Origin of the sequence: Photobacterium halotolerans DSM 18316, assembly GCF_000425165.1 — a bacterium.
In the GTDB taxonomy this organism is placed as follows: domain Bacteria; phylum Pseudomonadota; class Gammaproteobacteria; order Enterobacterales; family Vibrionaceae; genus Photobacterium; species Photobacterium halotolerans.
The window spans coordinates 30,011-260,696 of sequence record NZ_KE384322.1 but is presented as its reverse complement, the minus strand read 5'-3'; the positions used below and the strand labels follow the sequence as shown (position 1 = coordinate 260,696).

At 53.4% G+C, this 230,686-nt stretch carries 208 protein-coding genes, 11 tRNA genes and 2 other RNA genes (1 of these 221 only partly in view); 136 read left to right on the top strand and 85 right to left on the bottom strand.

Annotated features, from left to right (window positions below; all coding sequences use genetic code 11):
- Positions 1-331: the final stretch of a pyridoxal-phosphate-dependent aminotransferase family protein gene (locus tag H511_RS0118955; RefSeq protein ID WP_027253748.1), read on the top strand. 788 nt of this gene lie to the left of the window's left edge; 331 of the gene's 1,119 nt are visible here — the last part of the coding sequence; the start codon falls outside the window, past its left edge; its stop codon occupies positions 329-331.
- 61 nt (positions 332-392) lie between these two features.
- Here H511_RS0118955 and H511_RS0118950 read toward each other — a convergent pair whose 3' ends face one another.
- Both H511_RS0118950 and uvrA read right to left on the bottom strand, forming a co-directional pair.
- Complete coding sequence (locus H511_RS0118950) at positions 393-2,168, bottom strand: PglL family O-oligosaccharyltransferase (protein ID WP_027253747.1); 1,776 nt, start codon at positions 2,166-2,168, stop codon at positions 393-395.
- Between the two features lie 72 nt (positions 2,169-2,240).
- Positions 2,241-5,090, bottom strand: a complete 2,850-nt coding sequence (gene uvrA, locus H511_RS0118945) for an excinuclease ABC subunit UvrA (RefSeq protein WP_027253746.1) — start codon at positions 5,088-5,090, stop codon at positions 2,241-2,243.
- Positions 5,091-5,342: 252 nt separating this feature from the next.
- On the opposite strand from uvrA, the gene H511_RS0118940 reads away from it, so the two are divergent.
- Positions 5,343-5,882 carry a single-stranded DNA-binding protein gene (locus tag H511_RS0118940; protein ID WP_027253745.1) on the top strand — a complete coding sequence of 180 codons (540 nt, stop codon included), beginning with the start codon at positions 5,343-5,345 and terminating at the stop codon, positions 5,880-5,882.
- A gap of 82 nt (positions 5,883-5,964) precedes the next feature.
- Here H511_RS0118940 and H511_RS0118935 read toward each other — a convergent pair whose 3' ends face one another.
- Positions 5,965-6,879, bottom strand: a complete 915-nt coding sequence (locus H511_RS0118935; RefSeq protein ID WP_027253744.1) for a LysR family transcriptional regulator — start codon at positions 6,877-6,879, stop codon at positions 5,965-5,967.
- A 199-nt stretch (positions 6,880-7,078) separates the two neighbouring features.
- Between H511_RS0118935 and csrD the strand changes: the two genes are divergently transcribed.
- From csrD to tldD, 24 genes are all read left to right on the top strand, one after another.
- Positions 7,079-9,022 (top strand): RNase E specificity factor CsrD, encoded by a 1,944-nt coding sequence (gene csrD, locus H511_RS0118930; RefSeq protein ID WP_027253743.1) that lies wholly within the window; start codon positions 7,079-7,081, stop codon positions 9,020-9,022.
- A gap of 176 nt (positions 9,023-9,198) precedes the next feature.
- Entirely contained in the window at positions 9,199-10,647 is a 1,449-nt protein-coding gene (locus tag H511_RS0118920; protein ID WP_237582907.1) for a PilN domain-containing protein, read from the top strand.
- Positions 10,644-11,279, top strand: a complete 636-nt coding sequence (gspM, locus tag H511_RS0118915; RefSeq protein WP_027253741.1) for a type II secretion system protein GspM — start codon at positions 10,644-10,646, stop codon at positions 11,277-11,279. Before H511_RS0118920 ends, gspM begins: the two co-directional genes overlap by 4 nt.
- Entirely contained in the window at positions 11,272-11,595 is a 324-nt protein-coding gene (locus H511_RS0118910; protein ID WP_027253740.1) for a hypothetical protein, read from the top strand. The genes gspM and H511_RS0118910 overlap by 8 nt, the downstream gene beginning before the upstream one ends.
- 17 nt (positions 11,596-11,612) lie before the next feature.
- On the top strand, positions 11,613-13,283 hold the full coding sequence (gene mshL / locus H511_RS0118905; RefSeq protein WP_027253739.1) for a pilus (MSHA type) biogenesis protein MshL: 1,671 nt from the start codon (positions 11,613-11,615) through the stop codon (positions 13,281-13,283).
- A 4-nt stretch (positions 13,284-13,287) separates the two neighbouring features.
- Positions 13,288-14,130 carry an ExeA family protein gene (locus tag H511_RS0118900; protein ID WP_027253738.1) on the top strand — a complete coding sequence of 281 codons (843 nt, stop codon included), beginning with the start codon at positions 13,288-13,290 and terminating at the stop codon, positions 14,128-14,130.
- 2 nt (positions 14,131-14,132) lie between these two features.
- A complete protein-coding gene (locus H511_RS0118895) occupies positions 14,133-15,335 on the top strand; it encodes a tetratricopeptide repeat protein (RefSeq protein WP_027253737.1) in 1,203 nt (400 codons plus the stop codon).
- 4 nt (positions 15,336-15,339) lie between these two features.
- Positions 15,340-17,082, top strand: coding sequence for a GspE/PulE family protein (locus H511_RS23790; protein ID WP_051288317.1), 1,743 nt, complete (start codon positions 15,340-15,342; stop codon positions 17,080-17,082).
- Positions 17,082-18,299, top strand: a complete 1,218-nt coding sequence (locus H511_RS0118885; RefSeq protein WP_027253736.1) for a type II secretion system F family protein — start codon at positions 17,082-17,084, stop codon at positions 18,297-18,299. Before H511_RS23790 ends, H511_RS0118885 begins: the two co-directional genes overlap by 1 nt.
- Positions 18,300-18,509: 210 nt before the next feature.
- On the top strand, positions 18,510-19,118 hold the full coding sequence (locus tag H511_RS0118880) for a prepilin-type N-terminal cleavage/methylation domain-containing protein (RefSeq protein WP_027253735.1): 609 nt from the start codon (positions 18,510-18,512) through the stop codon (positions 19,116-19,118).
- Positions 19,119-19,127: 9 nt separating this feature from the next.
- A complete protein-coding gene (locus H511_RS25150) occupies positions 19,128-19,595 on the top strand; it encodes a type II secretion system protein (RefSeq protein WP_027253734.1) in 468 nt (155 codons plus the stop codon).
- 93 nt (positions 19,596-19,688) lie between these two features.
- Entirely contained in the window at positions 19,689-20,195 is a 507-nt protein-coding gene (locus H511_RS0118870) for a prepilin-type N-terminal cleavage/methylation domain-containing protein (protein ID WP_027253733.1), read from the top strand.
- On the top strand, positions 20,182-20,823 hold the full coding sequence (locus H511_RS0118865) for a prepilin-type N-terminal cleavage/methylation domain-containing protein (protein WP_051288316.1): 642 nt from the start codon (positions 20,182-20,184) through the stop codon (positions 20,821-20,823). The genes H511_RS0118870 and H511_RS0118865 overlap by 14 nt, the downstream gene beginning before the upstream one ends.
- Positions 20,823-21,572, top strand: a complete 750-nt coding sequence (locus H511_RS0118860) for a PilW family protein (protein ID WP_027253731.1) — start codon at positions 20,823-20,825, stop codon at positions 21,570-21,572. The genes H511_RS0118865 and H511_RS0118860 overlap by 1 nt, the downstream gene beginning before the upstream one ends.
- Entirely contained in the window at positions 21,562-22,017 is a 456-nt protein-coding gene (locus tag H511_RS0118855; protein ID WP_027253730.1) for a hypothetical protein, read from the top strand. The genes H511_RS0118860 and H511_RS0118855 overlap by 11 nt, the downstream gene beginning before the upstream one ends.
- Entirely contained in the window at positions 22,010-25,537 is a 3,528-nt protein-coding gene (locus H511_RS0118850; RefSeq protein WP_155804948.1) for a DUF6701 domain-containing protein, read from the top strand. The genes H511_RS0118855 and H511_RS0118850 overlap by 8 nt, the downstream gene beginning before the upstream one ends.
- Before the next feature lie 322 nt (positions 25,538-25,859).
- Complete coding sequence (gene mreB / locus H511_RS0118845; RefSeq protein WP_027253728.1) at positions 25,860-26,903, top strand: rod shape-determining protein MreB; 1,044 nt, start codon at positions 25,860-25,862, stop codon at positions 26,901-26,903.
- A 40-nt stretch (positions 26,904-26,943) separates the two neighbouring features.
- Entirely contained in the window at positions 26,944-27,807 is an 864-nt protein-coding gene (gene mreC, locus H511_RS0118840; RefSeq protein ID WP_027253727.1) for a rod shape-determining protein MreC, read from the top strand.
- Positions 27,800-28,288: a rod shape-determining protein MreD gene (gene mreD, locus H511_RS0118835; RefSeq protein WP_027253726.1), complete on the top strand. Its 489-nt coding sequence runs from the start codon at positions 27,800-27,802 to the stop codon at positions 28,286-28,288. The genes mreC and mreD overlap by 8 nt, the downstream gene beginning before the upstream one ends.
- A gap of 86 nt (positions 28,289-28,374) precedes the next feature.
- On the top strand, positions 28,375-28,941 hold the full coding sequence (locus H511_RS0118830; RefSeq protein WP_027253725.1) for a Maf family protein: 567 nt from the start codon (positions 28,375-28,377) through the stop codon (positions 28,939-28,941).
- 16 nt (positions 28,942-28,957) lie between these two features.
- Complete coding sequence (gene rng / locus H511_RS0118825; protein WP_027253724.1) at positions 28,958-30,427, top strand: ribonuclease G; 1,470 nt, start codon at positions 28,958-28,960, stop codon at positions 30,425-30,427.
- 25 nt (positions 30,428-30,452) lie between these two features.
- Entirely contained in the window at positions 30,453-34,361 is a 3,909-nt protein-coding gene (locus H511_RS0118820) for a YhdP family protein (RefSeq protein WP_248616620.1), read from the top strand.
- A gap of 82 nt (positions 34,362-34,443) precedes the next feature.
- Positions 34,444-35,274 carry a carbon-nitrogen hydrolase family protein gene (locus tag H511_RS0118815; protein ID WP_027253722.1) on the top strand — a complete coding sequence of 277 codons (831 nt, stop codon included), beginning with the start codon at positions 34,444-34,446 and terminating at the stop codon, positions 35,272-35,274.
- Between the two features lie 4 nt (positions 35,275-35,278).
- Positions 35,279-36,724: a metalloprotease TldD gene (gene tldD / locus H511_RS0118810; RefSeq protein ID WP_027253721.1), complete on the top strand. Its 1,446-nt coding sequence runs from the start codon at positions 35,279-35,281 to the stop codon at positions 36,722-36,724.
- A 69-nt stretch (positions 36,725-36,793) separates the two neighbouring features.
- Here tldD and yjgA read toward each other — a convergent pair whose 3' ends face one another.
- Positions 36,794-37,318 carry a ribosome biogenesis factor YjgA gene (gene yjgA, locus H511_RS0118805; protein WP_027253720.1) on the bottom strand — a complete coding sequence of 175 codons (525 nt, stop codon included), beginning with the start codon at positions 37,316-37,318 and terminating at the stop codon, positions 36,794-36,796.
- A 116-nt stretch (positions 37,319-37,434) separates the two neighbouring features.
- On the opposite strand from yjgA, the gene pmbA reads away from it, so the two are divergent.
- Entirely contained in the window at positions 37,435-38,778 is a 1,344-nt protein-coding gene (pmbA, locus tag H511_RS0118800) for a metalloprotease PmbA (protein WP_027253719.1), read from the top strand.
- A 69-nt stretch (positions 38,779-38,847) separates the two neighbouring features.
- Here the strand turns inward: pmbA and mgtE are convergent, their stop codons facing one another.
- From mgtE to H511_RS0118740, 12 genes are all read right to left on the bottom strand, one after another.
- Positions 38,848-40,206: a magnesium transporter gene (gene mgtE, locus H511_RS0118795; protein WP_027253718.1), complete on the bottom strand. Its 1,359-nt coding sequence runs from the start codon at positions 40,204-40,206 to the stop codon at positions 38,848-38,850.
- Between the two features lie 281 nt (positions 40,207-40,487).
- The gene (locus H511_RS0118790) at positions 40,488-40,763 is read right to left on the bottom strand and encodes an HPr family phosphocarrier protein (protein ID WP_027253717.1); all 276 of its coding nucleotides are present in this window, start codon (positions 40,761-40,763) and stop codon (positions 40,488-40,490) included.
- 2 nt (positions 40,764-40,765) lie between these two features.
- The gene (gene rapZ / locus H511_RS0118785) at positions 40,766-41,629 is read right to left on the bottom strand and encodes an RNase adapter RapZ (protein ID WP_027253716.1); all 864 of its coding nucleotides are present in this window, start codon (positions 41,627-41,629) and stop codon (positions 40,766-40,768) included.
- Positions 41,630-41,651: 22 nt separating this feature from the next.
- Entirely contained in the window at positions 41,652-42,104 is a 453-nt protein-coding gene (gene ptsN, locus H511_RS0118780; protein WP_027253715.1) for a PTS IIA-like nitrogen regulatory protein PtsN, read from the bottom strand.
- Between the two features lies 1 nt (position 42,105).
- The gene (hpf, locus tag H511_RS0118775) at positions 42,106-42,393 is read right to left on the bottom strand and encodes a ribosome hibernation promoting factor (protein WP_027253714.1); all 288 of its coding nucleotides are present in this window, start codon (positions 42,391-42,393) and stop codon (positions 42,106-42,108) included.
- 28 nt (positions 42,394-42,421) lie between these two features.
- On the bottom strand, positions 42,422-43,864 hold the full coding sequence (locus H511_RS0118770; RefSeq protein WP_420835041.1) for an RNA polymerase factor sigma-54: 1,443 nt from the start codon (positions 43,862-43,864) through the stop codon (positions 42,422-42,424).
- Positions 43,865-44,027: 163 nt separating this feature from the next.
- Positions 44,028-44,753 carry an LPS export ABC transporter ATP-binding protein gene (gene lptB / locus H511_RS0118765; RefSeq protein ID WP_027253712.1) on the bottom strand — a complete coding sequence of 242 codons (726 nt, stop codon included), beginning with the start codon at positions 44,751-44,753 and terminating at the stop codon, positions 44,028-44,030.
- 12 nt (positions 44,754-44,765) lie between these two features.
- A complete protein-coding gene (gene lptA, locus H511_RS0118760; RefSeq protein WP_027253711.1) occupies positions 44,766-45,266 on the bottom strand; it encodes a lipopolysaccharide transport periplasmic protein LptA in 501 nt (166 codons plus the stop codon).
- On the bottom strand, positions 45,247-45,810 hold the full coding sequence (gene lptC, locus H511_RS0118755) for an LPS export ABC transporter periplasmic protein LptC (RefSeq protein ID WP_027253710.1): 564 nt from the start codon (positions 45,808-45,810) through the stop codon (positions 45,247-45,249). The genes lptA and lptC overlap by 20 nt, the downstream gene beginning before the upstream one ends.
- Positions 45,807-46,367: a 3-deoxy-manno-octulosonate-8-phosphatase KdsC gene (gene kdsC, locus H511_RS0118750; protein ID WP_027253709.1), complete on the bottom strand. Its 561-nt coding sequence runs from the start codon at positions 46,365-46,367 to the stop codon at positions 45,807-45,809. Before kdsC ends, lptC begins: the two co-directional genes overlap by 4 nt.
- Positions 46,367-47,338 carry an arabinose-5-phosphate isomerase KdsD gene (gene kdsD / locus H511_RS0118745; protein WP_027253708.1) on the bottom strand — a complete coding sequence of 324 codons (972 nt, stop codon included), beginning with the start codon at positions 47,336-47,338 and terminating at the stop codon, positions 46,367-46,369. The genes kdsC and kdsD overlap by 1 nt, the downstream gene beginning before the upstream one ends.
- Before the next feature lie 14 nt (positions 47,339-47,352).
- Entirely contained in the window at positions 47,353-48,321 is a 969-nt protein-coding gene (locus H511_RS0118740) for a calcium/sodium antiporter (RefSeq protein WP_027253707.1), read from the bottom strand.
- A gap of 420 nt (positions 48,322-48,741) precedes the next feature.
- Here H511_RS0118740 and mlaF point away from each other — a divergent pair, with 420 nt between their 5' ends.
- From mlaF to murA, 7 genes are read left to right on the top strand one after another with little or no spacing between them, the layout of a single operon-like run.
- Positions 48,742-49,554, top strand: a complete 813-nt coding sequence (gene mlaF / locus H511_RS0118735) for a phospholipid ABC transporter ATP-binding protein MlaF (RefSeq protein WP_027253706.1) — start codon at positions 48,742-48,744, stop codon at positions 49,552-49,554.
- Between the two features lie 57 nt (positions 49,555-49,611).
- The gene (mlaE, locus tag H511_RS0118730) at positions 49,612-50,394 is read left to right on the top strand and encodes a lipid asymmetry maintenance ABC transporter permease subunit MlaE (protein WP_027253705.1); all 783 of its coding nucleotides are present in this window, start codon (positions 49,612-49,614) and stop codon (positions 50,392-50,394) included.
- Positions 50,395-50,396: 2 nt separating this feature from the next.
- A complete protein-coding gene (gene mlaD / locus H511_RS0118725) occupies positions 50,397-50,876 on the top strand; it encodes an outer membrane lipid asymmetry maintenance protein MlaD (RefSeq protein ID WP_027253704.1) in 480 nt (159 codons plus the stop codon).
- Between the two features lie 11 nt (positions 50,877-50,887).
- Positions 50,888-51,523: a phospholipid-binding protein MlaC gene (gene mlaC / locus H511_RS0118720; protein ID WP_027253703.1), complete on the top strand. Its 636-nt coding sequence runs from the start codon at positions 50,888-50,890 to the stop codon at positions 51,521-51,523.
- Positions 51,524-51,525: 2 nt separating this feature from the next.
- The gene (locus tag H511_RS0118715; RefSeq protein ID WP_027253702.1) at positions 51,526-51,837 is read left to right on the top strand and encodes an STAS domain-containing protein; all 312 of its coding nucleotides are present in this window, start codon (positions 51,526-51,528) and stop codon (positions 51,835-51,837) included.
- Positions 51,838-51,863: 26 nt separating this feature from the next.
- Entirely contained in the window at positions 51,864-52,118 is a 255-nt protein-coding gene (ibaG, locus tag H511_RS0118710) for a BolA family iron metabolism protein IbaG (RefSeq protein ID WP_027253701.1), read from the top strand.
- Between the two features lie 10 nt (positions 52,119-52,128).
- Entirely contained in the window at positions 52,129-53,385 is a 1,257-nt protein-coding gene (murA, locus tag H511_RS0118705) for a UDP-N-acetylglucosamine 1-carboxyvinyltransferase (RefSeq protein WP_027253700.1), read from the top strand.
- 79 nt (positions 53,386-53,464) lie between these two features.
- On the opposite strand, the gene degS is transcribed toward murA, so the two are convergent.
- The 3 genes from degS to zapG all read right to left on the bottom strand — a co-directional run bounded on the left by degS (position 53,465) and on the right by zapG (position 56,583).
- The gene (gene degS, locus H511_RS0118700) at positions 53,465-54,529 is read right to left on the bottom strand and encodes an outer membrane-stress sensor serine endopeptidase DegS (RefSeq protein WP_027253699.1); all 1,065 of its coding nucleotides are present in this window, start codon (positions 54,527-54,529) and stop codon (positions 53,465-53,467) included.
- A 162-nt stretch (positions 54,530-54,691) separates the two neighbouring features.
- Positions 54,692-56,062: a Do family serine endopeptidase gene (locus tag H511_RS0118695; RefSeq protein ID WP_027253698.1), complete on the bottom strand. Its 1,371-nt coding sequence runs from the start codon at positions 56,060-56,062 to the stop codon at positions 54,692-54,694.
- An 83-nt stretch (positions 56,063-56,145) separates the two neighbouring features.
- Positions 56,146-56,583, bottom strand: coding sequence for a Z-ring associated protein ZapG (zapG, locus tag H511_RS0118690; RefSeq protein ID WP_027253697.1), 438 nt, complete (start codon positions 56,581-56,583; stop codon positions 56,146-56,148).
- A gap of 209 nt (positions 56,584-56,792) precedes the next feature.
- Between zapG and zapE the strand changes: the two genes are divergently transcribed.
- From zapE to sspB, 8 genes are all read left to right on the top strand, one after another.
- Positions 56,793-57,896, top strand: coding sequence for a cell division protein ZapE (gene zapE, locus H511_RS0118685; protein WP_027253696.1), 1,104 nt, complete (start codon positions 56,793-56,795; stop codon positions 57,894-57,896).
- A 219-nt stretch (positions 57,897-58,115) separates the two neighbouring features.
- A complete protein-coding gene (gene rplM / locus H511_RS0118680) occupies positions 58,116-58,544 on the top strand; it encodes a 50S ribosomal protein L13 (protein WP_027253695.1) in 429 nt (142 codons plus the stop codon).
- Positions 58,545-58,559: 15 nt separating this feature from the next.
- On the top strand, positions 58,560-58,952 hold the full coding sequence (gene rpsI / locus H511_RS0118675) for a 30S ribosomal protein S9 (protein ID WP_027253694.1): 393 nt from the start codon (positions 58,560-58,562) through the stop codon (positions 58,950-58,952).
- Between the two features lie 491 nt (positions 58,953-59,443).
- Entirely contained in the window at positions 59,444-60,034 is a 591-nt protein-coding gene (gene petA, locus H511_RS0118670) for a ubiquinol-cytochrome c reductase iron-sulfur subunit (protein WP_027253693.1), read from the top strand.
- Positions 60,034-61,299, top strand: coding sequence for a cytochrome b (locus H511_RS0118665; RefSeq protein ID WP_027253692.1), 1,266 nt, complete (start codon positions 60,034-60,036; stop codon positions 61,297-61,299). Before petA ends, H511_RS0118665 begins: the two co-directional genes overlap by 1 nt.
- On the top strand, positions 61,296-62,033 hold the full coding sequence (locus tag H511_RS0118660) for a cytochrome c1 (protein ID WP_027253691.1): 738 nt from the start codon (positions 61,296-61,298) through the stop codon (positions 62,031-62,033). The genes H511_RS0118665 and H511_RS0118660 overlap by 4 nt, the downstream gene beginning before the upstream one ends.
- A gap of 86 nt (positions 62,034-62,119) precedes the next feature.
- Positions 62,120-62,758, top strand: coding sequence for a stringent starvation protein SspA (sspA, locus tag H511_RS0118655; protein WP_027253690.1), 639 nt, complete (start codon positions 62,120-62,122; stop codon positions 62,756-62,758).
- Complete coding sequence (gene sspB, locus H511_RS0118650; protein WP_027253689.1) at positions 62,758-63,252, top strand: ClpXP protease specificity-enhancing factor; 495 nt, start codon at positions 62,758-62,760, stop codon at positions 63,250-63,252. Before sspA ends, sspB begins: the two co-directional genes overlap by 1 nt.
- Positions 63,253-63,342: 90 nt before the next feature.
- Here sspB and H511_RS0118645 read toward each other — a convergent pair whose 3' ends face one another.
- The 4 genes from H511_RS0118645 to H511_RS0118630 are packed head-to-tail and all read right to left on the bottom strand — an operon-like array spanning position 63,343 to position 66,657.
- On the bottom strand, positions 63,343-63,876 hold the full coding sequence (locus H511_RS0118645) for a BON domain-containing protein (RefSeq protein ID WP_027253688.1): 534 nt from the start codon (positions 63,874-63,876) through the stop codon (positions 63,343-63,345).
- Positions 63,877-63,878: 2 nt separating this feature from the next.
- Entirely contained in the window at positions 63,879-64,469 is a 591-nt protein-coding gene (locus H511_RS0118640) for a phosphoheptose isomerase (protein WP_027253687.1), read from the bottom strand.
- Positions 64,470-64,472: 3 nt separating this feature from the next.
- Complete coding sequence (locus H511_RS0118635; RefSeq protein ID WP_211225223.1) at positions 64,473-64,847, bottom strand: YraN family protein; 375 nt, start codon at positions 64,845-64,847, stop codon at positions 64,473-64,475.
- Positions 64,825-66,657 (bottom strand): penicillin-binding protein activator, encoded by a 1,833-nt coding sequence (locus H511_RS0118630; RefSeq protein ID WP_027253685.1) that lies wholly within the window; start codon positions 66,655-66,657, stop codon positions 64,825-64,827. The genes H511_RS0118635 and H511_RS0118630 overlap by 23 nt, the downstream gene beginning before the upstream one ends.
- 61 nt (positions 66,658-66,718) lie before the next feature.
- Between H511_RS0118630 and rsmI the strand changes: the two genes are divergently transcribed.
- The 16 genes from rsmI (at position 66,719) to lpxC (ending at position 85,184) form a co-directional block, all read left to right on the top strand.
- Positions 66,719-67,579, top strand: coding sequence for a 16S rRNA (cytidine(1402)-2'-O)-methyltransferase (gene rsmI / locus H511_RS0118625; RefSeq protein ID WP_027253684.1), 861 nt, complete (start codon positions 66,719-66,721; stop codon positions 67,577-67,579).
- Between the two features lie 99 nt (positions 67,580-67,678).
- Positions 67,679-68,060: RNase P RNA component class A (rnpB, locus tag H511_RS24210), an RNA gene on the top strand.
- Positions 68,061-68,455: 395 nt separating this feature from the next.
- Positions 68,456-69,403: a 16S rRNA (cytosine(1402)-N(4))-methyltransferase RsmH gene (gene rsmH, locus H511_RS0118615; RefSeq protein ID WP_027253683.1), complete on the top strand. Its 948-nt coding sequence runs from the start codon at positions 68,456-68,458 to the stop codon at positions 69,401-69,403.
- Entirely contained in the window at positions 69,400-69,720 is a 321-nt protein-coding gene (ftsL, locus tag H511_RS0118610; protein ID WP_027253682.1) for a cell division protein FtsL, read from the top strand. Before rsmH ends, ftsL begins: the two co-directional genes overlap by 4 nt.
- A complete protein-coding gene (locus H511_RS23785) occupies positions 69,720-71,492 on the top strand; it encodes a penicillin-binding transpeptidase domain-containing protein (RefSeq protein WP_051288314.1) in 1,773 nt (590 codons plus the stop codon). Before ftsL ends, H511_RS23785 begins: the two co-directional genes overlap by 1 nt.
- Complete coding sequence (murE, locus tag H511_RS0118600) at positions 71,479-72,993, top strand: UDP-N-acetylmuramoyl-L-alanyl-D-glutamate--2,6-diaminopimelate ligase (protein ID WP_027253681.1); 1,515 nt, start codon at positions 71,479-71,481, stop codon at positions 72,991-72,993. The genes H511_RS23785 and murE overlap by 14 nt, the downstream gene beginning before the upstream one ends.
- Complete coding sequence (gene murF / locus H511_RS0118595) at positions 72,994-74,424, top strand: UDP-N-acetylmuramoyl-tripeptide--D-alanyl-D-alanine ligase (protein WP_027253680.1); 1,431 nt, start codon at positions 72,994-72,996, stop codon at positions 74,422-74,424.
- A gap of 2 nt (positions 74,425-74,426) precedes the next feature.
- Positions 74,427-75,509, top strand: coding sequence for a phospho-N-acetylmuramoyl-pentapeptide-transferase (gene mraY / locus H511_RS0118590; protein WP_027253679.1), 1,083 nt, complete (start codon positions 74,427-74,429; stop codon positions 75,507-75,509).
- A complete protein-coding gene (gene murD, locus H511_RS0118585) occupies positions 75,510-76,856 on the top strand; it encodes a UDP-N-acetylmuramoyl-L-alanine--D-glutamate ligase (RefSeq protein WP_027253678.1) in 1,347 nt (448 codons plus the stop codon).
- Positions 76,850-78,058: a cell division protein FtsW gene (ftsW, locus tag H511_RS0118580; protein ID WP_027253677.1), complete on the top strand. Its 1,209-nt coding sequence runs from the start codon at positions 76,850-76,852 to the stop codon at positions 78,056-78,058. The genes murD and ftsW overlap by 7 nt, the downstream gene beginning before the upstream one ends.
- Positions 78,045-79,106 (top strand): undecaprenyldiphospho-muramoylpentapeptide beta-N-acetylglucosaminyltransferase, encoded by a 1,062-nt coding sequence (gene murG / locus H511_RS0118575; RefSeq protein ID WP_027253676.1) that lies wholly within the window; start codon positions 78,045-78,047, stop codon positions 79,104-79,106. Before ftsW ends, murG begins: the two co-directional genes overlap by 14 nt.
- Positions 79,107-79,122: 16 nt before the next feature.
- On the top strand, positions 79,123-80,580 hold the full coding sequence (gene murC, locus H511_RS0118570) for a UDP-N-acetylmuramate--L-alanine ligase (protein ID WP_027253675.1): 1,458 nt from the start codon (positions 79,123-79,125) through the stop codon (positions 80,578-80,580).
- 299 nt (positions 80,581-80,879) lie between these two features.
- Positions 80,880-81,632, top strand: coding sequence for a cell division protein FtsQ/DivIB (locus H511_RS0118565; protein ID WP_027253674.1), 753 nt, complete (start codon positions 80,880-80,882; stop codon positions 81,630-81,632).
- A 27-nt stretch (positions 81,633-81,659) separates the two neighbouring features.
- Complete coding sequence (gene ftsA, locus H511_RS0118560; RefSeq protein WP_027253673.1) at positions 81,660-82,916, top strand: cell division protein FtsA; 1,257 nt, start codon at positions 81,660-81,662, stop codon at positions 82,914-82,916.
- A 33-nt stretch (positions 82,917-82,949) separates the two neighbouring features.
- Positions 82,950-84,134, top strand: coding sequence for a cell division protein FtsZ (gene ftsZ / locus H511_RS0118555; protein WP_027253672.1), 1,185 nt, complete (start codon positions 82,950-82,952; stop codon positions 84,132-84,134).
- A gap of 132 nt (positions 84,135-84,266) precedes the next feature.
- The gene (lpxC, locus tag H511_RS0118550) at positions 84,267-85,184 is read left to right on the top strand and encodes a UDP-3-O-acyl-N-acetylglucosamine deacetylase (protein ID WP_027253671.1); all 918 of its coding nucleotides are present in this window, start codon (positions 84,267-84,269) and stop codon (positions 85,182-85,184) included.
- A 62-nt stretch (positions 85,185-85,246) separates the two neighbouring features.
- Here the strand turns inward: lpxC and H511_RS0118545 are convergent, their stop codons facing one another.
- The gene (locus tag H511_RS0118545; protein WP_027253670.1) at positions 85,247-85,705 is read right to left on the bottom strand and encodes a DUF721 domain-containing protein; all 459 of its coding nucleotides are present in this window, start codon (positions 85,703-85,705) and stop codon (positions 85,247-85,249) included.
- Positions 85,706-86,106: 401 nt separating this feature from the next.
- Here H511_RS0118545 and secA point away from each other — a divergent pair, with 401 nt between their 5' ends.
- Together secA and mutT are read left to right on the top strand one after the other, a co-directional pair.
- A complete protein-coding gene (secA, locus tag H511_RS0118540; RefSeq protein ID WP_027253669.1) occupies positions 86,107-88,824 on the top strand; it encodes a preprotein translocase subunit SecA in 2,718 nt (905 codons plus the stop codon).
- 118 nt (positions 88,825-88,942) lie between these two features.
- Positions 88,943-89,341, top strand: a complete 399-nt coding sequence (mutT, locus tag H511_RS0118535; protein WP_027253668.1) for an 8-oxo-dGTP diphosphatase MutT — start codon at positions 88,943-88,945, stop codon at positions 89,339-89,341.
- A gap of 37 nt (positions 89,342-89,378) precedes the next feature.
- On the opposite strand, the gene yacG is transcribed toward mutT, so the two are convergent.
- From yacG to H511_RS0118505, 7 genes are all read right to left on the bottom strand, one after another.
- Entirely contained in the window at positions 89,379-89,582 is a 204-nt protein-coding gene (gene yacG, locus H511_RS24510; protein WP_081669330.1) for a DNA gyrase inhibitor YacG, read from the bottom strand.
- A gap of 7 nt (positions 89,583-89,589) precedes the next feature.
- On the bottom strand, positions 89,590-90,354 hold the full coding sequence (gene zapD / locus H511_RS0118530; protein WP_027253667.1) for a cell division protein ZapD: 765 nt from the start codon (positions 90,352-90,354) through the stop codon (positions 89,590-89,592).
- 38 nt (positions 90,355-90,392) lie between these two features.
- Positions 90,393-91,004, bottom strand: a complete 612-nt coding sequence (gene coaE / locus H511_RS0118525; protein WP_027253666.1) for a dephospho-CoA kinase — start codon at positions 91,002-91,004, stop codon at positions 90,393-90,395.
- The gene (locus tag H511_RS0118520; RefSeq protein ID WP_027253665.1) at positions 91,001-91,888 is read right to left on the bottom strand and encodes a prepilin peptidase; all 888 of its coding nucleotides are present in this window, start codon (positions 91,886-91,888) and stop codon (positions 91,001-91,003) included. The genes coaE and H511_RS0118520 overlap by 4 nt, the downstream gene beginning before the upstream one ends.
- 86 nt (positions 91,889-91,974) lie before the next feature.
- The gene (locus H511_RS0118515) at positions 91,975-93,207 is read right to left on the bottom strand and encodes a type II secretion system F family protein (protein ID WP_027253664.1); all 1,233 of its coding nucleotides are present in this window, start codon (positions 93,205-93,207) and stop codon (positions 91,975-91,977) included.
- A 2-nt stretch (positions 93,208-93,209) separates the two neighbouring features.
- A complete protein-coding gene (locus tag H511_RS23780) occupies positions 93,210-94,910 on the bottom strand; it encodes a GspE/PulE family protein (RefSeq protein WP_051288313.1) in 1,701 nt (566 codons plus the stop codon).
- A 1-nt stretch (position 94,911) separates the two neighbouring features.
- Positions 94,912-95,403: a pilin gene (locus tag H511_RS0118505; protein WP_036759998.1), complete on the bottom strand. Its 492-nt coding sequence runs from the start codon at positions 95,401-95,403 to the stop codon at positions 94,912-94,914.
- Between the two features lie 29 nt (positions 95,404-95,432).
- Between H511_RS0118505 and H511_RS0118500 the strand changes: the two genes are divergently transcribed.
- From H511_RS0118500 to glpQ, 3 genes are all read left to right on the top strand, one after another.
- Positions 95,433-95,633 carry a hypothetical protein gene (locus H511_RS0118500; protein ID WP_027253662.1) on the top strand — a complete coding sequence of 67 codons (201 nt, stop codon included), beginning with the start codon at positions 95,433-95,435 and terminating at the stop codon, positions 95,631-95,633.
- A 203-nt stretch (positions 95,634-95,836) separates the two neighbouring features.
- Complete coding sequence (gene glpT / locus H511_RS0118495) at positions 95,837-97,198, top strand: glycerol-3-phosphate transporter (protein ID WP_027253661.1); 1,362 nt, start codon at positions 95,837-95,839, stop codon at positions 97,196-97,198.
- A gap of 95 nt (positions 97,199-97,293) precedes the next feature.
- Entirely contained in the window at positions 97,294-98,352 is a 1,059-nt protein-coding gene (gene glpQ, locus H511_RS0118490; protein WP_169449970.1) for a glycerophosphodiester phosphodiesterase, read from the top strand.
- A 70-nt stretch (positions 98,353-98,422) separates the two neighbouring features.
- Here the strand turns inward: glpQ and nadC are convergent, their stop codons facing one another.
- Positions 98,423-99,319 (bottom strand): carboxylating nicotinate-nucleotide diphosphorylase, encoded by an 897-nt coding sequence (gene nadC / locus H511_RS0118485; RefSeq protein WP_027253659.1) that lies wholly within the window; start codon positions 99,317-99,319, stop codon positions 98,423-98,425.
- Between the two features lie 148 nt (positions 99,320-99,467).
- Here nadC and ampD point away from each other — a divergent pair, with 148 nt between their 5' ends.
- From ampD to lpdA, 5 genes are all read left to right on the top strand, one after another.
- On the top strand, positions 99,468-100,022 hold the full coding sequence (ampD, locus tag H511_RS0118480) for a 1,6-anhydro-N-acetylmuramyl-L-alanine amidase AmpD (protein ID WP_027253658.1): 555 nt from the start codon (positions 99,468-99,470) through the stop codon (positions 100,020-100,022).
- A gap of 320 nt (positions 100,023-100,342) precedes the next feature.
- Positions 100,343-101,116, top strand: coding sequence for a pyruvate dehydrogenase complex transcriptional repressor PdhR (gene pdhR, locus H511_RS0118475; RefSeq protein ID WP_027253657.1), 774 nt, complete (start codon positions 100,343-100,345; stop codon positions 101,114-101,116).
- Positions 101,117-101,217: 101 nt separating this feature from the next.
- A complete protein-coding gene (aceE, locus tag H511_RS0118470) occupies positions 101,218-103,881 on the top strand; it encodes a pyruvate dehydrogenase (acetyl-transferring), homodimeric type (protein WP_027253656.1) in 2,664 nt (887 codons plus the stop codon).
- A gap of 13 nt (positions 103,882-103,894) precedes the next feature.
- Complete coding sequence (gene aceF, locus H511_RS0118465; protein WP_027253655.1) at positions 103,895-105,790, top strand: pyruvate dehydrogenase complex dihydrolipoyllysine-residue acetyltransferase; 1,896 nt, start codon at positions 103,895-103,897, stop codon at positions 105,788-105,790.
- Between the two features lie 187 nt (positions 105,791-105,977).
- Positions 105,978-107,402, top strand: a complete 1,425-nt coding sequence (lpdA, locus tag H511_RS0118460) for a dihydrolipoyl dehydrogenase (RefSeq protein WP_027253654.1) — start codon at positions 105,978-105,980, stop codon at positions 107,400-107,402.
- A 182-nt stretch (positions 107,403-107,584) separates the two neighbouring features.
- Here lpdA and H511_RS0118455 read toward each other — a convergent pair whose 3' ends face one another.
- Positions 107,585-109,498, bottom strand: coding sequence for a methyl-accepting chemotaxis protein (locus tag H511_RS0118455; protein ID WP_027253653.1), 1,914 nt, complete (start codon positions 109,496-109,498; stop codon positions 107,585-107,587).
- Positions 109,499-109,613: 115 nt separating this feature from the next.
- Here H511_RS0118455 and H511_RS0118450 point away from each other — a divergent pair, with 115 nt between their 5' ends.
- The 8 genes from H511_RS0118450 to H511_RS0118415 all read left to right on the top strand — a co-directional run bounded on the left by H511_RS0118450 (position 109,614) and on the right by H511_RS0118415 (position 121,116).
- On the top strand, positions 109,614-111,872 hold the full coding sequence (locus tag H511_RS0118450) for a patatin-like phospholipase family protein (RefSeq protein ID WP_027253652.1): 2,259 nt from the start codon (positions 109,614-109,616) through the stop codon (positions 111,870-111,872).
- A gap of 215 nt (positions 111,873-112,087) precedes the next feature.
- Positions 112,088-114,685: a bifunctional aconitate hydratase 2/2-methylisocitrate dehydratase gene (gene acnB / locus H511_RS0118445; protein WP_027253651.1), complete on the top strand. Its 2,598-nt coding sequence runs from the start codon at positions 112,088-112,090 to the stop codon at positions 114,683-114,685.
- Between the two features lie 273 nt (positions 114,686-114,958).
- Positions 114,959-115,327, top strand: coding sequence for a YacL family protein (locus H511_RS0118440; RefSeq protein WP_027253650.1), 369 nt, complete (start codon positions 114,959-114,961; stop codon positions 115,325-115,327).
- A 193-nt stretch (positions 115,328-115,520) separates the two neighbouring features.
- Positions 115,521-115,859, top strand: coding sequence for a P-II family nitrogen regulator (locus H511_RS0118435; RefSeq protein WP_027253649.1), 339 nt, complete (start codon positions 115,521-115,523; stop codon positions 115,857-115,859).
- A 29-nt stretch (positions 115,860-115,888) separates the two neighbouring features.
- Positions 115,889-117,118, top strand: coding sequence for an ammonium transporter (locus H511_RS0118430; RefSeq protein ID WP_027253648.1), 1,230 nt, complete (start codon positions 115,889-115,891; stop codon positions 117,116-117,118).
- A gap of 165 nt (positions 117,119-117,283) precedes the next feature.
- A complete protein-coding gene (locus tag H511_RS0118425; protein ID WP_027253647.1) occupies positions 117,284-118,297 on the top strand; it encodes a Fe(3+) ABC transporter substrate-binding protein in 1,014 nt (337 codons plus the stop codon).
- A gap of 153 nt (positions 118,298-118,450) precedes the next feature.
- A complete protein-coding gene (locus H511_RS0118420) occupies positions 118,451-120,079 on the top strand; it encodes an ABC transporter permease (protein WP_027253646.1) in 1,629 nt (542 codons plus the stop codon).
- Complete coding sequence (locus H511_RS0118415; RefSeq protein ID WP_027253645.1) at positions 120,079-121,116, top strand: ABC transporter ATP-binding protein; 1,038 nt, start codon at positions 120,079-120,081, stop codon at positions 121,114-121,116. The genes H511_RS0118420 and H511_RS0118415 overlap by 1 nt, the downstream gene beginning before the upstream one ends.
- 9 nt (positions 121,117-121,125) lie before the next feature.
- Here the strand turns inward: H511_RS0118415 and H511_RS0118410 are convergent, their stop codons facing one another.
- Positions 121,126-121,734: a TetR/AcrR family transcriptional regulator gene (locus H511_RS0118410; protein ID WP_027253644.1), complete on the bottom strand. Its 609-nt coding sequence runs from the start codon at positions 121,732-121,734 to the stop codon at positions 121,126-121,128.
- Positions 121,735-121,942: 208 nt separating this feature from the next.
- Here H511_RS0118410 and hpt point away from each other — a divergent pair, with 208 nt between their 5' ends.
- Positions 121,943-122,476 carry a hypoxanthine phosphoribosyltransferase gene (hpt, locus tag H511_RS0118405; protein WP_027253643.1) on the top strand — a complete coding sequence of 178 codons (534 nt, stop codon included), beginning with the start codon at positions 121,943-121,945 and terminating at the stop codon, positions 122,474-122,476.
- A 66-nt stretch (positions 122,477-122,542) separates the two neighbouring features.
- Here hpt and can read toward each other — a convergent pair whose 3' ends face one another.
- Positions 122,543-123,193, bottom strand: coding sequence for a carbonate dehydratase (can, locus tag H511_RS0118400; RefSeq protein WP_027253642.1), 651 nt, complete (start codon positions 123,191-123,193; stop codon positions 122,543-122,545).
- Between the two features lie 174 nt (positions 123,194-123,367).
- Here can and H511_RS0118395 point away from each other — a divergent pair, with 174 nt between their 5' ends.
- Entirely contained in the window at positions 123,368-124,291 is a 924-nt protein-coding gene (locus H511_RS0118395) for an ABC transporter ATP-binding protein (RefSeq protein ID WP_027253641.1), read from the top strand.
- Complete coding sequence (locus H511_RS0118390; RefSeq protein ID WP_027253640.1) at positions 124,288-125,058, top strand: ABC transporter permease; 771 nt, start codon at positions 124,288-124,290, stop codon at positions 125,056-125,058. Before H511_RS0118395 ends, H511_RS0118390 begins: the two co-directional genes overlap by 4 nt.
- 103 nt (positions 125,059-125,161) lie before the next feature.
- Here the strand turns inward: H511_RS0118390 and panC are convergent, their stop codons facing one another.
- The 8 genes from panC to thpR all read right to left on the bottom strand — a co-directional run bounded on the left by panC (position 125,162) and on the right by thpR (position 131,685).
- Positions 125,162-126,037, bottom strand: a complete 876-nt coding sequence (panC, locus tag H511_RS0118385) for a pantoate--beta-alanine ligase (protein WP_027253639.1) — start codon at positions 126,035-126,037, stop codon at positions 125,162-125,164.
- A gap of 12 nt (positions 126,038-126,049) precedes the next feature.
- Positions 126,050-126,844, bottom strand: a complete 795-nt coding sequence (panB, locus tag H511_RS0118380; protein ID WP_027253638.1) for a 3-methyl-2-oxobutanoate hydroxymethyltransferase — start codon at positions 126,842-126,844, stop codon at positions 126,050-126,052.
- Between the two features lie 25 nt (positions 126,845-126,869).
- Entirely contained in the window at positions 126,870-127,355 is a 486-nt protein-coding gene (gene folK, locus H511_RS0118375; RefSeq protein ID WP_027253637.1) for a 2-amino-4-hydroxy-6-hydroxymethyldihydropteridine diphosphokinase, read from the bottom strand.
- Positions 127,352-128,716: a polynucleotide adenylyltransferase PcnB gene (gene pcnB / locus H511_RS0118370; RefSeq protein ID WP_211225222.1), complete on the bottom strand. Its 1,365-nt coding sequence runs from the start codon at positions 128,714-128,716 to the stop codon at positions 127,352-127,354. Before pcnB ends, folK begins: the two co-directional genes overlap by 4 nt.
- Positions 128,717-128,815: 99 nt before the next feature.
- A complete protein-coding gene (gluQRS, locus tag H511_RS0118365) occupies positions 128,816-129,706 on the bottom strand; it encodes a tRNA glutamyl-Q(34) synthetase GluQRS (RefSeq protein WP_027253635.1) in 891 nt (296 codons plus the stop codon).
- 82 nt (positions 129,707-129,788) lie between these two features.
- Entirely contained in the window at positions 129,789-130,238 is a 450-nt protein-coding gene (dksA, locus tag H511_RS0118360) for an RNA polymerase-binding protein DksA (RefSeq protein ID WP_027253634.1), read from the bottom strand.
- Between the two features lie 137 nt (positions 130,239-130,375).
- Positions 130,376-131,083 (bottom strand): DNA/RNA nuclease SfsA, encoded by a 708-nt coding sequence (gene sfsA, locus H511_RS0118355; RefSeq protein ID WP_027253633.1) that lies wholly within the window; start codon positions 131,081-131,083, stop codon positions 130,376-130,378.
- Complete coding sequence (gene thpR, locus H511_RS0118350) at positions 131,080-131,685, bottom strand: RNA 2',3'-cyclic phosphodiesterase (protein WP_027253632.1); 606 nt, start codon at positions 131,683-131,685, stop codon at positions 131,080-131,082. The genes sfsA and thpR overlap by 4 nt, the downstream gene beginning before the upstream one ends.
- 126 nt (positions 131,686-131,811) lie before the next feature.
- Here thpR and hrpB point away from each other — a divergent pair, with 126 nt between their 5' ends.
- Positions 131,812-134,304, top strand: a complete 2,493-nt coding sequence (gene hrpB / locus H511_RS0118345) for an ATP-dependent helicase HrpB (RefSeq protein WP_027253631.1) — start codon at positions 131,812-131,814, stop codon at positions 134,302-134,304.
- Between the two features lie 50 nt (positions 134,305-134,354).
- On the top strand, positions 134,355-136,784 hold the full coding sequence (gene mrcB / locus H511_RS23775; RefSeq protein WP_420835040.1) for a penicillin-binding protein 1B: 2,430 nt from the start codon (positions 134,355-134,357) through the stop codon (positions 136,782-136,784).
- A 27-nt stretch (positions 136,785-136,811) separates the two neighbouring features.
- Here mrcB and H511_RS0118335 read toward each other — a convergent pair whose 3' ends face one another.
- From H511_RS0118335 to H511_RS0118320, 4 genes are all read right to left on the bottom strand, one after another.
- The gene (locus H511_RS0118335) at positions 136,812-138,080 is read right to left on the bottom strand and encodes a cyclic di-GMP phosphodiesterase (protein WP_027253630.1); all 1,269 of its coding nucleotides are present in this window, start codon (positions 138,078-138,080) and stop codon (positions 136,812-136,814) included.
- A gap of 236 nt (positions 138,081-138,316) precedes the next feature.
- Positions 138,317-138,392: transfer RNA gene (locus H511_RS0118330), tRNA-Thr, on the bottom strand.
- 35 nt (positions 138,393-138,427) lie between these two features.
- A tRNA-Asn gene (locus tag H511_RS0118325) sits at positions 138,428-138,503 on the bottom strand.
- A gap of 46 nt (positions 138,504-138,549) precedes the next feature.
- A tRNA-Phe gene (locus H511_RS0118320) sits at positions 138,550-138,625 on the bottom strand.
- A gap of 418 nt (positions 138,626-139,043) precedes the next feature.
- Here H511_RS0118320 and H511_RS0118315 point away from each other — a divergent pair.
- The 6 genes from H511_RS0118315 to H511_RS0118290 all read left to right on the top strand — a co-directional run bounded on the left by H511_RS0118315 (position 139,044) and on the right by H511_RS0118290 (position 147,740).
- Positions 139,044-141,101, top strand: a complete 2,058-nt coding sequence (locus H511_RS0118315) for a prolyl oligopeptidase family serine peptidase (protein WP_081669327.1) — start codon at positions 139,044-139,046, stop codon at positions 141,099-141,101.
- 133 nt (positions 141,102-141,234) lie between these two features.
- Positions 141,235-143,394, top strand: a complete 2,160-nt coding sequence (locus H511_RS0118310; RefSeq protein WP_027253628.1) for a TonB-dependent hemoglobin/transferrin/lactoferrin family receptor — start codon at positions 141,235-141,237, stop codon at positions 143,392-143,394.
- Positions 143,395-143,405: 11 nt separating this feature from the next.
- On the top strand, positions 143,406-144,179 hold the full coding sequence (locus H511_RS24200; protein WP_027253627.1) for a hypothetical protein: 774 nt from the start codon (positions 143,406-143,408) through the stop codon (positions 144,177-144,179).
- Between the two features lie 51 nt (positions 144,180-144,230).
- The gene (locus tag H511_RS0118300) at positions 144,231-145,709 is read left to right on the top strand and encodes a proprotein convertase P-domain-containing protein (RefSeq protein ID WP_027253626.1); all 1,479 of its coding nucleotides are present in this window, start codon (positions 144,231-144,233) and stop codon (positions 145,707-145,709) included.
- Between the two features lie 7 nt (positions 145,710-145,716).
- A complete protein-coding gene (locus tag H511_RS0118295) occupies positions 145,717-147,165 on the top strand; it encodes an Lcl domain-containing protein (protein WP_027253625.1) in 1,449 nt (482 codons plus the stop codon).
- Between the two features lie 11 nt (positions 147,166-147,176).
- Positions 147,177-147,740: an Lcl C-terminal domain-containing protein gene (locus H511_RS0118290; RefSeq protein WP_051288310.1), complete on the top strand. Its 564-nt coding sequence runs from the start codon at positions 147,177-147,179 to the stop codon at positions 147,738-147,740.
- Positions 147,741-147,815: 75 nt separating this feature from the next.
- Here H511_RS0118290 and H511_RS0118285 read toward each other — a convergent pair whose 3' ends face one another.
- The 12 genes from H511_RS0118285 to mutY form a co-directional block, all read right to left on the bottom strand.
- Positions 147,816-149,441, bottom strand: coding sequence for a methyl-accepting chemotaxis protein (locus H511_RS0118285; protein ID WP_027253623.1), 1,626 nt, complete (start codon positions 149,439-149,441; stop codon positions 147,816-147,818).
- A gap of 276 nt (positions 149,442-149,717) precedes the next feature.
- A complete protein-coding gene (locus H511_RS0118280) occupies positions 149,718-150,884 on the bottom strand; it encodes a lytic polysaccharide monooxygenase (protein ID WP_036759987.1) in 1,167 nt (388 codons plus the stop codon).
- A 530-nt stretch (positions 150,885-151,414) separates the two neighbouring features.
- A tRNA-Asn gene (locus H511_RS0118270) sits at positions 151,415-151,490 on the bottom strand.
- 6 nt (positions 151,491-151,496) lie between these two features.
- Positions 151,497-151,572, bottom strand: a tRNA-Phe gene (locus H511_RS0118265).
- Positions 151,573-151,723: 151 nt separating this feature from the next.
- Positions 151,724-151,799 (bottom strand) — tRNA-Asn (locus H511_RS0118260).
- 150 nt (positions 151,800-151,949) lie between these two features.
- Positions 151,950-152,025 (bottom strand) — tRNA-Phe (locus tag H511_RS0118255).
- 34 nt (positions 152,026-152,059) lie between these two features.
- Positions 152,060-152,135 (bottom strand) — tRNA-Thr (locus H511_RS0118250).
- 115 nt (positions 152,136-152,250) lie between these two features.
- Positions 152,251-152,326: transfer RNA gene (locus tag H511_RS0118245), tRNA-Asn, on the bottom strand.
- 43 nt (positions 152,327-152,369) lie between these two features.
- Positions 152,370-152,445, bottom strand: a tRNA-Phe gene (locus tag H511_RS0118240).
- A gap of 151 nt (positions 152,446-152,596) precedes the next feature.
- The gene (gene mltC, locus H511_RS0118235; RefSeq protein ID WP_027253621.1) at positions 152,597-153,733 is read right to left on the bottom strand and encodes a membrane-bound lytic murein transglycosylase MltC; all 1,137 of its coding nucleotides are present in this window, start codon (positions 153,731-153,733) and stop codon (positions 152,597-152,599) included.
- A 130-nt stretch (positions 153,734-153,863) separates the two neighbouring features.
- Complete coding sequence (locus tag H511_RS0118230; protein WP_027253620.1) at positions 153,864-154,136, bottom strand: oxidative damage protection protein; 273 nt, start codon at positions 154,134-154,136, stop codon at positions 153,864-153,866.
- Between the two features lie 78 nt (positions 154,137-154,214).
- Positions 154,215-155,276 carry an A/G-specific adenine glycosylase gene (gene mutY, locus H511_RS0118225; protein ID WP_027253619.1) on the bottom strand — a complete coding sequence of 354 codons (1,062 nt, stop codon included), beginning with the start codon at positions 155,274-155,276 and terminating at the stop codon, positions 154,215-154,217.
- 174 nt (positions 155,277-155,450) lie between these two features.
- Here mutY and trmB point away from each other — a divergent pair, with 174 nt between their 5' ends.
- Positions 155,451-156,188, top strand: coding sequence for a tRNA (guanosine(46)-N7)-methyltransferase TrmB (gene trmB, locus H511_RS0118220; RefSeq protein ID WP_027253618.1), 738 nt, complete (start codon positions 155,451-155,453; stop codon positions 156,186-156,188).
- A gap of 116 nt (positions 156,189-156,304) precedes the next feature.
- Positions 156,305-157,225 carry a glutaminase B gene (gene glsB, locus H511_RS0118215; RefSeq protein WP_027253617.1) on the top strand — a complete coding sequence of 307 codons (921 nt, stop codon included), beginning with the start codon at positions 156,305-156,307 and terminating at the stop codon, positions 157,223-157,225.
- 69 nt (positions 157,226-157,294) lie between these two features.
- Here glsB and hemW read toward each other — a convergent pair whose 3' ends face one another.
- The 7 genes from hemW to H511_RS0118180 form a co-directional block, all read right to left on the bottom strand.
- A complete protein-coding gene (gene hemW, locus H511_RS0118210) occupies positions 157,295-158,455 on the bottom strand; it encodes a radical SAM family heme chaperone HemW (protein ID WP_027253616.1) in 1,161 nt (386 codons plus the stop codon).
- Positions 158,455-159,048, bottom strand: a complete 594-nt coding sequence (locus H511_RS0118205) for an XTP/dITP diphosphatase (RefSeq protein WP_027253615.1) — start codon at positions 159,046-159,048, stop codon at positions 158,455-158,457. Before H511_RS0118205 ends, hemW begins: the two co-directional genes overlap by 1 nt.
- A gap of 104 nt (positions 159,049-159,152) precedes the next feature.
- The gene (locus tag H511_RS0118200) at positions 159,153-159,581 is read right to left on the bottom strand and encodes a DUF4426 domain-containing protein (protein ID WP_027253614.1); all 429 of its coding nucleotides are present in this window, start codon (positions 159,579-159,581) and stop codon (positions 159,153-159,155) included.
- A 125-nt stretch (positions 159,582-159,706) separates the two neighbouring features.
- On the bottom strand, positions 159,707-159,994 hold the full coding sequence (gene yggU, locus H511_RS0118195; RefSeq protein WP_027253613.1) for a DUF167 family protein YggU: 288 nt from the start codon (positions 159,992-159,994) through the stop codon (positions 159,707-159,709).
- A gap of 2 nt (positions 159,995-159,996) precedes the next feature.
- Positions 159,997-160,554 (bottom strand): YggT family protein, encoded by a 558-nt coding sequence (locus H511_RS0118190; protein ID WP_027253612.1) that lies wholly within the window; start codon positions 160,552-160,554, stop codon positions 159,997-159,999.
- A gap of 9 nt (positions 160,555-160,563) precedes the next feature.
- Positions 160,564-161,382 carry a pyrroline-5-carboxylate reductase gene (gene proC / locus H511_RS0118185; protein WP_027253611.1) on the bottom strand — a complete coding sequence of 273 codons (819 nt, stop codon included), beginning with the start codon at positions 161,380-161,382 and terminating at the stop codon, positions 160,564-160,566.
- Between the two features lie 46 nt (positions 161,383-161,428).
- On the bottom strand, positions 161,429-162,130 hold the full coding sequence (locus H511_RS0118180) for a YggS family pyridoxal phosphate-dependent enzyme (RefSeq protein WP_027253610.1): 702 nt from the start codon (positions 162,128-162,130) through the stop codon (positions 161,429-161,431).
- 23 nt (positions 162,131-162,153) lie between these two features.
- On the opposite strand from H511_RS0118180, the gene H511_RS0118175 reads away from it, so the two are divergent.
- The 3 genes from H511_RS0118175 (at position 162,154) to H511_RS0118165 (ending at position 165,818) form a co-directional block, all read left to right on the top strand.
- Positions 162,154-163,188, top strand: coding sequence for a type IV pilus twitching motility protein PilT (locus H511_RS0118175; RefSeq protein ID WP_027253609.1), 1,035 nt, complete (start codon positions 162,154-162,156; stop codon positions 163,186-163,188).
- 16 nt (positions 163,189-163,204) lie between these two features.
- Positions 163,205-164,311 carry a PilT/PilU family type 4a pilus ATPase gene (locus H511_RS0118170; protein WP_027253608.1) on the top strand — a complete coding sequence of 369 codons (1,107 nt, stop codon included), beginning with the start codon at positions 163,205-163,207 and terminating at the stop codon, positions 164,309-164,311.
- Positions 164,312-164,501: 190 nt separating this feature from the next.
- Positions 164,502-165,818 (top strand): YjiH family protein, encoded by a 1,317-nt coding sequence (locus tag H511_RS0118165; RefSeq protein ID WP_027253607.1) that lies wholly within the window; start codon positions 164,502-164,504, stop codon positions 165,816-165,818.
- A gap of 144 nt (positions 165,819-165,962) precedes the next feature.
- Here H511_RS0118165 and ruvX read toward each other — a convergent pair whose 3' ends face one another.
- The 4 genes from ruvX to rsmE all read right to left on the bottom strand — a co-directional run bounded on the left by ruvX (position 165,963) and on the right by rsmE (position 168,801).
- Complete coding sequence (gene ruvX / locus H511_RS0118160) at positions 165,963-166,391, bottom strand: Holliday junction resolvase RuvX (RefSeq protein ID WP_027253606.1); 429 nt, start codon at positions 166,389-166,391, stop codon at positions 165,963-165,965.
- On the bottom strand, positions 166,388-166,951 hold the full coding sequence (locus H511_RS0118155) for a YqgE/AlgH family protein (RefSeq protein WP_027253605.1): 564 nt from the start codon (positions 166,949-166,951) through the stop codon (positions 166,388-166,390). The genes ruvX and H511_RS0118155 overlap by 4 nt, the downstream gene beginning before the upstream one ends.
- Before the next feature lie 152 nt (positions 166,952-167,103).
- A complete protein-coding gene (gshB, locus tag H511_RS0118150; RefSeq protein WP_027253604.1) occupies positions 167,104-168,054 on the bottom strand; it encodes a glutathione synthase in 951 nt (316 codons plus the stop codon).
- A 15-nt stretch (positions 168,055-168,069) separates the two neighbouring features.
- Complete coding sequence (gene rsmE / locus H511_RS0118145) at positions 168,070-168,801, bottom strand: 16S rRNA (uracil(1498)-N(3))-methyltransferase (RefSeq protein WP_027253603.1); 732 nt, start codon at positions 168,799-168,801, stop codon at positions 168,070-168,072.
- Between the two features lie 261 nt (positions 168,802-169,062).
- On the opposite strand from rsmE, the gene H511_RS23755 reads away from it, so the two are divergent.
- A complete protein-coding gene (locus H511_RS23755) occupies positions 169,063-170,382 on the top strand; it encodes a hypothetical protein (RefSeq protein WP_036759984.1) in 1,320 nt (439 codons plus the stop codon).
- A 52-nt stretch (positions 170,383-170,434) separates the two neighbouring features.
- On the opposite strand, the gene H511_RS0118135 is transcribed toward H511_RS23755, so the two are convergent.
- The 3 genes from H511_RS0118135 to metK all read right to left on the bottom strand — a co-directional run bounded on the left by H511_RS0118135 (position 170,435) and on the right by metK (position 173,289).
- On the bottom strand, positions 170,435-171,154 hold the full coding sequence (locus tag H511_RS0118135; protein ID WP_051288309.1) for an endonuclease: 720 nt from the start codon (positions 171,152-171,154) through the stop codon (positions 170,435-170,437).
- A 101-nt stretch (positions 171,155-171,255) separates the two neighbouring features.
- The gene (locus tag H511_RS0118130) at positions 171,256-171,753 is read right to left on the bottom strand and encodes a SprT family zinc-dependent metalloprotease (protein ID WP_027253601.1); all 498 of its coding nucleotides are present in this window, start codon (positions 171,751-171,753) and stop codon (positions 171,256-171,258) included.
- 381 nt (positions 171,754-172,134) lie between these two features.
- A complete protein-coding gene (gene metK, locus H511_RS0118120) occupies positions 172,135-173,289 on the bottom strand; it encodes a methionine adenosyltransferase (RefSeq protein WP_027253599.1) in 1,155 nt (384 codons plus the stop codon).
- 639 nt (positions 173,290-173,928) lie between these two features.
- Here metK and epd point away from each other — a divergent pair.
- From epd to mscS, 4 genes are all read left to right on the top strand, one after another.
- Positions 173,929-175,005, top strand: coding sequence for an erythrose-4-phosphate dehydrogenase (gene epd, locus H511_RS0118115; protein ID WP_027253598.1), 1,077 nt, complete (start codon positions 173,929-173,931; stop codon positions 175,003-175,005).
- Between the two features lie 44 nt (positions 175,006-175,049).
- Positions 175,050-176,213 carry a phosphoglycerate kinase gene (locus tag H511_RS0118110; protein ID WP_027253597.1) on the top strand — a complete coding sequence of 388 codons (1,164 nt, stop codon included), beginning with the start codon at positions 175,050-175,052 and terminating at the stop codon, positions 176,211-176,213.
- Positions 176,214-176,351: 138 nt separating this feature from the next.
- Positions 176,352-177,428 carry a class II fructose-bisphosphate aldolase gene (gene fbaA, locus H511_RS0118105; protein WP_027253596.1) on the top strand — a complete coding sequence of 359 codons (1,077 nt, stop codon included), beginning with the start codon at positions 176,352-176,354 and terminating at the stop codon, positions 177,426-177,428.
- A gap of 262 nt (positions 177,429-177,690) precedes the next feature.
- Positions 177,691-178,575 carry a small-conductance mechanosensitive channel MscS gene (gene mscS, locus H511_RS0118100; protein ID WP_027253595.1) on the top strand — a complete coding sequence of 295 codons (885 nt, stop codon included), beginning with the start codon at positions 177,691-177,693 and terminating at the stop codon, positions 178,573-178,575.
- 72 nt (positions 178,576-178,647) lie between these two features.
- Here mscS and H511_RS0118095 read toward each other — a convergent pair whose 3' ends face one another.
- Complete coding sequence (locus tag H511_RS0118095) at positions 178,648-179,280, bottom strand: LysE/ArgO family amino acid transporter (RefSeq protein ID WP_027253594.1); 633 nt, start codon at positions 179,278-179,280, stop codon at positions 178,648-178,650.
- 139 nt (positions 179,281-179,419) lie between these two features.
- Between H511_RS0118095 and H511_RS0118090 the strand changes: the two genes are divergently transcribed.
- Positions 179,420-180,316, top strand: coding sequence for a LysR family transcriptional regulator ArgP (locus tag H511_RS0118090; RefSeq protein WP_027253593.1), 897 nt, complete (start codon positions 179,420-179,422; stop codon positions 180,314-180,316).
- 153 nt (positions 180,317-180,469) lie between these two features.
- The gene (locus H511_RS0118085; RefSeq protein ID WP_027253592.1) at positions 180,470-181,165 is read left to right on the top strand and encodes an oxidative stress defense protein; all 696 of its coding nucleotides are present in this window, start codon (positions 180,470-180,472) and stop codon (positions 181,163-181,165) included.
- Between the two features lie 67 nt (positions 181,166-181,232).
- Here the strand turns inward: H511_RS0118085 and serA are convergent, their stop codons facing one another.
- The 5 genes from serA to H511_RS0118065 all read right to left on the bottom strand — a co-directional run bounded on the left by serA (position 181,233) and on the right by H511_RS0118065 (position 184,677).
- Complete coding sequence (serA, locus tag H511_RS0118080; RefSeq protein ID WP_027253591.1) at positions 181,233-182,462, bottom strand: phosphoglycerate dehydrogenase; 1,230 nt, start codon at positions 182,460-182,462, stop codon at positions 181,233-181,235.
- 252 nt (positions 182,463-182,714) lie between these two features.
- Positions 182,715-183,374: a ribose-5-phosphate isomerase RpiA gene (gene rpiA / locus H511_RS0118075; RefSeq protein WP_027253590.1), complete on the bottom strand. Its 660-nt coding sequence runs from the start codon at positions 183,372-183,374 to the stop codon at positions 182,715-182,717.
- A gap of 117 nt (positions 183,375-183,491) precedes the next feature.
- Positions 183,492-184,115: a 5-formyltetrahydrofolate cyclo-ligase gene (locus H511_RS0118070; RefSeq protein ID WP_027253589.1), complete on the bottom strand. Its 624-nt coding sequence runs from the start codon at positions 184,113-184,115 to the stop codon at positions 183,492-183,494.
- 70 nt (positions 184,116-184,185) lie between these two features.
- Positions 184,186-184,367: non-coding RNA, 6S RNA (ssrS, locus tag H511_RS24505), on the bottom strand.
- A gap of 7 nt (positions 184,368-184,374) precedes the next feature.
- On the bottom strand, positions 184,375-184,677 hold the full coding sequence (locus tag H511_RS0118065) for a cell division protein ZapA (RefSeq protein WP_027253588.1): 303 nt from the start codon (positions 184,675-184,677) through the stop codon (positions 184,375-184,377).
- 291 nt (positions 184,678-184,968) lie between these two features.
- Here H511_RS0118065 and H511_RS0118060 point away from each other — a divergent pair, with 291 nt between their 5' ends.
- The 4 genes from H511_RS0118060 to gcvH all read left to right on the top strand — a co-directional run bounded on the left by H511_RS0118060 (position 184,969) and on the right by gcvH (position 188,560).
- Positions 184,969-185,544, top strand: coding sequence for a UPF0149 family protein (locus H511_RS0118060; protein WP_027253587.1), 576 nt, complete (start codon positions 184,969-184,971; stop codon positions 185,542-185,544).
- A gap of 26 nt (positions 185,545-185,570) precedes the next feature.
- Positions 185,571-186,758 (top strand): 2-octaprenyl-6-methoxyphenyl hydroxylase, encoded by a 1,188-nt coding sequence (ubiH, locus tag H511_RS0118055; protein ID WP_027253586.1) that lies wholly within the window; start codon positions 185,571-185,573, stop codon positions 186,756-186,758.
- A 2-nt stretch (positions 186,759-186,760) separates the two neighbouring features.
- Positions 186,761-187,972, top strand: a complete 1,212-nt coding sequence (locus H511_RS0118050) for an FAD-dependent 2-octaprenylphenol hydroxylase (RefSeq protein ID WP_027253585.1) — start codon at positions 186,761-186,763, stop codon at positions 187,970-187,972.
- Between the two features lie 204 nt (positions 187,973-188,176).
- Complete coding sequence (gene gcvH, locus H511_RS0118045) at positions 188,177-188,560, top strand: glycine cleavage system protein GcvH (protein WP_337247040.1); 384 nt, start codon at positions 188,177-188,179, stop codon at positions 188,558-188,560.
- Positions 188,561-188,613: 53 nt separating this feature from the next.
- On the opposite strand, the gene H511_RS0118040 is transcribed toward gcvH, so the two are convergent.
- The 3 genes from H511_RS0118040 to ygfZ all read right to left on the bottom strand — a co-directional run bounded on the left by H511_RS0118040 (position 188,614) and on the right by ygfZ (position 190,728).
- Positions 188,614-188,817 (bottom strand): DUF1107 domain-containing protein, encoded by a 204-nt coding sequence (locus H511_RS0118040; RefSeq protein ID WP_027253583.1) that lies wholly within the window; start codon positions 188,815-188,817, stop codon positions 188,614-188,616.
- Positions 188,818-189,280: 463 nt separating this feature from the next.
- The gene (locus tag H511_RS0118035; protein ID WP_155804946.1) at positions 189,281-189,745 is read right to left on the bottom strand and encodes an aminoacyl-tRNA deacylase; all 465 of its coding nucleotides are present in this window, start codon (positions 189,743-189,745) and stop codon (positions 189,281-189,283) included.
- On the bottom strand, positions 189,745-190,728 hold the full coding sequence (gene ygfZ, locus H511_RS0118030) for a tRNA-modifying protein YgfZ (protein WP_027253581.1): 984 nt from the start codon (positions 190,726-190,728) through the stop codon (positions 189,745-189,747). The genes H511_RS0118035 and ygfZ overlap by 1 nt, the downstream gene beginning before the upstream one ends.
- A gap of 243 nt (positions 190,729-190,971) precedes the next feature.
- Here ygfZ and H511_RS0118025 point away from each other — a divergent pair, with 243 nt between their 5' ends.
- The 3 genes from H511_RS0118025 (at position 190,972) to H511_RS0118015 (ending at position 193,655) form a co-directional block, all read left to right on the top strand.
- Positions 190,972-191,232, top strand: a complete 261-nt coding sequence (locus tag H511_RS0118025) for an FAD assembly factor SdhE (protein WP_027253580.1) — start codon at positions 190,972-190,974, stop codon at positions 191,230-191,232.
- Positions 191,201-191,614: a protein YgfX gene (locus H511_RS0118020; protein WP_161456621.1), complete on the top strand. Its 414-nt coding sequence runs from the start codon at positions 191,201-191,203 to the stop codon at positions 191,612-191,614. Before H511_RS0118025 ends, H511_RS0118020 begins: the two co-directional genes overlap by 32 nt.
- 214 nt (positions 191,615-191,828) lie before the next feature.
- A complete protein-coding gene (locus H511_RS0118015) occupies positions 191,829-193,655 on the top strand; it encodes a methyl-accepting chemotaxis protein (RefSeq protein ID WP_027253578.1) in 1,827 nt (608 codons plus the stop codon).
- A gap of 72 nt (positions 193,656-193,727) precedes the next feature.
- Here the strand turns inward: H511_RS0118015 and nadB are convergent, their stop codons facing one another.
- Positions 193,728-195,347: an L-aspartate oxidase gene (gene nadB, locus H511_RS0118010; protein ID WP_027253577.1), complete on the bottom strand. Its 1,620-nt coding sequence runs from the start codon at positions 195,345-195,347 to the stop codon at positions 193,728-193,730.
- 317 nt (positions 195,348-195,664) lie between these two features.
- Between nadB and rpoE the strand changes: the two genes are divergently transcribed.
- The 11 genes from rpoE (at position 195,665) to acpS (ending at position 204,701) form a co-directional block, all read left to right on the top strand.
- Positions 195,665-196,243 (top strand): RNA polymerase sigma factor RpoE, encoded by a 579-nt coding sequence (rpoE, locus tag H511_RS0118005; RefSeq protein WP_027253576.1) that lies wholly within the window; start codon positions 195,665-195,667, stop codon positions 196,241-196,243.
- Positions 196,244-196,267: 24 nt separating this feature from the next.
- Positions 196,268-196,918 (top strand): sigma-E factor negative regulatory protein, encoded by a 651-nt coding sequence (locus tag H511_RS0118000; protein ID WP_027253575.1) that lies wholly within the window; start codon positions 196,268-196,270, stop codon positions 196,916-196,918.
- Positions 196,919-196,932: 14 nt separating this feature from the next.
- Positions 196,933-197,904, top strand: a complete 972-nt coding sequence (gene rseB / locus H511_RS0117995) for a sigma-E factor regulatory protein RseB (RefSeq protein ID WP_027253574.1) — start codon at positions 196,933-196,935, stop codon at positions 197,902-197,904.
- On the top strand, positions 197,901-198,413 hold the full coding sequence (locus H511_RS0117990) for a SoxR reducing system RseC family protein (protein ID WP_027253573.1): 513 nt from the start codon (positions 197,901-197,903) through the stop codon (positions 198,411-198,413). Before rseB ends, H511_RS0117990 begins: the two co-directional genes overlap by 4 nt.
- A gap of 73 nt (positions 198,414-198,486) precedes the next feature.
- Positions 198,487-200,283: a translation elongation factor 4 gene (gene lepA, locus H511_RS0117985; RefSeq protein WP_027253572.1), complete on the top strand. Its 1,797-nt coding sequence runs from the start codon at positions 198,487-198,489 to the stop codon at positions 200,281-200,283.
- 99 nt (positions 200,284-200,382) lie between these two features.
- Positions 200,383-201,282 carry a signal peptidase I gene (lepB, locus tag H511_RS0117980; protein ID WP_027253571.1) on the top strand — a complete coding sequence of 300 codons (900 nt, stop codon included), beginning with the start codon at positions 200,383-200,385 and terminating at the stop codon, positions 201,280-201,282.
- Positions 201,283-201,292: 10 nt separating this feature from the next.
- A complete protein-coding gene (gene rnc / locus H511_RS0117975) occupies positions 201,293-201,967 on the top strand; it encodes a ribonuclease III (protein ID WP_027253570.1) in 675 nt (224 codons plus the stop codon).
- A complete protein-coding gene (gene era / locus H511_RS0117970) occupies positions 201,964-202,869 on the top strand; it encodes a GTPase Era (RefSeq protein ID WP_027253569.1) in 906 nt (301 codons plus the stop codon). Before rnc ends, era begins: the two co-directional genes overlap by 4 nt.
- Positions 202,870-202,877: 8 nt before the next feature.
- Positions 202,878-203,588 carry a DNA repair protein RecO gene (gene recO, locus H511_RS0117965; RefSeq protein WP_027253568.1) on the top strand — a complete coding sequence of 237 codons (711 nt, stop codon included), beginning with the start codon at positions 202,878-202,880 and terminating at the stop codon, positions 203,586-203,588.
- On the top strand, positions 203,585-204,316 hold the full coding sequence (pdxJ, locus tag H511_RS0117960) for a pyridoxine 5'-phosphate synthase (RefSeq protein WP_027253567.1): 732 nt from the start codon (positions 203,585-203,587) through the stop codon (positions 204,314-204,316). Before recO ends, pdxJ begins: the two co-directional genes overlap by 4 nt.
- Position 204,317: 1 nt before the next feature.
- Positions 204,318-204,701, top strand: a complete 384-nt coding sequence (gene acpS, locus H511_RS0117955) for a holo-ACP synthase (protein ID WP_027253566.1) — start codon at positions 204,318-204,320, stop codon at positions 204,699-204,701.
- Between the two features lie 189 nt (positions 204,702-204,890).
- Here acpS and barA read toward each other — a convergent pair whose 3' ends face one another.
- Positions 204,891-207,659, bottom strand: a complete 2,769-nt coding sequence (barA, locus tag H511_RS0117950; RefSeq protein WP_027253565.1) for a two-component sensor histidine kinase BarA — start codon at positions 207,657-207,659, stop codon at positions 204,891-204,893.
- 156 nt (positions 207,660-207,815) lie between these two features.
- On the opposite strand from barA, the gene rlmD reads away from it, so the two are divergent.
- The 13 genes from rlmD to rpoS all read left to right on the top strand — a co-directional run bounded on the left by rlmD (position 207,816) and on the right by rpoS (position 221,799).
- Positions 207,816-209,153 carry a 23S rRNA (uracil(1939)-C(5))-methyltransferase RlmD gene (gene rlmD, locus H511_RS0117945; protein WP_027253564.1) on the top strand — a complete coding sequence of 446 codons (1,338 nt, stop codon included), beginning with the start codon at positions 207,816-207,818 and terminating at the stop codon, positions 209,151-209,153.
- Between the two features lie 75 nt (positions 209,154-209,228).
- Positions 209,229-211,454, top strand: a complete 2,226-nt coding sequence (relA, locus tag H511_RS0117940; protein WP_027253563.1) for a GTP diphosphokinase — start codon at positions 209,229-209,231, stop codon at positions 211,452-211,454.
- A 78-nt stretch (positions 211,455-211,532) separates the two neighbouring features.
- Positions 211,533-212,345, top strand: coding sequence for a nucleoside triphosphate pyrophosphohydrolase (gene mazG / locus H511_RS0117935; protein ID WP_027253562.1), 813 nt, complete (start codon positions 211,533-211,535; stop codon positions 212,343-212,345).
- A gap of 169 nt (positions 212,346-212,514) precedes the next feature.
- Positions 212,515-214,158 (top strand): CTP synthase, encoded by a 1,644-nt coding sequence (locus H511_RS0117930; RefSeq protein ID WP_027253561.1) that lies wholly within the window; start codon positions 212,515-212,517, stop codon positions 214,156-214,158.
- A gap of 80 nt (positions 214,159-214,238) precedes the next feature.
- Positions 214,239-215,540 carry a phosphopyruvate hydratase gene (gene eno, locus H511_RS0117925; protein ID WP_027253560.1) on the top strand — a complete coding sequence of 434 codons (1,302 nt, stop codon included), beginning with the start codon at positions 214,239-214,241 and terminating at the stop codon, positions 215,538-215,540.
- A 187-nt stretch (positions 215,541-215,727) separates the two neighbouring features.
- A complete protein-coding gene (ftsB, locus tag H511_RS0117920; RefSeq protein WP_027253559.1) occupies positions 215,728-216,009 on the top strand; it encodes a cell division protein FtsB in 282 nt (93 codons plus the stop codon).
- Positions 216,010-216,046: 37 nt separating this feature from the next.
- Positions 216,047-216,742: a 2-C-methyl-D-erythritol 4-phosphate cytidylyltransferase gene (gene ispD, locus H511_RS0117915; protein ID WP_027253558.1), complete on the top strand. Its 696-nt coding sequence runs from the start codon at positions 216,047-216,049 to the stop codon at positions 216,740-216,742.
- The gene (ispF, locus tag H511_RS0117910; RefSeq protein WP_027253557.1) at positions 216,742-217,215 is read left to right on the top strand and encodes a 2-C-methyl-D-erythritol 2,4-cyclodiphosphate synthase; all 474 of its coding nucleotides are present in this window, start codon (positions 216,742-216,744) and stop codon (positions 217,213-217,215) included. Before ispD ends, ispF begins: the two co-directional genes overlap by 1 nt.
- A gap of 30 nt (positions 217,216-217,245) precedes the next feature.
- A complete protein-coding gene (truD, locus tag H511_RS0117905; RefSeq protein ID WP_027253556.1) occupies positions 217,246-218,310 on the top strand; it encodes a tRNA pseudouridine(13) synthase TruD in 1,065 nt (354 codons plus the stop codon).
- Positions 218,291-219,040 (top strand): 5'/3'-nucleotidase SurE, encoded by a 750-nt coding sequence (surE, locus tag H511_RS0117900; RefSeq protein ID WP_027253555.1) that lies wholly within the window; start codon positions 218,291-218,293, stop codon positions 219,038-219,040. The genes truD and surE overlap by 20 nt, the downstream gene beginning before the upstream one ends.
- 2 nt (positions 219,041-219,042) lie before the next feature.
- Positions 219,043-219,672 (top strand): protein-L-isoaspartate(D-aspartate) O-methyltransferase, encoded by a 630-nt coding sequence (locus H511_RS0117895; protein WP_027253554.1) that lies wholly within the window; start codon positions 219,043-219,045, stop codon positions 219,670-219,672.
- Positions 219,673-219,819: 147 nt separating this feature from the next.
- Positions 219,820-220,737 (top strand): peptidoglycan DD-metalloendopeptidase family protein, encoded by a 918-nt coding sequence (locus H511_RS0117890; protein ID WP_420835039.1) that lies wholly within the window; start codon positions 219,820-219,822, stop codon positions 220,735-220,737.
- Between the two features lie 54 nt (positions 220,738-220,791).
- Positions 220,792-221,799 (top strand): RNA polymerase sigma factor RpoS, encoded by a 1,008-nt coding sequence (rpoS, locus tag H511_RS0117885; RefSeq protein WP_027253552.1) that lies wholly within the window; start codon positions 220,792-220,794, stop codon positions 221,797-221,799.
- 136 nt (positions 221,800-221,935) lie between these two features.
- Here the strand turns inward: rpoS and mutS are convergent, their stop codons facing one another.
- Positions 221,936-224,506, bottom strand: a complete 2,571-nt coding sequence (gene mutS, locus H511_RS0117880; protein ID WP_027253551.1) for a DNA mismatch repair protein MutS — start codon at positions 224,504-224,506, stop codon at positions 221,936-221,938.
- Between the two features lie 162 nt (positions 224,507-224,668).
- Here mutS and pncC point away from each other — a divergent pair, with 162 nt between their 5' ends.
- From pncC to H511_RS0117850, 6 genes are all read left to right on the top strand, one after another.
- On the top strand, positions 224,669-225,157 hold the full coding sequence (pncC, locus tag H511_RS0117875; RefSeq protein ID WP_027253550.1) for a nicotinamide-nucleotide amidase: 489 nt from the start codon (positions 224,669-224,671) through the stop codon (positions 225,155-225,157).
- Positions 225,158-225,285: 128 nt separating this feature from the next.
- The gene (gene recA, locus H511_RS0117870) at positions 225,286-226,350 is read left to right on the top strand and encodes a recombinase RecA (RefSeq protein WP_027253549.1); all 1,065 of its coding nucleotides are present in this window, start codon (positions 225,286-225,288) and stop codon (positions 226,348-226,350) included.
- Between the two features lie 222 nt (positions 226,351-226,572).
- On the top strand, positions 226,573-227,034 hold the full coding sequence (gene recX / locus H511_RS0117865; protein ID WP_027253548.1) for a recombination regulator RecX: 462 nt from the start codon (positions 226,573-226,575) through the stop codon (positions 227,032-227,034).
- A 187-nt stretch (positions 227,035-227,221) separates the two neighbouring features.
- Complete coding sequence (gene alaS / locus H511_RS0117860; protein ID WP_027253547.1) at positions 227,222-229,846, top strand: alanine--tRNA ligase; 2,625 nt, start codon at positions 227,222-227,224, stop codon at positions 229,844-229,846.
- A gap of 329 nt (positions 229,847-230,175) precedes the next feature.
- Complete coding sequence (gene csrA, locus H511_RS0117855; RefSeq protein ID WP_027253546.1) at positions 230,176-230,373, top strand: carbon storage regulator CsrA; 198 nt, start codon at positions 230,176-230,178, stop codon at positions 230,371-230,373.
- A 218-nt stretch (positions 230,374-230,591) separates the two neighbouring features.
- Positions 230,592-230,683, top strand: a tRNA-Ser gene (locus tag H511_RS0117850).
- Positions 230,684-230,686 lie beyond the last annotated feature (3 nt).

Here is a 230,686-nt window from a genome sequence, read left to right as displayed (position 1 = left end):
GCTGGTTCGCTTGCAACATGAAGGGCTGGAAAAGGCCTGGCAGCGCCATGCCGAGATGCACCAGTTATTGCGCGCGGGCCTGGAAGCTATGGGGATCCGCTTTGTGGTGGATGAGGCAAGCCGTTTGCCGCAACTCAATGCGGTTTATATTCCTGACGGCGCTGATGATGCGAAAGTGCGTCAGACCCTGCTGGAAGACTATAACCTGGAAATCGGTGCCGGCCTGGGGGCTCTGGCCGGCAAAGCCTGGCGCATTGGGTTGATGGGATACGGTGCGCGTAAAGAGAATATTGCGCTGTGCCTGAAAGCACTGGAAGAGGTGCTGAAATAAGTATCAGCGCAGGAAAAAGCGGTTGCCTCTGGGGCAGCCGCTTCTTTTTTAGGACAAAGGCTCAGCCGTTGTCTGCTTGTGCTATCTGCGGCGAGGCCGTCACGGTTTTTGGTTTGTATAGCTGAGGTAAGGCGTCATCGCTGAAATCGACCCCCGGGAAAAGATACCGGGCTTCCTGGCGAACCTGCTCAGCTTGATAGGTGTTTGCTAATGCCTGATGGGCGGTGATCAGAAACTGATACAGAATCGGCCTGGGCAGTTCTTTGGCTTTGTGGTTGGCCCAGTGGATGAAGCCTGTCAGCAACTCGGGATTATTGTGCTGAATGCCCATTTTCAACTGGGTCTGATAAAGATCCCATTCAAACCGGTTACGCCAGGCCCAGGTGTTATTGACCTTATCCAGGGCAGTTAAATCGGGCGGCGTCGATGATTCAAAGCGGGTCAGCATGGCACCTGAATATAAGGTGGTGGCCATAAAGAGACTGACGACGACAGGCAAAAGCATGGCGCTGATTCTGAAGGGTTTATAAAATCGCAGTGTCTGTTTGAAATATTTCGCACTCAAGGCATCAACCCAATAGATCAGGAACACAAAAATAATCCAGTGGATCAGTGAGTGGTAAAAGGGGTATTCGAGCTGGGTATGCAGCGTAATTGGAAACAGGAGCGCGACCAGAGCCAGCTGGGTGTTGGCTGGCGCGCGACGAATTTTGGCCAGCACCGCCGCTGCCGTAATCAGCAGTGCCAGGATAGGTAAAATGCCCCCTTCACTGGCCCAGAACAGCAGTTCGTTATGAGGGTGATCCAGTCCGGGTAAACCATGGGGCGTGTCAGGATCAGCCTGATGCGCTTGTGCTGTCTGCATCAGATAAGCGGGTTCAAAGTTGCCATAGCCGACGCCCGTGACCGGAGCATGCAGGAACATGTCCAGCGCTTGCGGGTAGATGACTGCGCGGGCACTTTCCAGCGACACCCTGCCTGGCTGCGGACTCCAGTTCAGGCTGCTGGTCAGGTTCCAGGTCACGCTTAATCCCATGACCACCATCATTAGCCACATTCGCCACTGTACCCTGGCCGCAAACTGCATCAGGTAAGGCAGGATAAGTAATATTCCCACCACACTGGCAATCCAGCCGGTCCGCGAGCTGAGCACAAACAGCATGGGGATCACAGCCACTGGTGTTAATTGGAGGCCGAGATGGGAGAGTGTCCAGCGGCCCTGAACCATCGGCTGCCGTGCCAGCAGGTAGGCCGAGAGGATCAGCCCGGTAGCCAGGAAGCTGGCCATCACGTTGGGCTGCTGAAAAATACCGTAGGGTCGGTTGATATCCGTGTTATAGCCGATGCTGTTTTCCGGAGAGATCCACAGAAACTGGTACCAGGCCAGCGCGGCTTGCAGCCAGACCGCTTTTAAGATCAGCCAGAGTATTTGCTGACGCTGTGCCTGGCTGAAAGCAAACTGCTGCAGCGCCACGAAAAACAACCAGCCAGCCCAGAGGGTAATGATGCGGTTGATGGCGGCTTCCGGTCGCGCTTCCGGGAAGAGCATGGGGACAGACAGTATAATGCAGCAGCACAAGAGCACCAGCGTCAGGCGGGAATAACGCAATATTTTCTGCCGGCTGATCTCCAGCAGGCCAATTGCAATGGCAAAGCTGAAAGGGATCCAGCTACTGACATTAAAGGGTAACTCCAGCCCGGCTCCTCCCTGATTATGCTGAAAATAATGCATCGACAGCAGAAACAGAAAAGTCAGCGCCAGAATAAAAGGCCGCGTCAGTGGTTTACTGATGGTGGCAGCGGCCAGTCTGGTGCCCCTTAGTTGAATGACGGTCACGGTGTCCGGTCCCTCGGCAAATAGACAAAAAGTCAGGCTGAACACTCAGCCTGACAGAGTGCATGTGTGTAATTATGCCTGCTGCTTTGCTGTTAATGCGGGCAGCAGGGGTTTGAGGAAGCGGGCCGTATGCGAACCGGCGACCCCGGCAACCTGTTCCGGGGTACCTGTCGCAATGATCTCGCCGCCACCGCTGCCACCTTCCGGTCCCAGATCAATGATCCAGTCTGCGGTTTTAATGACGTCCAGGTTATGCTCAATCACCACTATGGTATTACCGTGATCACGCAGTCGGTGCAGGACACTCAGCAACTGCTGGATATCATGGAAGTGCAAGCCCGTTGTCGGTTCATCGAGAATATACAGGGTTTTGCCTGTATCGCGTTTGGACAGCTCGCGCGCCAGTTTTACCCGCTGCGCTTCGCCGCCGGACAGCGTGGTCGCCGCTTGCCCCAGGCGGATATAGGATAGTCCGACATCCATCAGGGTTTGCAGTTTTCGGGCAATGGCTGGCACAGGATCAAAAAATACCCGCGCATCTTCCACCGTCATTTCCAGCACTTCATCAATAGACTGGCCCTTGTATTTCACTTCCAGGGTCTCACGATTGTAGCGTTTACCTTTACAGCTATCACAGGGCACGTAAACATCGGGCAGGAAGTGCATTTCCACTTTGATCACCCCGTCGCCCTGACAGGCCTCACAACGGCCGCCTTTGACGTTGAAGCTGAAGCGGCCCGGTTTATAGCCCCGTGAGCGGGACTCCTGGGTCCCCGAGAACAGCTCCCGGATGGGGGTGAAAATGCCGGTGTAAGTTGCCGGGTTAGAACGCGGCGTTCGGCCTATCGGGCTCTGATCGATGTCGATGACTTTATCGAAGTGCTCCAGCCCCTGAATATCCTCATAGGGTGACGGTTCGCCTGTGGTGGCTCCATTGAGTTTATGGTGAGCAATTTTGAAGAAAGTGTCGTTGATCAGCGTGGACTTGCCTGAGCCGGATACTCCGGTCACACAGGTCAGCAAGCCAACCGGAATCGACACATCGACTTTTTTCAGGTTATTGCCCGTGGCGCCCGTGAGCAGCACCGTTTTTGCCGGATCAACAGGCACACGTTCAACGGGCACTGCAATCTGTTTTTTGCCGCTCAGGTATTGACCGGTCAGGGAATCTTCCGAGTTCAGAATATCTTCCATGGTGCCTTCGGCGATGATCTGCCCGCCGTGAACACCGGCACCCGGGCCGATATCGATGATGTAATCCGCACTGCGGATCGCGTCTTCGTCGTGTTCGACCACCAGTACAGTGTTACCCAGATCGCGCAGCCGGGTCAGGGTGCTCAGCAGGCGTTCGTTGTCCCGCTGGTGGAGGCCGATGGAAGGCTCATCGAGCACATACATCACGCCGACCAGGCCGGCGCCAATCTGGCTGGCCAGGCGGATGCGCTGAGCTTCACCGCCGGACAGTGTTTCCGCACTGCGCGACAGGTTGAGATAGTTGAGGCCCACATTGACCAGGAAGGTCAGCCTGTCATTGATTTCTTTGAGGATTTTATCGGCAATCTGCGCACGCTGTCCTTCCAGTGTCAGCTCGGTAAAGAAGGTCAGCGCCTGGCTGATGCTCATTTCACTGATCGCCGGCAGGTTAGTGCTGTCGATGAAGACATGACGTGCTTCTTGGCGCAGCCGCGAACCGTGACAGCTGGCGCAAGGCTTGGTGGAAATGTACTTTACCAGCTCCTCGCGTACCGCGTTGGACTCGGTTTCCCGGTAGCGGCGCTCCATATTATTCAGAATGCCTTCAAACGGGTGACGGCGAACCGTCACATCGCCGCGATCATTAATGTATTTAAATTCAATATTTGTGGTGCCGGACCCCTGCAGCAATACGTTCTGTACTTTTTTTGGCAGGCTGCTGAACGGTGACTCAACATCAAAATCGTAATGTTCAGCCAGCGACGTCAGCATCTGAAAGTAGTAGTAATTGCGCTTGTCCCAGCCCCGGATGGCACCGCCAGCCAGACTCAGATCCTCGTTTTGGATCACCCGGGAGGGGTCGAAATACTGTTGCACCCCCAGTCCGTCGCACGTACCGCAGGCACCGGCCGGATTATTGAAGGAAAACAGGCGCGGTTCCAGCTCACGCATGCTGTAACCGCAATGCGGGCAGGCGAAGTTGGCCGAGAAAATCAGCTCGGCCATGTCATCGTCGTCCATGGCGCTGACGACAACGGTGCCGCCTGACAGCTCGAGCGCGGTTTCAAACGATTCAGCCAGCCGCTGCTGGAGGTCATCTCGCACTTTAAAGCGATCCACCACCACTTCTATGGTGTGCTTTTTGTGTAATTCCAGCGTCGGCGGATCGGACAGATCGCAGACTTCGCCGTCGATCCTGGCCCGGATATAGCCTTGCGCCGACAGGTTGGCTAAGGTTTTCAGGTGCTCGCCCTTACGCTCCTTGACGATAGGGGCCAGCAGCATCAGCTTGCTGCCTGCCGGCAGTGTCAGCACTTTGTCGACCATCTGGCTGACGGTTTGCGCGGCAAGGGGCACATCGTGAGTCGGGCAGCGTGGTTCGCCGACACGGGCATACAGCAAGCGCAGGTAGTCATAGATTTCGGTAATGGTACCGACCGTCGAACGCGGGTTGTGTGAGGTCGATTTCTGTTCAATTGAGATGGCAGGCGACAGACCTTCAATATGGTCGACGTCCGGCTTTTCCATCAGCGACAGAAACTGGCGGGCATAGGCCGACAGTGATTCGACGTAACGGCGCTGACCTTCGGCATACAGGGTGTCGAATGCCAGAGAAGACTTACCGGAACCTGATAAACCTGTGATAACAATCAGCTTATCCCGGGGGATAGTCAGGTTAATGTTTTTAAGGTTGTGGGTGCGTGCACCCCTGACTTCGATCTTATCCATAGTTGCAGTCATCAGCGCTTGAATAAATAGGATTGACATTATTGCATAGCCCTGAGGGGCTTAAAAGACTTGACTGTACAAAAACACAGTGCTTTGATCGTCTTTTATGCGTCCGGTCTAGACACGGGAAGCATGACGTAGCCCTATGACTCAGAGGGCAGCCCATGTTAAACTCGGCGATTAAGTATAAACTTTGAATGAGTGAAGGGTGTCATGATTGGCAGCCTCAACAGCGAAAACCTGGAGTGAACTATGGCCAGTCGTGGCGTAAATAAAGTTATCCTGGTAGGTAACTTAGGACAAGATCCTGAAATCCGTTATATGCCAAGCGGCGGTGCAGTCGCAAATATCACCATCGCGACTTCTGAAAGCTGGCGTGATAAAGCCACCGGCGAGCAGCGAGAAAAAACAGAATGGCACCGTGTTGCCTTGTTCGGCAAGCTGGCTGAAGTGGCTGGTGAGTACTTGCGTAAAGGCTCTCAGGTCTACATTGAAGGTCAGTTGCAAACCCGTAAGTGGCAGGATCAAAGCGGTCAGGACCGCTTCACGACCGAAGTGGTTGTGCAAGGCTTCAACGGTGTGATGCAAATGCTGGGCGGCCGTGCCGGTGGTCAGGGTCAGGGGGCCCCTATGGGTGGCCAGCAGCAGCAGGGCGGTTGGGGACAACCTCAGCAACCGGCTCAGCAGTCACAACAGCAAAACTATGCGCCTCAGCAGCAGTCTGCGCCTAAACAATCGCAGCCTCAGTACAATGAGCCGCCGATGGATTTCGACGACGACATTCCGTTCTGATCCATGGTTTACGGTTTCTTAAAAAAGCAGCGTTCAACGCTGCTTTTTTGTTGCCTGATAGCCAGTAACGGCACGATGCAGATTACTGAGACTGGGGGCTGGCTGACTGAAGCGTATGGCCGGGCGAGGCCTTCTGCTTAATAAAATCAATAAACAGCTTGGTTTTGGTGTGGTTGTAGTTGAGCTTAGGATAATAGGCGTAGGCGGCATTTAACGGTTGTTTCAGCTCAGGTAACACGGGGATCAGCAGGCCATTGCTGAGTTCGCGTTTGACTGTGTTCTCACCCACCAGAATTAATCCCATTCCAGCCACTGCAGCGGCGACCAGGGCTTCCGGGTTCTGGGTGGTAAAATTGCCCCGCAAACGCAGGCGGCGGTTATTTTCAAAGACATGTTCCTGCTCATGGCCATGACTGCCGAAGAGCAGGCAGTTATGCAGCGCCAGTTGCTCCGGAGTTTCGATGGCGGGCCTGTCTTCCAGATAACCGGGGGAGGCATAGAAGCCCGCCTGAAAACTAAAGAGTTTAGTGGCAATATAGCTGGTGGAGTTGAAATCAGTCAGCTCGCGGCTGATAAAAACATCAAGATTGAGATCCGGTAACTGGCCCGGGGTCACTGTGTGCAGCTCTACCTGGATATTGGGGTAGGTCTTTAAGAACTCGGCCAGGTAATAGACCAGCACCCGGCTACCTGTCGCCAGTGGGGCGCCAATGCGCAGCACACCCTGAACTTCACCGTAGGTGGAGGTGGTTTCTGCCAGTATCTGATGCCAGTCATCAAGTAAATGGACACTGCGCCGATAAAACACCTTGCCGGCGTCTGTGACGGTCAGATTACGTGTCGTGCGTTTAAGAAGCTGAACGCCCAGCTGTTTTTCTAGCCATGAAAGCCGTTTGGACAAGGCTGAACTTGAGGTGTTGAGGGCGCTTGCGGCCTGGGCCAGTGAGCCCTGCTCAACCACGGCGACAAAACTTTTGGTACAGGTAATCCAGTCCATATCTCTCCGCTTTGGGGGTTGCATGCTGCCTGGGCGGTGAGCCAAGTAAGGAAAGTGTCGGTCTGAGCACTGCAGTGTTTGAGAGCCGATGGTATTTTCCAGTATAAACAGGCGTTTTGGTTTTTATTGTTGTCTGTATCAGAGTTGACCACAGAGCCAGGCGGTTTGGAATTGTTTTTCAGATAAAGTTGGACCTTGCATGAGAAAAGCCTCAGGGATGAAGCTGACCAATAGACTGGTTGCTTTCGTGACCCTTATTGTCATTTGCGCCATGTTTGTCATTTTCATTGGCGGTGCTGTCAGTTTTCGTCAGCTCGGACAGGATTATCTGCATCATTATCTGGGCGGCGTGGTTGACGTTATCGACCAGGAAATGGCCGATCCGCAAGGATCGCAATCCCTGGCCCGCTGGCTGCCGAAATTACTCAAAGCCAGTAATGTGGTGTCGCTGGATGTCAGCAACGATGCCGGCTCTGTCTACCAGTTTCAGGGATTACAGAAAATCGATGATCCCAACATTCTTTATCATTCTGAATATCCGCTGACCCTGAACCCCGGTTACTCTGTCAGTATCGAGTCGGTGCCGCCTTATACCGAATTAACCTATTCGCTGGGGGCGATGTCTTCCATCAGCCTGGCGATCATGATCATTATTGCCGGTTTGATATGGGGCGTAAACTGGCTCAAGCGGCAGCTACAGGGCTCAGAGCTTCTCGAAGAACGCGGAAGAATGCTGCTGGCCGGTAAGCTGGATGATTTCGCCAAAGGCGCCGATCTGGAGTGGCCGGATACGGCAAGTCTGGCACTGGACAAGCTGATCTCTGAGCTGAAAGATGCCAGGCAGGAGCGCAGCCGCTTTGATACTTTCATTCGTACCCACACCTTTCTGGATCAACTGACGGGCTCGGCCAACCGGGTACTGTTCGACAGCCGCCTGCAATCTGTGGTTCAGGATCAGGATAACCATGGCGCAGTTATTTTAATCCGTATCGCCGACTGGGAAGAATTGCTGCTGGCAAAGGGCAAGATTGTGGCCGATGAACTGATTCAGGATGTCGGCATGGTGCTGTCGAATATGGTCCAGCGCTATCCGGACAGCGTGCTGTCCCGCTATTTTGACGCCGAATTTGCCATCATGCTGCTGCAACAGCCCAGTAAGGAGGTCAATCAGTTTGTGAATCAGCTGCTGAAAGGGCTGGAGCGGCTGACACCGTCCGCGCCATTGCAGCGTGAAAACTGGTGCCATATCGGTATGACCTATTTTGCCAGTGGCGAGCGGCGTGGCCGCATCATGGATGAGGCTGACATGGCGCTGCGCAGTGCGCAATTGCAGGGCACCAACAGCTGGTACGCCTTCCAGAAGGATGTGCTGGGAGAAGATACCCGGGGCAGCGTGCGCTGGCGGACGCTGCTGGATGCGGTCTTTAGTCAGGGCGGCCCGGCCCTGTACCAGCAGCCCGCTTATCTGTCCGGGGAAAAAATACCGCTGCATCGTGAATTATTGGCGAGGATCAATGACGAAAACGGTGTGATGATCAAAGCTTCCCGTTTCCTGCCTGCGGTTGAGCAGGTGGGTTTTAATGTGCGTATGGATAAACAGGTCATCAGCCAGGCGTTGGATCTGCTCAAAAATGGCCCGACGCTGGATAACTTTGCGATTAATGTCAGCATCGAATCTCTGCTGGATAAAGGGTTTATCCGCTGGTTCCGGGATGAATTGCTGCAAACCCCCAGACCGGTACTGAAACGGCTGAGTATTGAAGTGCCGGAGCGGAACCTGTCACGCCATATTGATGCCGTGCGCACCTTTCTCAAAATGGTGACGGGCCTTGGCTGCCGGCTGGGGGTGGATCAGGCCGGAAGAACCATAGTCAGCACGCACTATATCAAGGATGTCAACGTCCAGTATATCAAGCTGCACCGAAGCCTGATCCGTGAGATAGATCAGCGACAGGAAAATCAGTTATTTGTCCGGAGTATGCTCGGCGCCTGCGCTAATTCCGGTGTAGAGGTAATTGCTGTCGGGGTTGAAAACGACAGGGAATGGCAGGTGCTGCAGCAACTGGGGATTAATGGCGGGCAGGGGCGCTTTTTTGCCCCGGAGATGAGCGTGAGTCAAATGAGTAGCAAAAAGCGCAGATAATGTTATCTAAGTGGAATCCTTACATTTTTTACAGGATTTTCTCTATACACCATAAATTCCTGTCAGTATCATGGGTCAAATTATTGACAATAATGGTCAATTGCATGTCTTTGAAAATGTAAAAGTACAAGCGGGTTAAAACGAATAAAAAAGTAAAACGGGTTATTACCATGCTGATGAAAAAGCTCCTAAGCCGGAAAACTGTCAGTAAAGTGGCCAGTTTTGCTGTTTTCGAAGGGAAACTGACACTCGTCTGTCCGGCAGAAGACGGTAATGGCTGGATCAGTGACAGCGCGGAAGCCGCGTCACGTGAAAGCTGGACGTCTGCCATCGCGCAATTGATCAACACACACCAGTTAAACGGCTGCAGAATTCGTTTGGTACTCGGCCATGGCTTATATCAAAGCCTGGTCATTGATAAGCCGGCTTTACCCCGTCATGAACTGGCCAGTGCCTTACCGTTTCTGGTCAAAGATCTGGTGACTGAACCTCCCGCTAACCTGATCGCTGACGGGTTTGAAGAGCCAATCAAAAATAAACTGCAAGTGCTGACGGCGCAGCGTGCTCTGGTACAGCAACTGGTGCTGGCTTGCCTGGCTAATGGTTGTGAACCTGAACTGATCACTGTGGATGAAGTGGTGCTGGGCCAGGTGACGGCTGAAAAACAGAGCCAGCTGATCCTTCATTCCCGTCAGCATTCCGGTCTGCACCTGACCGCCTTCAAACAGCAGGTGATGTGTTTCCAGCGCCAGCTGCGTGGTTTTTCTCAGCCTCTGACTGGCCTGGAGCAGGCTGATCTGCAGATAGACGGACTGGCGCTTGAACTGCAGCGCTCCCTCGATTTCCTGAGTGCTCAACTGCGTGATGCCCCGATAACCCAGGTGCTGGTCAGCTGTGACAGCGATGATAATGAGCAACTGGCTGACGCATTGCGGCAGCGGCTCAATGTGCCCGTCGCGACAGTCAGCGGCGCGCCCGCCGAACTGACGGATTTTGATGCCCGCGTCGCCTGGGCCGCTCAGCTGCAGCAGCCATTAGTCAACCTGTACAGTGACAGCCTGAAACCGCAATCCAACTGGCTCACTCTGCCTAATTTAGTGGCTGGCTGGGCGGCGGGGGCTGTGGTGATCGGATCGCTGGCGGGTTGGCAAAGCTGGCAGGAATACAGGGCCACGCAATTGCTGGCACAGCAGCAAGCCCGGCTGACGCAAAAACAGACTGAACTGGATAACGCCAAAGCCGCGCTGGCCCGTCATCTGCCGAGTGAATTAAAAGTCAGACTGAGCGGCGAGCTGGAACAGCACCTCGCGGCCAAACAGGCCACGCTCAGGGCAATTGCCATGCACGATAACAGCCTGCAAGCCGGCTATGCCAAGATGTTGCAGCAACTGGCGCAGGCTGCCAGTCAGGATATTTCAGTGAGCCGCATCCACGTACAGGGTCAGCAACTGGATCTGGAAGGCGTAGCCAGGCATCCCAATGCGGTACCCGGCTGGCTGCAGAGTTTTTCCCGTTATCCTCAGCTGGCCGATCGCCGTTTTGAAGTCATGTCCCTCGGCAGAAATGAAGAGAACAGAGTGACCTTTATGTTGCAAGCACAACGCAAAACAGAGGCAAAGCCATGAACATCTGGGTATCTCTCGTTACCCGGTTTGAGCTGCTTAACCGGCGCGAACAGTGGCTGGTGGCGGTAACGGGCTGGCTGATGCTGATACTGGCCGGTTATCAGTTTTTACTGGAGCCCATCCAGCAATCCCTGACATCGGTGACAAGGCAGCAGCAATCGGTACAGGCCAGCATGATCAAAAACGACGGTGAGCTGATCCGGATTCAGCAGCAGCTGAACGCTGATCCCGATCAGGTGCTGGATGAACAAATCCGCCAGTTGCAAGACAGTAACGCCCGGCTGGATACAGAACTCAAAGAGCGTGTTGCCAGCCTGGTGACCCCGGTTCAGATGGCTGCTTTGATGGATCAGGTACTGCAGCACTCCCAGCGTCTGACGCTGGTGTCGCTGGAATCTCTGCCGCCAGCGCAGCTGATAAACGGTGAGGATGCCGGTTATTACATTCATCCTATCCGGCTGACCTTGCGTGGCCGTTACTTTGATTTGGTGAATTATTTGCAACAGCTGGAAGCGCTGCCGGTGAAATATTATTGGCGAAGCCTGGATTATCAGGTAGATAAATACCCGCTCTCCGATATACAGCTGGATGTATACACGCTGGGTGAAAGTAAGGACTTTATCGGTGGTTAGACAATTATTCCCTCTGCTGCTGCTTGCCTTGTTCAGCACAGCAACCCTGGCCGAAAGCGATCCGACCGCCCCGCTGGGATGGCAGGCGCCATCGGTAAAGAAAACAGTGACACAGCGCCTGCCTTCACTGGAAGGGATCGTTTGTCCGGAACAGGATCAGTGCAGCGTTATTTTAAATAGCCAGGTGGTGTTACCGGGTGAGACGATCAGCGGTTATACCCTGAAAGCCGTCGACGGAGAGACCGTCATTCTCCAGCGCGGCAGCCGGCAATGGCGTCTGGCTCTGTATAGCGAAGACATAACAATCAATGAATAATAAAAGTGAATTCTGATATGCGCTTATTGTTAATTGGGATGGCAACAACCTTGCTGGCGGCCTGCTCTGCAAACATGGGGCACAATAAACCGGTTGAGGTGCAGCAAGCCTTGAATCAGGCTAAGAATGAGGCTCAGAGGCGGCCGCTGACTGACTTGCCATCGGCAGTCAGTGCTGATCTGATGCCCAGCCTGAGCCGTTCCGGCTATGGCAGCAGCAGGGCCTACGAGCGGCGGTTTCGTGTCAATGCCCGCGCTGTGGACGCCCGCGCCTTTTTCTCCAGCCTGGTTCGGGGTACGGCCTTTAATATGGTGATCCACCCTGAGGTCAGCGGCCGGGTCACGCTCAGCCTGCAGGATGTGACCTTAGATGAAGTACTGAACGTGGCGTCGGATATCTACGGTTATGATATCCAGCGCAAGGGCAATATTATTCAGGTCTTCCCAGCCACATTGCGCACGGAAGTGATCCCGGTGGATTACCTGCAGTTGCAGCGGCGTGGCCTCTCTCTGACATCCCTGACCACAGGCTCAATCAGCAGCCCGGATAACAGTACCGACAATCAGTCTGACAATCGCCGCAATACCAGCAACGACGACTATGACGACAACCGTAACCGCGGCAGTAATAACGGTGACCGCTCATCGTATTCCACGGGCGGCACCCGGATTGAAACGCGGTCCGACAGTGATTTCTGGGGCCAGCTGCAAAAGGCGGTTCAGGCCATGATAGGAACGGGGCAAGGGCGCAGTATTGTGGTGTCGCCGCAGGCCAGCCTGCTGACAGTGAAAGCGTTTCCGAATGAACTGCGCGAAGTGCGTGAGTTTCTCGGCGTCTCGAAAAAGCGTCTTCAGCGTCAGGTGGTGCTGGAGGCCAAGATCATGGAAGTGACCCTTAACGACAGTTATCAGCAGGGCATTAACTGGAGCAACATTACCAAAACCATAGGCGGGACCGGTATTATTTTTGGCCGCACCGGGCCAGATAATTTGCCCGGTGGCAGCGAGATTGCCAATTTGCTGGGCGGACAAACCAATATCACCATCTCAGATGGTAATTTCTCGGCGGTACTGAGTTTTCTGCAGACGCAGGGCGATCTGAATGTGCTGTCCAGCCCGCGGGTCACTGCCGCCAATAACCAGAAAGCCGTTATCAAAGTCGGCGGCGATCAGTATTTCGTTACCGAAGTGGCTGGCGGGGAAGCGGTGACAGATGGCGGTGTGGCCTCGCCGGAAGTGGTGCTGACGCCTTTCTTCTCGGGTATTTCACTTGATGTGACACCTCAGATTGATGATGACGGCGGCGTCCTGCTCCATGTTCATCCCACTGTGGTCGAAGTCACGGAGGAAGTGAAGGAAATTGCCCTGGGTGACACCTTTGGCACCTACAGCCTGCCGCTGGCCCGAAGCTCAGTACGTGAGTCTGATTCTGTGATTCACGCCAGTAGCGGTGATGTGGTGGTGATTGGCGGTCTGATGAAATCGTCGCTGAAAGATCAGCAGACCAAAGTCCCTTTGCTTGGCGATATTCCCGGCCTTGGCTATTTGTTCCGCAACATCAATAAAGTCCAGACCAAAACCGAGCTGGTGATTTTGCTTAAACCCACAGTGGTGGGCGATCAGACTTGGCAGCAGGAAATTGAACGCTCACGGGCGCTGGTTGAGAAATGGTTCCCGGACCAAGGATAAACCCATGTATCTGTCGCACTTCGGATTTAAACAGTTCCCTTTCCGGTTAACGCCGGATACCGGGCTGTTTCATGCACTGCCGCCGCATTTGGAAGCGATCAGAATGACCCTGTCTGCCCTGGCGATGGGGGAAGGATTTATCCAGATCTCGGGGGAAGTCGGGACAGGGAAAACCCTGGTCTGCCGGATGCTGGTCCGGCAGCTGCCTGCCCGGTATGACCTGGCTTATCTGCCGACACCGGCCATGAGCGGGCGGGAATTACGGGCGGCGCTGGCCAAGGAGTTGGGATTGCAGCCGGACGGTGACAGCCTGACACTGACTGAATCGCTGCACCAGTCACTGATCGAACGCAAGCGCGGCGGACGCACTGTTGTGGTGTTGTTAGATGAAGCCCAGGCGCTGCCTGATGAGGCGCTGGAAGCCTTACGGCTGCTGGGCAATCTGGAAACGGAACAGGAAAAACTCTTGCATATTGTACTGCTTGGTCAGCCTGAGCTGGATGAGCGACTGGCTTCCCCGCAACTGCGCCAGTTCCGCCAGCGCATTACCTTTCGTGCCGTGCTGCGGCCGCTGGATATGGCAGAAACCGCGTCCTATATCGAGCATCGGCTGAGCAAAGCGGGCGGCGAGCCAGGGCTGATGCCGTTGGCCCGGCAGAAAGAAATCTGGCACGCCAGTGGCGGTATCCCCAGACTGGTGAACCAGTTGTGCCATAAAGCCTTGATCGTTGCCTGTAGCGCGGGGGATGACACTGTCAGCCGCAAAGCGGTGCAGGCAGCGATCACAGATACACAAACCGCGCGCCAGCCGCGCTGGCACTACCCTGTGCTTTGGGGATGGAGCTGAGCATGAGTGAAGTCAATAAAATGCTCAATAGTTTGAGCCAGAGCCAGGCACCGCAGGAGACACCTGAGCTGAAGCCTGTCCGGGTCAAACCTCTGCCTGAGACCTTGTGGCCGCGCTGGCTGCTTGCCGGATTGCTGATCACAGTAGCGGCAGGCGCCACAGGCTGGTGGTTCGGGCACAGTCGCGCCGAGAGCCGCTCAGCGGCTGAGATTACGCGGGTAAAAGCAGAACAGTTATCTTCCTCGGCGGCTTTGAAACCGGAGCCGGATCCGGTCGGGGATTTTCTGCACGCCAAGGCCAAACCCGCTGCCGAGACAGCACCTGTTATCCAGCAGCCAGACAGCCAATCGGTAAAGGCCAGTCAAACCAAGGCTGCCGTGCTGCCAGTCGTGAAAAAAGCACCCGTTGCGCCGATCGCCAATCAGCCAGATGCCACACCTGTGGTTAAACCGGCTGCGGTGCCAGCTGTTTCCCGCGCTGCCGCCCCTGTGCGCGCTGCGCAAACGGCACCGGCGGCTAAGGCGGTCACTGACGACACAGAGAGCCAAACCACCGGCACAGCCACGGCAATGGCCGAACTCGTTGCAGAGGGGGAATCCGGCTTATCTATCGAAAGCATTGCCCTGTCGCCAGAGCAGCTTGCCCGGACAGATTACGATAAGGCCATGAAAGCCTTAGCTGAAGGGGACACGCTCAAGGCCACGAATTACCTGAAATCGGCGCTGGAATACCAGCCCGCCTGGATTGATGCCCGCCAGCGTTTGTCAGCGCTGTACTACGGCCGCGGAGATGTCAGACGTGCGATGCTGACACTGCAGCGGGGACTGGCCAAACAGCCCGATCAGCAGGACTTGCGCCTGACGATGGCCAAGCTGCTGACCCAGGAATCGCAGCCGGAAGTGGCGCTGGATGTGCTCAGCGAATTGCCGCCGCAGCCTGGCAGTGAGTTTCTGGCCTTGCGCGGTGCGCTGGCCCAGCAGCTCAACAATCAGCCGCTGGCGCTGAGCAGTTATCAACAGCTGGTGGATGCCGAGCCGTTCGACGGACGCTGGTGGCTGGGGCTGGGGATCGCCCTTGAGCGCAGCCAGGACAAGGCCAAAGCCGTCGCAGCCTACACGCAGGCGCTGAAGCTGGGACAGGTGTCCGGCCAGTCACAGCAGTTCATTCGCCAGCGTCTTGCCGCATTAAAGACACAGGAGGGCTGAACAGATGCAGCTGAGGTTACGCAAACGTCTGGGTGATCTGCTGGTTGAGGAAGGTATAGTCCGCCAGGAGCAGCTCGATCTGGCACTGGATCATCAACGCAGTACCGGCCGTAAACTGGGTGATACTCTTATCAGCATGGGGTTTTTGGGCGAGCAGCAACTGCTGGCCTTCCTGTCCCGTCAGCTGGATATCCCGCTGATCGATCTGAACCGGGTGGCGGTCGACAGCGAAGCCGTTGGCCTGTTGCCGGAAGTCCATGCCCGTCGCCTGAGGGCGCTGGTGATCAGCCACCGGGGTGACACGGTGCGGGTGGCCATGAGTGATCCGGCCGATCTGGCGGCCCAGGAAGCGGTGCTGAACCAGTTGCATCAGTTCAGGGTGGAGCTGGTGATTGCCCCGGAACACCAGCTGATTGCCTCGTTTGACCGCTATTATCGCCGTACCAAGGAAATTGCCTCTTTTGCCGAGCAGTTGCATGCCGAGCATCAGGCGAACAGCGATTTCAGTTTCAGTGTTGATGATGATGACCGCGAAGAAGTGACAGTTGTCAAGCTGATCAACTCCCTGTTCGAAGATGCCATTCAGGTGGGCGCCTCGGATATCCATATCGAACCGGATGCCAGCGTACTGCGTATTCGTCAGCGTATTGATGGTGTGCTCCATGAAACCCTGCTGAACGAATCGGCCATCGCCTCTGCTTTGGTGCTCCGCCTTAAACTGATGAGCGGACTGGACATTTCTGAAAAACGCTTGCCGCAGGATGGCCGTTTTAATGTGACGGTGCGCGGTCACTCTGTGGATGTGCGTGTCTCTACCATGCCGGTGCAGTACGGTGAATCTGTCGTCATGCGTCTGCTGGATCAGTCGGCCGGTATTTTAAGCCTGGATGAGATTGGCATGCCGGCCGATATTCTTGCCCGTTTCCGCCGTCAGCTAAAACGCCCTCACGGCATGATTTTGGTCACCGGGCCGACCGGCTCGGGTAAAACGACCACCCTTTATGGCGCACTGAGCGAACTGAACAAACCCGGCAAGAAGCTGATCACTGCCGAAGATCCGGTGGAATACCGGCTGCCGCGGGTGAATCAGGTGCAGGTGAATACCAAAATTGGCCTGACCTTCTCCGGCATACTGCGGACCTTCCTGCGTCAGGATCCGGATATTATTCTGGTCGGGGAAATGCGGGATCAGGAAACCGTGGAAATTGGTCTGCGCTCTGCGCTCACCGGCCACCTGGTGCTGTCGACACTGCATACCAATGATGCAGTAGACAGCGCCCTGAGGATGATAGACATGGCCGCGCCCGGCTATCTGGTGGCCAGTGCGGTGCGGGCGGTGCTGGCTCAGCGCCTGGTGCGCCGGATCTGCCAGGACTGCAGCTATGAGGTGACGCCGGATGCTGCCGAGTTGCAGTGGCTCAAAGCCTGTTTTCCGTCCTCGGCCGACCAGACATTCAGGCAGGGCAGAGGTTGTCAGAGTTGCAATCTGACCGGTTATAAAGGCCGTATCGGTGTGTTTGAATTACTGGAGATGACCCCGGCAATGATGGATGCCCTGCGCGCCAATGATGCGATGGGGTTTGCGCAGCTGGCACGCGCTTCCGAGGGCTACCAGCCGCTGATTGAATCCGCTATGGCGCTGGCGCTGGCAGGGCGCACCAGCCTGGAAGAAGTGCTGCAACTGAGCGAAGGGGATTATCTGGTGCCGGAATTTGACACCGTACCGGCGTCCACGGAGCCCCGCTGATGCCGACGTTTGATTACCGGGGACGGGGCAGCCAGGGGCAACTGAAGAAAGGCAAGCTTGACGCGCCAACCGCGGAGGCCGCCGCCGATCAGCTGATGCGCCAGGGAATTATTCCTGTGGATATCCGCCGTGGCCGGAGCGACAGTTCGTTGACCCTCAGCGGCCTGTTGCAGCGCAATGTGCCGCTGGAAGCTATGGTGATCCTGTGTCGCCAGCTGTACAGCCTGACCAAAGCCGGTGTGCCGCTGCTGCGGGCTATGAAAGGGCTGGAGCAGAGTACCAGCCACCCGTTGCTGCAATCGACCATTGATGCGGTGACGGTGGAGCTGACCAACGGCCGTGCATTGTCGCAGGCGATGAAAATGCATCCCAGGGTGTTTTCCGAGCTGTTCGTGTCGATGATCCATGTGGGGGAGAATACCGGCCGCCTGGAAGATGCCCTGCTGCAACTGGCGCAGTATTACGAGCAGGAACTGGAAACCCGGCGCCGGATAAAATCGGCCATGCGTTACCCGTCTTTTGTGCTCAGTGCGATTTTGCTGGCAATGATAGTGCTCAATACCAAAGTGATCCCGCAATTTGCCGCCATGTTCAGCCGGTTTGGCGTCGAACTGCCTCTGCCAACGCGCATTTTAATCGGCACCTCAGATTTTATGCTGAGCTACTGGCCTTTGCTGCTTGGCGGCTGTGTGGTGAGCTGGATCGGCCTGAAAGCCTGGCAGCGCACCCCGGAAGGCCAGGAAAAATGGGACTACTGGCGCCTGAAAGTGCCGGTTGTGGGCGATATCATTAACCGGGCCCAGCTGTCACGCTTTGCCCGGACCTTTGCGCTGATGATTCGTGCCGGTGTGCCCCTGAATCAGGCGATCCAGTTATCGGCGGAAGCGCTTGAAAACCGCTTTCTGGAAAATCGTCTGGTCGAAATGAAAAACGGCATTGAAGGCGGCAGCAGTATTACGCAAACAGCCAGCCAAAGCGGCATTTTTACCCCACTGGTGTTGCAGATGATTGCGGTCGGTGAAGAAACCGGTCAGGTCGATGAACTGTTACACGAAGTCTCGGATTTTTATGACCGCGAAGTGGATTACGATCTGAAAACACTGACCGCCAGAATCGAGCCGTTTTTATTGGCGGTTGTCGCCGGCATGGTGCTGATTCTGGCGCTGGGAATATTCCTGCCGATGTGGAATTTACTCGATGTCGCGCGCGGGGCTTAAGGCGGGCTGATGAGTTAGCACTCAGTACGAGAATAACGTTTTTTAGTGATATTTTTGTCATTTAAATGCTTTATATGCTGAGTCTAAACCACCGTAAATATTAGGAAAATGTGCAATAACCCGATTATTTCCACTGGTATTTTTTTATGATAATGCGAGAATGACCACTTACATCATTTTGACGCCCGTTCGTCATGTTTTTGGCAGGTTATGACTCAGTATCCGAACAGGCAAGCCGGTTTATCGCTGATCGAACTGGTCATTGTAGTGGTGGTGGTCTGTATTCTGGCTCTGGTGGCGGTCCCCCGTTTTATCGATATTGCCGAAGAGGCCAAAGCGGCCGCCCTGCAGGGCATGGCGGGAAGTTTTTCGACCGCGGTATTTTCCGTCCGGACGCAATGGGAAGCCGATGGCAAGCCAGGCACCCAGCGCCGACATTGGGTCAATTACAACGGCATCCTGTTTAACCTGACCGGCACAGGAACCGGGGCAGGCGGCAGAGAGGGATATCCTTTCGCGCTGCAGGGGCAGGGAAGTTCGCAACTGGAACAATTATCAGAGCAGGACTGCCTGGCGTTAATGGACAACCTGTTACAAAACCCACCGCCGTCAACCACTGATGCGAGTGAGGCGGGCTCTGGGCAATATCAGTATTTCGTCGAAGTCGGTGCAACCAGTGGTAACCGGTTTTGTCGTTATTATCAGCTGGCTTCGGCCAGTGATTTTTGGACCGGTAAGAAAGCAATAACAGCCGGCCATTATTTTACTTACATACCGGCTTTGGGTCGGGTTGATATTAACATTGATCGCAATATTTAGGAGTTAGCTATGAAACGTCAAGGTGGTTTTACCCTGATTGAATTGGTAGTGGTGATCGTGATTCTCGGCATTCTGGCCGTAACCGCTGCGCCGCGTTTTTTGAACCTGCAGGATGATGCACGTAACTCTGCGCTGCAGGGGCTGAAAGGTGCAATGGATGGTGCTGCAGGCATTGTATACGGCAAAGCAGCGATTGCCGGTCAGGAAACGAGCAGTAAAAAAGTTGATGTGGATGGGGTTGAAACCCTTTTTGGTTACCCGACCGCGAAAGAAAAAGGGATCGGAAAAGCTTTTACCAATGAAGATTGGGAAATTGCATCAAAGAAAGTTGCTAAAGGTTTGAGCAAAACAGAGATTGCTTACACATTTAAAGATCGCTCTACAGAAGGTTGTTACGTTAAATATACCCAAGCGACAGATAAGGACACACCGGCAAAAATCGAAGTGATTTCAGGCGCTGGCTGTGACGTTAACTAAAAGATGAAATCTGAAGTTTAGATGCATTTAGGCTTTCAGAGGGGCGGACTCCTGCCCCTTTTCTTTCTTTGACAGGGCGTTTTGGGTGAATGCATGGCTCGCCATTTGAGCGCTGGCCGACAACGTGGCTTTACGTTAATTGAACTGATTTTGGTGATCATACTGCTGGGGATCCTCAGTGTGACGGCCGCGTCACGTTTGATTGGCCGCAGCAGTTTTGATGCTTACCTGGCCCGCGATCAGGCCATCAGCCTGGCTCGTCAGATTCAACTGCGAGCGATGAGCAATATCAATGATCAGGGCGATCTGAATCCCTGCCTGTCTTTACAGGTGGCACCGGATCATTTTGGCCCGCCCGCCTGCGCCGACACCACTTTCTCTGGCCGTGCAATCACGGCATCAGACGACGATATCACTGTGACTGGCGATTTGTTGGGTGAGGTGCGGTTTGATTTACTGGGACGCCCCTATCAGCAGGATGGCAGCGGGAGCAAGACACCGCTTTGTACCACGGAATGTCAGATAACCTTTGTCTCGCGTAATGCCCAGAGCGCCTCAATCTGTATCAACCGGGAGGGTTATATCCATGCCTGCCCGTAAGCCCTGCCGTTCGAAAATTTGCTATCAGAAAACCTATCGCCAACAACAGGGTTTTACCCTGATTGAAGGCATTATCGCCATTGTCATTATGGCGATTGCTATGGTGACGCTGACCAGCTTTTTATTTCCTCAGGCCGAACAGTCCGCCGTACCGCATTATCAGGCCAGAGCCGCGGCCATCGGCCAGGGCGTGCTGAATGAGGTGTTATCGCGCAAATTTGATGAAGCTTCGGATCCCTTTAACGACAGCGTGATCCGTTGCGGAGAAGAGGTGTATGTGTGCAGCGCGCCGGACAATCTGGGCGCGGATGCTGGTGAAGTTAACAGCGGCTTACTGAATGTCGGCGCTGCCGATGACGTGGATGACTTTATCGGCTGCTGGGGCAGTGTGACACAGTGCAACGGCAGCAGCCTGCCTCGCCGCGGGGCATTGCAGGATCTCGTTACAATTTCTGCTGCTGAGCAGAGCGATTACCGCAATATTTATCTTGAGATCAGTGTGCGCTATGAAAACAACGCTTTCAATGGTGCCGCAACGGCTGTCAGCAACCAGAAACGGATTGATGTGCTGGTCCGAACCAGCCGCTACGGTGACTACCCGTTCACTGCGTTCAGGAGTAACTACTGATGCGGCCGTCCAAAGGATTCACCCTGATAGAAATGATCATGGCACTGGTGATTCTGGCGTTTATTTCGCTGGGCATCGGTGCCTACCTGCAACTGGGTGCCCGGGGCTATTCCGACACTATAGATAGAGAACGTTTACAATCTGAGGCGCGCTTTGTGATTGAGCGTCTTACCCGGGAAATTCGCCATGCGGCGCCAAACAGCGTCAGTTTTAGCAGCGGGTGTCTGTCGTTTTATCCTGTGCTGTTAACCGCCGCTTATCTGAACGAGCCGGATCCCACAGCGCCCGTGCTTGAGGTGCTGGTGCCGCCTGACTCACAGCAAATTAGCTTATGGAACAGTGGTATTAACGGCTACCGCGCGGCTGTCGGATTTGTCAGTGCCAGTGATTATCAGGCCGATGAAGACGCAAGCATAGTCGTTGGAGCGCTGACGAAAGCCCCGACAACGGCAGATCCCACGGCCAGTCTGCAATTGTCCCGATGGCTGGGCGATCGCTCACCGGGACAGCGCCTGTACCTGTTTTCCGACCAGGTGGCTTTTTGTCAGGTTGGCGACAGTCTGGTGCGGCGGGTAAATAATGGTACCGGCTATACGCTGACCAATACGCTCAGCCATTTCAATGTCGCTGTGTCAGGGGCTGGCCTGAACAGCAATGGTCTGATTCATCTTGCGCTGACCTTTCGCGATCCTGTCAGCCAAGAGTCGTCGGACTACAGCCAGAGCGTGCAGGTGATCAATGTCTTATAGCCGACGGCATTCAAAGCAACAGCAGCAGGGCAGTGCGCTGATCGTCGCCATTTTCGTTATCGTTGTCATGGCCGCCATGGCAGCCGCCATGTTGCGGGTCGCAGGCTCCGCTCAGGACATCACTACCCGCGAAGTGCTGTCGACCCGCGCCTGGTTTACCGCCCATTCCGCCAATGAAGACATGATGAGGCAGCTTTTTCCGCTGGCTGGCACAGCCAGTGATCCCGCGGTCGATATCTGTCAGCGTCACCATCCTGACACCGGCACGGCTTATACCTTCGCACCTGCCGGGATCAACGGCTGCCGCGCAACCACCACCTGCCAATCTTCACATACCGGGTCAGTAAACACTTACTTTTTAATCAGCGCTTCACAGTGCGGCAGCGGCCCTCATGTTGTTACCCGGATTCAGGAGCTTTGGGCAAAGGATTTGGATAATGAGTAAACGATTACTGCTTTGCTGGTGCTTTTGGTTTTTACAATGTTTCTTTATTGTCAGTGGGGTTGCTGCTGCCGAATGTAAAATGAATAGCAATCAGGATTTATATATTGAGTTTGAGATTGATTCAGCAACATTGAATGAATCTGTTTTGGCTGTGCAATCATCAGGAAAGGGTGGGAATAAGTTATCCAAGATGATTTGGACGAATAATAAGTCAAATAGTGATGCCACGATCATTGAAAGTGAAATGCGAGCGGAAGAACATTACCTTGTCCGTCTGGTGTATGAAGCAAATAAAAACAATGGTCAAGGAGGCAAGAAAAGTGGTCAGCTTTACTATTATCTTTGGGAGACTAGTTCTGCTAAATGGGTTTTGAAGCAAGATAAGTTTTTGAGTTTAAATGACATTAATTCAGCCAGTTTTACAGTTCAAGGTGTTGATGTTTCTCCTGAATGCTATAGCGGGCAACCACCGCCAGTCAATCCGGATGTCTGCGAGCTGTTCCCTGGTCCGGTTCAGACTTGGGTTGGAAACCAGAATAACCTGTTTACTTCCGAGCTTGGGACGAAAATTTCTAAGACTGAAAATCATAACGTTGGTTTTAGTAATGCTATTATTGATACCGATTATCCGGAACCCTATTCCCCTGGGGATAATGTGAAAGCGTTATGCGATGGCATCACATGTGCTCTGAATGGATCGATGGCAAAAGGGATCGATCTTAAATGGAATACATCTGGAAGCACTGTGACAGTATTCAATGAAGAGGTTCGAGATTACAAAGAAGCTACGCCTGGTACGTATTATCGGACGGGATCCACGAGATTTGGACTAGCGGTTGATAGTGGGGGAGAACTGTTTTTACCAGAAGGAGAATATTGGATTGATAGTGCGAATGTATCGGGAGCTTTAACTATTAGTGGAGAGGTAATCTTGCATGTTTGGAACTCTATCAGTGTTAGTAATCAAGGCAGAGTAAATACAACCAGCGATTCAGATAATCTAACCGTTTATGCATATAATCAAAATTTGGGATGTCCTCAACCAGCCTATTATCCAAGTGGTCCCCCAGCCGTTAATAGAGATTTTGTTGTAAATATAAATTCAACGGGAGTTTTTAATGGAAGAATTTATTCAATGGGGTCGGTCGCTTTGTCAGGAACAGTAGCACTTCGTGGTGCTGTAACTGCTTGTCAACTGGAAATGAGTGAGTCTTCTCAAATAGTCGGTAACAGCCAATGTTTCAATCCCCCGGATAATAACTACCAGCTTGTTGTCAGCCCGAGAAGGGCCTTGGGCCTGCTGTGTGAACGTCAAGCGGTAGAGTTCCAAGTGCTGGATAGCAGTGGTGCGCTGGCGTCCCAATTTAATGGCGACATAGATGTCACGACGAATCTGACGGGCAGTGGACAGGCGTTCTGGTATAGGCAGTCGGACGGTGGAACAGGTACAGATGCCAATCAAAGACAGCGTTTTTCTGTCATTAACGGGAAAACGCAATTGTGGCTGAAAAGTAATGTGATAGAGACGATAGTTGTCCGCGGACAGCTAGTTTCAGACGGTAACCCGAGCGCAGAAGGCCAGTACAGTTTTGTCCCGTTTAAATTGCAGATTCAGGAGCAGGCTTTGAAAGTTGTAGCCGGAAAACCTGAACAAATTAATGTCTCTGCCATGAGTTGCGATACCAGTGCTGCAACACCGGCAGTAGCACAAGACTACAGCGGCACCCGGACACTGCAACTGAGTACTCGCTATACCTTGCCAGATTCAGGTGGCAGTTCTGTCGAGTTGCGCGATAAAAATGGTAACTGGCAATCCTCCAGCGTTGCATTGAACTTTCAGGAGGGCAGTGCTGACTCAGAGTTGCGTTATTTGGATGCGGGTCAGACGCAACTTAGTCTTGTCGATCCAAATTGTACTAAAGCCGGTGGATGCAGTATCAGTGGTAATGGCTCGTCGCTGGACGGTATGGATTTAGGCGACTGGACCCGATTAGAAGGAACGCAAACCGTCTGGTCCCGGCCTTATACTTTTGCGCTCTGCAATATCACCTCAAGTAAAGGACAGACAGACTTCTCCGGCACTGCCAGCGACGGACCGGGCTTTGTGGCTGCGGGTGAGTCATTTTCGGTTAGGGTCAAACCTGTCATCTGGAGTCAGGATGCCGTGATGCAGGATCAAAGCGGTGATGGTGAAAATGATATCCAGACCACCACTTCATTCTGGTGTCGTCAACCTGTGACGCCAAATTATTATTCTGATTTAGGGGTGACTGCAACCGTTCAACTTTCTATCCCCGATAAACCCGCAACGCCATCGGATACAGGGGCTGTAGGTGGTGTGTTGAGTGGTGTACAAGAAAAAGAATTCAGTGAGTCTTCGGACGCACAAGATGGATTGAGGTTTAGATACCTGAGCTGGAGCGAAGTCGGCAGTCTGTGGCTGCAGGCCGATGCCGATTATCTCGGCATGACAGTGGATCAGGGTGTCGGACAACTGGGACGCTTCTATCCGGCCTATTTTTCGATCAAAGAAAGTGCGGTCAGTGATGCTTACGGCAACTTTACCTATATGGGGCAGCCGTTCTCCATGTCAGCCAGGGTTGAGGCACAAAATACGCAGAACCAGCCAACCCAAAACTACGGCTATTTTGCCGACGATTATAAAGAATCGCTGCAGTTACGCGCCGTGAATGCGGGTGCGGCAGGGGGCGATGCGAACAACCTGACCAGCCGGTTATCCGAGCGCCTGAGTTATCAAAACTGGGACAAAGCTATTCAAACCATCAGCACCGACACGCTGGCATTGCTACGGGTGGTGAGCAGCGCCAACGCCAACGTGACCGAACCCGACGGCCCGTACCCGGTGGATTTTGGTCTGGTTGTCAAATCTCGACATGATTGCGCGACCCGCGGTTGCAGCGACTTTTCAGCTAAACCGCTGAGCGTTTATGAGCCGGACGGCGCCACACCGGAAACCGCCGCCGCGCTGGTTGGTGATATTCACGCCCGTTACGGCCGGATGCGGCTGGAAGATGCGGTGGGCCGGCAAGGTGAAAAAATCAATATTCCTGTGCTGTTGGAGTACTGGAATGCAGGCCAGTTCGTCACCAATGACGACGATAACGACTCTGTATTCAATGGTCAGCTGTATTTCAAACAGGGCATCACGAATCCGACTACGAATGCGATCACCGCATCTGTTGGTGATATCAAGGTGCAGGATGGCCGCTCGACGTCGGGCGATCTTTATGCCACTGAGGGCATCTCCAGTGAACAGGTACGCTTCTGGCAAAAACTGGTGGCCGACATGCCTGCTGCCATCACAGGTGAAAATCCTGTCACTGACTCAGGATCCGGCACCCATGCCGGTAGTGAATCCCAGCCCTGGTTGCTGTACAACTGGCGGGGTCAGGGTGACGAAAATCCCTCAGCGCTGGTGACTTTTGGGGTGTACCGTGGCAATGACAGGGTGATTTACCGCGGTGAAAGACATATGAACCCGTCCATCCATATCAATTAGCCGGTACCCGTTAGCCGATACCGGTTCGTCGAAAGCTGGTATTGATATGCTGAACCGGAACGGTGACGGCAAAGTCAGTCTGAACGGATGAAACACGCTTTTATATTCCACTTGCTTTATATTTGTCTGGTATGTTTCAGGGGCATGGTAATGAGCGGGCAGAGCACAATTCGAAGCAAAAGCACACACGAAAGCGTAACAATCCCTAAAAATGAGGATCTGTGGCAGGTTTGACAAAGCTTATCTTGTCTCGCTACCTGCCACTTGATACATTTAGGCGCAATTTTTACGAAATTTGAGCTTGCAGGATTAGCCGAAAACTATGTTTAAAAAACTTCGTGGCATGTTTTCCAATGACCTGTCCATTGACCTGGGTACTGCCAATACCCTGATTTATGTCAAAGGGCAGGGTATCGTACTTGATGAACCTTCAGTGGTCGCCATTCGCCAGGATCGTGCGGGTGCCACTAAAAGTGTCGCGGCCGTTGGCCACGAAGCAAAACAAATGCTGGGGCGTACGCCTGGTAATATCGCTGCTATCCGCCCGATGAAAGACGGTGTGATTGCAGATTTTTATGTTACAGAGAAAATGCTGCAGCATTTTATCAAGCAAGTTCACGACAACAGTGTTCTGCGCCCAAGCCCGCGTGTGCTGGTGGCTGTGCCTTGTGGTTCTACTCAGGTTGAGCGTCGTGCTATCCGTGAATCGGCACAAGGTGCCGGTGCCCGTGAAGTGTACCTGATTGATGAACCTATGGCGGCGGCCATTGGTGCCGGTTTGCCGGTGTCCGAAGCGACAGGCTCCATGGTGATCGATATCGGTGGTGGTACAACTGAAGTTGCCGTTATCTCTCTGAATGGCGTGGTGTATTCCTCTTCCGTACGTATCGGTGGTGACCGTTTCGATGAAGCGATTATCAATTATGTCCGTCGTAACTACGGCAGCCTGATTGGTGAAGCAACCGCTGAGCGCATCAAACACGAGATAGGCTCTGCGTATCCGGGTGATGAAGTGCGTGAAATCGAAGTGCGCGGCCGTAACCTGGCTGAAGGTGTGCCACGCAGCTTTACCCTGAATTCCAATGAGATTCTGGAAGCCCTGCAAGAGCCGCTGACCGGTATTGTGTCTGCGGTAATGGTGGCACTGGAACAGTGCCCGCCGGAACTGGCTTCGGATATCTCAGAGCGCGGTATGGTGCTGACAGGCGGTGGTGCACTGCTGCGTGATCTGGACCGTTTACTGACCGAAGAAACCGGTATCCCTGTGGTGGTTGCTGAAGATCCGCTGACCTGTGTGGCGCGCGGTGGCGGTAAAGCGCTGGAAATGATCGACATGCACGGTGGCGATTTATTCAGCGAAGAGTAATGTTTACCCCGGCAAACATCCAAACAGGTCATAGTGTTACATGAAACCTATCTTTGGCAGAGGCCCTTCTCTGCAATTGCGCCTGTTTCTTGCCATGTTACTGTCGGCCGGCCTTATGCTGGCCGACAGCCGTCTTGATGCTTTCGCCCAGGTCCGGTATGTCCTTAACTCTGCGGTTGCCCCTTTGCAATACGCGGCGAACCTTCCGCGCGAAATTCTGGATGGCCTTTTCAGTCAGCTGAGTTCTCATCAGCGATTACTGGCAGAAAACAAAGCGCTTAAGCGCGACCTTCTGGTACTGCAAAGTGACGTGCTGTTGCTTGACCAATTGCAGCAGGAAAACCAGCGTCTTCGTGAACTGCTGGGCTCACCTTTTGTCCGTGACGAACGTAAAATGGTGGCAGAGGTGATGGCTGTCGACTCCGACCCTTACAGCCATCAGGTCATGATAGATAAAGGCCGTGTCGATGGTGTGTATGAAGGTCAGCCGGTGATCAATGACAAAGGTATCGTCGGTCAGATCTCCTATGTCGGCGCACATAACAGCCGGGTACTGCTGCTGATTGATCCCACCCATGCGATTCCGGTGCAGGTGGTGCGCAACGATATCCGGGTGATAGCCTCAGGCAGTGGCGAGCAGGATCAGATCCAGCTTGAACACGTACCCAGCAGTACCGATATCAAGGTTGGCGATTTACTGGTGACCTCCGGTCTGGGTGGCCGCTATCCGGAAGGATACCCGGTCGGCAGGGTGACAGAGTTTTCGTTCGATAATAAGCGCCCGTTTGCGCAAATCAAAGCCTTGCCAACGGTGCAGTTTGACCGCTTGCGCTATTTACTGCTGGTCTGGCCGACAGACAGAGAAAGGCATACCGTTACCACAGGAGATCCGGTCAATGGTTGATAGTCGAGCCAATGGCATTGTGCTGATCTGGTTGTCGTTTGTGGTCGCGCTGATCCTGCAGGCTGCTCCCTGGCCCGGACAGCTGGAAGCCTTCCGCCCGTCCTGGGTCATGTTGGTAGCATTTTACTGGGTGCTGGCGTTGCCACACCGGGTCAATGTCGGTACGGCATTGGTGCTGGGGCTGATCTGGGATCTGCTGCTGGGTTCCACTCTGGGTATTCGCGGCCTGACCATGTCGGTACTGTGCTACATAGTGGCCCTGAACTTTCAGGTGATGCGCAATTTATCCTTATGGCAGCAGGCCATGATAGTCGCCTTGCTGTCGCTGGCGGGCAAGCTGGTGGAGTTCTGGGCAGAATACCTGGTGGTCGAAATTGAATTTGATCCCACCCGGTTGTGGGCTGTGTTACTCAACTTCCTCCTCTGGCCGTGGCTGTTCCTGTTCTTGCGGCGCATTCGCCGTAAGTTCTCAATACGATAGGGGACGTCAGTCCCCTTCGGATAGCACTGTGTGATACGGCTCGCATGACAAGCCCCGGTGCTATTGTCTTTCTAGGTAAGATCAAGATGACAACACTGTATCTGGCATCCGGTTCACCCCGTCGCAAAGAACTGCTCTCTCAACTCGGTTACACTTTCGATATCCTGTCGCTCGACGTCGAAGAACAGCATCAGGCTGGAGAAACGCCGGAGGCCTATGTTCAGCGGCTGTCGCTGGACAAAGCTATGGCCGGGGTGAGAGTGACTGACGGTCAGACACCGGTACTCGGTTCAGACACTATAGTGGTAGTAGACGGACAGATTCTTGAAAAGCCGAGGGATTTCGCGCACAGCCGTGAGATGCTCATGTTATTATCCGGACGAAGCCATCAGGTGATGACGGCTGTCACTGTCGCCACGCAAGATCGTCAGCGTACAGAGCTGGTTGTAACGGATGTCTGGTTCCGGTCTCTGACCAGCCAGGATATTCAGGACTACTGGCAAAGCGGTGAACCCAAAGACAAAGCCGGCAGTTATGCCATTCAGGGGATTGGCGGGAAATTCATTGCCCGTATCGAAGGGAGTTACCATGCAGTTGTCGGCTTGCCGCTGCTGGAAACCGATGCGCTGATCCGAGAATTTATAGCCAATTAAATTAACAGAGGCATCCATGAGTACCGAGCTGCTTATCAATGTGACACCCAGTGAAACCCGTGTGGCGATGATTGAAGGGGGCAACCTCCAGGAAATCCATATTGAGCGTGAATCCAAGCGTGGCATTGTTGGCAATATTTATAAAGGGAAAGTGAGCCGTGTACTGCCTGGCATGCAGGCAGCTTTTGTTGATATCGGGCTGGATAAAGCAGCCTTTCTTCATGCCTCTGATATTGTTCCCCATACCGAATGTGTGGCTGAAAATGAGAAACAGCAGTTTCAGGTAAGGGATATTTCTGAACTGGTGCGCCAGGGGCAGGATCTGGTGGTGCAGGTGGTGAAAGATCCGCTGGGCACCAAAGGCGCCCGCCTGACGACGGATGTCACCCTGCCATCCCGCTATTTGGTTTTCATGCCCGGCGCCAGCCATGTCGGCGTATCGCAGCGGATTGAAAGTGAGCGCGAGCGTGAGCGCCTGAAAAACCTGGTGACCAAACACTGTGATGAGCTGGGCGGCTTTATTATCCGCACCGCTGCGGAAGGGGCGTCATCGGCCGAAGTGGCGCAGGATGCCGCATTTCTTAAGCATCTGTGGCGAAAAGTGCTGGAACGTCGTGGAAAATACAAAAGTAAATCGATGCTGTACGGAGAGCTTGGACTGGCGCAGCGAATCCTGCGCGATTTTGTCGGCACTGAACTGGATTCTATTTACGTCGACTCCCGCCTGGCTTTCGAGAATTTAAAAGAATTTACCGACGAGTTCGTGCCAGAACTGAGCAATAAGCTGGTTCGCTACACAGGCGATCAGCCGATTTTCGATCTGTACGATACGGAAAATGAAATTCAGCGTGCGCTGGATCGCAAAGTGGAGCTGAAATCCGGCGGTTATCTGATTATTGATCAGACCGAAGCCATGACAACGGTCGATATCAATACCGGTGCTTTTGTCGGCCGCCGTAATCTGGAAGAGACCATCTTCAATACCAATATTGAAGCCACCAAAGCGATTGCCCGGCAGTTACGCCTGCGCAACCTTGGCGGGATTATCATTATTGATTTTATCGATATGGCCTCGGAAGAGCACAGGCGCCGGGTGCTGACGGCACTGGAACAGGCGCTGTCTTACGACAGGGTGAAAACCAATATCAACGGCTTTACCCAGCTTGGGCTGGTGGAAATGACCCGTAAGCGGACCCGTGAAAGTATTGAACATGTGCTGTGCGGGACTTGTCCAACCTGTGAAGGGCGCGGGACGGTGAAAACGGTCGACAGCGTCTGCTATGAAATTCTGCGTGAGATCACCCGTGTCAACCGGGCCTATGATGCTGATCGCTTTGTCGCTTATGTCTCCCCTGCGGTGGCAGAGACACTGGCCGGCGAGGAATATCACGCGCTGGCTGAACTGGAAGTCTTCATCGGTAAGCAGGTTGAGGTCAAAATCGAACCTTTGTACAACCAAGAACAGTTTGACGTCGTAATGATGTAAACCCTGAGGCAATGGCGTGTTATCTGTGCTGATAAATCTGACCCGCGTTCTGAAATGGACGTTGCTCACTCTGCTGGTCATCGGCGCAGTGTTAATTACCTCGCTGCGCTTGTTGCTGCCGCAATTGAACGATTACCGCGCTTCGATTACACAGTGGCTTTCGGCGCAGGCCAATATGCAGATCAACGTCGGGCAGGTTGAAGGCCGCTGGCATAATCTTGGCCCGGTCATGGCGCTGCACGGCGTCAGTATCGGCCAGAGCAGCAAGGATATGGTGCAGGTCGGCGAGGTCGACTTTGACGTCGATCTGTGGCGCTCTGTGCTGAACCTCAAGCCGGTTTTCCGTGATATCAAACTGACCGGACTCACGCTGGATCTTACCCAGTTTCCGGCCAGCGATCGTCCTGCTGAGGCGGATAAGCCTTTAGATGTCAACCGGCTGGAGCAGTTATTGTTTGTTCAGTTGGGGACATTCTCCCTTCATGATGCGACCCTTGTGGTGAGCTCACCTGCAGGTCACCGTCAGCCGGTGGCGGTGAAAGAGCTGAAATGGGATCGTCAGGGCGACATGCACCTGGCGGAAGGCATTGTCAGTATCCCCGGTACGGATCTCAATCAGCTCAATGTGATGGCGAATCTGTCAGCGACTCACGGATTACCGCATTTGTCCGGCACCATTTATGCGCGGGCGAAAAACCTGTCAATGACCCCCTGGCTCAATCAGTCTGTGTTGGGCGGGGAAAAAATCACCGACAGCCAGCTGAATGCGGAAGCTTGGCTGACTCTCGACAATGGTCAGCTCAGTAACAGTAAAGTCCGTTTTCTGGACTCCTATGTGCGCTGGCAGGAAAACGGGCGCAAACACGAGCTGGCACTGCTGCGTGGCATGCTGACTCTGAACCCTGAGCAGCGAGAGGCCGGCAGCGGCTGGCGGCTGGACAGCCATAAACTGGTACTGGCGACAGATCAGAAAGCCTGGCCGCGTCTTGATTTTTCCGCCAACTGGCTGGCTCCGCAGCAAAACGCTCAGGCGGCGGCTGAGCCGGTATCACCGCAAGACACTGTGTCCCAGGGGCATTGGCAGCTGGCTGTCAGCAGCGTTGATCTGGCCAGACTGGCGCCGTTAGCCAGTTTGCTGCCGGAAGACAACGCAGGCCGGAAAGCTATTGAGTCACTGCAGCCTGCCGGTCTGGTACGCGATCTCCGTCTGGCCGGACAGGGACTGTCACCCCCCCGTTTTTCTTTTGCACTGGATGGGGTCTCGAACAGGCAGTGGATGTACCTGCCAGCCTTTGCATCTTTGCATGCCAATATTGCCGGTGACGGGCAGCAGGGCGAGATCACCCTCAATGTCGGCAAGCAAACCCTGGACTACGACAAAGTCTTCCAGGCACCGATGGAGATTGAGCAGGCCGATGTCCGGGCTTACTGGCAAATGGATGGGCAGGGATGGCGTTTGTGGAGCGATGAGCTGTCACTAACCACACCGCACCTGAGTGCCAACGGTCAGTTCCGGCTTGATTTCCCGAAAGCGGCCCCTTCCTGGCTGTCTTTTTACGGCGAAACCAAAGTCAAAGATGCCGGTGCGGCCTGGCGTTATTTACCCCGTCCGGCACTGGGGCAGGAGCTGACGGATTATCTTTCCGCCGCCATTCGCGGCGGGCAGTCTGACCATGCTCAGCTACTGTGGTTTGGCGATCTGCCAGCTTTCCCTTATGCCAGCCATGACGGTAATTTTGAAATCAGCGTACCGCTTAAACACGGACGATTCAGTTTTGATACCGCCTGGCCTGAGCTGACCGACATCGATTTGCACTTGGGTTTTCGCAATGATCGCATGCTGATCAATGCCAGCCATGCCAAAACCAAAGAAGCGGTGGCTGACCGGGTCGTCGGCGATGCCTGGCTGCACCCGGATGGCCACCTGAAACTGGCCATTGATGTCAGCGCAGAAGGCGAGCAGGTTCGCGACTATATGATGGCAACGCCACTGGTGGACTCAGTCGGGGCGGCGCTGTCGGCGGTGAATGTTGACGGGCCTGTGGCTGCCAAGCTGCAGTTGGATATTCCTTTCAGTGGCGGTGAGGTGAAAGCGCAGGGAGAGGCCCGTCTTGACAGTAACCGGGTGACCATAGAAAGTCTGTCGCTGCCTCTTACCCAGGTAAAAGGCAGCATTCATTTTGATAATGACCAGATAACGGCGGACGGCGTAACCGGCTACTGGCTCGGCCAGCCCCTGACCGTCAGCTTCGACGGCAAGAACGCCGAAGCCGGTTACCAGGTCAATGTGGATCTGGCCGGGTTCTGGCAGCTTGCCTCGCTGCAGCAGCGTTTGCAGGATCCGCTGCTGGCCAGACTGCACGGCAGTGCCAGGTGGCACGGTAATGTCGGGGTGGTGCTGAATGATACCGGACTGAAATATCAGGTCTTTATCCAGGCGCCGTTAGCCGCTGTCCGCAGTGAGCTGCCTTATCCGCTGGCCTTTACACCACACAGTCCCACCAGTGTGGTGCTGACGGCTTCCGGCAACACTTCCCGGCTGGAAGCCAGCCTCACCGTGCCGGATGCCCAGTACCGGGCTGAGATAGCCTTGCAGTCACAACCGCGGATTGTACGCAGCGAGCTGACAGTCGGCCTGGCCGAACGACGCAAGCTGCCGGCAAAAGGTCACGGGATTCGTATTCAGGCCAACAGCATTGATGCCGATGCATGGGACAGCCTGGCACAACAGATCATTGATAAACAGCAGAGCAGACCGGCAGCCCAAACCGGTATTGATCTGCCTTTACCCACACGGATCAATGCCAGCATTCAGCAGCTTAAGCTGGCGGGACTTAACTGGCATAATCTGGACTTGGCCGTACGCAAGCAGCCATCGCAGTGGCATGCGGTGCTCGGCAGCCGCGAAGTCAGCGGCGAGCTGATCTGGCCTGACTATAAGCCCCTGACGGTGAATCTGGAGCAGCTTCACCTCAATTTACCGGAAGATAAAAAACCGCTGGAAACCCTGTCGGCTGAACATAAGTACGTGCCTCAGCGAGCCATTCCGCCGGTCACGGATTTCGATCGTAACATGATGGCTTACCTGCCGCAGATGGATGTCAGGGTCAAAGACTTGTGGTTACAGGGATACCGGCTGGGTGCATTAAGCGGCCGTCTGCGGCGCGATGCCCAGACGCTGATCCTGGAAGAATTGCAGTTGGACTCCGGCACTACGTCGCTGAGTCTGGATGGTCACTGGACCATGAATCAGTACCAGAATGAAACGCAGGTCGCCTTCGATATCGCCGGTGAGGACAGCTCGGAGCTGATGGGGCGGCTGGGGATCTCAGGCGGGATCCAGGATGCCAGCTTTACCAGCTACGCCTCCATTCAGTGGCAGGGGGCGCCATGGTCGATGCACCGTGAAACCCTGACCGGTGAACTCAAGACCGAAACCGGCAAAGGGGTGATCCGTGATGTGGGCGGTGCAGGCCGGATCCTGGGGTTATTCAGTCTGGATTCTATCATGCGCAAGATGCAGCTCGATTTTACCGGGGTGTTTGATGACGGGCTGGCGTTTGACTACATCAAAGGGTCCGGGCGGATTGAAAATGGCCGCTTTGAAACGGACGATGTGGAAATGAAAGCACTGGCGGGCGACATGTACATTCAGGGAAGTGCTAATCTGGTTAATGAGACAGTGAATGCCAGAGTGAAATTTATTCCTGATCTGACATCCGGTATCCCGGTGCTGACAGCGTTTGCTGTTGCCCCGCAGACGGCCATTGTGGTGTTTGCCATTTCAACCGCCTTGTCGCCTGTGGTGGATGTCTTTACCCAGATCAACTATGTCGTCAGCGGCCCGATAGAGTCACCCTCAGTCACAGAGCAATCGCGCTTTACCGGTGAGTTTAAGGTGCCTGCCGCCCTGAAGCAGCAGGCAGAGCAATAATAATGAAGGTGTTTCCGGCTTTGCCTGAGTGGCGAAGCTGAGGTAATAATAACAAGAAAATCAATTTGTAATGGAGTGCATGATGGCTAGAGTGGGTGTGGTACAGATGAATTCCGGGCCTGATCCTGAACTGAATCTGCAACAGCTGAAAAAGAAGTTGAAGGGGTTGCAGCTGCAGGGGGCGAAACTGGTCGTCACTCCCGAAAATTGCCTGATTTTCGGTACCCGGGCTGACTACGAACAGCATGCCGAACCTCTGGGAGAGGGCGTGCTGCAACACCAGCTCGCTGCACTGTCCCGTCAGCTGGGCATCTGGCTGCTGATAGGATCTATGCCTATCCGGCGTGATGACGGCAGTATGTCGACCACGGCCTTGCTGTTCGACGATCAGGGCCAGCTGCAGGCCCATTACGATAAATTGCACATGTTTGATGTGGAGGTTGCCGATCGCCACCACAGCTATCGCGAGTCAGACACCTTCCGGCCGGGAGAGGCGGTGAAGGTGGTGGAAACACCTTTCGGCAACATTGGACTGTCGATCTGTTATGATGTCCGCTTCCCGCAGCTGTACAGCGCATTGCGGGCACAGGGGGCCGATATCATAGTGGTGCCGGCAGCGTTCACCAAAGTTACCGGCAAAGCACACTGGGATATCCTGCTGCGTGCACGCGCCATTGAAACCCAGTGCTGGATTGTCGCTGCCGCACAGTGGGGCGAGCATAACCAGGGGCGGGAAACCTGGGGCCACTCGATGATTATTGATCCCTGGGGACAAGTCGTCGCCTGCCAGGAGCAGGGCACAGGTGTGATCACCGCAGATATCGATCTGGGTCTGAGCGCACAGATACGAATGAATATGCCATTGCTGCAACATAGCCGTTTTCAGGTGCAGCAGTGCAACACAGAAGAGTAAGGCAATGATGCTGGAAACCGTAGAACAGACCATGCTGGCCCAATCCGGGCTTGAGCGTGACGATCTCAGCCAGATTCTGGGGCTGATGGCCGCCCGGGACGTAGATTATGGCGATATATATTTTCAGTCCAGCTGGCACGAATCATTGGTGCTGGAAGACAGTATCATCAAAGACGGCTCCTTTAATATCGACCGTGGTGTGGGTGTTCGTGCGGTATCCGGTGAAAAAACCGGTTTTGCCTACTCAGATCAGATCAGTAAGCTGGCACTGACTCAGAGCGCCAAAGCGGCACGCGGTATTGCCCGCAGCGGCGGCTCTGGCAAGGTACAGGCCTTTGCCTCATCGCCGGTAAAGCCTGTCTATGCCGGGGTCAATCCGCTGGAGAGCCTGGAGCGTCAGGAAAAAATTGCCCTGCTGCAGGAAGTGGATGCCTATATCCGTGCCAAAGAGCCCTTGGTGAAAGAAGTTTCGGTCAGCATTAACGGTGTCTATGAGCAGGTGCTGGTCGCCGCGATAGACGGCACCTATGCGGCTGATATTCGTCCCTTGGTGCGTTTTTCTGTCAGCGTGCTGATCGAGAAGAGCGGCAAACGTGAAAGCGGCAGTGCGGGCGGCGGTGGCCGGTTCGGTTATCAGTACTTTATGACTGAAAACGACGGCAAGTCGGTCGCTTTGCAATATGCCGACGAAGCGTTGCGACAGGCGCTGGTCAACATCGATGCCGATCCGGCTCCTGCCGGTACTATGCCGGTAGTGCTCGGGGCGGGCTGGCCGGGCGTCTTGCTGCATGAAGCTGTCGGGCATGGCCTGGAAGGTGATTTCAACCGCAAGGGCTCGTCCATGTTCTCGGGTCAGATGGGGCAGCAGGTGACCTCAAGCCTGTGTACCATAGTGGATGACGGCACGCTGGCCGATCGGCGCGGCTCGCTGAGCATTGATGATGAAGGCACCCGGGGCCAGTACAATGTGCTGGTGGAAGGCGGCAAGCTCAAAGGCTATATGCAAGATAAGCTTAATGCCCGCCTGATGGGGGTAGCTCCAACCGGTAATGGCCGTCGTGAGTCTTATGCGCACCTGCCGATGCCCCGTATGACCAATACCTACATGCTGCCGGGCGAACATACGCCGGAAGAGATCATCGCCAGTGTCGAGAACGGGATTTACGCGCCGAATTTTGGCGGCGGTCAGGTTGATATTACTTCCGGTAAATTTGTGTTCTCAGCGTCTGAAGCCTACCTGATTGAAAAGGGTAAGATCACCCGTCCGATTAAAGGTGCGACTTTAATCGGCAGCGGCATTGAAGCGATGCAGAAAGTCTCTATGGTGGGGAATGATCTGGAACTTGATCGTGGGGTGGGCGTCTGCGGCAAAGCTGGACAAAGCGTCCCTGTCGGTGTCGGGCAGCCAACCCTGAAGCTGTCTTCAATGACAGTCGGCGGTACTCAGTAAGCGTCCTGTGCTGACTGATACCAATAAAAACGCCAGCGTTTGCTGGCATTTTTGATTAATAAGCGCTGATCAGTCTTTGATGTAGAGCGCTTTCAGTACCTGAAAGATTTCGCGGTAAGCTTTGGCCGGTTTGTTGGCGGCTTTTTCTTTGACGGCCATGCGCACCAGCTGACGCAGTTGCTGGCGGTCAGCATCCGGATGGGCTTCCATCACTTCATTGATCACGCTATCGCCGTCATCAATCATACGGTCACGCAAAGACTCCAGCTTGTGCAGCTGAGCCGTTACCTGGGCATGTTTATTATTCAGTTTGTCCAGCGCTGCCTGAATCGGCTCGATGTCAATGTTACGCATCTGCTTACCGATAAACTGCAGCTGGCGGCGATAGGCTTCCTGCTTAAATCGCTGGGCGTCTTTGATTGCCATGCGAAGCTCGTCGCTCAGCGGGATTTTTGCTAATGCTCCGGGCTTGAGCTTAACCAGCTCTTCGCCCAGCTTCTGCAGGGCTTCCATGTCACGTTTCATCTCGGATTTACTCACCCAGATGATTTCTTCTTCCTCTTCCCATGGGGCTTTTTTATTTTTACGGCTCATATCAGGCTCATGACAGACTTCAATGTCTCTATTTTATCAGTTTCAAGTTGAATTTGGGCGCATTTTAATTGCCTTGAGTGTTATCCTTAGGGAAACCGTGTAAATAAAGTATGACTATGGATGTGAAACAACAAGTCGCCCAGCAGCGTAGCGAGCTGGAACAGGCGGTCGCCCGTGCGCTTGAGCTTGCCGGTCAGCAGGCTGATGCTGCCGAAGTGGCGATTAACAAATCCACAGGGATCAGTGTCTCTACCCACTTGTGTGAGGTTGAGAATGTCGAATTTAACAGCGATGGTGCGATGGGGATTACCGTCTACCGCGGCCAGCGTAAAGGCAGTGCGTCAACCTCTGATTTGAGTGAAGCGGCGATTGCACAAACCGTGGCAGCGGCGCTGGAAATTGCACGCCACACCTCGGAAGATCCCTACGGTGGTCCGGGCCCGGCTGAGCTGATGGCCAAAAACATCCCGGATCTGGATCTGTTCTACCCGGATGAACCTGAACCGGATCATGCCGCTTCTATCGCGATTGCCGCCGAGCAGGCTGCGCTGGATGCTGACAGCCGCATCAAGCAGAGTGACGGTGCCAGCTACGACAGCCACTACGGTATCCGGGTGTACGGCAATACGCACGGTATGCTGGCCAGCTACCCGAGCAGTCGCCACAGTATCAGCTGTTGCGTGATTGCCGAGGGCAAGAATGGCGACATGGAGCGCGACTACAGCTATACCCTGGCCCGGCGTACCAGCGATTTGTGGACACCGGAGAAAGTCGGCCAGCTGGCGGCAGAACGTACCGTCAGCCGGATTGATCCGCAGAAGCTGTCTACCCGTCAGGCTCCTGTGATGTTTGCCTCCGATGTTGCGACCGGCTTGTTCGGTCATCTGGTGATGGGGATCAGCGGGTCGAATTTATACCGTAAGTCGACTTTCCTGCTGGATATGCTTGATGAGCAGATCTTCCCGTCCTGGCTCAACATCAGCGAGCGCCCGCACCTGCTGCGCGGCCTGGCCAGTACACCATTTGACAGCGAAGGCCTGGCAACCCATGACAGGGAAATCATTCAGGACGGGGTACTGAAAACCTATCTGATGACCAGCTATGCCGCCCGCAAGCTGGGGCGTCAGCCGACCGGCCATGCCGGCGGTATCCACAACTGGCAGGTATCCAGTACCGGTGAGGATTTCAATGCCATGCTGCGCAAGCTGGATACCGGGTTTCTGGTGACAGAGCTGATGGGGCAGGGCGTGAATATCGTGACCGGTGATTACTCCCGCGGCGCTGCCGGTTTCTGGGTTGAAAATGGTGTGATCCAATACCCGGTCAGTGAAGTAACCATTGCCGGAAATCTGAAAGACATGATGGCAAACATAGTGGCTATCGGGACAGACACTGAAACCCGCAGCCAGATCCAGACCGGCTCTATGCTGCTGGAATCGATGAAAATTGCCGGTGAGTAATGACACTCACAGAGTATGAGTGGCAAACAAGGTCTGGCTCGGTGCCAGACCTTTTTTGTCTTTGTATCATCAGGTGAGAAAGACGGTTGCTAAGCCGAGAAACACCGACAGGCCGATAATATCGGTAATGGTCGTTAACGCCATACCGCCTGCGAGTGCCGGGTCGATATTGAGTTTCTTGAGAATAATGGGTACCCCGACCCCCGCGATACCGGCGATCAGCAGGTTGGTCAGCATAGCACCGGCGATAATGGCGCCGAGCATCAGGTTACCTTTCCACAGAACCACTACGCCGCCTATGATCCCGGCCCACAAGAGACCGTTGATCAAACCTACCCGGGCTTCTTTACTGAGCAGCCAGCGGGTGTTGGAGTCGCCGATATGGCCGACGGCCAGACCGCGGATCACCAGGGCCACAGTCTGGTTACCGGCAACGCCACCCATGGAAGGCACGATTGTCATCAGAACGGCAATGGCGGCCATTTTATCGAGCGTGTCTTCAAACATGTTGGAGACAGAGGCGGCGGCCAGCGCGGCCAGGACATTCACGCCCAGCCAGATGCTGCGCCGGCGGGCCGATTTCATCACGGGCGCGAAGGTATCTTCATCGTCGTCCATACCGGCCATGCTCATCATAGAGTGCTCGGCATCTTCCCGGATAATATCGACCACATCATCAATGGTGATCCGGCCGACCAGCTGGTTGCCGGCATCGACCACAGGCGCAGAAAGCCAGTTACGGCGCTCAAACAAAGTGGCCACTTCACTGTCGTCCATCTCGACATTGATGGCTTCATCCGGATCGTCCATCACTTCAAGGATTTGTACGTCAGGCTGAGTGGTGATCAGCGTGGCCAGCGAGAGGTGGCCAATCAGCACATTGTGTTCGTCAACCACATAGAGCGTATCTGTGGCTTCGGGGAGTTCGCCCCGCATGCGCAGATAGCGCAGGACCACATCGGCGGTGACATCACCGCGGATGGTCACGAAGTCGGTACTCATGATACCGCCTGCGCTTTCTTCCGGATAAGCCAGTGCCAGCTCGACGCGATGGCGATCTGCGGCATCCATCTGCGCCAGTACTTCACGGAAACGGCTGTCAGGCAGGCTGCGCAGCACGTAAGCCACGTCATCGCTTTCCATGCCTTCAGTGACGGCCGCCAGTTTTTCCGGCGCCATCATGGCTACGATACCGTCTTTTACGTCTTCGGACAGTTCGTCAAGGATCTCACCCTGCTCTTCAGGATCGGTCAGTTGCCACAGGACCTGGCGCTCTTTCGGCGGACAGGCTTCAAGCAGGTGGGCGATATCCTCAGGTTCCATATCCTGCAACATTCGCCGGACGTGAACGAACATCCCTCGATCCAGGGCCTGGTTTACCTGCTGCAGTGTCTGGTGGGTTTGATCTTGCTCGAAAAGGTCCGCCATAGAGAGAACTACCTTGCTTTGTGAATACACCCGGCCTTGTTGCGACAGTGGCAGCCGGGAAATGGCGCAATAAGCTGAATATTAACGTAATAGCGCAGTCTTTGTCTCACTGGATCTGAGATCTTGCTAAGATTTCACTTGGCTGTAAGAAAGGGAGGATGAGGTTGAAAAACGGTGATTTATCGCCGGTTTCCGGGTATTTGGTCGTTGTTCGGGACGGATACAGGCAAGATAGGCTCAGTTCCCTTCAGGTAGCAGGTGATTGAGCGCCCTGACGGGTATCAGCTGTCTTCATCAAAACCGTTTTCGATCAGCGAGGCGACCGCTTCCAGCGCAACGCTGGCGTCACCCCCTTCGGCGCTGACGATGATCTTCTGGCCCTGTGCCGACTCCAGCATTAATAATCCCATCACACTGTCGGCGGTTGCAGATTTGTCTTGGTTGGTGACAGTGATAATGGCGTCAAAACTCTGTGCCAGCTCGACCAGTTTGATCGCTGCCCTGGCATGCAGGCCAAGGCGGTTTTTAATGAAGAGTTCCCGACTGACAGTATTCATGCTCAATGCTTCAGATGGCCTTGTTTTTCCAGAGTACGATGACGAACCTGAACCTGTTGCCCCCGCAGGCGGAAATAGTCCGCCAGTTGCTGGGCGACGTACACAGAGCGGTGCTGACCGCCGGTACAGCCGATGGCGACAGTGACGTAACTGCGGTTGTTTTTCTCAAGCAGAGGCAGCCAGCTTTCCAGAAAGTGCCGGATCTGGTAAATCAGCTGACTGACTTCATGGTGACTGGCCAGATAGTCCTGCACCTCAGTATCAAGGCCGGTTTGCGGCTTGAGTTCAGGTACCCAGTGGGGATTGGGCAAAAAGCGGACATCAAACACATAATCGGCATCCGTCGGTAAGCCATGCTTAAAGCCAAAGGACTCGAACACCATCACCAGCTCGCGGGCCTGACGACCCAGCACTCGGGCACGCACGGTTTCGCTCAGATCATGGATAGACAGCTGAGTGGTGTCCAGCACCAGATCGGCGGCTTCCTTCAGGTTTGCCAGCCAGGCGCTTTCGGCCTGAATCGCTTCTTCCAGGCTCATGTTCTGCCGTGAGAGCGGATGCAATCGCCGGGTTTCGCTGTAGCGTTTGACCAGGGTGTTGTCATCGGCATCAAGAAACAGCAGGTTGACGTCAGCCTGCTGGCGGACGGCTTCCAGTGCTGAGCGGGTGATATCATGATCAGCCGGCATATTGCGGACATCAACGCTGACCGCAACATTCTGGGTATGAGGATCCAGGGTTTGGATAAGATCAGAAAGCAGATGTACCGGCAGATTATCGACACAGTAATAGCCAAGATCTTCCAGTACCCTGAGAGCCACTGATTTACCTGAGCCTGAGCGGCCGCTGACTATCATCAATTTCATGACAAACCCTTCCTGATGACTGTTATGACGGCGCTGAGGTCATGATCTGGTACAGCTCTTCATCGCTTTTCGCTGCCCTGAGCTGTTTGAGAACCGCTTTATCACTGAGCTTTTCTGCCATGCTGGACAGCGTCTTCAGGTGTTCTTTGCACTGGGCATCCGGCACCAGAAGCGCAAAAAGCAGATCGACGGGTTGATTGTCAATCGCATCGAACTGGATGGGCTGCTGACATTGGATCAGCACCGCAATCGCTTGTTCGCTGTCGGTGACACGACCATGGGGAATGGCAATACCATTACCAATACCGGTACTCCCCATCTTTTCACGGTTGAGCATACACTCAAACAGTGGCTGAGGGTTCTGGTTTAAATGTTGGCCAGCAATTTCGCTGATGATTTCCAGCGCACGTTTTTTACTGGAGCAGTGGACTGCACTCTTGGTGCAGTCCAGGCTTAATACTCGACTCAGTTGCATGCTAATGACTATTGAGTTTGTCTTTATGTTTGTTCAGTTGACGGACCAGTTTATCAGTTAATTGATCAATTGCCGCATACATATTTTCAGAATCTGCTTTCGCGTGGATTTCTCCGGCGTTAATGTGCAGTGTCGCCTCGGCAATCTGCTGCATTTTTTCTACATTCAGTACAACATGGACGTTATTAATTTTGTCGAAAAAGCGCTCCAGCTTATCGAACTTTGTTGTCACATACTCACGCAGAGCAGGGGTAATTTCAATGTGGTGACCAGTGAGATTAATTTGCATAGACATCTTCCTCCTTAATCGCCGGCAATCAGAGCAGGCGCTTTCTTTGGCTTGATGGCGGGATACCCAGCGATTCACGGTATTTGGCTATGGTACGTCTAGCCACCATGATGCCTTGATCCGCCAGTAATGTCGCAATTTTGCTATCACTCAAGGGTTTGGCCTGATTTTCGGCCGCAACCAATTTCTTCACCAGCGCGCGAATAGCGGTGGAGGAGCATTCTCCGCCGTTATCCGTACTGACATGGCTTGAGAAGAAGTACTTCAACTCAAAAATACCGCGTGGGGTATGCATAAATTTCTGGGTGGTCACCCGGGAGATCGTTGACTCGTGCATTTCAACGGCCAGGGCAATATCGTTGAGGACCATAGGTTTCATGGCTTCCTCACCGTATTCAAAAAAATCTTGCTGATGTTCCACAATACAGCGCGCCACTTTCAGCAGGGTATCGTTGCGGCTCTCCAGGCTTTTGATCAGCCATTTGGCATCCTGAAGATGGCTACGGATAAACTGGCTGTCGGCACTGTTGCGCGTTTGTTTGCTCATCGCCGCGTACTGTTCGTTGACGCGAAGGCGCGGCACGCTGTCCGGGTTGATAGTCACCACCCATTTGCCTTTGTCTTTGAACACTGAAACGTCAGGAATGACATACTCGGTTTCCGAGGCCACCACGCGGTTGCCCGGGCGGGGCTCCAGCGTGTGGATCAGCGCCATGACATTTTTCAGCTCATCTTCTTTGAGCTTAGTGTCGCGCATCAGCTGGCGATAGTCACGGTTGCCCAGCAAATCCAGGTGCTCAATCAGCACCATTTTCGCTTCGTTCAGCCAGGGCGTGTCTTCCGGATAGGTGGCCAGTTGCAGCAGCAGGCACTCGCGCAGATCGCGCGATGCCACGCCCAGCGGATCAAATTGCTGGACGCGTTTGAGGACGGCTTCGACTTCATCAAGTTCGACGTTTTCATCGCCCATGCTTTCCAGAATATCGTCGCAGGTGCTGGTGAGATAGCCTTTTTCATCCACGGCATCAATGATGGCAAAAGCAATGGCGCGGTCGGTGTCGCTGAACGGCGTCAGCTCCAGCTGCCACATCAGGTAATCCTGCAGGGTTTCTGTGGTCTCACCCTGATAGACAGGCATGTCGTCATCCGGCGCAATCCCGGCACTGCCGGTACCGGCACTGTAGACATCGTCCCAGGTGGTATCAACGGGCAGTTCGGCCGGCATTTCCCGCTGTTCTATAACATCGGAAGTATCAAAGGAATCGTTGCTGATGTCCTCGTATTGTTCAGCGGCATCGTTTTTGCCGTCGGCGTGGATGTCATCAGCATCAGACGACGGGGTGTCGCCATCCGGGTGGCTTTCGTCAAGCTCCAGCAGGGGGTTGGCATCTAAGGCCTCCTGGATTTCCTGTTGCAGATCCAGGGTAGAAAGTTGCAGCAGACGAATGGCCTGTTGCAGTTGCGGCGTCATTGCCAATTGTTGGCCAAGCTTGAGCTGGAGCGAAGTTTTCATGCGTGTACAGACACCTTGTGATTATTGTATGAATCGCTTGTTTTGGGGTCTTTAGGCCAGTCGAATCAAAACCTTCGACCAGCCTTGGCAGCTTACCTCGGTTGTGTCCTTTTATCTATAACTATAGACGGAACTGGTCTCCCAGATAGACGCGTTTCACATGCTCGTCATTGAGGACATCAGACGGTGTGCCGTGAGCAATCAGCTGTCCCTGGCTGACGATGTAAGCGTGCTCACAGACGTCCAGCGTTTCCCGTACGTTGTGATCTGTGATTAACACGCCCAGGCCGCGATCTCTGAGGTGTTCGATGATCTTCTTGATATCGATCACTGAGATAGGGTCAACCCCGGCAAACGGTTCATCCAGCAGAATAAACTTAGGATTTGCCGCCAGTGCGCGGGCGATCTCAACCCGGCGCCGCTCACCGCCTGACAATGCCATACCCTGACTGTTGCGGATATGCTGGATATGGAACTCATCCAGCAGTTCCTCAAGCTTGTCCTGGCGTTCGGCTTTGCTCAGATCTGAGCGGGTTTGCAGCACCGCCATCAGGTTGTCATGCACACTCAGCTTGCGGAAGATAGAGGCTTCCTGCGGCAGATAACCAATTCCCATCCGGGCGCGGTTATGCATGGGTTGCAGGCTGATGTCATGGCCGTCAATGGTGATCTGGCCTTCATCACGGGCAACCAGACCAACAATCATATAAAACGACGTGGTTTTGCCGGCACCGTTCGGGCCAAGCAGACCGACAATCTTGCCGGACTCCACTTCCAGGCTGACATCGGAAACAACTTTGCGGCCGTTGTAGCTTTTCGCCAGATGGGTTGCGGTTAACTTTGACATTCGTTCTCTTATTTATTGTTTTTGTTTGATCTGATTCGGCTGCAGTATGGTGGTCACGCGCTGCTGATCACCACTGGTCGCAACCAGTTTCTGCTCATCAATCTTGTAACTGATGGTTTTGCCTTTAATTTCGCTGCCTTCCTGAACCAGTACGGCTTTGTCTGTCATCTTGAGGAATTCGCTTGCCGTTTCATAGCGCATCTGCATGGCAGAGCCGTTGATTGGCTTGCCGTCATCCATCTTCTGATAAAACGTGGCCGGTGATCCATAGGCATCGATCGTCTGCTGATCGCCATTCTGAGTCTGGCGAGTGACAATGATTTTGTCGGCACGGATATCAATACTGCCCTGACGCAGCGAGACGTTGCCGGTAAAGGTCACCACATTTTTCTGGATGTCCAGTTCCTGGCTGTCCGAGTTGATATATATCGGCTGCTCGGTATCGTTGCTTAATGCCCAGCCAGAGGTGCTGACTACCAGGCACAGCAGGGCGCTAATTTTGCAAAGCTTCATATCTACCTTTTACATTATTCATCAGGGTCGCCACACTGCGTTCCATGTTCCCTTTCATCCCAATGCCTTCGTTCTGAAAGGCACTGCCGGTAATAGTGACCGGATCGGGGGTGTCGAAATCTTTGCTGATTAAATCTAATCGCAGTGTATCTGTTTTTATCGCATCAATGGCGGAGTCAGGTAACAGATTGAAGATCCGCACATTACCAGACATCTGCAGAATGTGTTCTTTATCTAGTGTGGCGTGATTTGCACTGATGCGCCATTCACTTTCTTTACCCTCTTTGTAGACCCAGATCACAGGCTGCTTGAATTCGGTATTACCACTGAGGTTGAAATACTCCAGCGTGTCTGATTCGATGCGGTAGCTGCGAATGCCCGCCTCGTTGTACGAGGTGTTTTTTACCCCGGTACCGGTAAAGATCGGCTTTTCGTTATCCGGCGCGGTCAGCGTGTCCTGCTGCCAGTGCTTTTGCAGCAGGTAGTAACCGGTCCATGCACACAGTATGACCAGCAGCGCACAGAGTAACCGGTTTAACGTCATATACTCAGACCCTTATGCTGATCCAGTTCGCCGCGCGCCTCAAGGATCAGATCGCAGACTTCGCGTACCGCGCCATAGCCGCCTTTGGTGCGGGTGGTCAGGCTGGCACGCTGTGACAGCAGCGGGTGGCCGTCGGCGACGCAAACGGACAGTCCCACTTCGGCCATCACAGGCCAGTCAATGAGATCATCGCCGATATAGGCCGTATACTCAGCGGCAATACCCAGTTTATCGACAATATCCTGATAAGCGGCCAGTTTGTTGTCCTGACCCTGATAGATATGTCTGATACCCAGCGCTGACATACGGTTTTCAACAATCTGCGAGCGGCGGCCTGTGATAATGGCCACTTCGACCCCGCCGGCCATCAGGGACTTAATGCCATAGCCGTCGCGGGTATGAAAGGTTTTCAGCTCTTCGCCGTTGTTACCCATGTAAATACGGCCGTCGGAAAATACGCCATCAACATCGCAGATCAGCAGGCGTATGTCTTTCGCCAGCTGAAAAAGGTGCTGCGGGACCGGGCCGTACAGGGTGGATTGCATTTGTGTTGTCATTACATTACTCCGGCTCTGAGCAGATCATGCATATTCAGAGCGCCTACCAGCTGTTGGTCATCGACAACCAGCAGGCCGTTAATTTTTCGTTCTTCCATCAGTTTAAGTCCTTCGGCGGCCAGTACCTGCGAGGAAATGGTCGCCGGATTCGCAGACATGACTTCACCAATCCGTGTCTGATGGATATCAATGCGTTTATCGAGCAAGCGGCGAAGGTCACCATCGGTGAAAATGCCACTTAGCTTTTGATTATCGTCAACAATGGCCGTCATCCCCAGCCCCTGGCGGGAGACTTCGAGCAGGGCATCTTTTATGCTGGCATCCTGATGGATCACGGGCAGACGCTCGCCGCTGTGCATCACATCGGCAATACGCAGCAGCAACTTACGACCCAGCGCGCCGCCGGGATGGGAGAGGGCAAAATCGTCAGCAGTAAAACCGCGCGCTTCCATCAGGGCAATGGCCAGCGCATCCCCCATGGCCAGAGTGGCCGTGGTACTGGAGGTGGGGGCCAGGTTGAGCGGGCAGGCTTCCTGGTTGACTGTGATTTGCAAATGCACCTGGGCCAGCCGCGCCATGGTGGATTCGGGCTTGCCCGTCATGCTGATTAAAGCAATACCCTGGCGTTTAATCACGGGCAAGAGTGTCAGGATTTCACCGGCTTCACCGGAATTGGAAATGGCCAGCACGATATCACGCTTATCCAGCATGCCCAGATCGCCGTGACTGGCTTCTCCGGGATGGACAAAAAATGCCGGCGTGCCGGTGCTGGCAAGGGTGGCGGCAATCTTACAGCCGATATGGCCGGATTTGCCCATCCCCATGACGATCACTTTTCCCTGACAGCGGCTGATGAGCTGACAGGCTTCACTGAAACTGCCATTGATGTATTGGGACAGGCCTCTGAGGGCTTCCGCTTCAATGTCAATCACACGCCGGCCAATCCGGCCGTAGTCAAAGGAATCAGGCATAGTTTCGCTCTCGGTTAAGCCGCCATATTATAAAGCAGATAGCTCTGATAGGCGACAAAGCATAAAATCAGAATCAGGCCTTCCAGGCGGTTGATACGACGGCGTTTACCCAGCGCCATCAGCACCAGCAGGACAGAGATGCCCAGCATGACGTAAAAGTCACGACCCATCGCCAGCGGACTGATCACCGAAGGGTTGAGCAGGCCAGGCAGTCCCATCACAGCCAGGATATTGAAGACATTGGAACCTATGATGTTACCCACAGCCATGTCGTCTTCGCCTTTGTGGATGCTGGCAATCGAGGCGGCCAGTTCCGGCAGGCTGGTACCGACGGCAATAATCGTCAGGCCGATAACCAGATCGCTCATGCCGAAGTATTTGGCAATCGTCACGGCAGAATCAACCAGCATGTTGGCCGCATAAGGCAGCAATAGCAATCCAATCACAATCCATACGGACGCCGCCATATTGCTGACGCCCTGGGGAATTTCAGATTCCTGCTCTTCCAGCAGTATGTCCTGAGCACCATTATTCCCGCTGCGGCTGATTTTCAGCATCGCCAGAATAAAAATAACAAACAGAACAACCAGTAAGACGCCTTCAAAAAAGCCTAAATAACTGTCCCACAGCAATATACCGGCAATCAGTGTGACCACCATCATCAGCGGGAGTTCACGGCGAATGATGCCGGAACTGATGGATAATGGCTTGATAAGGGCGGTTAAACCCAGGATTAACGCAATATTTGCAATGTTTGAACCCAGCACGTTACCAACGGCGGTATCGGTTTTTCCTGCCAGCGCGGCAGTGGCAGAGACCATCATTTCCGGGGCGGAGGAGCCCATTGCCAATATGGTCATACCGATAATGAGCGGGGCCACCCCTAAATTCCTTGCTAAAGCAGCTGCTCCAAAAACAAGTCGATCCGCACTCCATACCAGTAACGCAAGTCCGATACCGAGTAACAAGATGGCTTCAAGCATTATTAACCCTTATAGATTTTTCAGTGAGCTGGTTTTTAAGGGGGTAATTTTGACGTTTCACTGACGAAAATGGAAGGAAAAGCCGAGAGTATTTGTTTTCGGTGCTGTGATCTTTATATGGGAAACAGACCACTGGTGTAAAGTGAGCGTGTTTGTGGCACTCAATACACAGTGGGATTGGTTTCATTCAGGACTTTTATGTTATAAAAAACAAGGTTCATAACCTGAGCCGGGTCTGTGCTATCCGGGTGACGGCAAAGAACGAAAAATCACAGCGAGCTGACAGGTATTACCTTGAGTTGGTCAGGGAATCTACCTATGATCAACCACATGCAATATAACTAATTAATTACATTCAATTATGCTTGTATCAGGGTGCATTCCGGATGAATCACGGATGCAAGGGTATTTAGGAAGGTTATGACAGCAACCGAAGCGCTAATTCGAATTAACAACCTGACGTTTTCCCGGGGCAAACGCAAAATCTTCGATGATGTGTCACTGGAGGTGCCGAAGGGCAAGATCACTGCCATCATGGGGCCGTCCGGCATTGGTAAAACGACCCTGCTTCGTCTGATTGGCGGGCAGATTATGCCGGATCAGGGGGAAATTTGGTTTGACGATAAAAATATCCCGGCCTTATCGCGCAGTGACTTGTACCGGGCGCGTAAGCGGATGAGTATGCTCTTTCAGTCCGGCGCGCTCTTTACCGACATGACAGTTTTTGACAATGTGGCGTTTCCTTTGCGCGAGCACACCGCTCTGCCTGAGGATTTGCTGCATACCTTAGTGCTGCTCAAACTGGAAGCCGTCGGGTTACGGGGGGCGGCGAATTTAATGCCCAATGAACTGTCCGGTGGTATGGCACGTCGCGCAGCGCTGGCAAGAGCGATAGCACTGGATCCCGACCTCATCATGTATGACGAGCCTTTTGTCGGGCAGGATCCCATTACCATGGGAGTACTGGTCAAGCTGATCCACAGCCTGAATCAGGCCCTGAGTATTACCTCGGTTATCGTGTCGCACGATGTGCCCGAAGTGATGAGTATTGCCGATCAAGTGTATTTGCTGTCAGGTGGCAAAATCATTGGCAGCGGTACTCCGGATGAACTGAACGCCAATCCCGATGAAAGGGTTCGTCAGTTTCTCGATGGAAACGCTGACGGTCCCGTGCCGTTCAAATTCCCTGCACCGGCACTGGAGCAGGATCTTTTCAGTCGGTTCTCGTCGTAACTGCTCACTCGCGCTGAGTCAGTGAGTTATCGCGAATAAGAAAGGTAATTCCATATTATGTTAACGGATTTTATCGTGCAGCTGGGACACAGTACGCTGTCCAGCTGCCGCACCATGGGGCGGGCAACCTTGCTGTTATCCGGCGCACTGGTGAGTAAACCGCAACCTGCCAAAATGTTTCCATTGCTGTTAAAGCAGTTGTATTCCGTTGGGGTGCTCTCGGTAGCTATCATAATGGTGTCAGGCTTATTTATCGGTATGGTACTGAGTCTGCAGGGGTTTATTGTGCTGGTGGATTTCGGTGCAGAAACCAGTCTGGGCCAGATGGTGGCACTGTCGCTGTTACGGGAACTGGGGCCTGTGGTCACCGCCCTGCTGTTTGCCGGTCGGGCCGGCTCGGCCTTAACCGCTGAAATCGGCTTGATGAAAGCCACTGAGCAGATTTCCAGCATGGAAATGATGGCGGTCGATCCGCTTCGCCGTGTGGTCGCGCCCCGTTTCTGGGCGGGCGTTATTTCGATGCCGCTGCTGACAATGCTTTTTATTGCGGTTGGCATCTGGGGCGGCCAGCTGGTGGGGGTGAACTGGAAAGGCATTGATTACGGCAGTTTCTGGTCAGTGATGCAGTCATCGGTAGAGCTGGGCTATGACATAGGCAACAGCCTGATTAAGTCGCTGTGCTTTGCCGTCACTGTCACCTGGATTGCCGTTTTTAATGGCTTTGATGCCGTACCAACATCAGAAGGCATCAGCCGGGCAACCACCCGGACAGTGGTGAATTCTTCATTGGCGGTATTAGGTTTAGATTTTGTGCTGACAGCACTCATGTTTGGGAATTAATCATGCAACAGAACAGGCAATTAGAACTTTGGGTCGGCAGCTTCGTGTTAGCAGGTATTGTGGCGCTGCTGGTGCTGGTATTCCAAGTGGCGGATGTGAAAAGCTTCGGTAATTCTGAATCTTACGACCTGAAGGCGCGGTTTGATAATATTGGCGGGCTGAAAGTCCGTTCACCGGTCAAAGTGGGGGGAGTGACCATTGGCACGGTAAGCAATATCACCCTGGATACAGAGTCTTATGTCCCCGTAGTGACACTCGCCATTGAGAAGAAATACGGTTACTTTCCAGAAACCAGTTCCGCTGCCATCCTTACTTCAGGCTTACTGGGCGAGCAGTATCTCGGGTTGTCGCCGGGCTTTGTCGACGAAGGTATCCTGATGCTGGATGACGGTGACTTCATCGAAGACACCAAATCGGCGCTGGTGCTGGAAGATATGATTGGCCAGGTGCTGTACAGCATAGGCAACGACGGCGAAAAATAAGGAAGAGAACAATGAAATTTTTGAAGATTTTATGCCTTACGATAGCGTGTTTACCGCTCTTTGCCGGCGCCGCTACCGTAGATAAAACCGACCCCTATAAAATGATGCAGGTGGTGTCGCAGCAGACATTTGCCCGTCTTAAGTCCGAGCAGACCCAGATTCAGCGTAATCCTGACTATTTACGCACTGTGGTCCGTCAGGAACTGCTGCCTTATATCAACACCCGTTATGCCGCTTATAAAGTGCTTGGGCCGCAGTTGAAGCAGACAACCAAAGAGCAACGCAATAACTTTGTGAATGCATTTACCGATTATCTGGTCGCCTCTTATGCCCAGGTGCTGACTCAGTACAAAGATCAGGAGATCCGGATGGAACCGGCTAAGTCAGTACCGGCCAGCAGCTCTATCGTGTCTATTCGTGTTGATATCTTAGATACGCAGCGCCCGCCCATTCGTCTGGATTTCAAACTGCGTAAGAATAAGCAGACCAATGAGTGGCAAGGATACGATATGGTGGCCGAAGGGGTAAGCATGATTTCAACCAAACAAAGTGAATGGAGCGGGCAGCTGCGCACGCAGGGTGTCGACAAGGTCACGCAGGATTTGCGTGCTCTGGCGGCTAAGCCAATCAAACCTGAGGAAAAATGACCATGGGGAATCCCGCCGTCCATTGGCAGGTGCAGGAAAATGGCCATTACCGCTTGTCAGGAGTGCTGGAACGTGACACAGTGCCAGCCTTTTGGCAGCAAAGACGTGAATGGATGCCACAAGATGCTAAGGTCACGATCGAACTGTCTGAGCTGTCTCGGGTAGACTCTGCGGGTATGGTTATGCTGCTGCACTTGCACCGGGAACTCACTCAGGCAGGACGTCATCTGGTGTTGCAAGGCGTGCCGCAACAATTGTTAACCCTGCTTCGCCTCAGTCATGTCGACACTGTGCTGGCTGCCTGTATGGAATGATCAACAGCTCAAGTAGAGGATAGCTTGTGGAAATATCTGAAATTAAACAAATTCTTGAAAATGCGTTGGAGCTGGATGAAGTCATAGTGAATGGCGAAGGCAGCCACTATCAGGTGATTGCTGTCGGTGCAATGTTTGACGGCATGAGCCGTGTGAAAAAACAGCAGGCAGTCTATGCACCTTTGATGTCGCATATTGCCAGTAATGCCATCCATGCCTTGTCAATTAAAGCCTACACTCCTGAAGAGTGGGCGCGTGACAAGAAGCTGATGTCTTTGTAAGAGATAACCAATGCAGAAGTTTCGAATTCAGGGCAATGGCCCACTCCGCGGTGAAGTCGCGATTTCGGGCGCAAAAAATGCTGCCCTGCCAATTTTGTTTGCTTCACTGCTGGCAGAAGAGCCGGTTGAAGTCGGTAATGTGCCTAAGTTGCGTGATATTGACACCACCATGGAGCTACTGAGCCGTTTGGGTGCAAAAGTGGAGCGTAATGGCTCTGTGTATGTCGATGCCAGCAATATCAGTGAATATTGCGCCCCTTACGATTTGGTGAAAACCATGCGCGCCTCAATTTGGGCGCTCGGGCCTCTGGTTGCCCGCTTCGGCAAGGGCCAGGTGTCGCTGCCGGGTGGCTGCGCGATCGGTGCCCGTCCGGTTGATTTGCACATTCATGGCCTGGAACAACTGGGGGCGACTATTACCCTGGAAGAAGGCTATGTGAAAGCCGAAGTGGCGGGCCGTCTGCAAGGCGCTCACATAGTGATGGATAAAGTCAGCGTTGGCGCGACTGTGACTATCATGTCGGCGGCAACGCTGGCACAAGGCAAAACCGTGATTGAGAATGCCGCCCGTGAGCCGGAAATTGTCGATACTGCCGATTTCCTCAATACCCTGGGGGCGAAAATCACGGGTGCCGGCACAGATACTATCGTTATCGAAGGTGTTGAGCGTCTGGGCGGTGGGTATCATGAGGTGCTGCCGGATCGCATTGAAACCGGTACTTTCCTGGTCGCTGCGGCGATTTCTGGCGGAAAAGTGGTGTGTCGTAACACCCGTCCGTCGCTACTCGAAGCCGCCCTGGCGAAACTGGAAGAATCCGGTGCTTTGATTGAGACCGGCGACGATTGGATCAGTCTGGACATGACGGGGCGCGAGCTGAGCGCAGTCAATATCCGCACTGCGCCACATCCTGGTTTCCCGACCGATATGCAGGCCCAGTTTTCTTTGCTGAATCTGGTCGCCAAAGGTACCGGTATTATTACCGAAACGATTTTCGAGAACCGTTTCATGCACATTCCTGAGCTCATCCGTATGGGCGCACATGCTGAAATCGAAGGTAACACTGTGATTTGCGGTGATACTGACGGCTTGAGCGGTGCTCAGGTAATGGCAACCGATCTGCGTGCCTCAGCCAGCCTGGTGATCGCCGGCAACATTGCTAAAGGTGAGACGATAGTTGATCGTATTTATCACATTGACCGTGGCTACGAGCATATCGAAGAGAAGCTGCGTGGTCTGGGCATGAAGATTGAGCGCTTCAGCGAGTAAGCTGGCAAAGTAACCTGAATGTCCAGTCACTGCTTTCAGTGTCTGGACATTGCTTTTTCTATTCCCAATGTCCTACTTTTTACCTGTCAGGCTCATCGCCAATCAGTACAGTTAACTTCTTAGGTTTACCGTTGCGCAGCACCGTCATATCGACATAGGTGCCAGGGCGCAGCTCAGTGACTATATCCAGCACATTCCGCATATCTGTCACCGGCTTGCCGTCAATCTCGACCAGAATATCCTGAACCTTGAAGCCAGCTTTGGACGCCGGACCATCGGGATCCATGCCCATCACTATGATCCCTCTTACCTGCTCCGCATCATACAGTCGAGCCATAACCGGATTGATTTCACGGCCATCAATACCGATATAGCCGCGGATCACCCGACCATCAGCGATGAGTTTATTCATGATCTTTTGTGTGAGCTGATAGGGAATGGCAAAGGAAATGCCGTAGGTTTCAATGTCGGTTGCCTGCTGAAAAGAAGCGGTGTTGATACCGACCAGCTCACCACGGGTGTTGACCAGCGCGCCACCTGAGTTACCTTCGTTGATCGCCGCATCGGTCTGGAGAAAATCCTGGCGGCCATAGAAACTCATGCCGGAGCGCCCGGTGGCAGAGATGATTCCGTAAGTGGTGGTCTGTCCCAGGTTGTAGGGGTTACCAATGGCGAGAACCACGTCACCCACCGCAGGGGGATAATCCGGGTTCAGCGGAATGACAGGCAGGTTCTCGGCCTGGATTTTCAGCACCGCGATATCGGTGCGTCTGTCTTTCCCTATCAGCTGGGCGGTAAAAATACGGCTATCCTGCAGCGCCACGATCACCTGATCCGCTTCGGCAACCACGTGGTAGTTGGTCACTATATAGCCTTTATCACTCATAATAACGCCAGAGCCCAGGCCCTGAGTGCTCAGTTGCAGGCGGTCTTCAGCATTGTAGCGACGGTTATAGATATTAACGACAGCAGGGGAGGCTCGGCGGACAGCGTAGCTGAAGGAAATCTGCTGCGGCACATCGGGCTGACCATTGAGCGCGGCATCCGGAGAAAACATCTGGCTGCGCAGGCTGGGGAAAGCAAGTAGCAAGACTCCAGCCGTCAGCACGCCCATGAAGGCGGATCGACCTAAAAATGCCAGCATTGATGCTCCCCTGATTGACTCAAGCTTTACCATTAAAGCAAAAGGTTAAAAAACCGATTGAGAATAGCATTTACATCCAGTTATCAACAAGTCGAAGCGGGAAGGAGATGACAGAAATGCCGCAGGAAAAACAGTCCGGGCAGTTGCCCGGACCGGATTGTGTCAGCGGATAATAAGGTAAAGTTCGTTATTGCCTCGTCTGATTTCCAGCGCCAGCACGGAAGGCTTGTTATCAAGGGCTTTGCGCAGCTGCCCCAGATTGCCGATTGGCTGGCGGTTGAGACCAATAATGATGTCGCCTTCTTTCAGTCCATAGCGGGCGGCCAGTGACTGCGGATCTATCTTGGTGACTTTCACCCCTTTGGTGTTGTCGTCCGCCGTGGTGTTACTGAATTCGGCACCGGCCAGGCTTTCATGCAGGTGATCGGCCTTGAGGTTGCTCATCTCGGCTTCTTGTAAGGTGACGCTGAAGTTTTTCTCTTTTCCGTCACGCAGTACGCCTAAATCAACGTCTTTGCCTGCACCGAGTGTGGCAATTTTGGCGCGTAACTCGCTGAAGGTACGAATTTCTTTGTCGTTGACTGACACTATGATGTCACCGGCTTTCAGGCCGGCTTTCTCAGCCGCGGAACCGGGCATGACCTGATTGACGAAGGCGCCGTGATTGGTTTCGTAACCAAAGGCTTCAGCCAGTTCAGATGTCAGCTCACCGCCCTGAACGCCCAGCACGCCACGTTTCACTTTGCCAAATTCCAGAATCTGGCTGGTCAGGTTTTTCACCATATTGGCCGGAATGGCAAAACCAATACCGACGTTACCGCCGTTGGGGCCCAGAATGGCGGTGTTAATACCAATCAGTTCGCCATTGAGGTTGACTAACGCGCCACCCGAGTTACCGCTGTTGATGGCGGCATCAGTCTGGATAAAGTTTTCGAAATTCTCGATATTCAGCCCGCTGCGCCCCAGCGCCGAGACAATACCTGAGGTGACGGTCTGGCCCAGTCCGAACGGGTTGCCAATGGCTACAGTGAAATCACCGACGCGTAATTGATCCGAGTCGGCCACTTTGATGGCGGTCAGGTTTTTTGTGTTGTCCAGGCGCAACAGGGCAATATCCGACATGCTGTCACTGCCTATCAGCTCGGCTTTGACTTCACGGCCGTCATGCAGCTGAACCAGTATTTTATCGGCGCCGTCAATGACATGGTGGTTGGTAACTACATAACCTTTAGCTGCATCAATAATGACCCCGGAGCCTAAGCCACGGAAGGGGCGCTCCTGAACCTGCTCGCTGGGGAAGTCAGGGCCGAAGAAATAGCGGAAAGCATCCGGTATCCGCTGTTTGGCGACATGTTTGCCTTCTACTGCGATACTGACCACAGCAGGAGTTACTTGTTCCAGCATGGGGGCAAGGCTGGGAAGTTGCTGATCGTTAACAGCCAAAGGAAGCGCAGCGGAGGCAGTGATAGGGGACATCACTGCGCTAATACTTAACGCCAGCGCAGTCATTACAAGTAAAGGTTTTTTCATCATTACTCAACTCCGGTTTTACAAGTGCTAATTGTGACTTGTAAACCGGAGTAAAGTTCCAATAAATGTCAAATTTGTAACAATTCTTAACTGGCTTTTGCTGCTTCTGCCTGCTTCTGCTCAGCACGCAACAGACCGGACGCGCCGTTGGCGTAATCTCTGGGCTGATGGGTGCCCAGCTCTTCTGTTTCAGTTTCTGGCTCATCAGCGATAGGAGTGAGTGTACTGATGCGCTGAGAGAAAGGGTTATCCTGTTCCGGCAAATTTGGCATCAGCTCGGCGGAGGTTTTTGCCATGTGCTCGTACAATTTACTGTAATCTTTTGCCAGGTTGTCCAGCAGGTCAGAACTGCGGGCGAAATGATCAACCAGTTCCTGACGGTACTGCTCCAGCTGGTATTTGGTTTTATCGAGCTCTTTTTGCAATTCTTTCTGTTGTTTCAGGTTTTTGTTCCCCAAACGGGCGGCAAAGGCACCGACCAGCGCGCCGGCTGCGAAAATCAAAATCGCGTAGATCCAAGCCATGAAAAACTCCTTGTGACTGTGAGTACAACAGGTTGACCTGTTTTGTTATCTCAAAAGCGTTATGTGCTTATTGGGTGGTTATCTAGTTACTATACATGCACATCCAGTGTCGTGGTACTATCTACGACCAAAGATGGACATATTAGAAGTTGTGAGTCCGGCAAATTTGTCACCGGGCGCACGACTACCGGTGACTGAGCAGGATGAGGATGACTCCCGAACAACGCTATCAAGAAGATCTGAAAAAACCTGGCTTTTTGCCTGATGCTGCCCAGGCAATGGCGGTTTCTCACCTCAATGATCTTTATCATCGTATGCAGGCCCCGCGACCTGAGCCATTAAAACCGTCTCTGGTGAGCCGGTTGTTCAAGCGCCAGACCACTGAACCGGTCAAACCGGTCAAAGGCCTGTACTTCTGGGGGGGCGTCGGACGTGGCAAAACCTATCTGGTCGACACCTTTTTCGATTGCCTGCCGACTGAACGAAAAATGCGGATGCATTTTCACCGTTTCATGCACCGTGTCCATAAAGAGATGCAGTCGCTTGGCAGCCAGAGCGATCCGCTGGAAAGAGTGGCGGACAGGTTTAAGCAGGAAACGGACATCATCTGTTTTGATGAGTTTTTTGTCTCAGATATTACCGATGCCATGATACTGGGCACCTTGTTCGAGGCCTTGTTCCGCCGTGGTATTACCCTGGTGGCCACCTCGAATATTCCGCCGGATCAACTGTACCGAAATGGTCTGCAACGCGCGCGCTTCCTGCCTGCGATTGCGTTAATTCAGGAACACTGCGCGGTGGTGAATGTCGACTCGGGGGTCGACTACCGGCTGCGGACACTGGAGCAGGCTGAAATTTACCACTGGCCGCTCGATGCCAGCGCACAAGAAAATATGCACCGCTATTTCATGCAGTTGTCTGCCGCTCCCCGGCATGAGGGTCAGGACATACTGATCAATGACAGGCCGATTGCCACCCGCCATGAAGCGGAAGGAGTGGTGCATTTTACCTTTGATGCGCTGTGCCGCGGGGCGCGCAGTCAGTCAGACTATATGAGTATTGCGCATATGTACCACAGTGTTCTTTTGTCTGATGTCCCTGTGCTGACCGAAAAAGATGATGATGCCGCCCGCCGCTTTATTGCCATGGTCGATGAGTTTTACGAGCGTCATGTCAAGCTGATCATTTCGGCGGAAGCTGAGATGGATAAGCTGTATCAATCCGGGCGCCTGAGCTTTGAGTTTAAGCGCTGTTGCTCGCGTCTGATTGAAATGCAGAGCCATGAATATCTTGCCAGGCCGCATCTGGCTTAACGGAAGCGCGATTATTCCTGGAAAAATCGCTGAACTTTTTTGGAAAAAAAGGTGATTTTTTCCCCATGCTTCCGTATACTCTCGCGACCCACCGTACCTGTGACGGCGTTATGCCGGGAGTGCCAACCACTCGAAGGGGTGATGACTGGGCTCTATATACAGAGAGAACGCTTTGCGTTCTTGGAAAGTGAAACTATTTAAAATTGGGTAAGAATTAGCATGAAAACTTTCGTTGCTAAACCAGAAACTGTAAAACGTGACTGGTATGTTGTTGACGCTGAAGGTAAAACACTGGGTCGTCTGGCAACTGAAATCGCATCTCGTCTGCGTGGTAAGCACAAACCTGAGTACACTCCTCACGTTGACACCGGTGACTACATCGTTGTTATCAACGCTGAGAAAGTAGCAGTGACTGGCGCTAAGCGTACTGATAAGATGTATCACCGTCACACTGGCTACATCGGCGGTCTGAAAACTATCAGCTTCGACAAGCTGCTGGAGAAAAAGCCAGAAGCGATCATCGAAATTGCTGTTAAAGGCATGCTTCCTAAAGGTCCTCTAGGCCGTGCTATGTACCGTAAACTGAAAGTTTACGCAGGTAGCGAGCACAACCACGCTGCACAGCAGCCACAAGTTCTAGACATCTAATTGGGGAACATGACAATGGCAGAGAATCAATACTACGGCACTGGCCGCCGCAAAAGCTCAGCTGCTCGCGTTTTCGTTAAACCGGGTACTGGCAACATCGTAATCAACAAGCGCAGCATCGAAGAATACTTCGGCCGCGAAACAGCTCGCATGGTTGTTCGTCAACCTCTTGAGCTGGTTGATATGACTGAGAAACTGGATCTGTACATCACTGTTAAAGGTGGTGGTATCACTGGTCAGTCTGGTGCGATCCGTCACGGTATCACTCGTGCTCTTATGGAGTACGATGAGACTTTACGTCCTGCTCTGCGTGCCGCTGGCTACGTTACTCGTGACGCACGTCGCGTTGAACGTAAGAAAGTTGGTCTGCGTAAAGCACGTCGTCGTCCACAGTTCTCTAAGCGTTAATTCAACGCACCAGAGATTTCTCTGGTTACTGTGTACATCAAAGCCCAGCCATTGTGCTGGGCTTTTTGCGTTTACGCGCTAAGACAAATTGCAGCATACCGGCAGCCGGCGCCCTGTCAGTGTGCAGTAGGGCGATGGGTATTCGCTTCGCTAAGGCGTGATTTATCCTGAACGGGAACCCGTGTTAAGGCGCTTAATGCTGTTTTGTCGACGACATTCAGGGATCTTGTCAAAAAAAATTGAATAATTGACACCATAGTTTGCATTTTTTCATCTTGACGACCAAGGAAATTAACCCCACAAATCTCTCACATTTGCGGTGTTTACCTTGTCTTAAAGTGGGGTTTTCTTTATCATTTGCCGCGATAAATAGCAGCATGAAAATTCTTAATCAATAAGCTGTTGAGTCTTTCCGTAGAAAGTTAGCCGTAAGCTCCAGGGACGCAGATGGAAAGAATAATCCTGAGCGGGAGCACATGGGAGAATGTTGGATGAGCAAAGCGCCAGTAAGTAACGGCCGACGCCGCTTCCTGACTGCGACGACCTCGGTTGTTGGAGGCTTAGGTGCAGTCGCTGTCGCCGTACCCTTTATCAAATCCTGGAATCCTAGCGCCAAAGCCAAGGCTGCGGGCGCGCCAGTTGAAGTTGATATCAGTAAATTAGAAGAAGGCCAGATGATCCGCGTAGAATGGCGAGGCAAACCTGTATGGGCTGTACGCCGTAGCCAGGCTATTTTGGATGAACTGCCGACACACGATGATCGACTGCGTGATCCGCAGGCCGCTGAACCTCAGCAGCCGGCTTACGCACAAAACCAATACCGTTCAGTTAAACCTGAAATCTTTCTTGCCGTCGGGATCTGTACCCACCTTGGCTGTTCCCCAACTTACCTGCCAGACAGTTTCAATGAGCAGGTCAGTGGCGTGCCAGCAGGCTTTTTCTGTCCTTGCCACGGCTCTAAGTTTGATATGGCTGGTCGGGTTTTCCAAGGGGTGCCAGCACCGCTTAACCTGGTGGTACCGCCTCATATGTTCCTGAACGACAACACGATTTTAGTGGGTCAAGATGAGGAGACGGCATAATGGAAGGCTTGCTGGGTTGGATTGAAAAACGTCTGCCAGTGATGAATGCTTATAAAAAGCATATGTCTGAATACCCGATGCCGAAGAACTTTAACTTCTGGTATCTGTTTGGCTCACTGGCCATGCTTGTTCTGGTAAACCAAATCCTGACCGGGATCTGGCTGACCATGAACTATGTTCCATCAGGTGATGGTGCCTTTGCCTCTGTGGAATACATCATGCGTGATGTGGATTACGGCTGGCTGCTGCGTTATATGCACTCCACGGGCGCTTCGGCGTTCTTTGTTGTGGTATACCTGCATATGTTCCGCGGCCTGATTTACGGTTCCTATAAAAAGCCGCGTGAATTACTGTGGCTGTTCGGCATGCTGATTTTCCTGGTACTGATGGCTGAAGCCTTTATGGGCTATCTGCTGCCTTGGGGTCAGATGTCTTACTGGGGTGCCCAGGTTATCATTTCTCTGTTTGGTGCTATTCCTGTCATCGGTGATGACCTGACCCTGTGGATTCGCGGTGACTACGTGATCTCCGGTGCCACACTGAACCGCTTCTTTGCACTGCACGTTATTGCATTGCCAATTGTGCTGTTGCTGCTGATTGTGCTGCACATTCTGGCGCTGCACGAAGTGGGTTCGAACAACCCGGATGGTATTGAAACCAAACTGCCAAAAGGCGCGAAAGGTGACAACTACCAGTCCCGATTCAAGTTCCACGAGTACTACACCAATAAGTACGACATCATTGATTCAGTGCCGTTCCACCCTTACGGTACAGTGAAAGATCTCGTCGGTGTGGCTATCTTTGCTTTCTTGTTCAGTTATGTGATTTTCTTTAACCCCGAGATGGGCGGCTATTTCCTTGAGCCACCTAACTTTGAAGCGGCTAACCCGCTGAAGACACCGGAACACATTGCACCTGTATGGTACTTCACGCCTTTCTATGCGATTTTGCGTGCAGTTCCTGACAAACTGCTGGGTGTCATTGCGATGGGTCTGTCAATTGTGATGCTGTTTTTGCTGCCTTGGCTGGATCGCTGCAAAGTGCGTTCTTACCGTTACCGCAGCAAGCTGCACCTGGCAAACATCGCTCAGTTCACTGTCTGCTTCATTGCATTGGGTATTCTGGGTGCGCTTCCTGCCACTGCGGTATACACCCTGATGGCGCAGATCTTCAGTCTCGGTTACTTCATGTTCTTCGTACTGCTGTATTTCTACAGTAAGAATGAGGCGACGAAACCGCTACCAGAGAGGGTCACATTCAAATGAAAAAGCTGATGGTTATGCTGCTGGCTCTGTTGCCGTCTCTGGCAATGGCTGCGGGTGGTAATGTTCACCTTGATGCGGCAAACAATGATTTGTCGGACGAAGCTTCACTGCAGCGCGGTGCACGTACTTTTGTTAACTATTGTTTGGGTTGCCATGCCACTCAGTATCAGCGTTACCAGCGTGTAGCGGAAGATTTGGGTATCCCGGCTGACCTGATGATGGAAAACCTGATCTTTGATAAAAATGCCAAGATCGGCGATCTGATGACCAATGCGATATCGGAAGATTACGCCGCGGCGTCATTTGGTGCTCCGGCACCGGATCTGACTCTGGTGGCCCGTGTGCGTGGGACTGACTGGTTGTATACCTATCTGCGCTCTTTTTATGCAGATCCAAGCCGCCCGTTTGGTGTGAACAACGTCGTGTTCCCAAGTGTGGGTATGCCACACGTGCTGGAAGAGCTGCAGGGCACGCCACGTAAAGTGTTTGAGACACGCACTATTGACGGTGAAGAAGTGCAGGAGTTTGTTGGCCTGGAATCAGACGGCAACGGTGAGCTGAGTCCTGGCGAATACGACGCTGTGGTTCGTGATTTGGTTAACTTCCTTGAATACTCGGCAGAACCTATGAAGCTGGAACGTCAGCGACTGGGTCTGTGGGTGATGGGCTTTATCGTTATCTTCTTTGTGCTGGCCTTGCTGCTGAAGAAAGAATATTGGCGCGATGTCCATTGATCGGGTAATCTAGTGCGTTAAGAAACTCGCAATGGGGGCAAGAGCCCCCGTTGCTTTTTGTGTATATGAGTATACTGGAGGGGTTGATGGCTGTAGCTGCCAATAAACGCTCTGTGATGACGCTGTATTCTGATGCTTCGGATATGTATAGCCATCAGGTGCGTATTGTACTTGCAGAAAAAGGTGTAAGTGTTGAGATTGAGCTGGTTGAACCAGACAACCTACCTGAGGATCTGCTTGACCTGAATCCATACAATTCTGTTCCAACTCTGGTGGATCGTGAACTGGCTCTGTATCAGGCCGGCATTATTATGGAATACCTGGATGAGCGTTTTCCTCACCCGCCTCTGATGCCTGTGTATCCGGTTGCTCGTGGTAACAGCCGCCTGATGATGTATCGCATTGAGCGTAACTGGTATTCATTAGCGGAAAAAGTGCAGAAAGGCACAGCTGATGAAGCGGATAAAGCGCGTAAACAACTGCGTGAAGAGCTGCTGGCGCTGTCACCGGTATTCGCTGAGTTTCCTTACTTCATGAGTGAAGAGTTCAGCCTGGTCGACTGCTACCTGGCACCGTTACTGTGGCGTTTACCTTCTATGGGTATTGAGCTTAACGGTGCGGGTTCAAAAGAAGTGAAGGCATACATGACGCGCGTTTTCGAACGTGATTCATTCCTTGCGTCGCTGACAGAAGCTGAGCGCGAAATGCGTCTGGCTGGTCAGTGATGGAGATGGCCGAGATGACCCCGCGCCGACCTTATCTGGTGCGGGCTTTCTATGACTGGCTTGTGGATAATGATCTGACTCCGCATCTGGTCGTTGATGCAACACTGCCTGATGTGCAGGTTCCGCAGGAATTTGTCAGTAACGGACAAATTGTGCTGAACCTTGCGCCGCGTGCTGTCGGTAACCTTGAACTGGGCAATGATGCTGTGCGCTTCAATGCCCGTTTTGGTGGCCGTCCGCATGCTGTAGCAGTGCCTCTTGCGGCTGTATTGGCGCTTTATGCACGGGAAAATGGAGCAGGCACTATGTTTGAACCCGAACCCGGCTATGAAATGGCAAACAGCGAGCAAGAGGGCGTGTTTGACGCAGCAGATGCTGTCGGTGATGAAGAGCATTTGTCACCGGTCAGTCTGACTGATGCTGTCGAAGAGCTTGCCTCAGAGGAAGAACCACCTCGTCCACGCGGTCGCCCAAGCCTCACAGTGGTTAAGTAATCCACTTTGACGGACATAAAAAACGCAGTGTTTCTTTCGAAGCACTGCGTTTTTCTTTATCTGCTGCTTTCTGAATACTGATGAAGCGGGTCAGTCTGTGTATTCAAACGCTTTGATCACGTGTTTAACCCCTTCCACATTGCGTGTGACATCCGCCGCAATATTGCCTTGCTCTCTGGTCACAAAGCCGAGCAGGTAAACCCGCTGGTTTTCCGTTGCCACCTGTACCGCTGAATCCCGCAACTTTTTACTGGCTATCAGCTGTGCTTTCACTTTGGTGGTTAGCCAGCTGTCCAGACCGACATCAGACAGGGTAGGGAGCGGGCCGATCTGAAGCTGGTTATAGACCTCTTTCACGCTAGCCAGCTCTTGTACTGCGTCAGCTAATTGCCCGGCAGTGGCTTGATCCACCGCCTGGCCAACCAGCAACACCCGGCCTTCAGTCGATATCGCATTGACCCTGACTTTGCCCTGATACGGCGGCTTATTGACTAAGCCACCAATTTGCATAGCAATGTGCTGATCTTGCCATTGCTGTTGCCCGCTGCGGGGATCGGTTTGCAGCAGGGTACCGCACCCCTGGAGCAGCAAAGGCAAAATCAAAATGAGCAGCAAGCGTTGCATGATCACCCTTCGTGTTGCGGAAAAAGAATCTGGTCAATCAGATCGCACAGACAGTGCACCGTCAGCAGGTGGCCTTCCTGGATGCGGGCGGTACGCTGCGACGGAATTCTGATCTCGACATCCTGCACACCCAGCAGTCCGGCCATAACACCGCCGTCTTTACCCGTCATCGCTATGATGTTCATGTCGCGGGTCAGTGCAGCTTCCATGGCTTTGATGATGTTTTTGCTGTTTCCACTGGTAGAGAACACCAGCAGTATGTCACCCGGCTGACCCAGGGCGCGAATCTGCTTGGAGAAAATTTCGTCCTGATGATAGTCGTTCGCCACCGCTGTCAGTGTGGTGGTGTCTGCGGTGAGCGCGAGTGCCGGCAGACTGGGGCGTTCGGTTTCAAAGCGGTTAATCAGGCAGGATGCGAAATGCTGGGCATTAGAGGCGGAGCCCCCGTTACCGCAGCACAGGATCTTGTTGCCGTTCAGCAAGCTTTGCACCATCACCTGGGCAGAGCGGGAAATGGCGTCAGGCAATGCCTCAGCCGCTGCAATTTGTGTCTGAATGCTTTCGGTAAAGTTTTCTTTAATGCTCTCTAGCATGTTTTACTCTTCAACTAAAGTGTTGGTCAGCCACGAGATTGCGTGGTCAGTCCCTTCTATGGTGACAACATCGAAACGCAGCTGGCAGTGTTCGGCAGCCATGCCTTTTGAATGCAGCCAGTACAGTGCAGCACGCTTCATGCGTTGCAGCTTGCGCCAATTGACAGCCTCGGCCGCGGAACCGAAACGGTTATGGGTACGGTACTTTACCTCGACAAATACCCAGCAATCACCGTCTTTCATGATGAGATCAAGCTCACCACCCCGGCAGTGAACGTTGCGGGCAATGGCAGAAAGTCCCTGGCGTTGCAGATACTGCTCGGCCAGTGACTCGTAATGGTACCCCTGACGGCGCTTATTGAACAGGTGCAATGCCATTGGGTGTGAATACCGCCCAGTCTAACTGACGCTGAACAACACAGTGATCGTCTATGCTCAGCTGGCCGGTTTTACCTTGGGTGCTGTAATGCTCAACCACTTTCATCTGAGGCAGTTCAGTGATCATCCGGTAGGCATCCATCCCAAAAGCATGGAGCCGGATGGCACTGTTCTTCTGTCCTGGCCACAACTGCTCAAACTGCTCCATAAAGGGCTGATCCGGGGACGCGAGCAGAGGAATGTCGCTAAATTCAATCCCGGACAGTTCACTGACATTGGCGTTGTTGTCCGGATTGGTCCGTGAGCTGGCATACAGTTTTGGCGGAGTGACATCCGGATTGATCGCCACTTCGATAAAGGGTTTGAGCAGGGTGACTTCATTCCGGTTGGCAATCAGGTACACGGCATCGGTGTCGCGACGGCTGCGCGCCTGGGTTTCCAGCGGTATGCCCAGTACCTGCTCCATTTGCCTACTGCGGGTCCGGCTGTCGGTCAAGCCAAATACGGCCGCCATCTGGTTCTGAATTTCACGGCTGGAACCGAAGGTCTGGCGTTCTGCTTGGGTGCCGGTCAGTGTTTCCCATTTCGTCATGAACGCCTGGCTGACCCGTCGGCCAAAGTCATTGGCCGGGGCCATGACCATGGGGCTGCGGTGACCTTTGGCATATAAATGCTGGGCGGCTTGCTCGGCTTCCTGCTCGGGAGATAAGGAGAAATAGCAGGTGTTGGGCTGGCTCAGATCCAGATTCTGCGGCTCATTGAGCGCCAGCTCTGTGATATTGCCGCCTTCGGTAGACTGAAATTCGGTGATTTTTTCTTTCTGAAGCGGGCCTATCACCAGCTGAATGCCGTCTTGCTGAAGCTTGTTAACAATACTGAACATAGGTTCGGATTCTGTATCGTAAATCGACAGCTCGGTATTCGGGTTACGCTCGGTATCTTCCAGCATGGCATTGAGGAAGCCATCGCGAACGGCTTTGCCCTGGCTTTCGAATTTGCCAGACAAAGGCAGCAGGAGTGCAACTTTCTCCAGCTCTACCACTTCCAGGCTCATGATGGCCTGCAGTTCTTTCGGCAGGTAACTGTTGGCCGGGTGCTCAGGATGGTTTTGCAGCCATTGTTCGACCTCGGATTTCAGCCTGACCGGGCGCTGAGCAGAGGCATTTTTGATCATGCTGAGTGCCACCCAGCCCTGTAGGACGGTTTCATCCACACTGATGCTGGCGGCTTTAAGCTGGTGGTTATTATACTGAGACAGGTCCTGCCACAGGTTCTGCCAGTTGACTTCTTTTTCACTGCTGTTGAGGTACTGTGACAGTGCTGTGCGTTCTCTGGCGGCAGCAAAGTGCTGCTCTGTCTGGGTCAACAGCTCGGCACGCAGCAGGTGATAGCGACGGTACTGACTGTCGGCCAGGGTCCACCAGGGCAGGAAGTTCAGCGTCTCCAGCGCGGTTTGGGGCTGGCCTTGCTGATAGCGCAGGGTTGCACGCGCTAACTGCCATTCAGCCATTTGCACCGGAGACAGGTTCATGCCGGCCAGCTTATTGGCTTGCTGATCGGCCTGCGGCCAGCGGCCCTCTTTGATCAGTGCTTTAAGAGCCAGGATATGCCAGTCAATGCCAGCAGTACCTTCAGACGACTCTGCTTTGAGCAGGTAGCTGGCAGCGGAGTCAGAGGCAGGCGCCGTGATATCCGCAGAGTAAGACGCTGGCTGAGAGCCTGGTGCCGAACAGCCTGCCAGAATCACGGCAAGGGCTACAGGGGCCAGAATACGTGTTACACTTTTGCGCTTATGGGTAAAATTAAGCATTGAATTCATTCAACTGTGACAAATTACTCTCTATATTAATTGCAGATGAGATCATAGACAAATGAGTGAGACCAATTCGTGCTCGGTGGATGTCGCAACTTTGTACATCGTTCCGACCCCGATCGGCAATTTAGCAGACATTACCCACCGCGCGCTGGATGTTCTGGCCAAGGTGGATTTAATTGCTGCTGAGGACACACGCCATACCTCACGCCTGCTGTCCCACTTTGCCATCTCTACCCGCACCTTTGCCCTGCATGATCATAATGAACAGCAGAAAGCGGATGTGCTGATTGAAAAATTGCGTCAGGGCAGCAGTATCGCACTGGTCTCTGATGCCGGTACACCTCTCATCAGCGATCCAGGATACCATCTGGTGACTCGCTGTCGTCAGGCGGGTGTTAAAGTTGTCCCTCTGCCGGGGGCATGTGCGGTGATCACCGCGCTGAGTGCATCGGGCCTGCCGTCGGACCGTTTCAGTTTTGAAGGCTTTCTGCCCGCCAAAAGCAAAGGGCGTCAGGACACCTTCCGTTTGCTGATTGAAGATCCGCGCACCCTGATATTTTATGAATCCCCGCACCGTATTCTCGACTCGCTGGCGGACATGCAGGCCGTGCTGGGTCCGGATCGCCACGTGGTGCTGGCGCGTGAACTGACCAAAACCTTTGAAACCATTCATGGCGCGCCGTTAGGTGAGCTGATCTCCTGGCTGGGGGAGGACAGCAACCGTATCCGGGGGGAAATGGTGCTCTTGGTGGCAGGGCACAGGGCTGATAAAGACGCCTTGCCGGCTGAAGCGCTGCGAACGGTAAAGATTCTGGTTGCTGAATTGCCGCTCAAAAAGGCCGCGGCCATGGCGGCAGAGATTCACGGTGTGAAGAAAAATGCGCTCTATAAATGGGGCCTGGAGAATCTGGAATAAGCGCAGAGCCGGTCAGGGCTGGCCGTTTTCTCACCACTGAAGGGAAGAAGTCTAACTTTCTCTGGTAACTCGGGCGGGAGTTTTATACAATCCGCCGCCTGAGTTGACCAGGTAACCGCTGCTTCGTTGATGTCCTTTGGGAGACTGACGAGGGGGAGGAAAGTCCGGGCTCCACAGGACAGGGTGCCAGATAACGTCTGGGGGGCGTGAGCCTACGACCAGTGCAGCAGAGAGCAAACCGCCGATGACTCGCTTGCGAGAACAGGTAAGGGTGAAAGGGTGCGGTAAGAGCGCACCGCGCGACTGGCAACAGTTCGTGGCACGGTAAACTCCACCCGGAGCAAGACCAAATAGGTCCCTAATGGCGTGGTCCGCGCTGGGGACGGGTAGGTTGCTTGAGCCTGCGAGCGATTTCAGGCCTAGAGGAATGGTTACCACCGCGCAAGCGGGACAGAACCCGGCTTATCGGTTAACTCACTTATTTTGGAAAGGTGGTGTTCGCAATATATGCGGGCATCACCTTTTATCGTTTCAGGGCCTGGGAATCAGAAAATACGGCTGCATCAATTGTTTGTCAGAATCGCAGTATCTGTCTTGACAACTTTTTTGCTGCCTTCGTACACTTCGTGTTGGTTTTTTGTGGGAAAAAATGACGATTTTGTGGCAAAAATTGCAATTTCCCTGTTGCTTGCCCGGTAAGGGCAGGTATAAATGAAAGAGGTGCACATGCATCGAAATCCGACGATTTCGGTATGTTGCCACTGCTGTCTGTAGCGCAACAGGCAGAGCAGCGGAAAACCAACGACCCAGTAATCTCTGGTGGAGGCATCCGGCCGGTGTCTTCAGTTCGCTTATTATTCAGCTGAATCAATTATTATGTCCGAACAATTTGCTCACGTTTCCGTGCTGCTCCATGAGTCTGTCGATGGCTTAGCCATCAAGCCAGACGGTATTTACATCGACGGTACCTTTGGCCGTGGTGGCCACAGCCGTCTGATCCTTTCCCACCTTGGCGAACATGGTCGTTTGTACGGTATTGACCGTGATCCTCAGGCGATTGCAGAAGCCGCTAAGATCAACGACCCGCGTTTCTCTATTATTCATGGTCCGTTTTCCGGCATGGCCGGGTACATGGCTGAGCTGGGCCTGACCGGCAAGATCGACGGTGTGCTGCTGGATCTGGGGGTCTCTTCTCCTCAGCTGGATGATGCCGAGCGTGGCTTCAGCTTTATGCGTGACGGCCCGCTGGATATGCGCATGGACCCGACATCCGGTATGTCTGCTTCTGAGTGGCTGGCCAGCGCCGAGGCGGACGATATTGCCTGGGTTCTGAAAGAGTTTGGCGAAGAGCGTTTTGCCAAGCGTATTGCCCGCGGCATAGTGGAATACCGCAGCAACCCGGACAATGTGCCGCTGGAGCGAACCACCCAGCTGGCTAAGCTGATTGCTGACGTTTCACCGTTCAGAGACAAGCATAAACATCCGGCCACCCGCAGCTTTCAGGCGATACGCATCTATATCAACAGTGAGCTTGAAGAGATAGACACCGCCTTACACGGCGCGCTGGAAGTGCTGGCCCCCGGTGGCCGTCTGTCTGTGATCAGTTTTCACTCGCTTGAAGATCGTATGGTGAAGCGTTTTATTCGTAAGCAGAGCAAAGGACCTGACGTCCCTGCCGGCTTGCCGCTGACCGAAGATCAGATCAAAGCGCTGGGCAGTGCCGATCTGAAAGCCGTGGGTAAAGCCATTAAGCCGACGGCCGCGGAGACTCAGCATAACCCGAGAGCGCGCAGTTCGGTGTTGCGTCTGGCTGAACGCCTATGAGTACCCAGCCAGCAGCCGCAGACAGCCTGATCCGTCAGATCGGCCGTGATCTGCTATCCGTCGGCCGTGTGCCTTTGGTGCTGCTGGTGCTGGTTCTTATTTCTGCCTTGGGGGTGGTGTATATCACCCACCAATCGCGCCAACTGGTCGCGCAACAGGAGCAACTGCTCATTGAGCGGGACGATCTGGATATCGAATGGCGTAATCAGCTGCTGGAAGAAAACTCGCTGGCTGAGCATAGCCAAATTGAAACCCAGGCTGAGAAGGAGCTTGATATGAAGCGTCCTAGTGCAGCGAATGAAATTGTTGTCCAGTAATGAAAAAAGCCACCTCCTCCCCTGAACCGCAGACGCCGCGCCCTTCGGCCTCCACATCTGCGTTTATTCCCTGGCGTTTCGCCCTGATCTGTAGCTTTGTTGGTCTGGCATTAGTGGGCCTGATAGCCAGAGCCGCTTATATTCAGGTATTGGAACCCGGCAAGCTGATCCAGGAAGGGGATCTGCGTTCGCTGCGTGTGAAAGCCATGCCGTCAGCGCGGGGTATTATTTCCGATCGCAATGACGAGCAACTGGCCGTCAGTGTGCCTGTTCAGGCGGTCTGGGCTGATCCTGTGGATATTTATAAGCATGGCGGCCTTTCAGAGCCGGCGCGCTGGCATGCGCTGGCGGATGTGCTGGGGCTGGACCGTCAGGACATGCTTGCCCGGCTGGAGGAGAATAAATCCCGCCGATTCATCTACCTGCAGCGTCAGGTCAGTCCGGCCATGGCGGCCTATGTCGGTAAGCTGAAACTACCCGGTATTGGCCTGAAAGATGAATCGCGTCGCTTTTACCCGGCGGGTGAAGTGAGCGCTCACCTGATTGGGGTCACGGGCATTGATGGCCGCGGACTGGAAGGTGTCGAACGGACCTATGACGGCTGGCTGACCGGCGAGCCGGGCAGACGCACAGTACGTAAAGACAGGTACGGCCGGGTGGTGGAAAACATTTCGCTCAAGCAGCGCGAGCCGGGCAAGCCGCTGGCGCTGAGTATTGATCAGCGGTTGCAGGCCGTGGCTTACCGGGCCGTGAAGCAGGCGGTGGTTGATTACAACGCCACTTCGGCGACTATTGTGATGGTCGATGTGCGGACCGGCGAGATACTGGCCATGGTTAACGCGCCTTCCTATAACCCCAATAACCGCGATCAGCTGCAAAGTTTCCGCATGCGTAACCGCGCCATCACAGATGCGATGGAGCCGGGCTCCACCATCAAACCTTTTGTAGTACTGGCTGCGCTGGAAAACGGCGTTGCCGATGAAAACACAGTCATCGATACCGGTAACGGCATCATGCAGGTGGGCGGCAGCCGGGTGCGGGATGTGTCACAGGTCGGCAAGGCTGATTTGGCGAGAATCCTGAAAAAGTCCAGTAATATAGGTGTCAGTAAGTTGTCTTTGTCTATGCCTGTTGATGCGGTGCTGGGCATGTACAGCGGGGTGGGTTTGGGTGAACCCTCGGGCATTAACCTGATTGGTGAGGCGCAGGGATTGTTCCCGGATCGCCGCCGCTGGTCGGATTTTGAGCGGGCCACCCTGGCCTTTGGTTACGGTATTTCCGTTACCCCCATTCAGTTAGTGCGTGCTTACGCCACCTTGGGCGGGCTGGGGATAAACCGGCCGCTGTCGATTCTGAAAACCGAAGCTGTGGTGCCGGGGCGCCAGGTGGTGTCGGCAGAAAATACCCGCAAAGTGCTCAATATGCTCGAAGGTGTCACCCATGCTGACGGCAGTGCCAAGCACGCGGCCGTACCCGGTTACCGGGTGGGAGCCAAAACCGGTACCGCCAAGAAAGCGGCAGCCGGTGGTTACAGTGATGAATATGTCGCCATGACCGCAGGACTGGCACCTATCAGTGATCCCCGAATCGCTATGGTGGTGGTGATCAATGAGCCCCAGGGCGACGCTTATTACGGCGGTCAGGTCGCCGCACCGATTTTTGCAGAAGTGATGGGCAGTGCCCTGCAAATTCTCAATGTCAAACCTGATGCCGGAAAAGGCGATCAGTTGAATATCGTCCATAACAGAGGCAAATCTGATGCCGGAACCTGATGTTTCAATTTCTTTAGGGGAGCTGTTAGCCTCCTGGTTTGCGCCTGAGGTCTTAGCTGCTTCAGTCTCTGCAGTGCCGGTCAGAGATCTGACCCTCGACAGCCGCGCAGTGGTACCGGGCAGTACCTTTGTCGCCATTAAGGGCCATGCGGTCGATGGTCGCCAGTATATTGATACGGCGATCCAGGCCGGTGCGTCGGCTGTGCTGGCGCAGGCCGAAGATAATCAGCCAGATGGCGAGATACATTATCGCAGCGGTATTCCTGTGATTAGGGTGCGCGATTTACCGAGCAGGCTGTCAGCCCTGGCCGGAGTGGCTTACGGTCAGCCCGATCAGCAGCTGCAGCTGGTGGCGGTCACAGGCACCAACGGCAAAACCACGGTCAGTCAGTTACTGGCGCAGTGGGCAGGGTTGCTCGGCCGTACCGCCGGGGTGATGGGCACCACGGGCAATGGCCTGTTGTCCAGGCTGACGCCGGCCGTGAACACCACAGGCAGTGCCATTGATATTCAGAAAACCCTGGCTGAACTGGTCAGTCAGGGTGCAGATTTTGCGGCGATGGAAGTGTCCTCGCACGGTCTGGTACAAGGGCGGGTAAAAGCCCTGCATTTTGCGGCCAGTATTTTCACCAATCTTAGCCGGGATCATCTTGATTACCACGGTGATATGGCAAGCTATGCGGCAGCCAAGCAAAGTTTGTTCACAGAGCATAGTAAAGGTGTCGCTGTCATTAATGCCGATGATGCTGTTGGCCGACGCTGGCTCAACGAGCTGCCTGACGCGGTTGCGGTCGCGAGCGAACCGTCACATCTGTCCGGGCACAGTGGCAAGACATTGTGGCTGACGGCTGTCAGTTATTCCACCCAGGGGGTGACGGTGTCTTTTGATTCCAGCTGGGGGCAAGGCGAGTTTACCGCTCCGCTGGTTGGGGCTTTCAATGTCTCGAATCTGCTGTTGTCGCTGGCAACGTTACTGGCGCTGGGTTACCCCCTGAGTGCCTTGCTGGCTACGGCTCCCCGCCTGCAGGCGGTGATAGGTCGGATGGAAGTTTTTCAGGCCGCTGACAAACCTATGATGGTGGTTGATTATGCTCACACCCCTGATGCGCTGGAGAAAGCACTGGCAGCGTTACGTCTGCACTGTGAAGGCAAGCTCTGGTGTCTGGTTGGCTGTGGTGGTGAGCGTGATCGCGGTAAGCGGCCTATGATGGCTGCTGTGGCCGAGCAGTTAGCCGATTATGTGATCCTGACGGACGATAATCCGCGCAGTGAATCACCTCAGGAGATAGTGAATGATATGCTGGCCGGACTGGCGCAGCCGGAACGTGCTCAGGTTATTCATGACCGGGCCGAAGCCTGCCAGCGGGCATTCAGTCAGGCGCAGGCACAGGATATTGTACTGGTGGCCGGTAAAGGCCATGAGGATTATCAGGTACTGGCGGGAAAAACCATTCACTACTCAGATCGTGAAACCGTACAGGCCTTGTTGGAGACACACTAAATGATTCAGGTGACACTGAGCGAACTGGCAGCGGCGCTTAACGCCCGCTTGATTGGCCAGGATGTCAGTATCGATGCAGTTTCAACGGATACCCGGACAATAGTGCCGGGTACCTTATTTATTGCGCTGAAAGGTGAGCGCTTTGATGCCCATGACTTTGCCGCGGATGCAAAGGCCAAGGGGGCATCCGCCGTGCTGGTGAGCCGTGAGCTGGATGTGGCTTTACCACAACTGCTGGTTAGCGATACCCGTCAGGCGCTGGGTCAGCTGGGCAGCTGGCTGAAAGCTAAGATGACGCGTGAACATGGCCTTAAGACGGTGGCACTGACCGGAAGCTGTGGCAAAACCACGGTCAAGGAGATGGTGGCCGCGATTCTCTCCCTGTGCGGCCGTGTGCTGGCCACCGCCGGCAATTTTAACAATGATATCGGTGTTCCCCTGACGCTGTTGCGGCTGACACCGGCACATGAGTTTGCGGTGATTGAGCTCGGGGCCAATCACGAAAAAGAAATCGCCTACACTTCAGCGCTGGTGAAACCCGATGCGGCACTGGTCAATAATCTGGCGGCGGCGCATTTAGAAGGTTTCGGCTCGCTGGAGGGTGTTGCAAGAGCCAAAGGCGAAATTTTCGAAGGGCTGGTTCCCGGTGGCACGGCTGTGATCAATCTCGACTCGCATGCTCTGGAACGCTGGCAACCTGTGCTGACTGACAAGCAGCTGGTGGGTTTTACTGCGGCGGACCCAGTGCCGTTAGCTGCTGATGATTATGACAGTAATTCTGTCGCAGGGTTCTCAGCCAGCGAGATTAGCGTTAACAGCCACGGCTGCCCTTGTTTTACAATGCACACGCCTGCTGGTGATATTTCACTCACTTTGCCTCTGGCTGGCCGTCATAATGTGGCCAATGCGCTGGCCGCGGCGGCACTGACAATGGCGATGGGAGCCACGCTGGCGCAAGTGGCGTCGGGGTTGGCGCAGATGGCCGCCGTCAAAGGACGCGCATTGGTGCTTGAACCCAGACAGGGGCTGCGTCTGATCGACGATACCTACAATGCCAGTGTGGCCTCAGTGAAAGCGGCTATCGATTTGCTGGCAGATTTTGACGGACAACGTTGGCTGGTATTTGGCGATATGGCTGAAATGGGGCAGGAAAGTGAGCGGATGCATCGCGAGATTGCCGATTACGCCCGGCAAAAACAGCTGGATCGTATTCTGACCGTGGGCAAAGCCAGCGCTATCGTGAGTGAAGTGAACCAGGGACAGCATTTCAGGGATAACCCGGCATTGATCGCCGCGTTGATCGCTCAGGTGCAGCAATTTCATCATGAATCCGGACTGGATTCTCAACAACAACAAGAAATAACAGTGTTGGCAAAAGGGGCACGCAGCGCCCGTATGGAAGACATTATTGCCGCTCTGCAGGACTTATAAGAATGATTTTTTGGTTAGCGGACTTACTCGAGTCGACTTTTCCTTTTTTCCGTCTGTTTGAATACCTGACGTTTCGCGCCATCATAAGCGTGTTGACAGCTTTGTTTATTTCATTGTGGATGGGGCCTCGTCTGATCGCCCGTTTGCAGATGATGCAGATAGGCCAGGTGGTGCGTCATGACGGCCCGGAATCGCATTTCAGCAAACGCGGCACGCCGACTATGGGCGGGGTGATGATTCTGGCAGCGATCACCATCACGGTGCTGCTGTGGTCTGATATCAGCAACCCTTATGTCTGGGCGGTACTGACGGTCATGCTGGGCTACGGTATCGTCGGCTTTATTGATGATTACCGCAAAGTGGTCCGCAAGAATACCGATGGTTTGATCGCCCGCTGGAAATATTTCTGGCAGTCGGTAATTGCCCTGGTGGTTGCCTTTGCCCTGTATGCCTACGGCAAAGACACGGCGGCGACCCAGCTGGTGGTACCTTTCTTTAAAGATGTCATGCCTCAGCTTGGCGCGCTGTACATAGTGCTTACTTATTTTGTCATTGTCGGCACCAGTAATGCAGTGAACCTGACGGACGGTCTTGACGGTCTGGCCATTATGCCAACCGTGATGGTGGCGGCCGGGATGGCCTTTATTGCCTGGGCGACCGGTAATGTGAACTTTGCCAGCTACCTCAATATTCCCTATATCAGTAATGCCAGTGAACTGGTGGTGGTGTGCGCGGCCATAGTCGGTGCCGGGCTGGGCTTTTTGTGGTTTAACACCTACCCGGCACAGGTCTTCATGGGCGATGTCGGCTCGCTGGCGCTGGGCGGCGCTCTGGGGACGATTGCGGTCCTGGTGCGTCAGGAATTGCTGCTGGTGATCATGGGCGGCGTTTTTGTCATGGAAACCGTGTCGGTGATCCTGCAGGTAGGCTCGTACAAGCTGCGAGGTCAGCGGATCTTCCGCATGGCGCCGATTCATCACCACTATGAGCTGAAAGGCTGGCCAGAGCCACGCGTGATAGTGCGCTTTTGGATCATCACTCTGATGCTGGTGCTGTTTGCGCTGGCAACACTGAAGGTGCGCTAAATGAATCACTTGGCACAGGCAGATAAGGTTGTCGTTGTGGGTCTGGGGGTAACCGGACTGTCGGTGGTGAACTATCTGTTAAGACAAAGCTCGCCGCCGGCCATTCAGGTGATTGATACCCGGGCCCATCCTCCGGGTAAGGATCAACTGCCAGACGGTGTCAGCCTGAGTGCCGGTCAGTGGCAAATGGACTGGCTGCTGGCAGCGGATCTGATCGTCGCTAATCCGGGTGTCGCCCTGAGTACGCCTGAGCTGCAAACCGCCATTGCGGCCGGTATTCCTGTGATTGGTGATATTGAATTATTTGCCCGGGCGGCCGATAAACCCGTGCTGGCGATCACCGGCTCGAACGGCAAAAGCACCGTCACCAGTCTGGTCGGCGAAATGGCCGCTGAAGCGGGCATCAAAGCGGGAGTCGGCGGCAACATCGGTCTGGCTGCCCTGGATATGCTGGAGCAGGGCAATGAGCTGTATGTGCTGGAACTGTCGAGTTTTCAGCTGGAAACCACAGCTTCACTTGAGCTGGCGGCGGCGGCCTACCTGAATCTGTCTGAAGATCATATGGACAGGTATAACAGCCTTGCTGACTATGGTCAGGCCAAGCAGCGTATTTACCGTCATGCCCGGCTGGCCATTAGCAATCGGGACGATGCGGCAACGCTGCCGGATGTAACCTGGACTGGCAAGCAAACCAGTTTTGGCTTTGATGAGCAAGACTACGGACTGATTCAGCATCAGGGCGAGGAATACCTGGCGGTGCATGGCGTACCTGTGATGCCAAGCCGCGACATTGCCCTGGTTGGCCGCCATAATGTGGCTAACAGCCTGGCAGCGCTGGCGCTGGCCGACGCGGCGGGCATTGACCGTGACGCCGCCTGCCGGACACTGCGCCGTTATAGCGGTTTGCCGCATCGCTGTCAGCGTGTGGTACAGGCGCACGGTGTTGACTGGGTCAATGACTCGAAAGCCACCAACCTGGCCAGCACCTTAGCTGCGCTGAGTGGCCTTTCCATTCCGGGCAAACTGCATTTGCTGGTGGGCGGCGACAGCAAGGGGGCGGACTTTGCGCCACTCAAGCCTGTGCTGGAGACCCTCAATGTGCAGTTGTACTGCTTTGGCCGTGACGGTCACCGGTTCCTCGGTTTATCAAACGCCCCGGTCGTGGTGGAAACCTTAGATCAGGCGATGGCGCTGGCAGCGTCGGACGCGACATCCGGCGACATGATATTACTGTCGCCGGCCTGTGCCAGCCTGGATCAGTATCCTAACTTTATGGCACGCGGTGACGCCTTTGCTGAACTGGCCCACAGCCTGAAAGATCAGGTGCAGGGAGGGCAGGCATGCTGAAAGGGGTGAAAGATACCCTGTTTGAAATCAGCCAGTGGTTTAGCCGGCCGGCCCCGCCTTGCCAGTATGACAGGCAACTGGTGTGGATCAGTCTGTCCCTGATGGTGACCGGGCTGGTTGTGGTCAGCTCGGCCTCTGTGCCCGTGGCCACACGCCTGACAGACATGCCGTTTTATTTTGCGCTGCGCCATGCCTTTTTTCTGTTCTGTGCCCTGATTATTGCCGCTTTCATGGTCCAGGTACCGCTGGAGCGCTGGCGTCAGCTGAGTGTGCCTATGCTGCTGGTATCGCTGGCCTTGCTGGTGATCGTGCTGGTTGTCGGTCGTTCGGTTAACGGGGCGGTGCGTTGGATCCCGCTGGGGATCTTTAACCTGCAGCCGGCGGAAGTGGCTAAACTTTCGCTCTTTGTGTTTCTGTCCGGGTATCTGGTGCGCCAGTATCACCAGGTCAGACAAAGTTTTTACGGTTTTATCAAGCCGCTGGCCGTGCTGGCGCTGATGGCTATTTTACTACTGCAACAGCCGGATCTGGGCTCTTTTGTGGTGATGTTTGTCACTACGGTCGGCATGCTGTTTATAGCCGGGGCCAAGTTGTGGCAGTTCCTGGCCATGCTCTCGATGGCATTACTGGGCATAGTAATGCTGATTGTGTTCGAGCCTTACCGCATGCGCCGGATCACCGCCTTTATGGATCCCTGGGAGGATCCCTTTGGCAGTGGTTACCAGCTGACACAATCTTTGATGGCATTCGGTCGGGGTGACTGGATGGGGCAAGGCCTGGGCAATTCCATCCAGAAGCTGGAGTATTTACCCGAAGCCCATACCGATTTCGTGTTCGCTGTGTTGGCCGAAGAGCTGGGACTGCTGGGGGTGACTCTGGTGCTTTTGCTGATCTTTGCTTTGGTGTTCAAGGCGCTGTTCATCGGCAAGAAAAGCCTGGAGTCCGGCCAGCTGTTCGGCGGTTTTCTGGCATTCGGCATCGGGTTCTGGTTTGCTTTCCAGACCTTGGTCAATGTCGGTGCGGCGGCCGGTATAGTACCGACCAAAGGGTTAACTCTGCCTTTGATCAGTTACGGCGGCTCGAGCTTGTTCATTATGTCGACGGCCGTGGCCATTTTGCTGCGCATCGATCATGAGCAACGGCATCAGGCCCGTTTCGGATCCGCGCAATCAAGTGATGAAAATGACAATGAAGAAAAATAAGCGTTTGCTGGTGATGGCCGGCGGCACGGGCGGCCATGTATTTCCTGCGTTAGCCGTGGCCCGTCAGCTGCAGCAGCAAGGCTGGGAAATTCGCTGGCTGGGTACGGCAGATCGTATGGAAGCTGATCTGGTGCCCAGACATGGGATCGACATCGATTTTATTAAAGTGAAAGGATTACGCGGCCAGGGGATCAAAAAACTGCTGGCGGCGCCTTTTCAGATTGTGGGCGCGATATTGCAGGCCCGCCGCTATATCCGGGCCTGGCAACCGGATGCGGTGCTCGGCATGGGCGGTTATGTCAGCGGTCCGGGTGGCGTGGCTGCCTGGATCAGCGGTATTCCTGTGATCCTTCACGAGCAGAACGCGGTCGCGGGCCTGACAAACCGCTGGCTATCGCGTATTGCGGCCAGCGTGTTACAGGCTTTCCCCGGCGCATTTCCGGGCAAAGCTGTGGTGGGCAATCCGGTCCGCCGCGATGTGACTGAGCTGGCAGCGCCAGCGCAACGACTGGCTGAGCGAGAGGGGCCGGTGCGGATCCTGGTGATGGGTGGCAGTCAGGGGGCACGGATACTGAACCAGACAGTACCGGCTGCCGCCGCGCAGCTGGGCGGGGATGTCGACATCTGGCATCAGGCTGGTAAGGGAAATCAGGCCAGCACTGAGCAGACATACAGCCAGTGTGGCGTGCAGAGCTATAAAGTCACGGAATTTATTGATGATGTTGCGGCAGCTTATGACTGGGCTGATCTGGTGGTGTGCCGCTCCGGGGCGCTGACCGTCTCTGAGCTGTCGGCAGCTGGTGTCGGCGCGATATTCGTGCCTTTCATGCATAAAGACCGCCAGCAGGCCCTGAATGCGGATCATCTGGTGGAATGCGGCGCCGCATACATGATAGAGCAGCCGGATCTGACAGCCGATCGTCTGGCACAGCTAATTACAACCTTAGATCGCCCGGCTTTGCTGACCATGGCCGAGGCGGCGAGACAGGCTGCGATCCTTGATGCGGATGCCCGAGTGGCTGATGTGATTAAGGCGCAGGCCAAGTAAAGAAGAGAACAGAGTGATGAGTAAACTGGATAACCAGCAAATAGCCAAAATCAGAACCATGGTGCCAGAGATGCGCCGCGTTGAGCGTATTCACTTTGTTGGTATCGGCGGGGCCGGGATGAGTGGCATCGCCGAAGTATTACTGAATGAAGGCTACCGTATCAGTGGCTCGGACATTACCCCGAACTCAGTGACTGAGCGCCTTGGCGAGCGTGGTGCGGAACTGTTTTTTGGTCACGCAAGCACCAATGTCGAAGGGGCCAGCGTGGTGGTGGCCTCGACCGCGATATCGGCGGAAAACCCTGAGCTGAAAGCAGCCCGTGAGCTGCGTATTCCCGTGGTCCGCCGTGCGGAAATGCTGGCCGAGCTGATGCGCTATCGCCATGGCATTGCGATTGCCGGCACCCACGGCAAAACAACCACGACAGCACTGACTACGCAGATCTACTCTGAAGCCGGACTGGATCCGACCTTTGTCAATGGCGGCCTGGTCAAGAGCGCCGGTACCAATGCCCGTCTGGGCTCCAGCCGCTATCTGATTGCCGAAGCCGATGAGAGTGATGCCTCTTTTATTCACCTGCAGCCTATGGTGTGTGTGGTGACTAACATCGAAGCTGACCATATGGAAACTTATGGCGGTAACTTTGAAAACCTGAAGCAGACCTTTATTGATTTCCTGCATAACCTGCCGTTTTACGGGCTGGCCGTGATGTGTATTGATGATCCTGTGGTACGGGAGTTGCTGCCGCGTGTGGGGCGTCAGGTCATTACCTACGGGTTTGCCGAGGATGCCGATGTCCGGCTGGTGAATTATCGTCAGCAGGGCCAGCAAGGGCACTTCTCGATCCTGCGCAAAGGGAAGCCTGAACTGACGGTCACCCTCAATATTCCGGGTCAGCATAATGCCCTTAATGCCGCCGCGGCCGTTGCTGTGGCGACGGAAGAAGGCGTTGAGGACGAAGCTATTCTGCGCGCACTGGTTGAATTTGAAGGAACCGGCCGCCGTTTTGATCACCTGGGTGAATTTGACAGCGGCAACGGTAATGTGATGCTGGTCGATGACTATGGTCATCACCCGAGTGAAGTGGATGTTACCATTAAAGCCGCTCGTGCAGGCTGGCCGGGTAAACGTCTGGTGATGGTATTTCAGCCCCACCGTTATACCCGTACCCGCGATTTGTACGATGATTTTGCCAATGTGCTGGAACAGGTGGATGTCCTGCTGATGCTGGATGTATACAGCGCAGGTGAAGTCGCGATCCCCGGGGCTGACGGCCGTTCACTGTGCCGTACCATCCGCGGACGGGGTAAACTCGATCCGATTTTTGTGCCCAACACAGCGGCATTACCGGGTGCTTTGGCCAATGTTATTCAAGAGAATGACCTTGTTCTGACGCAAGGCGCTGGTGACGTTGGTAAAATTGCCCGTCAGCTGGCCGCGATGGCACTCAACGTGAATGAAATGAAGAAATAGTGTGCTGGCATAACGGGTAAAGGCTAAAATCTGGATTATTTTGTGTCACTTTCTTGCACTTCTTCACTAAACTTGAAGAGAAAGCCGGAATAATTCTGCTTTGGCATGCACTTTGGTGTCTAAGCACAGGAAATTGCGAACAATGGTTGGAGAGCACCGAGTTGGTCGGTATAATCGGCCAGCTTTGTTGTCATATCCTGATTCTGGTGAAATTTTGTGGCTGGTAAGTGATCACTTGGCTTGTCTGGTCCATAAAATAACGGCAGACTGACATGATTCAGGAAATAAAGTGTTAAACCATGACAGAAACAGCCTTGAAACAGAGTAACTTGATTGGCGGTACTTTGTCCCAGTGGCGGGGATTGAGCTTTCTGGTGCTGGTCATCACCGCCATGGCCTGGTTGTTTGTTGCGGTAGTGCACTGGATGACAGATGCAAACCGATTGCCGTTATCCCAATTGATTATTCAGGGTGAGCTGCATCATCTGACCACAGATCAGGTCAGGCAGGGCATTCTTGAAATGGGCTCACTGGGCAGTTTTATGCTGCAGGATGTGGATGAACTTCAGCATGCCCTGGAGTCTTTGCCCTGGGTTGCCCAGGCATCGGTGCGAAAACAATGGCCGGATACCGTAAAAGTGTATCTGGTAGAACATCAGCCGGCTGCTATCTGGAATGACAAGTATCTGGTTAACCTGCAGGGGCAGGTGTTTCAGGCTCCGTCTTCCGATGTGTCGGGCGAGCCGATGGTAACGCTGGAAGGGCCGGATGGCAGCAGTGAAGAAATGCTCAGAACGTGGCGTGAAATGCAACCCGAGTTGCAGCGCGGCGGTTTAGAAATTGTTAGGCTGTCGTTGAATGAGCGGCGGTCATGGCGAATCTGGCTCAGTAATGGAATCCGGCTGGAGCTGGGTCGGGAAGCCAGAATTGAGCGTATCAAACGGTTTTTATGGTTATACCCGGAGCTGGAACAGCAGGGTAAAGCTGTTGATTATGTTGACCTCCGCTACGACACAGGTGTTGCTGTCGGATGGCAACAGAATAATGAATAAGTGGTTTCAGGAAAAGAGCGTGCGCTAATGACGAAGGCTACAGATAAAAAACTCATCGTTGGCCTTGATATCGGTACTTCCAAAGTATGCGCTTTGGTCGGCGAAGCATTACCGGACGGCCAGGTGAATGTCATTGGTGTGGGCAGCAGCCCGTCTAAAGGCATGGACAAAGGCGGCGTCAATGATCTGGAATCTGTCGTCAAATCTGTGCAAAGGGCGGTTGACCAGGCAGAATTAATGGCCGACTGCCAAATTGCCTCTGTTTATCTGTCGCTGTCTGGTAAACATATTCGTTGCCAGACCGAAAAAGGCATGGTGCCGATTTCTGATAAAGAAGTGACTCAGGATGACGTGGATAACGTCATTCATACGGCCAAATCGGTGAAAATCAGCGATGAGCACCGCACTCTGCATGTGATACCGCAAGAGTTCGCCATTGACTACCAGGAAGGTATCAAGAACCCTGTGGGTTTGTCTGGTGTCCGGATGGAGGCCAGCGTTCATATGATCACTTGCCACAATGATATGGCACGTAACATAGTGAAAGCCGTAGAGCGTTGCGGCCTGAAAGTGGATCAACTGATCTTCTCCGGGCTGGCTGCCAGTTATGCTGTACTGACGGCCGATGAGCGTGAACTGGGTGTGTGCGTGATAGACATAGGTGGCGGCACCATGGACATGGCGGTCTGGACAGGTGGTGCATTGCGGCATGCGGAAGTGATCCCTTATGCCGGCAATGTGGTCACCAGCGATATCGCTTATGCCTTCGGCACACCACCAGGTGATGCTGAGGAGATCAAAGTGAAGTACGGTTGTGCACTGAGCGAGCTGGTCAGTAAAGATGCCAAAGTCGACGTACCGAGTGTGGGAGGTCGGCCATCGCGCAGCCTGCAAAGCCAGACATTGGCCGAAGTCATTGAACCGAGATACAGCGAGTTGCTGGGTCTGGTTAATCAAAAGTTGGTGGAAATACAAGAACAATTGCGTAATACGGGCGTTAAACACCAGCTGGCCGCTGGGATAGTGTTAACCGGTGGAGCCTCACAGATGGAAGGGCTGGTCGAATGTGCCGAGCGGGTATTCCGTAACCAGGTACGTTTGGGCCGACCGCTGGCATTGAGTGGTCTAACGGACTATGTCCAGGCCCCGCATTACGCGACAGCAGTAGGCTTACTGCATTACGGAAAGGACAGTCAGACATTTGAAGATGGTGAACTTGAACCAAAACGGTCCGTTGCAGGTCTGTTCACTAAAATTAGTGGTTGGCTAAGAAAAGAATTTTAAACCTGATGCGAACAGGAAGAACGGAGAGAACACATGTTTGAACCGATGATGGAATTGTCTGATGAAGCGGTAATTAAGGTCATTGGCGTTGGCGGTGGTGGTGGTAACGCTGTCGATCACATGGTTCGTGAATCGATCGAAGGCGTACACTTTATCAGTGTCAACACTGATGCGCAGGCTTTGCGCAAGAGTAACGTCGGCACAGTGATCCAGATTGGTGGTGATATCACTAAAGGTTTGGGCGCAGGCGCTAACCCTCAGGTTGGTCGTGATTCAGCCCTGGAAGATCGTGAAGCGATCAGGGAAGCATTAGAAGGTTCTGATATGGTCTTCATCGCTGCAGGCATGGGGGGCGGCACAGGTACTGGTGCGGCACCTATCATTGCTGAAGTAGCGAAAGAACTGGGCATTCTAACGGTTGCTGTTGTCACTAAGCCATTCAGCTTCGAAGGTAAAAAACGGTTGGCGTTTGCGGAACAGGGTATTGAAGAACTGTCCAAACACGTTGATTCGTTGATTACGATTCCAAACGAGAAGCTGCTGAAAGTGCTGGGGCGTGGCATCACGCTGTTAGACGCTTTTGCAAAAGCGAACGACGTGCTGAAAAATGCCGTTCAGGGTATTGCTGAGCTGATTACCCGTCCGGGTATGATCAACGTCGACTTTGCAGACGTACGTACTGTGATGTCCGAAATGGGTCATGCCATGATGGGCAGCGGTGTGGCGACGGGTGAAGACCGTGCGGAAGAAGCAGCAGAAATGGCGATTTCCAGCCCGTTGCTGGAAGACATCGACCTGGCGGGTGCTCGTGGTGTTCTGGTGAACATTACCGCTGGTCTGGATATGCGTCTGGACGAGTTTGAAACTGTCGGTAATACAGTGAAAGCTTTTGCTTCTGATAACGCAACTGTGGTGATCGGTACGTCTCTGGATCCGGATATGACCGATGAGCTGCGTGTAACCGTGGTGGCAACCGGTATTGGTAAAGAGTCTCGTCCGGATATTACTCTGGTTACCAGCTCGGCCAAACCTGCAGCACAGGAAAAGCCTGTGATTCAGGAGAAGGAAGAGCCAATCGCAGCTAAAACGCCGGCACAACCCGCTGTCGCTGAGAAAAGTGTTCAGTCAGGATCTGCCGCTACGGCCGCCAAGCCTAAGCAGCAAGCTGATCATGATTATCTGGATATCCCAGCATTTTTGCGCAAGCAGGCAGACTAAGTTTACAGCCAGACTAAGTTTAAAAAATTTGGGTTAGGTCACATTTGGTGGTAATATGAGCGCCTGGCCGCCCTCAAGTTTGCAGATTGGTGGCCGATAAATAGTCATCAGTCAGTTGAGACGAGTAAGCAGATGATCAGACAACGTACACTAAAAAGCATCGTTAAAACGATTGGAGTGGGTTTGCATTCCGGACGTAAAGTGACGCTTATTCTGCGGCCTGCTGCCGCAAATACTGGTGTAATCTATCGTCGTACGGATCTAAATCCGCCGGTGGATTTCCCGGCTAATGCAGATTCTGTGCGAGATACTATGTTGTGCACCGCACTGGTGAATGATCAGGGCGTACGCATCTCAACTGTCGAGCACCTGAATGCTGCCCTTGCTGGTATGGGTATTGATAACGTTATTGTGGAAGTGGACGCACCGGAAATTCCTATTATGGACGGTAGCGCCAGTCCCTTTATTTATCTGTTGCAATCAGCCGGCATTGAAACGCTGAATGCGCCTAAGCGTTTTCTGCGTTTGAAAAAAACTGTTCGCGTTGAAGATGGCGATAAATGGGCGGAGCTGCGGCCGTATAACGGTTTCCGTCTGGATTTCGCAATTGAATTTAATCATCCGGCGATTGATTCCGATCAGCAGCGTCTGGTACTGGACTTCTCCAGCCAGTCGTTTGTGAAAGATATCAGCCGTGCCCGGACTTTCGGTTTTATGCGTGATATTGAATATCTGCAATCTCAGAACCTGTGTCTGGGTGGCAGCTTCGATAATGCGATTGTGCTTGATGATTATCGCATTCTGAACGATGAAGGTCTGCGTTTCGACAATGAGCTGGTGACGCACAAAGTACTGGACGCTATCGGCGACCTGTATATGTGTGGCCACAACATTATTGGTGAAATGGTGGCTTATAAATCCGGTCATGCCCTGAACAACAAGCTGCTGCGCGCAGTGCTGGCGGATCAGGAAGCCTTTGAATGGTCGACATTCCAGGACGAAGCCGAAGTACCGGTAACCTTTGCCCAGCCAGGCATGGTACTGGCGTAAAGCTGAGCTGTTAAAGAAAAACGTCAGACACTGTCTGGCGTTTTTTTTCGCCTGTGTGCCGGTTACTGGTTGTTGTGTTTGGCGAGAGCGGCCAGTCGCTCCAGACGGGCTTTAATTTTGGCTGGGGCATCCTGAGCGGTTTCCAGCAAAGACTGCGCGGCTTTCTGTGAGATAGGCTTACGTTTCAGCACAGAGGTACTGTTGGCTTTGACTTTAGTGGCCGCCAGGGCCGGATTGACACTGACCCTGATATCCTGAAGCTGAGGCAGCATATGTTCACGAAGCCGTTGCATCAGCTGGTTCCGTTCGTAATTCAGCCGCATTGACCAGGCTGCCGATGCGACTTCAATCACCAACACTCCTTGCCGGTAGTTGCTGACACGGCAGAGTTGCGCACAATTGAGATGCTGCTGTACCTGCACATTGAGCTTGTGCAGTGCCATCGCTCTTTGCTGGATATTGCCCAATGCCGTTTCGTCATCCAGCAGGCTGGCCGTTGTTTGTGGGCGGTGATCTCTCATTTTGACGCCGTAAAATTGAATTTAATGAATGTAAGAACACACCGGACGGAGTGAGATCTAAGTTTTACTATCTGGTCTCTAAGTTATCGCCTTAATGATAGGCGGACCAGAGAATATTTTTTATCATAACAAATTAAGGAAGCAGCCTGCGCTTTTTCTGGCGTTGAGGTGCATGGTTCCAATTCGTAAAGCGTGATATTGTGCCTTGATTGCCCTTGAAATTTAGCAAGGGAAACACAATATCTCCATCACAGACATTTGTTTTCAACCCAGCTTGAAGTTAGCGAATAGTATTGGGAAGGGCGGAGCATGGAAGGGCTTCGTTTTGATTGCAATTTATTGAGTACTCAGCCTGCGCTTGTGCTGGGATCTGACATCACAAAGAGTAAAACGGCATAGCCATGTTATCAAAACTACTGACTAAAGTTATCGGCAGCCGCAACGACCGTACCATTCGACGTTTGCGTAAAATTGTTGATGAGATCAACAAACTAGAACCACAATTTGAAAGCCTGCAGGACGAAGAGCTGAAGGCCAAGACGGCAGAGTTCCGTCAGCGTCTGGAGCAGGGCGAATCGCTGGACCAGCTGCTGCCTGAAGCGTTCGCAACCGTACGCGAAGCTTCTAAGCGTGTGTTCGGCATGCGTCATTTTGACGTGCAGCTAATCGGCGGCATGGTGCTCAACGACTGCCAAATTGCCGAAATGCGCACCGGTGAAGGTAAAACACTGACAGCCACCCTGCCGGCCTATCTTAACGCACTGACGGGCAAAGGCGTTCACATAGTGACAGTGAATGATTACCTGGCCAGTCGTGACGCAGAAACCAACCGGGCACTGTTTGAATTCCTGGGAATGACAGTGGGTGTGAACCTGTCTCAGATGCCGCCGCCGATGAAAAAAGAAGCCTATGCGTGCGATATCCTGTACGGCACCAACAACGAGTTTGGCTTCGATTACCTGCGTGACAACATGGCTTTCCGACCGGAAGACCGAGTACAGCGGGAACGCTTTTTTGCGGTTGTGGATGAAGTGGACTCCATCCTCATCGATGAAGCCCGTACTCCTCTGATTATTTCCGGTCCTGCTGAAGACAGCTCTGAGCTCTATACCCAGATCAATACGCTGATCCCTGAACTTGTCAAAGAGGATAAGGAAGACAGCGAAGAGTATCGTGGTGAAGGCCACTATACGGTTGACGAGAAATCAAAGCAGGTTCACCTGACAGAAAATGGTCAGGAATTTGTCGAAGAATTGCTCAAGCAACGCGAGTTGATGCAGGAAGACGACACCTTATACTCACCCGCCAATATTTCTCTGCTGCACCATGTGAATGCCGCACTGCGTGCGCACGTGCTGTTTGAGCGTGATGTTGACTATATCGTCAAAGATAACGAAGTCATCATTGTGGACGAACACACGGGCCGTACCATGCCGGGCCGTCGCTGGTCTGAAGGTTTGCATCAGGCGGTTGAAGCCAAAGAAGGCGTTAAAATTCAGAATGAAAACCAGACACTGGCCTCTATCACCTTCCAGAACTATTTCCGTCTGTATGAAAAACTGTCTGGTATGACGGGCACGGCGGATACCGAAGCCTTCGAATTCCAGAGCATTTACGGCCTGGAAACTGTGGTAGTACCAACCAATAAACCGATGATCCGTGATGATATGGGTGATTTGGTTTACATGACCGAAAGAGAAAAATTCGCCGCTATCACCGAAGATATTCATGCCCGTGTTGCCAATGGTCAGCCAGTGCTGGTGGGTACGGTCTCAATTGAGAAGTCTGAGCTGCTTTCCAGCCAGTTGAAAAAAGCCGGCATTGCGCACCAGGTGCTGAATGCCAAGTTCCACGAAAAAGAAGCGGATATCGTGGCTCAGGCCGGTAAACCTGGCTCGGTGACTATCGCGACCAATATGGCTGGCCGTGGTACAGATATCGTACTGGGTGGCAGCTGGCAGAGCGAAGTCGAAGCCCTGAAAGAGCCGACTGAGGAGCAAATTGCTGCGGTTAAAGCCGCATGGAAAGAACGTCATGCCGCGGTGCTTAACTCGGGTGGTCTGCATATCATAGGCACGGAACGCCATGAATCGCGCCGGATCGACAACCAGCTGCGTGGCCGTGCGGGTCGTCAGGGGGATGCCGGTTCTTCACGTTTCTACCTGTCGATGGAAGATGGCCTGATGCGTATTTTCGCCTCAGACCGGGTGTCCGCGATGATGAAAAAGCTGGGCATGGAAGAAGGTGAAGCGATTGAACACCCCTGGGTGACCAAAGCCATTGAAAATGCGCAGCGCAAGGTTGAGGGCCGTAACTTTGATATCCGCAAGCAGTTGCTGGAATTTGATGATGTGGCGAACGACCAGCGTAAAGTGGTGTACGAGCTGCGCGATGAACTGATGCACGCCGATGATATCAGTGAAATGATTTCGCATAATCGCGAAGATGTGCTGAACAGCGTGATTGATACCTACATTCCGCCGCAGTCACTGGATGAAATGTGGGATATCCCTGGCCTGCAAGAGCGCCTGAAAGCAGACTTTGACCTGGATTTGCCGATTCAGCAGTGGCTGGACAGCGATGATAAGTTGTATGAGGAAGCTCTGCGCGAGCGCATCGTTGCCGAAGCGGTCAGCGTGTACAACAGCAAAGAAGAAGCTGTTGGCGCCCCGGTACTGCGCAATTTCGAGAAAACCGTGATGCTGCAGAACCTGGATACACTCTGGAAAGAGCACCTGGCGGCGATGGATCATCTGCGCCAGGGGATTCACCTGCGCGGCTATGCCCAGAAGAACCCGAAACAGGAATATAAGCGTGAGTCTTTCGAACTGTTCGAGGGCATGCTTGAAAACCTGAAAGCCGACGTTGTGGCTATTCTGAGCAAGGTACGGGTGCAGCAGCAGGATGAGGTGGAACGTGTCGAGGCTGAACGCCAGCGTATGGCCGAAGAAATGGCCCGTCGCCAGCAATTCAACCATCAGGAAGCAGCCAGTGCTGTGGCCGAAACCAGCCAGGGCGGGGACGATTTCTCGACCGGTGAGCGTAAGGTTGGCCGTAACGAGCCGTGCCCTTGCGGTTCTGGCAAGAAATACAAACAATGCCATGGCCGAATTAGCTGATTGGGTAAGGTAATTAAACAAAGGCCGCGAATGCGGCCTTTGTTTTTTTCCGTCAAAGGTTAAAATCAGTCAGGTGCTCTGCTGACAGAGCGAAATAGTATTGGAACAGGTAAGCAGCGTGAATAAAAAACGAGTCTGGATATCGGCGGGCATTATCCTGAACCGCCAGCAGGATAAAGTATTCATTACCCGTCGTGCCGAAACGGCCCATAAAGGCGGCTTCTGGGAATTTGCCGGCGGTAAGGTAGAGCAGGGAGAAACGGCAGAGCAAGCGGTTATTCGGGAGCTGAACGAAGAAGTGGGGATCACCGCCACCGAGCTGGAGCACTTTATTGAGTTAGAGCATGACTATCCGGAAAAAGCCTTAAAGTTCGATTTTTTCCTGATCAAAGCCTTCGATGGCGAAGCGTACGGCCGTGAGGGACAACCCGGCCAATGGGTGACACTGGAGGCGCTGCGGGAATTCACTTTCCCCGAAGCCAATTATCCGGTCATTGATAAGCTGCTGGCTCGATAAACCAGCAGGCTTGGTAGCGGGTTGCTGACCCGCTATGTTACGCGTTATCTTCTGACCAGCCGTCTGAGTCTGACATGTCAGGGGCACCGGGTATGGCTTTTTCTTCTGCCGCCCATTCTCCTAAATCGATGAGCTGACAACGTTTGGAGCAAAAAGGCCGGTACGGACTGACGTCTCCCCATACAACGTCGGCCTGACAGGTAGGGCATTGGACTATCGTGGGTGTTCTTTGTTGCGACACGGGAACCTCAGCAAATCGCTAGTGTGAATTCAATTCTTTCGCTAACCGGATTATTCGTCGTGCTCTGTCCCTCATCAAAGGGCATGAATCGGATGGCAAACCGGCTACGGTGACCGGATATCATAGGGTAAACCCCATAGCTGGGGCAAATTTGCAATCGTAACAGGCTGGCATTTTCCGCATCATGCTGGAAAAAGCCGTTGCGGGCTATCTGGGGTTTAAAGTGGCCGGATTCCCTGGTGACTCTCAGCCACAGGTGAATCGCCTGTGCCATTGGTTTGAGCTGATCTAACCAGTACGCCATATCGGCCTGTTTGCCGTCCTGCGACAGGTGCAGCCAGTGATGCAGGCTGGGCAGATCGAAACAGCAACTGCCGCCGGGCAGCGAGAAGCGTTGTTTGATCCCGGCCAGGAAGCGATCCTCACGTAAGATCTGGCCCAGACGCGGAGCTGTGATCAGGTGGTGATGGATGGACGCCATTTGATCCAGCAGTGACAGCACGGCGCTTTGATCCACACCGTCGACATCCAGCCAGAGCTTGAGCTGGGATTGCTGTTTATCCAGATCTTTGGCCAGCTCACTTTTCACCTGGATCTGATCAAGAATATCCAGCACATCAAACAAAGCACGGAAAAAGAGCTGATAGTGCCAGGGATCTTCCGATTCACTGGTGTGATTCATTTGGAGCAATAAATACTCCAGTCGCAGGTAAATACGGACTTTTTCGTTTAACGGGTGTTCAAAACGGGTTGTCTGCCGGTTAGTCTGCATAGTGCGGGCCTGTTATTCATCTCTTGATCAGCGCTGTATCAATTGCGATCAGCCTGCTCACTCAGGAGCAGATATTGCTGATGCAGCCGGGCAACTTCACCGCGTAACTGGTGACTGTCACCATTGTTATCAATCACATCGTCAGCTGCCGCAAGCCGTTGCTCCCGGGTGGCCTGGGCCGCCAGAATTTTACGGACCTGATCGTCATTGACCTTATCTCGGACCGTGGTACGGGCTATCTGTATGTCTTCCCGAACATCAATCACCAGCAATCTGTCGGTCATGGCTTGCAGCTGATTCTCCACCATTAAGGGTACAACTAACAGGCAATAAGGCGAGTTGGCTTTACTGATATCCTGTTTCATTTGCTGGCGAATTATGGGATGCAGCAGGTTATCCAGCCAGGCTTTTAACGCTGGCTCATTAAAGATAGTCTCTCTGAGTTTACTGCGATTGAGCTGGCCATCTGTCAGCAGGATGTCATTCCCGAGGCGTTCAGCAATGGCTTTCAGGCCTGCTGAGCCTGGTGCCACGACGTCTCTTGCAATCAGATCGGCATCAATAATATCAATGCCATAGTTGGCAAACAGATTAGCCACTGTGGTTTTACCGCTGCCAATGCCGCCCGTCAGGCCGACTACCAAAGTCATAATGGGTATCCTATATATGTTCCTACATACCAGTTAAGCACGGGGCCCCCCCAAAGCAGGGCGATCCACCCGGCCAGAGCAAGATAAGGGCCGAATGAAAACGGCGTTTGCATACCCGCTTGACTGTCACTGTGTTGCATACGAAGCAAAATGATGCCACAGATAGCGCCGAGCAAGGAAGAGAGCAGGACAATAAAAGGTAGCAACTGCCATCCGGCCCAGGCTCCCAGTGCGGCCAGGAGTTTGAAATCGCCGTAACCCATGCCTTCCTTGCCGGTGAGCAGCTTGAATACCCAGTACAGGCTCCAGAGCGACAGATAACCGACCATGGCACCGATCACGGCAGCTTCCAGACTGACAGGGCTGATATCCAGCAGGGCCAGCAGCAAGCCTGCCCACATCAGGGGCAGAGTGAGCTGATCCGGCAGCAGCATTTTATCGATATCAATGAAAGTCAGAGCTATCAGGGCACAACCGGCGCCAATCACCGCCAGGCTCCAGGCCGAGAATGGCAACACCAGTGCGACGGCCAGCGCCGTGAGTGCTGTCAGAAGCTCGATGGCCGGATACCGGGCACTGATTCTTGCTTTGCAGTGGCTGCACCGGCCCCGGAGCAAGATCCAGCTAATAACAGGAATGTTTTCCCAGGCGCGGATTTTATGCTGACAGTGCGGACAGCTGGAAGCCGGAACACTGAGATTAAAGACGGGCTGGGGGCCAGTTTCTGCATGTTCCGAAAAGCACTCGGCGCAGTCTGCGCGCCATTGTCTTTCCATCATGACAGGCAGGCGCAGGATGACCACATTCAGAAAGCTGCCGGCGATCAGGCCGAAAACAGCGGCCGCCAGAGGGTAGAGCCAGGGATAGTAGGTCAGTAACGCCATGAGATTACTCATTTTCCATCAAGATATCCGAAGAACCGTTATTTTAGCCTGATTTTGCCGTCAGTAGCGAGCCGCAGGCAAATAACTCAACCGACGGCTTTCATCAGATCAAACACGGGCAAGTACATGGCCAGCAGCAAGATGCCGATAATGATCCCTATGACAAGTATCAGCACAGGCTCGAGCAGGGTTGTCAGCATTTTCAGCTGCTGCGACAGTGCGTGGTCATAATAAGCCGCCAGCTCGAACAGCAGAGCGTCAATGTTCCCGGTTTCTTCACCGACCATGATGAGCTGTATCAGGCGCTCCGGAATGAGGGTGCGCTGCGTGCCCATTCCTTGCCGGATCGCGGAGTGGAGCGGCTGTCCGCCGGCGACCAGCTTGGCAGCCTGACGGTAGGTGTGTTCCAGCACTCTGTTACCGCAGGTACTCGCGGCAAGATTCAGCCCGTCCAGCAAAGGGACGCCGGCCTGAAAAGTGGTGCCCAGAGTGCGGGTGAAGCGCGCTTGCGCTGCCAGTTGCAAACAGGTGCCTGCGAGCGGCAACAGCAGCGCCGCGCGGTGAAAACGGTATTGCCAGTGCAGGCTGCGACGATACTGCCAGCGGCAGAGCCCGGTTATCAAGGCCACACAGACTATGAGAAGCAGGCCATAGCGGCCGGCGCAGTCCGACAGAGTCAGCACAGTCTGGGTCAGCCAGGGGAGCTGGTGGCCCATGGTGGCAAACAGTCCGGCAAATTGCGGAATGATCCACACCAGCATCAGCGCAGTCACCGCCATGGCCACCACACAAACCGCAGCAGGGTAGAGCAGGGTATGGAACAGGGTACGCTGCAGCTGGTGATACTGTTCGCGGTACGAGGCAATCTGTTCCAGAATGTGCGGCAGTTGCCCGGCGAACTCACCGGCTTTGAGCAGGCTGGTGACGATGGCATCGCAACAGGGCGTGTGGCGGGCAACGGCTTCAGAGAGCGGGGTGCCGGATGTGACCTGCTGCTGGATACGGTTCAGTATGGCGGCGGCTTCCATCCGGCTCTGCTCTTTGGTCAGAATGGCCAGCGCTGCGCTCAGCGGCAGAGCGGCATTCAGCAAGCTGGCCAGTTGCCGGAACATGTCGGTCAGATCCTGCTGGCGGAAACGATGACGGCGACAGGTTAGCCAGCCGGGCCTGATGCGGCGGATGGACTGAGGTGTAATCGATTGAATGCGAAGGGAGTCCTCGACCTCGCCGGGCTGGAAAGCGACATGCACGCCGCTGGCGCTGCGGCCATTGTTGTGGCGTCCTCGCCACCGAAAGTAGCCTAATCGTTCAGCCGGCACTATCAGGCACTCCCGGCATCCGGCTGCAGCCTGTCACAGGCCAGCACCCGCTGCAGCTCGCTCAGGCTGGTGATCCCCTGGCAGAGCAAGCGGATCCCGGCCTGCTCCAGAGACAGGTTATCAGCCCGCTCAGTCATGGCCTCGCAGAGCGCGGCTTCACTTAACGGGCTTGTCTGACTGGTTTTGCAAGATACCAGTTCAAAAAGCCCGGTCCTGCCCAGGTAACCCTGATTACAGTGCTCACACCCCAGGGGATTGGCGGCGAACACAGGCGTTGAGGTATCTATGGTCAGTCTTTGCCGCTGACTGGCTGTTAAGTCAGTTAGTTGCTTACAGTGCGGGCACAGGCAGCGCACCAGCCGCTGGGCGATGATCAGACTGAGTGAGGCGCTGAGCTCATAAGGCGCGATCCCCAGATGCTGTAAGCGGTTCAGGGTATCGGCCGCGGAGTTGGTGTGCAGGGTGGAGAGCACCAGGTGTCCTGTTTGCGCGGCGCGTACCGCCATGGTCGCGGTTTCCTGATCCCGGATCTCGCCTATCATGATCACATCGGGATCCTGGCGCAAAAAAGTGCGCAGCGCCGTGGCAAAATCCAGCCCGATGGCAGGGTGAATGTGAAGCTGGTTAATGCCCGGCAATTGAATTTCGACCGGATCTTCCGCGGTACAAATGTTGCGGTGTTCTTTGTTCAGCAGGCTCAGGGCGGCATACAGCGACAGTGTTTTTCCGCTGCCGGTCGGGCCGGTCACCAGGATCAGACCCTGCGGTCTAGTCAGTGCCTGCTCAAAGACATTACGCTGGCCGTCGGTATACCCCAGCCTGTGCAGCGCCAGCGGAATATGGTTGCTGTCGAGTAAGCGCAAGACGACTTTTTCTCCCCACTGCGCAGGCAGTGTCGAGACCCGCATATCTACGGTCAGATCTTGGTTGAGCGGCAGCCTGAAGCGGCCGTCCTGAGGCAGGCGGCGTTCTGCGATGTTGAGTCTGGCCAGTATTTTGAGCCTGGCGGCCAGCCGGGCAGCCAAATCTGAAGGGGGAGTGGCATGAATCAGGAGCAGGCCATCACAGCGAAACCGGATCCGGCACTGTTTCTCTAACGGCTCGATATGGATATCAGACGCCTGGCGCCGCACCGCATCCAGCAGCAGCTGGTTGAGATAACGGCTGACCGGTGCGTCGTCGTTGTCGGCTGCTTGTTCGCTCGGCGGAGCCTGGGCGGCGGAGAGCTGCGCTATCTCAGTGTCGTTGAGGCTGGCTGTGTGCAGCGTACTGGTGATCGGGTCACCGTAAATCCGCCTGATGGCGTTTTCCAGCTGCCTGAGCGGTAAAATTACCGGTGAAATCTGATAGCCGGAGGCAAAGCGGCATTCGTCCTGACTGCGGGTGTCAAAGGGGTTGGCGATCCCTAAGGTGAGCACATCCTTGTCCAGTGCGAGGGGAAGCACGCTGTGTCTTTCTATCAGAGGTCTGAGGCTCAGGCTTTTACAGACCGACTGGTAATCGTAATGGTGGACATCGTCCATAGGCAGTGCAGCAAGATGGGCCAGCTGTTTGGCCAGATCCCAGTCGCTGAACACCCCAGAGCTGATTATTGCCGCGATATCGCTCAGGTGATGATGGCGCATTTCGGCCAGGATCCGATCGGCTTCAGCCGGATTAATGAGGCTGGCGTGCAGTAAAGTGTTGACCAGGGCGCTGCTCATCTTATTGCCCCGGACAAAATTGCGACTGGTTGTCACCGCTGCAGAGTGTGCGCCAGACAATGCCGTGGGCGTTGCTCTGAGGCTGCAGCCGGATTTGCGCATTCGCCGGCAGGCTGCCTTTGCGCTGCCCTTCCGGAATACGTGCCACTATGGCTGCGCCGTCAGTAATGGTTGGCGCGGTCCCTGACAGGCTTGCCGTCACCGTTGAGTAAATTTCAAAACTGTCACCATTGCTTTTGCTGAATAGCTGTTTGGCGGGCACACCGTTGCTGCCGCTTTGGCAGTCGATCTGCTGGGCGGTACCTGATGTTTGCCCTGTCATCAGGCACAAACTGACCGCGGTTTTCATCGCCGAGGAAGCATGCAGCATTTCAGTCGCATGGGTACGCTGGGTGTATCCCTGATAAGCCGGCATCGCAAAAGCCGCCAGTATGCTGATGATCGCCACCACTATCATCAATTCAATCAATGTAAATCCACTGTGCCTGGTCATTATGCTATCCACCTGAAGAACCTGTGTGAATGAAAATAATCAATGTTATTCATATGGATAGCAGTGAGCTTTGGTTTCTCGGTGTTATTCAATCCCCTGGCTGTAACAACCTGTGTTTACAGTCGATGGCTGGAGGCTGCTCGAAGAAACGGCGTCGGGCCGGCGGCAACAAGGGATGGATTGACATTACTCAGGCTGATTTGCTCGAATGTGCTCACGATGCTGAATGAGCATAAATACCGTCATGAATGCCGTGCAATTGCAGTAAACTACTTAAAAACCACTATTTTTGTTGGGTATTTATCAAGACAATACTCAGATCACAGATAATAAATGAGCATAAACGAAAACATTTACTTTCATCAATTTGATGAATACACTCACTCGCTCATAAAAACCATCGCAATAATCATAACAACGAGGTTCCCTCTGAATGTTTGGAATTTTTACCCCCAAAGCGCATCAACCCCTGCTGCCGGCAGACAAGGTTGACAGCACCTACAAACGGCTGCGGTGGCAGCTTTTTATTGGAATTTTTTTCGGGTATGCAGGTTATTACCTGGTACGTAAGAATTTCAGTCTGGCGATGCCATACCTGATTGAGCAGGGCTTTAGCCGTGGTGATCTGGGTGTCGCGCTGGCGGCTGTCTCTATTTCCTATGGCCTGTCGAAGTTTCTGATGGGCAGCGTGTCTGACCGCTCTGATCCGCGCTATTTCTTAAGTGCCGGCCTGCTGATGTCATCGCTGGTGATGTTCTGCTTCGGGTTTATGCCCTGGGCGACGAGCAGCATTACCGCCATGTTTATCCTGCTGTTCCTGAACGGCTGGTTCCAGGGCATGGGCTGGCCGGCGTGCGGCCGGACTATGGTCCACTGGTGGTCCCGTAAAGAGCGGGGCGAAATTGTCTCGGTCTGGAATGTGGCTCATAACGTGGGCGGCGGCTTGATTGGCCCGCTGTTTCTGCTCGGTCTGTGGGCGTTCCAGGATGACTGGCGCGCGGCTTTTTATGTGCCTGCCTTTTTTGCTGCCCTGGTGGCTGTTTTCATCTGGCTGACGGTACGTGATACGCCGCAGTCTTGCGGCCTGCCGGCGATTGAAGAATATAAGAACGATTACCCGGACGATTACGACAAGTCTCATGAAAAGGAAATGTCGGCCAAAGAGATTTTCTTCAAGTACGTATTCTCCAACAAACTGTTGTGGTCTATCGCGATTGCCAACGCTTTTGTATACCTGATCCGCTACGGCGTTCTCGACTGGGCACCTGTGTATTTGAAAGAAGCCAAGGAATTTACCGTGGATAAATCATCCTGGGCGTATTTCCTGTATGAGTGGGCCGGTATTCCGGGCACGCTGCTGTGCGGCTGGATTTCTGACAAACTGTTCAAAGGGCGCCGTGCGCCGGCCGGTATTCTGTTCATGGTACTGGTGACAATGGCGGTGCTGGTGTACTGGTTCAACCCGGCAGGCAATCCAACCATTGATATGCTGGCACTGATTGCGATCGGTTTCCTGATTTATGGCCCTGTGATGCTGATTGGCCTGTATGCGCTTGAACTGGCACCGAAAAAAGCGGCGGGCACGGCGGCGGGTCTGACCGGCCTGTTTGGTTATCTGGGTGGCGCCGTCGCGGCGAATGCGGTGCTGGGTTACACAGTGGATCACTTTGGCTGGGATGGCGGTTTCATCGTGCTGGTGGGCTCTTGTATCGCGTCGATCGTCTGTCTGATGTATGCCTTTGTCGGCGAGCGGGCACACCATAAACAAAAAGCACGCGAACAGGCACTTGCGTAAATTCATGCTTTAATCTTTATATTATTCAGGCCGTTTCATAACTGTGACGGCCTGACTCTTTTCGGGTGTCTATGTACCAACATATGGGTAATAAAATGAAACTGAACGTTATTGGCTTAACTCTGGCTGCACTGACTTACTCCTCCTGCTCTCTGGCGGATCCGCTGGTGATCGCCCACCGCGGCGCATCGGGCTACCTGCCTGAGCATACGCTGGAAGCCAAAGCCATGGCCTATGCCATGAAACCGGACTATATCGAACAAGATGTAGTGATGACCAAAGATGACCAGCTGGTTGTGTTACATGACCATTATCTTGATCGTGTCACAGACGTGGCGGAGCGTTATCCGGATCGTGCCCGTGCCGATGGCCGTTACTACGCGATCGATTTTACCCTGGCTGAAATCCAGGGCCTGCGCCTGACCGAAGGCTTTAATATAGATAAAGACGGCAACAAGGTGGCGGGTTTTCCTGACCGTTTCCCGCTATGGAAATCGTCGTTTACTGTGCCGACACTGGCAGAAGAAATTGAGCTGATCCAGGGACTGAACAGTACGCTGGGCTACAACATAGGTATCTACCCTGAGATCAAAGCGCCCTGGTTCCACCGCCACGAAGGCAAAGATATCTCCAAAGCCTTACTGGAAGTGCTGAAAGCCTACGGCTACGACAGTAAAGACGACAAAGCTTTTGTGCAGTGTTTTGATCCGATTGAGCTCAAACGCATCAATGATGAACTGATGCCGGCCATGAAGATGGATCTTAATCTGGTACAGCTGATGGCCTACACCGACTGGAACGAGACCATGGTGTATCAAGGCAAGGATGCAACGCCGTACAACTATGACTGGATGTTTGAAAAAGACGGCATGGCAAAAGTGGCTCAGTATGCCGATGGTATCGGGCCCTGGAAACCTATGCTGGTGGATGACAAGTCAACCAAAGATAAGCTGATCATCCTGCCACTGATGAAAGAAGCCAAATCTGCCGGCCTGGTAGTTCATCCCTATACCTTCCGCGCCGATGAAGGCCGTATTGCCCCATATGCGGATAACTTTGATGACATGCTGGACGTGTTTTATAACAAAGTGAAAGTGGATGGCATATTCACTGACTTTCCGGACAAAGCGGTATCTTTCCTGAACCGCGGCTAACGGGAACTCATCTTCAATAAAAAAAGGGAGCGCTCTGGCGCTCCCTTTCTGTTCTGAGTCATGTGGGTATTTACTTAAAGCGCATCGACAAGTCCATGGCACGCACATGCTTGGTCAGTGCGCCGACCGAGATATAATCGACACCGGTTTCGGCAAAGTCACGCAGCGTTTCATCAGTGACATTGCCCGACACTTCCAGCGCGACCTGTCCCTGATTTAACGCAACTGCTGCGCGCATCATGTCGGTGGTGAAGTTGTCCAGCATCACGATATCAGCACCGGCATCAATGGCCTGTTTCAGTTCATCCAGACTCTCGGTTTCCACTTCCACCGGCTTGCCCGGATTGAGCTGCCTGGCAGTCTCAACGGCCTGCTTGATCCCGCCACAGGCAATGATGTGGTTTTCTTTGATCAGATACGCATCAAACACCCCGATACGGTGGTTAAAGCCGCCGCCGCACGCAACAGCGTATTTCAGTGCGTTGCGCAGGCCGGGTATGGTCTTGCGGGTATCGAGCAGACGGGTTGGGGTGCCTTCCAGCAGCCCGGCGTAATGTGCCACCCGGGTGGCGCAGCCGGATAAGGTCTGGATGAAGTTCATCGCATTGCGCTCGCCGGTCAGCAGAATACGCGACGGGCCCTGCAGCACGCACAGCACCTGATTGGGCTCAACCGGATCGCCGTCGCTGACCTGCCAGTCTATGGTCACCTGATCACCCAGCTGACGGAACACTTCGTCGGCCCAGAGCTGGCCGCAGAACACCCCGGATTCACGGGTGATAATGGTGGCCGTTCCCTGGCTGTCCGCCGGGATCAGGCTGGCAGTAATGTCGCGGGCTGCATCAATCTCGCCGCCCAAATCTTCGCGCAGCGCATCGGCCACATTGCGGCGGATATCTTCGGGAAGCTGCTGACGCAGGTAGGCCAGGCGAGACTGGGTATCATGTTTTTGTTCCGTAGGGCTCATAACTTATATACCGTGTTGGCTGAGGCTGTCGAAATGAAGCCGATCATACTGTGAGATGCTGGCAAGGGGAAGGCATTCTCGGGTTGAGTGAGAGCGGCTAGAGGTTTTATCCTTAGCGTCAGGCGAATCAAGCAAACAGGCAGCAGGCATGAACTTCAGAATTAACGAGCAACACTGGCTGGACAAAGTAAAACGGGTGCCTTCTCCGTTCAGTGACAGCCGGCAGGATGAAGCGGATATCTCACTGCTGGTGATCCACAATATCAGCCTGCCGCCGGGGCAGTTTGGCGGCCCCTATATAGAGCAGCTCTTTACCGGACAGCTGGATCCGGCCGGGCACCCGTATTTTCGCGAAATCTATCAGTTGCGGGTATCGGCTCATTGCCTGATCCGCCGCGATGGCGAAGTGATTCAGTTTGTGCCTTTCAATGCCCGAGCCTGGCATGCCGGTGTGTCTGAGTTTGCCGGCAGAGAGAAATGCAATGATTTTTCTATCGGTATCGAACTGGAAGGCACAGATACCCTGCCATACACCCCGGCGCAGTATGATGCTCTGCGCCGACTGACCCGCACTCTGTTAGCCCGTTATCCGCAACTGTCCCGCACCCGCATCACCGGCCATGAATTTATTGCTCCCGGCCGCAAGACCGATCCTGGACTGGCCTTTGACTGGCGGCATTATAAAACCGGGTTAAGTGATTAAAAAAAATTTGAGCTGTTTTACAAAAAGTGACATTTCTGTATGTGACAAAAATGTTAATAAATTGGTCTGACCATTAACTTTTTGTCTGAATCTTGTTCGCAACATGCGGGATTATGGTCTAAAGTTGCGATAATTTTTGGCTTTCATGGCCCGAATTACGGGGATTTTTTGCTCGAACTACCATGACATGAATCAAGTTGTCGGTAGACATCCTCAATTATTTCTGTAAAATTTCTGTATATAGTTAAATTGGTATGACCAATTAACCGGTCGTAGGGTCGAACTGTAAGATAAAAAATACAAGAAGCAGATACTAATAAATGACTTATAAGCGTATCCGCCAAGCCAAGCTCTCAGACGTCATAGAGCAAGAACTTGAGCGATTGATCCTGGAGGGGATATGGTCCCCCGGAGACCAACTGCCGCCTGAACGAGAGTTAGCGCGGCAGTTTGACGTTTCGCGACCCTCAGTACGCGAAGCGATCCAACGCTTAGAAGCCAAACATCTGCTGACCCGTCGTCAGGGCGGGGGCACTTTCGTGTCGGATCAGTTATGGCAAAGCTTTTCTGATCCCCTGCTGGACTTACTGGCAGCCCACCCTGAAACACAGCTCGATTTACTCGAATCCCGCCATGCCCTTGAAGGGCTGGCCGCTTACTATGCCGCCCTTCGCGGCAATGAAGACGATTTCGACCGTATCCGCGCCTGTCACAGCCGGATACAGGAAGCCCAGCAACAGGGTGATCTCAAATCTGAAGCTGCCGCTGTGATGCAGTATCTGATTGCGGTGACCGAATCCGCGCATAATCTGGTACTGCTGCATATCATCCGCAGTCTCGCCCCCTTGCTGGAACAAAACGTATTACAAAACTTTGAACTCCTGAACCGCCGCCCTGAGGTGGTGGAGAAGGTGAGCAAACACCGAGCCGATATTGTGCATGCGATCGTTTCCGGGCAGCCGGAAATGGCGCGTGAAGCATCGCATGCACATTTGGCTTATATCGAGGAAACATTGTTGGATTTAACGCTTGAAGATAGCAGACGTGAACGCTCTCTTCGCAGGATTCAACAACGCAAGGACGGGCTGGATTAATACTTCCCTCATATAAGCCGAGGTCGGTATCAAACAGTCGCGACATTGTTAGGGGCGATAAAACCCTGGTTTTGTAGAATATCAACGAAAGGATAGATCGCATGTCTGAAGTCATGAAGCATGACGTGGACGCACTGGAGACTCAAGAGTGGCTAGCAGCCCTGGAGTCCGTCGTTCGTGAAGAAGGTGTAGAACGTGCACAGTACCTGCTGGAGCAAGTACTGGAAAAAGCGCGTCTGGGTGGAGTAGACATGCCAACGGGCATTACCACTAACTACATCAATACCATTCCAGCCGCACAAGAGCCTGCGTATCCTGGTGATACCACTCTGGAACGTCGTATCCGTGCCATTATCCGCTGGAACGCCGTAATGATCGTACTGCGTGCCTCTAAGAAAGATCTGGAGCTGGGTGGCCACATGGCTTCGTTCCAATCTTCTGCGGCTTTCTACGAAGTGTGCTTTAACCACTTCTTCCGCGCAGCTAACGAAACAGACGGCGGCGACCTGGTGTACTACCAGGGCCACATCTCTCCGGGTATCTACGCTCGTGCCTTCGTTGAAGGTCGTCTGACTGAAGAGCAGCTGGATAACTTCCGTCAGGAAGTGGACGGTAAAGGTCTGTCTTCTTACCCGCACCCTAAACTGATGCCTGAATTCTGGCAGTTCCCGACCGTGTCTATGGGTCTGGGTCCAATCGCCTCGATTTATCAGGCGCGTTTCCTGAAGTACCTGCACGGCCGTGGTATGAAAGATACCTCTGCCCAGCGCGTCTATGCCTTCCTGGGTGATGGCGAGATGGATGAGCCAGAATCACGTGGTGCGATTTCTTTCGCTGCGCGTGAGAAACTGGACAACCTGTGCTTCCTGGTTAACTGTAACCTGCAACGTCTGGACGGCCCGGTTATGGGTAACGGCAGCATCATCCAGGAACTGGAAGGTCTGTTCAAAGGTGCAGGCTGGAACGTGGTTAAAGTTATCTGGGGTAACAACTGGGATTCTCTGCTGGCTAAAGATACCACAGGTAAACTGCTGCAGCTGATGAACGAAACCATCGACGGTGACTACCAGACGTTCAAATCCAAAGACGGCGCTTACGTGCGTGAGCACTTCTTCGGCAAATATCCAGAGACAGCAGCCCTGGTTGCTGACATGACTGACGACGAAATCTTCGCGCTGAAGCGTGGCGGTCACGAGTCATCAAAACTGTACGCGGCATTCAAAAACGCGCAAGACACCAAAGGCAAGCCAACGGTTATCCTGGCCAAAACCGTTAAAGGTTACGGCATGGGTGAAGCGGCCGAAGGTAAGAACATTGCGCACCAGGTGAAGAAAATGGACATGACCCATGTTCTGCACCTGCGTGATCGCCTGGGTCTGCAAGATCTGGTGTCTGAAGATGACGTCAAGAACCTGCCTTACCTGAAACTGGAAGAAGGTTCGAAAGAGCACGAATACCTGCACGCTCGCCGTAAAGCACTGCACGGTTACACGCCTAAGCGTCTGCCGAACTTCACGCAAGAGTTCATTGTGCCAGAGCTGGAAGAGTTCAAACCGCTGCTGGAAGAGCAGAAGCGTGATATCTCAACCACTATGGGCTTTGTGCGCGCACTGAACGTGCTGCTGAAGAACAAGAACATCGGCAAGAACATCGTTCCTATTATTGCTGACGAAGCACGTACTTTCGGTATGGAAGGCCTGTTCCGTCAAATCGGTATCTACAACCCAAGCGGTCAGACTTATACTCCTGAAGACCGTGGCGTTGTGTCTTACTACAAAGAAGACACCGCAGGTCAGGTACTGCAGGAAGGTATTAACGAGCTGGGTGCTATGTCTTCGTGGGTAGCTGCGGCGACCTCGTACAGCACTAACGATCTGCCAATGATTCCGTTCTACATCTACTACTCTATGTTCGGCTTCCAGCGTGTTGGCGACATGGCTTGGATGGCGGGTGACCAGCAAGCACGCGGCTTCCTGCTGGGTGCAACAGCCGGTCGTACCACTCTGAACGGTGAAGGTCTGCAGCACGAAGATGGTCACAGCCACATTCTGGCTAACACCATTCCGAACTGTATCTCTTACGACCCGACGTTCGCGTACGAAGTGGCCGTGATCATGCAAGACGGTATCCGTCGCATGTATGGCGATCAGGAAAACGTGTTCTACTACCTGACGCTGATGAACGAAAACTACGCGATGCCAGCGATGCCGGAAGGCGCTGAAGAAGGTATCCGTAAGGGTATCTACAAGCTGGAAACTTACGCGGGCGATAAAGCGAAAGTGCAGCTGATGAGCTCAGGCACCATCATGAACGAAGTGCGTAAAGCTGCTCAAATCCTGAGCGACGATTACGGCATTGCGTCTGACGTCTTCTCGGTCACTTCATTCAACGAACTGGCCCGCGACGGTCAGGACGCAGAGCGTTACAACATGCTGCACCCGGAAGCTGAGCAGAAAGTATCTTACATCGCGGAAGTGATGGGTACAGAACCTGCCATTGCAGCAACTGACTACATGAAGAACTATGCGGATCAGGTGCGTGCCTTCATCCCGGCTGAGTCTTATAAAGTGCTGGGTACTGATGGCTTTGGCCGTTCTGACAGCCGTGAGAACCTGCGTCGTCACTTCGAAGTGAACGCTGGCTACGTGGTTGTTGCAGCTCTGAACGAGCTGGCCAAGCGTGGTGATGTTGAGAAATCTGCCGTTGCGGAAGCAATCAAGAAATTCAACATCGATGCCGACAAGATCAACCCGCTATTCGCGTAAGAGGCAATAAATAATGGCAATCGAAATTAATGTACCTGACATCGGTGCTGATGAGGTTGAGGTTACTGAAATCCTGGTCAGCGTTGGCGACAAGGTGGAAGAAGAGCAATCTCTGATCACTGTTGAAGGCGACAAGGCTTCCATGGAAGTACCGGCTTCTCAGGCGGGTATCGTAAAAGAAATCAAAGTAGCGGAAGGCGACAAAGTGTCTACCGGCTCTTTGATCATGATCTTCGAAGCAGAAGGTGCGGCGCAAGCGGCACCTGCTCCAGCTGCAGAAGCCGCGCCGGCCGCAGCACCTGCTGCTCCAGCCGCCGCTGAACTGAAAGAAGTTCACGTGCCGGATATCGGTGGCGACGAAGTTGAAGTGACTGAAATCATGGTTGCGGTTGGCGACAGCGTCGACGAAGAGCAGTCTCTGATCACGGTGGAAGGCGACAAGGCTTCGATGGAAGTACCGGCGCCATTCGCGGGTACGGTCAAAGAAATCAAGATCGCATCCGGTGACAAAGTGTCGACCGGTTCTCTGATCATGGTCTTCGAAGTGGCAGGTTCTGGTGCAGCAGCACCGGCGCCAGCGGCTGAAGCGGCTCCTGCGCCTGCCGCAGCACCAGCCGCGGCGGCTGACAAAGAAGTGAACGTACCGGATATCGGTGGCGACGAAGTTGAAGTCACTGAAATCATGGTTGCCGTTGGCGACATGGTGGAAGAAGAGCAATCGCTGATCACAGTGGAAGGCGACAAGGCTTCAATGGAAGTGCCTGCACCATTCGCGGGTAAAGTGAAAGAAATCAAGATCGCGAGCGGCGACAAAGTCTCGACCGGCTCTCTGATCATGGTATTCGAAGTGGCTGGTGCAGCCCCGGCTGCCGCGCCTCAGGCAGCAGCACCAGCGCCTGCAGCAGCACCTGCCGCAGCACCGGCTGCGAAAGCAGAAGCACCAGCAGCGGGCGGTGATTTCGTTGAAAACAACGAATACGCACATGCCTCTCCGGTTGTGCGTCGTCTGGCGCGCGAGTTTGGCGTTAACCTGGCGAAAGTCAAAGGTACCGGCCGTAAGAACCGCGTTCTGAAAGAAGACGTTCAGAGCTATGTGAAAGACGCGCTGAAACGCCTTGAGTCTGGTGCCGCTGCGTCTGCATCGGGTAAAGGTGACGGCGCGGCTCTGGGTCTGCTGCCTTGGCCGAAAGTGGACTTCAGCAAGTTCGGCGAAACGGAAGTGAAGCCGCTGTCTCGCATCAAGAAGATCTCTGGCGCCAACCTGCACCGTAACTGGGTGATGATCCCGCATGTTACTCAGTGGGATGACGCAGACATCACAGCGCTGGAAGCTTTCCGTAAAGAGCAGAATGCGATTGAAGCGAAGAAAGACACAGGCATGAAGATCACCCCGCTGGTGTTCATCATGAAAGCGGTTGCCAAGTCTCTGGAAGCCTTCCCGGCGTTCAACTCTTCTCTGTCTGATGACGGTGAGAGCCTGATCCTGAAGAAGTACGTCAACATCGGTATCGCGGTCGATACGCCAAACGGTCTGGTTGTGCCTGTGTTCAAAGACGTGAACAAGAAAGGCATCTACGAGCTGTCTGAAGAGCTGATGGTGGTCTCTAAGAAAGCCCGTGCCGGTAAACTGACGGCGGCTGACATGCAGGGCGGCTGCTTCACTATCTCAAGCCTGGGTGGCCTGGGTGGTACGGCGTTCACCCCAATCGTGAATGCCCCTGAAGTGGGTATCCTGGGTGTGTCTAAGTCTGAGATGAAACCAGTATGGAACGGCAAGGACTTCGAACCTCGCCTGATGCTGCCGTTGTCACTGTCTTACGATCACCGTGTGATCGACGGTGCTGAAGGCGCACGCTTCATTACTTACCTGAACGGCATGCTGTCCGACATTCGTCGTCTGGTGCTGTAAAAGGTGTGACCCGAGATTCCTTGCCCGTATGAACGGGCAAGGAATTGTTGCCTGGCTCACAGGGAATGCCATTTTCCTTTTCAGGGTGATAACAGGTCTGTAAACTGTTGCGCGGTCTGAAAATAAAAAAATAACGCATTCTGCCTTACAGCCAGTTAGGGATAGATGACTTACAACGAGGTCAATAATGAGTAAAGAAATTAAAGCCCAGGTCGTAGTTCTAGGCTCAGGTCCTGCCGGTTACTCTGCCGCTTTCCGTTGCGCAGACTTAGGTCTGGAAACGGTTCTGATTGAAAAATACAGCACGCTGGGTGGCGTGTGTCTGAACGTGGGTTGTATCCCATCGAAAGCACTGCTGCACGTGGCGAAAGTCATCGAAGAAGCTAAAGCCATGGCCGATCACGGCGTGGTATTTGGTGAGCCACAAACCGATATCAACAAGATCCGCATCTGGAAAGATAAAGTCATCAACCAGCTGACCGGTGGTCTGGGTGGTATGGCGAAAATGCGTAAAGTGACTGTCGTGAACGGCTACGGTAAATTTACCGATCCGAACACTATCCTTGTCGAAGGCGAAGAAGCCACTACGGTGAAATTCGACAACGCTATCATCGCTGCCGGTTCCCGTCCGATTGAGCTGCCTTTCATCCCGCATGAAGATCCGCGCATCTGGGACTCAACTGACGCGCTGGAACTGAAAGAAGTACCGGAAAAACTGCTGGTGATGGGCGGCGGTATCATTGGTCTGGAAATGGGTACTGTGTATGACGCACTGGGCTCACAGATCGACGTGGTTGAAATGTTTGACCAGGTGATCCCTGCGGCAGACAAAGACATCATCAAAGTCTTCACCAAGCGTATCAGCAAGAAGTTCAACCTGATGCTGGAAACCAAAGTCACTGCGGTTGAAGCGAAGGAAGACGGCATTTACGTGTCAATGGAAGGCAAGAAAGCACCGGCTGAGCCTGTTCGTTATGACGCGGTTCTGGTGGCGATCGGCCGTACACCAAACGGTAAGCTGATCGACGCTGACAAAGCGGGCGTGGCGGTTGATGAGCGTGGCTTTATCAACACCGACAAGCAAATGCGCACTAACGTGCCTCACATCTTCGCCATCGGCGATGTGGTGGGTCAGCCAATGCTGGCGCACAAAGGTGTGCACGAAGGTCACGTAGCGGCAGAAGTGATTGCCGGTAAGAAGCATTACTTCGACCCGAAAGTCATTCCTTCAATTGCTTATACTGAGCCAGAAGTTGCCTGGGTGGGTAAGACTGAGAAAGAAGCAAAAGCAGAAGGTATCAACTATGAGGTTGCGACTTTCCCTTGGGCCGCTTCCGGCCGTGCGATCGCCTCTGACTGTGCTGACGGCATGACCAAGATGATCTTCGACAAAGACACTAACCGTGTGATCGGTGGTGCTATCGTAGGTACTAACGGTGGTGAACTGCTGGGTGAAATCGGTCTGGCTATCGAGATGGGTTGTGATGCCGAAGATATCGCACTGACCATCCACGCTCACCCGACTCTGCACGAGTCTGTGGGTCTGGCTGCGGAAGTGTTCGAAGGTTCGATCACTGATCTGCCAAACGCCAAAGCGAAGAAGAAAAAGTAAGTTTTTACCTTTTCGGACTGCATGAAAAAAGCGCCCTTGCGGCGCTTTTTTACGTTTTGAACCAGAGTAAAGGCATTCTGGCTTCAAGGACAGGTTCGCCGTTTTTGTTCCTCCCCCTCGTGGAGGGGGAGGTTAGCAGGGGATGTTCCGGGCACTAGGCTTGAAGGCGGTGCAGAGTCTGATTACTGCTTAAAGCTGCTGACCATACGCTCCAGACGGAGCGACAAAGCGTGCAGATTCTGACTGGAGGTGACCATTTCATTGGCGGTGTCTGAGGTACGCTGGGTATTCTCGTTGATATCTTCGATATTGATGTTGATATCAGACACAACGGTGGACTGCTCCTCGGTGGCCGTGGCGACCTGAGTGTTCAGATCGGAAATCTGCAGGATCTGCTCGTTGATGAGCTGCAGTGCCTTGGTGGCATCATCAGCGGCCTGGGTACCGGCTTCGGTTAATTGCTGGCTGTTGTGCATGGCCTGAACGGCATGTTGCGCTTCCTGCTGCAGACGGTTAATCATGGTCTGGATTTCATCGGTTGAGGCCGCGGTGCGGCTGGCCAGGTTACGGACCTCGTCAGCGACCACGGCAAAGCCCCGTCCTTGCTCACCTGCTCGTGCTGCTTCAATGGCGGCATTGAGTGCCAGCAGGTTGGTCTGCTCGGAGACGCCGCGAATCACTTCCAGAATACCGCCAATGGCGACGGTATTGTCTGCCAGGGTTGCGACCACTTTCGCCATGTTGTGCATATCACCGGCCAGCTGTTCAATGCTGTCCTGGGCGCTCTGGACCACCTGCTGTCCATTGCTGGTGGCCGAGGTGGCCTGCGAGGCGGATTCCGCCGCGTAAGCCGCATTACCGGCGATTTCGTTGACAGTGGCGCCCATCTGATTAATGGCTGTGACCACCTGCAGGGTGCGATCGCGCTGATTCTGGCTGTGATCCAGTGTGGCCTGCGCCTGGGCAGAGACTTGCTCGGCGGCCACTCTGAGTTCTGTGCCCGTGGCGGCGACGTCGACCACCAGTGCATGGATCTTGCCGGCAAAGGCATTGAAGCCATTGGCCAGTTCGGCAATTTCGTCTTTACCCGACACCGGAATGTGCCGGCTCAGATCACCATCACCTTCGCCCAGCTCGCGGAAGGTATCAGCGGCCTGGCGGATCGGCCGGGTGATGGTCTGGCTCAGGTATACTGCCAGACCAATAAAGGCCAGAGTAGTCAGGACAGCCAGAAGCATCACATGGTTGCGGGTCTCATTTAACTGGGCAAACACTTCTTGTTCAGGTACCTGGGCAATCACGAACCAGTCCATTGCCGGAATATAGCTGGAAGCCAGCAGCAGCTTCTGGCCCTGATAATCGGCAGTAAACAGATTGAAAGGGGTCTTTTCCAGTAACACCCGGCTGTCGGAACCAAAGCGATCGGTAAAAGGCGTTTTTGCCGGGTTGCGGTTGTTCGGATCAAGCTGCACCACGCCGCGTGCATCCGTCAGTACCACAAAGCCGGTTTGCTCCAGTTTGAACTGCGAGAGCAGATTAGCCATATCATTGAATGAGCGGGAAAAGCCGGACATTCCTGTGCCGTTCAGCTGCTGGTAATTAACGAACAGTTTCAGCTCGCCGTTCGCTTCCCTGAACACCTGGTTCATTCTTGACTTGTTGCTGTCACGGAAGTTGTAAAACCAGCTATCCTGAGTGCGATTCAGGCGACGCAGGAATCCGTTCTGGTTCCAGTAATCCCCGGTTTCCCGGTTGGCAATAGAGGCATCGTTCAGACCATACTGGCTTTTGAGGCTGCTGAGCTGGTCAATCAGTTGCTGTTCATCGGCGGTACTGACCGGCTGCTTCAGCAGGCTGAGCATGGCCGTATTGTTCGCCAGCTGTTCCGTGGCGTTTTGCAGCAGCCTGACTTCGGATTCTACTTGTCCGCTGAACCGGGCCAGCCGGGTAGGGAGTTCACTGCTGAGCAGACGCGACTGAATAATGTCCTGCGAGGTGCTGAGACTGAGGTAACTGACTAATGCGCTGGAGGCAATGACGGCTATGCTCATTGCCAGTGTAAGTTTTTGCCTGATGGAAAGCTGCTTGAGGTTCATTCATCAATTCTCTGTTGCTACCGGGATTTCTGCGGTATAAGTGTGCGAATTAATTGTGTTTTTTAGCCGGTGTTAGCGACATCGGCTCAGTGATCAAAATGGTGTTTTCAAAGGGATGTTGCGTTTTATTGCATTATTTATTGTGATATCGGCCGTATTTGCTTCAGCTTTAGCGAAGGCGGAGCAAAAAAGTGCTGAACGCCTGAAGGTCGGACTTGTGCTTGGTGGTGGCGGCGCCAAAGGGGCGGCCCATGTCGGGGTGCTGAAGGCGCTGGAAGAGCTGCAGATCCCGGTGGATTACATTGTGGGAACCAGCATGGGCGCTTATGTCGGAGGCCTGTATGCATCGGGCATGAGCGCCGATGAGGTCGAAGCCATTCTCAATACCGTAGACTGGGAGTCGGGTTATGAGGACAGGGTGCAGCGCAGTGAGCGGCGGGTCCGTGAAAAGCAGCAAGAGGACAGGTTCCAGATAGTCACGGATCTGGGGTTTAAGTTCTGGGAAATCAAAGTGCCGAAAGGGTTTGTGCAGGGACAGACCATGGGCGAGATTCTGCGTACCACATCCGGCAATTTGCCCTGGATGGCCAGCTTTGATGCCCTGCCGGTGCCATACCGTGCGGTCGCCACTGATATTGAAAATCTTAAACCTGTGGTGTTGTCCGGTGGCGATCTGGCCGAGGCGATGCAGGCGAGTATGTCTGTTCCCGGTTTGCTGCCGCCTGTGATGCTGGACGGTAAATTGCTGGTGGATGGTGGTATTACCAATAACCTGCCTATTTCTGTGGTGAAAGAGATGGGCGCCGATCTGGTGATCGCGGTTGATATCAGTAACGATTTCAAAACCGCCGATGAGCTGACCGACTACCTGGTGGTGATGGATCAGTTGACCGACTTTATGGTGCGGGATAATTCTGCCCGCCAGGAAGCGCTGTTGTCCGATAGCGATTTACTGTTGCGTCCGGATGTCCGGGGCATCAGCACCACAGACTTTCACCGCATGCCGGAAGCCTTTGATAGCGGTTATCACAGTGTTCAGACTGTGCGCTTCCAGCTGTCAGAGCTCGGCAACGCCAGCATTTATCAGGCCTATATTGATAACAAACAGGAAGCCCGGCGCGAGCTGGAATTTTTGGAAGAAGGCCGGATTGACGAAATTGAATTGCTCAATAACAGCCCTTATGCCGATGAAGTCCTGCTAGACCGTCTGCAACTGAAACCCGGCATGAAAGTGAATACCGAGCAGCTGGAGCAAAGTGTGCGCGACCTGTATGCGCTGGACAGGTTTGAACGGGTCGATTACCGATTTGAGCGCTTGGGCAACCGCCATATCTTGATCTTTGAAGTGAAGGCCAAAAGCTGGGGCCCTAACTTTATCGACATGCGCTTCGCCCTGGAAGATGACTTTGCCAATAATACCGATTTCTCCATCGGGCTGGCGTTAACGGCGACCGGACTGTCAGAGAAAGGGGCAGAATGGCGCAACGAGCTTGAGTATGGCTCCGATAAGCGTGTTGCCACCGAATTGTATGTGCCTTTTACCAACGATCAGGAATGGTTCGCTGTGATGGGTATCGATTACGATGTGACCAATACCCATGTCGCTGTCTCGGGGGAAGAACCGAACCTGAAGAACATTGATAATTTTATTGCTGCACGTTTCAGCGATGTATACATAGACAGCTCGCTGGGATGGCAGCCTGCCCTGTGGCAGGAATTCAGACTGGGTTATTTGTTTGGTGATGGTGACATACAGTTCCCCGGTATTCTGAATCTGGGTGATCAGGATCGCAACAGCCGGCGTCTTTATCTGAGGTACAACCTTGATACCCTCGACGATTTCACCCTGCCGAACAACGGTCACTTCTTTCTGGCCGAAATTGCTTCTTCGGATGACAGTGTGCGTTTTCAGGGTGAGGATAGGGCTGATACCTCTTTGCATTTCGATTTGGGCTGGAAAGGGGCTTACACTTTTGGCCGCCATACTGTAATGGGCAAAGCGGAATACGGCAATGTGCATTCCGACGAGGATTTACGGCTGGATCCCAAAGAACTGGGGGGATTTCTGAATTTATCCGGCATACCGAAAAACAGCCTGTCGGGGAACAATAAAGTGTTTTCTGCCCTGGTATACCGTTACCATTTGCTGGATAACGACTTCGGACTGTTTAACTCAGCGGTGTATCTGGGGGGCTCTGTCGAATGGGGCGGCGTGTTCAATAATCCCAATCTTTCTGTTTCCGAGATACCGGGTTATTATGCTGGTAGCATATTCACTGGTATTACTACGCTATTTGGGCCATTCATTCTGGCTTATGGCAGGACAGAAGAAGATTTAAGCTCATTCTATTTGTTTTTTGGAGGAGCCTTGTAATAGCGGGATTTTTCCTGTTTTGTGAATGTTGTAAAAGTCCGCCTGATTTTAATGTTTAGTTAAAAATGGTATGCTCCGTAACCGGTTTTGGTCTCTCCTGCACGCCAAAAAGGTCTGAATCTAGTCAAGCATAATGCGTGCGAGATAACCGGAGAGGGCAATCACTTCCAAGGATGTTTAGCCGGTTGGCTAAACCGAAAAATGAGGAATATGTCGTGCTTGAAGCCTACCGTAAACACGTCGAAGAGCGTGCTGCTGAAGGGATTGTCCCTAAGCCTCTGGATGCCGAGCAAACTGCTGCTCTGGTTGAACTTCTGAAAAATCCACCTGCAGGCGAAGAAGCCTTCCTGATCGACCTGCTGGAAAACCGCATCCCGCCAGGTGTTGATGAAGCCGCCTACGTGAAAGCGGGCTTCCTGGCCGCGATTACCACAGGTGAAGCGACTTCTCCCATTGTCAGCAAAGAGAAAGCGGCTGAACTGCTGGGTACCATGCAGGGTGGTTATAACATTGAGCCACTGATCAGCCTGTTAGACAATGCCGAACTGGCACCGATTGCGGTGAAAGCCCTGTCTCATACGCTGCTGATGTTCGATGCATTCTATGATGTCGAAGAAAAAGCAAAAGCCGGCAACGAATTCGCCAAGCAAGTGCTGCAATCCTGGGCAGATGCCGAGTGGTTCCTGTCTAAGCCTGAACTGGCTGAAAAGATTACCCTGACCGTCTTTAAAGTCACCGGTGAAACCAATACCGATGACCTGTCACCGGCGCCTGACGCCTGGTCCCGTCCGGATATTCCTCTGCACGCGCTGGCGATGCTGAAAAATGAACGTGACGGTATTGAACCGGACCAAGCCGGTTCCATCGGCCCGGTGAAACAAATCGAAGCCCTGAAAGCAAAAGGGCATCAGCTGGTTTACGTGGGTGATGTGGTCGGTACGGGATCGTCGCGTAAATCGGCAACCAACTCTGTACTCTGGTTCATGGGCGATGACATTCCGAATGTGCCCAATAAGCGTGCTGGCGGTTATGTGCTGGGCGGTAAGATTGCGCCTATCTTCTTTAATACTATGGAAGATGCCGGTGCACTGCCGATTGAAGTGGATGTGACGGCGCTGAACATGGGTGATGTGATCGATGTTTACCCATTCAAAGGCGAAGTGCGCCGCCACGACACAGATGAAGTGGTCTCGACCTTCTCGCTGAAAACTGATGTGCTGATTGATGAAGTACGTGCCGGTGGCCGTATTCCACTGATCATCGGCCGTGGTCTGACTGACCGTGCCCGTGAGTGTCTGGGCCTGGAAGCGTCGACGGTATTCCGTCGTCCGCAGCCAGTGGCCGATTCAGGCAAAGGCTTTACCCTGGCTCAGAAAATGGTCGGTAAAGCCTGCGGTGTTGAAGGTATCCGTCCGGGCACTTACTGTGAGCCTAAGATGACCACAGTGGGCTCTCAGGACACCACAGGTCCTATGACCCGTGATGAGCTCAAAGATCTGGCCTGTCTGGGCTTCTCTGCCGAGCTGACCATGCAGTCATTCTGTCACACCTCGGCGTATCCTAAGCCAGTTGATGTCAACACCCACCATACGCTGCCTGATTTCATCATGAACCGTGGCGGTGTTTCGCTGCGTCCGGGCGACGGTGTGATCCACTCCTGGCTGAACCGTATGCTGCTGCCTGATACTGTCGGTACCGGCGGTGACTCGCACACCCGTTTCCCTCTGGGGATCTCGTTCCCGGCCGGCTCTGGTCTGGTGGCGTTCGCCGCGGCAACCGGCGTGATGCCGCTGGATATGCCTGAATCTATCCTGGTGCGCTTCAAGGGCGAAATGCAAGAAGGGATCACGCTGCGTGATCTGGTGCATGCCATCCCTTACTACGGTATCAAGCAAGGTCTGCTGACCGTAGAGAAAGCCGGCAAGATCAACGAATTCTCCGGCCGTGTGCTGGAAATTGAAGGTGTTGAGCACCTGACAGTTGAGCAGGCATTCGAGCTGTCTGATGCCTCAGCAGAGCGCAGTGCTGCAGGTTGTACAGTGAAACTGTCGCAGGAATCTGTGGCTGAGTACCTGGAATCCAACATTGTGATGCTGAAGTGGATGATCGCGGAAGGTTATGGCGATCGTCGTACCATTGAGCGCCGTATTACTGCGATGCAGGAATGGCTGGATAATCCGTCACTGATGGAAGCGGACAAAGACGCTGAATATGCTCACGTGATCGAAATCGATCTGGCAGAGATCAAAGAGCCCATTCTGTGTGCGCCTAACGATCCGGATGATGCCCGCCTGCTGTCTGATGTTCAGGGTACGGAAATCGACGAGGTCTTTATCGGTTCCTGTATGACTAACATCGGTCATTTCCGTGCCGCCGGTAAGCTGCTGGATAAATTTGGTGGTCAGCTGAACACGCGTTTGTGGGTGGCACCACCGACTAAGATGGACCGTGACCAACTGACCGAGGAAGGTTACTACGGCATCTTCGGCCGTGCCGGTGTCCGTATCGAAACCCCGGGATGTTCGCTGTGCATGGGTAACCAGGCGCGTGTGGCAGACAAAGCGACAGTGATGTCGACCTCTACCCGTAACTTCCCGAACCGCCTGGGGACAGGTGCCAATGTGTATCTGTCTTCAGCTGAGCTGGCCGCGGTGGGTGCTATCCTGGGCCGTATCCCGACTGTGGAAGAGTACATGGAGTACGCCAAGCAGATTAATGCCACGGCCGCAGATACTTACCGTTATCTGAACTTCCACCGCATGGGTCAGTACACCAAGCGTGCGGATGAGGTGATTATCCAGGCTGCGGTGTAATACCCGGCAGGATAAGTTGTACCTGATAAGTACCTGATAAGAAAGGGAGCCAATGGCTCCCTTTCTTTTTGTCCGCTAACTCTCCACTTTCGTCGCAGATACAGCTCATACCGGCTTCAGGTTGCAATTTTACCGGGTTCCTGACAAGGTGCGCGGCGGAATTATTCCGGCTCCCTTCACTGCAAGCAGTATGCGGACGATAGTTAACTAAGACGCCGCCTGACGGCAAGACACCTATCACTAAAAAACTCATCACAATAATAAAGGGCAGGTATGGACTACGAATTTAAGAAAAACATGCTGGACGGCAGCTATCATGTGGTTTTTTCTATGGGACATGAAGCGCTCGGCCGCTGGCTGGTGGAAGAAGTGCAGGCTGATGAAGCAAAGATAGCCTTGATCCTGAATCAACTTGGTGCATTGAAGGGCACCACGAGCGAGTGGCGGTTAAGCGGGGAAGAAATGACACTGGTCCTGGAGGATAACGAAGCCATTGTTCAGGCTAATTATTTGTTTTTTCAAGATGAAGATCAGTTGGATGAAGACATGAGCCATTATGACGATGAAGCGGTTTCTCTGTGTGGATTCGAGGATTTTGAGCAAGTCTTGCATGCTTGGCGTGCATTCATTCGCGGACGATAGGCGTCAGATTCAGTGTAAATTCCTGCTTTGCTTCTTTTCGGGGAATCAACCGCACCACCATGGTGCGGTTTTTTTATACAATTTTTATGATTTTTTATTAAGTTTATGTTTGCTAAGGGTTTTTAAAGTTGGCACGAAGCTTGTTTATTAATCTGTGTATGTTAGGGATGCACAGGTTTAAGGAGCAAGGTTAATGAAACTCATCAATGCAATAATCAAACCTTTTAAGTTGGATGATGTGCGTGAAGCGCTGGCGGACGTAGGGGTTGAGGGGATGACCGTTTCTGAGGTCAAGGGATTTGGTCGTCAGAAAGGGCACACTGAACTGTACCGCGGTGCGGAATATCAGGTGGATTTCCTGCCTAAGGTCAAGCTGGAAATCGCCACTCAGGCGGAGAACCTGGACATCATTCTTGAGGCCATCACCAAGGCGGCGCACACCGGCAAAATCGGTGACGGCAAGATTTTTGTTTACGACCTGGACCATGCGGTACGTATCCGTACCGGTGAGACAGACGCAGAAGCATTATAACAACGAGATGTGATAAGAGGACGACAACCATGGAATTATCAACAACGGTGACAGAGCTGCGCTACGCGCTCGACACATTCTTTTTCCTGATCTCAGGAGCCCTGGTCATGTGGATGGCAGCTGGTTTTGCCATGCTGGAAGCCGGTCTGGTGCGCTCAAAAAATACCACAGAAATTTTAACCAAAAACTTTTGTCTGTACGCCATTGCCTGCACCATGTACCTGATTGTGGGTTATAACATCATGTATGTGGATAACGGCGAAGGTGGCTGGCTGCCGTCATTTGGTACCTTATTCGGTACTCAGGCTGAAGGGGCTGACCACTCGCTGGAATCTGACTTCTTCTTCCAGGTGGTCTTTGTCGCGACAGCCATGTCTGTGGTCTCAGGGGCTGTTGCCGAACGCATGAAGCTGTGGGCATTTCTGGTATTCTCCGTTGTTCTGACGGCTGTTATCTATCCGATTGAAGGGTACTGGACCTGGGGCGGTGGCTTCCTGTCGGCGGCGGGCTTCAGTGACTTTGCCGGCTCAGGGATTGTGCATATGGCGGGTGCGTCGGCGGCACTGGCTGGTGTGCTGCTGCTGGGAGCCCGTAAAGGCAAATACGGTAAAAATGGTGAAATCCTGCCGATTCCCGGTTCAAACCTGCCGCTGGCGACCTTGGGTACTTTTATCCTGTGGTTTGGCTGGTTCGGTTTCAACGGCGGTTCGCAGCTGATGATTTCCGATTTCGAGAATGCGACGGCAGTGGGTAAAATCTTCCTTAACACCAATGCGGCAGCAGCAGCAGGTGCTATCGCTGCACTGGCAGTGTGTAAAACCACCTGGGGTAAAGCGGATCTGACCATGATTCTCAATGGTGCACTGGCAGGCCTGGTGGCTATCACTGCAGATCCGCTGTCTCCGTCACCTATGTCTTCGGTCATTATCGGTGTGATTGCCGGTTCGCTGGTTGTCTTCAGCATCATCGGCCTGGACAAGCTGAAAATCGATGATCCTGTCGGTGCCATCTCAGTACACGGTGTGTGCGGTTTCTTCGGACTGATGGTGGTACCGTTCAGCAACACTGATGCCAGCTTTGGTGCCCAGCTGTTGGGTGCGGTCGTCATCTTCGCCTGGGTATTTGGTGCGAGCCTGGCGGTGTGGGCTATCCTGAAAGCCACCATGGGCATTCGTGTCAGTGAAGAGGAAGAAATGGCAGGTATGGATTTGCACGACTGTGGTGTTGATGCCTACCCTGAATTTGTCAGTGTGAAGTAACTGCTTTAAATTTGAACTATTTCACAAAACTATCAAAAACGCTGCCAATGGCAGCGTTTTTTTGTGTGTATTTGTTTCAGCACATTGCCCGGAAGAGACTGCTAAAGTATATATAATCAAAACTGATAAAAATTATCATTCATTTTTGTATTAAGGGAATGCTCAATGAAAAAACTGTTAGCTTCTGCTGTGTTACTGGGCCTGTCGGCACCTCAAACGGTTCTGGCGGCAGAGGAAGTCAATGTTTACTCTCTGCGCCAGCCGTTTTTGATTGAGCCGATGCTGAAAGAGTTTACCGATGAAACCGGCATCAAGGTCAACGTGAAGTTTGCCAAAGACGGCATTGCTGAAAAACTGGCTCAGGAAGGTGAGTACAGCCCGGCCGATGTGATTCTGACCGTTGACATCAGTCGTCTGGCAGAATTGAGCGATAAAGGCCTGGTACAGGCGGTTGACAGTGAAGTGATTGAGAAAAATGTTCCGGCTCAGTATCGTGATTCTGACGATGAGTGGTTTGCTCTGACGTTACGTACCCGCAGTGTGTATTCATCCAGGGAGCGTGTCGGCCGTCTGCCAGCCAGTTTTGATTATCTGGATCTGGCGAAACCTGAGTGGAAAGGCAAAATCTGCACCCGTTCAGGCAAGCACCCTTACAATATTTCTCTGGTTTCTTCGATGATTGCGCATTACGGGGAAGCGGAAACCAAAACCTGGCTGGAAGGGGTAAAAGCGAACCTGGCCCGCAAACCTCAGGGTAACGACCGTGGCCAGGTGAAAGCGGTTAAAGAAGGTCTGTGTGATCTGGCCATTGGTAACAGCTACTACCTGGGTAAAATGCTGAGCGATGAAAACCAGAAATCCTGGGCAGAAGCGGTTTACATTAACTTCCCTGGCCAGCAGGTCAATGGCACGCATGTCAATATCAGCGGTATGGCGATGGCTAAGCACGCGCCTAATAAAGCCAATGCTCAGAAGCTGATGGAGTTCCTGACATCAGACAAAGCCCAGCACATGTACGCTGACGTGAACTTTGAATACCCGGTTAAAGCGGGCGTCGAACGCTCTGAGTTGGTGGCGTCCTGGGGAGACTTCAGTGCTGATACCCTGCCACTGGAGAAGATCGCTGAGTACCACAATGCAGCAACCAAATTGCTGGATGAAGTGCAGTTTGATCTGTAAGCAGAAGAAAAACAGGGGTCGCTAGGCCCCTTTTTATCTATTGTCTGGTATCTTTGGGGGCGTTTTTTTCGCGAACTGCTTGGACGCATGTGTTGCCCCTTTGGTTGGGCAAGGCTTCTCTCGTGTCAGCTCAAGGATACTAAGTTGTAGGCAATGAAAGACAGATACCCTATTTGGAAAACCAGCGGCTGGACGTTTGGTGTTTTACTGGTTTTGCCCATTTTAGCCATTTTCTATACGGCGCTGGGGGAATCAGATCAGGTGTTTGCTCATCTGATGAGCACAGTGATGGGCACCTATACCCTCAATACACTGGTGCTGGTCGCCGGGACTGCGTTATTGGCGGCTTTGTTTGGCTTACCCGCTGCCTGGTTTATGGCCATGTGCCGACTGCCCGGTGAAAAGTGGCTGCAATGGGCCTTAGTACTGCCGCTGGCGATGCCGGGCTACATCATAGGTTATATCTACACCGACTGGTTCGACTATGCCGGACCGGTGCAAATTCTGCTGCGCGACTGGTTTGGCTGGCAGAGTTACCAGGATTACTGGTTTCCCGATATCCGCACCTTAGGCGGTGCGTGTCTGGTGCTGGCTCTGGTGCTTTATCCCTATATCTACCTGCTGGCCCGCACGGCTTTTATGGAGCAGAGCGCCAGTTTACTGCAATCTGCGCGTTTGCTGCGCTGTTCGCCGCTGGAAAGCTTCCGGCGTATCTCTTTGCCTCTGGCTCGGCCTTCGATTGCCGTCGGCCTGTCTTTGATTGCCATGGAAACCTTAGGTGATTTCGGTACTGTCAGTTACTTTGCCGTCCATTCCCTGACGACGGCGGTGTACGATACCTGGCTGGGCTATTCCAATCTCAACGCGGCGGCAAAAATTTCCGCCATGATGCTGCTGGCCATTTTTTTGCTGATCAGCGCAGAGCGATTCAGCCGTCGCCGGCAAAAGCTGTTTCAGCAGCACAGTGAACCGAATGAAGATGTCCGTTACCGTTTATCCGGCTGGAAAAAAGTGCTGGCACTGGGCTGGTGCTGGGCGCTGATTGGCTTTGCTTTTATCCTGCCGCTGCTGCAGCTGCTCTATTATGCCTGGCAGTATTTTGCCCAGAGCTGGAACTCAGAGTTCAGACAGTTCAGTATCAACAGCCTGATAGTTGCAGTGAGTGCGGCTTTGCTGGCCGTTGCTGTCGCCCTGCTGGTCAATTTTTATCATCGTCTGGATGGCCGCCGGTCCAGCATCGCACCGATGCGGTTAAGTGTGATGGGCTATGCCGTGCCGGGAACCGTGCTGGCAATCGGGGTGATGATCCCACTGACCACTGCCGATCATTGGCTGAATGACGTCACTCAGTTCATGGGGTGGGGACGTCCCGGGCTGTTTTTCTCCGGCACTGTGTTTGCCATGATCTTTGCCTTTGTGGTGCGTTTTGGTGCGGTAGCTGTGGGCAGTATTGAGAGCAGCCTGGCAAAAATACCGCCGTCACTGGATATGGCAGCCAAGACCATGGGGTGCGCGCCCATGTCGATGCTGAGGCGTGTGCATTTGCCGCTCATCCGGCGGGGCTGCCTGATAGCGGGTCTGCTGGTCTTCATTGAGTCTATGAAGGAGCTGAACGCCGCGCTGTTACTGCGGCCATTTAACTTTGAAACTCTGGCAACCTATGTCTTCAACTATGCCTCTGATGAGCAGCTGGAGCTGGCCGCTATGCCAGCCATTTTGCTGGTGCTTGTCGGCTTGGTGCCTTTGGTTGTTGTAAACCGTTCATTGGAGCAATCACACTGATGAGTCACGCGTTAGCTGTCCATAATCTGACCTGTCGTTATAACGGTCATGCCGTACTGGAAAATCTGTCTCTGGTGGTGGAAGACAATGAAATCATCTGTCTGTTAGGGGCCAGTGGCTGCGGTAAAACGACCCTGCTTAAGGCTATTGCCGGCTTATTACCGCAAGAGCAGGGCGAGTTGCAGATAAACGGTCGTACCGTGGTGGATAAAGTGAACTGGGTGCCGCCGGAGAATCGCAATATAGGGATGATTTTCCAGGATTATGCGCTGTTCCCTCATCTGACCGTGGCGGAAAATATAGCCTTTGGCCTGCGAGACTGGGAAAAAAACAGTGCGCAGACCAAAGTGGAAGAAATGCTGTCGCTGGTCAGGCTGGAAAACCTTGGTCAGCGTTACCCGCACCAGTTATCTGGTGGTCAGCAACAGCGTGTGGCGATTGCGCGGGCTCTGGCTTGCGAGCCTGATCTGATATTGCTGGATGAACCGTTTTCGAATATCGACACTCAGGTTCGCCATGGCCTGATTCGGGAAATACGGCGAATCTTCAAGGCGCAGGGGGTAACGGCTATCTTTGTGACTCACAGCCGGGAGGAAGCCTTTGCTTTTGCGGACAAGCTGGCAGTGATGCACAATGGCGTGATAGAGCAGTTTGGTACCGCAGCGGAGCTTTACTATCAACCTTGCAGCCGTTTTGTTGCCGATTTCCTGGGGGCGGGTTCTTATTTACCGGCCACCATCGGCCAGGATGGATTACTGACACCCTTAGGTCGTGTTGATCTGGCAAAAGCCGTGACATTTGGCGAAGGCAGGCATGTTGAGTGGCTTGTCAGGCCACAGAACCTAAAGCTGACACCGGCGGAAGACGGTGAAGGGATTATTCTGGAACAGCAGTTTATGGGCGACAGTTGTCGCTACACGGTAGACTATGAGGGGCACCACTTGATAGTGAATACCCCCATGATCCTGCAAACAGGTCAACGTGTATCCGTTGAGCTGGATTTGTACCAGCCCAGGATACTTGCTGCTGCCAGTTGACGGTAGCAGTTATGCCTGCGGGAACATTAGGCTGATGTAAGCGTCGGCCTGTGTTTGCATGCTGTTTTTGTCTGGCTCAATGTTGGCGCGCAGATACAGCACGTAACATAGGCCATGAAGCAGCCAGGTCAGATCATAAGATGTGATTTCCGTATTGAGCTGACCATTCTGTTTACCTTGCTCAAAGATATTGGTCAGTTGTTTCAGGTTCGGACGGTTTGCATCAAGAAACTGCGGCCAGGTTTCAGTCCTGACAGAAGTACTCCACTCAAACCATACCTTTAACCAGTCCTGCTGTTCGATAACCGCATCAATCATATAGCCGGTAATGCAGCTCAGGTGACTATGAAGGGTATCGTGTTCTTCTCCCAGGCACAGATTCAGCAGCTGATTAAAATTTCTTTCCACCTGTGACAGAACTTGCTCAACAAGTGCTTCACGGGTAGGAAAATAATTGAAAACCGTTGCCACTGAGACATTGGCCATATCAGCAATGTCGGCATGTCCTGCTCGTCCGATACCTCGGCGGGCAAACACTTCCAGCGCACACTTGAGAAGTTGTTGTTTTCGTTTCTCAGGTGAGAGACGCGTCCTCGTTTTTTTAACTATGGTGTCCATGCTACAAATTCCCTAGCCAATCGATTTATATGCACTTTGCTTAATAACTCTACCTCAGCAATGGATTTGGTTCAATCTGATTTATACCCGTTGTGTCATATGACTCGAATAATTGAAGCAATAACTTTTCTTGTTTAAGGATGGTAGAATAGCTTTTTAGTAATCACAGAGACCCATGTGCATGCCAAATGCGCATATGGAGAGATAAATGAAGCATACCATTGAAGTCATGATTTCTGAGCAGGATGTTCAGGCAAGGATTAAAGAGCTCGGAGAGCAGATCACCGCCTATTATCAGGGCTCAGAAAACCTTGTCATGGTGGGATTGCTGCGAGGTTCCTTTGTCTTTATGGCTGACCTGGCCCGTGCGATTGAACTGCCGCACGAAGTGGATTTTATGACGGCTTCCAGTTACGGAAACGCGATGGAAAGCAGCCGCGATGTCCGTATTCTGAAAGATCTGGATGATGAAATCGAAGGCAAAGACGTGCTGCTGGTTGAAGATATTATTGATACCGGCAACACGCTGAATAAAGTCCGGGAAATACTGGCCCTGCGTAATCCGAACTCAATCCGTATCTGTACTTTGCTGGACAAGCCCGAGCGCCGTGAAGTTGCCGTGGATGCCGAGTGGATTGGTTTTGAAATTCCCGATGAGTTTGTAGTAGGTGTCGGCATAGATTATGCGCAGAAATACCGCCATCTGCGGTTTATCGGAAAAGTGATTCCGCTGGAAGACTGATAGCTTTCGGTGTTGAGCTGCGTGATACAAATAAAAGCGACCGGATGGTCGCTTTTATTTTACGGATTATTCTTGGGGTAGAATCGTTGCCATCGCGCTTTGGTAGGAAACTTCCAGAGACTCCCGGCTGGTGGCGGTAACGCCCAAATCCGTCAGTTTGCCGTCACCAATACCGTACACCCAGCCATGAATTTTCACTTTCTGGCCGCGTTCCCAGGCTTGTTGCATGATGGTCGAGTTACCCAGGTTGTAGACTTGCGAAGCCACGTTGATTTCACATAGCTTATCAGCCCAGGCCTCACGGGGCAGGGTCCCCAGCTCGCTGCGGTGCTTAAGGTACAGATCGCGAATATGAAGCAGCCAGTTATTGATGAGCCCCAGGGGCGGATTATCAATCGAGGCAGCCACACCGCCGCAACCATAGTGGCCGCAGATAATGATGTGTTTGACCTTAAGCACATCGACAGCATACTGGACCACTGACAGGCAGTTCAGATCAGTATGAATGACCTGATTCGCCACATTTCGGTGTACGAAAAGCTCGCCAGAGTCGAGGCCAGTCAGGCGTTCTGCCGGAACCCGGCTGTCTGAGCAGCCGATCCAGAGATATTCCGGGTGCTGTGCTTTCGCGAGATGTGAAAAGAATTCCGGGTTTTCTGCTTTAATCTTTTCCGACCAGGAAAAGTTATTTGCAAATAGCTGTTTAATTTCTGCCATGACAACACCTTAGTTTGCTACATTGGGTTGTTTATCTTTGGTCAGGCTATGACTGGTATGATGCGCTTGCAAAGCCAAAGATAAACAGGTCACTACTATACACTTGCGAGGCGGCTTGCAAATCCGATTTGTTGATTTTTTTTACTCTTTATACCAAATAAAGAAGCGTATTGTATGAATGCATTAGAAATTACTGATTTAAACAAGGTCTATCCAGGGGTACAGGCCCTCAAGGATATGAGCCTGACCGTCGAAGAAGGAGACTTCTTTGCTCTGCTGGGGCCTAATGGTGCCGGTAAATCGACCACGATTGGTGTGATCAGTTCTCTGGTCAATAAAACCTCCGGTCAGGTGAAAGTGTTTGGCTATGATATCGACAAGCAACTGGTTGAAGCGAAAAATCAGCTCGGTCTGGTGCCGCAGGAGTTTAACTTCAACCAGTTCGAGACTGTCGAGCAGATAGTGATCAATCAGGCCGGGTTTTATGGCGTCCCCAAGGCGCTGGCCAAAGAGCGGGCAAAGAAATACCTGACACAGCTGGATTTGTGGAATAAGCGCAATGAGCGTGCCCGTAGTTTGTCTGGCGGTATGAAACGGCGCCTGATGATAGCCCGTGCCCTGATGCACGAACCCAGGCTGTTAATTCTCGACGAGCCAACCGCAGGGGTGGATATTGAGCTGCGTCGCTCGATGTGGACTTTTCTGCGAGAGATTAACCGCCAGGGCGTCACTATCATTCTGACGACGCATTATTTGGAAGAGGCTGAAATGCTGTGCCGTAATATCGGCATCATTAATCATGGTGAGCTGATTGAGCACACCAGCATGAAATCTCTGCTGGCCAAGCTGGAGGTGGAAACCTTCATTCTTGATGTTGTCCTCAATGGCTGTAAACCTGAACTCAATGGTGTGGCATGGAAAATGCCCGATAACCACACGCTGGAGATCGACATTCACAAGGGGACAGGTCTGAACGCGGTATTCAGCCAGCTGAGTGCCCAGGGGATAGAAGTACTGTCTATGCGTAATAAAGCCAACCGTCTTGAGGAGTTGTTTGTGACGCTAGTTGCCCAGAGTCAAGGAGAGCAGTCGGCATGAGATACCAGTATTGGATTGCTTTTCAAAGTTTAATCAGTAAGGAAGTGAACCGTTTTGCCCGCATCTGGGTGCAGACGCTGGTGCCGCCAGCCATCACCATGACGTTATATTTCATCATTTTCGGCAGCCTGATCGGCAGCCGGATCGGTGAAATGGGCGGTTTTACCTATATGGAATATATAGTGCCCGGTTTGATCATGATGTCAGTGATTACTAACTCATACTCGAATGTGGCGTCATCTTTCTTTAGTGCCAAGTTTCAGCACAATATTGAAGAATTGCTTGTTGCGCCTGTGCCTAACTTTGTCATTATCGCCGGCTATATTGGCGGTGGTGTGCTGCGCGGGTTGGGTGTCGGGGTGATAGTGACGGCGGTATCGCTGCTGTTTGTCGATTTGCAGATAGCGCACCTGGGGGTGATTATTGCCACTGTTATCATGACCTCCATCGTTTTCTCTTTGGGAGGACTGATTAATGCGGTGTTTGCCAAAACCTTTGATGACATCAGTATTATTCCCACTTTCGTGCTGACGCCTTTGACCTATTTAGGCGGGGTGTTTTATTCCCTCAATCTGTTGCCTGAATTCTGGCAGTGGGTGTCCAAGCTCAATCCTATCGTCTATATGGTCAATGCGTTTCGTTATGGTTTCCTCGGGGTATCCGATGTTGGTATCGGCACAGCCTTTAGCGTGCTGCTGGCCTTTGTGGTTGCTTTGTACGGCCTGGCCCATTATCTGATATCAAAAGGGATAGGTTTACGCTCCTGAGTCGATACAGCGGGTTTGTAATGTACAATAAAAAACGCCCGGTTACCGGCAAGTAACTGGGCGTTTTCGTCAGATGTGTATCGCAGATGTCTGTCAGGCGCTGTTAGTGAGTGGTATCTGCCGAGACAGAGGCCAGCTCAATGACCTGATTATCAATCAGGCGTGCTTTACCCAGGAAAGCAGACATCAGGATCACCGCCTGTGTGGTCTCTTCACCGACCACCTGCAGCGTACGGGCATCACGGATGTAAATTTCATCCGGCTCCAGACCGGCAGCACGCAGCTGATCATTGGCATCCAGTACCACTTCATCAAAGTCACGGCGTCCGCCACGGATCTGGCTGCTGATCCAGCGCATGGTTTTCGCCAGTACCGGTGCGCGCTGACGCTCATCTACGGTGAGGTATCCATTACGTGAGCTCATTGCCAGGCCATCCATTTCACGCACTGTCGGTACACCGATGATCTCAATCGGCATCGCGAGATCGTTGACCATTTGACGGATCAACGCCAGTTGCTGGTAGTCTTTTTCACCAAAGCAGGCCACATCTGGCTGCACAATATTAAACAGCTTGGTCACTATGGTGGCAACGCCACGAAAATGACTGGGCCGCAATGCCCCTTCCAGCATGTGAGACAGGCCCGGCACTTCGACAAAGGTTTGCCGGTCCATGCCATTGGGATAAATGATATCCGGGGTCGGAGTGAACACCAGTTCGACACCTTCACCATTCAATTTGGCCAGATCCTCTTCCAGTGTACGAGGATAGTTGTTCAGGTCGTCAGCTTTATCGAACTGCATTGGGTTAACGAAGATACTGACAATAATGATATCGGCTTGTTCGCGCGCTTTGCGAACCAGAGTCAGGTGCCCCTGATGCAGATTTCCCATGGTCGGAACAAAGGCGATACGGCGGCCTTCACGGCGCCAGGCCCGAACCTGTTCACGAACAGGGGAAATATCAGCAAAAGTCTGCATGGTGGGTTTTCCTTACTCAAAGGTATGCTCTGGACCCGGGAATGTTCCCGCTTCCACTTCTTTCAGATACTGTGAAACCGCCTTGCGGATATCGCCAGCCTGAGCAAGATAGTTTTTAGAAAAACGCGGCATATAATTGGCTGAAATGCCTAACATGTCGTGCATGACTAAAATCTGGCCGTCAGTCACGTTACCGGCTCCGATGCCGATAACAGGAATGTCTAAGGCTTCGGTGATACGTTTGGCCAGTGAGGCAGGGACACACTCCAGCACGACAATTTGCGCACCTGCCTTTTGCAGCGCAATGGCGTCGGCCAGCATTTGATCTGCGCGCTCTTTATCGCGTCCCTGAACTTTGTAGCCACCAAAGATATTGACCGATTGCGGGGTCAGGCCCAGATGCGCACACACAGGTATGGCACGTTCGGTCAAGGTTCTGACTGTGTCTGTCAGCCAACTACCCCCTTCCAGTTTTACCATATTGGCACCGGCGCGCATTAGCTTGGCGGCATTGTCACAGGCCTGCTCCGGGGTGCCGTAGGTCATGAACGGCAAGTCTGCCAGAAGCAGGGCATTGGGGCTGCCGGCACGCACACAACGGGTGTGGTAAGCCATTTCATCAATAGTCACAGGCAGGGTATCGGTCTGGCCTTGCAGTACCATACCCAGGGAATCACCGACCAGAAGGACAGGCACTTCCTGTTGCTCAAACAACTGGGCAAAACTCGCATCATAAGAGGTGAGTGAGGCAAACTTACGACCTTCCTGCTTCCACTTCATCAGGTCGTTAATCGTGATTTTCTTCATTGTTATCTCCCTTCTCCCGGGTGTGTCAGGATGACCACACACGCAGGCCGTTACGGTCCACCTCGGGTAGCAGGTCAGTCAGCGCTGTACCGTCAGGCAGGACGAGTTCAGGGGCAATTTCAGCCAGTGGATAAAGCACAAACTCACGGGCTTTCATGCCATAGTGCGGAATAGTTAAACGTTCACAGTGGTGCTGCAAATCGCCATAAAGCAGGATATCCAAATCCAGAGTGCGCGGCCCCCAGCGTTCTGCTTTGCGGACTCTTCCATGCTGCTGTTCAATCTTCTGTGTCAGATCGAGCAGCGCCAGTGGTGTCAGTTCAGTATCAACGGCAACCACAGCATTGATGTAATCGGGCTGGTCCTGCGGCCCCATAGGGGTACTGCAGTACAGCGAGGACTCGGCGACCACGCTCACGTCACTGGCCTGACGTAACGCCGTCATTGCCTGGTAAGCCTGGTTCACCGGATCATTCAAATTGCTGCCGATGGCAATATAGGCACGAATCATGAGGCCGATTTCGCCTGTGGTTTCTTCCGGCGTTGCGGACGACGGCGGCGACGCTGATTACCGCCCCCCAGCTCCTGCACCATCTTATTGCGTTCATCACGCTCAGCAAACTGGAATTTGTGCCACCAGGTCGCCAGCTCAGCCACGTCCTGTCCTTCAAACTGGCCACGCATTTCGAGAAAATCGTAGGCAGCGCGGAATTTAGGGTGTTCCAGCATGACAAAGGCGCGTTTACCGAAACGGCGGCTGAAGCGGTGCTGCTGCTGCCAGATATCACGCACAGTGGTGGTCAGACGGCGAGGGATGGCAATGTTCTTCACCTGCTCATCCAAAATGTCATTGGCCGCTATCATGAAAGCATCGTAGTCGCTCAGACCACTGGTGCTGGCAATTTCTTCCGCCCGGACATTCATCGGATACCAGAGCATGGCCGCAAACATAAAGGCCGGATTGACGCGCTTACCTTCTGCGATTCTGACGTCAGTGGCGGCCAGAATGTGCTCAAGCATCTGCTCGGTCTGGCTGCTGTGATCTTCGGTAAAATGCTCGGCCAGAATCGGGAACAGCTGCTGGAACAGGTTGTATTCGCGCAGCATTTTGTAAGTTTCCAGCCCTTGGCCGGCCTGCAGCAGCTTGAGGCTCTCTTCAAACAGACGTGCGGCTGGAATGTCTTTGAGCAGGGTCGACAGTTCCAGGATCGGGGCTGCAGTGCTTGCTTCAATCTGCATATCCAGCTTGACGGCGAAACGTACGGCGCGCAGCATCCGCACCGGATCTTCGCGGTAGCGGGTTTCAGGATCGCCGATCAGGCGGACCAGGCGGTTTTGCAGATCGACAACCCCGTTTGCGTAATCACTGACAGTGAAATCTTTGATGCTGTAATACAGAGCGTTAATCGAGAAGTCACGGCGTTCTGCGTCTTCATCAATGGTACCGTAGACATTGTCACGCAGCAGCATACCTTCATGGTTGCGTGAGGCAATGGCTTGCTTGCCGGCTGGCAGCTTAACGGCGCCTGCATCATGGTGGCCGCGGAAAGTGGCCACTTCAATCACGTCACGGCCAAAGAGTATATGGGCGAGACGGAAGCGGCGGCCGATCAGGCGGCAATTGCGGAACAGCGCCTTAATTTCTTCCGGCGTTGCATTGGTCGCAATATCAAAATCTTTGGGTTCTTTGTCCAGCAGCAAATCCCGAACACCGCCGCCGACCAAATAGGCGTCAAAACCGGCTTTATTGAGGCGGTAGAGTACCTTCAGCGCATTTTCGCTGATGTCTTTGCGGGAGATACCGTGCTCCTGGCGTTGATAAACTTGCAAGCTTGGCTCCTTGTTACCCAGAGCTTTTTGCTCTCGGGTCAATACTTTACGGCAAAAGCTGGCGACTCGACTAAAGATAACACACCTCGTAATTGTGATAAGGCCGGACTGAACAGCCGCATATCATATACCCAAGTCACCTCAAGATGCTAGGTTCAGCGTGATCGCTGTTGTTGGCGGCAGGTTCGCGACATCCCAATGCGCGATCCCCCAACGGAGAATGTCGTCGCGATCAGCGTACTGCAATTCTGCCGGCGGGCACATCCCCAGAAACTTCATCGCTTGCCACAGTTGCGGCCCTGGCCGACGCGTGTCGATAGCCGGCGCGTGATTTTGTTTGGACAGTTTATTGCCATTTTCCGTCACGGCAAGCGGCAGATGTAAATAGCTCACCTCGGGTTGGCCAAGCCGGTGATAGAGACCTATCTGGCGTCCTGTCGGTTCAATCAGATCGGCTCCCCTGACGACCTCAGTGACGCCTTGCGCTATATCATCCAGCACGACCGCCAGGTTGTAGGCATACAGGCCGTCGCGGCGGCGGATGATGAAATCTTCGCTGGCCAGCGCTTCGGGTATCGCGATCCAGCCGTGCAGCTGGTCATGAAAGCCGGTGATGGCCTGGTCGACTTTCAATCTTACCGCGCTGTGAGAGGCATCCAGACCGGCATTGCGGCAGGTACCGGGATAAAAGCCGCCGGCTTCTTTGATCGCTTTGCGGCTGCAACGGCAATAATAGGCGTCGCCCTGAGCCAGCCAGTGTTCTGTCTGTGCCTGATAAAGGGCGTGACGCTGACTCTGGTAAATGACGCTGCCATCCCAGGTCATGCCAAAGGCGTCCAGAGTGCGCAATATATCGTCTGCGGCACCGGGCATTTCGCGCGGGGGATCCAGGTCTTCTATTCTGACCAGCCATTGGCCTTGCCGGGAGCGCGCCTGCAAATAGCTGCCCAGTGCCGCTACCAGTGAGCCAAAGTGCAGCGGACCGGAAGGTGAGGGGGCGAATCGTCCAGTATACGGAGATAATCTTGTCATGGTGTTGGATAGCAGACGGTCAATCACAATAAAAAAGGGAGCCTTGGCTCCCTTTTGTCAGATTACGGTTACAAAGGGCAGTTTAGCCAGCCATTTGTTTTTCTTTGATCTCTGCCAGTGTCTTACAGTCGATGCACAGGTCGGCTGTCGGACGGGCTTCCAGGCGGCGAATACCAATTTCCACGCCACATGAATCACAGAAACCAAAATCGTCATCTTCGATACGTTGCAGCGTTTTTTCGATTTTCTTGATCAGTTTACGCTCACGATCTCGGTTACGCAGTTCCAGACTGAATTCTTCTTCCTGTGCTGCACGGTCAACCGGGTCCGGAAAGTTAGCCGCTTCATCCTGCATATGGTTAACGGTACGGTCAACTTCTTCGCGCAATTGGTTGCGCCAGGCTCCGAGAATTTTGCGGAAGTGCTCTAGCTGCGCTTCACCCATATATTCTTCGCCGGCTTTTTCCTGATACGGGTCAACCCCAGCAATAGCCAGGATGCCTAACGATTTTTTAACCTTGCTCTCTGGCATATAGCATCTCCTAACATATACCGAATAACCGTCACTGGTTAATTTTGGCGGGTATCTATAGCAGAAAGGATATAACGTGGCAATTACTGCATATCTTCAATTTTATACCATTGTGAAGAAAGCATCATTTTTCCGCGTTACTGAGCAAATTCTATCCGCTGGCTCAAAGTCAGAGCCGTCGGGCTGATTTCTGCACGGTAGCAGAGGACTTCCACCCCTGCTTTTTCTGCCTGTTCCAGTAACTCATCATAGACCGGGTCTATATGGCGCGCCGCAGCGACATTTTCAATCCCAGAGTGCAGGACTGCGAAAAATAACACAGCGCGCTGACCTGAGGCTGCAACGTCTGCCAGCTCCCTTAAATGCTTCTGTCCTCTGGTGGTAACAGCATCCGGGAAATACCCGCGGCCATTATCTTCCAGCAAAGTGACACTTTTTACTTCAATGAAACAGGACGGCAGCAAGGGATCGTCCAGAACAATATCTACCCGGCTGTTTTCAGTACCATACTTCACTTCTGTGCGCAATGAAGCATAGCCGGATAATTCCGGAATGTGGTTATTTTTGAGTGCTTCGGCCACAATTTGATTCGCTCTGGCGGTATTGATGCAAATCCAGTGTCCGTCCTGTGTTTGCGTTAATTCCCAGCTGTGAGCGTATTTCCGCTTGGGGTTGTCCGAGGTGGAGTACCAGATGCTGGAACCGGGTTCGGCGCATCCTGTCATGGCACCCGTGTTGGCACAGTGAATGGTGGTGATAGTGCCATCGGGCAAGGCGATATCGGCCAGAAAGCGTTTATAGCGTTTAATGAGTGTGGCTGGCTGCAGGGAAGGTGTGTAATTCATTCGCTGTCCTGTTCGGCGATCTCCGGTTGAATAAGGGGCCACTGGTTCGCGAGCCGGTAGCGGACGCCTGGCCCGTCGGGTTCAGAAATATACAGACCAAAGCGCTGAAAGTGAAAAAGAAAATCAGGCGGCTCGTCAGGCAGGACAGGGCGCTGGCGCAGATTTTTCCTGAGTGTGATGTGCGGGGTATAGCGTCTGGCATCCTGTATCAGCCCAAGATCAAGGGCCAGCTGGCTCAGCTGCTCTGCGAGCCGGCCTAAAGGCTCGGGGCAGGTATCGCCGCCCAGCCAGAGCACACGACTGCGTTTCCAGTAACGCAGCAGGTTGAAATGCATCGAGAAAGCCGGAATAGCGAGCTGGCTGACAGCGGCGACGAGCTGGCGGTTTTGCTCATCGGTGACCTGTCCGAGGAAGGCCAGGGTCAGATGCAGATTGGCATCGGGAATGGTACGCCCTTTGCCGGGTAAGGCATCTTTCAGCTGACACAGGCTTTGGTACGGCGCCAGATTCGCCGCAGGCGGCTCTGTCAGCGGCAGGGCGAAAAACATCCGCTGGCTGTTTGGCTGTTGCGGAAAACCAGGTTGCCCGGAGTGGTGTGTCATAGTGATCTCCTGCCGGTTGGATAGCACCGTTATCCCTGTTTGAGTACAATAAGTCCGATTTTTTCTGAGCGTTCTGTTTGTCTGCAACACAGGCGCCTTCATAGAAGATGACACAAGGTAAAGATATTGTCACAACTCCCCATTGATGCGGTGCTGCCTGATGTGCACCGGGCGCTTGAGCGCAGTGAACAGATCATCCTCAAGGCGCCGCCAGGTGCGGGTAAATCCACCCGGCTGCCGCTGTCACTGCTGGCGGCGGGCTGTGTGGCCGGCAAAATTGTTATGCTGGAGCCGCGCCGGCTGGCGGCCCGTAATATTGCCTCCTACCTGGCGGCTCAACTGGGCGAGGAGGTCGGGCAGACCGTAGGCCTCAGGGTGCGGGGTGAGACACGGGTCAGTGACAGGACCCGGCTGGAGATAGTGACTGAAGGGGTCATGACCCGGATGTTGCAGCAAGATCCTGAACTGTCCGGTATCGATCTGCTGATTTTCGACGAGTTTCATGAACGAAGCCTGCATGCCGATACGGCGTTAGCACTGGCGCTGGAAGTACAGGAAGCCTTACGTGACGATCTGAAATTACTGGTAATGTCGGCCACCCTGGATCAGCAGGCGTTGCAGTCTTTACTGCCCGATGCCGAATATCTGGAATCTGCCGGTCGCAGCTACCCGGTGGACTACAGATACCAGACTCAGGGAGCCAGCGCCCGGCAGGGCAATGGCGTATCAATTGAATGGACCGGGCGTGAAATCCTCCGGCTGATGGCGACCGAGCCGGGCTCCGTGCTGGTCTTTCTGCCCGGCGCCGGAGAGATTCGCCGGCTCGCCGGGTGGCTGCAAGAAGCCGTCAGCCCGGATGTGATAATTGCGCCCCTGTACGGCCAAATGGACAGCAAAGCCCAGCAGCAGGCGATACAGCCGGCCCTCGGGGGCAAACGGAAAATTGTGCTGGCCACCAATATCGCGGAAACCAGTCTGACCATTGAAGGTATCCGCCTGGTGGTGGATTGCGGTTTAGAGCGGATAGCCCGCTGGGACGCCAAAACCGGTATCAGCCGACTCGAATTGGTGCGTATTGCCCGTTCCTCGGCGGAACAGCGAGCCGGCCGTGCCGGGCGGCTTGAGCCCGGGATCTGTCTGCGGCTGTACAGCGAAGCGTTGCTGGCCCGTCAGCCTGCCGTGCCTGAGCCGGAAATTCTGCGTACCGATCTGAGCCATCTGGCGATGGAACTGGCCCAGTGGGGATGCACCTCCGCCGCTGAGCTGCGCTGGCTGGATGTACCGCCTGAGAGCGCGCTGCAGCAGGCGCAGGCATTACTGGTCGCGCTGGGGGCGATGGACACCCGCCATCAGCTCACCGGCAAAGGGCAGGCGATCCAGCAACTGGGTGCCGAGCCCCGGCTGGCGGCGATTCTGACGCATGCCAGCTCGCTCGAGGTGAGCGCGCGCGTGACCGCCGCTATGCTGGTGGCGCTGTTAGAAGAGCCGGTCAGAGGAATGAACAATCCGGATCTGGCGTTTCAGCTGCACCTGCTGGAGTCGGATCAGCTCCCCCGCAGTGCCTACTACCGGCAGCGGGCCAGACAGCATTTTTCAAAACTCGGGACGACTGAGCAGGATAAGACGCTCAGATGGCGGACCGACAGCCGCTGGCTGCCGGTATTGATGGCGGCGGGCTTTCCCGATCGCGTTGCCGTGTCCCGGGGGCAGGACGGCCGTTTTCAGCTGGCTAACGGTCAGGGCGTGGTCATCGATGAGGATCATCCGCTGGCGGGGGAGTCTGCTCTGGTGGTGGCTGATGTGGTGAAAACCCGGCAGGGTGACAGCCGGGTGTTTTCCGCTGTGGCGGCCGATATCGGGCAACTGCAGCAGGCGATGCCGCAACTGTTTCATGAGAAGGAATGGCTCGACTGGGATGACAAAAAAGGACGTCTGGTCGCTGAAAAGCAACATTGTTGTGGCAGGCTGATCATTAAACGTACCGCGCTGGCAGAGCCGGATCCGGCCCGTGCCGGGGAAGCCTTGCTGAATGCCATTCGCCGTCAGGGGCTGGATGTACTGCCCTGGAACGCGCGCAGCGAAGGCCTGCTGGCTCGTGCCCGTTGTGCGGCCAGGTGGCTGCCGGAGATGGCACTGCCGGCCATGGATGAAGAAAGTTTGCTGCTGGCTCTGGAAGACTGGCTGCTGCCTTTCATGACCGGGATTGGCAGCATGAAAGCGCTGGTGAAACTGGATCTGACCGCCGCGCTGGAAGCGTATCTGGGCTGGGAGCAGGCCAAAGCCCTGGATGCGGCACTGCCGACCCATTATCAGGTGCCGACCGGGTCACGCTACCCGATACGGTATCAGCCTGGTCAGGCTCCCGTGCTGGCGGTGCGTATGCAGGAAATGTTCGGTGAGCAAAGCTCACCAAAGATTGCCCAGGGAAAGGTTGCGCTGGTCCTTGAGCTGCTCTCGCCGGCCCAGCGGCCGTTACAGATCACCTCAGATCTGGCCGCATTCTGGCAAGGTGCCTACAAAGAGGTACAAAAAGAAATGAAGGGCCGTTACCCTAAGCATGTTTGGCCTGATGATCCCGCCAGTCATGCCCCGACACGAAAAACCAAGAAATACATGTAGTCGGCCAGCATGTGCTGCGCTGAAACTGACAGCCTGATAGCTAAGACATCATGATGATCCAAGAGTCCAAGCACCGCCTGGCCGCGCCTAAAAAGCCAACGGAAAAACAACCAAGAGCCACCAGGAAAGCCGCTCCGGCCAGCAAAAAAGCCAAAACCCAGCCGCGCAAAAAAGCGGCTCAGACACCGCCTAAGCGCACCCCGCCGACAAGCCGCCTCGCCCGTCTGGGGCGCTGGGTACTGTTTTTCGGCCTTAAGCTGGGGTTGGCGGTTCTGGCCGTGGTGGTGGTGATGGGGATCTATCTGGACACCCTGGTGCGGGACAAATTTGAAGGCCAGCTCTGGGACTTACCTGCCGTTGTGTACGGCCGGGTACTGGATCTGCAGCCCGGTCAGGCCATCACCCTGAGTGAAGTGAAACGTGAGCTGGACGCCTTGCAGTATCACAAAGTCCGTACCCCGCAGCGTGCCGGGGAGTATTCAGCCTCGTCGACCCGCATTGAGCTGGTGCGCCGTCCGTTTGAGTTTGATGACGGCTATGAAAGTCAGCGCCACGTGATGCTGACATTCGGTGACAGCGGGCTGAGCCGGATAGACGATCTCGGGCGGGAAAAGGCGCTGGGGTATCTGCGCGTCGAACCCAAAATGCTGGGGATGCTGGGTACCAAAGAAGGGGAGCAGCGGATCTTCACGCCACGGGAAGAGTTTCCTGAGGTGCTGATTGATGCTCTGCTGGCGACCGAAGATCGGGATTTCTACCACCACGGCGGGGTGTCGCCTCTGGCTATCCTGCGTGCGGCGCTGGTGAACCTTAAAGCCGGACGTACCGTGCAGGGCGGCAGTACCTTAACTCAGCAGCTGGCGAAAAATATCTTCCTGACCCGTGAACGCTCACTGTGGCGCAAGATCCAGGAAGCCTATATTGCGATCATTATCGATTATCGCTACAGCAAAGATCGTATCCTGGAAGCGTACCTGAATGAGGTGTATCTCGGCCAGAGTGGCAGCCGGGAAATTCATGGTTTTGGCCTCGGCGCCCGCCTGTACTTTGGCCGGCCTTTGCAGGAACTGCGCATTGATCAGCTGGCGATGCTGGTGGGCATGGTCAAAGGCCCGTCGTACTACAACCCGTGGCGGCATACCGAGCGCGCCAGAGACAGGCGGGATCTGGTGCTCAGACTGATGCTGGATCAAAATATCCTGACCGGCGCTGAATATGAGCAGGCTGCGTCAAGAAAACTGGATGTGCAAAAGCAGCCGGTGATCGCCAGCCGCCAGCCTGCCTACTTCCAGCTGCTGCAACGGGAACTGAAAGAGAAAGTCGGTAACCGTTTCACCCCCGGGGTCGGTTTGCGGATCTTCAGCACTCTGGATCCTGTGTCGCAGCAAGAAGCAGAAAACGCGGTTGCTCAGTGGATCCCGGTACTGGAGCAAAAAGCCGGGAGTCCGATTGAAACGGCTATGGTGGCGGTGGATCGGCACAGCGGTGAGATCCGGGCCATGATAGGCGGCAGCCGTCCGGGCTATGCCGGATTCAACCGGGCACTCGACAGTCGCCGGCAGATTGGTTCGCTGGTGAAACCTGCCGTTTACCTGAGCGCCCTGCGCCAGCCTGATAAGTTCAGTCTGGCCACGACACTGGACGACAAGCCGATTTTGCTCAAAGGCAATCAGGGCAGTGAGTGGCGGCCGCAAAACTATGATCGTCAATATCGCGGCCAGGTGCCTTTGTATGACGCCTTATCGCGTTCGCTGAATGTCCCTACGGTGAATCTGGGCCTGCAGGTCGGGCTGGATAATGTGATAGCCACTCTGGCTGAACTTGGCGTCGCCAAAGAAGCCGTGCCTCGCCTGCCTTCTATCTTGCTGGGCGCCTTTACCCTGTCACCGTTTGACGTCAGTCAGATGTACCAGAGCCTGACCAGCGGGGGACGCCGTGCCGACCAGACGGCTTTGCGCGCTGTGGTCGACCGTCAGGGCAAGGTGCTTTACCGTCATCTTCCTTCCGGCCGTCAGGTGGTGCCTGAGCAGGCGGCCTGGCTGACGACGTATGCGATGAAGCGGGTTGTCAGCCAGGGGACCGGGCGTTATCTGCAACCCAGATTTGGCTGGGCTGCACTGGCTGGCAAAACCGGTACTACAGATGATACCCGCGACAGCTGGTTTGTCGGGGCGGACGGCAGGGAAGTGGTCACAGTGTGGATTGGCCGGGATGACAATAAACCGGTCAAACTGACCGGAGCCAGCGGCGCATTACGCCTCTACAGCGGCTATCTGGAGCGCCGTCAGCCTGAGCGGCTGCAGCTTAGCTGGCCACAGAAACTCAGTACGCTCAAGTATCACAGGTTGCAGAACGGCACCCTGGGTCTGGATTGCCAGGGCGAGCAGTCTCTGCCGGCCTGGGATCCGACCGGCTCGCTGTCCGCGCATTGCCGGGAGGGTAAGCCTGAAGGCTGGATCAAAGAGATGTTCAGCTGGTAAAGCGCGCAAGGGCTGTTCAGACAGCCCTTATCCGTTTTCCGGTTCGAAGTAGTAAGAAATACGGGCTCTGGGATTGAGGTACTGGCGTATTGGTTCGGGCAGTTTCTGCGGATGCAGCGCTCTTTCTATCGTCATATCACTTTGTTCCAGATCAAGCACTGGCGCTTCATTGGACGGCACGCTCGGATCGTAAATCAAAATGTTGGGGTACAGCAGTCGTTTGGCATTGACGGAGATGACCATGCCGACCTGCTGATTGGAAAGTTGTACGACACTGCCCGGCGGATAGACACCCATCATACGCACCATTAACGCGATGAATTCCTCACTGTACTGTCCCTTTTTGTGTTTAAACAGATAGGAAAGCGCACTGTAGGGGATCTTGGCTTTGCCGGGATCCATCGGGTGGCACAAGTTGTCGTAAGCGTTAACAACAGCGACCAGTTGTGCAAAGCGATTTATCTGGTGACCCTGCAGCCCCAGCGGATAACCGCTGCCGTCCATCAGTTCATGGTGCTGACTGAGGATAGGTTTGGCAGCATCCGGGAAGTCCGCACTCAGCTCTGCCAGTTCAAGGCTGTACTTAGGGTGCAGTTTGAGGAAATTGGCTTCTGGTTCTGTCAGAGGGGTTATTTTGCGCAGAATGTGCGTCGGTATTTTTTGTTTCCCTATGTCATGAAACAGGGCACCAAGCGCGATGGTTTTGATATCGCTGGCTGGCATGCCGTTGGATTTGGCCAGCAACATGGACAATACGGCCACATTGAGCGAATGGTAGTAAATATCTTCCGATTCTTTCGCATCGCTCATCAGGTGCAGGACCAGATTATCGTTGTCCAGTAAGGCTTCCACCATGTCGTTGACCAGCTCTTCGGCATCGGCAAATGCCGTCACCGGACGGTTTTTTATTTTTTGCGAAATAGCGCGTAATTTGGATAAAGAACGCTGGAAGCTTTTCTCACAACGATTGAGGTTGCGTTTGTAATTCTTCAGATGCTCAATTCGCCGTTGCTTTTCTTTCCACAACTTATCGGCCTGTTTATTGATAAAGCGGGCTTCTTGCTCTGAGATGGCATCCTGTTCGGTATTGAGCGTATTTTCCGGAAGAGGGTGGGTGTCGCTTTTATCCGGATAGAGAATGACAAATTTAAGCCCGAGGTTTTTTATCAGACGGATCTGCTGGTTATCCTTAATCTTGAAGTGATTAAGCATGAACGGATGCTCCGTCCACTGTAACGGCAGCTTGATATACAGACCAGGAGTTAAACACTCGGTAGGGAGTTCTATGCTTGTCATTACCTTTTTCTATGCATTTACTATTTCAGGCAGGCAATGCACGGCGTGTCCTGTGGCTGTCACGCTTTGACAGTTGAGTAAGAGGGAGGTTATTCCGTGCTGTGTGAAATGTGTATCACAATAGCGTTCTGAAATCGATTATTAAGAAGACCGTTAATAAAAAATGGGCTTAATGTCGTGAAAAATGTGCAAAAGGAATAGATAAAAAAAACCTCGCAATTGCGAGGTTTAAAAGATGGTGCCGACTACCGGAATCGAACTGGTGACCTACTGATTACAAGTCAGTTGCTCTACCTACTGAGCTAAGTCGGCTTTATTATTGTTAAGTTATTCTCAAATAACAAAATTGGCTCCCCCTGCTGGACTTGAACCAGCGACATACGGATTAACAGTCCGCCGTTCTACCGACTGAACTAAGGGGGAATTGTCTTGCATTATGACGTTACCAGAACACCATAATATTGAATAATGGTGCCTCGAGGCGGAATCGAACCACCGACACGAGGATTTTCAATCCTCTGCTCTACCGACTGAGCTATCGAGGCAACGGGGCGCATTAAAAAGGTTTTGCGTTTTTCCGTCAATGGTTTTTTTAAAAAAAACGAACAAGATTCCTTTTTTTGTACGGATTGTGTGGATTTTAATCTTCCCTGCCCGCTGAATAATGAAAATCGCCAGATTTATACATCGCCATACTGGGTCCTGGTCGGCGATTACTATGGCTCAATTATTATTATCCCGCGCTTTCTTCTGTTGATTCTTCTTTATCCGGTCTGTTTTTTGGTCAGCATCTTGTTGCTTAGATGGTTTAGTGTGATCTGAATCACTTATCTCCTGCTTTTTGTAAACACAAATGAAACTGATAATTGATCTCATTTATATTTATGTGCATGATGTGCGCCCTGTTTAATGGGCAGAAAGTTGCTTTCCCTGGTGAAGTTGTAATTAGGTTGTGATGTCGAGATGAAAAGTTGCTTGGTGGGTATCATGTTGTGCGGTATGGCGAGCCTGCTTTCGGCTCTGCCGGTATTCGCCCTTGATGTGGCGGTCTCTGAACCGGCCCCGGCTTACGGCTGGTTGCGGGATGATTCCCGTCAGTCGGCAAAAGTACTGGCTTTTCTGAAAGATGAAAATCAGCAGACTGAGCAGGCATTACAGCAGCAGACCTCGCTGGAACAGTCATTGCTGGCTGAGTGGCAGGCCCGTCAGGCCAGTGTGGCCGACCGGCCATGGCAGCTTGCCGGGTCGTACAATTATCGGCTCAGTTCAACGGCTCAGTCCCGGCTGCTGTTGCGGCAGGATGCCCGGACGGGAGAAGTCAACACAGCCGTTGATCTGACACAACGCAGCCAGCAGGCGGACTACTATCAGCTCGGCAACTGGCAGGTGAGTCCGGATCACCGCTATGTGGCCGTCACCGAAGATCGCCGGGGCGATCGCAATTACCGTCTGACGGTGATTGAACTGTCCAGCGGACGGGCTGTAGCAACGCTTTCAGAGCACGCCGCGACGGATCTTGTATGGAGTGCTGACAGCCAGAGCCTGTATTTCGTCGAAAATGAAGGCGGGACTTACCGTCCGTATCAAGTGGTGCGCTGGTCGCTGCCGCAGGCACGCAAAGCGATGCTGTTTCGCGAGCACAATCCGGCCTGGCTGGTGTCTGTCTATGCCGCGACAGCTGATCAGTATGTGATCATTCAGTCGAATAACCATGACAGCAGTGAGCAGCAGCTGGTGGACAGTAACAGCGGCAAGCGCCTGGCTACACTGCGGCCACGCGAATCTGGTGTGGAATATTATGCCGATGTGCGCCATGCCTCCCTGTTCCTGGTCAGCAACCGTGACGGTGACTTTCGTCTTTTTCGCGCGGCATTGAACGAGGGTGATGCCGCGAACTGGCAGCCACTCTGGCAGCCGGAACCCAATCAGCACATCAAGAACTGGCTGCTGTTTCCCGAGCACATAGTGCTGGAAGTGACCGAGAAGAGTACCAGTCGGGTGATCGTCCTTGATTATCAGGGCCGGAGCTTGTTTGACACCATCATCACCCCGGCAGGCGGTGTGGCCTGGCTGTCTGGCAACAGCAACCGCTATGGCCGCTCTGTGATGATCCGCAGCATGTCGCTGACCCAGCCACCGCAGTGGCAGGCGCTGGATCTTACCCGAATGCGCATTGCGACCCTGACCGAAGATCGTTATCCCGGCATAGATCCGGCCGCGTATCAGACTGAACAGATTGAGGTACGTCACGGCGGCGTTTCCGTTCCTGTGACACTGGCTTACCGTACTGACCGGCTCAATGAAAAATCGCCCGTCCTCCTCTACGGCTACGGGGCGTATGGCACACCGGTGCGTCCTTACTTCATGCCACAAATCATCAGCCTGCTGGATCGCGGGGTGATTTATGCGATCGCCCATGTCAGAGGCGGCGGGTATCTCGGCCCGCAATGGTATGCGCAGGGCAAGGGACACAATAAACCCAACAGTTTCGACGATTATCTGGCCGTGGCGCAAGGGATCAAAGCCTACCGCCAGGGGCGCGACAGGCCCATTCTGGCTCTGGGCGGCAGTGCCGGCGGTACCCTGATCGCCGGGGCGCTGAACCGGCAGCCGGCATTGTTTGCCGGCGCCGTACTGCAGGTGCCTTTTGTTGATGTGATAGCCACCCTGTCGGATCCAAGCCTGCCGCTGACCCGGCAGGAATATGCCGAATGGGGCGATCCCCGCGATCCGGCGCAGCTGGCGGTGATGAAAACATACAGCCCGAATGACAATATTTCGCCGCAGGCTTACCCGCCCATGCTGGTGACCGCCGGACTGTACGACACTCAGGTGCCTTACTGGGAACCTACCCGCTGGGTGATGGCAATTCGCGACCACAGCCGCAGCCAGGGCCCTTATCTGCTGCAGACCGATTTGTCCGGCGGCCACCGGCAGGATGCCCGGCAGGCGATGCGGCAGCAGGCCAGAGAGTATGCCTTCCTGCTGCGCCTGGCACCCACAGCGACACAGTCACCTTAAACCGTTTTGCCATTACAGCCTGTCTGGTTTCGCGGGAAGCCGGAGGGGCTGCTTTGACCTGATAAAACCTTAACCAATTAATTTTAATAACAAATTTCCCTAACAATTTTTCCTAACAACCGGAGTGTGCAACATGCAGTTGAAGCCTGTCCCCCTGGCTTTGTGTGCCCTGTCCAGTACCGCAGGCCTGATGAGTTTTCACAGCCTGGCCGCCCAGCAAGCGGAAGCCGAAAAAATGACGACTGTGGTGGTCACGGCGACCCGCATCGAGCAGCCGCTGTCTGAAACCAATGGCTCAGTGGCGGTGATCACCAGTGAGGATATTGCACGTGAGGGATCGACCGAGCTGTATGACGTGCTGTCTCATGAACCCGGTGTCAGCGCCAGCGGTGGCGCCGGACGTCCGCAAACTATCACGATCCGCGGCATGAGCGGCAACCGGATTGCGGTGATCAAAGACGGCGTCAAAGTCGCGGACGGCTATGGAGCCAGCGATCTGAACGATGTGGCCGGCCATAACAGCTTCGATCTGGGCGATGTCAAGCAGATTGAAGTGGTCAAAGGGGCGGACTCGTCGCTGTACGGCTCCGGTGCCATTGGCGGCGTAGTGGTGCTGACCTCGAAAACTGCGAGTGATTATCTGGGCAGTGAGGAGCGCTATGCCGGTCTGGAAGCCGGTTACTCGGGGATCAGTGATAAGTACACCTCGACCCTGACCACGGCAGCACGGCTGGGCGACACGGCGCATCTGGTGCGCCTCAGCTACTGGCAGGGCAGTGAGAGCAAAAACCATGATCAGTCACTCTATCTCAGGGATATTGACGGCTTCAATGCGGCCCTGAGCAGTGAATGGTTTTTGAATGACAGCTGGATGCTCAAAGGCAAGGCAGAGTATTACCAGCAGCAGATGAGACGGGAGCAGGGAATACCCCCGACTCAGCCGGACGGCGGCGGCTGGCAGGCCAGCTCATTTCTGGAAGAAGGGGAGACGAGCACCTTGTCTGTCCGCGCAGGGGCAGAATGGGAAGGGGAAGCCCTGCTGGCCGAGCAGGCGGATATCAATCTGTACTACCGCCAGACAGACACCCTGAGCGATAAAGATATTGCGATGCAGCGGACGCAGGAAGGGCTGGTGTTCAAACGCCGTCAGTCTGAACGCCGTGCATTTAATGATCATCTGATCGGCTTGTCAGCCGATTTGCAGCAGCGGGCTGCGCATGGCGAGGTTGAGCACGCCATCGCCTGGGGGATGGAGCTGGAATCCATGCTCCATGAGCGTCCGGTCAGCAAGCGTGTTGCCGACTGGAGCGGGGATACGCAGCAAGACTCTGTGCCTTTTGCCTCGGCCCGAACCCATAGCCTGGGAGTGTATCTGCATGATGATATTCACTGGGGCAAATGGAACCTGGTGCCGGGCCTGCGCTTCGACTATCAGCAGATGTCGTCTGAAGTGAACGACAGCATTGGCGGCTATCCACTGCACGAGCTGAGCAGCAGTGAGCTGTCACCCAGTCTGTCGCTGGCCTACCAGTGGACAGCGGATCTGAATGCCTACCTGAGTTACAGCCATGGTTTTCTCGCGCCTTCCTATGCCAAGGCCTACGGTTTTGTCCCGCATCTGTCGAGCGATCTGGGCAATTTTGTGATCCGGCCGAATGCCGATCTGGAGGCGGAAACCAGTGACAACCTGGAACTGGGAGCCAAATACGATGACGGCCAGTTCGCTGTGTACGGCGCGGTGTTCTATTCGGTATTCGACAATTTCATCAGTGAGAAAACCATCGGCTGGAACGAAGCGGCTAAGTACGCCGAAGTGCAGTATCAGAATCTGGACGGGGTGAAAACCTACGGTGCCGAGATGAGCGTCAGCTACTGGTTCAGCGAGCGCCTGAACCTTGTCAGCAAGCTGGGCATTGTTGACGGCGAGGATGAGCACGGCGAGCCGATCCGCACTCTGACGCCGCTGGAAGGTAACAGCATGCTGCTGTATCAGCAGGACAGCTGGCAGGGTTTCGTGCGGGTCAATTATGCCGGTGCGATGGACAAAGTGCCTAGCTGCCAGGATGAGCTGGGGATAAGCCAGCGCTGTGCCGCCACGTCAGGCTGGATGACGCTTGATGCCGGCGCGGGATTTAACCTGAGCCCGGATTTTCGCATCAATGCCTCGGTGCATAACCTGTTCGATCGCCAGTACACCCGGTATCAGGATGTGGCGGGTGTGAGCGAAGCTCAAACCACCTTTTCAACTGAGCCGGGCCGCTATTTCAGCGTCAACGCCAAGTACCGCTTTTAAGGAAAGCCGCAATGAGACGATTTTTTCTGACGGCGGCCGCGCTGCTCTGCAGCCAGGCTCAGGCTCAGCATCTGCTCTATCCGCTTGATAGTGCTGCGATTCACGACAGTGATGCGGCGCTGGCGTATGTGCAGTCCCGCTATCCGCACACAGAGTCGCTGGTGCTGCGTTACACCCGCCAGAGCCTGCTGGGCAGCCATTACAATTTTGTTCAGCAAGATGCTCTGGGCCGGCCCTGTGAAGGGGCGATGGTGGTGACCACAGATCAGCATGGCCAGCTGTACCGTGTTTTCAACACCCTGCTCGATGAAACGGCAAACTGTGCTCTGAACCAGCCGCTGCCGCCACGGCCGCACACCTTGCTGACGCCGCCGGAGGGCGAGCGGGTTCAGACGGCCATGACAGTGTTTGATCCGGATCCGCGCACCGCAACGGGGCGGGCGATTGAAGCCGGCCATGCCAATGTCGATGAGATTGTGATTCCGGCAGAAGCCTATCAAAGCGTCACAGGTGTTGAGGTGACCCGCAAGGACGGCCAGCTGTATCTGGCCAACGACAGGGTGATGGCGGTCGATATTACAACCATCACAGATCTGGCGCTCGGGCCGCAGCAGGGACTGGTGTCAGTGGCCGATAGCGAAGGTTTTGCTTTTACTCGCCAGGACGCGGCGTTTCGGGACGTCAATGCGTTTTACCACCTGGATCATTCGCTGCAGTACCTCGAAAGTCTGGGTTTTCGCGGTGAGTTGGCAGTGTTTCGCGCCCCGCTGAAAATCGATGCGTAGGGCCAGAGTAGCAATAACTCCACTTACCTGACAGATGCCGGGATCCTGGCGATGGGAGTCGGGGGTGTTCCGGACAGTGAGGATGCCGACGTGGTGCTGCATGAATTCGGGCATGCCATCAACCATCAGCTGGTTCCGGACTGGAAAGGCGGAGACAGCGAAGCCATAGGTGAAGGTTTCGGCGATTACTGGGCCGGGGCTTACAGCTTCTGGGTTCAGCGGGATCGCAGCGAACGCTTTGAGCTGGATGTGTTTGCCAACTGGGACGGCGCGGTCGGTGCGCTGAAAGCGCGGCGCTCGCTCAATGATCAGGAAGCACGCTATTACCCGGAGATGGAGTACCGGGCGCATGTTTCTGTGTTCGGTACCCTGGGTGATCAGCTGTGGTCGACGCCTTTGTTTCAGACACTGAAGCAGGCCGAAGCCGTCTATGGCGAAGCGGCGTTTGATGAATTTAACCGTGTGGTGTTCGAAGGGATGGCCGGGATGGGTTTTGGCATGAAAATGAGCGATCTGGCCCGTTCTACTGTCGATGCCGCGCAGCGTCTCTATCCGCAGAAAAGCTATGCCAGCTGGCTGGCCGACAGATTCAGGCATCATGGCATTCTGCGCGATGCCGTGGTGCTGGATCAGACCGCGTCGGCGCTGGCGGTGACGGACAATAATCAGACTCAGTTGTCGGTCGCTCTGGTTAATGCCAGCGAGCAGACTCTGGCGGCGTTGCGTGCCGAACTGGCGATACCTGCACTGAACTGGCATCAGGTAGTTGCTGCTGATCACCTGGCTGCCGGTGCGATCAGCCGGGTTAATGAGCCGATCCGTATCCCGCAGGCGCTGCAGTGCGGGGAAAGCATTGCGCTGACGGCGGACATCAGCGTCACCGCCGATCCGGCACAGCAAACCCAAAGCAGCCAGCAACAGCTGAGTTTCAGCTATGGCGTGCCTGTCTTGTCGCAACCTCTGCAGCTACTGAATCAGGCGCTGCCGGATGCCCGCCAGATCAATGAAGGCGGCAAGATCCTGCTGGGAGAAGCACTGTTCGCGCTGAAAGTGCCTGAAGGCACCGCCGATGTTTCTCATGATTTCGGTATTCAGCTGTCTGTTTCTCATGCCCGTTTTTCCGATCTGAAGGTGGTGATCCGTACGCCTTCAGGCCGGAGTTTTCCTCTGCTGGACTACCAGGCCTATCCGCTGACGGACAAAAGCTACACCTTCACTCTCAGCAATACGCCGGCACTGGCGCAGTTGCAGGGCGAGCCTATGGCGGGCAACTGGGTGCTGGAAGTGACTGACAGGGCCACGGGACAGAGCGGCCAGCTCAGATCCTGGGGGATAGGAGCAGTGACTGGGTTTGACTGCGGTGAAACCGACACCGCAGCGAAACCTGAGGATAAACCAACCGCAGACAATACAGCGCAGCCTGACAACCAAAGCGCGTCCGGCGGTGGTTCGCTTGGGCTGTTCAGTCTGCTGTTTTTTGCTGTGATGGCGTTGCTGAGACGCCGCCTATTGAATGTTAATAATAAGTGAGAGTCAGATGAAATCTTTACAACTAGCAGCATTGCCGGTTGCGCTGACCATGGCCCTGAGCGGATGTAATGGCTCAGGTTCTGGCAGCAGCAAGGCAGATGATCAGGGGTTGCCGACTTATGATGTCAGCGGGCGCGTATCGTCGGCCAACCTTGGCCTGCCGATGACGGTGTGTGCCGATATCAACCGCGACTGGGTGTGCGGAACCGATGAACCTGCGGTCAGCTCCAATCAGTATAACTTCACCCTCAGCAGCACTGATATCCGGGTGAAAACCTCGCCCTTGCTGGTTCAGGCCAGCCCGGCGGTCTCGGCCCGCTCCTCGGCATCGTCATCTTTGAGTCTGGCGGCCCCGGCTGCCCGCGAGAACGCCTTCACCCTGATCAACGGGGTGACTACGCTGGTTATGGGTGAAATGCTGGCTGGTGCCAGTCTGGATGCCGCCGTTGCAGCGGTCAGCAACAAGCTTAAAGCTCTGGGGATAACCCCGCCGTCGGATCTGCTGGCTGGCAGTGATGATGTGGCTCTGGCAGAGCTGGATACTCAGCTGGTGGCGCTGTTCGGGCAACTGGATGCCAGCAGCGACGATTATGCGGCTGCGGTTGCCGGTGCAGCCAAAGGCCTGGTGGCTTACGGCCCGGATCTGCTGGCCGGTACGCTGAGTGCCAGCCAGATCCAGGAAATAGTGGCGCTGGGCCGGATGTCCGGCAACGCGCTCAATGATACCGGCATGGTGCAGCACCTCAACCTGTCGAGCGGGCTGATGTCTGATCAGCCTGACAGCGGCACACCGGGTCAGGATGCCAGCTTCGGGCTGGATGTGACTGACGGCGGTTTTAAATTTACCAAGCTGGACGAGAAGGGGCAGCCGCTGCCGCAAGACAGTGTCAGCTGGCAGTGTGTCAAGGATGAGCGAACCGGGCTGATCTGGGAAGTCAAAGCCGATGACAAGAGCTCGTACCGCGACAAGCATCGTGTGTTTGCGCTGGAAACCGAGACTGTCACTCCCCATGCCGAGGAAATCGCACTGGCTTCGTGCAACACAGATCATCTGGCAGCCTGTACCACGCAGGCGTACAGCGAGAAACTGAATGCCTCCGGCTACTGCGGCCAAACCAGCTGGCGGCTGCCGACCATGAATGAGCAGTATGATTTGCTGGATTTCGGCGAAACGGCGACGGATGCGGCAGGCAACACCTATGGTCTGAAGGTGCAGTTCTTCAACGATCAGACTATCGGCAGCGACGATTTACCCTATGGCTTCTACTGGTCTTCAACTCTGCTGCGCACCGATCCGGGTTACACCGCCGGGAAAGCCATTACTTATCTGACCCAGATGAGCGGTGCGGATGGCGGCACCGGGCTGGGTGAGTTAACGGCATATCAGGCACTCTGTGTGCCGGGTGAAGAGTGCCTGTCACCGAATGTGATGGCCGTTCGTATGGTTGCGGAATAAGGAATTAAATCATGTTGAAAAAGATTGTTGGGACGCTGTTGTGTGTGTTGTTTTCAGCCAATGCAATGGCGGCATTTCAGTCCTGCTATCAGGACATCCCGGGCAGCGCACCGGATATCCGCTTTAAAGAGAATGACAACGGTACAGTAACGGATTTGCAGACCAATCTGGTCTGGCGCCGCTGCCTGCTGGGAACCCGCTGGGATCAGCAAACGCAAACCTGTGAGGGGACACCGGAAGCTTACAGCTGGAAGAAAGCGCTGTTCCAGATTGATCTCAACGAGAAAAGCGCTGTGATTGACGGTGTGTCAGGCTGGCGGATGCCCAACATCAAAGAGCTGGTCAGTCTGCGCGAAGTGGCCTGTCTGGCACCGGCGGTGAACCTGAAGGCGTTTCCGGGACTGATCCGTACTGAAGAGGAGCAGTGGGCCATGACGTCTACTGTCTGGTCCTCGACACCCCATGCGCAAAGCCAGACCATACTGACCTTTGGTATCAGCGATGGCACTGTGGTGCATTACGGTTACCAGGATTTTGATTTCGGGGTCTTGCTGGTGAGTGATAACGCGCAGTAATTCAGGCTGTGGTGCCGCTCAACATCCAAACCCCACAGTGCGTGGGGTTTGGTGTGTTCAGGGCTGGCTGGCAGGTCAGGATTTCAGCGTAAACTTCTGTGTCCACTGCTCCAGTTCATGATACAGACGGGTTAGCGAGCGGGTACTGCTATGGCTTTGACTGACCACGTCAGACAGCTGGTTACCGTTTTCTTCAATCATATTGATACGTGCTGAGATATCGTCGCTGACCTGTGTCTGCTCGGCGGCCGCGGTGGCAATCTGGTGACTCATTTCGGTAATGCTCTCCAGCGCTGAGACTATCTGGTTCAGTGCATCTGAAGCTTCCTGAGATTGCTGCACCGTGGACTGGCTGGTCTCGGCACAGGTTTCCATGGTTTGAATGGCATTGCGCGATCCGCTTTGCAGGCGGCTGATCATTTGCTGAATTTCCTTGGTGCTGTTTTGCGTGCGACCCGCCAGATTACGGACTTCATCGGCCACGACCGCAAAACCGCGTCCCTGCTCGCCGGCACGGGCTGCTTCAATCGCGGCATTCAAGGCCAGCAGGTTAGTCTGCTCAGCGATATCACCGATAACCTCCAGCACTCTGGCGATACTGTTCACTTCGGTATCCAGATGAGATACAGCCTGACTGGCGATGCCTAACTGATCAGCCAGTCCCTGGATATTGTTAACGGTGGAGAGGATCAGGTTCTGAGTGACCTGGCTTTGCTGATCGGCACGCTCAGTATTGCTGGCCGTTTCACTGGCCGATTCGGCGACATTATTCGCTGAAGAGGCCATTTCCGTCATCGCAGTGGCAATCATGACGGTGGACTGCTGCTGGCTGTCGGTCAGGCCGGTAATCATGCCGGAACGCGACGATACCTGATCAATTTCGCTGCGCAGCGCCGACATGGATTGCTTGAGATTATTGATCAGTTCTGCCAGCGACAGGCTCATGGTCTGGACGGCATAGTAAATGCTGCCCGGCGCCGCCCGGTGGGCAAAATGCGTGGTGATCTTGCCATCGGCCACAGCCTGAACCGCGGCCTGCACATCGTCGGGTTCGCCGCCCAGCAGGTTAATAATGCGCTTACTGGCAAAAATCAGGACGCTGAGAATGGCCACTGTGATGAACAGGCACAGAACCAGCTTCCAGCTGGCGGTTGACCAGAAACGCTGGTTGACTTCGTTATAGCCAATCCCTGTCCCTACATACCAGCCCCAGTAAGGCGTCTGGCGGGCGATGGAAAATTTTTCTTCAATGCTGCCGTCGGGCTGTTGCTGGGTCCAGGTATAATGAGCAAGCTTGCCCCCGCTGGTTGCCACAGCCTGCTTGAGAATGTTACCGACACTGTTACCTTGGCCGTCTTTGAAGTCATGGAAGCTGGTGCCGTGCAGCTGAGGATCCAGCGGCGCAGCAATAAACATCAGCTTGCTGTCGGCCACGTAGACATATTCGTTGTCTTTATAGATATTTTTTTGCAGCAGGCGGGTCGCCAGTGCTTTGGCCTGAGGCTCATCGAGAATGCCTTCCGCAGACATCTTCTCGATTTCAGTCAGGATATTGTAGGTGCTGCTAAATAACTGCGTGACTCTGGATTCATTGTCCTGATTGCTGGCCATTCGCAGCGTCCACAGGCCAGTCATCATAATAAATAATAAAGCGAACAATATGATGCCGGATAGCCAATATGTTTGTGTCCTGAGTTTCATTCCCTGCTCTCTTGGTAATGCATAAGAGGCCTCCTGACATGCGGTAAGGAGGAGTTATTTTTCATCGTAAAAAAATAGTAATTCAGGTTGCGAAACGTTCAGAGAAGGAAAGTGACAAAACATGATCTGGCTTAAGAGGATAAGTTTTAGCTATTTACCTTTTGAGTGAACTATGGTTACTGATTGATATAACAATAGTGTTCCGGGCTGGTAAGGGCAGGTGCTGCAGAGCGAACAAAGGGTGGTATTTTACAGCCCATACCACCCAGAATCCGGTTAGTTTAACTGCCAGACATCGGCCTGACCGGGCTGATCGCCTTTCGTCCACCATTTCGCCGTGTAGAGCTGGCCCTGATAGATGACTTTGTCGCCGGCCACATACACCTGACTCGCGAGCCACTCAGGGGCCGCCGGAACCACTTTGATATCCAGCTGGTAGGTGTATCCCTGATTTTTCAGGTAAACCTGATTGCCAAAGAGATCCTGAGTATCAAAAGCAATGGCGCCGTTAGTGTCTTGCTTGCCGACCTGCACCATTTGCGGATAAGCCTGATTGACTGTGGCAGCCAGCGTTTCGGCCCAGACAGCCTGAGACTGATTGGCGGTGGTAATGGCTAACTGCTCTGAGACGGTTTCCTGGCCATTGTGGTCAAAAATACGGAACCAGGCTGACTCACCGGGCTGGGCCAGATCTGTTGCTTTGACATAAGCGCCCGCGCTGGTCCAGCTATCCGGTTGTCCGCTGTCTGTACCTGCAAAGCGGATATCACTACAGTTATAGAAACCTTCCCCTGCCGGGTCTGCGCGCTGCCAGCGTGTAAACAGCACGGCATCACCGGTACGATCCGTCGGCAGGGTGATGGTCATCTGGTAATACTTGAGGCCATTAATTGTGGTAGTGGGCACATTACCAAACTCTGCCACCAGATCCAGATCAGCCCAGGCAAGCGCTTGTGCCGCGCTGTCAAAGCCAGGTTTGCTCAGATAAAACTTCCAGAAGCTGGGGCTATGTGGTGTTTCAGCCCGGTAGAGCAGTGTCAGCTGACCATTGTCAGTGAGCTCCACCAGAGTTTTCTGCCAGTAAGGGGAGGGGAGATCGATGCCGGATTTTTTATTATCGGCACCTGAACAAAGCGAGCCATCAGGAAGGGCTTGCTCGACCGCCGTCTGATTATTGTAATCTGAGACCAGCCGGGAAAATTCAGGCTTCTGGATAAAAGGGTACCAGCCCGATTGCAAAAAGGCGGCGCGGCAGGCGGCGTTTGGAATGGTAGAGCCGTCTGTTGAATCCCAGTAACCCCCGTCACGATCGCAGATTTCCTGTCTGGCCGGCGGATAGTCCATATATCCATGGGCGTGGGCCGTGGCTGACAGTGAGCTGAGCACTGAGGTGATGCCAAGACACAGCAGCCCTTTCCTCCATGAGGCGTATTGAACCAACATTTTCTCTCCTTAAAACAAGTTTAATAGTGCGTGATTGCATTTAAGGGTTTGGACGAGGAGTGTTCAACAGGCAAATCAAAGAATGTAAAGAAGGGAAGTGACTCAAAATCTTGCATCATAATTTGCATCGCGTATTAAATACTTGGGAGTAAAAGCCGGTTTTGATTAGCCACTGCAGCTGTAGTTAATTGATAAAAAACACATGAACCACTCATCGGGGGTGATAAAAAGCGAGCAGGAGGCGATACAACATGTTTGGGCAACCTGCCAGATAGAGATGCACCTTTACGGGCAGGCAGATGTCAGGGAGGCAGATAAAGAAAAACCCCGGTCTTTCGACCAGGGCTTCTGAAGTGGCTCTCCTGCTGGAGTTAACGTGGCCGGCCAGGCCAGCGACAATGAATGCGTAGCATTCAATATGTCGGGATGTCGGGTGATGGATTGTTGGCGAGGGGATAATAACGCTGGGTAGAGACGTTTAAAGGGACGCATAAAGAAAAACCCCGGTCTTTCGACCAGGGCTTCTGAAGTGGCTCCCCCTGCTGGACTTGAACCAGCGACATACGGATTAACAGTCCGCCGTTCTACCGACTGAACTAAGGGGGAATTGTATGGTGCCTCGAGGCGGAATCGAACCACCGACACGAGGATTTTCAATCCTCTGCTCTACCGACTGAGCTATCGAGGCAGAACAAAGATTAACATCTTCGTTTTGCTGTTTGGCTCCCCTGCTGGACTTAACGTGGCCGACTAGGTGCGGCCGGCCAGGCCAGCGACATTGAGCACATAGTGCTTACCAGTTTGGAGGATATACACTGCAATTAAGCAATGCATTTAATTGGCTCCCCCTGCTGGACTTGAACCAGCGACATACGGATTAACAGTCCGCCGTTCTACCGACTGAACTAAGGGGGAATTGTCTTGCTTTATAGTGTCAACAAAACACCATAAAATAATATGGTGCCTCGAGGCGGAATCTACCGCGCCCGGCCAGGGACCGACACGTTGTCGCATCGCGACAAACAGATATCGTTGCTGCTTTGTAGCACCATAAGTTTTTAAATATGGTGCCTCGAGGCGGAATCGAACCACCGACACGAGGATTTTCAATCCTCTGCTCTACCGACTGAGCTATCGAGGCAGGGCAAAGCATTAACTGCTTCACTCTAAATAAATGGTGCCGACTACCGGAATCGAACTGGTGACCTACTGATTACAAGTCAGTTGCTCTACCTACTGAGCTAAGTCGGCACACGAATTTGGCTCCCCCTGCTGGACTTAACGCGGCCGGCCAGGCCAGCGACATTGAGCACATAGTGCTTACCAGTTTGGAGGACATACACTGCAGTTAAGCAATGCATTTAATTGGCTCCCCCTGCTGGACTTGAACCAGCGACATACGGATTAACAGTCCGCCGTTCTACCGACTGAACTAAGGGGGAATTGTCCTGCATTATGACGTTACCAGAACACCATAAGGAAATATGGTGCCTCGAGGCGGAATCGAACCACCGACACGAGGATTTTCAATCCTCTGCTCTACCGACTGAGCTATCGAGGCAACGGAGCGCTATTAAACGGGTTTTGGCCTTCATCGTCAATACCTTTTTCCATAAAAAAGTGCGAATGTCGATTGCTTGCTCGCTTTTTGTTCGCTGAGGTTCAGGAGTCGGCGTTATTCCGGCCATTGAGCGCAAAGTTATTACTCTGTATCAGATTTTTCCGTTATGAAACTCTTTCTGATAGCGGGTCACTTTCTCTAAATAACGACGAGCTTCTGCTTTGGGATGCTTGTTTGTTAACGCCCAATAAACCTGATTCGGCTGCAGCTGGTTTAAATCCTGCATCGCCCGTTTGCGGTTACGGTTGAACGCGCTCAACACCCCACCGGTTCCGCCATTGTAGGCTGAGATCATGCTGTAATGCAGCGACAGCGGGTTGCGGACCTCTTTCAGATAGCGGTTTTGCAACAGGTAAAAATAGGCGGTGCCTGTATCGATATTTTTCGCCGGATCAAACAGATACTGCGGGGAAGGCTGCCCGGCTTGCTTTTTCACCAGCTTAAAGACATCCGCCCCGGCGGTTTTCGGCACAACCTGCATCAGGCCATAGGCATTGGCCGGGCTGACGGCATAAGGGTTGAAGCTGCTTTCAGTTTTAATGATGGCGTAAATGAGGTCTTCTTTAATGCCATAACGGCGAGAGGCATCCCGCACTATGTCGGCGTATTTGTAGCTTCGCTTACTGACGTGGTCTGCCACCATGGGAATATCGACGTAATAGGCCTGCTGAAAGCGAACCTGCTTCTTCTTGAGCTGATTGTTGACCAGATATTCAGCATAGCGTTTAGCCCGCCAGGACCATTCAATGGACTTTCCATCCTGATCCAGCACCTGACCAAGTAAGAACGGGCTGCCACTCAGGGCGAAATCCTGGGCAGAATACAGATCCACCTCAGCGGGATCGGCGGGAGTGAGCAGTGTGGTTGCGATCGCATTGATCAGATGCTGTTTGGGATTGGTGGTCGCGACCGTTTCAATGGTCACAACCCCTTTGTCGAAGTCGACATGGGCCCGGCTCTGGTAGCCATCGGTATATTTGACGTAATGGCGCTTACTGGCAATCAGGACGTTATCATCCCCCCAGCGCTGCTTAACCTGGCCGCTGAAACTATGGATCAGACGATCAAGAGCCGCGGTATCTTTGGTAAATTGTCCGGGCAATGGCGCCAGATTTTTGGCAAACCGATTGGTCGGTGCGTAATTCACACCGTAGATATTTTCAATCAATTCACGGCTGCAGCCACTCAGGCTCAGTGCCAGTACGGCAAGAAGGAGTGTTTTTTTCATGTTATTCATATAAAAAATGACATCACTTGCTTTTGGCAAATAATGTCATTTTATTATTGTTCACGGTACGTTTTTCAGGCATTGGCGCCTGAGAACGTGACATTCGTGCACATGAAACCTGCGCTGAGTGTTACTCGCTCGGTGGCGTATAACCGTCGATGACAACATCCTGACCTTCGAACAGGAACTTCACCATTTCTGCTTCCAGCAGCTTGCGGTGCTCCGGATCCATCATATTGAGTTTCTTTTCGTTGATCAGCATGGTCTGTTTGCTTTGCCATTCAGCCCAGGCTTCTTTAGAGATGTTATCGAAAATACGTTTACCCAGTTCACCTGGATACAGTTGGAAATCCAGACCTTCAGCGTCTTTCTTCAGTCGGGCACAAAATACAGTACGGCTCATGGGATCCTCAGTTAGCTTATTTGCCAGTCATCAAAGACTGGTCACTGGTTTCTTTCCACTAGTTTCTCGGTTATCCCGTCACGATTCAAGCTCGTAACGCAGGCTTTCCAGAATTTGTACCACGGGGGCGGCTAATCCTACCTGTGGTGGGTTGAGCAGGTTATACCATTGCCCGTGGTGACTGTCGTTGATCATGGATGGCAATTGGGTGAGCTGGTATCGCAGCGGCACTATGTCGAGATGATAGTGACTGAAAGTATGACGAAAAGCGTTGAGGTGCTCAGCCTTCAGTGCGTCAGATACCGACGCGCCAAGGCGCTGGGTGAGCAGTGGCTGGATATTTTCGCTGTCGTGTTGCGGAAAGCACCATAATCCGCCCCAGATACCGACAGGAGGCCGCTGTTCCAGCCAGACTTCACTGCCATGCTGAAAGATGGCAAACCAGGTCTGCTTTTCCGGCAGGGTTTTCCTGGGCTTCTTACCCGGAAAATCGGCCTGACGGCTTTGTGCTTTCGCCTGGCAGAGATCGGCCACCGGGCAGAGTTCGCACTTTGGCTTGCTGCGGGTACATATCATCGCCCCCATATCCATCATGGCCTGGTTGTAGCGCTCCACGCCCTCCGCCGGGGTGTTCTTCCCGGCAATTTCCCACAGGGCGTTTTCGACCGGCTTTTTCCCCGGCCAGCCTTCTATGGCATAGCAACGGGCCAGCGTCCGTTTTACGTTGCCGTCTAAAATCGGATGATGTTGTTTGAGAGATAACGAAAGCACGGCTCCTGCTGTGGAACGACCCACGCCTGGCAAGGCCATAACCTGCTCAATCGTTTCCGGGAACTTACCATTGTGTTCAGACACTATCTGCTTTGCGGCTTTGTGCAGGTTTCGGGCCCGGGCATAATAACCCAGACCCGTCCACAGATGCAGAACCTCGTCCTGATCGGCTTCGGCCAGATCGCTGACAGTAGGGAAGCGCGCCATGAAACGTTCAAAGTAGGGAATGACAGTGGCGACCTGGGTCTGTTGCAGCATGATTTCAGACAACCAGACTTTATAGGGCGTTTTGTTGTGCTGCCAGGGCAGGGTTTTGCGGCCATATTTGTCGTACCAGACCAGAATGGCGTCAGAAAAACGAGTACTCACAGGGGATTGCTCACTTTATTATCGAATTGGTGCAGGCAAGTTTGCGTCTGCGGTGCTGATTGCAACACAAAGCGCTGCCGGCTTCAATCTGTCAGGGCACTTGCACTCGGCCGTGAACTTTGGATAATGCCGGATCCATTAGTGCCAAACACTCCACATTTTAGGTAAGGACCCATGAGCCAAGAATCCAGAACAAACGCTGACGTCACTCTGACTGAATACACAGAAGACGGTAAGCTGGTACGCAAGATCCGCAGCTTTGTGCGTCGTGAAGGTCGTTTAACCAAGGGCCAGCAACTGGCGCTGGAAAATAACTGGGCGAACATGGGGATCGATTTTGACAAGCAAGCACTGAACTGGACTGAGGTTTATGGCCGTGAAGGCCATGTGGTGCTGGAAATTGGCTTTGGTATGGGCGCCTCTCTGGTTGAGATGGCAAAGAATGCGCCGGAGAAAAACTTCATCGGTATTGAAGTGCACAGCCCTGGCGTCGGCGCCTGTCTGATGGCCGCCGAAGCGGAAGGCCTGACAAATCTGCGTGTGATGTGCCATGACGCCGTTGAAGTGTTTGAGCATATGATCCCGGATGGCAGCCTGGATACAGTGCAGTTGTTCTTCCCTGATCCGTGGCACAAAGCCCGTCACCATAAGCGCCGCATTGTACAGCCTGCTTTTGTGGAAATGGTACGTAAAAAGCTGAAAATCGGCGGTATTTTCCACATGGCAACAGACTGGGAAAATTACGCAGAACACATGGTGGATGTGATGAAAGCGGCGCCTGGTTATGAGAATACCGCACAGGATGGCGATTATATCCCCCGGCCTGAAGAGCGTCCGCTGACCAAGTTTGAAGCCCGCGGGCATCGACTGGGTCACGGTGTGTGGGATATGAAGTTCGCGCGAACAGAATAATGTGCTATGGTTCAAAGCCATTCAGGAGCAACATAGAGTAAGATGTTGACCCGAAAACATTATTAGCCTGAAAAGCCAGCCTCTGAGTTGGCTTTTTTGTCCTCTGGAGACAGTGAATGAAGCCAAATAAGCAGTTGCTGAATGACATTCTGGATGAAGTCAGACCCTTAATCGGCCAGGGCAAAGTCGCGGATTACATCCCTGCGCTGGCACAGGTTCCCGCCAACAGGCTTGGCATCGCAGTCTGCTATAACGACGGTGAAATTATTCAGGCCGGCGACAGCGAAGAAGGCTTCTCAATTCAGTCGATCTCCAAAGTGCTGAGCCTGACTCTGGCCATGACACTGTATGAGGCGGATGAAATCTGGTCCCGGGTCGGTAAAGAGCCGTCAGGGCATGCGTTCAATTCAATGATCCAGCTGGAGCTGGAGCAGGGAATCCCGCGTAACCCTTTCATTAATGCCGGTGCGCTGGTGGTGTCGGATCTGCTGCACAGCCGCCTCTCAGCGCCGCAGTACCGGATGCTGGAGCTGGTGCGCAGTCTGGCGTGTAACCCGGATGTCGCTTACGACAAGGACGTGGCAGCATCGGAAATGCAACACAGTGATCGCAATGCGGCCATCGCCTATCTGATGCGGGCGTTCGGCAATTTCAAAAACGATGTTGTGCCTGTGCTGGGTAATTATTTCGGCTACTGTGCGCTTAAAATGAGCTGTGTTGATCTGGCCCGCACTTTCAGTTACCTGGCCAACAAAGGCATGCCACTGGGCACAGATACCCCGCTGATTTCGCCCACGCAAAGCAAACAAATCAATGCACTGCTGGCAACCTGTGGTCTGTATGATGGTGCCGGTGAGTTTGCCTATCGTGTCGGCATGCCGGGTAAATCCGGGGTTGGCGGCGGTATTGTCGCTATTGTGCCTGGGGAAATGTCGATTGCGGTCTGGTCGCCCGAGCTGGATGCCTCGGGCAATTCAGTGGCCGGCACCGCCGCACTGGAGCTGCTGGCAGAGCGGATTGGCCGCTCTATTTTCTGATCGTACCCGATCTTTTGTGTCTGCAAGTGGCCATCGCTGGCAGCAGGCTGCCAGCGAATAATTGCCTTGTTACTGGTCTTCCTCGACAAAAGCGGCCAGTAAATCATTCAAAAAGAGCTTTCCCTGTTCGGTGATTTGCCAGCTGTCGCCTTGATCCAGCAGATATTGCTTGTCCAGCGCCCAGCTGATCGGCTGGCGAATACTGTCCAGCGACAGGCCAGTCCGCTCGACATAGTCCTGCTTCGGGCAGGCTTCCAGCAACCGGAAGCGGTTCATGAAAAACTCAAACGGCCGCTCTTCATCACCGACCTGGGTTTCCTGATCCAAATATGCCTTTTGCGGATTGAGATAACCGCGCGGGTGCTTCACTTTCACGGTACGGGTGATGCGGCCGTCAGCAAAGCTCACCTTGCCGTGGGCGCCGCAGCCAATGCCAAGGTAATCGCCAAAGCGCCAGTAATTGAGGTTGTGCTGGCACTGCATGCCGGGTTTGCTGTAACCGGAAATTTCATACTGCTGATAACCCGCCTCGGCCAGCAGCACATGGCCCTGTTCGAAAATATCCCACAGATCATCGTCATCCGGCAGGGTCGGCGGTTTGGAATAGAACAGCGTATTGGGCTCGATAGTCAGCTGATACCAGGACAGATGCGGCGGATTCAAGGCGATTGCTTGCCTGAGATCTGACATGGCATCTTCGACGGATTGATCCGGCAGGCCATGCATCAGATCCAGATTGAAGCTGTTCAGCCCGGCCTCTTCGGCCAGTGCGGCAGCGCGCACAGCTTCGCCTTTGCCGTGAATCCGGCCCAGGCGTTTGAGCTTGTCATCCTGAAAACTCTGCACCCCGATGGAAATCCGGTTGACGCCCACCTCGCGGTAAGCCTGAAACCGGCCGGCTTCCACTGTGCCGGGATTGGCTTCCATGGTGATTTCAATCTGGTCGCTGAACGGGATTCTGGCCTCAATGCCTGCCAGCAGCCGTCCGATCTCCGGTGCGGAAATCAGGCTCGGGGTGCCGCCACCGATAAAAATGGAGTGCAGAGCCCGGCTGCCATCAGCCAGCAGATAGCGATCAAGATCGATAGCCAGATCCTCAAGCAGAGCGTCGATGTAATCCAGCTCGGGAATGTCGTGCTTCAGCGCATGAGAGTTGAAGTCGCAGTAGGGACATTTCTGGACACACCAGGGAATGTGTACATACAGGCTCAGTGGTGGCGGTACTAACATCAGGCGTCCTTCAGGGCAGCAAAGAGGTGTTGCAAGGCTTTGCCGCGGTGTGACAATTGCTTTTTACGTTCAGGGGACAGCTCGGCTGAGGCGCAGTCGGCTTCCGGTACCCAGAAAACAGGATCATAGCCAAAGCCATTCTCACCTCTGGCCTGCTTAAGAATACGTCCTTCCCATTTACCGTGGCAAACCAGCGGTGTCGGGTCATCGGCATGGCGCATCATGACCAGTACACAGTGGAAGCGGGCGGTGCGTTCAGCATCCGGCACATCTTTCATGGCATCGAGCAGCTTTTCCAGATTCGCCTGATCGCTGGCGCCTGCTCCGGCATAACGGGCAGAGTAAATACCGGGTGCTCCTTTGAGGGCATCCACTTCCAGACCGGAATCATCAGCAATCGCGGGCAGACCGGTTTCTCTGGCGGCGTGACGCGCTTTGATAATGGCATTTTCAATGAATGTCGTGCCGGTTTCGGCGACATCAGAGACGTTAAGATCCGTCTGGGCGATGACCTCGAAACCGAAATCGGCAAGCAGGTTGGCCATTTCACTGACTTTCCCCTGGTTGCCGGTCGCAAGTACTAATTTGCTCATGAAGACTCCTGGTCTGTAAGGCTGGGGCGCTATGATACCCACAGCCAGAGCAAATGCCAAAGACAGAAAAGAAGCGTGCTCCTCCGCTTTTCTGCTGGCGCGGCTTATTCGGCGAAATAGGTCTGCTCGAACTGAATATTACCGCTGGTGGACTGGCGGGAGACATCAATATTAAAACGGAAGCGCTCCTCATTGGCATGGCTCAGTTCGGCAATGTAGTAGATAGCATCGCCTTCGCGTACTTCACGGAAAGTAAGGTTTTTCTCATTGCCGACCAGATTGCGCGCCGTTCCACTCACCTGTGCCGCCACGGCAGGTTTACCTTCGGCGCTGGTATCGAGCACAGTGACATTGATCAGGGCCGAATAGCGGCTGCGCTGAATGCGGTAGTTCTTTGCGATATCCGCCGTCAGGAAGGTAGACGGAAAGGTGGAATAATGAACTTCCAGCTCGCCGATGTTTTTGAGTTGTTCTGCCTGTGCTGGCAGGGCAAAAGCTATGGTTGCAATAATAGCAATCAGTAACTGTTTCATGGTGTTGTCCTTCTATCCTGTTGAAGTATGCCAGATGGAGTAAGACCTTACATTCTAAAGGGATAAAGCGTTAATTGTTTAAAGTATAGAGTGGTCCGCGGACGGCGTCTTTGCGGGAATCAGAATTACAGCAAGGCGCTGACGAGCGGGGGTATGGCTTGCGGTGCTTGTATCCGTACGAGTTTGTGCCGGCCCGTTTCTCCCTTTTCTATGATGATTTGTCCTTTGGCTACCCTGAACTGCTTGGCCAGAAATTTGACCAGGTGGCCGTTCGCTTTGCCGTCAACCGGCGGAGCCGTGATGGCAACTTTGATTTCGTCGCCATGAAGGCCGACAAACTGATCCCGGCTGGCCTTGGGTTGTACATAAAAGCGGATCATCAGATCCGCTTTATCGATACAGACAGGTGTCAGGCTCACAGCTGGAACCAGATAGGGCCAATCAGATCGCCCATCAGGATATTGGCGAAGTGCAGGCCAACAAAAAGCACCAGTACGCTCAGATCCAGGCCGCCAATGGCCGGAATGATGCGGCGGATTGGCGCTGTCATCGGTTCGGTCAGCTGATGCATCACGTACTCGATCGGGCTGCGTCCCTGGCTGACCCAGCTCAGGATGGCACGGATCAGCAGCACCCAGAACAGCAGTCCACCGGCCGCTTTGAGCAAGGATAATCCGGCGATCCAGAACAGATCCGGGCTGAATGCCACTCCGCCATTGGTCAGCACCACTTGCAACGCGATAAACTTTCCTACCGTGAGCAGGTAAGCAAACAGCACAGTGGCCAGATCGAGCGAGCCGATTGAAGGGATAACACGACGCAGTGGGCCGAGGACAGGCTGGGTGACTTTCACCACAAACTGGGAAAAGGGATTATAGAAATCCGCCTTGGCCCATTGCAGCCACAGTCGCAGCAGCACCACCATGATATAGAGATCAAAGAGGGTGCTGACTAAAAAAGCAATAGCATTCATATTGTTACCTTAAAATAATTTTTCCATTTCCTGTGCGCGGCTGACAGCGGCCTGCATGGCTTTGGCTACGATATCACTAAGTTGCGCTTCATTAAATGTGCGGATCGCCTCTGCTGTGGTGCCGCCTTTTGAGGTCACCTGTTCACGCAGGGTTGACAGCTCTGTGTCCGGGCTGGCGATCACCATGCCGGCTGCGCCCAGTGCGGCCTGCTGAACCAGTTCACGCGCGGTCTCTTTGTCAAACCCCTGACGGATCGCTTCGTTCTGCATGGCTTCCATGAACAGGAAAAAGTAAGCAGGTGCACTGCCGGCAGCGGCAATCACGCCATTGATCCCTGACTCTTCTGATACCCAGCAGGTTTTACCTACCGCTGCCATCAGGCTGTCAGAGAAATTACGATCCTGAGTGCTGACACTGGCATCGGCATACATACCGCTCATGCCTTTGCCAATCAGCGAAGGGGTATTGGGCATCACCCGCACCAGGCTGACTGTTGCTGCCAGCATCTCCTGCAGGCGAGCAACTGAGATCCCCGCAGCGATGGAGATCACCAGTTTGCCGTCAAAATCGATGGCTTGCAGCGGCTCACAGACACTGGCCATTAACTGAGGTTTGACCGCCAGTACGATGACCTCGGCTTGCTGGGCGGCGCGCAGATTGTCGCTGTCGGTATGAATACCGTATTCACGAGCCAGTGGTTCACGGCGCTCGGCACTTGGCGCGGTGGCGGTGATTTTATCGGCAGGATAACCGCTGGCAACCAGGCCGGCAATGATGGAGCGGGCCATGTTACCGGCGCCGATAAAAGCGATTGTACGTTGTTCCATGAGAAATCCTTCTGAACGTAATGAGCGCCTGATGCTTCAAGCGAATTTAACTGTAATCCCTGGCGCCAAAGATAGCGGTCCCGATGCGCACCATAGTGCTGCCGGCGGCCACGGCCGCTTCCATGTCGCCGCTCATGCCCATCGACAGGGTATCCAATCTGGCTTGCGGCAGGCGTTGCTGCAAAGCATCTCTGGCCTTTGCCAGCGCGGAAAAGGCGCTGAGCTGGCTGGTATAGTCGTCGGCTTTCTCCGGAATCGACATCAGCCCGCGCAGCTCTAGATTGGGTAAGGCGGCCACTTCAGCCGCCAGCTCTGCCAGCTCATCAAAGTCGACCCCCGATTTGGACGCCTCGCCACTGGTGTTGACCTGAAGCAGTATTTTCAGCGGCGGCAGTGTTGCCGGGCGCTGCTCGCTGAGCCGGCGGGCGATTTTGAGCCTGTCGACCGAATGCACCCAGTCGAAATGTTCGGCTATCGGGCGTGTTTTGTTGGACTGGACAGGGCCGATAAAATGCCAGACTAACGTTTGGTCAGACTGAGAAAAATACTGAATTTTCTCAACGCCTTCCTGAACATAGTTTTCGCCAAAGGCGTGTTGTCCCGCCGCAATGGCTTCAGCAATGGCGCTGACCGGTTTGGTTTTACTGACCGCCAGCAGTTGCACTGAATCTGTATCGCGGCCGCATTTTTCGCAGGCCTGCCGGATCTCGCGGGTGACCTGTGTAATATTTTGTTTGATACTACTCATAATTGATTCTTTAGGGAAAATGTATGGATATCACCGAACTACTGGACTTTAGTGTAAAGCATAACGCCTCCGATCTGCACCTTTCCGCTGGGGTATCGCCAATGATTCGGGTAGACGGTGATGTCAGGCCGCTCAGCATCCCGCCTCTGAGCCATGAAGAGGCGAACCGGCTGATCACTGACATTATGAATGACGGCCAGCGGCGTGAATATGAAGAAAGGCTGGAAGTGGATTTTTCTTTTGTCTTGCCCGATGTCGGCCGGTTTCGGGTCAATGCGTTCCAGCAGTCCCGCGGCTGTGCCGCGGTGTTCCGTACCATTCCTCAGTCTGTGCCTTCACTGGAAACCTTGCAGGTGCCTGAGGTGTTTTACCAGATTGCCCAGAGCCAGCGTGGTCTGGTGCTGGTAACCGGGGCGACGGGGTCAGGGAAATCCACCACCATTGCCGCTATGGTGGATCATATTAACACCCACACTCACCGCCATATTCTGACCATTGAAGATCCGGTGGAGTTTGTACATCAAAGCAAACGCTGTCTGATCAATCAGCGCGAAGTGCACCGGGATACCCACAGCTTTCAGAATGCACTGCGCTCGGCGTTGCGCGAAGATCCCGATGTGATCATGGTGGGGGAACTGCGCGATCAGGAAACCATACGCTTAGCGCTGACGGCGGCCGAAACCGGCCATCTGGTGCTGGGCACCCTGCACACCAGCTCGGCGGCCAAGGCCATCGACCGGATTATTGATGTCTTTCCCGGCAATGATAAAGCCATGGTGCGCTCCATGCTGTCGGAATCACTGCGGGCGGTGATTGCGCAGACCCTGCTGAAATGCCCCGGCGGCGGCAGGATGGCGGCCCATGAAATCATGCTGGCAACCCCGGCGATCCGAAACCTGATCCGGGAAGATAAAGTGGCGCAGATGTATTCCATGATCCAGACCGGAGCCGGGATGGGAATGCAGACGATGGAGCAGGCCGTTAACCGCTTAATGGCCCAAGGGTTGATTGAGCCTGAGGAAGCCGCCCGGGTGGTTGAGCGAAATCAGGGATTATGAGGCAGGACAACTAGCCATGAATTTGGATTTTATTCTCAGCCAGATGGCCGACAAGCAAGCGTCCGACGTGTATCTCACTGTGGCGGCGCCCTGCCAGCTGAAGATTAACGGGCGGCTGTGTTCACTCGGTGAATGTCTGTCGGCAGAACAGCTGACTGCTTTGTGCCAGCAGGCAATGTCTGCCGAGCAGTGGCAGAGCTTTGTCGGGCTCAAAGAAGCAAACTTTGCGCTGGTGCGCGGTGAGTGCCGTTTTCGTATCAGTGCCTTCTGGCAGCGTGAGCAGCCGGGCATGGTGATTCGCCGTATTGAAACCGTTATTCCCGACATGGATTCTCTCAGCCTGCCTGAACCCATGAAAGCCATGGCGCTGGCGAAACGGGGCTTGATTCTGGTGGTCGGGGCGACCGGTTCAGGTAAGTCAACTTCCATGGCCGCGCTGACAGGGCACAGAAACCGCCACAGCAGCGGTCATATTCTGACGGTTGAAGACCCGATAGAATTTATTCATCACCACCAGCAATGCATAGTGACCCAGCGCGAGGTCGGTCTAGATACCGCAAGCTATGAAGTGGCGCTGAAAAATTCTTTGCGCCAGGCACCGGATATGATTCTGATTGGTGAAATACGCAATCAGGAAACCATGGAGCATGCGCTCAATTTTGCCGAAACCGGCCATCTGTGCATGGCGACCCTGCATGCCAATAATGCCAATCAGGCGCTGGAACGGATACTGCATTTAGTGCCGAAAGAGCGGCGGGAGTCGTTTTTGTTTGATTTGTCGCTGAACCTGAAAGGGATACTGGCGCAACAGCTGATCCCCGATCCCTCCGGTGAGGGACGTCATGCGGTGTTTGAGTTACTGATCAACACGCCCAGAGTGTCGGATCTTATTCGGCGCGGAGAATTGCATGAACTGAAAGCCACCATGGGCAAAGGCCGTGAGCATGGCATGATCACTTTTGATCAGTCGCTGTATGCACTGTTCAGGCAAGGCAAAATCCGTGAGAACGATGCCCTCAGTTATGCCGATTCGGCTAATGACTTGCGCCTGATGATCAAAACCGGCCAGTCAGGCCAGAGCTCAGGTGGCGGGCTGGACGGGGTTACGATCCGGTTTGACTGATACCAGATACAGCCGGGGAGCTTTTGCCCACCCATGATCCCAGAGCGGATCAAGCTGTACAGCTTGTGATATTGTTACTCTTGCGTTAAATCTTTGTGATCCCCTTAGTGGTTTCAAAATAACCACCTTGCGCTCTGTTTACCCTCTCTCTATATGTATATACAAATAACGTGTAGAGGGAGTGAATAACATGGAACAATCTCAGTCTCGTGTCAGTGCATCGGATGCACTGGCACGTTTCCGCTTACTGTTTCTCAGTGCTGTCGGGATATTTTTCTTTTTCGTTCCAATTTCTGTGAATGGAAAATCGACTATCCCGCTGGATCATTTGGTTAGTCAAATCAAAGTCTGGCTGGGGAGCGGTGTTGCCTGGTATGCCTTTGCCATGATAGTGATAGGTGCTGTCTATCCTTTTGTTACCGGCCAATGGTCAAAGAGCCTGACAGATAAAGTCTTTTCTGTACTCAAAGTCATGGGCGCCGGCGCAGCACTGATGGCGGTAACAGGGGCTGGGCCAGAGTTTCTGCACAGCAAAGACATGCTGCCGTTTCTGTTCGAGAAGCTGGTGATCTCGGTCGGGCTTATCGTTCCTGTCGGGGCTGTTTTCCTGTCGTTTCTGGTCAGTTATGGTCTGCTGGAACTGATTGGCATCCTGGTGCAGCCTGTGATGCGGCCGATCTGGCGTACACCGGGGCGCTCTGCGATTGATGCGGTTGCCTCATTCGTCGGCAGTTATTCTCTGGGGTTGCTGATCACCAATAGAGTATACAAATCAGGGCAATACTCAGCCAAAGAGGCGGCGATCATCGCCACCGGCTTCTCGACCGTATCGGCCACTTTTATGATCATAGTGGCGAAAACCCTGGATCTGATGTCGGTCTGGAACCTGTATTTCTGGGGCACTCTGGTGATCACTTTCATCGTCACCGCGATTACTGTCCGTCTGCCGCCGTTACGTCAGATGGATGAATCCGTGGCGGATCCTGAACCTGATGCCGGCAGCGAAGGGCGACTGCAGACAGCTTACCAGACCGGCATGAATGTGGCCCGTCAGGCACCGGCTGTGGGCAGCAATGTCTTATCTACCATCAAAGACGGCCTGGTGATGACCATTTCCATCCTGCCATCCATCATGTCTGTGGGCCTGATTGGTTTGCTGGTGGCGAAATACACCCCAGTGTTTGAGTGGCTGGGCTATCTGTTCTACCCGTTTACCGCGGTGTGGGGCATTGATGGCGCGAAAGAACTGGCGCAGGCCTCGGCATCGGGTCTGGCGGAAATGTTCCTGCCTGCCTTGCTGCTGCGCGAGGCGGAGTTTGTGGTGCGTATGGCGGCGGGCGTGATTTGTGTGTCCAGCGTGCTGTTCTTTTCTGCCTCCATTCCCTGCATTCTGTCGACTTCTATTCCGCTCAGTGTCGGGCGGCTGGTGGTGATCTGGTTTATCCGTACCGCGCTGAGCTTGCTGCTGGCGATTCCGTTTGCGATGTTTGTGGCCGGGCAGATGTAAGTTTGCCATCACAGTGGATTGATAACGTTGAGTGACAAAAAGCCCTGAAGCGTTTGCTTTCAGGGCTTTTTTTGTCGGCAGCGTTGATCGTTCAGGGCTTTGGGTCAGCCATGATCTCAAAACTAAAAACGCTGTACCGAGCGATCAACCGTATTGCTGTTCGAACCAGCTTTCGAGAATAACCACGGCAGACTGAGAGTCGACATTACCTTTGCTGAGTGAGCGGTAGCCACCACGAGCAAAGAGATCTGAGCGCGCTTCGACCGTACTCAAACGTTCATCATGCAATTCGACCTGACATCCGAACCGGCCGTGCAGGCGGTTGGCAAATTTGCGGGCGCGTGGGGTGATACTTTCCAGCTCCTGGCCGTAAACATCCAGCGGCAGGCCGACCACTATCAGGTCGGGTTGCCATTCTTTCAGTAATTTTTCAATCGCTTCCCAGCTGGGAATACCGTCGTTGGCTTTGAGGGCCGAAAGGGGATTGGCTGTCCCCGTCAGTTCCTGACCGATGGCGGCGCCAATGCTTTTGGTGCCAAAGTCGAAGGCAAGTACTGTACGAGAGGTGCTCATGAATGTCCTATTTCAGTGGATAAGTTAGCGGAATGGATACCCAGTTTGGCGACGGCTTTGTCCCAGCGTTCATTGATGGGAGTTTCAAACACGACCTTGGGATCCGCTTCCATGGTCAGCCAGCTATTGTCGGCCAGTTCCTGCTCCAGCTGACCGGCGGTCCAGCCGGCATAGCCAAGGGCAACCAGAAATTGACTCGGCTCATCCTTGGTACCCAGCAAAGGCAGGATATCGGTTGATGTGGTCATCTTGATCTCTTCGGTCAGATCAAGGCTGGAGCTGTATTCTTCTTTGCTGTTGTGCAGGATAAATCCCCGGTCACCGGCCACCGGGCCGCCTATCATGACAGGTTTTTCCAGGCTGGCAGGGTGGGCAAGTGGCAAGTCGCGCTCCACCTTGATCTGCTCCAGCATGCTGCCGACAGACACATCAATTGGCAAGTTAATGACAATGCCCATCGCGCCTTCGTCATTATGCTCGCACACATACACCACACTGCGTTTGAAGTGCGGATCTTGCAGACTGGGCATGGCCACCAGAAAGTGATTGGTGAGATTCATCGTTCAGTCCTTACACACCCTCAGACAGGCTTTCATAACTACAGTATGAGGACTAATTGGCCTAAATGGTAAGTCTGAGAGAGATGCCGTTAAAAATGAAAACATGACGTGTTGTCAACTTCAGCAGACAACACGTCCGGGGGATATCAGGATCAAGCGGTTTTCAGGCGGCGTTCTATGGCATCCATCAGTTTGCCTGTAATCGAAATATCATACGCCGCTTCAATTTCGCGAATACAGGTCGGGCTGGTGACATTGATTTCAGTCAGCTTGTCGCCAATCACATCCAGGCCAACAAAAATCAGCCCTTTTTCTTTCAGTGCCGGTGCGACAGCTTCAGCAATTTTGCGATCAGTTTCGCTCAGCGGGCGGGGTTCGCCGCGGCCACCGGCGGCCAGATTGCCGCGGGTTTCCCCTTCGGCCGGAATACGGGCCAGACAGTAAGGCATCGGCTCGCCGTCCACCACCAGAATGCGCTTGTCGCCGTTACTGATGTCCGGCACGAACGTTTGCGCCATACAGTAGTATTCACCGTGATTGGTCAGGGTTTCAATAATCACCGACAGGTTAGGATCCCCGGCTTTGACGCGGAAGATCGACGAGCCGCCCATACCGTCCAGCGGTTTGAGAATGATATCGCCGTGTTCCTGCTGGAAAGCGCGGATCTTATCTGACCGGCGGGTCACTATGGTGGTGGGTGTCAGCTCAGGGAACCAGGCGGTGTAGAGTTTTTCATTACAGTCACGCAGGCTCTGGGGTTTATTGACGATCAGGGTGCCCTGTTCTTCTGCGCGTTCCAGAATATAGGTGGCGTAGATGTACTCGGTATCGAACGGCGGATCTTTACGCATTAGCACGGCATCGAGCTCGCTCAGTTCGATTTCCTGCTCACCGTGGAAGCTGAACCAGTCGGTCGGATCTTCCTGCAGTTTGACGATCCGGGTCCGGGCGATCGCTTTGCCTTGCTCCAGAGACAGATCAGCCATTTCCATATAATGGATTTCCCAGCCGCGACGCTGTGCTTCAAGCATCATCGCAAAGCTGGAATCCTTTTTGATGGTAATGGACTGGATGGGATCCATCACAATACCCAATTTGATCATGTCTTTTCTCCTTGGTTAGCCAAGATCGCCAAAGCGGACCTGTAGCGCAGTAATAGCCGTCATAGCGGCAGTTTCAGTTCTGAGAACCCGGGGACCCAGCAGCACTTCGCTGAACCGGAACGTTTCTGTCATACTGATTTCCTGCTCCGACAGACCGCCTTCCGGCCCGATCAGCAGACGGACCCGGGTCACCGGTGCGGGCAGGGTATTTATGGAATATTGGGCTCTTGGGTGCAAATTCAACTTCAGGCCGTCAAATTCTTCCGCGCACCAGTCTTCCAGTTTCATCACAGGACGGATTTCCGGCACCACATTGCGGCCGCATTGTTCGCAGGCGCTGATGGCGATTTTTTGCCATTGTGACAGTTTCTTGTCGAACCTGTCCTGAGTCAGTTTGACACCGCAGCGCTCTGAGATCAGCGGCGTAATGCTGTTAACGCCCAGCTCGACGGATTTCTGAATCGTGAATTCCATCTTATCGCCGCGGGAAATTACCTGGCCCAAGTGCAGATCCAAAGGGGACTCCACACTGTGCTCAACACGGGCTGAAATTTCTACTTCGACATGTTTTTTACCGGCTTCTGTAATGACAGCCGGGAATTCAGCATTGCTGCCGTCGAACAACAGAATTTCCTGGCCTGGCTGCATGCGCATCACGCGGCCGACATGGTTGGCGGCGTCGTCACTTAATGGCACTCTACCGCTTGCAGGCAGGATCTCAGGATGGAAAATACGTGGCACTCTCATAGTATTAAATTCGTTGGCTTTGATGGTTATTCCTGGCGTCAGTATATCAAGCTTGGCGGCAATGTACCGAACATTGCACAGTGCTGAATACTGCGCGCTGAAACACAGCAGAACCGCGCTGAAATGTTATCTCGCGCAAAAGCTGCACGAGCCGACATTGATGCGGCTCATAACTCCGGTAAAAAGTCAGTGGGGTTGACCTCTGTATCCCCTAAAATGCCGGCTTTGTAGCGACGCTATTGAACAGGGGACAGAACAAGAATGACAATCACACAAGGAATCCGCCGGCTGGCGATCCTTATGTCAACCTTGCTGGCGGCGGGCTGTGGCGGTGACGGTAAGTCAGGCGAGCGCGGTCTGAATGTGGATGGCGATCCTTTGCTGGCCAGCCTGCAACCGTACCTGAGCACCAGTCCGTATGGACTGGCCGCCGAAGATTGTGCTGTCATCTATAAGCAGGGGCAGTCCTGTCAGTTGCAGGATATCGCGCCGCTCGGCTATGACATTCAGGGCGATCTGACCCCGGATGACATCGCCCAGCGATTGCTGGTGTCCCACCACTGGATGGGGGACAGTTTTATGGATGTGGTGCGTGATTTACCCCAGAATGTGCTGAACCTGTTCAGACCGCTTAATGTCATTGTTCTCAGTTTTGATATTCGCCCGTCCTTCTATCACACAGATACTGCAGGCATTTATATCGATCCGCGTTATCTGTGGCGCAATCAGGCGGAATGGAATGATATTTATCAGCAGCAAGATTACCGCTCCGGGTTTGCAGATCCCCTGCCGTTTCTGGCTATGCAGCGTTACGTGTACAGCAATGGGGGTTATGTCACTTACAGCAATAGCTTTGATGTGAATGACAATTACTGGCGGACCAAATCAGAAATCGCGCCGGGACTGTTTAACCTGTTGGTCCATGAGCTGGCGCATGCCAATGATTTCCTGCCGCCGGATCAACTCAGTGCGCTGGATGCGTCAACCAGCATAGGCAGAAACATCAAGCTGATTACAGGCAACTGGATTCAGACATCATTGCGACAAGCCCATGCGCTTTCAGCAGGCAGTTTACAATTGATGGCAGAGAGTTATTTTGGCGGCGCCTCGGCGTCAACCAGCATGTCGCCTGAGCAGGCAGGATCGGCGTTCGAGGCTGATGGTGCCGCCGATTTTTACGGCTATTACACCGGCGCTGAAGATGTTGCCATGCTGTTTGAAGCTTACATGATGTGGCGGGAATATGGGGCGGTCTCTGATGTTGCCTTTGTGTCTTCACCGGCTTTTGCAAACTACAGCTGCGACGATCTGATCATTGGCTGGGGCCAGCGCAACCGGCTGGCACAGAAAGAGGTTGTACCGCGCGCCAGGCTGGTATCGGAAAGTCTGTTGCAGCAGGATCTGAGCGCTGAATTTGCAGCGATAGCCAGCTCAATACCGGTGGATCTGCCGTACGGCTACGGCTGGTGCCAGGCGCGGACTGCTGTGATGTCGGCCCGATTTGAGCGTTTCAGCCGTGAGGCACAGGTGCCGGTTGCCGACCACAGCCAGCGTTACCTGGACGAGATGCTGCGTCACTAAGCATTAAGCATAGGCAAACGGCTGAGAGCCCCTGATCTCAGCCGTGGTTAGATCAAAGTCCTGCTTGCCGACAGGCTTCCAGCACAAAGCCGTTATGCTTGTGCTGGATGTTGGCAATACGTCGATCCCTTTCGCATTCCCAGGGGCTGACCGGATAGCTCTTATGCCAGGCCTGCATCAGCTGGCGCTGACTCTTGGCGAGTTGAAAGCGGTATTCCTGCTCCATATAAAGATAAGTGCGGGCAATGGCTCCTCGGGCACGGGGTGGCGGATCCACCCGGCGGTTTTTGAAATCCACTTTGATATCACACTGACCGTAATAGGCGCCGTCATTTTCACGCCAGGGGGTAAACCTGTAGTTGGAACGATCGCCGTTCACTTCGCCAATGGCCGGGGTCAGGTTATGCATGTCGGCTTCCATCTTGCTGAAGACCGGGTCTTTACGGCAGTTTTTACGCCCGCCATCCTGCCAGCATTGCAGCTGATGGCCAAACTGCCAGGCCGGCACCACGTGCTCCCATTCAATCCGGCTGGCACGCCTCTCCTGCTTGCGTACCTGATAGCCACAGCTGTTTAAGTCCGGGACGCCCTTTTTCCCTTGCCATTCAATCCGGCAGCCGCAGTAAAAGCTCTCGTTGTGATCCTGATAAATGTTGACCAGCAGTTTTTTTGCTTTGGAGAAGTTTTGCGGTGGGTCTGCCAATACGGGATTGGACAGGGCACTGACGCTTAGCAGCGCGACAGTCATGAGCCTTTTCAGCTTGATTAACATGGGATTTCCGGTGACTGAATACAGGGTGATGATGTTATCAGTACCGGAATTTTTTAGAAGTGTTTCACGTTATCTGTGTGTAAAAAATCAAATTTTCAATATTACTGCGGCGCATTTCCAGCAACGGGCGTTAAGGGCTGGCGGCATTGCATGCAGTGATAGATGGCCTGCTGACGCAGAATTTTATTATGCCGCCTGACAGTGAGCTGATGCTCCCGGCACTGGCAGCGGTAGGGGAAAGTACGCCCGCTCACAGAAGAGATATCGAAGCTGTGGGTGGTGCGCGCCGGTACATTGAACACCTCAGTCATCATTTTTTGCCATTCAGGGCCATGTGGGCGCACTTTGCCGTGAATGGCAAAAGTGAGCAGATGGGCGAGTTCATGGGGAACCACTTCGGCCAGGAAAGCGTGCGGGTTTTCTGCCAGTAATACCGGGTTATAGCGGATCTCCCAGCTTTGCATCCGGGCACTGCCTGCAATTTTACCGCGCTGGGTAAAGCGGATGGCCGGATCAGGAAACTGTTTGCCAAGCTTGTTTTCAGCCCGGCGAAGGCAGGCGAGGGTACGATCAATAATGGCTTGCTGTAGTGAGTCCATAATGCTGAAAGGTGAACAAACAAGGGGTTCAGTATGTAAGGTCTGGCGCGGATTTTCTACCTGCGATGGGCCTGAAATGCGTCTTGTACAGCAGTGACAGTTTTTAGTACATGGGTGGTCAAAACCTCCGGGAGCTGTACAGGCACAGATGATCAGCTTTCCGAGCGATTGGAATATGGGAAGTAAAAAACAAAAAATATGTTTATTTTCAGTTTTTTATCTTTTCTTAAAACAGAGTGATCAGCTTGACCTGCTTTTAGATCATAGGTGGTCTGAAACTGAAAGAGCTGTACAGGGGAGGGAAGTAAGAAAGAAAAGCCATGAAAAAGGAAGCCTGAGCTTCCTTTTTCATGAGTAAGAATCACAGCTTTGCTGATTCGATTACTTGATGTTGGCGTAATCGCGCAACAGCTCGGCTTTGTCGGTTTTTTCCCAAGGGAATTCTTCGCGACCAAAGTGACCGTATGCCGCTGTTTTCTTGTAGATAGGCTGCAGCAGATCCAGCATTTCGATCAGGCCGTATGGGCGCAGGTCGAAGTGGTGACGCACGGCGTCCACGATCAGATCATGAGAGACCTTCTCTGTACCAAAAGTTTCCACCATGATGGATGTTGGATCGGCAATACCGATAGCGTACGACAGCTGGATTTCACAACGGTCAGCCAGACCGGCTGCAACTATGTTCTTCGCCACATAACGGGCGGCGTAGGCCGCACTGCGATCCACTTTCGATGGATCTTTACCCGAGAAGGCACCACCGCCGTGACGCGCTGCACCGCCGTAGGTATCGACGATAATTTTACGGCCAGTCAGACCACAGTCGCCCATTGGACCACCGATCACAAAGCGGCCGGTTGGGTTGATGAAGTATTTGGTGTCTTTGTTGAGCCACTCTGCCGGCAGAACCGGCTTGATGATCTCTTCCATCACAGCTTCTTGCAGCACAGGAAGCTCAATGCTGTCACAGTGCTGAGTGGACAGAACTACGGCATCGATACCCACGATTTTGCCCTGATCGTAGGCAAAGGTGACCTGGCTTTTTGCGTCCGGGCGCAGCCAAGGCAGGGTGCCGTTTTTACGGACTTTAGCCTGACGCTCAACCAGACGGTGCGCATAAGTGACAGGAGCCGGCATCAGTACTTCAGTTTCGTTGGTGGCGTAACCGAACATAATGCCCTGATCGCCTGCACCCAGATCTTTCGGGTCGCTGCGGTCAACACCCTGGTTAATATCAGGAGACTGCTTACCAATTGCGCTCAGTACGGCACAAGAGTTGGCATCAAAACCCATGTCGGAATGGACGTAACCAATTTCACGCACCGTCTGACGGGTCAGCTCTTCGATATCCACCCAGGCTGTGGTAGTGATTTCACCACCGACCATGACCATGCCGGTTTTTACGTAAGTCTCACACGCAACACGTGCTTTCGGGTCTTGTTCTAAGATCGCATCCAGGACTGCATCTGAGATCTGGTCTGCAATTTTATCTGGATGGCCTTCCGATACCGACTCAGAAGTAAACAGGTGTTTCGCCATGAGTATTCTCACTATTAGAAAAACTTTAAAGGTGATTGGAGGTGTGATTTTCAGCAGTCTGAGTGATAAATCATCAGTCTGTATGTATAGAGCTACCTCCGTCTAGACGGCTATAATAACTTGTATGGGATCAAAATCAACAACTAGATATGTGTGGAAATAAGATAATTGTCAGCCAAACGATTATCTTCATCATGTGGTTTGTAATCTTGTTGGTGAATAATACTGGTTTATATTAAAAAATCAGACCATTTACCTTCTTTGTGAGTTGACAGCCCCTTCTTCTCTTTGCGAAAGGCATCCCGGCCTCTTGATGTCTCGGCGCGTATTGCTTTCTAAGCCGCGATTGCCTGATTGAGCCGCGGCGATTTGCTGTTCGGACCAATTGTTATTGATAGGTTGCAGAAAAATTATTTCGGACAATGAAAAAAATACGCCAGACGGGAGCTTTGTTTATTCCGATAAAGCACTATTTATATATCTGTTATAAGGAAGGATGTAGTTACAGTGGGCGTATTTACTGGCATTGCGCTACGCTCACAGACAATCATCCTGGGGAGTGAGGCGGGTCACAATTAGGATGAATCTCGTTAACGCTTGGTATACACTAGAGCGGCTTTTCACTTACGTAGCACGGATATGACATTACGAGTCGCAATTAATGGATTTGGCCGTATCGGCCGCAGTGTACTGCGGGCCTTGTATGAAAGCGGCAAACATCACCAGATAAAAGTCGTGGCAGTGAACGAACTGGCGCAGCCTGAAGCTATGGCCCATCTGCTTCAGTATGATTCCAGTCATGGTCGCTTTGGCCGTAAGGTCAGCCATGATCAGGAACATCTGTTTATTGCCAATGGTCAGAGTGAAGACGCGATTCGTATTCTTCATCTCAATGATATCCAATTGCTCCCGTGGCGGGATCTGGAAGTGGATATTGTTCTGGACTGTACCGGGGTGTACGGCTCACGAGCCGACGGTGAAGCCCATATTCAGGCCGGTGCCAAGAAAGTCCTGTTTTCCCATCCTGCTGCTAACGACATAGATAACACCATCATCTTCGGTGTTAACCAAGACAGCCTGTCACCTCAAGACCGCATTGTTTCCAACGGTTCCTGTACCACCAACTGCATTGTTCCTGTGATTAAAGTGCTTGATGATGCTTTCGGCATTGAATCCGGCACGATCACAACGATTCATTCAGCCATGAATGATCAGCAGGTGATCGATGCCTACCATACTGACCTGCGCCGGACACGCGCTGCGAGTCAGTCGATTATTCCGGTAGACACAAAATTACACTTAGGTATAGGCCGTATTTTTCCTAAATTTGCGGATAAATTTGAGGCGATTTCAGTCAGGGTTCCTACAATTAACGTCACCGCGATGGATCTGAGCGTCACGGTGAAGACTAATGTCTCGGTTAATGATGTAAATCAAGCCCTGGCCGAGGCTGCCAGGTGTACATTGACGGATATTGTCGATTACACCACAGCGCCACTTGTTTCTGTTGACTTCAATCATGATCCCCACAGCGCCATTGTTGATGGCACCCAGACGCGTGTCAGTAATCAGCATCTGCTGAAATTGCTGATTTGGTGCGACAACGAATGGGGATTTGCAAACCGTATGCTGGATACAGCACTGGTGATGCATCAGGTCAGTGGTCAGCTGAAAGAGGTTTCTGAATTTCCCAGCCAGGCTAAATCGCAGGGCTGAACGTATTTATCATTTACACAGTAAGACTATTGAGAGGACAAACCATGTCTGTAATCAAGATGACTGATCTGGATCTGGCCGGTAAACGCGTGCTGATCCGTGCCGATCTGAACGTGCCAGTCAAAGCAGGTAAAGTAACTTCTGATGCACGTATCCTGGCATCTCTGCCAACGATCAAGCAATGCCTGGCAGCAGGCGCAAAGGTAATGGTTACCTCTCACCTGGGTCGCCCGACCGAAGGTGAATATGCTGACGAGTTCTCTCTGCAGCCTGTCGTGAACTACCTGCAAGACGCGCTCGATTGTGATGTAACGCTGGCGAAAGATTACCTGAATGGTCTGGAGCTGAATGCCGGCGAGCTGGTAGTGCTGGAAAACGTCCGCTTTAACGTGGGCGAAAAGAAGAATGACGAAGCGCTGTCCAAGCAATACGCGGCACTGTGTGACGTCTTCGTGATGGACGCATTCGGTACGGCTCACCGTGCCCAGGCATCTACTCACGGTGTGGGCATGTTTGCCCCTGTAGCTTGTGCCGGTCCTTTGCTGGCTGCGGAACTGGACGCTCTGGGTAAGGCGCTGGGTAATCCGGCTCGTCCTATGGTGGCGATTGTTGGCGGCTCTAAAGTGTCGACCAAACTGACAGTGCTGGAGTCGCTGGCTAAGATTGCCGATCAGGTTGTGGTGGGTGGCGGTATCGCAAACACCTTTATTGCAGCTGAAGGTCACGGTGTCGGTAAATCTTTGTACGAAGCCGATTTGGTTGATACAGCCAAAGCACTGATGGCGCAAACCAATGTGCCGGTTGCGACTGATGTGGTCTGCGCCAAAGAATTCTCTGACACCGCTGAAGCCACCATTAAGTCTGCTTCTGATATTGCAGAAGACGATATGGTGCTGGATATCGGTCCGGATTCTGCTGCTGAGCTGGCTCGCATTATCAAAGATGCCAAAACTATCTTGTGGAACGGCCCGGTCGGCGTGTTCGAGATTGAGCAATTCGGTAAAGGTACTGAAGTGGTCGCGCAAGCAATTGCCGACTCTGAAGGTTTCTCTATTGCCGGTGGCGGCGATACGCTGGCAGCCATTGATAAGTACGGCATTAAAGATAAAGTGTCTTACATCTCAACCGGTGGCGGTGCGTTCCTGGAGTTTGTGGAAGGCAAAAAACTGCCGGCAGTTGCTATGCTGGAAGAGCGAGCGAAAGCCTGATAACAGCGGCGCTGGGCTTGCTCTGCGCCTGGAATACGCTGTGTGTGGCGTGAACTTTAACCGTTTGGCCGCACACGTTAGCAATGAGTTTATCTTTAAACCCAGACAACAAAGCTAAAAGCTAATAGGACTATTGTTATGTCTAAGATCTTCGACTTCGTAAAACCTGGTGTGATTTCTGGCGACGACGTACAGAAAGTATTTGCAGTAGCAAAAGAAAACCAATTTGCTCTGCCAGCGGTTAACGTGGTTAACACGGACTCTATCAACGCAGTGCTTGAAGCTGCCGCGAAAGTGAAAGCCCCTGTTGTTGTTCAGTTCTCAAACGGCGGTGCAGGTTTCTTTGCCGGTAAAGGCCTGAAGCTGGAAGGTCAGAACGGCCCGATCCTGGGTGCGATTGCCGGTGCAAAATATGTTCACGCCGTGGCTGAAACTTACGGTGTGCCAGTGATCCTGCACACTGACCATGCGGCGAAAAAACTGCTGCCATGGATCGATGGTCTGCTGGATGCCGGTGAAAAGCACTTTGCGGAAACAGGCAAGCCTCTGTTCTCTTCGCACATGATTGACCTGTCTGAAGAGTCGCTGGAAGAAAACATCGAAATCTGTGCCAAGTACCTTGAGCGCATGAGCAAGATGAACATGACACTGGAAATTGAACTGGGCTGTACCGGTGGTGAAGAAGACGGTGTGGATAACTCTCACCTGGACCAATCTTCTCTGTACACTCAGCCAGAAGATGTGGCGTACGCTTATGAGAAACTGAATGCTATCAGCCCGCGTTTCACTATCGCAGCGTCATTCGGCAACGTACACGGTGTTTACAAGCCAGGTAACGTGGTTCTGACGCCAACTATCCTGCGTGACTCTCAAGCGTATTGCTCTGAGAAATTCGGTATTGAGTCCAATGCGCTGAACTTCGTATTCCACGGTGGTTCAGGTTCTTCTCTGGAAGAAATCCGCGAATCTATCGGCTACGGTGTGATCAAAATGAACATCGATACCGATACTCAGTGGGCAACCTGGAACGGTATCCGTGAATACTACCTGGAAAACGAAGCTTACCTGCAGGGCCAGATCGGTAACCCAACCGGTGAAGACGCGCCTAACAAGAAATACTATGATCCACGCGTATGGCTGCGTAAAGGTCAGGATTCTATGGTGAAGCGCCTGGAACAAGCTTTCTCTGATCTGAATGCAGTAGACGTGCTGTAATTCGTCACTCTGAGCAGATGAGATAGTAAAAAGCCCGCAGTGCGGGCTTTTTTATTTGGTTTAATAGCCAGAGCTGAATAAAGTTACCTTAAGCCGCATAAAAATGTCTTGCTTGTGACCGTTATGACGGCAATATTGCGCATGTCGTATCATAATTATCTGAGTTCAGATATGTGATTAATGTTAGGGTAATTTCGTTCTGTTTGTTATGTATCACGGGACTTGAGCATTACCGCATCATCCCCAATGTAGAGAGAGCGCTATGACTGAGAGTGTAACGGATAAAGTGGTTGATACCATTGCCAATAATGAGCTGGCTGATGGTGTGAAACAAGCGGGTAACTGGATTATTGATAATCAGGAACTGTTAATCCAGTATGGCGTTAACCTGATTTCAGCCTTGTTAATCCTGTTTATTGGTAACCTGGTATCGAAAGGGGTGGCGAGCGGATTCGGCAAAATGCTGCGTCGTAAACAAATGGATGAAGCAGTTGTCAAATTCCTGCAGTCACTGGTTCGTTATCTGCTGTTTGTGATCGTGCTGATTGCAGCGTTAAGCCGAGTGGGCGTACAAACGGCTTCTGTAGTAGCGATTATCGGTGCCGCCGGCCTGGCTATCGGCCTGGCCTTGCAGGGCTCGCTGTCCAACTTCGCGGCCGGTGTGCTGATTGTTGCCTTCCGTCCTTTTAAATCCGGCGATTATGTTGAAGTGGCCGGTGTGGCCGGTTCGGTCGAATCTATTCAGGTCTTTCAGACTGTACTCAATACCCCGGACAATAAAATGGTGGTTGTCCCTAACGCCGCTGTGATCGGCGGAGCTATCACCAACTACTCCAAGCATGAAACCCGTCGTATTGATTATGTCATCGGGGTTTCGTACAAATCGGATCTGAAGAAAACCAAAGAAGTGCTCAAGCGCGTTGTGGATGCCGAGCCGCGTTTGCTGAAAACGCCTGCGCCAACCATTGGTGTGGTGGCACTGGCTGACTCTTCGGTGAATTTTGTGGTGCGTCCCTGGGTAAAAACGGCCGATTACTGGGCTGTTTACTTTGATTTGCTTCAGGCAATCAAAGAAGAGCTGGATAAAGAAGGGATTGAGATTCCGTTTCCGCAAATGGATGTGCATCTCAACAAAGTTGAACAGTAATGTTCAGCTAAATTGAAATGACAATGGAGCCGTTTGGCTCCATTGTTGTTTTTGGCCGGTATCACGCGACAGCTAGAAAACATACTGTGCCAGCAGGCCATGAGCCAGATGGGCAGCAATAATGAACATCATGGCGGCAACGGCAATATCGATGCCGCGTTTGACTTTGGGCTTGGACAAGGTGGGTGCCATCTTCGCGGCGGCAATCGACAAGGTAAAGAACCAAACGAACGATGCCAGTATTGTACCTATGGCAAAAGCAATACGGTCCTGGCCTTCAAACTGGCCGCCAATCGAGCCCAGAATAACAACGGTATCCAGGTACAGGTGCGGGTTGAGCACAGTAACAGCCAGCGCGCCGGCAACCACGGCCCGTCTGCCGCGAGCCAGTATTTGCCTTTGTGCCTCTTCTTCAGAGGTCTGGCTAAAGGCACTTTTCAGCGACAGGCTGCCGTAAAACAGCAGAAAAGCGATCCCGCCCAATGTCACGGCCAGCAACAGGTTTTCGTTGCTGGAAAGCAGCGCGCCGCCGCCAAATACGCCCAGACTGATGAACAACACATCAAGCAGGCTGCATACAGTGGCTGTGGTTAAATGGTGATTACGTTTAATGCCTTGATTGAGTACATACGCATTTTGAGCGCCAATCGGAATGATCATGCTGGCGCCAAGGCCAAAGCCTTGCAGTAACGGCCATAGGCTCATAGGTGATATTGTCCTTATTCTGTGGTGAAAATGACGGGCTAGACAGGTTACATCTGGCTAAAGCTTAAATCGCTCGCTATGATTTAGTAAATCTAATAATTTTTATGATTTATTAGACTTCCTAATAATGAGGGTGGGCATGGAAGGACTGGATTATCGCTGGGTACAGGCGTTGGACGCGGTGGTGTCACAGCGAGGGTTTGAACGGGCGGCAGAAATGCTGTGCATTACTCAGTCTGCGGTCTCGCAGCGGATAAAACAGCTGGAGAAGCACATGGCTCAGCCACTGCTGGTGCGGGAGCAGCCACCAAGGCCCACACCGGCAGGACAAAAATTGCTGGGCCTGTACCGCCGTGTTCGCCTGCTGGAGCAGGAGTTGCTGCCGGATATCCGCCCTGGCGAGCAAAGTCAGCCATTACAAATGTCGATCGCCACGAATGCCGACAGTCTGGCCACCTGGTTGCTGCCGGCGCTCAGTCCGCTGCTCAAACAGCGCCGCATCGAAATTAACCTGATGCTGGAAGATGAAAGCCGAACCCTCGACAGGCTGCGCAGCGGGGAAGTGGTCGGGGCCATCAGCATGGAGGCCACCGCAATGCCTGGTTGTGTGTCTGATTACCTTGGCCGGATGGATTATCTGTGTGTTGCCAGCCCGGACTTTCAGGCGAGGTATTTTGCCGGTGGTGTCAACCGCGAGGCGCTGATGCGCACCCCTGCTGTGGCATTTGACCAGTATGACGATTTGCATGAAGTCTTCATTCAGCAGCATTTTAACCTGCCGCGTGGCAGCGTGCTGACCCACAGGGTGCGCTCCTCAGAAGCCTTCGTCAAACTGGCGCTTCAGGGAGTGGCATACTGCCTGATCCCTAAAATTCAGATAGAGTCAGAACTGGCAAGCGGCGAGTTGGTCAACCTGACCCCGGGTATCATGCTGACCCGCAGAATTTACTGGCATCACTGGGCGCTGGAAAGTGGTGTCTTTAGCGAAGTGACAGCTCAGTTGCTTGACCATGCCAGACACCGTCTGCCTCAGTGAGGGGAATAAGTAAATACCGCTGTTGATGCAATGCATATTAATAAAATGATGTGCAAAAATTTTTGCGATCCAGGGATAATTTTTCTCTGCCCGGTGTCAAAATCAGCATAAGGCCAATGGGCTGAAACCTAACGTTATGATTTGGATGGTGTTATGAAGAAAACCTTACTTGCTGTTTGTTTAAGTGGAGCGACTCTGGTCAGCCCGTTGGCAATGGCAGAAGACAGCTTTCCCCGTCTGGAAACCATAGGTGTGGGTGAAATAACCGCTCAGCCGGACATGGCTGTGTTTACCGTGGCGGTCGAAGAGAATCGTAAAACCGCTCAGGAAGCGAAACAGGCAGCTGATAAAGCTGTCACGGCCTTTATGGACCGCTTGCAAAAAAGCGGCGTGAAACGGGCGGATATTGAAAGCGCCAATATTTATCTGCATCCGCAGTATCACAGCAGCAATGATGCGCCACCAGAGCTGGTGGGTTATCAGGCTTCACGACAGGTAACTGTGACTGTCCGCGATTTAGAACAGCTCAATACTTATCTGGACAGTGCGCTGGGGGACGGCATCAACCGGATTCAGAACATCGAACTGAAAGTCAGCGATGCCGATAAGTACATGGAACAAGCTCGCCAGGCCGCCATCAAAGATGCGCAGAGTAAGGCCAAGTCACTGGCACAAGGTTTTGATACCGATATCGAAGGCGTGTGGAATATCCGCTATTTCGATCCTATGCCGCGTCCGGTGATGGGGCGGATGAAAATGGATGCGGCGATGGAAACTCAGGCCACCTATCAGGATGCCGAAATTACTTTCCGCGACAGGGTGGAAGTGGTTTTCCGTCTGGAAAAATAACGCCATGCGTCAGACAAAAAGAAGCTCACCCCAGGGTGAGCTTCTTGGTTTCAGGGGCGTACCGGAATTAATGCAGAATACGGGCACGGACTGTGCCGTCGATGGCTTTCAGCTTATTCAGTGCTTCTTCAGAACGCTCGGTCTCAACGTCAATCACCACATAACCCAGCTCAGGACTGGTTTGCAGATACTGAGCGGCAATGTTGATGCCTTCAGAGGCGAAAATTGTGGTGATCTGGTTCAGGATACCCGGGCGGTTTTCGTGAATGTGCAGCAGGCGCGAACAGCCACGGTGCTCAGGCAATGAGACTTCAGGGAAGCCAACGGCTGACACGGTTGAACCGTTGTCTGAGTATTTCACTATTTTGCCCGCTACTTCGATACCAATGTTTTGCTGGGCTTCCTGAGTTGAACCACCGATGTGCGGCGTCAGGATAACGTTATCAAAGCGCGTCAGGGGTGACTCGAACAGATCTTTGTTGGTTTTTGGCTCGACCGGGAAGACGTCAATAGCCGCACCTGCCAGATGTTTGCTTTCCAGTGCACTGCACAGTGCATCTATGTCGACGACGGTACCGCGCGCGGCATTGATGAAGATAGAACCCGGTTTCATGCGCGCGAACTCTTCAGCACCCATCAGGTTCTGGGTGTCCAGCGTTTCGGGAACATGCAGACTGATAACATCGGATTTATTGAGCAGTTCACTCAGGGAATCAACCTGGGTTGCGTTACCTAAGGTCAGTTTGTTTTCGATGTCATAGAAATACACATCCATACCCAGGTTTTCGGCCAGAATACTGAGCTGAGTTCCTATGTGGCCATAGCCAATGATACCCAGTTTCTTACCACGGGCTTCATAAGAGGAATCCGCCGTTTTTTGCCATTCACCCCGGTGGGCTTTGGCATTTTTTTCCGGGATGCCGCGCAGCAGCAACAGGATTTCACCCAGTACCAGTTCAGCCACACTGCGGGTATTTGAGAAAGGGGCGTTAAATACAGGAATACCACGACGGTTGGCTTCAGTCAGATCAACCTGATTGGTACCGATGCAGAAACAGCCGACAGCAATCAGCTTTTTGGCTGCATCAAAGACTTCTGCAGTCAGCTGGGTGCGGGAGCGAATGCCAACAAAATGGGCATCTTTGATTGCGTCGAGCAGTTCATCACCCGCCAGCGAGCCTTTGTGATACTCGATATTCTCATAGCCGGCTTGTTTGAGCACTTCAAGTGCTGAGGGGTGAACGCCTTCCAGCAGCAGAATTTTTATCTTGTCTTTATCCAGCGAAACTTTTGCCATGGTCCTTTTCCTTAAAAACAACAGGTATTCCATACAGCGGGCAGGATAACGTGTTCATGCAACAGCACATTGTGATGTCACACGGTGACAGGCGTACATCCTGTGTTGCCGTCTGGTGAGCTTAAACGATTGCGTTCACATTAAAGTATCAAAAATTTCGATGAAGTGGCGAGAATATTACGAAATGGATAATAAAAAACGGCATATATTATGCCGTTTAGTCATCAAGCCTTATGAATAGCGCTGAAACTGTTATTTAGTGACAGTTTTCACGCCATCAGGAGTACCTACCAGCAGGACATCCGCACCGCGCCGGGCAAAAAGGCCGACAGTGACCACACCTGGCAGTGCATTAATCTTATTTTCCAGATCTTTTGCATCGGTGATCTTCAGATTGTGCACATCTAAGATGATATTGCCGTTATCAGTGATGACACCCTCACGGTATACAGGATCGCCGCCCAGTTTCACTAACTCACGGCCTATGTAGGAGCGCGCCATCGGAATCACTTCAACCGGCAGCGGGAAGGCACCCAGCACATCGACTTCTTTGGTGTTGTCGACAATACAGATGAATTTTTTGGCAATCGCTGCAACAATCTTCTCGCGTGTCAGTGCCGCACCACCACCTTTGATCATGTCAAAGCCAGGGTTGATTTCGTCTGCACCATCCACGTAGATATCCAGCGCAGACACTTCATTGGCATCAAATACCGGAATACCGATCTCTTCCAGTCGCTGTGTTGATGCCACAGAGCTGGACACAGCACCTTTGATTTCTTCTTTGCGGGTTGCCAGCGCATCGATGAAGTGATTGACGGTAGAGCCGGTACCAACACCTACAATGCTGTCTTTGGTCACGTAGTCCAGGGCTGCCCAGCCAGCCGCTTTTTTCATTTCATCCTGTGTCATGCTTTTTCCTCGTGATGGCCTATGGATTGCGGAGCGCTGATTATAGCCGAGCATTGATACTCTGGCAGGTTAAAATCATGATGAAGATCCCTGTTTAGGCAACTGGCAGCTGGATGTTTACCAGTGATGATGCGCCGAAGGGGTGATAATGGCTGGCAGTGGCACATCCCAGGCTTCTGCCGGCAGATGCCGGACCTGCTGGCAGTCGTGGGCCAGTCCGAGGGGGCGAGGGCCAGCACCGTTATGGTGCCACTGGCTTAAAGTGCGGTCATAGTATCCGCCACCCATGCCTAACCGTTGCCCCTGCTCATCAAAAGCGACAAGAGGAGTACAGATCAGATCCAATTCGTGAACGGGTTTAACAAGACGGACATCCAGCACAGGCTCGGCAATACCATAGCGGTTACAATGCATTTTCGTCTCAGGCCGGTAATGCAAAAATAACAAATGACCTTTGCTGAAGGGGTGTAACACGGGCAGATAGACGTTCTTGTTCTGGTGCCACAGCCATTCGATTAACGGTTCGGTATCTAACTCACCGTCATTGTTGAGGTATAACGCCACATGCTGCGACTGGCGAACCTCACTGAGCTGACAAAAGCGGCTCAGCACGGCTTTGCTTGCCTGTTCCTGCTGATGTGGGGTCAGTGCCTGACGTTTAAGCCGTACCTGCTGGCGAAGCTGCTGGCGTGTGGTTTGGGTTGTTTGGCCGGTCTGGCTTTGCCTGTGAGATGCATCCATAACATTCTATGCCTGTCGTCGCCTGCTCAAAGAGAGAACTGCTGGCTGTGAGCAGAATAGAAAAAGAGGGGGGTGCCCCAAGGTGCCGTTGCGAATTGTAGCCCTTGAACCAGACGTTCAAGGTGGATCGGCAACATTAACCGTAGGCTTCTCAGTCGTGCTGAGCATGCTCAATAGCTAATAAAAGCAAATCCTGGTTTTTTGCTTATCGGCTCGGGGACGTCGATTCGCTGACGCACACCCCAGGGTCAATCCATTATCAACGTTGCGGTTGATTTTGCAATGCCTCAGTCAGAGTTTCTGTTATTTGGCCGATGCGCTCGGACAAAGAATCGGCATTGCTGTTAAATTCTTTTCGTTCATTGTGCAGTTCACTGCATATGTTCAGCCCGGTAAACATCAGTAACTGCTCCGGGTTGGAGATTTTGGTTCGCTGCGACAGTTCATTCAGGCGATTGTCAAAATCCGCCGCGGCTGCACGTAACGCTGTTTCCTGGCCAACGGGGCAATTTACCTTAATGGTACGGCCTAAAATTTCAATTTCAACTGCCTGCGAGCTCATAGCTGTTTTGTATCCGTGTCAGTCACTGTGAATTCGTGAAGCGAAGATCGGCCGCTAATATAGAAAAAGCCCATTTAACTTGCAAGCATGCGACCTGTCGGCATGAACGACCCGCAAGCGAGATGATAAATCTTCATCAGTTCGGTGTTATTTTTGCCGTTGAGCCGATGAATGACAGTAAAAATATCGACTCAATCAATCGCCTTTTGCTTTAGGTTAGCCTGAATCCGGCCTTAGTGGTAGCATATCACAAACCCATCTGACACCAATCTTATTAAGGTGAAAAAGCCCATGAGCGAAGTAAAATTGCCGGCTTATGAAGCGGTTGAAGCCGCGCTGAAAAGTCAGTCTCTGGCGGTTACGCCCTCAGAATTACACGGATTACTGACGGGTATGCTGTGCGGCGGTTTACCCGCTGTTGGCGAGCATTGGATTGGTCCGATCTCGGATTACGCCAACAATGGCGAATCTCTGGACGGTGATGCCAGAACGCTGACGCAAACCCTGGTGGACATGACTTCGGCGGAATTAGCGGGTACGGGTTTTGAGGTTTCTTTGCTGCTGCCAGATGATGATGTGGATCTGATGGTGCGGGCTGAAGCGTTGAGTGAATGGGTTAACTGTTTCTTGTCCGGATTGGGTCTGATGGGGCTGAATCAGGAAAAGCTGCCAGCTTCAGTGCAGGAAGCATTGGGCGATCTGCAGGATATCGCGCAGCTGGGGATCGACGATGAGGATGATCTGGAAGAGCAGGCGACGTTGTTTGAGCAGGTCATAGAGCATGTCCGGATGTGCACGCTGACCTGTTATTTCGAGCTGGTGTCACGACACCAGTCGGGTCAGGGCGATGCGCCTACGCTTCACTGACAGGGCAGGTTTGAGGTAGGACAGACGTGAAGCAGTATGATGTTGTTATTGCCGGGGGAGCCATGACGGGTGCCAGCCTGGCCCTTGCATTGGATACCCTGAGCCGGGGTAATTTGCGCATTGCCGTTATTGAAGCGGTTTCTCCTGAACAGACAAGCCATCCCGGTTATGATGCCCGCAGTATTGCTATGTCTTTAGGTTCTGTCCGTTTGATGGAGCAACTCGGTCTCTGGTCATCTCTGGCGGGTAACGCCACGGCCATCTCCCGTATTCATGTGTCTGATCGCGGCCATTCCGGGTTAGCCCGCATGTCAGCCAGCGAGTATGGGATCGGCGCGCTTGGCTATGTGATTGAGCTGGCTCAGGCAGGCTCGGTATTCCTCGAACAGCTGTCGCAAAGGGCGGCGATTGATTTGTTTTGCCCGGCCAGAATTCATACGCTGCATCGCGAACAGGATGTGGTCAGCCTGCAGCTTTCTACCGGCGAATCCCTGCAGGCCAGCTTGCTGGTGGCGGCCGATGGCGGGGTGTCGGGCTGCTGCGCGCAACTGGGTATCGGTCATCAGAGCCTGGACTTTGAACAGGTCGCAGTGATTGCCAACGTCTCTACCGCTTTATCTCATCAGGGCGAAGCCTTTGAACGGTTCACCCCTTACGGTCCTCTGGCGTTGCTGCCGATGAGCCAGGGGCGAAGCTCGCTGGTATGGTGCATATCACCGCAACAGCAGCAAGAAGTGATGGGATGGGACGACGAAACGTTTCTGGCACAATTACAGGCCAGCTTTGGCTGGCGTATGGGCAAGCTGGTAAAAACCGGCCAGCGATTTGTGTATCCGCTGAGTCTGCGTCAGGCTGAGCGCCGGGTTTCACACCGGTTTGCTGTGGTCGGCAATGCCGCTCAGACATTGCATCCGATAGCCGGGCAGGGGTTCAATCTGGGCTTGCGTGATGTCGTGACCCTGGCTGAGGAAGTGGTGGCCGGCTGTCAGGCCGGTGAAGACCCGGGTTCGACGGCGATACTGAGCCGCTTTCGGCAACGTCGCGAGCCAGATCAGGCCGCAACGGTAGCGATGACAACATGCCTGGTGAAACTGTTTGCAAATGAGCACTGGCCTTTGATCGCCGGGCGCAATGCCGGCCTGATGGCGATGAGTGTAATGGATACAATTAAAGCACCGCTGATGAAGCGGGCGATGGGACAGGTAGACAGATAATCATGATGCAAAGTGTGGATATAGCCATTATCGGTGGCGGTATGGTGGGGTTAACTCTGGCAGCAGCTTTGGCCGATACTGATCTTCGTATTGCCGTTATTGAAGGCCAGTTGCCTGATCCCGAACTGGCCCGGTTACCGGATGTCCGTGTCTCTGCATTGAGCCGTGCCAGTGAGCGGATTTTGCAGCGGGTCGGAGCCTGGCAAGGCATGGCGGAGCGCCGAATCAGCCCTTATCAGCAGATGGATGTCTGGGAGCAGGACAGCTTTGCCCATATCAGCTTTGATGCTGCCTCTCTGGCCCAGCCTGATCTTGGCCATATCGTCGAAAATCGCGTGATTCAGCTGGCGCTGCTGGACAAAGTGAATGCACAGCCCAATGTGACCATGATTGCCCCGGTGCGCTGTCAGCAGCTGGCTTTTGGTGAGCGCGAAGCCTGGCTGACGCTGGACAACGGTCAGAGCCTGACGGCCAAGCTGGTGGTGGGGGCGGATGGCGCCAATTCATGGGTGCGCAGGCAGATGGATATCCCGCTGACTCACTGGGATTATGGCCATCACGCCATTGTTGCCAACATTCGCTGTGCAGAGCCCCACGCGCGCACCGCCAGACAAATTTTTACCCCTGATGGCCCACTGGCATTTCTGCCTTTGTCAGAACCGGATCTGTGCTCGATTGTCTGGTCTGTGTCGCCGCAGAAGGCGGAAGACTTGATGGCTCTGGATGCCGACAGCTTCAGCAACCAGTTATCCGCGGCGTTTGATTGCCGGCTGGGATTGTGCCGTCTGGAAGGCGAGCGTCAGACTGTGCCCCTGAAAATGCGTTATGCCCGTGATTTTGTCCGTGAGCGTGTGGCGTTGATTGGCGATGCCGCGCACACGATTCATCCGCTGGCAGGGCAAGGGGTGAATCTGGGCTTGCTGGATGCTGCCAGCCTGGCGGAGACCCTGAGCCTGCTGTGGCGTCAGGACAAAGACATAGGGGCTCGCCAGCATCTGCGTTATTTTGAACGCTGGCGAAAAGCGGAAGCGGCGAAAATGATTGCGGCTATGCAAGCGTTCCGGGAACTGTTTGAAGGTAGTCATCCGGCGAAAAAGCTGATCCGTGATGTGGGGCTGTTGCTGGTCAACCATGCACCGGGGGTCAAAGATCAGTTTATGCGCCGGGCCCTGGGACTGAGTGGAGAACTGCCTGCGTTAGCCAGGGTTGAGTAAGGTTCTTTTAACTGAATGCTAATTCTGAAAAGCCGTCTCGCTATGAGGCGGCTTTTTTTTGTGAGTCCAATTGCTTTCAATCTGTTTTTTTTCTCCTAAAGTAATAACAGTTAGGCAAGACGAAGCCTTTTTAAGGGAAGGTTAGACCTCTTTTTGTGAACATATCGGCGTCGCCGTTTTGGTAAGGATCTACTTATGGCTCATATTCCTTCTGAATTGAAATTCACTACTACTCATGAATGGGTACGTCCCGAAGGGGACGGTGTGTACACTGTCGGCATCACAGATCATGCGCAGCAAATGCTGGGGGATATGGTGTTTGTTGATTTACCGGAAGTGGAAAGAGTAACAGAGGCCGGCGAAGAGTTTGCGGTGGCCGAATCGGTTAAAGCGGCGTCGGATGTGTATGCGCCCATATCCGGGGTTGTGGTGGCTATCAATGAAGACCTTGAAATGTCTCCTGAGCTGGTGAATAACGATCCGTACGGAGATGGCTGGCTGATTCAGATAAAAGCCGATGATGAAGGTGAGCTGGATGAATTGCTGGATGCCGAAGGGTATCAGGAGCTTACTACTGAAGATGATTGATATCAGCCAGGCTAATAATCAGGCCGGTGACTGACCGGCCTGACATATGGCTATCAAGCCGCTTCTTTGAGCCGGCGGATTTCCATATTCACTTCTTTCACGGTTTTGAAATGACGTTGTTCTGCTTTCACGGGCAGTTTGAGCAGCCCGTTGTCAAATTCATACCCGCCACGGCCGTCAATGTACAAGCGGCCACTGAATAGCCTGCTGACGTGTTTGGCTACCAGTTTTGGTAAATACTGTTTAAACATGCGCATAGTGATGAGCAACCTTGCCTTATTTCTATTGTTGTTGTGTTTATTTCGCGGCCATTATAGAGAATTGACTATGAAATATTTGTGATACTCTCAGCATAATGTTTATGTAAAATGATGGCTTGGTGTAATTAATTTTTACATATTTGTCATTGTGCAGAGTATTATTCTGAATTGCTGTGTGAGTACTCAATTACAGCCGGACGGTTTTTTTGCACGTACAACTCAGGGGATACTGATTTTTATTGTTTTTTATCAGTGCCTTATTGTGATCTTGCCCACCTTGGCGGGATAACAGTTACAGTATTTGCAGCAGGAATGTGTTGATGTTTTTTTGTACGTAATCATGAGGGGAAGACAGCAAAAAAGTATTTTCTGCTAACCCGTGCAACTGCTCTGATCTGTGCGTTAAATTGCGAAAAGGATGAATGGTTACGCAAAAAATGGAAGCGAGGCCCGTTTTTGGCTAGCGACAGATATCGCCATACAGGGGGTGACACAGCTGAACAAGATCGTTCATCGCCAGCTCAATCCCCGCCATGCGATCACCGCTGCTGATATTGACTGTCTGATAGTGAGAGAGTGACTGGTCAAAAACCACAGGCAGCGGCTGCCTGAGCCCGACAGGGGCAACCGTGCCGATAGTCAGGCCGGTGACCTCTTCAACGTCCCGGGCGTCAGCGCATGTCATCCGGCGGCAGCCAAATAAGGTGCGGACTTTTTTAGGATCAACCTGTCTGGTACCGGGTACACACGCCAGAACGTGTAACCCGCCCATATCCCGCAGCAAAATCGATTTGACCATCTGATGGGGCTTTACGCCCCGCGCTTCAGCGGCTTCTTGTATGGTGCGGGCAGGCTTGCTATGAGGGAGCAGCAGGAAGTTAACCCCTTCCTGCTGCAGATAACGCGTGATGGGAGTATCCAGCATTACGCCTCTTCATCCAGCGAATACGGCAGTGGCAGCTGTTGCCACTGGTTTTCAGGCTCGGCAGCCAGACGAAAAGCCGTATTTTCCTCCAGATCATTGGGCAGTACCACCAAGGCCAGGGACTGTTGATCGCTGAACTGATAGCCGGCAATGATTGTGCCGCCTTTGCGCCAGTTGTCCCCGACACTGCGCTCCAGCACGTCACCGGCTTTCGGACAATGTTCGGCCTGGCCAGAGACAATGTACATCGCCCGTTTGTTGATGCCGCGCCATTTGGCCCTGGCGACGGTTTCCTGACCGGTATAGCAGCCTTTTTTGAAGCTGATGCCGTTAAGCGCCTGCAAGTTCATGGATTGCGGAATGAATTCCAGCTCGGTTTCGGTATCAACGCGGGGCAGGGCCTGGCGAATATCATACAGATCCCAGAGCGAGCCGTCGGACAACACGGCCTTGGCGGCAATTTTTTCGGCGATCTCGCCGGCGGCGGCGCTATCAACGGCCAGCAGCCAGCGCTGCGGATCAATTTTCACCGCGGTACCTTTGTCAAATGCCCGTACCTCTCCTTCACCACCCAGCATACTGTCTATAGTGGCTTGTGCCTGCTCACCGGTCAGGCCCAGTAAGACGTCTGTACTGGCTTCTATGGTGGTTTTGGAAAAGATGGCGTACTTCTTCAGCTCTGGCAATTGGGCGTCCATGACGCTTTGACGTTGCAGCCAGCCCAGACCGTCCCTGTGATGAAAGAGGCGGAAGATGGTGCGCATCTTACCTTTGGCGTCACAGTGCGCGCCAAGCGTGGACTGTCTGGTATCCAGAGACACGACATCGCAGGTGACTTGTCCCTGTAAATAGGAAATGCTGTCCTGACCAACCAGAGTCACCAGTCCCCACTGGGTGAGATTTACCAGGGCAAGTGATGGCAGAGGAGCGTCAGCGGAAAGTGAAAGTGTGTCGAATTGCAAAGTATCTGACCAGGTGCTCATAGTCGAATCCGTCGTTGATAAGGAAAGTCGGTTTCAGCTTTCAGAAAAGCTTCGAATAAGCGCTATGTTATCGCTCTGGCTGAGCTTTGTCAGCCTGCATGCAAAAGTACCTGAGTTTTTGTGTCAGGTATTATCACGACCAGCTCTCATTTTGTTGTGCCATATGTGACTGCAGATAGTCGGCAGGAAAACTGGCTGGTAGTATTGCCGCAGAATGAACACCACCAGGAGTTGAGGTTGGAAATGATAGGTGCAGACGATAAAGCACGAATTAGATGGGCCTGCCGTCGTGGCATGCTGGAGCTGGATGTTATTATCATGCCGTTCTTTGAAGAGTGCTTTGATGATTTAAGCCCGCAGGATCGCCAGGATTTTGTGTCTTTACTGACATGCGATGATCCGGACCTGTTCAACTGGCTGATGGAGCACGGACGCAGCACTAACCCTGCCCATGCGGCAATGGTGGACAAGATTGTTGCCCACAACAAGAGCAAGCTTCGCTAACCTCACGCTGTACCCTTCTTCTATCTTGCTTGCCGCTTTAACCGGAGTATATCTGGCGGTGGCAAGCCTGTTGTCTTTCCTGATGTTTGCTGATGTTCTGCCCGCGCCTCTATGGTGGTTGTTTTGTGAATGGCTATGGGGCGAGTATCTTTGTGCCAGAATCCAGCTCGCCTCCCTTCATGGCGCGCTGATCTTATTTGATGACCGGCAAATTGAATGGCAGCACTGCCGCTGGCAATTGTTTCATACCCGTGTGCTGACCTCCCGGTTACTGGTTATTGAATTGAAACACGCCCACCGGCATTACTGGCTTGCCGTCAGCCGTGATGCCTGTTCTGACAAAGATTTCCGTCTGCTGAGCCTTTTCTGCCGTACCTGCTGATGGCAAGGGTTGAGTCTGCTGCCTTTATCGCCGGCTTCTGGGAGCAGAGTCATTCTTGTCCTGCCCGTTATCACAATATTGCGATCATAAAGCAGAACAGAGTAAAGTTCTGAATCATAGTTGATGTAATTGATTGCCTGGAAACTTATAATGTCTTCTTAGTTATTAAGTATATAAAACACTAACATTTTATACTTTGAAGGAATTTTGTGTAATGAAAGTCAGGCATAAGCTGCTAGGGCTGGCAGGATTAAGTGTCACAGCGATATTTTTATTGTTTGGCATAAATAGCTATACCAATCAAAAGCTTGTGAATATAGAAGTGGCCGGTAGCCAGCTTGATCAACTGGAAGTGACATTGCTTAACCTCAGGCGTAATGAGAAAGATTTTCTGGCACGTATGGATGTTAAGTATCTGCAGACTTTCAATGACAATTACGATAAATTTCAGGCGCAATTGGCACGGCTGCAGCAGGATGTGGCTGCGTTGTCGATTGATCTGCCGCAAGTGGCAGTCCTGCAAAGCGAGATACACGATTACCATGCCGGTATGCAGGCAATGGTCTCAGGGTACCAGACGCTGGGACTGACACCCTCACAAGGGATATATCAGTCACTGTACCAAAGCGGTGATCAGTTGATGGCAATGACTTCTGAAAGCACCCAGACATTGGATGTTGATCGCTTGATACTGACGGCAAAGTTATTTTCAGCAACCGATGACAAAGCGTTGCTGGCGGACTATCAGGCGTTTGTCGCGCAATACGGCGATCAGCTGGATACGCAGTTCGGCCGGAATTACCGCGAATTTAACCAGATATTCAACCAGCTGGTGGTGCAGAAAACCCGAATTGGCCTGAGCCATAAAGATGGGCTGAGAGGGCAGATCCGCGCCTTGTCTCATCAGGTTGAAGCTGAGTTTGCCCAAATGCAGCAGCAGATAGATAAAGAAGCGGAGCAGGTAAAGGTTTCGGTCAGCCGCCTGACCTGGCTTTTGGTCGCTGTTATCATTGCAGGGCTGATCGCGCTGTCGTGGAAAATCAGCGCCTCTATTCTGGCCCCGGTTGAGCGTTTGAGCCATTTAATGAACCGTATCGCAACCAGTCATGATCTCACCCTGCATGCCGATACCTCAGGTAAAGATGAGCTTGCCGCAATGGGGACGCACTTTAATTATCTGCTGAGCAGTTTACGCAAGCTGGTGGGGGATGTGCAGTCTGCAGTATCGGAGCTCGGTGCGGCGTCTTCCCAGTTGCAGCGTCGCAGCCAGGACGCAGAACAGGCACTGGCAGCCCAACTGCTGGACAGCGATTCTGTGGCGGCAGCCAGTACAGAAATGCAAGCGACCATCAGTGAAGTGGCTCATATTACCCATGAAGCCGCTTCACAGACGGGCCGCAGCCATGATGAGGCCACACAGGGGCTATCGGAAGTTGTCGAAACGCGTTCACGGATTGACCAGCTATCCGCAGGGCTGGCTCAGAGCAGCCAGGAAGTGTCCAGTCTTTCTGGCTTGTCAGACAGTATCGGCTCTGTGGTTGTAGTGATTAAAAACATTGCAGAGCAAACCAATCTGCTGGCGCTGAATGCGGCCATTGAGGCCGCCCGGGCCGGAGAGCAGGGGCGTGGATTTGCGGTAGTGGCCGATGAGGTTCGCTCTCTGGCCATGCGCACCCAACAGTCAACGCAGGAAATCACCAGTATTATCAGCTCACTGCAGCAGCAGACGGAACAAGTGGTCAGTCATATTGAGCACTGTCGGGCACAGGGGGATGACAGTGTGGCTCAGGCGCAAAGTGCGGAGGCGAAGATCCGAACCGTGATTGCTGATATGCAGCGGATACTGGATTCCAGCACTCAAATCGCCGCGGCGGTGGAGCAGCAGAGCCAGGTATCTGAGGATATTGGTGCGCGGGTAGTGTCGATTCGCGATGTCACCAACAGCAATGTGGTGGTGGTGCAGGAAAATGTGCAGGCGGCCCACTCTGTTTCCGTGCAGGCCCACACCTTGTCGCAGGCAATCAAAGCCTACAAAGTATGAGTTGAACGCCAGCAGGAAAGAGATGGCTGACGGGAGCCTGTGTGGCTCCCGTTGCTATTGTTTTGATTGTTTTTATTGTGGATTACGCGGATCCAGTATGGTGGGTGACAGCGTCTCCAGCATATCCGGATAATCCAGGGTGTAATGCAGCCCCCGGCTTTCTTTTCGCTCCAGCGCACAGCGCACCATCAGTTCGGCGACCTGCAGCAGGTTCCGCAGCTCCAGCAGATTGTTGGACACCCTGAAGTTACTGTAATACTCATCAATTTCCTGTTTCAGCAGCTGGATCCGGCGCATGGCCCGCTCCAGACGTTTGGTGGTGCGCACTATGCCGACATAGTCCCACATGAACAGGCGCAATTCGTGCCAGTTGTGCTGAATGACAACTTCCTCATCTGAATTGGAGACTTTACTTTCATCCCACTGCGGGATGGATGACGGCAAGTTCACCTCATTGAGGTGCTGACTGATGTGCTCAGCGGCAGACCAGGCATATACCACGCACTCCAGCAATGAGTTGGACGCCATGCGGTTGGCACCATGCAGGCCGGTATAACTGACTTCGCCGATCGCATATAAACCGCTCAGGTCTGTTTGCCCTTGCCGGTCGACCATGACTCCGCCGCAGGTATAGTGGGCGGCCGGAACGACGGGAATGGCATCTTTGGTAATGTCGATACCGTAGCCGAGCAGTTTTTCGTAGATGGTCGGAAAATGCTTGGTCACAAAATCTGCGGGTTTATGGCTGATATCCAGATACATGCAGTCTGCACCCAGTCGCTTCATCTCATAGTCGATCGCACGGGCAACAACGTCCCGCGGGGCCAGCTCAGCACGCTCGTCAAATTCCTGCATAAAGCGGGAGCCGTCCGGGCGGCGCAGATACGCCCCTTCGCCGCGCAGGGCTTCGGTCAGCAGGAAATTACGCGCTTCCGGATGGAAAAGGCAGGTAGGATGAAACTGATTGAATTCCAGATTGGCGACCCGGCAGCCCGCGCGCCAGGCCATGGCAATGCCATCACCGGATGAGACATCCGGGTTAGAGGTGTACTGATAGACCTTAGAAGCACCGCCGGTGGCCAGCACCACGAATTTGGCCCGCACGGTTTCGACAGACTCACGCTGGCGGTTCCAGATGTAAGCGCCGAGCACCCGGTTGGGGGCATCGGTCTCACCTATTTTATGGCTGGTGATCAGATCCAGCGCATTATGGCGCTCCAGCACTTCAATATTCGGGTGGTTGTGAACATTGTCCTGCAGCGACATTTGCATGGCCATGCCAGTTGCATCCGCAGCATGCAGAATCCGGCGGTGACTGTGGCCGCCTTCGCGTGTCAGGTGGTAGCGAGGATGATCGTCGGTACTGTTGTCTTCCTGATCAAAGGGCACCCCGGCGTCTATCAGCCATTGCACGCAATCGCGGGCATTTTCAGCAATGAAGCGAACCACTTCTTCATCACACAGATGGGCACCGGCAATCTGAGTATCTTCAACATGAGAGTCCACGCTGTCTGTTTCATCAAAAACAGCAGCGATACCGCCCTGAGCATAGTAAGTCGCCCCTTCACTTCGCGGGCCTTTACTCAGGACGAGCACTTTACACATCGGAGCCAGACGCAAGGCCAGAGAGAGGCCTGCGGCGCCGCTACCGATGACCAGGACGTCACAACTGTGTTCTCGGTTCTCGTTCATATTGATCTCATATCCCTGTGGTAAGCTCGCCATATTACCAAAAAACCCTTTATGTGGGGCTTTTTTGATCTGTAAAGCTAGGTAAGGCAAATTGCCTCTGGCGGCGTACATCTGCCAGAATGAATGGCAGTTGCACCCGGGCGAATGTGCCAGTAAGGTGTGCGGGAACTTTGCGCTTTTTTTAGGGTCAGTAATTCTTTAGGCTTCTATGTCCATAGAATATAAATAGTTCTGAACGCAGGATGGGTAAATTGGCTGCATCCGGTACGGTTCAGAGCAGAGATGACCTTGTCACAGACAGAGGAGTACACGCTCGAATGAGCGAGCAGTTAACTGACCAGGCACTGATTGAGCGAGTACAGCGAGGGGACAAGCAAGCCTTTAATTTACTGGTCGTAAAGTACCAGAACAAGGTTTGCAACCTTATTGCCCGTTATGTTGGCAATTCCGGTGATGTGCCGGATGTGGCGCAGGAAGCCTTTATCAAAGCTTACCGTGCGCTACCGTCTTTTCGTGGGGAAAGTGCATTTTATACTTGGCTGTATCGTATAGCCGTGAACACGGCAAAAAATTACTTGGTGGCTCAGGGGCGCCGTCCGCCGGCAACAGACGTGGATGCGGAAGATGCCGAGTACTATGAAAATGGCAGTGCACTAAAAGAAATTTCGAACCCTGAGAACCAAATGTTGTCAGATGAATTGAAGCGGGTGGTATTCAGTACCATAGAAAGCCTCCCGGATGATTTGAAAACCGCAATTACGCTTCGCGAACTTGAAGGATTGAGTTACGAGGAAATTGCGGAAGTCATGGGCTGTCCGGTGGGTACGGTACGTTCCCGTATTTTCCGGGCTCGGGAGGCGGTAGAAAAGCGTATTGCCCCCCTAATGCAGCGCTAATATTTGGGCCAAACGGTGACAAAGATGGCTGATAAAGAAAAGATTTCGGCTTTGCTTGATGGCGAAGACGTTGATCAAAGTATCATAAACCAGCTTCTGGTGGATGATAATGCAAAGCAAAGCTGGCAAGCTTATCAGTTGATGAGCGATGTGATGCACGGTGAAGCGCCGGGGCACCCCAAGTGGGATATCGCCGGCAATGTGGCGATGGCGCTCGACAATGAGCCCGCGCACAGCTTTGCTGGCGCAGACGCAGACAGTGTTGCGGCGTCGGCGAATGTGGTGTCTCTGCCGCATGTGGAGCAACCAACGCCTCATCAGGCACGTCGTACCATGCCGGCCTGGCTGACACAATTTGGTCAGGTGGCATTAGCTGCCTGTGTTTCTTTGGCAGTGATTGTCGGCGTACAACAATATAACGGTGGTGAAGAGGCTGGGTTAGCGAGTGATGCTAATACTCAGGTGCCTGTTTTACAGACCATTCCTTTTGCCGGAACTGCTGAACCAGTCAGCCTGACGCGGGATTCTGTCCGTACCCGGACTGAATCGCCAAGCGAAGCACAACTGATGGAACAAAGACGACGCATTAATGCGATGTTGCAGGACTATGAGTTGCAACTGCGCCTGAATGCGGAAGACGGCAGTCTGGATAGAACCCTGTTGGAATCACACTGATTCGTGGCGGTGATATGAAGAAAATTCTGGTCGGTGCTCTGACACTGGTCAGCTTGGCTATGCCTTGGCAAGCCTCTGCGGAAGAAGACGCTATGACTTCTGCAGAGGCTTTGTTGCATCAAATGGATCAGGCAACCAGGCAGTTGAGCTATGAGGTGTCTTATATCCTCATTAAGAAAAACAGTATTGAACCCTTACGTTATCGCCATGCAGTAGAGGATGGCGAGACATTTGCACACCTGGTGTATCTCAGCGGTCCGCCGCGTGAGGTTATTCAGCGTGGCAAAGAAGTGAGTTACTTTGAGCCCGGACTGGACCCGTTTACCATCGACAGCAATCGCATGGTGGCCCCTTTGCCGCCGATTATGCGTACCAATGTCGCAGAGCTGGCCCAGTTTTATGACTTCATCCCCATGGGGCGATCCCGTGAAGCGGGCACCGCCTGTGATGTGGTACGTATCGCGCCCAAAGACGGTGCCCGCTATTCCTACCTGTTGTGGATGGACACCCGTTCTCATTTAGTCTTGCGGGCAGATTTGCTGGATCGGGATGGTGAGCCTTTAGAGCAGTACCGCGCCGTGTCTTTTGTAGTGAATGACAAAGTGGCCGATATTCTGGAAAGCCTGAAATCAGTGAAACTGCCGGAAGTGGTGCAGTTACCGCCACAGCCACAGGTGGAGTTATCCTGGCAGGTCGACTGGCTGCCGCTGGGCTTTGAAAGTATTTCACATAACCGGCACCGCCTGATGCTTACCGAGCGTCCGGTTGAAAGCCAGATGTACACGGACGGTCTGTTCAGTTTCTCTATTTATGTCTCGGCTGCAGATGGCTTCAGTGTGCGGGAACAACTGGTTCGCCAGGGACGCCGTACGCTGCACAGCCAGTTACTGAAAGACAAAGAGATCACTGTTGTCGGTGACATACCGCCGGCAACGGCACGCCGGGTGGCGGAGTCGGTCTCTTTTCAGGGAGCCAGCCAGCCATGATGCATTCACTGGCCACAGTGGTGGCCGTTGATAAAAAGCAGATCACCGTCAGTTGCCGGCAGCAAACCAGCTGCGGGTCCTGTGCCTCGCAAAACAGCTGTGGTACAGGCGTGGTCAGCAAAGTCCTGCCTGGCCGCCAGCATCAGCTGACGTTATCGGCAACCCATATTAATGATCCTATTCACATCGGTCAGCTGGTTGAAATCGGCTTATCTGAACGCAGCGTGCTGCAATCTGCGCTGCTGGTTTACGTGCTGCCGCTGGTGTGTCTGTTGTTGGGGACCTTGCTCGGTCAATGGTGGTTTGTCGAACTGGCTGGCGGGGGCGAAGGGGGCGTGATTGCCTGTGCCCTTGCCGGTGGCGCGGTGGGACTGCTGATTGCGCGATATCGCGCCAGAAGATTATCGGCCCTGGGGGACTATCAACCCAGTCTGATTCGGGTGCTCGGAAAGCCTGTTGCGCAAGGGCTGGAAACAAATGCACTATCGAAAGATAGCAGCAGCCGTTGAAATTCGGTAGAATCTGCCAACTTGATCGTAAGATCCCATTCATTTTTTAATCACGAGTTAGTCACGCCAATTCATGAAGCACATTCGTAACTTTTCGATTATTGCACATATCGACCACGGTAAGTCGACGTTATCTGACCGCTTGATTCAAGTCTGCGGTGGCCTTTCCGATCGTGAAATGGCTGCGCAAGTCCTTGACTCAATGGATCTTGAACGTGAACGTGGCATCACCATCAAGGCCCAGAGCGTGACGCTCAATTATACGGCAAAAGATGGTGAAACCTATCAACTCAACTTTATCGACACCCCGGGGCACGTAGACTTTTCCTATGAAGTCTCCCGCTCGCTGGCGGCCTGTGAAGGGGCGCTGCTGGTGGTCGACGCCGGTCAGGGTGTGGAAGCCCAGACACTGGCTAACTGTTATACCGCGATTGAAATGGATCTGGAAGTTGTGCCGATCCTGAACAAAATCGATCTGCCAGCGGCTGATCCTGAGCGTGTCGCGGAAGAAATTGAAGAGATCGTCGGTATCGACGCGATAGAAGCTACTCGTTGCTCAGCCAAAACCGGCCTGGGCGTTGATGAGGTGCTGGAAAATATCGTGCGTTCGATTCCTGCGCCGGAAGGCGACCCGGACGCGCCGCCACAGGCGCTGATCATCGATTCCTGGTTCGATAACTACCTGGGTGTTGTTTCTCTGGTCCGCATTAAAAACGGTGCCCTGAAGAAGAACGATAAGATCAAGGTCATGAGCACAGGGCAGACCTGGAACGTTGACCGTATCGGTATCTTTACCCCGAAACAGGTGGATAAAGACATACTGAGAACGGGCGAAGTGGGCTGGGTGGTCTGCGGTATTAAAGATATCCTCGGCGCGCCGGTGGGCGATACCCTGACACTGGCGAAGAACGGCTGTGAAAAGGCACTGCCAGGCTTTAAGAAAGTGAAACCTCAGGTGTATGCAGGCCTGTTCCCGGTATCGTCTGACGATTATGAGAACTTCCGTGATGCACTGGGCAAGCTGAGCCTGAATGATGCCTCGCTGTTCTACGAGCCGGAAAGCTCTGCCGCTCTGGGCTTTGGCTTCCGCTGTGGTTTCCTGGGCATGCTGCACATGGAAATTATTCAGGAGCGTCTGGAGCGTGAATACGATCTGGATCTGATCACCACAGCACCGACTGTTGTGTATGAGGTGAAGAAGAGTAACGGCGACATGCTGTATGTTGACAGCCCGGCCAAACTGCCGCCTATCAATGATATTGAAGTCATTGGTGAGCCGATTGCCCGCTGTAACATTCTGGTGCCAAGTGAATACCTGGGTAACGTGATCACACTGTGTGTGGAAAAACGCGGCTCTCAGGTCGACATGGTTTACCACGGTAACCAGGTTGCGCTGACGTATGACATTCCGATGTCAGAAGTGGTACTGGATTTCTTCGACCGTCTGAAGTCGACATCGCGCGGCTATGCGTCTCTGGATTATGGCTTCCAGCGTTACCAGGAATCCGACATGGTTCGGGTCGATATCCTGTTAAACGGCGATCGTGTTGATGCATTGGCTATTATTACCCATAAAGACCATGCGCAATCCCGTGGTCGTGATGTGGTCGAGAAAATGAGGGAGTTCATTCCCCGCCAGATGTTTGATATCGCGATTCAGGCAGCGATCGGTAACCACATTATCGCTCGCTCGACCGTGAAACAGTTACGCAAAAACGTTATTGCCAAGTGTTATGGCGGTGACGTGAGCCGTAAGAAAAAACTGCTGCAGAAGCAGAAAGAAGGTAAAAAGCGCATGAAGCAGATCGGCAATGTCGAACTGCCGCAGGAAGCCTTCCTTGCCATACTGCATGTAGGTAAAGACAAATAATTCGAGTCCGCCTTCCGCCGCATTATGCGGCGGAATGGTTAGGGTCGTCAGACCCTGAGAGACCATGAAAAATTCATCATAGGGACATTAGGAACAGCAATGGCAAATCTGTTTTCGTTAATTTTAGTGCTGGCAACCATAGTGACCGGGATTATCTGGGCGCTGGATCGGTTCCTCTGGGCACCTAAGCGTCAGTTGAAAATCGACGCTGCGGCGGCCAATGCCGGTGGCCAGGTGGATGCTAAAACCTTAGAAGCCGTTGCGCCACAGCCTGGCTGGGTTGAATCAACCAGCTCTATGTTCCCTGTGATAGCGCTTATCATGGTGTTTCGCTCGTTTATATATGAGCCGTTCCAGATCCCATCCGGATCGATGATGCCGACATTGCTGGTTGGCGATTTCATCCTGGTTGAAAAATTTGCTTATGGTCTGCGCGATCCTGTATTTCGTCATAAACTGGTGGAAACCGGCGAACCTGAACGTGGAGACATTGCTGTCTTTAAATACCCGGTAAACCCTAATGTTGATTACATTAAGCGCGTTGTGGGATTGCCGGGCGATTTGGTTCGTTATAGTGACAATAAGCAGATCTGTATTGCACCCAAAGGCACCACAGAATGTAAACCTGTCATGATGAGCCAGATGCACGACAGTGATTTTGTTCAGAACAGAACCCGGTTGATCCAGTTTACTGAACAGCTTGGTGAGGCGAAACACGACATTCTGATCCATCCGTTAAGGCCGAATCAGACGTTTGATTATCAACCGCGTCCCGGGCTGGCTGAATGGGTGGTGCCTGAAGGTCACTACTTTGTGATGGGTGACAATCGTGATAACAGTGCGGACAGCCGCTACTGGGGATTCGTGCCGGAAGCAAATCTGGTTGGCAAGGCGGTCGGGATCTGGATCAGCTTTGAATTTGAACGAAGTGCCGATAGTGTACTTCCCTCTTGGATTCCTACCGGTGTGCGCTTCAGCCGCATCGGAGGCATAGACTGATCGGGAAAAAATGACATCTCCTGTACAAAGACTCCAGCGTAAGCTGGGACACGAATTTAAGAACAGCGAATTACTGACCCTGGCGCTGACACACAGAAGCGCCAACGGGACGCACAACGAGCGTCTGGAGTTCCTGGGTGACTCTATCCTGAGCTTTGTGATTGCCGATGAGTTATATCATCGCTTCCCTAAAGTTGACGAAGGCGATATGAGCCGGATGCGCGCCACTCTGGTTCGGGGTAAAACGCTGGCTGAGTTAGGCCGCGAATTCGAGCTGGGTGACCATCTGCTGCTGGGGCCGGGCGAACTGAAAAGCGGCGGTTATCGCCGCGATTCTATTCTGGCTGACTGTGTCGAAGCCATTATTGGGGCAATTTACCTTGATAGTGATATCGAATGTGTCCGTCATATCGTTTTGAGCTGGTACCAGAGTCGTCTGGACACCATACAACCCGGTATAAACCAGAAAGACCCGAAAACCCGTCTGCAGGAATGCCTTCAGGGGCGTCGATTGCCGCTTCCGGCATATACTGTAACTAAGGTACAGGGTGAAGCACATAATCAGGAATTCACTGTACAGTGCGACGTCTCGGGGCTGGATAACCCTGTGGTTGGTAAAGGCGGTAGTCGGCGCAAGGCTGAGCAGGCTGCGGCAGAACTGGCATTGAAGCAGTTAGAATCATGACAGATAAAACACATTGTGGCTTTATTGCCATCGTTGGCCGTCCGAATGTCGGTAAATCAACACTGCTGAACCGTCTGGTCGGGCAGAAGTTGTCGATCACCTCGCGTAAACCGCAGACTACCCGCCACCGTATCATGGGCGTGGATACCCGAGACGGTTACCAGGCGGTGTATGTGGATACCCCCGGGCTGCATATCGAGGAAAAGCGCACCATTAACCGCCTGATGAACCGTGCGGCCAGCAGCTCGCTGACCGATGTTGAGCTGGTGCTGTTTCTGGTGGACGGCACCATGTGGACGCCGGACGATGAAATGGTGCTCAACAAGCTGGCGAAAAGCGGCCTGCCTGTGGTGCTGCTGGTCAATAAAGTCGATAACGTCAAAATGAAGTACGATCTGTTCCCGCATATGCAGGAGCTGGCGAAAAAAATGGACTTCAAAGCTATCGTGCCAATCGCTGCCAAGCACGGTACCGGTATTGATGATGTTGAAAAGATAGTCCGCGGTTGCTTGCCGGAAGGGGAATATTACTTCCCGGAAGAGTACGTGACAGATCGCTCACAGCGTTTTATGGCTTCGGAAATCATCCGTGAAAAACTGATGCGTTTTACCGGCGAAGAGCTGCCGTATTCTGTGACCGTTGACATAGAGCGTTTTGACTATAACCCGGAAACCGATGGCTTTGATATCAACGGTTTGATTCTGGTTGAGCGTAAAGGCCAGAAGAAGATGGTGATAGGCAAAGGTGGCGAGAAAATCAAAACCATTGGCCGTGAAGCCCGTCTCGACATGGAAGATCTGTTCGAGCGCAAGGTGTACCTTGAGCTGTGGGTGAAAGTGAAATCCGGTTGGGCAGATGACGAACGCGCCCTGCGTAGTCTTGGCTATATCGACGATCTTTAAGGACAGCGATGGAAGGGTTGCAGCGCTGTTTTGTTCTGCACTCTCGTCACTACAGTGAGACGAGCCTGATCCTGGACGTCTTCAGTGAAGAGTCCGGTCGGATCACCCTGATGGCTAAAGGTGCCCGCCGCAAGCGCTCCAATCTCAAAGGAGCGCTTCAGCCATTTACCCCCTTATTCATTAAATGGACTGGCCGGGGCAGTATGCCGGTTCTGACCCACGCCGAACCTATCAGTATCGGGCTGCCCATGCGCAGCTATATTCTGTATTCCGCTTTGTATGTGAACGAGATTCTGGCTCGGGTACTGGAAGTTCAGACACCTTATCCTGCCTTGTTTCTTGATTATCTCAATGTGCTGAGAGAGCTTGCTCAGGCGGACAATCCCGAACCCGCACTACGTCGCTTTGAACTGGCGCTGCTGGATCACTTGGGTTACGGTGTGGACTTTCTTCATTGTGCCGGCAGCGGGCTGCCGGTTGACGATGAAATGACGTATAACTACCGGGAGCAAAGAGGTTTTATTGCTTCTATGGTTGCCGGCCAGCTGACGTTTACCGGACGGCAACTGAAAGCCATTGCCGCCCGGCATTTTGAATCCCAGGATCAGCTCAGGGCAGCAAAGCGCTTTACACGCATGGCCCTGAAACCGTATCTTGGCAGCAAACCATTAAAAAGCAGGGAATTGTTTGTCCCTAGAGGAAGGAGTACCGCTACATGAAGAATATACTGCTCGGCGTCAATATCGACCACGTTGCGACTTTACGTAATGCCCGCGGCACCCGGTATCCGGATCCGGTGCATGCGGCAGAAGTGGCAGAACGCGCAGGCGCTGATGGTATTACCATTCATTTACGCGAAGACCGTCGTCATATTACTGACCGCGATGTCCGTATTCTGCGCGACACCATTCAGACGCGTATGAATCTGGAAATGGCAGTGACCGATGAGATGGTGCAGATAGCGCTGGACACTCAACCTGAATTCGTCTGCCTGGTGCCGGAAAAACGTGAAGAGCTGACCACCGAAGGCGGCCTGGATGTGGTGGGTCAGCTGGACAAAGTGAAAGCGGCGACTGAGAAACTCTCTGCTGCAGGTATCCTGGTTTCCCTGTTTATTGATGCAGATCGCGCGCAGATTGATGCCGCGGTGGCCTGTGGTGCGCCTTATATTGAGCTGCATACCGGCCATTACGCTGATGCGGCATCGGAAACTGAGCAACAGGCCGAGCTGAAGAAAATTGCCGCCGCCGCCAGTTATGCCCATGATCAGGGTATCAAAGTCAATGCCGGCCACGGTCTGACTTATCACAATGTCAAACCGATTGCCGCCCTGCCGGAGATTTACGAGCTCAATATTGGTCATGCCATCATCGGCCGCGCCGTGTTTGACGGCCTGCATAAAGCCGTGGCTGACATGAAAGCCGTGATGCTGGAAGCGCGCTGGTAACATGGCCATCGTCGGATTGGGGACAGACATTGCTGAAATTACCCGTGTCGAGCATGTGCTCGAACGTGCCGGTGAGACGTTTGCCCGGCGGGTACTGACACCTGAAGAGTTCACCATTTTCAGCCAGCATAAGCAGGCCGGCCGCTACCTGGCCAAGCGTTTTGCGGTCAAAGAAGCGGCCGCCAAAGCGCTGGGAACAGGCATAGCCTGCGGTGTTTCGTTTCAGGATTTTACCGTCACCAATAACGAACGCGGCAAGCCGGAATTGGCACTGGCCGGCAAAGCGGCTGAACTGGCCGCGCAGATGGCGGTCCGCCATATTCACCTGACCATTGCCGATGAAAAGCACTATGCCGTCGCGACCGTGATCCTGGAGTCAGGCTGACCGCGCAATCAGTCCGCCAGAGATACAAGAAGGGAAACGTTGTTTCCCTTTTTTTGACGAAAAAACTGGAGGACTGAACAAGATTTGACGTAAGAGCCTCAAAGCTGGGGGCTGGTATTGGCATGTCACTCACCTACCGGCAGTAAACCCCATCAAGCAGAAAGGAGCATCCTTTCTGCTTGATGGGGTTTACTGCCGGTAAGCCTGCGATGCTCTGACCACATTGTTCATTTCGTCGATTAATTCGAACAGTTCCGGTTCCAGCTCGGTCGCTGAAGTTCCGGCTTTGAGTTGGGTTTCCAGGGTGTAGCAGAGGTTTTTCAGCCTTGGCACGCCGCTGTAGGCGCAACTGCCATGCAGTTTGTGGATGGACGGCCACAGGTCAATGTCTTTGCCGTCCAGCACTTCATTGACCAGCATTTCCACTTCGGGCATAAAATCGAGCAGCATCTGCAGCATGTCCCGGGCCAGACCCTCTTTGCCTGCGGCCTGTTTCAGTGCCAGATCCCAGTCCCAGCTGACGTTATTGTTTACTGCATCTGGCTTAACGGATGGCGCTGTGGCAGCGACGGCAGGCGTTGAACTGTTGTTATGGGGCTGCGGAATCCATTTGGCCAGCATCTGCTGCAAAATCTGTTCTTCGATGGGCTTGGTCAGGTAATCGTCCATCCCGGCACGAAGTAAACGCTCACGTTCACCAGCCATGGCATGGGCAGTGACCGCGATGACGGGCGTATGGCTGTTCAGCGTGGTTTCATGAATCGCCTCACAGGCTCTGACACCGTCCATCTCAGGCATCTGAATATCCATGAAGACTAAATCAAAGGCTTTCTGCTGGGCGTATTCCACGGCTTTACGGCCGCCGGTGGCGGTAATCACGGTTTCTACCCGTTCACTGAGCAGGGCGGCGATCAGTTTCAGGTTGGCCGGGTTGTCATCGACCGCCATCACGGTGAGCGGCAGCAGGGCATCGTTCGCGGCAGCCAGTGGCAGTGGTTCAGGCTCTTCCTGCTGATCTGTCTGGCCAATCAAGGCGTCAAACAGTTTACGCCGGGCCAGCGGTTTACCCAGACAAGCCGTCACACCGGCACTGAGCAAGCGTTCCGACAACGCCAGCTCTGTGGTGGGCAGGCACACTAAAACTTTGTCGGCCAGTTGCTCGGCTTTAAAGACTTTATCCAGAATCGTTGCCAGCGGCGGCTGTTCGCCCGGTGACAGGCAGAGCAGGGCAAAGTCGTGATGTTCGACATCGTCCTCCGGCATGTCGGCCCGGTAGGTCACATCCAGCCCGGCTTGCAGCAGGCGTTGCTGCAGCACGTTGGCCGCCTGCAGGTTGGGTTCGATCAGCAGCAGGTGGCGGTTTTTCAGCTCGCTGGTATCGATAGGCTGCGATACCGGCAGGTCGGTTTTGGTCAGTTTGAGGGTGAACCAGAATGTCGAGCCCTGGTGCAGGCGGCTGGTCAGGCTGATCTCGCCGCCCATCTGAGTGACCAGTTTCTGGGTGATCACCAGGCCCAGCCCGGTTCCGCCATAGCGGCGTGAAATGCTGGCATCAGCCTGGCTGAAGGCCTGGAATAATTGCGCTTGCTGGCGCTCTGAAATTCCAATCCCGGTATCACGGACCATAAATTGCAATTCGAGGCTCTCATCGCGGTCGGCTTTGAGCTCGACGGCAATGTCGATATTGCCGCGCTCGGTAAATTTCACTGAGTTACCGATCAGATTAGTCAGCACTTGCTGAATACGCAGCGGGTCACCAATCAGGCCGGTTGGGATGCGCTGATCAACCCGCAGAGTCAGTTCCAGGCCTTTCTCATGGGCGCTGGGTGCCAGCAGGCGCATGACTTCATCCAGTGAGTCGGTGAAGTCGAACGGAATGTTTTCCAGCAGCAGCTTACCGGCTTCCAGTTTGGAAAAGTCCAGGATGTCATTGATGATGGTCAGCAGGTTGTTAGCGGATTTTTCTATCGTCAGCAGGTAGTCGTGCTGGCTGGCACTGAGCCGGGTTTTGAGCATCTGGCGGGTAAAGCCGATGACGCCGTTGAGCGGTGTGCGCAGTTCGTGAGACATATTGGCCAGAAATTCGGATTTGACCCGGGCAGCTTCCTGAGCGCGTTTCTTGGCAATATCCAGCTCAACGTTCTGTATTTCCAGCTGCTCAAGGGTTTCACGCAGATCAGACGTGGCCTGATCGATGCTTTGCTGCATTTCGATATGGTAGTCAGACAGCGAAATGGCCATGGCATTGATACCGTTTTTCAGGTTATCCAACTCACCCAGCAATTCACCTTCAATCCGGATATCGAGATGCCCGCGGCGAATTCTGTCTACGACACTGATCATGTGCGAAATCGGACGGGTGACATCCCGCATCAGCCGATAGGCAAACAATCCCGACAGGATAAGGCCCAGCAGCAAGACCATCAGCGCAGTAAAGACTTCCTGATACTGCTGCAGCCGCAGCGGGCTCATGTCCATTTCAATGGCGATGTAACCCAGCGCCCTGGCCTGAAACCCGGGGGCGGACAGGTTACTTTGCTGCGCTTCTGTCAGTATAGGGGCCCGCATGATCATAGTGCTGTCATTGATGATGATGTCAGGCAGGAAGGGGATCGGCTGATCATCGGGGAACATCAGCGCCTCAAAATTCCGATGGAAATTTGAGGTCACAAACAGCTCATTATTGCCGTCAAAGACCGCGATACTGCGTACAATATCGGAATGCTTGCGATGGGCATAACTGATGATGCGTCTGACCGCTTCACGGTTATGATCTGCCATGCCGTATTCGGTGGCAATCGCCAGCGGCTCTATGATGCTGGTGCCGGTTTCAATCAGCTGATGCTCCAGATCACGGTAGCGGCTCAATGTGAAAAATGCGCTCAGTAGCAGGCCAATGATCAGGGTTGGTGCTAATGTCAGGGTGAAAACCCGGGCGCGAAGTCCGTATTTGGTCATGGTTACAAGAATTCGATTCTGTGGGAGAATTGCTGTCTATGCTGGTCACGCAAGCATGTTCCAGCCCTTAGCTTAATGAATCTTTACCGTAGCGACAATTGAAGTCGATCCGGCGTTGCCCTGAAAAGGCGACAGAACACCGTGAGTTACAACATTATGGCACGCTTTTTTAAGCCGACTAAACGAATTGTCAGCGACACCAAACACAAAGAAGTGACGGTTTCACGTCTGGACCATCTGGGTTCAGGTATCGCCCATCTCGATCGTAAACCGGTTTTTATTCCGGGATTGCTACCCGGCGAACGTGCGCTGGTGCAGCTCACCGACAATAAAAAACAGTATGCCCGGGCTAAAGTCATCAAACGGCTGACTGACAGCCCTGAGCGCATTACACCTCAGTGTCCTGTCTATGACCAGTGTGGTGGGTGTAACTTGCAACATCTCTCTCATTCTGCCCAGGTATCGGCCAAGCGCCAGTCTCTGGGGGAGTTGATGGCGAAGTTTGCCTTGGGGGGAGAAAATGAAACAGCGACGGCATTAGTGCAGGACGAACCTGTGACCGGTGAGACCTGGCAGTACAGACGGAGCGCACGTTTCAGCCTTCGTTTTGAATCCGGTAAAGGGCTGTGTTTCGGTTTTCGCCAGGAGCAGAGCAAAGAGATTGTTGATGTCGAGCATTGTCCGGTACTGGCGGCTGCGCTGAATGCTCTGCTGCCGCCTTTGCGTGAATTACTGACGCAATTGCAGGGCCGCCGGAACCTGGGACATGTCGAGCTGGTCGAAGCCGATAATGGCCCTGTGGTCCTGATCCGACATCTCAAGCCTTTTTCTGACCCGGATATGACGAGCATTCAGCAATTTGCTGACAATCATCATGTTATGCTTTTCCTGGCACCGGGGCCTGATGAAGTGACTCAGCTGGCCGGTGACACGCCTTGCTATACAGTAAATGGCCTGACGCTGCAGTTCTCGCCCAAAGATTTCATTCAGGTCAACCGGACGGTGAATACCCGGATGATAGAGCAGGCACTGGACTGGCTGGATATTCAGCCGCAGGACAGAGTGCTGGATCTTTTCTGCGGTCTGGGTAATTTCAGCTTACCGCTGGCTCAGAAAGCGCAGCAAGTCGTCGGTGTCGAAGGGGTGGATGAGATGGTGCAGCGGGCCAGCACCAATGCGGCGCTGAATCAACTGGCGAATACGGCTTTTTATCAGGGCAATCTTGAACAGGGTATTGAGTCGTTCAGCTGGGCCAGCAAAGGTTTCGACAAAGTATTGCTGGATCCGGCACGCGCGGGTGCTGCAGGGGTAATGAAAGAAGTGGCAGCGCTATCACCCAGCCGGATTTTATATGTTTCCTGCAATCCGTCCACGCTGGCGCGGGACAGTCAGGTACTGCTGCAGCAGGGCTACCAGTTGCAACGGCTGGGAATGCTGGATATGTTTCCCCATACGGGGCACTTAGAATCTATGGCACTGTTTATCCGAACCTGATGCCAGGCTGAGCCTGCGAAGGCTGCCGGGAGTAACAGAAAAGCCATCCGTAATAACGCTATACAGGACAGAATCATGGTCGCAGTTCGCGGTGCGCATTTGAAGGAAAACGCTAAATTTGAGTTGGTACCCTGGGTAGAGAGTCTGCTGCAGGATGCTAAAACCTCGGACCGTCTGATCCAAACCTATCAGCGCTGTGAAGCGCATCTGGACAATAAGGAAGCAGCCGGTCAGTTATTGTGGCGTGGCCGGGAAATGGTTGAAATCCTGGTGATGCTCAGTATGGATACTGACACCCTGGTGGCAGCCCTGCTGTTCCCGCTTGTTGAAGGCGGCTTCTACAAGAGTGATGACATCAAAGAGGAATATGGCCAGACCATTCTGCAGATGGTCAAGGGTGTCAAACAGATGGCGGCGATAAGCCAGCTGAACGCCATCAAAGAAGGCGCGGCTCAATCGGCACAGGTCGATAACATTCGCCGCATGCTGCTTTCTATGGTGGACGACTTCCGCTGCGTGGTGATCAAACTGGCCGAGCGCATCTGTAATCTGCGCGAGGTGAAGGACGAGCCGGATAACGTTCGCCGTGCCGCCGCGCGGGAGTGTTCTAATATCTACGCTCCGCTGGCAAACCGTTTAGGTATCGGTCAGCTTAAATGGGAAATCGAAGACTACGCGTTTCGCTACAAACACCCGGAGACTTATAAGCAGATCGCCAAACAGCTGTCTGAGCGTCGTATCGACCGGGAACACTACATCGACCATTTCGTGAAGGATCTGGATGAGTCGATGAAAGCCTCGAATATCAAGGCTGAGGTGCATGGACGTCCCAAGCATATCTATAGCATCTGGCGCAAAATGCAGAAAAAGAATCTCGCTTTTGATGAGCTGTTCGATGTGCGTGCGGTGCGTATTATCGCGGACCAGCTGCAGGACTGCTATGCGGCATTGGGTGTGGTACATACCAAATACCGCCATCTGCCCAAAGAATTCGATGACTATGTGGCCAACCCCAAACCCAACGGTTATCAGTCGATCCACACTGTGGTGATCGGCCCGGAAGGCAAAACCATCGAGATCCAGATTCGCACCAAGCAGATGCACGAAGAGTCCGAGCTGGGGGTGGCCGCGCACTGGAAATACAAAGAATCCGGCACCTCTGCCGGCGCCCATTCTGCCTATGATGAGAAAATCAACTGGCTGCGTAAGCTGCTGGCCTGGCAGGAAGAAATGTCCGACTCCGGCGAAATGCTCGAAGAGCTGCGCAGTCAAGTCTTCGACGACAGGGTCTATGCCTTCACCCCGAAAGGGGATGTGGTCGATCTGCCCTTGAATGCCACCCCGCTCGATTTCGCCTACCACATTCACTCTGAGGTCGGCCACCGTTGTATCGGGGCCAAAGTGGAAGGGCGAATTGTGCCTTTCACTTATCACCTGCAAATGGGCGATCAGGTCGAAATTATCACCCAGAAAGAGCCGAATCCGTCGCGTGACTGGCTGAATCCGAACCTGGGCTTTGTCAATTCCAGCCGGGCGCGAGCCAAGGTACATGCCTGGTTCCGCAAGCAAGACAGAGATAAAAACATCACGGCCGGGCGGGAAATTCTGGAGCAGGAGCTGCATAAAATCGGCGCCACCATGAAAGATGCCGAGTCCTACGCCCTGAAGCGCTTTAACGTGAATTCGACGGATGAGCTGTTCGCCGGTATCGGTAGCGGTGATCTGCGTATCAATCAGGTCATTAACCATATCAATGCGCTGGTGAACAAGCCCACGGCTGAAGAAGAAGATCAGCAGCTGCTGGAGCGTTTAACCGAGGCAGGCAGCAAGGCCAGCCAGAAAAAACCGCAGCGCGATGCCGTAGTGGTGGAAGGGGTGGATAACCTGATGACCCACCTGGCGCGTTGCTGTCAGCCCATTCCCGGTGATGACATAGTCGGCTTTGTGACGCAGGGGCGGGGGATCTCGGTGCACCGCAGCGATTGTGAACAGCTGGAAGAGCTGCGTCATGTGGCGCCGCAGCGGATCATTCATACTGTCTGGGGCGGCAGCTTTGCCGGCCGCTACACCCTGACCGTCAGGGTAACCGCTTCTGAGCGTAACGGCCTGATTAAAGATCTGACCAACACCATGCACAATGAAAAGGTCAAAGTGGCCGGGGTGAAAAGCCGGATCGATTTCAAAAAGCAGATGGCGATCATGGATTTCGATATTGAACTGACCGATCTCGACAGTCTGGGCAGACTGATCCTCCGCCTGGAGCAGGTGAAAGATGTCTTTGAAGCCAGACGACTGCACTGATCTCATCCTATCGACACAACGGGCTCCGGCCCGTTTTCTGCCCAATGACAACCCTACACAGAGCACAGGAAAACCATCATGAGCGATAAGCCCATCAGCACCTTACTTTCCATCATGGCACAACTGCGCGACCCGCTGCGGGGCTGCCCCTGGGATCTCAAACAGGATTTTGCCTCTATCGTGCCCCACACGCTGGAGGAAGCCTATGAAGTGGCAGATGCCATTGCCGAAGAGAGCTGGGATGATGTGAAGGAGGAGTTGGGCGATCTGTTATTTCAGGTGATCTTCTACAGTCAGTTGGCGAAAGAAAAAAGGCTGTTTGATTTTGATGATGTGGTCAGCGCGATCAATCACAAACTGATTCGTCGCCATCCTCATGTTTTTGCAGATAAAGATTTCGCCGATGAAGCTGCGATACATGCGAACTGGGAAGCGGAAAAGGCCAAAGAGCGTGCAGAAAAAGGGCAGGATGACAGTATTCTGGCTAATATCCCTAAGGCAATGCCTGCGCTGAACCGGGCCGATAAAATCCAGAAACGTTGCGCCCGGTTGGGTTTTGACTGGCCAACACTGGGGCCGGTGGTTGACAAAGTGCAGGAAGAAATCGACGAGGTGATGGAAGAAGCTCATCAGGCGGTACCCAGTCAGGAACGCATCGAAGAGGAGATCGGGGATCTGCTGTTTGCTGTTGTTAACCTGAGCCGGCACCTGAAAGTGAAACCGGAAATGGCCTTACACAAAGCCAACCGTAAGTTCGAACGCCGGTTTCGCGAAGTGGAGCGCTGCGTTCTGGAACAGGGCAAGCCGATTGACGCTTGTTCACTGGATGAGCTGGATGCCGAGTGGGAAAACGTTAAGCGCAAGGAAAAGGCTGTTTCAGCATCAAAGTGAGCACTAACCCGCAAGCGGACTTTCCATCAAGGATACCGGGCTTGATTTGGAACAAAAAGCGTCCGGGTTTACTGTGATAGTTTTCACGTTGTGGCAATAAAATGTGTCTGGTATACTAATTTCCCGTCCAGATACTTTTTATCCTCTACACCAATCTTCCAGGTTAAACATGACAACGAATTACATTTTTGTGACGGGCGGTGTTGTATCCTCCCTAGGTAAAGGTATTGCTGCAGCCTCACTGGCGGCCATCTTAGAGGCCCGTGGTCTGAAAGTGACCATGATGAAGCTAGACCCTTACATTAACGTTGATCCAGGCACCATGAGCCCGATTCAACACGGTGAAGTATTCGTTACGGAAGACGGTGCAGAGACCGACCTTGACCTTGGTCACTATGAGCGTTTTATCCGTACCAAGATGACCAAGCGCAACAACTTTACTGCTGGCCGTGTCTATGAAGACGTGCTGCGTAAAGAGCGTCGCGGTGACTATCTGGGTGCGACCATTCAGGTCATCCCTCATATTACTAACGCTATCAAAGAGCGTGTGATTGCCGGTGCAGAAGGCCACGACGTCGCTATCGTCGAAGTGGGCGGTACGGTCGGTGATATCGAGTCCCTGCCATTTATGGAAGCGATTCGCCAACTGGGCGTGCAGCTGGGCCGCGAGCGTGCGATGTTTATGCACCTGACTCTGGTGCCTTACCTGGCCGCGGCCGGTGAAGTGAAAACCAAGCCTACTCAGCACTCAGTCAAAGAACTGCTGTCTATCGGTATTCAGCCGGATGTGCTGATCTGCCGTTCTGACCGCATGATCCCGGCCAATGAGCGAGCCAAGATTGCCTTGTTCTGTAACGTGCCGGAAAAAGCCGTTATCTCAATGAAAGACGTTGACTCCATCTACAAGATCCCTCAGCTGATCAAGTCGCAGGGTCTGGATGAACTGGTGTGTCAGCGCTTTGGTATTACCGCCCCGGAAGCCGATCTGAGCGAGTGGGAGCGCGTTATCTATGAAGATGCCAATCCGACCGGTGAAGTGACTATCGGTATGGTGGGCAAATACACCGAACTGCCGGATGCGTATAAGTCAGTCAACGAAGCACTGAAGCATGCGGGTCTGAAAAACCGCTTGTCTGTGACCATCAAATACGTTGATTCACAGGATGTTGAATCAAAAGGCGTAGAAATGCTGGCAGGTCTGGATGCGATTCTGGTACCGGGCGGTTTTGGTGGTCGTGGTGTTGAAGGCAAGATCATGACAGCGCAATATGCGCGTGAAAACAACATCCCTTATCTGGGCATCTGCCTGGGTATGCAGGTGGCGCTGATCGAGTTTGCCCGTAATGTGGCGGGTATGAGCGGTGCTCACTCGACGGAATTTGACGCTAAATCACCGTATCCTGTGGTGGGCCTGATCACTGAATGGGTCGACAGCGAAGGTAACGTGGAAGAGCGCACCGAAGAGTCGGATCTGGGCGGTACTATGCGTCTGGGTTCTCAGCTGTGCCATCTGGAAGAGGGCAGCAAAGCCCGTGAAATGTACGGCAGTGCAACGATTCACGAGCGCCACCGTCACCGTTACGAAGTGAACAACAACCTGCTGCCTCAGCTGAAAGAAGCGGGCCTGAAAATCTCCGGCCTGTCTGCTGACAAGAAGCTGGTAGAGATTATCGAAGTGCCGAATCACCCTTGGTTTGTGGCGGCTCAGTTCCACCCTGAGTTCACCTCAACACCTCGCGATGGCCATCCTTTGTTTGAAGGATTCGTCAAAGCGGCTGGTCAGCACCAGCGCGGTGAGTTCGAAGAGAAATAAGTTACAAACAGCTGTTGCACATGGAGTGCGGCAGCTTTTTTTTCGCTTTTTTAAATCAAAATAAAGCAAGAGGAAACACTATGTCTAAGATCGTTAAAGTTTTGGGTCGTGAAATCATCGACTCACGCGGTAACCCGACAGTGGAAGCTGAAGTCCACCTGGAAGGTGGTTTTGTTGGTATGGCTGCGGCACCTTCTGGTGCATCAACGGGTTCCCGCGAAGCTCTGGAGCTGCGTGACGGCGACAAATCTCGTTTCCTTGGCAAAGGTGTACTGAAAGCCGTTGAAGCGGTTAACGGTCCTATTGCTCAGGCGCTGGTTGGTAAAGACGCGAAAAGCCAAGCGGATATCGATCAAATCATGATCGACCTGGACGGCACGGAAAACAAATCTAAGTTTGGTGCTAACGCTATCCTGGCTGTCTCTCTGGCGAACGCAAAAGCCGCCGCGGCTGCAAAAGGCATGCCTCTGTACGAGCACATTGCAGAACTGAACGGCACCCCGGGCCAGTTCTCTATGCCTCTGCCAATGATGAACATCATCAACGGTGGTGAGCACGCTGATAACAACGTAGACATCCAGGAATTCATGATCCAGCCAGTCGGTGCTAAAACACTGAAAGAAGGTCTGCGTATCGGTGCTGAAGTGTTCCACAACCTGGCCAAAGTACTGAAAGCCAAAGGTCTGAGCACAGCCGTTGGTGATGAAGGCGGTTTCGCACCAAACCTGGAATCTAACGCTGCGGCACTGGCTGCTATCAAAGAAGCGGTTGAAGCGGCAGGTTATGTACTGGGTAAAGACGTCACGCTGGCGATGGACTGTGCGGCTTCTGAGTTCTACGACAAAGAAGCGGGCAACTACAACATGAAAGGCGAAGGCAAAATCTTCACATCTGAAGAGTTTAACTTCTACCTGCAGGATCTGGCGAACCAGTACCCAATCGTGTCTATCGAAGACGGTCTGGACGAGTCTGACTGGGATGGCTTCAAGCACCAGACAGAACTGCTGGGCGATAAACTGCAACTGGTGGGTGACGATCTGTTCGTAACTAACACCAAGATCCTGAAAGAAGGTATCGACAAAGGTATCGCGAACTCTATCCTGATCAAGTTCAACCAGATCGGTTCTCTGACTGAAACGCTGGCTGCTATCAAGATGGCGAAAGATGCCGGTTACACCGCTGTTATCTCTCACCGTTCCGGTGAAACTGAAGATGCAACGATTGCCGATCTGGCAGTGGGTACCGCGGCAGGTCAAATCAAGACAGGTTCTATGAGCCGTTCTGACCGTGTTGCTAAGTACAACCAGCTGATCCGTATCGAGGAAGCGCTGGGCGAGAAAGCACCGTATAACGGTCTGAAAGAAGTGAAAGGTCAGGCATAAGTCTGAAGCTTCACTTTTGTCACTCTGAGTGACCCCGGATGATAAGCCGCTCAACAGAGCGGCTTTTTTCTGTCCGAATGGCGGGTCCGGAACTGGTCACATACGGCGCTTTATGGGATTATTACCGCCTTAGAGGCTGATGAGATGGCCGGTCGACTTGTGTTAATCATCCGAGAATGAGGCTTGCATGCGTGTATTCAGTGCAGTGTTACTGCTGGTATTCTCCTGGCTGCAGTACGAATTCTGGTTCGGCAAGAATGGCATGTCTGACTATGTGGCGCTTAAAAACAATGTGGCGCTACAGCAAAAAGCGAATGCCGAACTGGTGCAGCGTAACCAGCAGATGTATGCAGAAATCAATGATTTGCATCAGGGTCTGGAAGCGGTAGAAGAGCGGGCCCGGCATGAGCTGGGTATGATCAAGCCCGGAGAAACTTTTTTCCGCATAGTTGGTGATCGTTCTCTTTAAGGGAGTCACCCAGCGTTAATTTGGCAGTAAACCCATCATGACTCAAACCTTAACGGCAGTAGTGCCGGCTGCGGGCGTCGGCAGTCGTATGCAGGCCGACAGGCCGAAGCAGTATCTGGTTATCGCAGGCAAAACGATACTGGAACATACGGTGGACAGCTTGTTACAACACCCCGCTATTGGCCGGGTAGTGATTGCGATCAGTGACGGCGACCCTTATTTTAACCATCTGCCTCTGGCCCGTCGTCCGGATGTCGTCGTGGTGCCTGGCGGTCGCGAACGGGCGGATTCGGTGTTTTCCGGCCTGGCCACACTGGCGGATGATGACTGGGTGCTGGTGCACGATGCTGCCCGTCCCTGCCTGCATCAGGATGATTTATCCCGTCTGATTGAACAGGCACAACAGCATGCCTTTGGTGCCATTCTGGCCGCGCCGGTGCGCGATACCATGAAACGCGGTAACGGCCGGCAATCTATTGCGGCCACAGTGGATCGCACCGATCTCTGGCATGCACTGACCCCCCAGATGTTTCGGGTCAGCCAGCTCAGAGATGCCATGGTCAAATCGCTGGCGGAAGGGGTTGTGCTTACAGACGAAGCATCGGCGCTGGAATATTGCGGTTTTTCGCCGCTGCTGGTGCCCGGCCGGGCTGATAACCTGAAAGTCACTCAGCCTGAAGATCTGGCACTGGCTGAATTTTACCTGCAGCAACGACAAAAGGAGCAGGCATAATGCGAATTGGACACGGTTTTGACGTACACAAATTTGGCGGTGATGGTCCGGTGATCATCGGCGGGGTAGCCGTGCCTTATGAACAGGGCCTGATTGCTCACTCCGATGGTGATGTCGCTCTGCATGCTGTGTGTGATGCGCTGCTGGGCGCGATAGGTGCGGGTGATATCGGCCGTCATTTCCCTGATACCGATGCGGAGTGGGCGGGGGCAGACAGTCGCATGCTGCTGCGTGACGTGTACGCCAAGGTGAAAGCGAAAGGCTACCGCCTGGGCAATCTGGATGTCACAATTATTGCGCAGGCACCGAAAATGGCGCCTTATATTGAACAAATGTGCCAAACCATTGCCGACGATCTCGACACCACGGTCGATAATATTAATGTAAAGGCCACAACGACTGAACGTTTGGGTTTTACCGGCCGCAAAGAAGGCATAGCCTGCGAAGCGGTTGTTTTGCTGCGCTCGCTCTGACGCCGCCCCTTCCTGTATAACGGAAAGAATATGACAATTGATATGGACAGCCTGAGCTGGCTGAATGGTAAGCCTATCTGCCAGGGACGAAGCAAAGTTCGCCCGGAAGATTTTATCGTCAAAGAGCAACTGGGTTTTGACTTCACCGGCAGTGGTGAGCATTTCATGGTGAAGATCCGTAAAACCGGCGAGAACACCAAATATGTTGTCAACGAGCTGGCGAAAGCGTGCGGGGTGAAATCCCGCGATGTCAGTTGGGCGGGTCTGAAAGATCGGCACGCGGTGACTGAACAGTGGCTGAGTGTGCATCTGCCGGGTAAACCAGACCCGGATTTGACACCATTTGTCGCCGAGCATCCGGGGATCGAGGTGCTGGCCACCGATCGTCACGACAAAAAACTGCGCCCCGGCGATCTGACCGGCAACCATTTTGAGCTGCGTCTGAGTGAGCTGGATAACCCTCAGGATCTCGACGCGCGGCTGAAGAAGATTCAACAGCTGGGCGTGCCGAACTACTTCGGTGCGCAGCGTTTCGGCCATGACGGCAATAACGTGGTCAAAGCCAGAGCCTGGGGCAACGACGAATTTCGTGTCCGCGACAAGAGTAAGCGCAGCTTCTACCTGTCAGCCGCCCGCTCCTGGTTGTTTAATCTGGTGTTGTCCCAGCGTATTGCCGATGGCAAGGCAGATACCTTGTTGGCGGGTGACTGTGTTCAGCAACAGGGCAGAGAAGACTGGCAGCTGGTTGAGCAAGTTACGCCTGAATGGCAGGCACAGGTGGCGGCGGGCGAATGGCTGATCACAGCGCCTGTGACCGGTGACAATGCGCTGCCCAGCCAGGGGGAGGTGGCGGCTTTTGAAATGGCGGTGATTGAGCAGGAGCCATTGCTGCTGAAGCTGATCCGCGATAACAGGATGCGACACGAACGTCGTCCGCTGATGCTGCGTCCGGCGGACATGCGCTGGCAACTGCATGCTGATCAGCTGGAGGTGCAGTTCTTTTTGCCTGCGGGGTGTTTCGCCACGGCAGTATTGAGGGAGCTGATTGATGAGCCTGAGCAGAAGGATGGCAGATATGCGAATTTTGATCAGTAATGATGATGGCATCTTTGCTGAAGGAATCAACACACTGGCCGATACCCTCAAAGAGCTGGGTGAGGTGTATGTGGTGGCACCGGATCGTAATCGCAGCGGTGCCTCCAATTCACTGACACTGGAAACCCCTTTACGTGTCCGCGAAGAAGGTATCAGGCGTATGTCGGTGGAAGGGACGCCAACGGATTGTGTACACTTCGCGCTGAACGAGTGGCTGACCGATAAGCCGGATATCGTGGTGGCCGGGATTAATCACGGCGCCAACCTGGGTGATGATGTGCTGTATTCAGGTACAGTGGCTGCGGCGACGGAAGGGCATTTTCTCGGCGTACCGGCCATTGCCGTGTCTTTAGTCGGCCGTGAACATTTTGCGACGGCTGCTCAGGTCGTCAAAGAAGTGGTGGGGCGTTTGATGGCTCAGCCTCTGCCGAGAAATAAAATTCTCAATATCAATGTGCCGGATGTACCTTTGTCGGAATTGGGCGAATGGCAGGTAACGCGCCTGGGTGCCCGTCACCGCGCGGAAAAAATGGTCAGGGACGTCGATCCCCGCGGCAAAACGATATACTGGCTTGGTCCTCCCGGGAGTTGCCAGGATGCCGGGCCGGGTACAGACTTTTATGCGATAGAACACAAGCAGGTATCAATTACACCGCTTCAGGTTGATCTGACAGCACACGATGCGCTGGACGACTTGACACAGTGGATGAAACAAGTGGAGAGCAACTGATAATGCGCTATGCGGAACAACGCCATAGCCTGATGGAATATTTGTCTCAGCAGGGGATAGCAGACCGTAGGGTATTGCGGGTAATGGATACGGTTCCCCGTGAGCATTTTATTGATGAAGCCTTGTCGCACAAGGCTTACGAGAATAATGCCCTGCCCATCGGGCGTGGGCAGACCATCTCACAGCCTTATATTGTGGCCAGAATGACAGAGTTGCTTGCCTTGCAACCCGGCACCCGAGTGCTGGAGATTGGTACCGGCTCTGGCTATCAGACCGCGATTCTGTCCCGTATGGTGGAGCATGTTTACTCGGTTGAACGCATCAAGGCCTTGCAGTGGCAGGCCAAGCGTCGTTTCAAACAGCTGGACTTGCATAATATCTCGACCAAGCATGGTGACGGCTGGCAGGGGTGGGCAAGCAAAGGGCCATTCGATGCCATCATAGTGACCGCCGCTGCGGAGGTCGTCCCACCGGCATTGCTGGAGCAGTTGTCCGAAGGAGGGCGTCTGGTGATCCCTGTCGGTGAGCAGCACCAGATGCTGAAACGCATCCGCTTACTGGACGGTCACTATGTGACAGATGAAATTGCGCCGGTCCGTTTTGTGCCTCTGGTGGCAGGGGAGCTGGCGTAGCGCATGAAAGGTTTTAGCGGAAAAAAGCACAAAGTCCCGATGGTACTGGCAGCCTGTTTGTTGCTGTCGGCCTGTGCCACTTATCCGCCTGATGGTGCCAACTATGACAACACCCGGCCCGGCAGCTACCGGGGCAGTTACTATGAAGTGCAAAAAGGTGACACCCTTTATTTTATCTCTTACCTTTCAGGTCGTGATGTCAACGACTTGATTGCACTTAATCAGCTGACGCCTCCTTACACGATATATCCCGGCCAGAAATTGTTTCTGTGGAAGTCTAAATACGTAGCCCCTCAGTTTGGCCACAAGGTGGCTGCTCAGCCTGCGCCAGCCATCAATAAAAAACCGCCAGCGCCACCCAAACGGGAAGCTGTGCCTTATCAGCCTGCAGTAGTGGTCGGTCCAGTTACGACAGCTGCTGTCGCTTCAGGTACCGCAGCTGCTTCAACGGCTGTGGTGGTTGCTAAACCACCAGTAAAATCAACCCCCCCGGGTAAACCGGCTAAAACAGCGCCTCCGACCAAAGCGAATCCGGTTACAACACCTGCAAAAACCGTGCAAAAAAGCGTCAATAAAGATGTTGATCGCGCTCCCACAAAAGAGTACTCTCAAGACTCAAAAGTTAACAAAGTTGTTACAAACAAGGTTGGCACAAGTGACAAGGCAGGCAAGACGCCAGCACCTGTCGCTGACAAGGTTGATACCTGGGTATGGCCGGCGAAGGGAAGAGTCATTTCCCGTTTTTCCAGCAGTGATAATGGCAACAAAGGCATTGATATTGCAGGCCAGCGAGGCCAGGACGTCAACGCAACAGCTGCAGGGAAAGTGGTGTATGCCGGCAATGCATTACGGGGCTATGGAAACCTTGTCATTATAAAGCACAATGACGATTACTTAAGTGCTTATGCACATAACGACAGAGTACTCGTCAGGGAGCAAGATACGGTAACCGCAGGGCAAAAAATTGCTTTGATGGGCAGCTCGGGAACGAACAATGTCCGGCTGCACTTTGAGATCCGTTATAAAGGCAAGTCAGTGAATCCGCTCAAGTACCTGCCAAACTGACAGACTGCTCGGGCGTGGTGAACCGGATTTGCAATACGCTATCTGGGAGGCGCTATGAGCAGAAGTAATGCAGCTACTGATATCGAAAACTATGAAGAGTTTGAAGATGAGATGGAGCTCGATGTTGAAGAACAGGAAGCCGATGTTTCAGCAAAATCAGACTCAGAGGTTGATGACGCCGACGAAGATTTGGATATCTCGTCATACAGTGTCACTCAGAAAGCACTGGATGCCACTCAGCTTTATCTCGGTGAAATCGGCTTTTCCCCACTTTTAACTGCCGAAGAAGAGGTTCTCTACGCCCGCCGCGCGCTGCGGGGGGATGAGGTCGCCCGCAAACGCATGATCGAAAGTAACCTGCGTTTAGTGGTGAAGATCTCCCGTCGTTACAGTAACCGTGGTCTTGCTCTGCTGGATCTCGTCGAAGAGGGGAACCTGGGCCTGATCCGCGCGGTAGAAAAATTCGATCCTGAGCGCGGTTTCCGTTTTTCTACCTATGCAACCTGGTGGATCCGTCAGACCATTGAACGGGCTATCATGAATCAGACCCGGACCATCCGCTTACCGATTCATGTGGTGAAAGAGCTGAATGTCTACCTGCGTACGGCTCGTGAGCTGGCTCAGAAGCTGGATCATGAACCCACAGCGGAAGATATTGCTCTGCAGCTGGATAAGTCGGTGGATGATGTTAACCGCATGCTGCGTCTCAATGAACGTGTCGGCTCGGTCGATAACCCGATTGGCGGTGATACCGAAAAAGCCCTGCTGGATATTATCCCGGATGAACGTTGCGGCGGCCCGGAAACCTCCACGCAAGATGACGATATGAAAACCTCTATTGTCACCTGGCTGCAGGAACTGAATCCCAAACAGCGTGAAGTGCTGGCCCGACGTTTCGGTCTGCTGGGCTATGAAGCCTCCACCCTTGAAGATGTCGGTCGCGAGATTGGCCTGACCCGAGAGCGTGTGCGCCAGATCCAGGTCGAAGGCCTGCGCCGCCTGCGTGACATGCTGACACATCAGGGTTTGAATATTGAATCCCTGTTCAATCAGGAAATCTAAGGTAAACGCACTTTTTAGTGCATGCTGACACAACGAAAATAGAAATAAGTACCCAACAACAAATAAGAAACAAGGTAAAAGAAAGGACGCTGCGGCGTCCTTTCTTGATCGTGCCGGATCCGTTACCTGGGGGCCGTTACAACAACGCTTTTAAACGGTAAAGCTCATCCAGGGCTTGCCTTGGTGTCAGCTCATCCGGATTCAGACGCGCCAGCGCTTCTTCGACTTCGCTGGGCTCAGGGATCAGCGAGAGTTGCTGATTGTCTGCGCCTTGCGTCTGCGGCTGGTCCATGGCGTGCTGGTGACCCGTGGTCTCCAGTTGCTGCAGCTTCTGCTTGGCGCGCTTGATCACCGATTTCGGCACACCCGCCAGGCTGGCAACCGCCAGACCGAAAGACTTGCTGGCCGCTCCTTCCTGCACCGCGTGCATAAAGGCAATTTCATCACCGTGCTCAATGGCATCCAGGTGGACATTGGCCAGCCCGGTTATCATTGACGGCAACTCGGTCAGCTCGAAATAGTGAGTGGCAAACAGCGTCATGGCCGCAATTTTTTCTGCCAGCCATTCGGCACTGGCCCAGGCAAGAGAGAGTCCGTCATAGGTACTGGTACCACGGCCGATTTCATCCATCAGCACCAGGCTGTTTTCCGTGGCGTTATGAAGAATATTGGCGGTTTCCGTCATTTCTACCATGAAGGTGGAGCGGCCTGAGGCCAGATCGTCCGAAGCACCGATCCGGGTGAAAATGCGATCCAGAGGCCCGATAGTGGCGGAATCTGCCGGTACATAAGAGCCGACATGTGCCATCAGCGCGATCAGCGCGGTCTGACGCATATAGGTGGATTTACCGCCCATGTTCGGACCTGTGATGATCAGCATGCGGCGATCCTGGTGTAACGAGATCGGGTTAGCAATGAAAGGCGCATCCAGCACCTGCTCGACCACCGGGTGCCGGCCGGCATTGATCTCAAGGCCGGGTTTATCGCTCAGTGTCGGGCGGCAGTAATTCAGCGTATCGGCACGTTCAGCCAGGTTGGCCAGCACATCCAGCTCCGACAGCGCGGCCGCGGTCTGCTGCAACTGAGCCAGATGCGGCAGCAGGCTGTCAAACAGGGCTTCCCAGAGCTGTTTTTCCAGCGCCAGTGCTTTGGACTTGGAGTTAAGGACTTTATCTTCGTGCTCTTTCAGCTCAGGGATAATGTAACGTTCCGCATTTTTCAGCGTCTGACGGCGAACATAATGGCTCGGTACTTTGTGGCTCTGACCGCGGCTGATCTGAATATAAAAGCCATGCACCTGATTAAAGCCGACTTTCAGGCTGTCGATGTCATGGCGCTCACGCTCACGCGCTTCCAGCTCAGCCAGGAATTTGGTGGCACCATCGGCCAGATCGCGCCATTCGTCCAGCTCGGCATTGTAGCCAGGTGCCAGCACGCCGCCGTCACGGATAATGACAGGCGGGTTTTCAATGATGGCGTGCTCCAGCAGGCTGCAAATCTCATCCATCGGCTGGCTTTGTTCTGCCAGCTGGCGCAGTGATTCGCTGTTTAACTCGGCCAGCAGCTCAGCCAGAGCGGGCAGGTGCTGCAGGGCCGTACGCATGCGGGCAAGATCCCGCGGCCGGGCCGAACGCAATGCCAGCCGTGCCAGGATCCTTTCCAGATCGCCCATGTGACGCAGCACGCCGGCCAGCTCGGCGAACATACCGCTGTCTTTCAGGCTGCCGATGGCATCCAGGCGCAGATTCAGCTGCTGACGGTTTCTGACGGGCTGATGCAGCCAGCGTTTGAGCAGGCGGCTGCCCATGGGGGTGGCAGTATGGTCCAGCACGGAAGCCAGCGTATTCTCCGTCCCGCCGGCCAGGTTCTGGGTCAGTTCCAGATTACGCCGGGTAGCGGCGTCCAGAATCACCGATTGTTCCTGGGTATCCCGGGTGATGGCACGAATGTGGGGCAGTGCGGTGCGCTGAGTATCTTTCACGTATTGCAGCAGGCAGCCGGCCGCACACAGGCCGAACTCATCGTTTTCAACGCCAAAACCCACCAGATCGCGGGTGCCGAACTGCAGGGTCAGCTGCTGGCGAGCGGTGTCCAGATCAAACTCCCACACCGGGCGTCGGCGTGCCCCTTTTATGTGGCTGAAAAGGCCAGGCAGAGGAAAATCTTCCGGATACAGCAGCTCGACCGGACTGGTACGCTGCAGCTCGGCCTGCATGGCTTCTTCGCTCTCGGGCTCAATCAGCATGAAACGGCCGGAGGTGATGTCCAGCGTGGCATAGCCGAAGCGGCCATTCTGACAGAAAATTGCCGCAATCAGGTTATCGCGTCTTTCCTGAAGCAGCGCCTCATCGCTGACAGTCCCGGGTGTGACAATACGCACAACCTGGCGCTCAACCGGTCCTTTGCTGGTGGCAGGATCGCCAATCTGCTCGCATATCGCGACCGAAACACCTAACTGAACCAGCTTGGCGAGATAACCTTCAACGGCATGGTAAGGTACGCCAGCCATAGGAATGGGCTGACCGTTGCTTGAGCCTCGCTTGGTGAGCGAAATATCCAGCAGTTGAGAAGCTTGCTTGGCATCATCAAAGAAGAGTTCATAGAAATCCCCCATGCGGTAAAACATCAGCACATCAGGGTTTTCAGCTTTTAGCCTCAAATATTGCTGCATCATGGGTGTGTGTGTTTCTAAACCTTTTATTGTCACGCTGTTGCCCGCATCAAACCGAGAAAAATCAGGCCGTCTAGGATACGTGAAAGCGTAATAGCGGCAAAGGGGGGAAGCGCAATTTCATGTCGCGACTAATGCTTGAAGCGCCCATACCATCCTAGTAAGGTGTCGGCATTGACTGTGTACGGAGGAAAGCCGATGGTGACGACATCTTTGTCAGCGCAGCTTGGTCAGGCACTGAAAATCCAGCAATGGCTCGCCACTACCGCAGAATCCTGTACCGGTGGCGGTGTCTCTGCGGCTATCACGGATATTGCGGGCAGTTCTGCCTGGTTTGACCGGGCATTTATTACCTATAGCAATGCCGCCAAGCAGGAGATGCTGGGCGTTAAGCCTGAAACCCTGGTTCAGCACGGCGCGGTGAGTGAACCTGTGGTACAGGAGATGGCGAAAGGCGCGCTGGCGCATTCTCTGGCCACTATCAGCGTGGCTATCAGTGGTATTGCCGGGCCTGATGGCGGCACGCCGGATAAACCGGTCGGCACTGTGTGTTTTGCCTGGGCGGACACCACAGGCTGGCTGGTTGCCGAAACCTGTCATTTTCGCGGAGATCGGCAGGCGGTGCGTGCGCAGGCTGTCGAGCGCGCATTGCAAGGCTTACTTGAGCGTCTGAACACTCTGCAGTGAAGATCACACTCTTGCCCGGCCTGGCCGCCGGTCAGGAAAAAAATGCCATACAGTGCTAGACACTGTATGAATAGACAGTATACTAACCAGTAATTTGAATATTGAATTAGCATCCGTTGGAGAGTCGAATGGACGACAACAAACAGAAGGCTCTTGCCGCTGCCCTGGGTCAGATCGAAAAGCAGTTCGGTAAAGGCTCCATTATGAAGCTGGGTGACAACCGTACGATGGACATTGAGACCATCTCAACCGGTTCACTGTCTCTGGATATTGCACTGGGTGCCGGCGGCCTGCCAATGGGTCGTATCGTTGAAATTTATGGTCCGGAATCGTCAGGTAAAACGACTCTGACGCTGGAAACCATTGCCGCCGCACAGCGCAAGGGTAAAACCTGTGCCTTTATCGATGCTGAGCACGCACTGGATCCTATTTATGCCAAGAAGCTGGGTGTGGATATTGATCAGTTGCTGGTGTCACAGCCGGATACCGGCGAACAGGCGCTGGAAATCTGTGATGCGCTGGCCCGTTCCGGTGCCGTAGATATGATTGTGGTCGACTCAGTTGCCGCCCTGACACCGAAAGCCGAAATCGAAGGCGAAATGGGTGATTCGCACATGGGCTTGCAGGCGCGTATGCTGTCTCAGGCCATGCGTAAGCTGACGGGTAACCTGAAACAGTCTAACTGTATGTGTATCTTCATCAACCAGATCCGTATGAAGATCGGTGTGATGTTCGGTAACCCGGAAACCACCACAGGCGGTAACGCACTGAAATTTTATGCCTCTGTTCGTCTGGATATTCGCCGAACCGGCGCTATCAAAGAAGGCGATGAAGTGGTGGGTAACGAAACCCGCATTAAAGTGGTCAAGAACAAGATTGCGGCGCCGTTTAAGCAAGCTGATACTCAAATCCTGTACGGACAAGGCTTCAACCGTAATGGTGAGCTGATTGACCTGGGCGTGAAGCAGAAGCTGATCGAAAAAGCCGGTGCCTGGTATAGCTATCAGGGTGACAAGATTGGTCAGGGTAAAGCCAATGCGTGTAAATACCTGACTGAAAACCCTGAAATCGCGCAGATCATTGACCAGCAATTACGCGAACAATTGCTGAACCCTGGCAATGTGTCAGAAGCCGATGCTGAGCTGGCCAGTGCAGAGACAGATAAAGTCGATGCTCAGGATGAAGCTTTTTAATCACGACGCATGATGCCACGGCTGGATAGCCGAAGCAGTCATTCTTTAACGGGCGCTGTGCAGAGGTGAGAAACCACCCATGCCAGTGCCCGTTTTGTATTGATGGTCGATCGCGAAGTATTCAGGGAGCTCGGTATTCAGAGAGCCTGGCATTAATCCGCAATCTATCTTGCTTGGTAAACGCACTTGCTTGGTAAACGCAAATCGGAGGGAGGTGTTAAGGTGAGAAGGCAAGCGCCCAAAATCTCGGCCAAAGAAGCCGCAGTGGGGTATCTGTCACGGCGTGACCATGCCCAGCGTGAGTTGCAGCAGAAACTCAGGCAGCGCGGTTACAGCGAGCAGGAGATCAGCGACGCTGTTGCCTACTGCCAGGATTACAACTGGCTGGATGATGCCCGCTACGCAGCCATGGCGGTGCGAAACGGGGTATCAAAAGGCTGGGGCATGCTGCGCATCAGGCAGGAAATGAAGATGAAAGGGGTGCACGACCTGTGTATCAAGCAAGCACTGGAAGATGCCGAAGTGGATTGGTTCGAACAGGCCAGAGCGGTGGCGCAACGCAAGTTTGGTGACACTCAGATGGACACACCGAAAGAAAAAGCCCGCCGGTTACGTTTTATGCAATCAAGAGGTTTTGATTTCGACCAGATTCGCTATGCCTTAGCGGTTGAAGATGAATACTGAGGCTGATTCTGCCATTGTGTTAACAGAACATTTCCCGTCAAACCCGCGTTGTTTTACAATAGCCGGTAAACCTTTTATCTTAGATTGATTAAACCTGCATGCTCGCTGAACTTTGCTGTTCGGCAGCAGGCAACTGGGGCGCAGTTGCAGGCAGGGGGATTAACACAGCATTATTCAGGATTGTCAAATGTACATGAGCACTGATGAGATTCGCCGTGCGTTTCTTACGTTTTTTGAAAGCAAAGGCCACCAGATAGTCGATAGTTCGTCGCTGGTTCCCGCCAACGACCCGACCCTGCTGTTTACAAATGCAGGTATGAACCAGTTTAAAGATACTTTTCTGGGTCTGGAAAAGCGTAATTACTCCCGAGCGACCACAGCGCAGCGCTGTGTACGTGCTGGTGGTAAACACAATGACCTGGAGAATGTCGGCTTTACTGCCCGTCACCATACCTTCTTTGAAATGCTGGGTAATTTCAGCTTTGGTGACTACTTCAAAGAAGAGGCGATTCAATATGGCTGGGAGTTTCTGACCGGTGTGCTGAAACTGCCGAAAGAGCGTTTGCTGGTCACTGTGTATCAGACCGATGATGAGGCCTTTGATATCTGGCACAAGGTGATTGGCTTACCGGAAGATCGCATTATCCGCATTGGCGACAAGACAGGCGGTAAGGCGTATGAGTCTGATAACTTCTGGCAGATGGGCGACACCGGCCCGTGCGGACCTTGCACTGAAATTTTCTACGATCACGGTGATCATATCTGGGGTGGTCCTCCGGGTTCGCCGGAAGAAGACGGTGACCGCTTCATTGAGATCTGGAACATCGTTTTCATGCAGTTTAATCGCCAGTCTGACGGCCAGATGGATGCGCTGCCTAAGCCTTCTGTCGACACAGGCATGGGGATCGAGCGTTTGGCGGCCATCATGCAAAACGTTCACTCAAACTATGAAATAGATATCTTCCAGGCGCTGATCAAAGAAGCGGCCTCTGTGATTGGCTATGACGATTTGACTAACCAGTCTCTGCGGGTTGTGGCTGACCATATCCGTTCCTGTGCTTTCCTGATTGTGGATGGTGTGATGCCGTCTAACGAAGGCCGCGGTTATGTTCTGCGCCGTATCATTCGTCGTGCGGTACGCCACGGTAACAAGCTGGGTGCGAGCGGTGCTTTCTTCCATAAGCTTGTAGGTCCTCTGGCGGAGGTCATGGGCAGCGCTGGTGAGACACTGAAACAGCAGCAGGCCATGGTTGAGAAAGTGTTGAAGATCGAAGAAGAAAACTTTGGTCGTACGCTGGATCGCGGTATGTCGATCCTCAATGAAGCCATTGACGCATTGGATGGCAAAGTGCTGGACGGTGAAACTGTCTTTAAGCTGTACGATACCTATGGTTTCCCTGCGGATCTGACCAACGATGTTGCGCGTGAGCGTGGTTTCAGCATTGATGAAGAAGGTTTCAACAATGCCATGGAAGCACAGCGCCAGCGTGCCCGTGAAGCCGGTCAGTTCGGCGTTGATTATAACGACAGCGTGAAAGTGGATGCGGAAACCGAATTTTGCGGCTATGACGGCACCCAGGGCGAAGGTCAGATTGTCGCGCTTTTCCGTGACGGTGAAGCGGTGGACACTGTGGCTGCCGGCGACAAAGCGCTGATCATTCTGGATCACACACCGTTTTATGCTGAATCCGGTGGTCAGTGTGGCGACACAGGACTGCTTTCCGCCACGGGTGTGGTTTTCACCGTGGAAGACACGCAGAAGTTTGGCGACGCGATTGGCCATCAGGGCACCCTGAGCGAAGGCGCGTTGTCTGTGGGAGATCGTGTGAATGCCCAGGTTGATGCTAAGCGCCGTGCGGCTATCAGTCTGAACCACTCAGCCACGCACCTGCTGCATGCGGCACTGCGCCAGGAGCTGGGCGAGCACGTGACTCAAAAAGGCTCACTGGTGAAACCTGATGGCCTGCGTTTTGACTTCTCGCACCTGGAATCAGTCAAACCTGAGCAATTGCGTAAGATTGAACGCATTGTCAACGAACAAATCCGCCTGAACCATGTGATTGAAACCAATGTCATGGACATTGAATCCGCAAAATCCAAAGGCGCGATGGCGCTGTTTGGCGAGAAATACGATGACCAGGTGCGGGTACTCAGCATGGGGGATTTCTCGACTGAGCTGTGCGGGGGGATTCATGCCCGCCAGACCGGTGATATCGGCCTGTTCAAGATTGTGTCGGAAGGCGGTATCGCCGCGGGTATCCGCCGTATCGAAGCGGTGACGGGTGAAGGTGCCATTGCGCTGCTGCATGAGCAGGACAGCCTGCTGGCCGAAACGGCCAGTCTGGTGAAATCGGATTCAGCGTCTGTGGCCATCAAAGTGAATGCCTTAGTCGCTCACAGTAAGCAGCTGGAGAAAGAAATTCAGCAACTGAAAGACAAACTGGCCGCCCAGGAAAGTGCCGATCTGATTAATCAGGTGCAAGAAATTAATGGTACTAAAGTCTTGATTGCTAAGCTGGACGGTGCAGATAACAAAGCACTGCGTGGTATGGTAGACGAGCTGAAAAACAAACTGGGCAGCGGCGTTGTTGTCTTGGGGAATGTGAGTGACGGCAAGGTTGGCCTGATCGCAGGCGTCACCAAAGATGTGATCGCGAAAGTCAAAGCTGGCGATCTGGTGAATATGGTGGCTCAGCAGGTTGGCGGCAAAGGCGGCGGTCGTCCTGACATGGCTCAGGCAGGCGGTACAGATGCCGGCGCGTTACCCGCCGCGCTGGAAAGTGTGTCGCCCTGGCTGACCGAACGCCTTTAACAAAGATCTCTGATTGCAGAACGGCGACTTAAGGGTTGATGTTGACTGTGGTACAGTCGACATCAATACTTAAAAAAGTGCTACAATTACAGACAATTGAGTCGTTGAACCTGACAGAGGATGCAATGGCGAGTGGCCGAGTACAGTTTTTGGGTCTGATCTGAGTGGTAGGCCAGAAGCAGAAAATGTTTGTGGTTGATTGTTAAAGTCTGGATAATCGCCCACTTCTCGCTGTTTCTTGAGCAGTGACCATGAACTCTATGGGCTTTTTTGTGTAAAAAAGCTTTATAAACACTAATTACAAGTAAGATTACTCAAGGAGCAATCGAATGCTAATTTTGACTCGTCGCGTAGGTGAGACGCTGATGATCGGTGACGAAGTAACCGTGACCGTACTTGGCGTAAAGGGAAATCAGGTTCGCATCGGTGTTAATGCGCCGAAAGAAGTGTCTGTTCACCGTGAAGAGATCTACATGCGTATACAGGCAGAAAAAGATACCGGAACACAAGGTTCGGGTAACTACTAATTCCTGTTTTATAAAGAGGTCGGCTAATTAGCTGGCCTTTTTTGTTTTTGTTCGCTGACAACGCGCCAGGTCAGTGAAAATTATGATGAAGTCACCACTCGGGAAGCATTTGCTAGCGCTTTGGTGATTAAGTGTTCAGCCAGCGATGGAAAGGCGCTTTTTCTCAATAAAGTGTTTGACTTATTTTTGCCTGACAGTAATATGAGCGACCGCAAGACGGTGAGGTGGCCGAGAGGCTGAAGGCGCTCCCCTGCTAAGGGAGTATACGGTTTATCCCGTATCGAGGGTTCGAATCCCTCCTTCACCGCCATTC

Coding starts and splice junctions, on each gene's coding strand:
- H511_RS0118520 (WP_027253665.1), bottom strand. CDS start 91,888: ATGGCGTTACTGACCTACTATCCCTGGCTCTACCCTCTGGCGGCCGCT.
- H511_RS0118200 (WP_027253614.1), bottom strand. CDS start 159,581: ATGAAACAGTTACTGATTGCTATTATTGCAACCATAGCTTTTGCCCTG.
- mgtE (WP_027253718.1), bottom strand. CDS start 40,206: ATGGCGGACCTTTTCGAGCAAGATCAAACCCACCAGACACTGCAGCAG.
- H511_RS0118450 (WP_027253652.1), top strand. CDS start 109,614: ATGTTGCGTTTTATTGCATTATTTATTGTGATATCGGCCGTATTTGCT.
- eno (WP_027253560.1), top strand. CDS start 214,239: ATGTCTAAGATCGTTAAAGTTTTGGGTCGTGAAATCATCGACTCACGC.
- H511_RS0118110 (WP_027253597.1), top strand. CDS start 175,050: ATGTCTGTAATCAAGATGACTGATCTGGATCTGGCCGGTAAACGCGTG.
- H511_RS0118880 (WP_027253735.1), top strand. CDS start 18,510: ATGACTCAGTATCCGAACAGGCAAGCCGGTTTATCGCTGATCGAACTG.
- truD (WP_027253556.1), top strand. CDS start 217,246: ATGACAATTGATATGGACAGCCTGAGCTGGCTGAATGGTAAGCCTATC.
- H511_RS0117895 (WP_027253554.1), top strand. CDS start 219,043: ATGCGCTATGCGGAACAACGCCATAGCCTGATGGAATATTTGTCTCAG.
- H511_RS0117930 (WP_027253561.1), top strand. CDS start 212,515: ATGACAACGAATTACATTTTTGTGACGGGCGGTGTTGTATCCTCCCTA.
- rpoE (WP_027253576.1), top strand. CDS start 195,665: ATGAGCGAGCAGTTAACTGACCAGGCACTGATTGAGCGAGTACAGCGA.
- H511_RS24200 (WP_027253627.1), top strand. CDS start 143,406: ATGAGACGATTTTTTCTGACGGCGGCCGCGCTGCTCTGCAGCCAGGCT.
- H511_RS0118165 (WP_027253607.1), top strand. CDS start 164,502: ATGGAACAATCTCAGTCTCGTGTCAGTGCATCGGATGCACTGGCACGT.
- rsmI (WP_027253684.1), top strand. CDS start 66,719: ATGAGTGAGACCAATTCGTGCTCGGTGGATGTCGCAACTTTGTACATC.
- pncC (WP_027253550.1), top strand. CDS start 224,669: ATGGTGACGACATCTTTGTCAGCGCAGCTTGGTCAGGCACTGAAAATC.
- H511_RS0118695 (WP_027253698.1), bottom strand. CDS start 56,062: ATGATGAAAAAACCTTTACTTGTAATGACTGCGCTGGCGTTAAGTATT.
- csrD (WP_027253743.1), top strand. CDS start 7,079: ATGAGAAAAGCCTCAGGGATGAAGCTGACCAATAGACTGGTTGCTTTC.
- H511_RS0118335 (WP_027253630.1), bottom strand. CDS start 138,080: ATGACAAGCATAGAACTCCCTACCGAGTGTTTAACTCCTGGTCTGTAT.
- tldD (WP_027253721.1), top strand. CDS start 35,279: ATGATGCTGGAAACCGTAGAACAGACCATGCTGGCCCAATCCGGGCTT.
- H511_RS0118090 (WP_027253593.1), top strand. CDS start 179,420: ATGGAAGGACTGGATTATCGCTGGGTACAGGCGTTGGACGCGGTGGTG.
- lpdA (WP_027253654.1), top strand. CDS start 105,978: ATGAGTAAAGAAATTAAAGCCCAGGTCGTAGTTCTAGGCTCAGGTCCT.
- trmB (WP_027253618.1), top strand. CDS start 155,451: ATGAGCCAAGAATCCAGAACAAACGCTGACGTCACTCTGACTGAATAC.
- H511_RS0118545 (WP_027253670.1), bottom strand. CDS start 85,705: ATGAGAGATCACCGCCCACAAACAACGGCCAGCCTGCTGGATGACGAA.
- H511_RS0118230 (WP_027253620.1), bottom strand. CDS start 154,136: ATGAGCCGTACTGTATTTTGTGCCCGACTGAAGAAAGACGCTGAAGGT.
- H511_RS0118170 (WP_027253608.1), top strand. CDS start 163,205: ATGAATTTGGATTTTATTCTCAGCCAGATGGCCGACAAGCAAGCGTCC.
- murG (WP_027253676.1), top strand. CDS start 78,045: ATGAAGAAAAATAAGCGTTTGCTGGTGATGGCCGGCGGCACGGGCGGC.
- H511_RS0118025 (WP_027253580.1), top strand. CDS start 190,972: ATGATAGGTGCAGACGATAAAGCACGAATTAGATGGGCCTGCCGTCGT.
- H511_RS0118175 (WP_027253609.1), top strand. CDS start 162,154: ATGGATATCACCGAACTACTGGACTTTAGTGTAAAGCATAACGCCTCC.
- panB (WP_027253638.1), bottom strand. CDS start 126,844: ATGAAGAAAATCACGATTAACGACCTGATGAAGTGGAAGCAGGAAGGT.
- glpQ (WP_169449970.1), top strand. CDS start 97,294: ATGAAACTGAACGTTATTGGCTTAACTCTGGCTGCACTGACTTACTCC.
- lptC (WP_027253710.1), bottom strand. CDS start 45,810: ATGACGTTAAACCGGTTACTCTGTGCGCTGCTGGTCATACTGTGTGCA.
- H511_RS0118635 (WP_211225223.1), bottom strand. CDS start 64,847: ATGGCATTGCACCTGTTCAATAAGCGCCGTCAGGGGTACCATTACGAG.
- aceE (WP_027253656.1), top strand. CDS start 101,218: ATGTCTGAAGTCATGAAGCATGACGTGGACGCACTGGAGACTCAAGAG.
- folK (WP_027253637.1), bottom strand. CDS start 127,355: ATGATTCGTGCCTATATTGCCATCGGCAGCAATTTGAATGATCCGGTG.
- H511_RS0118060 (WP_027253587.1), top strand. CDS start 184,969: ATGAGCGAAGTAAAATTGCCGGCTTATGAAGCGGTTGAAGCCGCGCTG.
- H511_RS0118425 (WP_027253647.1), top strand. CDS start 117,284: ATGAAAAAACTGTTAGCTTCTGCTGTGTTACTGGGCCTGTCGGCACCT.
- ygfZ (WP_027253581.1), bottom strand. CDS start 190,728: ATGAGCACCTGGTCAGATACTTTGCAATTCGACACACTTTCACTTTCC.
- H511_RS0118870 (WP_027253733.1), top strand. CDS start 19,689: ATGGCTCGCCATTTGAGCGCTGGCCGACAACGTGGCTTTACGTTAATT.
- ptsN (WP_027253715.1), bottom strand. CDS start 42,104: ATGCAACTGAGTCGAGTATTAAGCCTGGACTGCACCAAGAGTGCAGTC.
- lepA (WP_027253572.1), top strand. CDS start 198,487: ATGAAGCACATTCGTAACTTTTCGATTATTGCACATATCGACCACGGT.
- glpT (WP_027253661.1), top strand. CDS start 95,837: ATGTTTGGAATTTTTACCCCCAAAGCGCATCAACCCCTGCTGCCGGCA.
- pmbA (WP_027253719.1), top strand. CDS start 37,435: ATGGATGTGAAACAACAAGTCGCCCAGCAGCGTAGCGAGCTGGAACAG.
- uvrA (WP_027253746.1), bottom strand. CDS start 5,090: ATGGATAAGATCGAAGTCAGGGGTGCACGCACCCACAACCTTAAAAAC.
- ruvX (WP_027253606.1), bottom strand. CDS start 166,391: ATGAGCACCTCTCGTACAGTACTTGCCTTCGACTTTGGCACCAAAAGC.
- H511_RS0118180 (WP_027253610.1), bottom strand. CDS start 162,130: ATGAGTAGTATCAAACAAAATATTACACAGGTCACCCGCGAGATCCGG.
- barA (WP_027253565.1), bottom strand. CDS start 207,659: ATGACCAAATACGGACTTCGCGCCCGGGTTTTCACCCTGACATTAGCA.
- secA (WP_027253669.1), top strand. CDS start 86,107: ATGTTATCAAAACTACTGACTAAAGTTATCGGCAGCCGCAACGACCGT.
- H511_RS0118280 (WP_036759987.1), bottom strand. CDS start 150,884: ATGTTGGTTCAATACGCCTCATGGAGGAAAGGGCTGCTGTGTCTTGGC.
- mraY (WP_027253679.1), top strand. CDS start 74,427: ATGATTTTTTGGTTAGCGGACTTACTCGAGTCGACTTTTCCTTTTTTC.
- H511_RS0118645 (WP_027253688.1), bottom strand. CDS start 63,876: ATGCAACGCTTGCTGCTCATTTTGATTTTGCCTTTGCTGCTCCAGGGG.
- murA (WP_027253700.1), top strand. CDS start 52,129: ATGCAGAAGTTTCGAATTCAGGGCAATGGCCCACTCCGCGGTGAAGTC.
- H511_RS0118885 (WP_027253736.1), top strand. CDS start 17,082: ATGCCGACGTTTGATTACCGGGGACGGGGCAGCCAGGGGCAACTGAAG.
- zapG (WP_027253697.1), bottom strand. CDS start 56,583: ATGGCTTGGATCTACGCGATTTTGATTTTCGCAGCCGGCGCGCTGGTC.
- H511_RS0118565 (WP_027253674.1), top strand. CDS start 80,880: ATGACAGAAACAGCCTTGAAACAGAGTAACTTGATTGGCGGTACTTTG.
- rlmD (WP_027253564.1), top strand. CDS start 207,816: ATGGCACGCTTTTTTAAGCCGACTAAACGAATTGTCAGCGACACCAAA.
- recA (WP_027253549.1), top strand. CDS start 225,286: ATGGACGACAACAAACAGAAGGCTCTTGCCGCTGCCCTGGGTCAGATC.
- hemW (WP_027253616.1), bottom strand. CDS start 158,455: ATGTTAGTACCGCCACCACTGAGCCTGTATGTACACATTCCCTGGTGT.
- csrA (WP_027253546.1), top strand. CDS start 230,176: ATGCTAATTTTGACTCGTCGCGTAGGTGAGACGCTGATGATCGGTGAC.
- H511_RS0118155 (WP_027253605.1), bottom strand. CDS start 166,951: ATGAATCTCACCAATCACTTTCTGGTGGCCATGCCCAGTCTGCAAGAT.
- H511_RS0118050 (WP_027253585.1), top strand. CDS start 186,761: ATGATGCAAAGTGTGGATATAGCCATTATCGGTGGCGGTATGGTGGGG.
- gluQRS (WP_027253635.1), bottom strand. CDS start 129,706: ATGACAAGATTATCTCCGTATACTGGACGATTCGCCCCCTCACCTTCC.
- H511_RS0118295 (WP_027253625.1), top strand. CDS start 145,717: ATGAAATCTTTACAACTAGCAGCATTGCCGGTTGCGCTGACCATGGCC.
- era (WP_027253569.1), top strand. CDS start 201,964: ATGACAGATAAAACACATTGTGGCTTTATTGCCATCGTTGGCCGTCCG.
- H511_RS0118040 (WP_027253583.1), bottom strand. CDS start 188,817: ATGCGCATGTTTAAACAGTATTTACCAAAACTGGTAGCCAAACACGTC.
- ampD (WP_027253658.1), top strand. CDS start 99,468: ATGAACTTCAGAATTAACGAGCAACACTGGCTGGACAAAGTAAAACGG.
- H511_RS0118420 (WP_027253646.1), top strand. CDS start 118,451: ATGAAAGACAGATACCCTATTTGGAAAACCAGCGGCTGGACGTTTGGT.
- H511_RS0118395 (WP_027253641.1), top strand. CDS start 123,368: ATGAATGCATTAGAAATTACTGATTTAAACAAGGTCTATCCAGGGGTA.
- epd (WP_027253598.1), top strand. CDS start 173,929: ATGACATTACGAGTCGCAATTAATGGATTTGGCCGTATCGGCCGCAGT.
- H511_RS0118850 (WP_155804948.1), top strand. CDS start 22,010: ATGAGTAAACGATTACTGCTTTGCTGGTGCTTTTGGTTTTTACAATGT.
- ftsZ (WP_027253672.1), top strand. CDS start 82,950: ATGTTTGAACCGATGATGGAATTGTCTGATGAAGCGGTAATTAAGGTC.
- mlaD (WP_027253704.1), top strand. CDS start 50,397: ATGCAACAGAACAGGCAATTAGAACTTTGGGTCGGCAGCTTCGTGTTA.
- H511_RS0118085 (WP_027253592.1), top strand. CDS start 180,470: ATGAAGAAAACCTTACTTGCTGTTTGTTTAAGTGGAGCGACTCTGGTC.
- sfsA (WP_027253633.1), bottom strand. CDS start 131,083: ATGAATTACACACCTTCCCTGCAGCCAGCCACACTCATTAAACGCTAT.
- rpsI (WP_027253694.1), top strand. CDS start 58,560: ATGGCAGAGAATCAATACTACGGCACTGGCCGCCGCAAAAGCTCAGCT.
- panC (WP_027253639.1), bottom strand. CDS start 126,037: ATGCAGACTTTTGCTGATATTTCCCCTGTTCGTGAACAGGTTCGGGCC.
- H511_RS0118440 (WP_027253650.1), top strand. CDS start 114,959: ATGGACTACGAATTTAAGAAAAACATGCTGGACGGCAGCTATCATGTG.
- nadB (WP_027253577.1), bottom strand. CDS start 195,347: ATGAACGAGAACCGAGAACACAGTTGTGACGTCCTGGTCATCGGTAGC.
- H511_RS0118435 (WP_027253649.1), top strand. CDS start 115,521: ATGAAACTCATCAATGCAATAATCAAACCTTTTAAGTTGGATGATGTG.
- H511_RS25150 (WP_027253734.1), top strand. CDS start 19,128: ATGAAACGTCAAGGTGGTTTTACCCTGATTGAATTGGTAGTGGTGATC.
- H511_RS0118940 (WP_027253745.1), top strand. CDS start 5,343: ATGGCCAGTCGTGGCGTAAATAAAGTTATCCTGGTAGGTAACTTAGGA.
- H511_RS0118790 (WP_027253717.1), bottom strand. CDS start 40,763: ATGAATACTGTCAGTCGGGAACTCTTCATTAAAAACCGCCTTGGCCTG.
- H511_RS0118390 (WP_027253640.1), top strand. CDS start 124,288: ATGAGATACCAGTATTGGATTGCTTTTCAAAGTTTAATCAGTAAGGAA.
- H511_RS0118095 (WP_027253594.1), bottom strand. CDS start 179,280: ATGAGCCTATGGCCGTTACTGCAAGGCTTTGGCCTTGGCGCCAGCATG.
- H511_RS0118035 (WP_155804946.1), bottom strand. CDS start 189,745: ATGCTGGATACTCCCATCACGCGTTATCTGCAGCAGGAAGGGGTTAAC.
- lptB (WP_027253712.1), bottom strand. CDS start 44,753: ATGTCAAAGTTAACCGCAACCCATCTGGCGAAAAGCTACAACGGCCGC.
- mlaC (WP_027253703.1), top strand. CDS start 50,888: ATGAAATTTTTGAAGATTTTATGCCTTACGATAGCGTGTTTACCGCTC.
- nadC (WP_027253659.1), bottom strand. CDS start 99,319: ATGAGCCCTACGGAACAAAAACATGATACCCAGTCTCGCCTGGCCTAC.
- H511_RS0118285 (WP_027253623.1), bottom strand. CDS start 149,441: ATGAAACTCAGGACACAAACATATTGGCTATCCGGCATCATATTGTTC.
- H511_RS0118815 (WP_027253722.1), top strand. CDS start 34,444: ATGGCTAGAGTGGGTGTGGTACAGATGAATTCCGGGCCTGATCCTGAA.
- H511_RS0118065 (WP_027253588.1), bottom strand. CDS start 184,677: ATGAGCTCGCAGGCAGTTGAAATTGAAATTTTAGGCCGTACCATTAAG.
- H511_RS0118715 (WP_027253702.1), top strand. CDS start 51,526: ATGGGGAATCCCGCCGTCCATTGGCAGGTGCAGGAAAATGGCCATTAC.
- lepB (WP_027253571.1), top strand. CDS start 200,383: ATGGCAAATCTGTTTTCGTTAATTTTAGTGCTGGCAACCATAGTGACC.
- ftsB (WP_027253559.1), top strand. CDS start 215,728: ATGCGTGTATTCAGTGCAGTGTTACTGCTGGTATTCTCCTGGCTGCAG.
- mrcB (WP_420835040.1), top strand. CDS start 134,355: ATGATGATCCAAGAGTCCAAGCACCGCCTGGCCGCGCCTAAAAAGCCA.
- metK (WP_027253599.1), bottom strand. CDS start 173,289: ATGGCGAAACACCTGTTTACTTCTGAGTCGGTATCGGAAGGCCATCCA.
- H511_RS0118300 (WP_027253626.1), top strand. CDS start 144,231: ATGGGAGTCGGGGGTGTTCCGGACAGTGAGGATGCCGACGTGGTGCTG.
- glsB (WP_027253617.1), top strand. CDS start 156,305: ATGAAGCCAAATAAGCAGTTGCTGAATGACATTCTGGATGAAGTCAGA.
- H511_RS0118205 (WP_027253615.1), bottom strand. CDS start 159,048: ATGAGCAAATTAGTACTTGCGACCGGCAACCAGGGGAAAGTCAGTGAA.
- rseB (WP_027253574.1), top strand. CDS start 196,933: ATGAAGAAAATTCTGGTCGGTGCTCTGACACTGGTCAGCTTGGCTATG.
- coaE (WP_027253666.1), bottom strand. CDS start 91,004: ATGACTTTGGTAGTCGGCCTGACGGGCGGCATTGGCAGCGGTAAAACC.
- rng (WP_027253724.1), top strand. CDS start 28,958: ATGAGTACCGAGCTGCTTATCAATGTGACACCCAGTGAAACCCGTGTG.
- murF (WP_027253680.1), top strand. CDS start 72,994: ATGATTCAGGTGACACTGAGCGAACTGGCAGCGGCGCTTAACGCCCGC.
- mreD (WP_027253726.1), top strand. CDS start 27,800: ATGGTTGATAGTCGAGCCAATGGCATTGTGCTGATCTGGTTGTCGTTT.
- H511_RS23755 (WP_036759984.1), top strand. CDS start 169,063: ATGACAATCACACAAGGAATCCGCCGGCTGGCGATCCTTATGTCAACC.
- rapZ (WP_027253716.1), bottom strand. CDS start 41,629: ATGAAATTGATGATAGTCAGCGGCCGCTCAGGCTCAGGTAAATCAGTG.
- H511_RS0118000 (WP_027253575.1), top strand. CDS start 196,268: ATGGCTGATAAAGAAAAGATTTCGGCTTTGCTTGATGGCGAAGACGTT.
- murD (WP_027253678.1), top strand. CDS start 75,510: ATGAATCACTTGGCACAGGCAGATAAGGTTGTCGTTGTGGGTCTGGGG.
- mscS (WP_027253595.1), top strand. CDS start 177,691: ATGACTGAGAGTGTAACGGATAAAGTGGTTGATACCATTGCCAATAAT.
- H511_RS0118630 (WP_027253685.1), bottom strand. CDS start 66,657: ATGCTTAATTTTACCCATAAGCGCAAAAGTGTAACACGTATTCTGGCC.
- kdsD (WP_027253708.1), bottom strand. CDS start 47,338: ATGCCTGATTCCTTTGACTACGGCCGGATTGGCCGGCGTGTGATTGAC.
- yjgA (WP_027253720.1), bottom strand. CDS start 37,318: ATGAGCCGTAAAAATAAAAAAGCCCCATGGGAAGAGGAAGAAGAAATC.
- H511_RS0117990 (WP_027253573.1), top strand. CDS start 197,901: ATGATGCATTCACTGGCCACAGTGGTGGCCGTTGATAAAAAGCAGATC.
- fbaA (WP_027253596.1), top strand. CDS start 176,352: ATGTCTAAGATCTTCGACTTCGTAAAACCTGGTGTGATTTCTGGCGAC.
- H511_RS0118895 (WP_027253737.1), top strand. CDS start 14,133: ATGAGTGAAGTCAATAAAATGCTCAATAGTTTGAGCCAGAGCCAGGCA.
- degS (WP_027253699.1), bottom strand. CDS start 54,529: ATGCTGGCATTTTTAGGTCGATCCGCCTTCATGGGCGTGCTGACGGCT.
- H511_RS0118315 (WP_081669327.1), top strand. CDS start 139,044: ATGAAAAGTTGCTTGGTGGGTATCATGTTGTGCGGTATGGCGAGCCTG.
- relA (WP_027253563.1), top strand. CDS start 209,229: ATGGTCGCAGTTCGCGGTGCGCATTTGAAGGAAAACGCTAAATTTGAG.
- H511_RS23780 (WP_051288313.1), bottom strand. CDS start 94,910: ATGAGCAGCGCCCTGGTCAACACTTTACTGCACGCCAGCCTCATTAAT.
- H511_RS0118865 (WP_051288316.1), top strand. CDS start 20,182: ATGCCTGCCCGTAAGCCCTGCCGTTCGAAAATTTGCTATCAGAAAACC.
- ftsL (WP_027253682.1), top strand. CDS start 69,400: ATGAGTACCCAGCCAGCAGCCGCAGACAGCCTGATCCGTCAGATCGGC.
- hpt (WP_027253643.1), top strand. CDS start 121,943: ATGAAGCATACCATTGAAGTCATGATTTCTGAGCAGGATGTTCAGGCA.
- ispD (WP_027253558.1), top strand. CDS start 216,047: ATGACTCAAACCTTAACGGCAGTAGTGCCGGCTGCGGGCGTCGGCAGT.
- pdhR (WP_027253657.1), top strand. CDS start 100,343: ATGACTTATAAGCGTATCCGCCAAGCCAAGCTCTCAGACGTCATAGAG.
- recO (WP_027253568.1), top strand. CDS start 202,878: ATGGAAGGGTTGCAGCGCTGTTTTGTTCTGCACTCTCGTCACTACAGT.
- H511_RS0118130 (WP_027253601.1), bottom strand. CDS start 171,753: ATGGACTCACTACAGCAAGCCATTATTGATCGTACCCTCGCCTGCCTT.
- H511_RS0118900 (WP_027253738.1), top strand. CDS start 13,288: ATGTATCTGTCGCACTTCGGATTTAAACAGTTCCCTTTCCGGTTAACG.
- H511_RS0118920 (WP_237582907.1), top strand. CDS start 9,199: ATGAAAAAGCTCCTAAGCCGGAAAACTGTCAGTAAAGTGGCCAGTTTT.
- rpiA (WP_027253590.1), bottom strand. CDS start 183,374: ATGACACAGGATGAAATGAAAAAAGCGGCTGGCTGGGCAGCCCTGGAC.
- mshL (WP_027253739.1), top strand. CDS start 11,613: ATGCGCTTATTGTTAATTGGGATGGCAACAACCTTGCTGGCGGCCTGC.
- H511_RS0118290 (WP_051288310.1), top strand. CDS start 147,177: ATGTTGAAAAAGATTGTTGGGACGCTGTTGTGTGTGTTGTTTTCAGCC.
- ftsA (WP_027253673.1), top strand. CDS start 81,660: ATGACGAAGGCTACAGATAAAAAACTCATCGTTGGCCTTGATATCGGT.
- dksA (WP_027253634.1), bottom strand. CDS start 130,238: ATGCCAGAGAGCAAGGTTAAAAAATCGTTAGGCATCCTGGCTATTGCT.
- can (WP_027253642.1), bottom strand. CDS start 123,193: ATGGCAGAAATTAAACAGCTATTTGCAAATAACTTTTCCTGGTCGGAA.
- rplM (WP_027253695.1), top strand. CDS start 58,116: ATGAAAACTTTCGTTGCTAAACCAGAAACTGTAAAACGTGACTGGTAT.
- lptA (WP_027253711.1), bottom strand. CDS start 45,266: ATGAAGCTTTGCAAAATTAGCGCCCTGCTGTGCCTGGTAGTCAGCACC.
- H511_RS0118830 (WP_027253725.1), top strand. CDS start 28,375: ATGACAACACTGTATCTGGCATCCGGTTCACCCCGTCGCAAAGAACTG.
- zapE (WP_027253696.1), top strand. CDS start 56,793: ATGACTCCCGAACAACGCTATCAAGAAGATCTGAAAAAACCTGGCTTT.
- H511_RS0118855 (WP_027253730.1), top strand. CDS start 21,562: ATGTCTTATAGCCGACGGCATTCAAAGCAACAGCAGCAGGGCAGTGCG.
- H511_RS23790 (WP_051288317.1), top strand. CDS start 15,340: ATGCAGCTGAGGTTACGCAAACGTCTGGGTGATCTGCTGGTTGAGGAA.
- proC (WP_027253611.1), bottom strand. CDS start 161,382: ATGGAACAACGTACAATCGCTTTTATCGGCGCCGGTAACATGGCCCGC.
- mltC (WP_027253621.1), bottom strand. CDS start 153,733: ATGAAAAAAACACTCCTTCTTGCCGTACTGGCACTGAGCCTGAGTGGC.
- H511_RS0118665 (WP_027253692.1), top strand. CDS start 60,034: ATGGAAGGCTTGCTGGGTTGGATTGAAAAACGTCTGCCAGTGATGAAT.
- H511_RS0118015 (WP_027253578.1), top strand. CDS start 191,829: ATGAAAGTCAGGCATAAGCTGCTAGGGCTGGCAGGATTAAGTGTCACA.
- murC (WP_027253675.1), top strand. CDS start 79,123: ATGAGTAAACTGGATAACCAGCAAATAGCCAAAATCAGAACCATGGTG.
- rsmH (WP_027253683.1), top strand. CDS start 68,456: ATGTCCGAACAATTTGCTCACGTTTCCGTGCTGCTCCATGAGTCTGTC.
- alaS (WP_027253547.1), top strand. CDS start 227,222: ATGTACATGAGCACTGATGAGATTCGCCGTGCGTTTCTTACGTTTTTT.
- H511_RS0118640 (WP_027253687.1), bottom strand. CDS start 64,469: ATGCTAGAGAGCATTAAAGAAAACTTTACCGAAAGCATTCAGACACAA.
- kdsC (WP_027253709.1), bottom strand. CDS start 46,367: ATGACAACACAAATGCAATCCACCCTGTACGGCCCGGTCCCGCAGCAC.
- mreB (WP_027253728.1), top strand. CDS start 25,860: ATGTTTAAAAAACTTCGTGGCATGTTTTCCAATGACCTGTCCATTGAC.
- gshB (WP_027253604.1), bottom strand. CDS start 168,054: ATGATCAAATTGGGTATTGTGATGGATCCCATCCAGTCCATTACCATC.
- sspB (WP_027253689.1), top strand. CDS start 62,758: ATGGAGATGGCCGAGATGACCCCGCGCCGACCTTATCTGGTGCGGGCT.
- H511_RS23785 (WP_051288314.1), top strand. CDS start 69,720: ATGAAAAAAGCCACCTCCTCCCCTGAACCGCAGACGCCGCGCCCTTCG.
- pdxJ (WP_027253567.1), top strand. CDS start 203,585: ATGAAGAATATACTGCTCGGCGTCAATATCGACCACGTTGCGACTTTA.
- H511_RS0118660 (WP_027253691.1), top strand. CDS start 61,296: ATGAAAAAGCTGATGGTTATGCTGCTGGCTCTGTTGCCGTCTCTGGCA.
- murE (WP_027253681.1), top strand. CDS start 71,479: ATGCCGGAACCTGATGTTTCAATTTCTTTAGGGGAGCTGTTAGCCTCC.
- ispF (WP_027253557.1), top strand. CDS start 216,742: ATGCGAATTGGACACGGTTTTGACGTACACAAATTTGGCGGTGATGGT.
- H511_RS0118935 (WP_027253744.1), bottom strand. CDS start 6,879: ATGGACTGGATTACCTGTACCAAAAGTTTTGTCGCCGTGGTTGAGCAG.
- mreC (WP_027253727.1), top strand. CDS start 26,944: ATGAAACCTATCTTTGGCAGAGGCCCTTCTCTGCAATTGCGCCTGTTT.
- rsmE (WP_027253603.1), bottom strand. CDS start 168,801: ATGAGAGTGCCACGTATTTTCCATCCTGAGATCCTGCCTGCAAGCGGT.
- mlaF (WP_027253706.1), top strand. CDS start 48,742: ATGACAGCAACCGAAGCGCTAATTCGAATTAACAACCTGACGTTTTCC.
- H511_RS0118190 (WP_027253612.1), bottom strand. CDS start 160,554: ATGAATGCTATTGCTTTTTTAGTCAGCACCCTCTTTGATCTCTATATC.
- H511_RS0118070 (WP_027253589.1), bottom strand. CDS start 184,115: ATGGATGCATCTCACAGGCAAAGCCAGACCGGCCAAACAACCCAAACC.
- H511_RS0118410 (WP_027253644.1), bottom strand. CDS start 121,734: ATGGACACCATAGTTAAAAAAACGAGGACGCGTCTCTCACCTGAGAAA.
- mazG (WP_027253562.1), top strand. CDS start 211,533: ATGAGCGATAAGCCCATCAGCACCTTACTTTCCATCATGGCACAACTG.
- rpoS (WP_027253552.1), top strand. CDS start 220,792: ATGAGCAGAAGTAATGCAGCTACTGATATCGAAAACTATGAAGAGTTT.
- H511_RS0118500 (WP_027253662.1), top strand. CDS start 95,433: ATGAAAATAATCAATGTTATTCATATGGATAGCAGTGAGCTTTGGTTT.
- petA (WP_027253693.1), top strand. CDS start 59,444: ATGAGCAAAGCGCCAGTAAGTAACGGCCGACGCCGCTTCCTGACTGCG.
- mlaE (WP_027253705.1), top strand. CDS start 49,612: ATGTTAACGGATTTTATCGTGCAGCTGGGACACAGTACGCTGTCCAGC.
- zapD (WP_027253667.1), bottom strand. CDS start 90,354: ATGCAGACTAACCGGCAGACAACCCGTTTTGAACACCCGTTAAACGAA.
- H511_RS0118740 (WP_027253707.1), bottom strand. CDS start 48,321: ATGCTTGAAGCCATCTTGTTACTCGGTATCGGACTTGCGTTACTGGTA.
- H511_RS0118135 (WP_051288309.1), bottom strand. CDS start 171,154: ATGTTAATCAAGCTGAAAAGGCTCATGACTGTCGCGCTGCTAAGCGTC.
- H511_RS0118310 (WP_027253628.1), top strand. CDS start 141,235: ATGCAGTTGAAGCCTGTCCCCCTGGCTTTGTGTGCCCTGTCCAGTACC.
- H511_RS0118415 (WP_027253645.1), top strand. CDS start 120,079: ATGAGTCACGCGTTAGCTGTCCATAATCTGACCTGTCGTTATAACGGT.
- lpxC (WP_027253671.1), top strand. CDS start 84,267: ATGATCAGACAACGTACACTAAAAAGCATCGTTAAAACGATTGGAGTG.
- H511_RS0118770 (WP_420835041.1), bottom strand. CDS start 43,864: ATGACGCCGCAACTGCAACAGGCCATTCGTCTGCTGCAACTTTCTACC.
- H511_RS0118860 (WP_027253731.1), top strand. CDS start 20,823: ATGCGGCCGTCCAAAGGATTCACCCTGATAGAAATGATCATGGCACTG.
- acpS (WP_027253566.1), top strand. CDS start 204,318: ATGGCCATCGTCGGATTGGGGACAGACATTGCTGAAATTACCCGTGTC.
- serA (WP_027253591.1), bottom strand. CDS start 182,462: ATGGCAAAAGTTTCGCTGGATAAAGACAAGATAAAAATTCTGCTGCTG.
- thpR (WP_027253632.1), bottom strand. CDS start 131,685: ATGACACACCACTCCGGGCAACCTGGTTTTCCGCAACAGCCAAACAGC.
- gspM (WP_027253741.1), top strand. CDS start 10,644: ATGAACATCTGGGTATCTCTCGTTACCCGGTTTGAGCTGCTTAACCGG.
- sspA (WP_027253690.1), top strand. CDS start 62,120: ATGGCTGTAGCTGCCAATAAACGCTCTGTGATGACGCTGTATTCTGAT.
- rnc (WP_027253570.1), top strand. CDS start 201,293: ATGACATCTCCTGTACAAAGACTCCAGCGTAAGCTGGGACACGAATTT.
- H511_RS0118455 (WP_027253653.1), bottom strand. CDS start 109,498: ATGAACCTCAAGCAGCTTTCCATCAGGCAAAAACTTACACTGGCAATG.
- H511_RS0118430 (WP_027253648.1), top strand. CDS start 115,889: ATGGAATTATCAACAACGGTGACAGAGCTGCGCTACGCGCTCGACACA.
- aceF (WP_027253655.1), top strand. CDS start 103,895: ATGGCAATCGAAATTAATGTACCTGACATCGGTGCTGATGAGGTTGAG.
- hpf (WP_027253714.1), bottom strand. CDS start 42,393: ATGCAAATTAATCTCACTGGTCACCACATTGAAATTACCCCTGCTCTG.
- H511_RS0118505 (WP_036759998.1), bottom strand. CDS start 95,403: ATGACCAGGCACAGTGGATTTACATTGATTGAATTGATGATAGTGGTG.
- surE (WP_027253555.1), top strand. CDS start 218,291: ATGCGAATTTTGATCAGTAATGATGATGGCATCTTTGCTGAAGGAATC.
- ftsW (WP_027253677.1), top strand. CDS start 76,850: ATGCTGAAAGGGGTGAAAGATACCCTGTTTGAAATCAGCCAGTGGTTT.